Source organism: Embleya sp. NPDC001921, assembly GCF_053594475.1.
Window position 1 is genome coordinate 57,672 of record NZ_JBSFEO010000010.1, and the last position, 210,253, is coordinate 267,924.

Genomic DNA, 210,253 nt, shown 5'->3' on the forward strand with positions numbered 1-210,253 from the left:
ATTTACGGCGTTGTCGTGCCAAGAAAGGGAATCATGGTGGCGGAGTTACGGGCGACGCGAGAACTGCTCAACAGGTATGCCGGCGCTCCGACGGAGGTAACCCGGCCGTGGGAGTCGCGTGTCGTGGAGGTGGTGATGCGGTATGGGTCCCGATCCGACGCGCAGGCGCTGCTCCCGGCGTTCCTGGACGATCCCGAGGCGCGCGAGGAGTTGATTCCGGTCTTCGCCCGGCACGGAGACCTCGCGATGGCCGAGTACCTGCTGGACGCGAGCGTGGAGGCCGGCAGGCTGCGTGACGGTGTGCCGACCGAGGTCCTGCACGCCGTCGGCTGTCTCGGGTACGAACCGGCCGAGCGGCTGTTGTGGAACTACGTCGAGGGAGAGTATTGGGGGTCGACGGACGCCTGCCTGGGGTTGTTGCACCTGCCGTGTCGGGGTCTGCAAGCCGAGATCGCCGAGGCGTTGGAGCGGCATCTCGGCGACAACCTGTTCCCCGAGTTCCTTCCGGTACTGGCATCGAAGACGGGTGACCCGTCGTGGTTGGGAAGGCTCGTCGAGTGGGGTGAGGGCGGTGCGTCGACGGACTGCAACGGCGGGCTGATCCTCGGAATAGCGCTGTACGGCGACGCCGCCCGTGACGAGTTCACCCGACTGTTGTGGAATCCGTGGTGGGAGGCCCACAGCACCGCCACAGGTTCGAACCGGTGGGCGTATGCGGGTGCACGAGTGCTGGGCCTGGGCATGTCGGAGCTGTACGCCGATCTGGTCGCGCGGGTGAAGTCCGAGGCGCAGCCCGAGAACAAACGGCATTGCGTCGCGATGTTCACCGCGCTCTTGGGCCTGTGGACGGGCGGATGGCGGCTCGGCGTGCGTATGGCGCCCGATCCGAGCGAGACCAGTGACGAGTTGATCGACCTGCTCTTCGAGTGGTCCACAACCCACAATGACTACGCGTTGCTCGGCTTGGCTCACAGCGTGCTCGATCATGACGACCACATCATCACCGATCTGCACCACTTGGAAGCGACCCTGCGACTCCAAGCGCAACATGAAATGGAGATCCGGGAGTTCACGGACCGCTCATAAAGGCTTCGACTGCACCTCCGATGGCCTTGATTCCGTTGTGCTCGGCAGCGCACAGAGCGACGGAGTCGGCCCAGCTCTTCCGGGGTCCATCGTCTCGTTGCTTGATGGTGGGAACAACGCTGCACGCGTGCGACGTTCGCGCCCATCCCTCGCCTATACGCGCCGCCTTCGGAGCGACCGTCCTTGGCGGCATTCTCCAATCGGAGCGCCCTGACAAGCGATTGCATCGGTGGGCACGCGCAGTCGTTGCATCGAAAGGACGCGTGACTCGTCGGCGCGTGCGGCGGCGGACCGTGTGCTGTGTCGGCGCACATTCGAAATCATGAAATACCAGGAGATGAAGTGCTGTTCGAGAAGCGTGGACGGGTTGCGATCTGGCTCAACACGAGCTTCGACGAAGACAACGACTCCATCGGTTGGTTCGACCATGACTACGCCGAAGTGGGCGGCATGGGCAAGCTGATGCCGTTCCGCGATGCTTGCTGTGGGAAGAGCTACTCGAAGAGCTGGATCGATGCGGCGGAGGCGGCGGCCCTCGCCGCAGGGATCACCGAGGTCGATCACGTATTTGCGCTCTTCAACTACGAGTACATGGACGAACCCGGTCCCGTCGACGATGAAGACGCGGAGGAAGGGGCGTACTTTCTCGGGACCTTCGACTTCGTCACAGACGATCCGCGAACCTCCTGATCAAGTGGCCGGATCCGCGTCCCGGTGGGCGTAGTCGACGTGTCGGCCTCCGGCTTCGAAGTGAAGCCGGAGGCATCCGGCGAGCCGGAATCCGCTCTTCAACGCCAATGGGGATGTCAGTTCGTCGGGACGAACTGTGTCCCGAGTTGCTCATCGAGCCGGTGGACGAAGTACTCGACCTGACTGCCGACCCGCCGCTCGAGGGCATCCAGGGTCGGGGCCGAATCCCCTTCCGGGTTCGCGGAATCGGCGATTCGCCCCTCGACCAGCACGAGCACCCCGGTGCTCGGGTCGTACAGCGCGGCGCGGGGACGTGTGTGGAAACCGTCGCCGTTCTGCACGGAGGTGAGGAACCCGCGGAAGTCGGCCAGGCCCTTCACCCGCGGACCAGCGTACGGCTCGGAGACTTCGTCCAGGTTCTCCTGATATCTGCCCGTCGGCTTGAGGGTGCACTTGCCACTGCCGACGAGTTGCACGAAGTAGTCCCTGGTGAGGTCGCGGAAGTCCTTGCGGACGTACCAGACGGTGATCGTGGTGGCAATGTCGTCGGCGAGATAGGAGCGCGCGGCGAATTGCGGTTGTGGATACAGCCAGGTGCCCCAGTGCTTGCCCTTGAGTTCGTCCACACACGGAGTGCCGGGGCTGGGCACGGTCTCCAGCGTGCCGCCGCCGAAGCGGTTGTTGTTGTCGACGATCGGCGGCCTGACGGTGAACCCGGGGATGTTGTTGCCCGGCAGCACCTCGGCCAGTCGGGCGAAAGGCGGCTCGGCGCCGGCAAGTCCCAGGCGATAGACCCTGAATCCGTCCGCTCCCTCGGCGATGGACGCCCCCACCTCCATGAGCAGAGGTTCGTGTTCCCACATCACCAGGATCGCCCGGACCATTCCGGGGCAGTGCCTCTCGCATTCCTCCTCGATCTTCTTGCCCGCCGCCGACGCGACCTGTTCCGCGGTCCAGCCCTGACGACTGACGGCGACGGCGAGTCGGGTGCCGAGCTTGCGCATCGAATCACCGCACTCGCGGGCGCCCGCGACGAGTTGGCCGGCGATATCGGCGGCGGAGGGATTCGGCAGTTTCTGGATCTCCGTCCCGCGCTTGTACAGGCAGGCGAACGCCTCGGCGGCCTCGTGGGTTACGGCCACCGCCCGGACCACGGCATCGGTCGGTTCGGCGGGCAGCATGCCCTTGAAGGTGGCCGTGGCCAGATCCAACAGCGGGGTCGCCGCGTCCAGGGTGCCGGTGATCGCGGCGTTGGCGGCCGGCTTCGACAAGTCGACCTTGAGCCGGATCATGCCCCCGGCGGGTAGGAACGCGACAGGCAGGTTCTGCGCTGCGGCCATGGTCCGGGCCAGGAGCGTATAGGGATTGTCCGGGTCCGGCTTGGCCTCGACGAAACGGACCCCGGCGGGCAGATCGAGCAGGAACGGCGTGAAGTGCGGATTGCTCACGTACAGATCCAGGGTTCGTCGCGACGCGTCGGCGACATCGAACTTGGCGCACGTGATCGCGTCCGGTACGAACTTCCCGACGTCGAGGGTGAGGGTGAGCGCCGGGTAGGCGCACTCAACGGTGGGCGGGGTCGCCGTGCGCTTGCCGATGCCCAGGACACCGTCGGTGCTCAGCAGATTCCTCGCCTTGGTGAGGGTCGTCGAGATCGCCTGTTCGACATCCCACCACCCGACTCCCCACAGCGAGAAGCGGTCCGTGCTCACGGATACCCGATGCTGCGCCGTGTCCACGTGCTCCGGCACCAGGGCCTGCCATTCGTTGCCCTCGTAGCGCAACACCCGGATGTTCTCCACCTGTTGCGGCGTCGCCTGGGCGGGATAGTCCATCGTCACCGTGGCCCGCCCCTTGGCGAGTTCGCCGCCTCGAACCTCGATTTTGGTCAGCTTGCCGAAGAGCTTGTATCCGCCACTCGGCGGCGGTACGTCGTCGACGGTACTCAACCGCAGGGCCGGCGAGGCCCCCTTGAACGCCTTGGCCGGCGCCGACACGGACACGCTCCCCTGAGGATTCGCCCCCCTGACGGATCCCCCGCCGTCACCGTCATCTCCACCGCCACCCGCCGTGCATCCGGTGACCACGGCGAGGCCCACCACGAGCACCACCGAAATCAAGGATCGGACCGCAGCCCGCAACCACCCCACCATGTCCCCCACAATCCCCACTCCACGCCCGTCACAGCCCCACCGGACGAATCCGCTGCCGCCCCTTCCCCTACGAGCGCGCACCCATCGATCATGCGCCGAACACCCCCGATCCGACGGCACGTTCGACAAAACGACGACGCGGATCACACAACGAATCCGTATCGTCCGACGACACACGAACCCACACGCCGACAGCGGCAACGGTGACGTGGCGACCGGACGGCCACGCACGACCACCCATCGTTCGCGCCGTCGCTCGCGAGACGACGGCGGGCCGCAGGGCGCGGGCGCGAAGTCCCGGCGCGGCCGATGCCGCGTGATCGCGAGGGCGCCGCGACGGCGCCGGCCGTTCGGGTGCACTCGGGCGTGGACCGACCCGACCACACGGCCTCGCGCAACGCGACCCCCGAGGAGCGACCGGCGCCGGTGGCCCGGCGCACGAGTTCGATGTGGAGATCGACCCCGGTCACGGGAACGCCCTCAGCTCCGTGAGGCGGCAAAGCGGCGGGGCGGTCAACGGGATGTGTGGGGGTTCGCGGCGGGGTGGCGCGGTCCGAGGAAGACCGTGATGCCTGATTCGTCGGTACCGACTCGGTGCCATCCGACCCGTTCGTAGAAGCGAACCGCCACGTCGATGTGCGCCGAGGTCAGCAGCCGGCACTTCTCGGCAGGGGTGTCGTCGGTCACCGCCGCCGGCAGCGCTCGACCCACTCCCGAGCCCCGCAAGCCCGGACGCACCGCGAGTTCGTCCACTTCCCGCGCACCACACAGCCACGTCCGGGCGTGCTCGCCCCGACGATGGCCTCGACCCGCGCATAGGCGCGGGTCTGCGGGAATATCACGGGCGTCGTCGACCTCGACGGAGCGCGGTTCGGCCGTGCCGTCGTGGACCCTCGTCGACGTCTCGGTGGTGTCCCGGAAGACCAGCCGTGGCGCCTGCGGATCGAGCAGCCCTGATCCCGCCGGGTCAACTGGTCGACGCGCCCTTCAGGAGTGCGGGCGAACCGTACGACCTGGTCGTGGGTGGCGACCTCGAGCATCTGGGTGTGATGCGCCGTGAGATCGGGAGGTGGGGTGCCGAGGATACGCGCCTTCGGACGGTGATCCCGTCCGGGGTGTCAGAGTCCGAGCCAGGTGACTTGGGTGATGTAGATACATTCCTGACGGGGGACGGTGAGGTATTCGAAGAGGAGGTTGCGGCCCGGGTCGCTGTGCGTGCGCACGCCTGGGCCGGTGCCCTGGAAGTCGACTCCGTCCAGGTAGACCATGGAGTTGACCGTGGCCAGGTCTGCGGCCGCCTTCTCGACGGCGGACAGAATTTCGGTCGGCAAGCCTGCGGCAACCTCTTCCAGACTGGGCAGCCATTCCCAAGCCCAGTCATTCACCGGCGATCTCACGGTGCGCCTCGGCACGGAGTCGGGCAATCTCGGTACCCGCGTTTCGGATCTCCTCGGGATCGTGTGACCGGGCCACGACCCGCTCCAGTTCCCGCAGACGTCGAGCCAGCGCCGGGCGGCGCTCGATTGCCACGAAAACCGCCCATTTGCGCAGGAAGAGCCGCACGGCGTTCGGCTGGAGGTTCTCGGCGACCCAGTCCAGCGCTTCGTCCTCCTCCTGCTGGAACTCGGGCAGGTACGTCGGACTCAACACGGCCACCGCCTCCCGGAGCGCCCGGATCTTCAAGGGCGGCATCGGAACCAGCGGCTCGTCGCCCCACTCGGCGTGCTGTGCGGTCATGATCTCCTCCTCCGACGTCCAGTCAACCAGAACCGTCCGACCCGCACGCCCACGAGCACGAAACCACTGGACTGCGGCGAGTCGACCCTGCCGAACGGGTGAGTCGGAGCGACGGCGGAACGGGCTGTCGATTCTCAGTCCAGAGCTCTCGCCGCGGGATGCCTCGACGAGGATCGCGTGCGCAGGCTGGGGATGTGCGGCACGGTGTTGTCCCGCGACGTTTCGGACGTTGTCAGGGCGCCGGAGGTCTTTCGGCCGAGGATGTGCGGCGAAGGGTGTCCGTGGCGGCCTTGCGGATGGCTCGGGCGCCTTCCGATGCTCGTTGGCGGCTCAGCTCGCGCAGAATCGGGCGCGGGGTTCGCGGGTTCGCGGCCAGCAGGACGAGGACGTCCGGGGCGTCGCCGGCGGCGAGTGCGGCGGCGGCCTCCGCGTCGAGGGATGGACTGGACGCGAGCCTGCGGTGTTCGCGGCGGCGGAGCGCGTCGGCGACGTGTGGATCGGTCGAGGCGCGGGCGCGGGATTCGAGCAGTTCGTTGCGTGCCGGGTCCGGGACGGGCGACTCGAGCAGGAGGGCGAGGACGTGGGCGTGGGGGTGCCGGTCGAGGAACCGCGCGAGTCGGCCGACGTCGCCTGCCTCCGCGTTCGCCAGGTCTCGGGCGTGGAACGCGACCGCGTTCCACGCGAGGTCCGTCGACGCCGTGCCGAGTATGTCTTCGTACGCGGTCTGTTTGAGTGTCGAGTCGGGATCGATCTCGGCAAGCGCCCGTAGCAGCGATCCGCCCGAGACATCGTGGTATCGGCGGACGAAGGCGGCGAACTCTTCCGGCCGGACGGAGGGATCGCGATAGAACTCCAGCCCCACCGTCAGGACCGACTCCGGGTACCGGTGGACCTCGCACATGCGCAGCAGCAGGCTGCGGGGCCCGGCACGATGGCCCAACGCACCGATGAGCACGCCTCGGTCGCACAGCCGGAGGAGGTACGCCTCGGACATGTTCGGGTTGTCGAGGAACCCGGTCCCGAGGTCTTCGTGCCCTTCGGCGACGAGCGTCTCGACGATGCGGCGAAGTTCCGGGGCGGACACCGCCGCCGTGGCCGCCGCACGGGCGATCGCGTTCCTCAGCGGGGTGGTGTTGTTCGGGGTGTCCAACGTCAGGTACAGGTCACGACGCCAGGACGGCCGCGCCATCCCGGCAATGAGCGTCGCGGGACTCACGTCGTCTTCGGTCATCACCATGGTGCCGGGAGCAGCCCGAGCGGCCCGCGCAAAAGATCGCGCCTCGAGGGATAGTGGCTCATCGGCGGAGCACCTTTTCAGGGGGAGTTGTATGTTCGAGAACGCGGCTGCGGACCTGACACCTCGTCGCGTTCCCTGATCGAAAACGCCGCCGAGCTTCCATCATTGAAGCAGGGTCGAAGGAAACCCGGTATCGCATTCTTCGCGTCGAGGGATCACCGCCGGGCCGTCGTCGAGGGCTCTGTGTGACGGACGCGATACGTGGCCGGACGTCCTATCTCCCCGAGGGGCCCGCAACGCCGCCGAATTGTCCGAGCGCTGCGAGGGCGTCCATGTGTGCGCCGACAACGTCACTTCCGAAACGTCGGCGGCTCGCTGGACGCCCGGACCCGATTGCCTGGCGTTGTCGTGCTACCGCTCGATATCGGTTTGGTTTCGCGCCAGTTGAGTACGCAGACTGGCGTGGTGACCGAGCTGTGGGTGCCCGTACTGACATGGGCGGACGTGGATCCGTTGCGGCATCCGTTCGAGCTGGATGCGGATGTGGCGAAGGAGTTGGCCGGTCGTGTCGAGCCCCTGCTGCCCGGCGCCGATGGGTTGCGTCCGTTGGATTCCGTCACCGAGTTTCTGGTGGATCGGTACGGTCGGTGGGCATGCGGGTGGAACTGGTCGGTGGGTGATGGTAACGACACCGGCGGAGGGGTCGTCCGTGCGTGGTGCTGCGCCTCCCATTCCGTAACAACGGCGGACGCGACCGCGCCGCTGGTCGTTGCGGCCCTGCTCGAATGGCGTGACTGGCTCGAGGATCTGGCGGAGCGCTTCCGCGCCCTGGCATCGCCGTCGAACTCGGTTGCGTCCTCGATGGATCCCCGGCGCTGAGAGCGGGCGTGCACGCGACTGGTCACCGTGGTGGCCGAGCGCACGCAGGCCGAGTACCTCTGGTACAAGCATTGCGTTCAGGTCCTCGAATGGTTCCTCGCCTACAACGGAATCGACGGTGAGCGAGCCGGAGAGATCGTGGAGAGCGCGGTCGGTGGCCGGTTCGACAGTTGGATCGCACCGGACGTCGCGGTGGTCGAGTCGGCGAGCTCGCGGTTCGCCCGGGCCATGGGCGGACAACGCTGAACCCCGGGCCCGACCACACGATGGGCTCCGGGCCCGACGATCGAAACGACGACGCACTCGCCGACTGGCTGCGCGTCCGGACAGGGGTCTCCTGGCCACGCTGGAGCGGGCGCCCCGTCGCCGAAACGCCCGTGCCGGACGGCTTCCGGAACTTCTTCACCGCGACACGCGGCGGCCGGGACGCGGAAGGGACCGCGCGGGTTCTGACCGCTCTCGACCGTGCTCTCGCAGACGCGGAACAGGGCGCTCGACTGACCTTCGCCCTCATGGCGAACTGGCAGCGGACCGTGCTGGGCCGCAGCACGGCCGGCTTCCGCACGATGCCGGCGTTCGCAAAGGGCGGACTCGAGCGCTACGGCCTCGCACCCGACACACACGCGCTGTTCGAGCGATGCCTCGCCGACAGCGCCTGCCCCGATCCGTCCCTTCCTTCACGCGCCGCCCGGGCCTACCTCGACGTCCTGTTCTTCCATCCGTTCGAGGACGGCAACGCCCGCGCCGCGATGCTGGCGCCGGCCTTCGTCCTGGCCCGAGAAGGCGTCTCGCTCGACCAGGTGCACCCGCTGCAGACCACCCGCTGGGCCGACGACGCCGAAGGCGCGGCCGATCTGGCCGTGCTGCTCGGAATCCTGATCACCGCAGCGCGGCGCCGCCCGCCAACCAACGCGAGCCGACCATGACGAGACGCGGCAGGCTCGCTCACTGGAAACGCCACGGGTTCGACCTGGTTCACCACAAACTCAACGGGTTCGATTTCGTTCGCGGTGCGGCGTAGGAATGCGTGAATGCGACGCGTCCTGGCCCGGTTGCCTCAGGTGTCCCACAGGTTCGACACGGTGGCGAGACTTACGGTTGTGAGGGGTCGTGCGCACACCCTCGGACCGGCGCGGATATCACGTGGGCCGCAGCTCTCGCACGTGGTCGGCCCCATCGTGCGGCGGCGCCACCAGCGAGCGACACTCTCGCGCCATGGCCCGCCGGCACGATGGGAACCAGCCCGACCCGACGATGCAGGCCGACGTGGGTCGCGACGCCTCGACAACGCCACATCGACGCCCTGCCCCGTCGAGCCACTCATCCATGATCACCGGCGAGCGTCACGCGGGCCAGGAAAAACACGTCGTGGCGTCCCGGAACTGCCACCACTGATCGGGCGATACCGCGCCCTCTTTACCTCCGGCTCCGAACGCGCCGCAACACACCCATCCGGGCCGTACAGCCGGAGTTGCAGGCCACCGCGTACTCTTCGACCGCACCTGTGTCATCAACCGGCGACTTCCACCCACGACCACGTCGGTTGACGCTTCTCGCCGCGCGCCATCGCATGCGGAACCGGTTTCGCGGCCGCTGTTCGAGATGGGCGTCCGTTCCTACGGCAGGAACAGCCGTCGCGATGGAGGGTGACTCAGACTCGCTCGATGAAGCCGAGGCTCGTCATCACCTTCCGGTAGTCCACGGCCGGGTACGAGTTCGGTAGCAGGATGGGCAGCGGACAGGTGTCCTCGTACAGTTTCTTCGCGTCGGCCGAGTACCGCACGAAGGGCAACAGCAGCGGCTCGTACTTCGCCCGCGCCTGCTCGGTGGCACGGCGCGGGGCGGCCTCCGTGTAGCTCGGGGTCGGTGTGCCGGTGAGCAGCATGTGGTTGATGGTCGGCCGTCCTGGTACGGAACGTCGCCCCTTGTTCTTGTCGCGGACGCGCTCGAGTTCCTTGATGAGCATGGGCACCATGGCGACGTCCTTCGGGTCGGCGCGGAAGGAGGGGATCACGGAGTCGTCCTCGTCCAGCATGCGAATGACGGAGTAGACCATCTTTCCGTAGCCGGCAGGGAAGTCGATGAAGAGGACATCGTCTTCGTCGTCGTACGCACGCAGGACCTCTGCGAACCAGTCGTTTCGGTCGGGATCCGCAGCAATCGCGGTGTCCGCTTCCGCCAGGTCGACGCTGCCGGGCACCAGACGCAGATTCGGAATGGTCGCGAAGGCGCTGTCGTCGTAGTCACCGCCCTCCCCGTCCGCTGCCGGCACTCCCTCGATGCGGTAGCGCGCCGGCAGTACTACTTCATCAAGGGTGGCCGTGCCGTAGATCAGGTCGAGTGCGCTCTTGCGGCCTTGGAGCGCGGTCTGATCCCAGCCCAGGACCAGCGACGTCGACATGTTGGCGTCGAGGTCGAAGACGGTCGAGGGGTATCCGCGCAAGGCCGCGGTCGTCGCCATGCTCGTACAACTCGTCGTTTTGGTGGAGCCGCCACAGGCAATCAGGTAGGCCATGATGAGGGGCCAGTTGCGCCCCTTCGGACGGAACCGATCTTCGATGAGGCGTGTCATCGAGCCTCTCCTGTGTCCACGGTGATCGATCCCAGTTCCGCCTGCTCCCACTCGGTCTCGGGTAGGTAGTGCGCGTACTCCTGCAGTACGCGCACGTGGTCGCGCTCTCGGCTTCCCCAGGATTGCCGCCGCGCCGACGTGCGGAGTTCCCCTGCCGCCAATGCGCCGGCGAACGCCACCAGGCGCTGTAGGTCGGGATCCCCCGAATCCTGTACGGCGTTGAAATAGGTGGCGGCGTTCGACGCCTGCAGTTCGTGGCGATCGATGGCTTGCAGCCAGACCAGCGCGCGCTGCTGCGCCGCGGCGTGTTGTGGCGGAGCCAAGGCGGCGGAGGTCAGGACGCGGAGGAGAAGTTCCGTGCCGGCGGGATTCCTCGGGTCGATGTTCTGGAGGATCCGTCTGCAGGCGGCATCGCGCGCCGCGGCGGCGGTACGCCGATCCTGCTCGAAGCGGTCTGCGGTGGGCTGCTCGGGAGCGCTCCGCTGGCGTGTATGTGGAGTGGGGGCGCCGTTTCCAGTGGAAACGCTCGTCGAGCCACTCGGCGGGGCGGCGCCGGCGTTTCCAGTGGAAACGGTCGTGGGTTCGAGCAGGTCGGCAGCGGCGTTGTCAGCGGAAGAGTCGTCGCCCCGCCGTTGGCGGGCGAGGATTCGAGACTGTGCTTCGGTGGGGTGTACTCCGGAGCGAACGAGTGCGAGAGCTTCGGACTGATCGTCGTCGTTGAGTTTTTGCATCTTCTCGGCCGCGCTGACCTTGAGCGTGCCGTCGCGGATGGCGTCCTGGACCTGGGGGATCAGGTTGAGGAGTTGCACGCGCTTCCAGACGGTGCCCTTGGAGATGGCGCCGTCCGCGGTCTCGCCGACCTTGTCGGCGATCTGTTCGTAGGACAGCCCGCTGTCGCGCAACGCCTTGTAATGCGAGGCCTCTTCCAAGGCACTGAGCTGGGCACGGCGCAGGTTCTCGATCAGCGTGATAAGGCGGGCGTCGACAACCCTGTCGTCGCGGAGCACGCTCGGAATCGTGCGACGGCCGAGCATCGTGAAGGCACGCCAACGGTGTTCGCCGAAGAGGATCACGTTCGGGGCGGTGATCATGTCGGCGGTCTCGGGATAGGCCCTGATCCAGACATCCGCGCGGATGTGCGCGATGTCCTGGAGGAGTCCGACCTCTTCGATCGTCGCCGCGAGCTCTGCCACCCCCTTCATCTGGCGCTTGTTGAAAGGGTTGGGGCAGAGAGCCGCGACCTCGACATCGAGGGTGTCGCCGCTGTGGTCCCTGTCCGCGTACAGTGCCGTGCCGACGACCGGTTGCGCCGGGGCCGGTTGCTTGGTCTTGATGCTGTTGCGCTTGGGCCTCGGGATCGAGCCGGTCATGGAATCTCCAGGACGACAGATGAAGTACAGCCCGAGACTAGCGTTTCCGATGGAAACGTCCCCCGAGGCAGGACCGGAAATCACCGAAGTCGTCGTGTGGCCGCGAGTCCGGCGCGGCCTGGATGCTTCGCCGGGGAACCCTCCTGCTCTCTGGTGGGTGCTCCAGGTATCCGATCTCCGCCCGTGACGAATGACGTCAGCGGCGAGAAGGGGCAGCGGGAGCGCCGGGTCGGGCGTTCTCCCCCGGCAGTGGCTCGATGGGCGTTTGCTCAGTCTTGGCGAAGATGACGTGCGTGCGGGAATGCTCGCCGGCGCGTTCGGTCGTCGGGATCCGGGGCTTGCAGGAGGACCGCTGCTTCTTGACGCCCCGAAGATGCTGGCGCATGGCCGGTACAGGATCCGTGGCGTCGGGCAAAATCCAGCAGCCCCCAAGGGCTCCCGGCGGAGCTGAAGCCGAGGTGGCAGAGGCATCTCGGACTCTCCCGAAAGGCCCTCTGACCTGGTGTTATACCGATAGACGTCTCTATAGTTACGCCGATAGCAATGTTGATAGCTAGCAGGATACATATCTCGTCAAGTATGACTACAGCTACGCTCTTAGAAGTACCTACGTCTATCCATACCGATCCGGCTATAGATATCCGGGTATACCTACCCTCCCACGGACCCACCTTCCTTCGCGTCTTCCTTACATACATCCGCAGAATCTTGCTTACGTCAGACCATCCCTAGCTAAAGTCCTTCATGCTTCCGTTCAACCTCGCTTATTTACTTCCCACGTTGCTCTCCATCCGACCGTCGATCTTGCTTACGCTTTTTCTTACGCACTTGCTTAGCAATGCTCATGCTTGCTTCGGTGATTCCTTATGTACTCGCGCTCCTCCTTTCGGTCGATAGTACGAACTTGCACACTGCCTTTATTCTCATCCACCCCACGGCTCACCTTGTTTGATTCTTACCCGTACTACTTACGTCCTTCCTCACGAAATAGCTTCCTGACGTGCTTCCTTGCTTATGTAGTTCTTCACGCACTTGACGTCCTACTCACGTTGGTTCTTCCTTCCTTTCAACCCCTCTTACGCAGGCACGTACTCGACAGCGAAAGGTGCTCCGCTGTACGGGTCTGCCGCTCGCCATGACCTACTTCGCGGAGTACGAGACAACTTGAGTAGCGCAGTACGAACGGGCTTGCGTACCCACGGCCCAACGTGCGTACCGACGGTCCTGGTGAAGTACGCAGGGCTTTGCGTACTCCCTCACGAACCCGACTACGAATCTTGTTCCGAGCGAGAGCCAGAAAGTGATTCCGGCGCTACCAGTCGACTTCTCGAACTACGTCCGACTTTCCCGAGGGTCGAGCAGCCGCACGAAGGGAGCACGGAATCATCGCTCCTGCCCACCTTCGTCTCTCCTTCGGAACGTCCTGACCATCGACCGATCGTGGTTGCCCGGCCTCGGACCTTCCTGCGTACCTGGACCGGCAGCAGGGCACACATGGCCCCCGGAATCGCCACCTTCGGCGCACCTGGCGAACAAGGGCCCTTCCGTGCCTCCACGGCCGCCGTCGGCCCGCGAGACCCGGTCTCCCGACACGCCGATGCGAACCAATGCCCGAAGGTGACTGTTACGGTCCTCTCCATCGAATAAGCTCTCTGACAGCAACATCATCCGCTTGGATTATTCGGGCATAACGGAATATCCGTTGATTAACACCTGCCCCGGCAGCCAGCCAGAGAGCATCATTCAGCGAGGAGAGGCCGTTCCGTGGAGAAAATTGCCGTCGCAAGCCAGAAGGGCGGGCCGGGAAAGACCACGTCCACGGTGAACCTCGCTGCCGGCCTCGCCCTCAGCGGAGCCAGCGTGCTCGTCGTCGACATCGAGCCGCAGGCGCAGGCGGGCCAGGCCCTCGGTGTTCGTCTCGGCCGGCCGGACCTCGCCAAGTCGCTGGGGCTCAAACTCCAGGCCGCCGCGCAGGACCTGCCCACGACCTTGAGCGACATCATCATCGACCGGAGCAGTCTCCTCGAGAAGTGGAACGGATCGGGGAGCCTGTCCCTTCTGGCCTCCGAGCAGAACACGATGGTCAACGCCCAGCACATGCTCCACGCCGCGGGCAAGGAGCGGGTCGGGGTCCTTCGCGATCTCCTGGACGAGCTCGACGATCAGTTCGACTACGCCGTGTTCGACACCCCTCCCGCGGTCGAGGCCCTGAACGGTGTCGCCCTCGCGGCCGCCGACTACGCCCTGACACTGTGCCTTCCCCTCCACGCGACGGTCGAAGGCGCGGTCGCCATGCGGTCGACCATCCGGCACGTCAAGGATCGGACGTCGGGCAAGTCCGATCCCAAGTACCTCGGAGCCGTGCTCAACATGTCCAGTCCCCCGAGGGAGTGGAGCACCGAAGAGGTCGAGGTCCGCGACCTCATGGTGGACACCGGTCTCCTGCCCTTCACCACGGACATCCGCCGGGACTCGCGCGTTTCCCGGAGCTACGTGACGGGGGTTCCTGCGGTACTGGGGTTCGCACGTCATGCGCCGGGCCGCCGTTACGCGGAGCTTCTCCAGGAGATGCTCGACCGCATGGACACCTCCGAGGACGAATGGACCATCGCGCCTCGCGGAACCGACGTCGTGAGCACGCTGGGCAAGGAGAGTGCGGGTGTCTGATTCCTCCAGGGCTTCCAAGGAGCAGACGAAGGAGGCCGGCGCGTTCTCCGGGGTGCGCCGCAAGGGTCCCGCCAAGCGCACCGAGCGGCAGGCGGAGGAACGCGAGGCGCGGCAGGAGGCCGCTCGACAACGTGCCGCGCAGCTCATGGCACAGGGCGAGGAGGTCGCCGACGCCGGATTCCTCGGGGACGGCTACGCCCCGCCGCCGGCGGCTCCGGTCACGCCGGTCGTCCCGGTCCCCACGCTCTCCGCAGTTCCCGCGGCTCCCGCTGTTCCCCCGGTTCCCACCGTGGCGATTCCCGCTCCGGGCGGGTCGGGCGAGACGGAGTCGAAGGCCGCCCCGATCGAAGTCGTCGCTGCTCCACCGGTGTCGGTCTCGGTGCCTGCTCCCGTCGCAGTGGAACCTCCCGCGGTCGTCGCGGAGTCCGCCGGCGACCCGCCTGCTTCCGACACCCCTGCCTCCGACACTTCTGCTTCCAACACCGGTGACGTGTCGGCGAAGGCCCCGCGCGTGCGGCAGGTGGCGCACAAGGCTCTGCACAAGTCGTTCGCCGATTCCCGCACCAACTCGCGCACTTGGGAAACCCACGGCGCCAACCTGCTTCCGGACGTCTGGGACGCTCTGCGGGCGCGCATCGCCAAGGATCGAAGGTCGGCGGGCAACCCCGACCTGGCCGCGGGCCACTACATGGACGTCGTCTTTCGGCGTGCCCCGGTGGACGTGGGAGAACTCATCCGGCTCTACCAGAAGTTCTCGGAGCAACGGATGGGCTATCTCGGGAAGGGCCGGAAGTCCACGTTCCGGCTGAGCCCCGCGGGCTTGGCCAGTGCGGCCGAGATCAAGGGTCTCCTGGACGAGGCCGACTATGCCCGCAAGGGCCTGTACGTCGTCTCCGCTCTGGTCGTGCAGTTGCTTCGCGATCTGGAAGCGGAGGGCCCCTTGAGTCGCCCGCAAATCCCTCCGATGGTCTGATTTCACAAGCTCCCGCAGGGGCCCCGCACTCGAAAGCGAGTGCGGGGCCCCTGGTCTTTCTTCGATGCTCGGCGTTTCCGACACGCCGAATGGCCGATGTATTTCGGTGGATCCATCCTCGAATTTCGCGGCGGTATGCGCCGGGTAATCCTGCGAACGTCGTGGCAGAGTGCTGCCGGGGAAGGCGTTCGGAGCCCGGGATTCGCCGGAGTCCGCTCCGCACAGGTGGATGCTTCGCACCGAACCGCTGGCCGGTGAGGCACCGCACAGCCTCATGACCAGCACTTATAGCCATATCAATACCGATAGTCCTACCGATGAGCCTACCCATGTCAATACCGAGACTCTTTGCGATCCACCCGTCCATGGGTATTCCGATACATCCCACGCTCGTTACACCGCACGGCCGCGCGTCCAATGCATCTACTGATGTCGCTGACACGACACTCGGGTCGAATCCTGCAGTAGGCTTCGAGCGGGTCGTCACTTGTCGTAGGAGCCGTTCATGCCACCGAGTCCTGTACTCAGCGCCAATGCTGTGGCTGTTGCCGCCGGAGTCAACAGGAGCTGGGTATATCGCGCGCTGGAAATAGGCGTACTCAGCGAGCCGTGTTTCGCTGCGGACGTCATCGTGCTGCGCGTGTACCGACTCGTCTCACAATTCGTCTGGCCGGACCGGCCACGGCAACGGTCGGTCAAGCACGAGGTCGACACATGGCAGCTCGCGGCGCTCAACGCCGCGCGCGACGCCGTGAACGACCGGACGACCACACCCGAGACCGCGCTGTACGTGCTGCAGGGTCGTGTTCACGTCGCCAACACCCGCCGAGAGCGCGCCGCCCTCGAATCGCCCTCGCCCGACGGCCTGGAACCGGCCGAGCTCGACGCCCAAGTCGTTCTGCGTCTTCCGATCGGCCGGTGGATCGACGAATTGCCGTCGGTACTGGCCAAGACCCCGATGAGCGCGCCCCGGCGCAACCCTCGGATACGTCACTGACCCGGAAGGCGCGGCGCGGGTCGGACCGCGCCGCGCCTTCCGCCGGCTGTCCACATCCCAAGGAACAGGAGGTAGCGCCCAGGTAGTCGAGCCGAACCACAACCACCGCTCCGTCTCCGCAAAAAGCACCGAGCGGCCGGTCTGTGTTTGTCGAAATCAGCTCTCCCTCTTGGAGCGGATCATACCTGCCACCACCGGGGCCGGCCCAGTGTTGCCCCCACACAATCGATCATCCGCCGCCCACAGCCCACTCCGGAATGACGTCGCCGAACGCCTGGCACAACCACGCCCGGTCCGGCCGTTCCGTGGAGCGGACCCCGACATGCCCGCATCCGTGAGGCACCGATTGGTATGGGTTCCCACACGGGTCCTCTCCGCACCCGATCGGTACAACGATCTCGCCGTCGTCCTGCGCTCGAAGATCGACGACCTGGACGTGCGAGACCGAGGCTGCGTCGCGGAACTCGTCACCATCGCGCGATACCTCGGTCTCAAGACCAAGACCGTCGCGCTGCCTGACGGGCGCACCGTCGAGAAGCCCCCGTCGTCGCTGTACGCCGCACAGCGGCAACTGGTCACGAGCGGGGAACTGACGGTCCGCCGCCGCACGTTGCGCGGCGGAACCGGCACCTCCGCGGTGCGTTCGATCGCCCTGCCGCAACCGGGGGAGCAGTGTGTACCCGTCGAAGTGGGCTTGCTCGGCGCCATGTCCCCACAGCACGTACGAGCATACCTGTACATCTCACACGCTCATCGACGGCGACTGCCCCTGACGTACGGCGAGTTGGCCGGCGGCTTGTTGCATCAGTCCGGACGCGCGATCGGCACCGCGATCAGCGAACGCGCCGCACGCGTCGTGGTGACCGACCTCGAGCAGTGGGGCCTCGTGCACGTCGGTCACCGCGCGGGCCGGCAGGGTCGAAACGTCTTCGTTCCGCTCGGACTTCCCAAGCCTGCTCAGCCTGTTCGAGACATCCGGGAAGGCAGGGGGGAATCGAGTCGGGAACCGGCGAGGACCCCGGGTCCGACACTTGAACGGACCTCCCTCGCGTCTAAGGAAGACACCACTACACACCTACAGTTGCCCGCGACCTCCCGAGGGGGTTCCGCCCGTAGGGCGTGTGACGTAAGTAGGCCGAACAGGTCCGACGAGTCGCCCGCTTGCCTTCGGACCGCCACGCCTTCGGCGGAAACCCGCAGGATTGGCGAACAGGAACGGTTCCGATCGGCGTGCGTCTCCGCCTTGGCCGCCGCCGTGTTCGACACGATCGACCCGTTGGTGATCCGGATGAGCCCCGGCCAACGAGCCGTTGCCGCTCGCCTCATCGACAGGGCCGGTGCGGACGACCCGCACCGGATGCTCGTGCGAGTGGGCGAGAGGTTCCGGCAATGCGCGACACCCGTCCGGGATCCGCTGGCCTGGCTCACGTCCAGGGGTCTCCCCCGCCGAGGCTGCGCCGACCCCAACTGCGAAGAGGGTGTCCTGTGGGACGCCCCGGGTTCCATCGGCCACTTCGACCCCGGTGTCGGCTCCGGCTCCCGGCAGCCCTGCCGCAACTGCGCCCGTACCGACGAGGACCGACGCGCGGACGCGGATTGGCTCTACGGCGTAGAGCGGCGGAAACAAGATCACCGACGGCCTGCCGATCACCGCCAGGCCCCGCCACCGCGGCCGGCCCCCTTCGGCTGCTGCGAGAACTGTGACCGTGCCGTACGTGGCCTGCCGCGGGGCGGGCTGTGCTTCGATTGCCGAGCCTCGACGCACAGCTCAGCGGATGACAATGGTTCGGAACACGCGAGAGGCTGCGACGCCCCGTCATCGAGTGACCTGAGCCTGGGCGCTCTCGGTCGATTCTCCGTCCGCCGCATGGTGGTGGACGGCGCCTCCCCGTACTCGCGTGTGTAGCCACCCGCCCGACCTGCTCGCACCGCCCGTGCCCGGTCACGCAGATCATCGTGCGCAGACACGGCGGACACGGCGGACACGGCGGACACGTCCGACGGTTCCGCACCGGGATCCCACGCCGCAGGTCGTCGACATCCGCCGGCGCTCGCGGCCGGGCCTACCCGGTCGGGTGGCCCACGGCATTGGGGGTTTGACGGCCTTCCGACGGGATTACGCCGGCGAGGGCCGATCATCGGGACCCCAGGCCTCCGCCCGTCGAGTGGTCCGACTCCCTACGGGTTCCGGGCCCGCATCCCCCGCATCGTGGGCTCGACCCCTGCTTGGGGCGGCCTGGGAGGGGACGATCGGGTACGAGCGGTCAGATCAGATGCCAGTCCTCGAGATGCCGGAACCGGCGGAGGTAGGTGCCCTTTGCTTCGGCGACAGTTGCGGTCCGGGGCGGCAGTCGTGTGGCGGCGATGAATGCCATCGGGTCCCCGTCGTCGATCCCGGCGGCCACCGCCAACTGCAGTTCGGCGTCCACGAATCGGCCGACGCCGTCGATCGCCGCCGCCGGAGCCAGGGCCAGTGCCAGTGCGGTCACCACGGCGTCCGGTCGCCGACCGACCGGCATCAACACGAGCCCGCCACCGCCGGCCTTCGTGGGCATGATCACCACTTCACGGCGGCCTCCGGTTCGGGGCGCTTCGTGGCGCGGGTGGAGATCTTCTCCGAGAAGACCCGCGTCACTCTGGCCACAGCGAGGGAGTCGAACTGTGCGTCGAGGGACTGCCGGGCGGTCGATGCGCGGGCGTACCCGAGGCGGACGTGCCCGACGGGTTCGGCGCCGGCACTTACCGGCCGGGGGCAGTTCCGTCCACACCGCCCCCGGTTTCCGTACGGCGGAGGTTGGCACGCTGAGCGTCTTGGCGAGTCGGGGCACGAGGCGGAAGCGCGCGGTGTGGTACTGGATGGCCGCCTTCCCCTGCCGGTCCGGCACGGGGAGCCTGCGGGGGCGGCGCAGGTGGACATCGGGCAGTCGTGCGATTCCACGCGTTGAAGTCGTCGCTCACGACCCCGGATCGTTTCATGAGGGTGTTTCAGGCACCCGGCCAGTCAACGAGCCGCGAGACTGCATCGGGCCTGTGGGCAGGCTCTTCAAGGACAGGCTCACGCGTTCTCGCACAAGGTCGACATCGAGGATCTGGACCGTGACCGCCTGACCGGGAGCGACCATGTCGAATGGGGCGCGAACCGGGCGCCAGGACAGCTCCGGAAGTTCGATTGCTGCGGTGAACCCGCCGATGTCAACAGACGCCTTCCCGGAGTCGGCGATCCCCGTCACGGTGCCGGTGATGGTGTCACCGACATGCAGTGTCGTGAGGAAGGCCCAGGTGTGGTCGCTTGGCGCCGGGTCCGTCCTCCACCGGGCCCGCAGTACGCCGTCGGCGTCCGGCAGCACGCCGGTGAACAGCGGATGGCGCCGGGAGACGTACCAGGACCGGACGGCCGCGGCGCGTGCTCCGCTGATTCGTGCCACGACTTCGGCGAACTGCTCTTGGTCGGAGACGGTGCTGCGGATCTGCCGGTCGTGGTCCTCCCAGACGAATTCGGCGGTGTCGTCGGGAAGGTCCGCCAGTACCGCGGTGACGTCGGCGGACAGCTCGGGCCACACGTACAGTAGGGCGCGCGGAGTGAGCCGGGTGCGCACCGAATCCAGGTTGTCCGTGGTGAGCCGGTGCCAGCGGGAGACATTGAAGGCCGGCTGCTCCTCCAGGATCGCCGCCTCGCCTGTGGTCAGGCACCAGGCCAGCCGCGCCCAGAACACGTCATCGGCAGGGCGCTGTACGCCCGGCTCCTCCTCGTACACGGCATCGAGCGGGGACAACTCCAGCTGCACGGGCCTGAACCCCAACGCGTTCGCCAACGTCAACGCCGTGTCGCAGCGGATATTGCCGCCGATGTACATGCTGCTGTCCTCGCCGAGGTGGACGGCGAGGACGCCGGGGACTTCCAGCCGGCACCAGGCCCCCGAATCGCGAAGCATGGCCCGAACCAACTCCAGCGCGACAGGCAGGGCTACCTGTGCGCCGTCGTGGAAGCCGGACAAGTCGTCGGGAAACAATCCGCCCAGTCCGTGGTCGGCGACCTTCGGCTTGCGGGTGAAGGCGTGTGGGCTGGGGACGAGTCCCGGTTCGCGGACGGACAAATGGCGCACCCCCATTTCCTCGGCGAACGCGGCAACCACCCGGAGGTACGCCTCCTCGACGGGGCCTCGGTTGTCGAACGTTTCCTCGGCCCCCACGTAGACGCCCCGCTCAGCGCAATCGGCGCAGGCGGATGGGGTGATCGCGTAGACGTAGTGCAGCACGGCCACCATCCTTGCAAAGCCGCGACAACGCCGCACTCCTCACAGTCCCCCTCTCCGAGGAACCGTACCGCCCGCCCGTAGGGTGGCAGCGCAGCGCGCTGCGGTCCGATTGAGCGGTCGCTCGCACACCGAGGCCAAGTCCGCTACGAAGAGCCCCCTTCGATCCCGGGGTCAGCAGTCCGGTGATGCCGAAGCTCATGGCGATGCGGTGGTCGTCGCGGCAGTCGATGACCGCCGGGCGCGGGAGTGCGGGGGAGATTGCGATCCAGTCCCTGCCTTCGGTGACCGGGACGCCGAGCCTGCGCAGGTTCTCGGCGCAGGCGTCCAGTCGATCCGATTCCTTGACTCGGGTGTTGTACACGTCGGTGATGCATACCGGCCCGTCGGCGAACGGGGCGATGGCGGCCGGCGTGGGCATGGTGTCGGAGATGTCGCGCATGTTCACCTCGATCCCGCGCAGCCGGCCGGTGCCGGCCACGGTGATCGCGTCCTCGCCGATCTCCACGTGGGCGCCCATCAGGGCGAGCACGCGCACGAAGTCGGTGTCGCCTTGCAGCGATCCGGATCCCAGTCCGGGGACGGTGACCCGGTTGCCGGTAAGCGCCGCCGCCGCGAAGAAGTAGCTGCTGGTGGAGGCGTCGGGCTCGATGGTGTGGGTGCGTGCCGTGTAGCCGGTGGGGGCGATGTCGAAGTGGGTGCCGTCGCGGTGGACGACGGCGCCGAACTCCCTCATGAGTGCCATCGTCCGCGGATCGGTGCACCGTGTAACCCGGCGCCCAGTCCTTCGGCGAATGCTTCCGTGTCGTCGGAGACGAGCGGGTGTCGGAGCATGGACACGCCGTCCGCGCAGGCACTGAGAAACAGCGCGCGGGCAGTGGTGGACTTCGACCCGGGAACGCGGACTGTGACCACAGGGCTCCATCACGGCAAACGGTGCGGCTGCAGGGGCACGGACTGCAGCGCACCCGAGCTGCTCCGCGCCAACCGATCTTGTCAGGACCACAAATCCCGGACAACGGGTTATGCCTGGCGGAAAGCAGCCGTGGAGCGGCCGGAGTGTGGGCATCTTTCACGTTGGGCGCGCGTCGGACAGGAGCGCGAGGCAGCGGAGCCGAGGTTTTGGCGATGCCGGTTCCGGGAGCGATCTCGCTGTAGCCGGAGGCTGGTTCCTTGAGGGCCGGGCATACTCGACTTCGGCGGCGGCATGGGCAGCAGCGCGGTCGATGCGGCGGCCGCCGGCTTCGGGCAGGGGTGCGGGCCTGGCGTCATCCGCGAACACACGGGTCAAGGTCGCGGCCGCGACGTGCCGCTTGGGGCGATGAGGTGAATGGAAGGCTATGACGGACGTGCCGATCACGTTGAAGGGTGATCAGCAAGCTGATGTGCTCGTGTACTTCGACGGGGAGTTACTCGCCGGGATTGTTCTCGACGATGTACAGGACACCTACCCCCACTATGGGGGAACGATTGTCGACGGCCCGGCTCTCGCGCTGTGGCGTGAGTTCGTGGAGATTTTCCACGAGGCCGACCTCGAGTTCGACTACTGCCCACACCATCCGGACGAAGGCCGCTACCAGGAGACGGACCTCGCGCTGTATGTCGACGTGTTGAGGGGACTCCAGGGCTCCGGCGAGGGCACGGACCGGGACGATCCCTGGCTCGCTCCGTGGCAAGGCTCCGACTCGGCAAAAGTGGAGGAGTACCTGCGGTTCCTCGATTTTCGCCGCTGGCGGGCAGTGACACGGAACGGAGAGACCGTCATGGGCATCCCGCTGCCGCCCAGCATGGACCTGGACACCAGGCGCTTCCACTTTCGACCGTGACCCGCGCGTCTACCACAACGGCGCACGTCGGGGTGCGGTTCACCGTCGTGACCTCGCCGCGCTGAACTCCTGCGGGTGGCGGGCCTCGCCAACTGCGGCCCGGGGCAGTTCTGGCGGCCGAGTGCCCTTGGCAGCACCGGCCGTCGTGCCGTCACCGGCGCGGAGATCCGCATTCGGTGAAGGACTCTCCGGGTCGCTCGGAGGTGCCGTTGATGCCCGACTGCGCGACACCGTCCGGTTCGTAGTCGGCGGGGTCTTCTCTTTCGTAGTCCGCGAGGGTCGTGGCGCCGAGCGTCGTAGTGAAGTGGTCCAGGCGCAGGTCGAAGTCGAACGACGCAAGGGAAGCGTGGACTGCGGCGAGGTCACGAACGCCGACGGGCAGCGGTTCATCCAGGAAGGACGACGTCGGTCGGGCCGAGACGGGTCGGGCCGTTCCCCACAGCACGGTCAGGGAGTTCGACCCGGGATACGGGGCCAGGTCCTTCAGGTCGAGCGGCAACTTCCCTGAACGATCCGCGAGGTGCAGGTACCCGAGCAGGTACCCGAGCAGGTACCTGCCCTTCATCACGACGAGCGCCAGGCCCAGCACTTCCGTACGCAGCGCCGTGAGGAAGCCCGGGCAGTTTCCGGCGACCGATGCCCACACGCGTTCCAGGGCGTCGGAGAGGCCCGTGCCGGCCGGCATGGGCCACGGGGCGTCCGCCGCGAACGGGACGTCGCCATCGTCGCCCAGCAGCACGAGCCCCCTCAGTTCGGCCGTCTCCACCGTCTGAAGGGTCCCGACCATTCGTCGCCCAGCAGCATCAGTCGGGTGTCGCGCCGCAGCAACTGTTCGACGCCGACGTGGTCACTGCTGGCGAGCACTGTCCGCCAGGTGTGGTTGGCCTCGGTGATGTCCATGATCGCCACCGTAGCCGCCGACGCGGACAGCTCCCCGCCGCATTCCTGACCTGGCCGGAGGGTCGGCGTCGTCAATCATGTTCGGCCCACAGCGGAGGAGTCACCTGCCGCGCATCAAGCACATCGACCAGATCAAGTTCTACCGACCGGGCCGCGAATGTGGCGTGTTCTACCAGTGTCCGAGCATGCCGGGTGAGTCGATGTCGACAGTGATGATGCCGGGCGGGTAGGCGTCCTCGTGTGTGGTGAGCAGGATGGACATGCCGGTGAATTCGGCTCGGGGGAGGGCGCAGTACAAGGCGTGGCAGGTGTCGGGTCCGCCGAGGCCGTCGCGGATCATGGTGCCGACCCCGATGGCCGCGACGGTGTCGAGGGGATCGACGTTCACACTGGTCAGGGCCAGGACCCGGCGGGAGACGTCCTGCTCCTCGGCTTCGGCCTGGGTCAGGCACAGGGCGGGGATCACGAGGTGGTCGCCGGGGGTGCGGGCCATGTTGCCGGCGAGGAGGTTGAGCGTCTTGTGGCCGGCGGCGAGCGCCTTGACCGCGCCGGTGTCCAGGATGATCACGCGAGGGGTTTCCGGGCCTTCTCTGCGGCGATCCGGTGGATGTTGGCCAGGATGTCGGGGGCCTGCTCGAACTCCTCGTCGCTGATCGGGACGCCGATCACCGAGCGCACCGTCTCGCGGTCCGCGGCCAGACGCTCGGCCCGCTGCGCAGCGGTGGGCTGCTCGGCCGCGAGCGCCTCGACCAGTTGCCCGATGCTCAGGCCTCGTTCCTTGGCGAGCTCGGCGAGATGGTCGCGGGTCTCCCGGGGAACCTGGATCGTCGTCGATGTCATAGCATCACTATAGACCCACTACAGGACGATTCCGAGATCATTCCGGGGCCTGTGCTCGTGAGCGCACCAGGGTCGTCGTGTGCCGCGGCCCGATCGCCAGCCGGGCGTACCGTCGCGCTCTCTTCGCTGGGCCTGGCGCAGGAGTTGCCCGTGTGCACGTCGCTGACCCATTCCCAACCGGGCTCCGCCGACGGGCCGACTCCGCCAGGACTCGCACGGTAGACCCGGCCACCGACATCACGCCACGGTTCGCGCCCGAACGCCACGGCCGGGACGGGAGCGGGGCAGTGACGATGACCATGCGTTCCGAGGTGAGGGGCCTCTTCGCCACCGCGTCGAACTCCACGTTCGTCATTTTGTGGAGCCGCACACCACCCTGACCGGCCTATCGCGAGTACCCGTCGGCGCCGAGCGAGGGGCCGGAAACAGCGACGGTAGCGACCGAAGCGACCGAAGTTCCGAAGACGAGGCGCGTTTTTCCCTTGTTGGGTACTCCCCCGGGGGTGTCGAATCTGCTGGGGCAGGGGGACGAGCGACCGTACGGCTTCGGTCGCTCCTTGAGTCGCTCGGCAAAACCGCAGGTCAGGGGCCTCTGATGCGCTTGACAGCGACTGAAGCGACTGAGCTTCCCAATTATGATGACATTCGCGTGCGCGCGTGTGCGTCATAGAGTCCGATCTTCAGTCGCTTCAGTCGCTGATTCGTCGCTCTTGGGGCTGTGACCTGGTCTTTTTCAGAAAGGCGGGCTCAGCGACCGAAGCGACTCAGTCGCTGAACCCGACGGCGTTCGGTCGCTGATCCGCAGAACGGCGGTCCGGGCCGTCGTCGTCGGGGGTCTCCGCTACCCTGACGTGCCTGGAAGCAATTGGGAGCTTCAGTCGCTTCGGTCGCTACCGTCGCTCCACAACGCTCTGACCTGGCCTTTCGGTCAGCGACCGAAAGGAAGACGCCCGATCGACAGGTGCAGTCGGCAACCGTGTGCCAACGGCCCGGGTCGGGCCGGGGCCAATCGGTGTACGGCGGCCCGGCCGTCCGGGCCGCAAGACCGCAGCGACCGGCGGGTCCTGTCGGATCGTCGCCTCGGTCGCTCCCGAGCCTCGACCGCCGGTCGAAGCTGCGGATGGCGTGTGGGGGAGGCCGGCATGGTCGGGAAGGAACGGGCGGCGGTGCCCGAGGCGTTGGCCGTGGCGCGATGGTGCGCGCGGTCGGGATGGCCGGTACATCCGTTGGCCCCTCTACGCAAGACGCCTCCCGCGAACTGCGAAGCCTGTCACGAGCCCGGACACACCCACCTCCACTGCCCGTGCCTGGCGGCCGGTCGTTGGTGCCACGGCTTCCACGCGGCAACGCTGGACCCGCGGCGGATCCGCGCCTGGTGGGGCGGGGGATCAAGATTCGGTGTCGGGGTGGCATGCGGCCCGGCCGACCTGGTCGTCATCGACGTCGATGCCCACGACGCCACCCTGCCCGGGCGGGACCGGCTGCTGCCGGGCATCACGATCGGCGAACACGTCGACCTGACCGGCCTCGCGAGCGGCTTCGACAGCCTGGCCCTGCTCGCCGCGCTGCGCGGGGCCCCGAATCCGACCCAGGACCAAGACACGCTCCGCGTGCGGACCCCCTCCGGCGGCATGCACATCTGGTACCGCACACCGCCGACCCGCAAATGGCTCTGCTCCAGCGGCTCGAGCACCGGCCGGGCCCTAGCCTGGCAGGTGGACGTACGCGGCGTCGGCGGCTACATCGTCGCCCCCGGCACCCACACCGCGACGGGCGTCTACGCCCCCGTGGGCACCTGCCGCATACCCGCCCTGCTCCCGACGTGGCTGGCCACCGAACTCGCCCGTACCGGCCACGCGGACCGTCCCGACCTCCCGGGCACGCCCCATCCGGTGCCGCCCCGGGCCCGGCTCGCGGTCGCCGCGGCGGGCGGGTACGCGAACGTCGCCGCGAAAGCGTTGGCCACGGTGCTGCAGGAGGTCGCGGACTGTGCGCTCGTACCGTCCGGCGCCGCGTTCAACGACAAGCTCAACCGGGCCGCCTACACCGCCGGCGGCCTGGTCGCCGCCGGCCACCTCGACGCCGCGGACGCCGAACGCCTGCTCCTGGAAGCCGCCGAGCACGCCCGTCCCGGGCACGTGCAGCGATCACTGTCCACCATTCGCGGCGGCATGACGGCCGGCCGGGCCAGGCCGCTGAACCCCGGAGGCCGCCCGTGAGCGGTACTCCGCGCTCCCGCTTCGACGCCGCGGCCGCCGCCGCCCGGATCCTCGCGGATCAGGCCACCCTGCCGCTCTTCCCGGGACAGGACACCGCCCCGGCCACCGCCACTCCCGGTCCGGGCGGCGCGACCAGTCTCGGGCTGGTCCCCGACTCGCTCTCGGACCGAGGGAACGCGAAGGCCTTCGTCGCGCTGTACGGCGCCGACTTCCGGCACGTCCCCGGCCTGGGTTGGTACCGCTGGGCCGGACATCGCTGGCAACTCGACGAGGACGACACCGTGCTGTGGGCGGCCGGAGACATGGCCGAGACCCTTGCCACCTCCGATCCCCACCGCACCCACTCCGACGCGGAACTGCGCAAGCACCGCCGCCGATCGCTGTCCACGTCGGGCCTCAAATCCCTGCTGATGCAGGCCCAGGCGGCCCCCGGCATGGTGCTGCGCGCCGAACACCTGGACGCCGAGCCCTACGCCCTGTGCACCCCCGGCGGCGTGGTCGACCTGCACACCGGCGCCGTCGCCGCCCCCGATCCGGAAAAGCACAACCACTCCCGTTCGTGCACCGTGGCCCCCAGCTCGATGCCCACCCCGCGGTGGAACCGGTTCCTCACCGACACCTTCGGCGACGACGCCGAAGGCGCCGAGATGATCGACTTCCTGCACCTGCTCCTCGGGTACTCGGTCACCGGCGACGTCGGGGCACAGATCATGCCGTTCCTGTACGGCCTCGGAAAGAACGGCAAGAGTGTCCTGCTGGACGTGCTGGTGACGCTGCTCGGCGACTACGCCGACGCCGCCCCGCCCGGGTTCCTGATGGCCAAGCCGTTCGAAGGTCACCCCACCGACCTGGCCGAACTCCACGGGCGCCGCGTTATCGTCTGCTCCGAACTCAAGCCCGGCGACCGCTTCGACGAAGCCCGCTTCAAGCTGCTGACCGGCGGCGACCGGCTCAAGGCCCGGCGGATGCGGCAGGACTTCTTCAGCTTCGAACCCACCCATAAGCTCTGGCTGTTGGGCAACCACCGCCCCGAAGTCACCTCGGGTGGTTTTGCGTTCTGGCGGCGCATGCGCCTGGTGCCGTTCGAGCGTGTGGTCGCCGACGAGCACCGCGTCGACAACCTCGCCCAGGTCCTCGTCTCCGAAGAGGGCCCCGGGATCCTGGCCTGGCTGGTCGAGGGCGCCCGCCGCTACCTCACCGGCGACCGCGACCTCACCGGCCCGCCCCGCGTACGCGTCGCCACCCACGCGTACGCGGAGACCGAGGACCACATCGGGCGCTTCGTCGACGAACGCTGCACCCTCGCCGCGGGCATGCGCGCCGAGCAGACCGGCCTGTACGCGGCGTATCGCACCTGGTGCGGTTTCGAGGACACCTCGCCGGTTTCCGCACGCGCGTTCGCGGCGAGGATCCGAGAGACGGTCGGATTGACCTCGCCCCGCCAGATGACCACGTCCAACCAACGCAAGTACTACCCGGGCATCGGCCTGCTCGACGACACCGAGGAGACCCCGTGAGCGCGCTGATCACGCCGGACCAGATCGCCCACGAGACCGGCATCGTCTGGCTCGAGGACCCCACCGACCTCGACTACGTCCGCCAGGTCCTCGACCGTCTCCCACGCCGTACCGGCACCCCCGCCTTCCACCGCGACGGCCGCATGATCGGCTACGCCACCCTCGGCCCCCAGGCCCGAGCCTCCCGAGCTTCCGGCACCTACCGCCGCCGCGTCTTCTGGCTCGCCCCCCACGACCGCGACCAGGCCCCCTCCGGCGCCTACGTCTCCGGCGCCCCCTCCGAGGCGGTCGACCCCCGCACGCTCGAGCCGAAGGTTCCCGGACACAAGACCGAGCGCTCCGAGGGCGGTCCGCCGTCCGAGGCCATGCGCGAACTGGGGATCACGCTCCCCAAGGGGTAGGCGGCCGATCGCCGTGGCCGCGCCGGCTTCGTACGGCGCGCTACTCCCAGACCGTCGCCTTCACGCGCACATGCGGCTCGATGGGCACCCCGAGGACGACCTCCAAGTACGCCACGTGGCCCTCGTCGGTCGCCACGCAGTAACGCGTCCCCACCGTGGCGGCAACGGCCTGGCTGCTGCCGTACTTTGCCAGCGCGGCCCTGCATTCCGCGGGCGTCGCGGTGCGGAAGCCTTGGGACAGGCGAGCGACCTTCGTGGTCGGGCCCTCCGTAGCCAGTGACGGTGGGCGGGCGTCGAACAGCGCCACGAGATCGGCACCCGCGGCGGACGGCATCGCCATGGGAGGCCCGGCATCCAAGTCCAGGTACGACAGCCCGGGTTCCAGCACGAGTTCGGCGGATCCGATCGGGGTCTGGGGCGGTGTGTCGGCGGGTGGAGAGGTCCTCCGAGGAAGGTCGGGGACGGAACCACCGGGCGTCGCCGACAGCGTCCGCGAAGGCGTGCGCGCGGCGCCCGATGCGGCTTCGCCCGAGCCGCCGCCTCCACCGAACGACAGACCGCCGGCCGCCCAGATCGTCACCGCGATGCCGATGACCGGGATGACGATCCCGATCACCCACCAAGCCCACTTCGGCTGACCATGGCCGCCCACTCGATCCCCCGTCTGCCCGGTGCGCCGCTTGGAGCGTTCGCGACCCTAGCAAGCACCCATAGTCACGCGAAGACCTCGGCGCCAAGTTTTCGTCTCGATGTTCCTTGACTACCGATTCGGCCCGGCACGAGCCTCGTCCGGATCGGCCGAGGCGCGCGTCCCGGCGTAACGGCCGGCAGCTTGAAGCGGGGTACGGGCGTGCCTCGGCCGGAGCGTTGTGGGTCTCGGAGAAGGCCCGGACCTACTCAACGTTTCGAGTTCGAATCACTTCTGCAGGAACGAACGTGCCCGCGACGACGATTGGGCCCAGTGCGCTCGCCGGCCCAGCCGCACGTTCCGGCGGTGGTGATTTCGAAGTATGTGCGGGTAATCCCGATGCCGAGTCGCTTTGGTCGCTCCGTCTGGCGACACGCACCGAAGGCCGGTCGTGGTTCAGAGCGCCGGGTCGGCGGGTGCCCACGGCAGCCCCGGACGTCGGACGCGGCTCGACCCGAGCCTTCGGACGACACGACGGATCTTTACCGGGTAAAGATGCGCCGTCTTGCATGTGATGTACGCCCGATCTGAGTGCGCATGGGCGTGGATGGTCCCTCGAGGGCAGGCGGGGATGGCATAGTTCATGCCGCTCCGCTCTGCGGATGCACCGGGGAATTACACCAACCGTTGGGAAGTACCCGTGCCAAGAACTCATGTTGTCGTGAGCCAGAAGGGCGGCGTCGGCAAGTCGACGCTCGCCGTCAACCTCGCCGCGGTCACCGCGGACGTGCGCAAACCGCGCAAGGACGGGAGTTGCTCCGTACTCGTCGTCAGTTGCGATCCGCAGGGCTCGGCCCCGTGGTGGGCGGATCGGGTGGGCGAGAAGCTCCCGTTCCACTTCACCGAGGTGTTCGACGCCGACGTCATTCTGGGTCTGCGACACAACACCGACTACGACGACATCTTCATCGACACGCCGGGGTGGTTTCCCCCGGCGAACCCACAGCACCCCGAACGCCCTTGGGGCATCTCGGAGACGGCCGACATCCTGGAGGCGGTCTTCGAGGTCGCGGACCAGGTGATCGTGCCCATGGAATGTGAACCGCTGTGCTACATCCCGACGACGAACACGGTCGAGTTCGCGATCAAGCCCCGCGAACTCCCGTACACCGTCATCGTCAACAACTGGGATCCGCGCGACGGCGAGACTGATCGGGACGGCACGATCGACTTCATCGACGCGCACGGCTGGAACAGGGCCGAGACCGTCGTACGCCACTACAAGGTCCACGCCCGCGCTGCGGCCGACGGCCTGGTCGTCACCCAGTACCCGAAGAACCGCGTCTCCCTGGAGGCCGCACAGGACTTCTTCCGGCTGGGCATGGAACTGGGCCTCGGGGCCAAGCCCAAGGTCTCGCGCAAGAAGGCGAAGGCGGCCTGATGGGCAGTTCGAAGCGTGTGCAGTTGGGCGGACTCGCGCAGACCGCGCGTGACGACGCCGCGCGTTCCCGCGTGCTGGCCACCCTGCCACGAGTGCCCGCCCCGCTCGTCTCGGTGGCCCGGGCCGAAGGTCCGGATGCTCCCGCCGTCGGGGCGAGCCTCAAGGTCGCGCTGCGCGAGATCGCCTACAACCCGTTCAATCCACGCGAGGAACTCGGTGATGTCTCCGAACTGATGTCCTCCCTGGAGCAGATCGGCCAGGCCGCAGTTGCCACGCTCGTCACGAAGGACGCGTTCCTGGAGGTGTATCCGGACAAGGCCGCCGATCTGACCATCCACCCGGATCGGGCGGCGAGTCCTCAGGAAGCGTCCGCGATCAGGTACGTCGTCATGGACGGCAACCGGCGCAGGCGGGCCGTCGAGTTGTCCGGAGGATCGCACCTGGCGTGCGTCGTCGACGACGAACGCGTCCGCGACGACGTCACCGCCCGGGTGAGCGTCCTCGTCACGAGCGTCCAGCACAAGGACTTCGCGCCGTTGGAGCAGGCCCGCGCCCTCGAGGAGTTGCTGGCCACACTGGGCACGGCGTCGGCGGTGGCCAAGGTCTTGGGGCGGTCCGAGGGTTGGGTCTCGCAGCGTCGGGCCTTGCTCAAGCTGGTCCCCGAACTCCAGGAGCGACTGGCCACGAACGACGGCGTGTTCGGCGTGAAGCAGGCCCGGTCGATCGGCAACCTCCCCCCGGAGAAGCAGATCGCCGCGCTGGAGGATCTTTACCGGGTAAAGACGGAGGCCGCTCCGGTGAGCTTCCCTCCGTCGCCCACGGCATCGACCTCGCCCACGGCATCGACCTCGGCACCCGCACCTGAATCGGCTCCGAAGGCACCGGCCCAGCGGCAGCCGCCGCAGGAAATCGCCGATCTTCAACCGGTAGAGGCGGCCTCGCCGAGGATTCCCGGTGGGACGCCATCCGTCGCACGATCGTCGGCTGTGGTGATCCGGGTGTCCAGCCCGGCCGAGATGGCCGAGCAGTTGTGCCAGGTGTTGGAGCGTGAGGCCATAGAGGAACTGGCCTCGCTGCTGTTGGACTCCCTCACGAGCTGACCGCTCGGTTCGAGGTCTTTACCCGGTAAAGATCACGCTCGGCATGGCGGCCCGTCTTCCTGCGAGGCGGGCCGTTCGGCGTCCATGGGTCCTTGCGCGGTCATCGCGTCGGTGGTGCTCCCCGCGTCGGCGAAATCCACCGGCGGGGCACGGAGGCGAGATCCCCCGTTCCCAGATGGTGCAACGCGCACAGGATGAACGAGCGGCCGGTCGGCTGGAAGTCTCTGGCAGTCTTGATGGACCGGGGCGTCATGAGTCACATTTCCGACGCAGCGCCGGCCCGGTCAGCCCCCACATATCCCCGGCGCCGCCCTCGACAGCGACATCCGCTTCAGGGCCCCGGGCCGAGCGGCTGCCGCCCAGGAAGCCGCAGATCTTTACCCGGTAAAGAAGGCTTGGCCTGGTGTGAGTGGCGAGACATTGTCGAACGCGCCCCGAGCTTGCCTTGGCGGGGTGCCCGGTCCGACCGGAATGGCGGAGCAGCCGCACGTGCCGGGCGAAGGCTTCGTGGATGGAGCCGGCCAGGCTCTTCTTGGAGTTCCTCACGGCCTGACCGCCAGGTCGCCTTTACCCGGTAAAGGCGGGTGGGCGGTCTGCTTGTTCGCCGGAAAGGGAGCCGGTCTCGTGCCCTGCGGTGTGGATCTTTACCGGGTAAAGATGTCGGGTCGTGTCGGGTTCCTGTCGGGGGGCGACTCGCCGCCGACCCTCGTGAGTTGTCGTATCCGGGGGTCGGAGCGTCACACGTGGCGGGTCCCGTCGGGTCCGCCGCGCCGTGTCGGGTATCCGTGGCGCGCCACCGGCTCGATGTCGGGTGCGTGTCGGGGGACGCTTCACCCGACACGACGTTGGCGGCCTGGCGGGGATCCGTCATGTCCGGCTGCGATAGAGCGGCCGGCGCGTGTCGGGTGGTCGTGTCGGGCCGTCACACATCGGGCAGCGTTCGTATGTATCGCGGAGTCGCGCTGTCGGCCGCCGTGAGCGTTCCGGAAAGTTCCGACCGGTGTGTCCGGCGTTGCGGGAGAGCCGGCCCGGGGCGCGGGTTTTTCGGTCGTGAACCGAAACCGTGTCGGGTCGCGGGCCCTGTGTTCATTACGGGTCGAAGGAACAGGCGGGACTTCCGTGGTCGTGGCGTGGCGGGCCGCAGCGAAGCGGCGTGTCGGCCGGGTGATCCGACACCGACCCGACACGCCGACGCCGAATCGCCCAAGGTGGCCGTGGCGGGTGGAACGCTGCCCGACATGGGAAGGGTCCGACCCTGTCGGGTGGCGGCTCGATCCGTGGCGGGTGAATGAAGGCGTGTCGGGTCCTGGTCCATGCCGCAGCAAGGTCCGGAGAGGCAACAGGAACGGAATGCGCCCCCTCCATCCGACCAGATCGGCCGGTACCTTCCCGCACGCCGCGGACACGGCCGACCATTGCAGCAACGTCGTCTTGCCGCCGCCCGCATGCCCACGCAGCAACACTCGCGTACGGCCGATCAACGCTCGCTCTGCACGCTCGACCGCCATCGACGGTACGTGCTCCGCTTCGGCGCCGGCCCAGCGATCACGCCGGCGCCGACCCGGGCGTTCCTTTTGTGCCGTCGCCAACTCGAGACTCGGATAAGCCGCGTGCAACGGCCAAGTGGCCCGATGCATCCCACGCAGATCCAATCCGAACACCGTCAGGCTCGAGGGGCGGTTTGCGACGTATGCCGAGTACCGCTTCTCGAAAGCCCGTGCCGAAGACGCTTGCGGAGGTATCCGGGTCGGTAGAGGCCTCGGAAGACCGATTTGCTGCGAACTCCCGGCAAGCAGGTCGAGCAACGGTGCCGCGTCGGTGCGCAGCGCCCTCGCCAATGCCACGACCGTGGCCTCCGAGGGCACCGCCGCACCGTTCAGCGCTTGACTCACCGTCGTACGCCCCAGCCCGGAGCGCGCCCGCCTCTCCGCCGTCGGCACCACGATCTTCGGGTCGATGAACAGGCCCTCGGCGAGCTTCAGGAACGCCGCCGCGGACACCCTCCGGTTCAACCCATGGGCAAGCTCACTGTGCAGGGCCAGCCCGATGGCGAAGAGTTGCGAGACACCCTTTAGCGGAATGTCCGAAGACGGCAAACCCACACCAGGTGCATTGACCCGGGAGGTTGGTGACGCGGCTTGCGGGTGGGCGGCCCTTCCCGCGTCTCCCCGCACGCGGTGGCTCGGGCCTCGATCCTCGGGAGGCTGTGTGGGGTCTATGCACGGCGCGGTGAGCGTCGCAGGTGGGGGTGGACGTCCGGGTTCTTCCTGCCAAGGTACGGGCCGCCGTGGTCGCCGCCGCCGACGCCCGGTGGGCGAAGGTCTCGAACATCGCTGTGAAACGTGAGCCAGATGCCACGGTCTGGGTACGTGCCCGTGCACTCCCAGGGCTTCGGCGGGCCGGCCATCACGTAGGCGGGCACCGCCACGCTCATCAGGTCGACGCGGCCGACCCGGCTGTGCGGGAGGTATAGCACGAGCTCGGAGAGTCCTTCGGGACGCTCTTGGAGCAGCAGGTGGAGCAGGCGTTGCAGCGTGTCATCGTCGAGGTGCCGAGTCGGGACCGTCCCGAGCGCATGCCCGACGGACGGACCGTTGCGCAGGTGGGGCCAGCGGTTGCGGGGTGACCACAGCGCGGCTGCGGTCGCCAAGAGCACGGCCGCGGCCGCGTATCCCTGACACACTTCCTCGTCGGTGACGTCGGCCCGGTCCTGTCCGTCCAGTGGATCCGGGAGACCCGCGTGAACGATCGCCGCCTTCACGGTCGGCCGGTGAGCGGCCGAGGTCAGGGTCGCCGCACCCGGCCAGGCATCTGAGAGCCGTCTTGCCCGTGGAAGCCATTCACCTTCGGGCTGAAGTTGGTTCGCCGTGAGGTGTCCGCGGAGTCGGTCCAGGTACTCGGCTCGTGCCGTCGACACGACGCCTACTCGGATCGCCGTGCGATGGGACCATGGTCATCGCAATCGACCGACATGAATGCCCCCATCGGCTGCGGGGTTGCAAGTCTGACCTTCCCTCGGTCCGACATCGTCGAGGGTACGCCGTGAGGCCACCTCATGTCGGGAACTCTCGGGGCGTGCCGAGGGTGTATAGGTCCCGAGGGTGCGTACGTGTTTCGTGCACCACGGGTAGGGAGCGGCACACTCGCAGCGGCGGAACTCCCCGGCGTACGCTCGGTGGATCGCGGCGAAGAGGTAGATCGCGCGCAGGCCGGGGCCGGCGTTGACGACTCGGCCGCCGAGCCAGGCGCCCAGGGCGGCGGCGAGTTGGTAGGCGGAGGCGTTCACCGCCATGGCCAGGGTGGGTGCCCCGGCGGCGGTGGTCAGGAACCCTGGCCTGCATCCCGGGGACGATGGCGAAGCCCAGCGCGCCGAGGACGAAGACCAGGATGGCGGTGGGGGTCCTGGTCCCGCTGACCGCCCACAGGAGTACCAGGGTTGTCGAGAGCCCGGCGAGCAGGCCGAGTTGCGCGGCCATGGGCGCGCGGTCGGACAGTCGGCCGCCCAGGATGTTGCCGACGGCCGCCCCTACTCCGCAGGTCAGCAGCAGAATCGGCACGGTCGCCTCGGCGAACCCGGTGACATCGGTCATCAAGGATGTGATGAAATGAGCCGCGCCCACGCGGGGGCGTCACATCCAGCCCCCACAACAATCCACGCCCCTGCGTCGTCGCGAGCCATGCGAAAGCTCGGAGCACAGCGGGCAGGAGTACGCAGCCGTTTCCGCCGGCACACGCTCCCGTCGCGGCGACACGGCCGGCGGCGATGGCCGGAAGGGTCGCGTCGATGTGTGGCAGCGGAAGGCCTCCGAGAGCGTCGGCCGGCAGCCACGTCTCGTCGGGATCGAGCCCGCCGTATATGCCCGCGACGCAGTCGACCCTTGCCTGCCTCCAGGCGGTACCCCGGTTCTCCAGCCAGTCCAGCATCGTCCGGACGTCCTGGTCGTCTCCCGAAGAAGGGAGCGCTCTTGGCCGGGCGGCTCCGCGCAGGTCGGCTCACGGTCGACCATGCCACGCTCCGGCGTAGGGGAGTTCGCGTTCGCGATAGTCGAGTTCGGCGAGTTCGGCGAGCATGTCTCGGCCGAGAGCGCGGTACGCCATCGCGAGCAACTCCGCGGCGTGGCGCTCGCGGTCGGCGATGCGGCTGCGGCGTTCCGCACCGTCGTCGCTCACGAAGTGCAGATCACGCCCCAAGGCGAGCGCTTCGGCGGGGTCGCCGGCCGCGCATCGACGCTTCGCTTCGGCGACAAGGGCTTCCAAAGCTTGTTCGTCCCCGGTGAGGGCTGTGCGGATCCGCTCGGTCAGGGCGCGCTCCTCGCTCGCCCTCTGCGGTCCGCGGGCAAGTACGGTCTCACCGGTGACCAGCGCGCCCGCGCCGTCGAGGGTGGTGATTCGCGTCGTGTCGGCGCTGTGGTACCACTCCTCGGCGTGCGGATACGGCCGCAGTTCGTACTCGCGGCCAGTCTCCGGCCATTCGGCGGTCTCGTACTCCATCAGCGTCCGGCGAAGCAGCCAAAGCCGACGGCTCCTCTCCGGTTCATCGCCGTCGTCGTGCATGACACAGGTCTCGATCCGGTCGCGGACGACCTGCAACGGCGTGACGCCTCCGGGCAGGCCGAAGTCGGAGGCGTCCTTGGGGCTGTGCCCGACGACTCCAGCGCAGGTACGACCATCATCGAACCACAGCCCGTAGTGTTCACCGGGGTAGCCGCCCTCCAGAAAGATGAGGAACTCCGGCGGGTCCCAGTAGTAGCGCCGGTGCATGCGTGGGTCGCACTCGGCCGGGGACCAGTCCGGGTCGTCGAAGAAGTCCAGGATCCCGCAGGCGTTCAGATTCAGGTCCTGTTCGAACGTCTGCCGTTCCACCGGGCCCAGCGACAACAGGAACTCCCAGCACGTGAAGATCGAGTCGGGCAGTTCCACTCCCCATTCGTCGCGGAAACGCCGTTCGATCACCGGCCGGTCCTGCCGTACGCGCTCCGCAGCCGCGGCACGCAGCGCCGCGTGCCCCTCCGCCCGAGCGATGTTCGCTACCCACTCCCGGCGGGGACGCTCATCGGCCGCAGCCCGTGCGACGTACATGCGCTCCTGTGCCCGCTCCCACCGCGACGGTCCCAACGGGACGTCGTCGATCGCCGCCAAAAGCCTTTCCTCGGGCGTGTGATCCAGGCTGTCGTGGGCGCGACCATCTCTCGGTCCGGCGGTGTCCGGCAGCAAACGCGAAGGGTTCGCGCTGATGGCCGCCATCAACTCGGCTGCCGGCAGCCCCGCCAACCGCTGATCGAACGCGCCGAGCGCGTCGGCCTTGAGGGCATCCACGCGTTCCTTCACCTGCGTCTCGTGCGCCAGGAAAGCGTCCCATTCGGCGCTCGGGTCGTCGCCCGGCAGGTCGATGCGCTCCACGAAGAACGCAAAGATCTCTCTGTTCTCCAGGGTCTCGTGATCCCGTGCGATCTGGGTCCGCAATGTTCCCGCCAAATCGTCGATCGGCTTCACCTGTCGGTGATCCGTGATCACGATCTCGTCCTCGGCACGGGGACCGATGACCCGAACTCGCACTTCGCCATCGTCGATGTCGGCATCGGTGGCGTCGGCGTCGAGCACTTCGCCGACGAGTTCGCGGAAGCGGTAGTAGCCGGACCCGAACTCCGGCACGGACACCGTCACCCACTGCTGCATCATCGTCTCCGTTCCTGCTGGATCCGGCGTGTACTTGGATGGCCCCGGCCCAGGCTCTCGCCCTGTGGCCGGGGATCCCGGGCCGGCCCGTGTGCCTCGATGGCGCGGCAGGCTTCTCCCGAGTGGCCTGCCGCATTCTCTACCGTGTTGTGGTGGGGGAACCCGGCGGTGACAGCGCCGTGCGCCTATTGTCGAAACTGGATCAGGGCGTGCGTACCGCTGGTCCGCCAGTCTTCTCCGGAGGCGTTCAAGGAGGCCAAGGTCCGTTCGTGGATGCCGACCACGGCCTCGGACTCCAGGGTTCGCAGGGTCGCGACCGATGAGGGAAAGTACTCGACGGTCTCGGCGAACGGGGTGGTGGCGGGCCGGTGCACGTCGCCGACCAGGCGGCGGTAGTTGAGGTCGCCCTTGAGAATGGTCAGTGTCGACGACGCGAAGTCCCTGCGCAGGTCGTCGGGCATGTGCCTGTACGACAAGGGCGCGCAGGAGAACGGGTGCGCGCGGATCTCGAGACGACCGGACTCGATGGCGTGCCAGAGTCGGTCGCCGACGCGCGCCGCCTGTCCGGGGGCCCGGCGTAGTCGGCGCAGGCACGCGGGCACGTCCGACGTGGTCGCGTCCGAGACGTAGTACGGCTGCGGTTTGACGTGCAGGACGGCCTCGGTGGCGTGAGCCTCGTGGAGCAGATAGTCCAACAGGACCAGGTCGGCCAGGAGTTCTCGGCCCGCGTTGTCGGCGACCAGGCACACTCGATCGAGCGTCTGCTCGTCGAGGTGGGTCCACAGCGCGGCGCGGTCGTCGGCCACCACGAGCGAGTCCGCGTCGAGCACAAGGGCTTGACCCGCAGTGATCCGAAAACCGAGGTCGGCACGATTGCCCCATAGAGAGGCGGTGACCATCGCCTCCCGACGCTTCGCGGATGTGAGTTCGAAGAGCGCGTCCAGCCCCGCGAGTTCACTGTCGACCGTCGGGTCATGGAGTTCGGTGGTCTTGGCCGGGCCGAAGGGATCCAGCGCGTGCCACGGTCCGGCCTCGAAGTACCCGGTCGCGTCGAGGAGGCGGCGGTAGAAGTAGCTCTCCGCCCACAGGAACGGGGCGTCGGCCCATGGGCGGCCGACGTACCCCTCGCTCCAGCGTGCCCACACCGTGGCGTCGTGCGCACCCGGCCTCGGCGGTTCGATGGTCCCGGTGAGGGTCTCCTCGATCAGTGCCTCCAGCGCTTCCCATCGTTGTGGGGGGAGCGGAAGGTCTTCGCGCAACTGTCCGAGCAGTTCGGGGTGGCGATCGTGAAAAACGTTCCAGGCGAAGGACCCGGGTTCGTTGCACAGGATCGGTGACTGCGCCACGGGTATGGATCCCGGTCCGGGCGTCGGCACCGGCCCGGGGCCCGGGGCCGACTCCGGATGGCTATTCTCTGCGGCAGGCCGAGCGGATGGCTCGGTCATGACGCGTGGCCCTTCCGGACGACCGGTGCGGGTGACGACTTCGACGGCTTCGTGTCGAGCGGCCGCAGCGTGCACGGGGCCGCGGAGTGCACGGCCCGACGAGACCGACGTGTCACGACTGCCGGGTATACGTGTCCGCAGTGCCGAAACCCGCCTCTCGTGCAGGATGTCGGAGGGCAATACGGTACGGCGGTACTCGGACGCGGCGGTAGTCTGCCCGGCCCATTTCCGGTAGCCGTAGACCGCCGTTCCTCCGTGATAGTGGCCCGGGCGCGACTCTGTGCCGGCCAGGAGGAGGTTGGTGTCCTCCCCTGCGGGAAGCGCGGCCCAACCGCCCAGACTTGTCACCAACTCGGTGTCCCAGACGACGGCGGCGGCCGGAAAGGGGAGGAAACCGTTCGCCTGGTAGGCGTCGTACACCGTCCCCGGCCTTTGGCGTCCGGGTTGGAGGTAGTCGGGATACCGGACGTGCTTCGGGCCGACGATGTCCACGCCCTTGCCCGCCGACCAGGACACCTCGCTCCGGTGGGCGGCGCGTACGAGGACGTCCAGTCCGCCCGGCAGCCAGACGTCGTCCGCGTCGAGCACCGCCAACCACCGGGTGTCCACGGCCGCGAGGGCGGTTGTGCGTGCCATCGCCGCGCCGCCCGAGCGCCCGCTGGCCACGACGCGGACATGGGGTACGAGGCCTCGCAACGTGTCGGCCGCGGCCTTCAACTCCGAGGGAACGGCTTCGCCGTCGTAGCAGACGATCCACGTCAGGGAGGTCGTCTGCGCGGCCAACGACGCACCGGCCTCGGGAAGGAATCGCACGGCGGGCCGATGAACGGCCGTGATCACCGTGATTTCCGGCCGTGTGCCTGTCGTTGCGACCACGGTCCCCTGCAGGATTTCGAACGTATGCCATGCGGCGTGACTCGATGCGTGTCGCGTTGCGGCGACTCGATCGAACGTAGGCGGGTGTCGTCCCGGCGGGCCAGGAAAAAGGCGGCAGCTCCGGGCGCGCCGGTCACCGCAACGGTTCACCCGCTCGTGACGCTGCCCGGACCCGTTCATCCGCGCGCGGAACCGCTTTCGTCCGCTCGAACCACTCATGACGCGCGATGGCGGGGCGGCTCGGAACGCCGTTGCGTACAGAAGAGTTGTCGGCGGACACATCCACCGTGAGTACTTGGGAAGGCTGGTCTCCACCTGGCCGGCCGACCGCCACAATGCCGCGGACCTGGTCATCAGGGAACTGGAAGACCACGCACCTCGGTGAGACTCTCTTCGTCGACCTCCCACGTGACCCATCCGCCGAACCCCCCGCCGGCATGCTTTCCAGAACCACGTGCAAGACCTCATGTGCCGGCGGCTTCGTCTTGACCGGTGGCGTCCGCCGCAGCCTTGGTCGTACCGGCCGTCGCGGATCGATGGCACCCGTGCCAGGGACCGGCAACATCGACGGCGCGACGTGTGCCCGGTCGGTGGCGCGCCGAGTCGGCTGCGCGAGTCTGCTGGGTCGCCCGCCGGAAGTGGACCACGTCGCGTGTGGTGGTTGGCACCGGCACCATTGGCTATCGGTGCGGCACGGTGGTGAGGAAGTCCAGGACGAGGGGGCTTGCGGTGGTGCGGAATTCCTCGAAATAGGCGTGTCGTGCCCCGGGGATCAGGTGGAGGCGGGCGTCGGGGATGTGGGCTGCGAGCAGTGGCGCGTTGGCGGTGGGGTTGAGGAGGTCGTCGCTGCCGTGCACGACCAGGGTGGGTGCGACGATGTCGGGCAGGAGGTGCCACGCGTCGTGCCGGTTGCTGGCTGCCAGGTGGTGACGTCGGGCGTGCGGTGGCATGGTCGGGTCGCCGAGCGTTCGGTGGGGGCCGGGGTTGGCGGCGAGCCAGTCGGGGGTGTACATCAGGTCGAGCAGGGCTCGGCGTGCCGCGCCCGGATGCGGCTGCGCCAGTGATCTGCGTACCTCGTTGTCGCGTTCGACGCCGTGCCGTCCGCCGGGTGACGTGCAGCCCAGCACCAGGGCGCGCACGCGGTGCGCGTGGTGGGTCGCGAGGATCTGGGCCACGCGCCCGCCCATGGACGTACCGTAGACGTCGGCCCGGTCGACGCCGAGTTCGTCGAGCACCGCGATGACATCCCCGGCGAAGTCCTCGGTGCTGTAAGGGCGGTCGGGCTTGTCGCTCTCGCCCGTGCCGCGGTAGTCGATCGTGATCGTGCTGCGGGCGGTGTGGAAGTCGTCGCGTACCCCGTCCCACCAGTGATGGTTGTTCGACTGACCCGCGAGCAGGACGAGCGGAGTCCCCTCGCCTCGGACCTGATAGGCGATCCGGGTCCCGTCGGGCGCTGTGGCGTGTCCCATGGCTCTCTTCACTCCTGACGGGCGGGATGCGGCGTGTGTGGCGAGGGCGAGGGCACGGGATCGGCCGGTCTCGGTCGGTCCTCGGCCGGGTGGAGGCGTCCGTCGGCCGGACGCTGCGAGGACTGTAGGGCCTGAACGAGGTCGGTGCCGTGACGGTGGACACGCCCCGGGCGGGCGATGGCCGGCCGACAGACTGCTCGCCGTCGCCGTATGCGGTGGTATCAGGGCAGGTCTTGATGCCCGGATCAGTTTCCTGGGGGTCGGCGTCGGGGCCACAGGTTGCCTGTGATGCGCCGGCGCGGTCGGTTGGGTGGGGTCGCGTCGGCGTGAGCCGGGTATTGCGTGTGCTTCGGGGTCGCTGAGGGCCCGGGCGCCGGCTGCTCGACGGACGGTGTCGGAGCGGTGACCGGTGTCGGGACGCTCGGATCAACGGTGGTCATGCCGAACCGGCTGTGCACCGGCGCCGCGTGGGCGCGGAAGTGGGCCATGAGCGTGGCCAGTCGACTATCCCGTTTGTGGGTGAGGGTGAGCCTCAGGAGGAGTTCGGCCAGATCGTCGCGTTCCTGTGTCGTCCAGATCTGGTGGATGGTCAGGTATTCGTCCGGCGGGCGGTGTCGAGCGGCATGATCGACGGCGCGGCGGATCAGGGACTCGGTGTGGTGGGCGGCGGGGTCGAGGGCGGCCGTGCGCGCGGCGAAGACCTGAGGGGTCTGTGCGGTGAGTTCGGCGAGGGTGAGCGCGTCGATCGTCTCGTCGCCCCAGCCGGTGAGGATCTGGGTGAACCGGGCGGCGTCGTGGGGACTGCGGACGTGGTGGATCCGGGTGGTCATCGCCACGACGATGTCGGTGCCGCCGTCGATGCCTGCCTGGAGGATCAGTTGTGCGACGGCGGCCAGGGAGGTGGTCGAGGAGGTATGGATCAGGCGCAGGGCGGCTGCGTGGAGGGAGAAGTGGGGATGTCGGGCCACGCGGCGGATGAGAGTGGTGGCGCGACGGGAGGTGACAACGTGGGCGGGCTGGAACAGGGTTGCGATGTCGAACACTTCCTGGGGATCGCGGTGGCGGGCGAGTGTGTCGAGGATGTGTTCGGCGTTCTCGCGTGCACGGGAATCGTCGTGCTTGCCCAAGGTGTCCAGGAGTGGGGGGATGCGGGCGGGGGCTCGTTCGAGGGCCGCGCCGTCGAGGGCTGTCCGTCGCAGATTCGCGTGCCGGCGCAGGGCGTACAACAGGTCGGGGAGTGAGGTCGCCGAGCGGGTGGCGCCGGCCGCGTGGAATGCCGTGGTGGCGTCGCCCGCGCGTTCGGCACGGAGTAAATGGGTGCCAAGGTCCAGGAGTTGGGGTGGCGGGCGCCAGCGGCCGGCGAGTTGAAGGAGCGTGTGGGCGTCGTGGGCCTGGTCGCGTTCGCGGAGCAGGTCGACGAGGGCGACGAGCTGTTCGGGGGCTCGGAGTGCGGCGGCGTGCTGGAGGTAGATGCGGCGGATGTCCTCGCGATGTTCACGACGAGCCGCGTCCAGGACGCGTAGCAGGTCCTCGGGGTCGCGGGTCTGCGCGAGGGTGGTCATCACCAGGCGGTCGTCGCCGAAACGTGAGGATTCGCGGAGGGCTTCGACCAGCGGGCCGATCCGGCCGGGGGCGCCCCAGCGGGCCACGGCGATCAGGAGTTCCTCGGCCTTGTCCGGATGGGCGGCGACCGCGCGGAGTCTGCCGAGGAGACCGGGCCAGCGCATGGGCGGCACCTCGGTCACCAGGCGGCGGGTGAGGCTCTCGGTCAAGCGCTGGGTGCCCACGACCTGCGCGGCCACGTCTCGGAGCAGGTCGGGCGGTGCGGTTGAGCTGTCCCCGGACGGCTGTTGGTCGTCGCCGGGATCGGCCGCTTTCTCGCCGCCGAACATCCAGCGTACGAACGCGGCGTCGCGGCGGTTGTGAGCCGCAGGTTCGGCGGCGACGGTGGCCCGGGCCCGGGCGCGCAGGGCCTGCCAGTGTCCACGTGCGCGGGTGCGGCGCTCCAGGGCCACGGTCGGCGAGGTCGAGCAGATGTCGATGACGGCCTCGATGAAGTCCCAGCGCAGGGCGACGCCCGCCAGCCAGTCGGAGACGGTCGCGCGCCCGGGGCGTTCGCGATGGTCGACGAAGTGTTCGGGCTCGAGCCGCTCGCGCAGCTCGCTCTGGGTCAGCCCGGCCTCGTCCAACCACGCGCGCATCAATTCGGCGAGGACGTTGGCCTCGGCCGAATTACCCCGGAGATTTCCCCACGGTCTCCCTCGTCCCTTCCTCCCGGGCATGACCTGACCTCCCCGACCCGGTGGACGAACGCCCAGCTCACAGGCGCCCGTTCGGCTCTTGTCCGGGATTGTCCGGACGCTTGTTGTCGCTGCCATCCTCGCGGACGCAAGGTCGCGATACGGCCTGATTCGCCAGGTGCGTACCCAACGGATTCCCTCGACGCGAGTGCCGTGTAGTGCCGTGTGCCCGTCGGCGGGGGTCCAGATCTTCGGGAGAGACTCATGAACCAGCGCAAGCGCCCGACCCTCGTGGGGCGGGTGGATTTCCTCGCATTCCTGGCGGTCCTGGTCTTCGGCCTGCTGTTGACCCTCCGCGGCATCGACACCCAGTCGTTGTCCACCACCACCGTGGCCCTCGCCGGACTCTTCCAGGCCTGGCATACGTCGCGCACTCGCGACCGTGACGTCGACCACGACCGGTCTTCGTCGCGCGGGATCGCGACGTCCTCCTCGACCGGCGACGAGGGGGGAGGGAACGTGCGCGAGACGCCCCCACGGTGACGCGGTCGCGGCGACCGTGCGGCGAACTCCGGTGCGGGCAGGCGAGGGGGCGTCGTGGCCCGCTCGGGTCGTCCTCCCCAACCCGGGCGGGCACGGTCGAAACGATTGGGCTCTCGCGATCGTCGGCGACCGTTCGGGGTTGATGTCCTCGCACCGGTTCGGCGCCGGGTTGTGGGACACACGAGGGTGATCCGTCGGCTTGGGGTCGACGGATCACCCTCGAAGGCGTCCGCCGACGGTCCTATCGCCTGACGTAGTCCTCCGAGCGGATCCCGGTCGAGCACGCCGACGCCGAACGCACGCAGGCACGGCCGCTGCGGCACTCGATCGGACCCGCGAGTACCGGGACGGGAGCCACCCGGCCATCGTCTGGGCGTAGGCTCCATGCGTGACCGCCGTCAGCATCGGGATGGTGCGACCGTGAGCGGCCTTCCCGACCCCGAGGCCCTGCTGCGCGACACGGACTGGGCGAGGCTGTACACCGTCCGCGGATACGCCGACGAAGACGTACCGGCCGCACTCGTCACGCTCTTGGACCCCGATCCCGCCGCCCAGGCCAAGGCCTTGGAGCGGGTTTTGGAGTCGGTCACCGATCAGGGCGTCATGTACCCGCCCGTGGTGCCGGTGGCCCAGTACGTCGCCGCCATCCTCGCCGATCCGCGAACGACGGCGGTCGGCTCGTACGAATGGTCCGGCACGGGGACCCGGCAGCGCTCGCTGCGTGCCGAACTCCTAGACTGGCTGGGCCGACTGGCTCGGAGCTCCGATGACGCGGCCGCGCGGCTTCATGCGAATCGCAACAGCTTCGATCCGCCCCATCCGGACCTGGACCTGCTGCGCGGCCTCCGCCCGGTGTTCTACACGGCGGTGGCCGCCTTCCTCTACGACGGCGACGCCGATGTCCGCCATGCCGCTCTCATCGCCGCCATCCCCCTCGCGGAAGCGCCCGAACTCGCGCGCCGCCGCGACAAACTCGCCGCCTGCGCACATCGTCTTCTCGTGACCTGCACCGACGGCCGGTATCGCGCCCAAGCGCTGGACGCCCTCGACGCGTGGGGTCACGACGTACAAGACTTGCAAACCCCGGACGACATTCGCGAACGTGTCGAACTCGCGAACAACGGAGTCGTCGGTGATCCGTGGGCCGTCGGCTGAGACTGTGGATCGGCCACCCGCGTGCGGCGCGGCCTCGCAACAGAACGATCTCAAGGAAGTCCGGCGCGGTGGACGGTGGTTCCGGGGCATCGGTTCCGTGGGGACCTGGTCGATCCGTCGACACGATGCGCGTCGCGAAAGTACTCGCGGCATCCGGGCCGTCTCCTCTTGGATGTTGTCGGCGCCGACTCGGTGAGGCCCTGGGTGCGGTTCGCCGTGCACACCGCTGACCGATACGACACGAACGCGCGCGTGTCGGCAGGTGACGGGATCGGCGACGTCGTGTCGCGGACGTGCTTGCTCAGGCGAAGCAACCGGCCCCGGGCAAGCGGGGGTTGGTTGCCCGGGTGGCGGCCGGCCGCGGCTGCGCTTCGCGCGATGGAGGCGTTCGTCGGGCCTGCCGGGGAAGGGTGCGTGCGCAGCCTTTCGGAAGACGAGAACGAAACGGGGAACGAGTATGCGTAAGTCGCGACATTGGGCACGCCGAATAGGCCTTCTGGTAGGTGTCGCCGGTTTGACGGTGCCCTTGGGCGCGGTCGTCGGACCCGCCGCCCAGGCGGCGCCGTCGTCCTGTGTGACGGGAACGGGAACACATCAGAGGCAGGTCGAGGCCGCCTTGGGGCTGAAGGTCGACGGTGTCTCATCGGCGGCGGACTGTCGAGCGATCCGGAGCTTCCAGGTCGCGCAGTCGATCACACCGGCGGTGGGCTACGCGGGCCCGGTCACCGCGGGTGTCGCGGAACTCGTACAGCGCCAGAACTCGGCCGCCCGCAACCCCAACGCGGGGGGTCTGTGCCCCACGAACGTCGGCCGCGTCGCGTGCGTCGACCTGACCAACCAGATCAGCTGGATCCAGAACGGCAAGAAGGTGGTACAGGCGCCGGTCCCGGTACGCACCGGCCGAGACGGCTTCGAGACCAGGCCCGGTCTGCACCGGATCTTCTGGCGTCACCAGGACCACGTGTCCTCGATCTACCACGTACCCATGCCCTACAGCCAGTTCTTCGACGGCGGCATCGCCTTCCACGCCATCGACGGCCCGATGTGGTCCGCACCGGGCTCGCACGGCTGCGTCAACATGCGCCCACAGGACGCCAAGACCTACTGGGACACCCTCCGCACCGGTGACAAGGTCGTCGTCTTCGGCAACAAGCCGGGCACGTAGACACGATGACGCGGGGTCATGCGCCGTAGCGGTTCCATCCGCGCCGGCGACCGATCCGACGCGTGATCGGGGCGAGGCATGGGTATGCCGGTACCTCGCCCCGGTCGGGCGCCGTGGGAACCCCGAGCCACCGGGCTTGGCCTTACCCTCACTTTCCTGCGGAGCGAGCGCGAACAGGTCGGATGCCTCGAACGGCGCGGGCCTGTCTTGCCGAGGTTTCCCGCGCTTGGCACGCAAGGACCCCGTTCACAGGCGAGTGGTCGGGAACACGAAGATGGGAAGCGCCCAGGTACGATCCCGTACGCCGCCTTCGACGCGTTGCCTCGACGCACGTGACGATGTACGCGGCCGGATCCTCATGGAGGGTGACGGGCATGCACGGAACCGATGTCGATCACGATCACCCGCGCTTTCGCTTTCGCCGTGTCGCGCGCGCGGACTTTTCTTTGTTGGCCTCGTGGCTGTCGGAACCGCACGTGGCCCGCTGGTGGAACCACGAGACGAGTCCCGATGCCGTGGCCCGGGACTTCGGTGACGCCGCCGACGGTCTGGAACCGTCCGAGGACCTGCTCGCGCTCCGAGACGGGACTCCGGTGGGCCTGGTGCAGCGATCGCGCCTGGCCGACTACCCCGACTACCTGGAGGAGTTCGAGGAACTCATCCCGGTCCCAGCCGAGGCTGTCACCATCGACTACCTGATCGGCGACCCGGACCTCGTGGGTCGTGGACTCGGAACCGCGATGATTCGGGCCCTCGTGACCGACACGTGGGTGGCATGCCCTCAGGCACCGTCCATCGTGGTCGCGGTGGCGGCCGGCAACGCGGCCTCCTGGCGGGTGCTCGAACGAGTCGGCTTCCTCCGAGTCGGCGAAGGCCCGATGGAACCGGACAACCCGATCGACCCACCGCTGCACTACCTGTACCGGCTGGACCGCCCGACCTGAACGCAACCAGCGCCGCCGGTTGGTTCCGGCCAACCGTTGATCGAGAACGCCAAGGAGTCGGGCGCGAAGACAGGCATTGACGTGAACGGGAATGGATTATCGCCATGGGTGATTCGTACGCAGCGGGCGGCAATCTGGTGCTGAGGATGGACGCGTCCGGTGAGACCGAGAGTGCTTTGCTGCGCAGAGCCGTCGCCGCGCTGGGCCGATTCGGCGACGACGATCTCCGACCGTACGGCGCCCGCAGTACGCGCTTCCTGGGCGGGGAGGGGGAGGCCGTGTCGGTACTCCTCCGGCATCCTGCCCACCCGGCAGCCAACTCATGGATCAGGGTAAGTCTTGGCGATAGTACGAAAGGCGTGGGCGAGATCTTTATGACGGTTCACTTGGACGAGCCAGGGGACGAGCTCGGACCGGAATGGGAGATGGCGGTCACCCTGATTTCACGGCTGGTCGAGGGCGTCAGTCCGATTCTGGCGCATGTGACGGCGTGGTACCTCGACGGCGAGGGGCAGATATATCCGTCAGGACGACTTCTGCCCGACTCCCACCTGCCGGAAGAGTTCGGACCGTGGACCTATGTCTCCGGTGAGAGGCTCACCGACCAGCTTCGTGATCGAATCGCGTCACTACCTGCTTACGCTTCCGAATCGCTTGCGAACGGCTGGCTGGTGAGGGCCGTCAACCATCCGCGTGAAGAGCCGACGATGCCATTTCGGGATGCGTTGAACGCACTGGATCGTGAGGGGATCGCCTACCGATCGCCTCGACTCGCCGCCGCTTGATTCCGACGAGCACCGGTCATGCCGCCTGGTCCCTCGGAGAAGGTCTTGCAACCGTACTGGCCCGGCCCGCCGGGTTGCCCAGGGGGTCTCACCTGTGGGCTCCCTGGGCAACCACAGACACTTCACCCGCACGCTCGGCCGGAATCCACCCGTTGATGGCTGGTTCGATCTCCCCGTCAAGCAGGCGGAGTTCGGACAGGATCCGCCTGTGTTCCGCGTCCATCGCTCGCACGATGGCAGTGCTGTCTGCGGCGCCCGGCCAGTCGGTGAGAATGCCCATGATGCCCCCCGGTTTCACGTCTGTGGTGGGAGTGAATCAAGCACCGACGACAGTCGATGAACCAGGTGGGTCGGGCAACACGAAAGCTCGCGCGGTTCGCCGGCGCCCCGCGATACGGCGTGCACTCTGTGACTCAGTCAGTCCCGGTTTCAGTTCGCTCTTACTCGAGGAGCTCTCGAACCCATGCGCTTTACGCAAGTCAACATCGGCCGCACGTTCGGCATCGCGTTTGACGAGGGAGAGGATTTCCTCCCGCAACTCGTCACCTTCTGTGCCGAGCACGGCATCCGCGCCGGTTACCTGCCCATGTTCCTCGGGGGTTTCCGTCGCGTCCGGCTGGTCGGTACCTGCGAGCGCATCGAGAATCCGGATGCCCCCGTGTGGTCGGCCGCCGAATACGAGACCGTCGAAGCGTTCGGCTGCGGAACGATCGCCTGGGACGAGGAAGCGAACGCTCTCGCGCCCCACATTCATGTCGCAGTGGGCCTCAAGGGCCAGGCGGCCGACGGCAAGACGAGTCACCTCCTTGCCGGAACCGTCCAGTTCATCCACGAACTGCTGCTCGTCGAAGTTCTGGAACCCGCCATGACGCGCCCAAAACTCGGCGCCCACCGTGTCCCGACCCTGCAATTCGGCCCACCTCTCGCGTCGGCGTAGGACGTTGCCCCGCCTGTGACGGGCTCGTCGACAGCTCGCTCGCAGTGCTGACGTCGGCGCTGCGGAGAGTCCGTGACAGCGCGAGTCCGTAGTCCGGGGCCGGGTTCCGATCTCCAGCCCCGGAGTCACCTCGACGACGGGCGCCGACATCACCAGGTCCGCCGGGTGGGCTGTGTGCGTCGCCTCGTGCGGACCTCGGCATCAACTCGATGCCTGACGGTGACGCCGGCTACTCTTCGGGGATGACCGAGGGTCCTGGACAGCTGTCCTTCGATACGGAGACCGCAGCCCGCGCCGTCCCGGTTCCGGGCCTGCGCTACGTCGCCGATTGGCTCGACCCCGACGCGTGCCGGGAACTGCTCGCGCTGATCGACGCCGCGCAGTGGTCGACGGAACTCAGGCGACGGGTCCAACACTACGGCCACCGATACGACTACGGTCGGCGCGGTGTGACAACCGATGTGCCGACGGAGGCCGCCGCGCCGCCTCTACCACCGTGGGCGCTCCACCAGGTTGCCCGCCTGGTCCGGGAGGGTTTCATGCCCCAGGAGGCGGACCAGGCGATCATCAACGAGTACCGACCAGGTCAGGGCATCAGTGCGCACATCGACTGTGTGCCCTGCTTCGGTCCGGTCGTCGCCGCGATCTCGCTCGGCTCCGGCTGCGTCATGGACTTCTTCCACCCGGCGGACGGTGGGAAAGTCGAGGCCTATCTCGCACCCGGCAGCTTGTGCGTGATGACAGGCCCGTCCCGGTACGACTGGCGGCACGGCATCGCCGCCCGCAAGAGCGACCCGCGAGCCGGGGGCAGAGTCCCTCGCGGCCGACGCGTATCGGTGACGTTTCGCACGGTTCTCAGCCGTGCTTGACGGCACACCCCAGCGTCGGCGAAAACCGTCCCACAGTGCCTTCGGGGGGGCCACCGCCCCTTGTTCGCACGGTCCTTCAGCAGGGTCTCGTAGGTCGCCCGATACCCCTCGAGAGGGTCCGGCAGTCCGAAGATGCCCAACGCGGTGCGAACCCTGGCTGCGGCGGCGTTCGAGTCAGGGGGCCGCGGCGGCGGATACGGTCAGCAGTTCGGTGAGCGACCCCGCGAAGTCGCGGCACAGCGCCGTCACGAGGCGCCATGCGCCCGGGTTCCCCGCAAGATGCCGACCGATGAGTTCGTTCCATGCGGCGTCCAACTGCTGCCGGGCAGCGGCGTCGAGGTAGACCGAGGCGAGTGCGTCCAGGGCGGGTACGTCGATGGGCCGCGTGCGTTCGTCCGGGTGGGTGGCTTCGAGTGCCGCGCGTACCAAGTCTGTGGCCTGGTACGGCCGGTCGAGTGCGAACGCGGCCAGGCAACCGCGCAGCAGCCGGTACGTTCCGGGGGCCGCCGGCTCCTCGCCGTCGTGGCGGGGACGGGGCGGGCGTCGTGGATCAGATGTTCGAGAAGTGACGGCGCCCCGCGCGCCAACAACTCGGCCCGCAGAACGGGGGACACGGTGGACCGGAACAGCACGACGTCCAAGCCGGGATCGGCGAGGGACAGTGCCGCCCAGGGGTCTGCGACCGCAGGTGACCGGTACAGCTCGGCCGCCGCGTCGGCGGGGAGCCGTGCGGCGACCTCGGCTACCAGGCGGGCGGATGACCCACGGAGCAGAACGCGCAGTGTCCGGCCTGCCGGTGACGTGGGAGGCAAGCCGAACCAGCTCTTGGGCGGCGGCCTGTCCAGCGGCGGGTACCGGGCCACGCGGCCAGGGGTGAGTGCCGCGGCGACGAGCTGCTCAAGGCTGCCCGGAAATGTGGGTGCGAGCGATCCCAATCGCACCCACGCTTCGACGTCGTCCCCCAGAGGTCGGCGGACGACTCGGTCCAAACCTTCCTCGACTCGGGTGAAGTCCCGGTGTAGGTGACGGTCGAACGTGCCGCCGATGACCAGCATGTCGAACACTGGTGCGGTCGAAGCGATCAGGTCGTCGACATCGTCTGTGGCGGCGAGCATGTCGAGCACCGGGTTCGGCCGGGAATCGAAGCAGCCTGCGCCCATCCGCGGCGCCCCGTCGGGCGCGACCCCGAACAGGGCCCGGCGAGTGGCCGTGTCCCAGCCGTGCCTGGCCGCCAGATGCGCCAATACACCTGCGTGTAGGGGCGATTGGTGATGTTCGGCGATGATTGGCGCCCACGCGAATGTGTGCGGGGCGTTCAGCCGCGGGTCGTTCGTCGTGTCGATGCCGCGCAGCCGATGTGCATATGCGTCGGGGCGAGCTGTCGCGAGAACGAATGCCTCGACCTCGTCACGGTCCCGCTCGCCGGACAGGAATGCCGCTACGAGCCGGCCCGGCTCGGTGTCCGTCCAAGCCGCGTCCCGCTGGATCCGGTCGAGTGCGGCGCGTGCGTCCAGGTCGAACAGGCGTAATAGGCCCAGCACTCGCTCTGCGTCGGTCAGGCGTCCGGTGCACAGCACGTGGACGACGGTTTCCGGCGCCGATGCAACCACGGCGGCATTGAGTTCCGACGGGTCGACGTCTGCCGCGAGCAGCCGCGTGTGCAGCGCCGCGTCGAGCGGTACCGGCCCGATCGGCAACAGGCCGGCGTCGGTCCGGTCGCAGGCCCCGCGCGCCGAGTCGGGGGCTCCGGCAGCAATCAGCGTTACGGGACATCAGCCATCGACGATCGCCAGTCGGCAATGGCGTAGAAGGTCGGAGGTGTCGGACAGCGCGCGAGCGCCCTGGTCACGTATTTCGAGCAGTTCCGCGTTCCACGGCGATTCGGTGGGTTCGGCGTAGGTCGTCATCAGATCGTGCTCACTCGTGCGCGCGGTGACGGCGAGGTGTCCGGCGAAGCCGAATGGCAGCCGTTCGAAGCACCACCCCGGCCAGGCGGTTGCCGCTGTCACGACGCGCGACGGCGAGACGCGCGACCGATCCCAGTAACGCACTCGTCGCCCGGGGATGTCGATGACCACGCCGGTATCGACTGTCTCCTCATGGGGCATCGGGTACGGCTGTTGGGCCAGCAGCGCGGGGACGATGCGTTCGCCGTGAGCCGTGAGCCAGTCCACGGTGTCGCGAGTGGTGAGTTGATAGTCGAGCACCAGATGGTCCGGCCGGATCACGCTGACGACCGCCGAAGCCGGCGCCAACCAGTCGGCGATGCTTTCGAAGTGGCGGACCGATACCACCTCTTGCGCGGGGTTCCAACCGACGTACCAGCCCTCGCGGGACGTCAGGGGAGCGATCGGAAGCGAACTCGGCCTCTCGTCGCGCCGGACCAGAACAGGGGTCGCTCCGGGGATGACTTCCGGGAAGTCCCCAGGCCCACCCCACGCGTAGCGGACATCCCAGCCCACCCATGTCGAAGTCCCGGCCAGTCGAGTCACGTGGCTGTCGATGTAGGCCGCGCTCGGGAGGGCGAGGTCACAGCCGTAATAGCGCATGCGGTGGTCGATCAGGTCGAGGGCGAGCCCTCGGCAGCAGGACGAGTCGACGGATCCGGCGGCTCGGTCGTCGTCGAGGGGTATGCCCCTGCGTCGGCTTCTGTCGATGAGCCGGGCGCGTTCGTGCGGGTCCCACACGTCCCAGGAGCCGTATTTCTCCCATGTCACCAGGCACGATGCGTCTTCGTCCCGCAGGAGGTAAACGGTCCAGCAGCCCATGGCGGAAACGTACCCCCTCGAGTCGGCGTCATCGCAGTGGCGAGTGGGGAAGGGCCGTGGAGATCGATGAGAGGGTGGCGAGCCGGATCCTGCGCTGTCGGCGGAAGCGGCGGCTGCGCGGTGCGCCGAACGAGATGGGCTACCGCGCAGGAAGGGGTCCAGCCAAGGTGAGCCCAAAAGGGGCAGCGGAATGATCTTCTTGGAAGCGTGAGGCCGGATCCCGGGCCTATCACCAAGGGTTCGATCCTGTCCCGGGTTCCGCTGTTCCGGTCCTCCTCCGGCGGCGACGTCGCGATGATCCCGCGCGGGTGCTTACGGTGCGCCCGGTGGGGGTTGGGGCGGGATGACTTCGATCGAGCGGACCGCGTATCCGCGGTTCAAGCGGCTGATCACCGCGCGTGAGCTGCATGTGTTCTTCACGCCGTCGGAGGAGGAGCGGTTCTGGGCGGAGGAGGTCACGGATTCCGACGAGCATCAGCTCGCGCTGCTGTTGGCGCTGAAGTCGTACCAGCGCATGGGTTGCTTCCCCAAGGCGTACGACGTGCCGGAGCAGGTGGTGGAGTTCGTGCGCCGGGCGGTGGAGCTCCCGGCGCACACCTTGCCGGTGTACGGCTCGGAGCGGACGGCCAAGGGCCAGCGGAGCATGGTGCGCCGGCGGTGCGGGACGCGCTACGACGGGTCGGCCGCCCGCGCGTTGGCCGAGGAGGCGATGCGGATCGAAGCGGCGTCGAAGAACAACCCGGCGGACCTGATCAACGTCGCGCTGGAGAAGCTGGTGGAGGCCGGGCTGGAGATCCCGAGGTTCTCCACCCTGGACGCGATGGCCTCCACGGTGCGGGCCCGGGTGAACGAGGAGATCCTGGCCGGGATCCGGGAGCGGATGACCGAGGACGAGCGGGCGCGGCTGCTGGGCCTGGTCGACGTGGTCGGCCTGGACGGCAAGACGCTGTTCAACGCGCTCAAGCACAACCCCGGGCGGGCGACCTGGTCGAACTTCAAGCGGTTGAGGGGCCACCTGCAGTGGGTCGACGGGCTCGCCGGGACCGGCGCGTGGCTGGAGTCGGTCGCGTCGGGGAAGGTCGCGGACTTCGCCGGTGAGGCGCAGGCCCAGGACGCCGCGACGCTCAAGGACTACACCAGCGATCGGCGGGTGGCACTGATCGCCTGCCTGGCCGCGAAGGCCCGGATGCGGGCCCGCGACGACCTGGCCACGATGTTCTGCAAGCGGATGGCGGCCAAGGGGAAGAAGGCCCGCGAGGAGTTGGAGGAGATCCGGCGCCGGCAGCAGGAGATCGTGGAGGGGTTGGTCGCCAACTACCGCACGCTGCTGCAGCAGGTCGACGCCGGCGGGCCCGCGCAGACGGCGCGGGCGAAGGCGGCCGCGCTGACGAAGCAGGCGTTGGACGCCGTGGAGGGCCTGGAGGCGGAGGCGAGCGCGGAGGAGGCCGTGCGGAAGCTGGACGGCCGCGTCTCGCCCGCGCTGCTGGCACTCGCCGAGGGGCTGGCCGTCCAGGCGAACGGACTGGCCTCGCTCACCGCGTCGGTGGAGGAGCTCGGCGGGTTCGACGCCCAGTACGCGCAGATCGAGCGGGTCTCCGCGCACCACGGCGACAACTGGGAGGTGCTGCTGCACGGGCACCTCAAGGCCGACCGGTCGGTGATGTTCGACTTCACCGACGCGGTCGAGCTGAAGGCCACCAGCGAGGACTCTTCCGTGCTGGACGCCCTCGGGCACGCCAAGGCCCACCGTGCGATGGTGCGCGACTTCATCCCCGACCGCGACGCGGACGGCCGCACGGTGGACGTCTCCTTCGCCACCCAGAACTGGCACAAGGCCATCCGCGACCGGCGCCGCCCCGGGCACTTCGTACGCCGCCACTTCGAGGCGATGGTGTTCCACTACCTCGCCGACGAGCTGCGCACCGGCGACGTCGCGGTCGTCGGCTCGGAGGAGTACGCCGACTGGTCCGAGCAACTGCTGCCCTGGGAACAGGTGGAGGCGAAGCTGCCGGAATACCTGGTGGAGGTCGGCCTGACCGCGCCGGGCGATGCCACGCCGTTCGACGGGCGCGCCCTGGTCGCCCAGCTGCGCGGGCGCCTGAGCGCGGCGGCGGCCGCGGCGGACGGCGGGTACCCGGACAACGACGAGCTGTTCATCGACCCCGATTCCGGGGTGCCCAAGCTCAAGGCCCGCCGGGCGGAAGGGCCCCGCAGGAGCGCGCAGGCGCTGGAGCAGGCCGTCAAGGAGCGGATGCCCGAGCGCACCCTGCTGGGGATCGTGGCGCGCACCGCGTACTGGATCGAGTGGTGGCGCCGGTTCGGGCCGGCCTCCGGCAACGACCCGAAGCTGAAGGACCCGTTCGGCCGCTACGTGATCACGACGTTCGTCAAGGGCACCAACATGACCTTCGCCGAGGCCGCCCGGCACATCGCCGGCGTCTCCGGCCACGAACTGTCCGTCGCGGCCCGCCGGCACGTGACCACGGCGAAGCTGAACGGGGCGATCGGCGACGTCGTCGACCGGCATGCCCAGCTCGACCTGTCCCGCGCGTGGGGCAATGGCACCACCGCCGCGGCCGACGGCACCCACATGGACACCTACCTCGACAATCTGCTCGCCGAGACGTCCGTGCGCTACGGGGCGGTCGGCGGCATCGCCTACCACCACGTCTCGGACCTGTACGTCGCGCTGTTCACGCGGTTCGTGCCGTGCGGTGTGTGGGAGGCCGTCTACCTCATCGAGGGCCTGCTGAAGAACACCTCCGAGGTCCGCCCGACCACGGTCCACGCGGACACCCAGGGCCAGAGCTACCCGGTCTTCGCCGTCGCCCACCTGCTCGGCATCGACCTGATGCCCCGCATCCGCAACTGGAAGGACCTGATCTTCTTCCGCCCCTCGCGCACCGCGGTCTACGAGCACATCGACGCGCTGTTCGGCGAGGCGGGGCGCAACGTCGTCGACTGGCGCCTGATCGAGACCCACTTCCGGGACCTGACGCGCGTGATCGTCTCGATCCGCGAGGGCGCCGTCTCCTCCGCGCTGCTGCTGAGGCGTCTGCGGTCCGGCTCCCGGCGCAACGCCACCTACACGGCCTTCCGCGAGGTCGGCAAGGTCATCCGCACCGTCCAGCTCCTGCGCTACCTCTCGGACGCGCCGCTGCGGGCCCGGGTGACGGCGGCGACCAACAAGGTCGAGGCGTTCAATGGCTTCTCCGACTGGGTGCGCTTCGGCCAGCACGGCACCGTGGCGGCGAACGACCCGGTCGAGCAGGAGAAGGACGTGAAGTTCACCTCCCTGCTCGCCAACCTGGTGATCTTCCACAACACCCTGGACATCGCCGACGCGGTCCGCGAACTGCAGGCCGAGGGCCGCCCCGTCGACCCGCTCGACCTCGCACAGATCTCCCCGTACCTGACCGAGCACATCAAACGGTTCGGCGAGTACTCCACCCACGAACTCGGCATCACCCCCGACGACTACGACGCCCGCCTGGACGTCGACTTCAGCACGCTCGGCCACGACGGGAAGGCGGCAGTGGCGTGACGCACAAGCGGGTCACCGCCGTTGGAGCCGCGTTGTGCCAAGCCGTGCCCCCCGCACGTCTAGCCCGGATGCCCCGGCAGGGCACGGTGCGCAATAGCAGCGGGCCGTCGTGTGGCCAAGACACGCTTCGCCTCGGACGCGGGTTTCGGTACCGATCAAGGGCGAGGCGGTCGGGCCGGAGCTGAAGTCGGGGTGGGCGGCCGGCCCAGTGGTCGGCGTGGCGGCGGCGGACGCTTCCGGTAATCGCGCGCTTAGGCAGTCGCCTGCGGCGCTGCTGCTGTCTGCGGCGCGGCCGGGATGGCGGTGAACAGCGCGTGGACGGTGGTGCGGACGTGGTCGGCGACGACGTCCGGGGTGGACGCGTCGAGTTTGCCGTCGAGGTGCAGGAACGCCAGGCCGTGGACCAGGGCCCAGACCATGGTCGAGAGCGCGTCGGGGTCGCCGTGGGGGAAGGCGGCGCGGGCGATGCCGCGCACGTACTCCTTGATGGCGGCGGTCGCGTTGGCCCGGTCCTCGTTGGCGGGGTCGCAGGGTTCGGCGAACATCACCCGGAAGACCGCGGGGCGGTCCAGCGCGAAGCGCACGTAGGCGACGGCGACGTCGGCGAGTTCGTCGGGGGTGGCCGGCGACGGGTGCGCGGCGGCGAGGTGTTCGGCGAGTTCGCGGTAGCCCTCGGCGGCCACCGCGGACAGCAGAGCCTCGCGGTCGGCGTAGTGGCGATAAGGGGCGCCGGTCGATACGCCGGCCCGTCGGGCCACCGCCCGCAGGGACAGCGCGGCGCTGCCGTTCTCCTCCAGCAGTTCTCGCGCGGCGCGCAGGCATGCGGTGCGCAGGTCGCCGTGGTGGTACGAGCCGCCGTTTTGCGACATGGGTCACACTCCTTCGTGTATGCACTGCTTACATCAATGCTCTAATGTGAGCAGTGCACACATTGTAGGGGATTCCGAGATCGAAAGATTGAGAGGAGAACGCGGATGACCAGCGAGTTGTTCTCGCCGCTGGCCCTGCGCTCCGGGCAGGTGCTGGGCAATCGGATCGCGAAGGCGGCCATGGAGGAGAACATGGCCGGACCCGGCCAGGTTCCCGGCGCCGGGCTGATCGCGTTGTACCGGCGCTGGGCGACCGGCGGAGCCGGGCTGCTGATCACCGGCAACGTGATGGTCCACGCCGAGGCGCTCACCGGCCCCGCCGGCGTCGTCCTCGACGAGGCCGCGCCGCTGGAGCCGTTCGCCGCATGGGCCGAAGCGGCCAAGTCCGGCGGCGGGGCGGTCTGGATGCAGATCAACCACCCCGGCCGCCAGGTCCAGGCCGACATGCCCGGCGTCGTGTGGGGGCCGTCCGATGTGGGCGTCGACCTCGGCCGGCACAGCAGCCGCTTCGGCCGCCCCACCGCCATGACCCGCGAGCAGATCGAGGCCACCGTGGCCCGGTTCGCCGCCACTGCCCGGCGAGCCGAGGAAGCGGGGTTCGACGGTGTCGAGGTCCACGCCGCACACGGGTACCTGCTGTCGCAGTTCCTGTCGCCCTTGGTCAACCGGCGCACCGATGCATGGGGTGGTCCGCTGGAGAACCGGGCACGGATGCTGCTGGACGTCGTCGCCGCGGTGCGCTCGGTGGTGTCACCGTCGTTCGCGGTCGCGGTGAAGCTCAACTCCGCGGACTTCCAGCGCGGCGGTTTCGGCGTCGACGACGCCCGCCGGGTCATCGCGATGCTCGAACCGCTCGACGTCGACCTGGTCGAATTGTCCGGCGGCAGCTACGAGAGCCCCGCGATGACCGGCCGCCCCGCCGACGCCCGTACCCGGTCCCGCGAGGCCTACTTCCTCGACCTGGCCACCGACCTGGTCACCACCAGCCCCCTCCCGCTGATGCTCACCGGCGGGATCACCCGACGCGACACCGCAGACCGGGTCCTCGCCGGCGGCGTCGCCCTCATCGGCATGGGCACCGCCCTGGCCGTCACCCCGGACCTGCCCGAACGCTGGCGTACCGGCCGCGAAGCGGACCGGCCACTGCGACCGGTGACCTGGTCCGACAAAGCCCTCGCCTCGGCCGCGAGCATGGCGCAGGTCCGCCACCAGATGCGCCGCCTCGCCCGAGGCAGCGACCCCAGGCCAAGGACCCACCCCGTGCGAGCCCTGCTCTCCGAACGACGCCTGCAGCGGCAGGCGCTGCGCCGCTACCGCGCCTGGCTACCCGCCGCCCAGCCCGGCCCGGCGCCGGAGCCTCGCGGCCTGTGACGAACTCGTGATTACGCCGGGTAGTGACCCGATCGCCGTCGACCACACGTTGACCGATGATGGTCAAGGGCGCCCGAGCCGGGTCCGGACGGACGGCGGCACCTGCCCATCCCGAACGCGAGGGAGAACGCCATGACCAAGGTCCTTTTCGTGGTGTCCGCAGCGGACCGCTGGACGCTGCGGGACGGAGTGGTGCACCCCTCCGGCTTCTGGGGCGAAGAGCTGGCGATGCCGCACAAGATCTTCACCGAGGCAGGGTGGGGGACCACGATCGCCACCCCGGGAGGGAAGGCGCCGACGCTGGACCGGCTCAGCATGTCGTGGACCGCCGGCCGGCCCGCCAAACTGCGCGAGGTCCGCCGATACCTGGACACCATCAAGACCGAGCTGGACAACCCCAGGACGCTCGGCGACGTCGACGCGGACGCCTTCGACGTGGTGTTCTACCCCGGCGGCCACGGACCGATGGAAGACCTCGCGGTCGACCCGGTCTCCGGCGCGCTGCTCACCCGCGTCCTGGCCTCCGGCAAGCCCCTCGCACTGCTGTGCCACGCGCCCGCCGCGGCATTCGCGGCACAGAACGCCGACGGGTCGTGGCCGTTCACCGGATACCGGATGACCGGCCTGTCCAACGTCGAGGAGAAGTTCAACAGCTTCGGCCGCAAGGCCAAATGGCTGTTGGAGGACCGCCTGCGCGACAGCGGCGCCCGCTACACCAAGTCCCGCCTGCCGCTGCGTCCCTTCGTCGTCGTCGACCGCAACCTCTACACCGGCCAGAACCCGGCCTCGTCCGAACAGCTCGCAACGCGGCTCGTCGCCGACGTCGGCTGATCCGCCCGCGCACAGGGCGCCGCGGTCGGCGTTCCGTTCGGTGTGGCGACACAGTCCCGGCGCGCCGTGATCGGTGCCGATTGCCGCTCCGGCGTGCGGTCGCTACCGGACGGGGTGCGGCGACGTCCGCGCGAACGAACTGCACCAAGACGCAGAGCGCTCCTGCCGACCGACGCTCGGCCCGGCCTGCAACGGCCGTTCCGGCTGGCGGACCATCCGAATCCCTTCAGGGGCAGCACCAAGAAACCCCGGGAGACGCTGTCGCCGTCAGGCGCTCGGTGCGGCGGAGCCGCCTTGCGGACCTCCGCCGCGTCCTGCTGACGTTGTGGCGTGCGATGGAACGCGCGCGGGGCAGAGACGTGCCTGCCCTGGGTTCGCTTGTCGGAACGCTGATCATCAGGCCTGCGGGGGCGGGTGGGTATCGCCGCCGCGGTGTCCACGCAAGTTGATGCCGTGGGGACCGCGGCGGCGGATAGGTCAGCGGACGCGTGCTGCTTTCAGGACCTTCAAGGCGCCGGTGAGCGCGGACGCCCAGGCTTCGGGCGAGACGCGTGCCGGTGGGGTGAAGCCCTGGATGCGCTGGTGGGCGACGGTTTGGGGTTCGGTGTACTTGAGGATTCCGTCGGCGCCGTGGCGGCGTCCGAGTCCGGAGTCGCCCATGCCGCCCATGGGGGCGTCGATGCTGCCCCAGGCGGCGGCGAACGCCTCGTTGACGTTGACGGTGCCGGCGTGGACGCGTGCGGCGACGGCCCTGCCCCGGGCGCCGTTGCGGGACCAGACGCTGGCGTTGAGGCCGTACGGCGTGGCGTTGGCGCGCAGGATGGCGTCGTCGACGTCGCGGTAGGAGTAGATGGAGACGACGGGGCCGAAGGTCTCGTGCTCGTACACGGTCATGGCGGGGGTGACGTCGGCCAGGATCGTCGGTTCGTAGAACAGCGGCCCGAGGTCCGGGCGCGCCCTGCCACCGGCGAGGACGGTCGCGCCCTTGGCGACGGCGTCGTCGACGTGTGCGGTGACGGTGGCCAGTTGGGACGGGGTGGTGAGACTGCCGACGTCGATGCCGTAGTCGTACGACGCGCCGAGCTTCAGCTTCCCGGTGCGGGCGACGAACGCGGCGACGAACCGGTCGCGGACGGATTCGGCCACGTACAGGCGCTCGATGGAGACGCAGAGCTGGCCGGCCGAGGGGAAGCACGCGGCGACGGCGCCGTCGGCCGCCTTGTCGATGTCGGCGTCGTCGAGGACGATCATGGCGTTCTTGCCGCCGAGTTCGAGGGAAGCGCCGATGAGGCGTGCCCCGGCGTCGCTCGCGATGCGGCGGCCGCTGGCGGTGGACCCGGTGAACATCATGTAGTCGGCGTTGTCCATCAGCGCGCCGCCGATGGAGCTGCCGCGGCCGACGACCATCTGCCACACGTCGGCGGGCAGGCCGGCCTCGTGCATCAGGTCGAGCGCCCACAGTGCGGTGAGCGCGGTCTGGGTGTCGGGCTTCTGGACGACGGCGTTGCCGGCCATCAGCGCCGGGATGGCGTCGCCGGCGGCCATGCTGAGCGGGTAGTTCCACGGGGAGATGACGGTGACGACGCCCTTGGGGTGGCGCAGTTCGGTGGTGTGGGTGAGCACGGGGATCGCGCCGCGGCGGCGCCTGGGCCTGAGGTACTTGGCGGCGCTGCGGGCGTAGTAGCGGGAGGTGATGGCGATGTCGGTCACCTCCAGGAACGCGTCGCGGCGGGTCTTGCCGTTCTCGGCCTGCATGAGGTCCAGGGCCTGGTCCTGGCGGGCCAGGACGAGGTCGTGGAAGCGCAGCAGGATCCTCGCGCGTTCGCGCAGGGGCGTGGCAGCCCAGGCGGCCTGCGCGGCGCGGGCGCGGGCGAACGCGTCCTCGACGTCCGTCGGCGTGGACACGGGCAGGTCGGCCAGCGGGGTACCGGTGTACGGGGCGTCGGTGGTGACCCGGGTCGCGTCCGCGGCCGCGGCGACGCGGCGGGTCAGGCGCTCGATCAGGTTCGGGGTCAGCGATGCGGGCAGGACGGGGCTGCGGGTGTCGAGAAGGGCGGGGTCGGTGGGCATGGGAGGCTCCTGTGCCTAGCGGCGGGTCGGGACGGAGACGGGGACCGGCATGTGCAGGGCGAGTTGCCCCTCGGTCATGACGTCGAGCCGCACGGTCCTGCCCGGGTCGAGCGAGCGCAGGTCGTCGGCCATGCGGCCCTCTCTGACCTCGAGGACGAGGTTGCGGGGGCGGCGCTTGGTGCCCGCGGACAGCACGTTGGTCTGGCTGAAGGAGGAGTGCCACGCGCCGTTGATCGACGTGTAGGAGGTCAGGGCCGAGACGCGCTCGCCGCTGGCGTGCGCGGTCTGGCGGGGGGTGGGCACCGAAAGGGACACGTCCGTCCCGCCCGCGTCGTTGGCCACCCGGGCGGTCGTCCGGTCGGCGTCGATGTCGACGTCCAGCCCGGTCACCCACTTGGGGAAGCCGTAGCCGTCGTGCCCGCGGACCTGCGCGATCTGCGTGCTCACCGGAAGCGACAGCACGTACGAGTCGAGGTGCTCGTTCTTGAGCGCGGCGGCCAGGTCGACAAGCCCGAGCCTTCCGTGCCGGGCCGGCCTGACGGCGATGCCGACCGCGGCCTCGGTGTAGAAGTCGATGTCGCACACGTCGTAGCGGAAGAACATGACCGAGACCAGCCCGAAGCCCGGCGCGACCTCCAGCGGCGCGAGCTCGGCGGGCAGGCGCCCGCGGATCGCGCGGGAGCGGGCCAGCATCGTCAGCCGGGCTGTCGAGACCCGGTAGTAGAAGTTCGGGGTGAGCGTGCTGCCGATCGGCGAGTCGACCCGGGTCTTCGGCAGACGCCGGAAGAAGTCGACGCCGCCGACGCGGGGGTCGCGGGCGACCTCGTCGAGATCGGTGTCCATCCGGTACCGGTCGTACAGGCCGCCCTTGGGGACGGTGACGGCACGGCCGCCCAGATCGACCTCGACGGTGTCCTGCTGGGGCGATGTCATCGGCTTACTCCTCCACATGTGAGCGGTGCATACATCATCAGGCTAGCCGGGGATGTAAGCACCGTCAACAATGGGTGGGCGCAGGGGTGGGCGCAGGAGCGCCGACGGTGCCGCCGCGGCACGACGAAGCCGGGCCCGCCTGCGCCACGTTGGCGCCGAGGCCCGGCCTGGTCGGTACGGAGGGGGTGTGCGGCGGCGTTTCAGTTGCCGTGGAGCGCCGTGCGCAGGGCGTCGACGGCCAGTGTGCGGGCGACGTTGGCGGCGCGGGTGTCGCGCAGGCTGTCCAGCAGGAGGAAGTCGTGGACCATGCCCGCGACGCGGACGGAGGTGACGTCGACGCCGGCCTCGCGCAGCCTGTTGGCGTACTGCTCGCCCTCGTCGCGCAGCACGTCGGCCTCGTCGGTGATGACCAGGGTTTTCGGGAGGCCCTTGAGCTGGTCGAGGCTCGCCCGCAGCGGGGAGGCGTGGTGTTCGGCGCGTTGGGCGGGGTCGGTGGTGTAGGCGTCCCAGAACCACTTCATGCCGTCGCGGGTGAGGTAGTAGCCCTCCGCGAACTGCAGGTAGGAGGGGGTGTCGAAGTCGGCGTCGGTCACGGGGTAGAGCAGGACCTGGGCCTTGAGGTCGATGCCGCCGCGCTCCTTGTTCGTCAGCGCGAACACCGTCGACATGCAGCCGCCGACCGATTCGCCGGTGACGGCGATGCGTGAGGTGTCCAGGCCGTGTTCCGCGCCGTGCTCCAGGACCCACTGCCCCACGGCGTAGTTCTGCTCGATCTGGGTGGGGTACTTCGCCTCCGGCGCCCTGTCGTAGACCGGGAAGACACCGGCGGCGCCCGCGCCGACGGCGAGTTCGCGGAAGAGGCGGTCGTGGGTCTTGTCGTCGCCGAAGACCCAGCCGGCGCCGTGGATGTAGAACACCACCGGCAGCGCACCGGTGGTTCCCTTGGGCCGGATGATGCGGGTGCGGACGGTGCCCCACTCGCCGGCGTCCACGTCGACCCACTCCTCGTCGACGTCCGGGCGGGGCACGCTCGGGTCGCTCTGCAGGCCCAGCAGGATCTCGCGCCCCTTCTCCGGGGGCACCTCGTAGATCCGGGGATGCGGGTCGGTCGCCTCGCACAACTCCCGCGCGGCGGGTTCGAGGTAGGGCGTGATCGGCGGGGGAAGCGGGGTCATGTCGGCTCCAATCACGGGCACCTGCGTGCCTTGGAAGGTGCGGCCCGCCCGCACGGCTGCGGTCGGCGGCCCGCGGGACGAGGCCCTCTCGACCAATCCTGGTGCGCGGCCCGCGCACCGCAACCCGACGCGAAGGCACCACGCCGCCGACCGTCCCGTTCCCCGTTGCGGCGTGCACCCATTCGGCCGCCCGGACCTGCGTATCGGAGCATCGCGCCGGACCGTGGGGACATGACACAGAGTGTGTGGGCCGAGGTGAAGGACGCCGTCACCCCACGCGCCACGGTATTGGTGATCGGCGTGATCGCCCTCCAGATGCTGTTCATCGCCTCCTACGTGGGCGCGTTGCACGACCCCAGGCTCAAGGACGTGCCCTTCGGAGTCGTGGCGCCGCGGGCAGCGGCGGAGCAGACCGTGGCGCGTCTCGACAAGCTGCCGGGCTCGCCGTTGGACCCGCGCGCGGTGGCCGACGAAGCAGCCGCCCGGAAGCAGATCAAGAACCGGGACATCGACGGCGCCCTCGTGGTGAACCCGGCCGGCACGACCGACACTCTGCTGGTCGCCTCCGGCGGCGGCAAAGCCCTCGCCCTCGCCCTGGACGCGCTGACCGCGACCGTGGACCGGACGCAGGGTCGCACCGTCCGCACGGTCGACGTGGCGCCGGCCTCCTCGCACGACTTCAACGCCCTGTCGGCCTTCTACCTCGTCATCGGCTGGTGCGTCGGGGCCTACCTGTGCGCGTCGATCCTGGCAATCAGCGCCGGCGCACGCCCCGCCAACCCCACCCGCGCAGCGACACGGCTGGGCACGATGACGCTCGTCGCTATCGCCGGCGGACTCGGCGGCGCGGTCATCGTCGGACCGATCCTGGGGGCCCTGCCGGGCAGCGTGGTGTCCCTGTGGTGGCTCGGCACGCTGATCATCTTCGCGGTGGGGTCCGCCACCCTCGCCCTCCAGGGACTCTTCGGCATCATCGGCATCGGCCTGGCCATCCTGCTCGTGGTCATCGCGGGCAACCCGAGCGCGGGCGGCGCGTTCCCCCAACCGATGCTGCCGCCGTTCTGGCAGGCGATCGGCCCGGCCCTGCCACCCGGCGCAGGCACCTGGGCGGCCCGCTCGATCGCCTACTTCCACGGCAACGCCATGACCTCGGCCCTGCTCGTGCTGGCGGCCTGGGCACTCGCCGGAACCATCGTCACGATGCTCGCGGCGGTCCTGCGGCAGCGCCGTGCGGCGGCCCCGACGGCCGACGGACCCGGCCCGGCCGACCGGCCTGCCGCCGAGACCGGCAGGTAGTACCGCGGGCCGGTGCGCGGCGCGGCCCTCGGGTGCGCCGCGTGCTCCCGACCGGGTGCCGGCCCTGGACCGGCCCTGGACCGGCCCCTCCGACGCGGCTCGCGTCAGCCGTTCACGAGCACGATCTTGCCGGTGTGGCGGCCGGACTCCATCACCCGGTGCGCCTCGGCGGCCTCGGACATCGGCAGCGTCTGGTCGACGACCAGCCGGACGGCCCCGCTTTCGATCATCGGCCAGACGTGGCGCTGCACGTCCGCGACGATGGCCGCCTTCTGGGCCGCGGAACGGGTGCGCAGCGTCGTGCCGTGCACCGACACCCGCTTGAACACCAGCTCCGCCAGGTTGAGTTGGCCTTCCAGGCCGTCCTGCAGGCCGATGACGACCAGGCGCCCGTCCGCGGCCAGGGAACGCACGTTGCGTTCGAGGTAGCCGCCGCCGATCACGTCGAGGATCACGTCGTAGGGACCGTGCTCGCTGAAGTCGTCCGTGCGGTAGTCGATCGTCACATCGGCGCCCAACTCCCGCGCCCGGGCGGCCTTCTCGGGGCCGCCGACGGTGGTAACCACCCGAGCGCCCAGCGCCTTGGCGATCTGGATCGCGAACGTGCCGATACCTCCGCCGCCGCCGTGGACGAGCAAGGTCTCCCCCTCCTTGAGCCCGGCGGTCATGACGAGGTTGGACCACACGGTGGCCGCCGCCTCGGGCAGGGCGGCAGCGTCGACCAGAGCGACCCCGCGGGGCACCGTCAGCAGCTGCCCGGCCGGCACGGCCACCTTCTGGGCGTAGCCGCCCCCGGTCAGCAACGCGCACACCTCGTCGCCCACCCGCCAGCCGGTCACGCCCTCACCGACGGCGCCGATCCGGCCGGAGACCTCCAGCCCCGGGTACGGGGACGTACCCGGCGCAAGCGGGTACAGCCCCCACCGCTGCATGACGTCCGCCCGGTTCAGGGCACTGGCGCTCACGTCGACGACGACCTCACCTGCCGCGGGCAGCGGATCGTCGACGTCGATCCACTCCAAGACCTCCGGGCCGCCCGGTTCCTTGATCGCTACAGCCTTCATGGCACTCCCATCACACGGCCGACCGAAAGGCTCGTTTGCGTCCGAGTGGGCACCTCATGCCCGTGTCAGGGGTGCGTGCCGACCGACGGGACCGCGGGGCCGTCACCGCGGTCGCCGGCGATCCACGCCCCCTAGAGGATCGCCGCAAGCCAAATGTATGCAGTGCATACACTACAGTCCGAAGTATGCACCGTCAACATTGGTGGCCCCCGCAGGAAGATTTCAAGAAACCAACGTTTATTGAAGATCGCCAGGCAGGGTGCCGGACGGCCCCCTGGGCCTTCAAAAACACCTTCAAAAACCTGGGGCGTTCAACAACTCCCGACCACCGTTTTCTGACAGGATCCGGGCGTGAGCACGCCACCTGAAGACGCCCCGTCCGAACTCCTGGCCGCCGAACCCGCCGTCCGCACCGAGATCCGCATCGGCTACGCCCGCGTGTCCACCGGCGGACAGAAGCTCGACCGCCAACTCGACGCCCTCAACGCGGCCGGCTGCCGCAGGATCTTCGCCGACAAGAAGTCCGGGAAGAACGACGCCCGGCCCGAACTCAAGGCGTGCCACTCCTTCCTCGCCCCCGGCGACACCCTGGTGGTGCCCGCACTCGACCGCTACGGCCGCTCCCTGCAAGACCTGATCACCATGGTCGGCGAACTGCGCAAACGCGAGATCGGGTTCACCTCGCTGCACGAACGCCTGGACACCACCACGCCCGGCGGGCGGCTGGTGTTCCACGTCTTCGCCGCCCTGGCCGAGTTCATCCGTGAGCTCATCGTCTCCGGAACCCGCGAGGGCCTGGCAGCCGCCCGCGCCCGAGGCAAAGTCGGCGGCCGGCCCACCGTGGTCAACGCCGACATCCTCCGAGCGGCACGCGACATGCTGCCCAACCCCGAGCACTCGATCACCTCGATCGCCAAGCTGCTCGGCGTCAGCCCCGGCACCCTCTACAACCACATCCCCGACCTACAGGAACTACGCACCAGCCGCATCCCGGCCCAGGTCGACCAAGGAACGCGGTAATCCCGGAGGATGCCTTCACCGAACCGACCCCGCTGACTCACCAAGATCAGCCCAGTGCCCCTTTTGGGCTCACCTTGGCCTGACCCCAGGAAGGCGCGTTCCTACTGGCCGCGACGACATCGGTACGTGATCGTGGTCGAACTGCCCCGCGGTCACGTCGCAACGTCGTTCGTCTCTCTTCGAGACCAATCCGATGACCCCCGCCGGCAGACAGGGAGTCATGGATCCCGCTCTGATATTTGCGATCCCAAGCGGCTTCCCCACTCCTCGCCCGCGAAATCGAACCCACCGAGATACCGCGGCTCGCCCATCCCGCCCGGCACGGGCTGTACGTCCTCGGATCTCTCGACCGCTACCTCTGGGCGCCGCCCGGCCCGCGCCCGGCTCTCGCCGAAGTCGCCCAGCGGCTCGGCTACAAACCCGAGGCGTGGGTGGTCTTCAACCACCTGCTCGCCGACTTCCAGGGCACTCTGTTCGAACTTGCCGACGTTTGCCGCGCCGCGGCGGCTTGAGCGACGTTCATGCGGTAGGCGTTCTCCGCGAGCACCGCGTCAGGGGCCGTTTCCCGGACGCGGCCACCGCCTTGCGGCGGCTCCATGCGGATGGCGGTCGATGAGCGTGATGGCCGCCGCCGCATGCTGTCTTTGTCGTGGGCGACTTCGCACGTGGATGTTGGGTTCCCGGGAGAGCACACGTCGCTGCCGCAATCGCCGTGCCAAGGGCGCGTGTTCGTCACAATGCGATCGGGAACGACATGTCCTGCGTCGGTTCGCCGTGCACTCGCGCCGGGAACCGGCGGCATCGGCGGGACCCGCGTCCGCACCGTGCACAGATCCCCGGGTGGCGCTGTCCCGCATGGCGCGTTCTTACTGGCCGCGACGGCAGCGGTACGTGATCGTTTCGGAGGACCCGCTACATCGTCGTTCGTCTCTCCTCGGGGAGCCCGATCTGAACCCCCTCGCAGCCCAGATTCTGTCCGTCGTCGTGCTGATCCTGGTGCTGGTCTTCGCCGTGGCCCGGCCGCGGGGGTGGCCGGAGGCGGTGGCCGCGGTGCCGGCGGCGGTCCTGGTGGTGGCCGCCGGGGCGGTGTCCTTCGACGCGGCCCGGGAGCAGGTGCGCACGCTGTCGCCGGTGGTGGTCTTCCTGGCCGTGGTGCTGGTGTTGGCCAAGTTGTGCGCCGACGAAGGCCTGTTCGTCGCGGTCGGGGACGCGGTCGCGCGGTGGTGCCGGCCCAGGCCGGGCCGGCTGCTGCCAGGCGTGTTCGCGGTCGCGGCGGTGGTGACGGCGGTGTTGAGCCTGGACGCGACCGTGGTGCTGCTGACGCCGGTGGTGTTCGCCACGGCGGCGCGGGTCGGTGCCCGGGCCCGTCCGCACGCGTACGCGTGTGCGCATCTGGCCAACTCGGCCTCGCTGTTGCTGCCGGTGTCGAATCTGACCAACCTGCTCGCGTTCACCGTCAGCGGCCTGTCCTTCGGGCGCTTCGCACTGCTGATGGCGCTGCCGTGGCTGGTGGCGATCGTGGTCGAGTACGCGGTGTTCCGGTGGTTCTTCCGGGTCGATCTCGCGGTGCCGCCCGAAGCCTCGGGGGAGGCACCGCGGGCCGAGGTGCCGGTGTTCGTCCTGGTCGTACTCGGTGGCACCCTGGCCGGCTTCGCGCTGACCTCGCTCGCCGGGGCGGAGCCGGTATGGGCCGCGCTGGCGGGTGTGGTCGTCCTGGGCACGCGCGCGCTGTATCGCCGGCACGCGAGTGTCCGCGAGTTGTTGGTGGCGACGGACCCGCTGTTCTGCCTGTTCGTACTGGCGCTGGGTGTCGTGGTGACCGCCGTGGTCGAGAACGGCCTGGGGAGTCTGCTGGGTCACCTGCTTCCGGCCGGGTCCTCGTGGCTTGCCCTGTTGGTGATCGCGATCGTGGCCGCGACGCTCGCCAACCTGATCAACAATCTTCCCGCGGTGCTCGCCCTGTTGCCCCTGACCGCGACCACCGGTGGCCCGGGGCCGATTCTGGCGGTTCTGATCGGCGTCAACCTGGGCCCGAACCTCACCTACGTGGGTTCGCTGGCCACGCTGTTGTGGCGCCGCGTACTGCGTGAGCACGGCACGGATGTGCGGCTGGCGGACTTCACCCGCTTGGGGTTGGTGAGCGTCCCGCTGAGCCTGCTGGGGTCGACCACGGCGCTGTGGTTGGTGCTGCGGCTCGTGCCGGGAGCCGGTGCCTCCTGACGCCTCGCAATGCGAGGTCTCGATCGGTATGGACGGGGCTGGGTCGACGTCCGGGCGGATTCCCTCGTCGGGTGTGACGGCTCGCGGCGGACGGCGAGGGCTCGTTCAGGGGCCGGACGTGATGAAGCAATCGATGACTTCGTCCAGGCCCGCCTTGATGCGTTCGACGCTCATCCCGCGCCGGCGCTGGTAGGTGATCATGCTCGCGGCCAGCGGGGCCAGGAGGGCGTCGGCGAGGTATTGGGCATCGCACCCGGGCCGGGCCTGGGCGATGAGGGTGGACAGGTGGAGGTGATGAACCCCGTAGGCGCTCGCGTACCGGGCGTGCGGGGAGTTCATCTCGGCAGTCACCAGGAGGGTGGGCTGGGCCTCGACCCGATCGTGCAGGGCGTGCAGGAAGGCCCGGATGCGCTCGACGGGAGGGGCGCCGGGACCCAGCGGGGGTGGTCCGGTCATGAAGGCCGTCTGGAGTTCGCGTTCCTTTTCGTCCAGCAGGGCGTAGGCCAGGCCGGCGCGGTCGCCGAAGCGGCGATACAAGGTGCCCACTCCCACGCCCGCGGCCTGGGCGACTTCCTCCATCGACAGGGCGTCCATGCCCTTCTCGGCCACGAGGTGTGCCGCCGCGTCAAGGATCTTACGGCGATTGCGAGCCGCGTCCGCCCGCTCGGTCGGCCCTGTCGGGTGAACCAACGGCAGGTCCATCGACTCGCTCGCCACATCCCACTCCTTCGTCCGTCACGCCCGAAGCCCCAGGTTATGCGGCCGAGGTGGGTTGCATACCCACCCTCGAGATTACCGGAACGCCTTCCGCTTAGCGTTGCGCAGCCGCCCCGTCGTGGATAGCCTCTGCATAAGCGGAAGCTATTCCGTTTGGCTGTCGCGGTCCATCCCTCTCGCCTGCCCGTCGCGACGCGACACCCACGAGTCGGACGACCCGCGTCGACGGCGGCCCGCCGCGGCTCCCGGGTTCCCTACCGACGTCGCCATGCGCCGACCTCGCCGTCGACATCCTTCGCCCCATGAAAGGACCCGACGTGAACACTTCGTCAGCGGCAGGCACGCCGACCCTTCGACAAGCCGCGCTGGACCTGGGCCTGCGCCTGGGCGGCGACGTACTGCTCCCCGACAGTCCGGGTTACGCCGACGCCGTCGCCGCGCACAACCGCACGGCGCCGCACCGGGTCGCGGTCGTGGTGCTGCCCGCACACGCCGACGACGTCCGGGAGGCCGTGGCGTTCGCCGCGGCCCACGCACTGCCGGTGGCCGTGCAGGCCACCGGCCATGGCCCGTCCATCACCGCCGAGGACGGCCTGCTCATCGTCACGCGGCGGCTCGACGGCGTCACGATCGACGCCGAGGCGCGCATCGCCCGGGTCGAGGCGGGTGTCCGCTGGGGCACGGTCGTCACCGAAGCCGCTTCGCGGGGTCTGGCACCGCCCAACGGGTCGTCGCCACTCGTCGGGGCCGTCGGGTACGTGCTCGGAGGCGGCGTCGGACCGCTGGGCCGAGCCCACGGCTACGCGGCCGATCACGTCCGCTCGTTCGACGTGGTGACCGCCGACGGTGTGGCCCGCACCGTCTCCGCCGAGCGCGAGCCGGACCTGTTCTGGGCGCTGCGCGGCGGCAAGGGCAACTTCGGCGTCGTCACGGCCATGGAGATCGGCCTGCTCCCGGTCACCAGGCTGTACGGCGGCGGCCTGTTCTTCGCCGGCGACCACGCCGCCGACATCCTGCGCGCCTATCGGGACTGGACGAGGACCACCCCCGAGGAACTGGCCTCCTCCATCGCGTTCATCAGGTTCCCGGACCTGGAGGCATTTCCCGAACCCTTGCGTGGCAAATACGTCGCCCACATCCGCGTGTTCTACTTCGGTCCACGGGCGATCGGCAGGCGTCTGGTGGCCCCGCTGCGCGCCATCGGGCCCCGCCTGATCGACACGGTGACCGAGATGCCGTACACCGAGATCGGCACGATCAACAACGACCCCACCGAACCCGGCCCGTACCACGAGCGCTCGACCCTCCTGCGCTCCCTGGACGACGCCGCCGTCGACACCCTCGTCGACCTGATCGGCCCGCAGGCCGAGAGCCCGCTCCTGGCCGTCGAGATCCGTCAACTCGGCGGCGCCCTCACCCGAGTGCCGCCCGCTGCCGGCGCGATCGGCTTCCGCGACGCGGAGTTCAGTCTTTTCGCCGCGAGCGTCCCGCCCCCGGAACACGTGGCCGAGGCGGTCGAGTACCAGACGAAGCTGATGGAGGCCGTGCGCCCGTGGTCGACGGGCGGGCCCTACGTGTGCTTCATCGGCAGCCACGAGGTGGACGCGGCCACGGTTCGCGCCGCCTACGAACCGGCCGTCTACCGGCGACTCGCCGAGGTGAAGCGGCGGTACGACCCGACCAACCTGTTCCGGGTCAACCACAACATCCCACCGGCCTGAGCCGAGCCGGGCAGGATCACGCGCCGGTGTCGGCGCTCATCCGGGCACCGGCGTGGTGCGGCGCGACGCCGCCCGCTCGGGCGACGGCGGGGAGCGAGCCACCGGTCCCTCCTCACCTCGAGGCGAGGGCAGGGGCGGGGCCAACAGGTGTGGGCTCCACGGCACTTGGCCGTGGAGCCCACGTGGAGCCCTGAGGTCAGACGCGTCCCCTGAGGAACTGCGCCGCCTTCTCCGCGACCCGCCTGCCCTGGAACGTCGCCGCGGCGAGTTCCTCCTTCGAGGGGTTCTTGCCGACGTGGATGCTGCTGGCCCCGTAGGGGTTTCCGCCACCGGCGGACACCACGTCGTCGGCGTAGCCGGGCGGGACGATGATGGCGCCCCAGTGCATGAACACGTTGTACATGCTGATGATGGTCGACTCCTGGCCGCCGTGCACGTCGTCCGAGCTGGTGAACCCGCTGACGAACTTGTCGACCAACTTGCGCTCGAACCACAGTCCGCCGGTGGTGTCGAAGAACTGCTTCAGTTGCGCGGAGACGTTGCCGAACCGGGTCGGCGTGCCGAACAGGTAGGCGTCCGCCCACAGCAGGTCGTCCAGCGTGGCCTCCGGCACGTCCTCGGTCAGCCTGGCGTGCTCGGCCCAGTCGGGGTTGCTGGTGATCGCCTCGTCGGGGGCCAGTTCGCGTACCTTGCGCAGCCGTACCTCCGCGCCCGCGTCCTTCGCGCCCTCGGCGATCGCTTCGGCGAGTTGGTATACGTGCCCCGTGGAGCTGTAGTAGATGACTGCGACGTTGACGCCCATGATCGAATCCTTCGGTTGGTCTCGTGTGGTTGGTGACGCTGTGGTTGTGCGTGCGACGGAGGGATGCGCGCCGACAGGTCCGGTCGGTTCGCTCGACCGCGGCCGGGCAGGGTTGTTTCGTCGGCCGTCGGTGCGCCGACTGTGGTTCGCTGCGCGGGACGCGCCGATGAGTCGTCGGTGCGATCAGTCGACGGCCCGGCGCAGCAGTTCCTCGTAGACATCCGGCTCGTCCCGCTCGACCACCGGGAATCCGACTCCCCACGCGCCTTCCCAGCGCAGGGTGATGCCGGGGTTGTGGTGGGCGGAGCCGTCCGGGAGGAACAGCGTCGGACTGCCCTGCACCGTCTCACCCGCACAGAGCGGGACCTGACGTTCGATCTCCGCCCGTGCCGACCCTTCGATCAGCCCGGCTTTGATCGCCTCGGCGTCCACGCCTTCGCATGCGGACGCGACCCCGAGCACCACGTGCCGCATCGAGATGTTGCGGCTTCGGCCGAACAACGCGACCCGCAGCGCCCGGTCGAGCGTTTCGCTCGCGGCCGATCCCTGCCGCTTGGCGATCTCGACGGCCTCCATGGCCAGGACCGTGGTGACCGGGTATTCGTGCGCGGGTGCCTGCCAGACCTGCCAACCCGCTTCCGGTTCCAGGGCGCCCGCGACCGGGATCTCCGCATCCAGAATCAGCTTGGGGGTGGCCATGTCGTTGATCAGCTCGAGCGGGAACGCCTTGATGTCGAAGCGCACCCGTTCGCGCAGGCCGAGCCGTTCGCGGGTGGTGTGCAGCCGGTGTACGGCCACGTGTGCCCAGGGGCAGCCGATGTCGGCGTAGCAGACGATCGTCCCGGGAGGGACCTCGATGGCGGGGGTGGAGGTACGGGTGACGATTGGCAAATCCATGCGGTGCTCCCATCGCTGTCCGTCGGAGTTGAAGCCGACATAAGCGGAATGCGTTCCGTATTGATGAGGCTAACCGGAATGCGTTCCGGATGCAACCGTGCCGGGTGTCCGAAGCTGAATCGGAACCACCGGATCGCTCTCGGGTCCGGTGGGTTTCCCGCACGGCGGCACACGACCCTGTGCTGCGGAACAGCACGTGATTGCAAGGCAGTTCATCGATCTGAGCCGGTGTGCCCGTCACCTCGGCGCCGGTGGTCCGCGCTTTCGTTCGCGGGCGGACGTCACGTGACTTGCGCGCGAGTTGGCCTGTGACCGGTTGCCTTGCTCGCGGGGGTGAGCGGGTGCGATGGACAGTCCGCGATGGGGCGCCCACGATGCGTTGACGCCCGGAGTCCCTCGTTCAGCGGCAGCGGGGCGACGCGCGGTGGGCGGCGTCGGCTCACCCTTGCTTCTCGACGGTGCCCATATCGCCGCACGGAGCGGTCACGAGGGCGGCCCGGCCTGGCTCGTCATGGCGCGATACCCGGATATCGACCGGGCCCTCGGCGCAAGTTCGCCATCACCCGACCTGGCCGGGGCGATGCTCTTCGGCCCTGTCGGAGGTTACGCGGACCGGGCAGGCAGCAGTCCCGTGAGATGGGCCATGCGCCACTTGTCGGTCCATTCGACCGGGCTGTAGGAGGTGGGATCCAGTTTCACGATGGTGCGCACGCCCGAGGCGAGCAGCACGTCGTTCGCCGCGAGGCAGGCGAACCCGTAGCGGATGCTCGTTCGCCCGAGGTGCTCGAGCCACAGCTCGACTTCGAGCCGTCCCTCACCGAAGAAGGGAGCCCGGAAGTCGGCTTCGACGCGCCGGACGGCGTGGAACTTGTCCGGGTTGACGTCGAGTTCGTCCGCCCAGTAGAAGCCCTGGCTCTCGTAGAAGGCGGCGGCCGCGCGCTCGACATGCACGTGGTACCGGGCGTTGTGCAGGATGCCCATGGGGTCCAGTTCGTCGAAGTGGACGCGACCGGCGTACCGGAAGGGCTTCGATGCTGCGGGATGCTCGAGAGGCTCCACCATGACGAGAATATAGCACGATCGGTCGTGCTATTCGGGAATCCGATCCGCCGACGAATGATGGATGGGATGGTGCCGGTCTCCCGGCACCCGGCGAGGCGATACGTCGAGCGCGCGCTCGGTTCTGTCGACCGAGGGAGCCCTCGCCTCGGCGGTCAGGCCAGATGGTGGAGGATCGCCTCGGCCGCGCCCAGGTGCCCACGCGCGTTCGGGTGGACCGGAGCGGCCCCACCTGCCGGGCGAACGCCCTCGACCCACTTCGTGTCGTCCGATTGGCACACGTCGCGCCCCAGACTCGGGGTGTACAGGTCCACGTACTCGGCCCCGTTTCCCCGGGCCCGGTCGGCGAGCACCTTGTTGAGACCGGGCACCAACGTGCGCAGAAAACCGAGGTCCCCCGGCGCGAACGGCGCCTGCGTGGGGCAGCCCGGCCCCGACTCGGGCAGGATCGACGGATAGCCGACGACGAGGACACGCGCTTTGGGTGAACGTCGCTTGACCGCGTCGAGCGTTGCGGTGACTCGGGGCCCGATCTCAGTGATGCGTCGGGCCAGTTCGTCCTTGCCGTCGGCGGTGTAGAAGTCCTTGCACGGGGTCGGCGTGGGGAGGGCCGCCTTCTCCGCGCAGGTGCGAAGAATCTCGGTGAACCCGAGGTCGTTGCCACCGATGCCGAGGGTGACCAGCTCCGTGTCGGATCGCAGCGCGTCCAACTGGGGTGGCGGCGATCCGGCGGTCTTCTGCGGTGCGGCCATGTCATCCGTGGTGGCACCACTGCACGTGGCGTCCACGAAGTCGATGATGCTCTTGTGCTTGGTCACCAGATGCGCGTAGTTGTTCTCCGAGCGGCTGCAACCGGCCGGCGCGGTGGGCACGATCGGCGGAATCTTCACACCGGCCGCGTACGAGTCCCCCAACGCCACGTAGGACGTCCCGGCGGTCACCGGCGGCGCGGAGCCGGCGGCCTTGGTCGACTTGGCCGAGTCGGAATCCGACTTGCGGCCGTCCACGTCGAGTGAGCACGAGGTCGCCCCGCCGAGTGTCGCCAAGGCGCACACACCGACGATCACCGATCGAAGCATTGTCACGTGCGACATTCCCCCTGGAGTGCAACCGCGGTTCCGCGCGCCCGACTTGGCGACCGAAAGGCCACCGAGGAAGTTTGGCCCGACCTCCCGATGTCGGCTTGTACGGACGCGACAGACGCCGCGCCGGCGAGCGAATCTCGCACGCCCGCGCCCGGACGGCCTGGCCGCGGAGCCGCATGGCCGTAGGACCGCGAGAACGTGACGGACGAGACGGATGAGATGGACGAGACGGACGAGACGGGGCCGACGGACGAAGGGCGAACAACGAAGGCGCGGTACCGGCCGGCCCGCAGGCCGGCATGCGGTCGTGTTCGCCGAGTCGGCCCAAGAGCGGTCCGGATCGCGGATTCACCGTGGCACCTCCTGCGCACTCGGCGGTGAAACCTGGCGCGTTCGGGGGCATGCCTGGACGATCTATGCGCTCGTGCCCATTCGGCGTCGCACGGCCTGTTCCGCGGGGTGGCCGTCCGGAGCGACCTTCGCGTAGCCGGAGAGGACCAGCGCGGCCAGGTCCGGTCGTTCTTCCGGGCTGGACACCTGGAGCCAGCAGTAGTGCGCGTTCTCGGCCACCCTGATCGCGTCGACGTCCCCGGGGTCGGGGTTGCGCAGCGTGATGGCACTGACGTACAACCCCACCGCGACGTCGGGTTGCCCGGCCAGCAAGGTCACGTACGCCTGCACTTCGCGAGCCAAACCCGTCGCTTCCGGGGCCTTGCCGGCCTCCTGTTCCGTTTCCCAGGTCACCGCCAGGGCCAGTGCTTGCTGCAGGTCGCTTGCCTGGACCGCCCGGAAGATCTCGGCGATCTTCCGTGCCCGCTCCATGACGTCATCAGCCACGCCGACATGGGCGGGAAACGCCTCGGGCTCCTCCTCCGGGCGCACAACGACGGGAGCGGGATCCGCCGAGCGCGGTTCGACAGCCATCGGTGTCGCCGGCGGAGCGCCTTGCGCGTCGTGAAGCGCGCGCGCGGTCTCCCAGCCGAACGGTCTCTCGGAGTCCTCTCCCTCCGACACCGAAGCCGCCGCGTCCTCGGCGGGGGGTTCGGCCCGCTCGATCGGGCGCTCCGGCGAAGCCTTGGCCGCCCTCGGGATGGGAGGCATCGCCCGCTCCGGAGCATTCCTGCCGCGGGTGGACGTGCCACGAGTGGACGCGACGACGGGCTTGGTGCGACCGAACAGCCCGCGACGCGCGGTCGGAGCGGGGCTGGGTTCACCCGCTTCGGTCACGGTGGCGTCGACCGCGACGATCAGGGGAAAGATCGTCCCGTCCGGTTCCACCGCTTCGGCGCGCACCGGTCGTCGGAGCAGACGTGCGGTCTCCGCAGCCTTGGTGAGCGCCGCCTGACGCGGGGAGTCGCCCGCTGCCACGGCGACTTCCTCACCGTCCACCCGCACCGTGCCGTCCTCGAAGAGCTCGATCCGGACGATCGGCCACGCCGGCAGGACGGCGTCGCTATCCATGTGGAGCCTCCACCGAGAAGGGGCGAACCGTCGAGTCTCCGCGAGGTCAGGAGTCGGGTCGAACGAACGCCACGGCTTGCACAACGCTGGAGCCGCTCGACCACCCTCGCCCCGGATCGGCCGGGAGAATTGTAAATTCTCGACAAGCCCCACTCCTCGGACATCACTTCGAACGCCCTCCCGTTGGTCGCGACGGGCCGGGCGGACAACTTGACGACCTTTACAGCGGTCCGACGTGCGCGGCTTTCACCCCGGACCCGTACGGCGCGGGCCGGCTCGTGCTTGGCCGGTCGCGCATCCCCCGCACTTCTTCATGCGGCCGCGGCTGTCGACGGCGTTCATGCGCTGTTCCCGGCTCGCCTGCCGTTCACGAGCTTTCGGATGCCACAGCCGCGTAGAGGCCGGAACCGCGCGTCTCCGGAAGGATTCCGTGGGCCTCACCGAGTTCGCGTGGCGTCAACGGCTCGGGGAAGCGGGAGGACGAGAAGGCCCATCCACCGTGGCGGCGCACGATGTGGCCGAAGCTGAGGAACCGACCGGCTTTCGGGTTCCGCAACTCGGCGGTCAGATACGTCGATCCGGTGCCGTAGTCCTCCAGGCTCAGTTGCAGACTGGGCGGGCTCGCGGCGTAGGACGGAATCCTGCTGGGAGTCCCCACGTACAGCGTCACCCGGTCCATGGTGGGGAGCGCCACGATCAGGCTCACGAGCAGGCGCGTCCTACCGAGGAGTCGCAGTACGCCGTCGGTCGTCTCGACGTGATTCCCGTACACGTAGTGCCAGGGGCTCAACCCGGCTCCCGTCCTTCCGCAACCCACCGCGAGCAGGCCGGCCATCCCCACATCGGGTGATCCGTCGCCCGAGGTGAGGGTGACGACCAGAGCGTTCGGCGGTGCCCCGTTGACGCCGGGCAAAGCGTCTTCCTGTGATTCGTTCACTTGCGATTCCCCACGCCGGCCCCAGGTCCGAACGATCCGTGACGACCCCGCGCCCCGTCCCCGCGGTGCGGCAGGTCACGGCGATCCGCTCTCGGGCCTCTCTCGATTTTCGTCAGGACAACTTCGAACAGTTCGAACAGGCAGATTCTCCGAGGAGGCGCATTCCGAGCACTTGGACAAACGCGCCCACACATGGCGTAAAAGTCGCAAAATGTCGCCCGTGGGGGAGCGGTGCATGAAATGAGCCGGAGCGCGTGGTCGCGGCACGGTCGACAACGGCGAACACCGCGCGCGGCCAGGCGCGTTTGTCCGATGCACAGGTCCGAGTCGCCTTCACACTGACACGTGCGACGGTGCCTTGTCGGAAACGGAACGGAGAAACGGTGCGCCACCCCCGGCCCTCACGGGAGTTCACCAACCCGAAACCCCGCAGGGCCGGACGTGTCTCCGTCCGTCGCCGACGATGGACGGGTGTCCTGGTCGTAGCGCTTCTCCTGGCGAGCGGTTGCGCCAAACAGCGACCGACAACCACACCGGACGCGTTCCGACAGGCGGTCACGGCCGTGGTGGGTCCGGCCAACTTCGGCGCCAAGACCTGTGGAAGCATCTTCGACAGCGATCCGAACCGGGCATTCATCGCCCACGGCGACAGCACCGTGCCGGCGTCGTCCGTCGCGGAGATTCGAACCCGGGCGATAGCCGCAGGCTGGCAACCGCAAAAGAACGGCAGATACGCTCTGGCCCTGCTGGGCCCGGATCATTACCAGATCGGCATCAAGGTGGAGGGGGACTCGGCGGTGGTCCGTGCGGAGTTGGATCGCTGCAGTGTTCGCACCAGGAGCAGCATGCTCGGGAACTCCTCGCTTCCGATCCCCGAACCCGCGCAGCAGCGGTCTTTGGCCGACACCTTCGCCCTGGCCACTCCGGTAGTTCGCAGGCTTCTCGAAACCGCCGGTGCCACGTGGCACGACGAGGTGTTCCCGGAGAGCGCGCGATTGGCGGACGCCGACGCCGTCCTCCCGGAGAACTGCCTGCGGCCGGACGACAAGAGGCTCGGCGTGCAATGGCGGGCACAGGTCGAGGCCGACCTGCCGGGCTCGACCGACCTTGGCGGCTTCTTCGGCAGCTTGAGGGCGATTCCGGGCCACGAGTGGATCGTCGACCGCGACCCGACAAAGGATCAGCTCCGTCTCGACATCGCCACGCGTGACGGCACACGGATCTGGGCCCACACCGTCGGGCAGGCTTCGCAGGAGGGCGGGAACACCTTCGAATTCCGCCTGTTCGTGGAAAGCCCGTGCGTACCGGTGACCCCCTCGGCGGCCTCGTAGGAGGCGGGCCCGCGCCGCTCTCGACCGGCGCTCCGTCACCACCGTCGGATCCCGCTGATCGTTCTACTGGGAGCGGAGCTCATGAACACACCCGGCTACCATCCCTTTCCGCCGGAAGAGCATCGCATCGATCCCTTCGACACATCTGTCGAAGCAACCCAACTCGTGGTGCTGAGCGGCGGGATCATGAGCCACGCCTACAGGGCACCCAAGCCCGGCGCGCCGGGGTTCGGCCCGGCCGATCTCGTCGAAGCCGTCCCGATGGGCTACACGATCCTGCGCCATGCGCAAAAGATCGCGGTGATCCGCGGCGGACGGGTCCTTCGTGCCTGGCCCAGGACAGTGCGCCGCTCCGAGAGCAACGACCCTCGCGAGCGTGCCTGGCTCGACGGAATCTGCGGGTACGTCATCTTCGACGACCGCCGCTACGAGAGCGGAGTCCGCGATCGGGACGACTATCGGGCCGCGCTGGCCCAGGCGGTCAAGGCGTCCTCGACGGTGCGTGGCACCGTGCTCCTCCTGTACGTCTACGCGGCACAGGATTGGCACTGAATCTCCCGGAAATCAGGAAACGCGCATGGGGTATCGGACCCGGCAGGGGCACACCACCGGCACGGCGGCAGTGGTGTGCCTGTGGCCGACAGGGCGTTGCGGGAGCTGACGTTGGTGACGGCAGCGCGGGTCACACATCGCTGTCGCGCGGGCGCGAAAAGGCCGAAGAGGGGTCGTGCGGTGCTCGAGTCCGCCGGCGAGTGGGCGGCTCAGGCGTCCCGGACGAAGCTCGCGCAGTCCGGACAGTCGTCGAGGTATCGATGCCGACACTCAACGGTGTGTCGCAGGAAGGTGATCGCCTCCTGCCTCCGTGCGATTTCACCTTCGAGGTCGGCGATCTTCGCCCTCACGACCGCCTGCGCCGCCGTCTTCGTCGGCGCCATGGCCGCGGTGGCCTCGGGCAGGGAGAGACCGACGCGACGCAGTTTCAGGACTGTGCGTACCTGTTCCACGGCCTTGTCGTCGTAGACGCGGTAGCCATTGCCATCGCGACGCACGGTGAGTGCCCCGACGTCTTCCCAGTGCCGCAGCACGTGAGCCTCGATGCCCAGCTCCGCGGCCACCTCCCCGATCGTCTTCACCATTCGCGCCTTGCCTTCATGTCGACCTGAACCTCTAGCGTCCCGATCATGCCTGATACCACCGGCCCCATGGGCAACCCCCGACGTTCGTCGATCCTGGTCACCGGCGCCGCCGGCAACCTCGGCCGTGAGGTCGTCGACCGTCTCCAAGCACACGGTGCGCTCCTGCGGTGCCTCGAGCGCGATGAGACCGGTCGGCGTCCCGGAGTCGAATGGGTGGCCGGCGACCTCACGGACCCCACCGCGATGCGCGCGGCGCTCGCGGGCATCGACACCGTCTTTCTGATCTGGCCGTTGCTCGATGCGGCCCCTGCCCACGACCTGGTCGCGGAACTCGTCGCAGCGGGCCCCCGTGTCGTCTACCTGTCCTCGACGGCCATCGACGACGAAGCCGCTCGCCAGAGTGATCCCATCGTCCAGGTGCACGCGGACATGGAAGCCCTGCTCCGCGCCGCCGATCTGCGCCCCGTGGTGCTGCGCAGCGACACCCTGGCGTCCAACGCCCGGGGCTGGGCGTCGCAGCTCCGGGCGGGCGACGTGGTGTCAGGCCCGGACATGGCTCGTACAGCCGTCGTCGACGAGCGCGATGTCGCCGAGGCGGCGGTGGCCGTACTGCTCGCGCGGTACGACCGACAAGACGACGAACCACACCTGTTGACCGGACCCGAGGTACTCGGTCGCGCCGACCAGGTCGCTCTTCTCGGCACGGCCCTCCGGCGCCGACTGCGCTTCCAAGCGGTCGCCGCCGACCTCGCACGGTCACGAATGCTCGCGGACGGACGTCCCGAGCGGCTGGTGGAAGCGCTGATCGCCGCCTCGACGCGCCGGCCGGACTCGAACCGCATCACCGATCACGTCGAGCGCCTCACCGGCCGACCGGCCGGGACCTTCGCGAGGTGGGCCATCGACCATGCGGCCGAGTTCGACCGAGGGAACAACCGCCGTCCTGCCGAGAGCGCACGACCCGGCGATGCCTAACCGATGATCGACGATGTCAAAAGGTCGAGCCCCGCTCCGCCGGCGGTGTCGGTGAAGTCGGCGTCGGCGTCGGGGAAGAGCCCGAGCAGGTCCAGGAGGTGTCTGCAGTCCGCCGCGTCGATTGATTGCGCGGCCACGGTCCTACGGGCACGTTCCCTCGTGGTGCGAGGCGACTCGGCGGTGTCTGGGGCGACGTTGTCCATGCTCATTCGCTGCTCACCTCGTAGTGCGACGCCGCGCTCGACACGCAGGCGATATATCGGATCGGGCACCCCGAACCCGACATGTCCTTCCCGTCCGGACGGACGAACGCACGGTCCCGCCTCAACCGAGGCGAGCCCGACGCTGCCTCGGCACGGCGGGAGCCACCGGGGCCACTGGGGCCACCGGGGCCACTGGGGCCACCGGGGCCACTGGGGCCACTGGGGCCACCGGGTGCACTGGCGTCGCCGGGCCGAAAACGGCCCAGACGGTCTTCCCCCGGTCATGCCACTCGATCGTGATCCCGCCTTCGTACTCCTCGAGCAGGGCCTCGACGATCGGCAAACCCCTTCCGCGAATCCCCTCTTCGTCGCTGTCCACCGACAGCAGTGGAGGACCCGGATGGCAGTCGCGTACGCCGATTCGAAGTCGGCTGTCACCATCGACTTCCAACAGGACGGTCACCCGAGGGGTGACCGGTCCCGCGTGGCTGACGGCATTGGTGACCAACTCCGATGCGACCAGACGCACCGTGTCCTCGGCGTCCTCGCGCATGCCCCACGAGACCAGCACGCCCAGAATCGTCCGACGCGCCTCCGCGACTCGACTCTCGATCGCCGGGATCGAGAAGACGTGTGTGCGGATGCCGGCTGGAATCATCGAGGTCACTGATCCGTGTGGTGGTCGAGCCACTGCCGACTCGACGCCGAGACTCCCGTCGTTCCGAACGCGACGGGATGGCCAACCAGTATCGCGGCGGCCGAAGACGCCGAGCATGACCCAAGTGGCCGATAAACCGCGGCCGCGACGTTTCACAGGGGAGATTCGGCCAATCGTCGGCCCGGTACGCGCTCCGGGCCGGTCACCGTGCCCACGTCGCCGGGTCGGCATCGCTTGGAGGTGCCGACGTCGTGCTCGCAGCCCGATCGCGTTCCCTGGGAGTCGCATATTTCCAAGTTCGTCTCCGCTCCCGACACCGAGAATGCATCGATGGCTTCGTCGTCAGTACCCCGGGGGGCCTGTCTCGCCACGCTCTCGGATGACACAGCGAGTCATCTCTCGACGGTCGGGCCGAGCAATCGCTGAAACCCGCCTGCCCCCACAGGCAGGGTCTCGCGATTGTCCGGCCGTCGAGCTCTCTCGTGCGCACGTCCGGGCGCGAATTCCGACAGGAGAACGAACCGCGCATGCGCAAGCGATTCATGGGTTGTGTCGCAATCTTGACGGCATGTTTGTCGTTGTCGAGCTGCAGCGGCGGTGGGCAGGGTGACCTCCGACCCGAGAAGGCCAACCGGGACTCCCGGGACGTGGCGCCCGAGCATCCGGCGCCCGGCGGCGACCGCGCGGTGCCGCCGCCCGCGGATCGTCCCATCGACTCCGTACGCACGGCCCTGCGAAGGTTGGACGCCTGCGCTCTGGTCGACAAGTCGGTGGCCGCCGCCTCGGGCATGGTCGACAAACTCTGGGTGCTGCCCGACACGCCCCACTCGTGCGTGGTGACGAACAAGCCCCTGATCGGCAACCAGATCACCGTCCGACTGGGATATCCGCTGAATCGGCATCAGAGATACCGCAACGAACCGATCACCGTCGGAGCCGCGAAGGCGTACCTCGACCGCAGCGAGCTGCCGTCGCGGTGCCGAATCGACCTGCCGGTCAGCCAGGGGTTGTCGGTCCAGTTCCAGTACGAACTCGCCCATGACACCACCGGCGACCCCTGTGGTAAGGCCAAGGCCTTCGCCGAGGCGGGGGCGAGACTGCTCGCGGGCGGCGAAGTGCCCGCGGTCGACACCGGCAGGCGTCCGCTCGGCGACTGGGACGCGTGCACGCTCCTGCGTCAGGCCATGGGCACCGACGCGGAACGGTTCACGATCACGGAGAGCGGCGTCTACGCCCTCGACAGTTGCACCTCCACCCCCAAGGAGGCGGGGGTGCCGCGCCGCGGGATCGACCTGGAGATCAGGTACACCACCGATCCCATGGCCGGGCCCGGTGTCGTCACCCGGGCGGTCAACTCCAAGCAGGCCCGGGTCGGCACGTACCCCAGCTCCTGCAAACTCGACTGGAGTCAGGGCGCATCCGGTCTCGGTGGCACCTTGAACGGGTTCACCGTGGTCACTCTCAAGGCCGACACCTGTGACACGGCCGCGGGCTTGGCGGCGAAGATCGAGGCTTTGCTCGGCAGCGGTCCGGCACCGGGCGGACCGGAGCCTCTCAAGCGACTGCTCTACGCGCCCGAGGAGCCTGACAGCCCTGCGGCAGGCGCCTGCGTGGACTTCCCCACCGACGAATCGATCCCCTGCAAGCCGTACGACTCGCTGAAAGTGCCGGAGACGATCCAAGCCGTGCTCGACGGGAGCGATGATCCTCGCATGGGCTGCGCTCTCGCCATGGACGCGGTGAAGGAGGTCCTGGGCGAGTCGTTCCGGCCCGTGGTCTGGGGCAAGAGCTGCTTCTTCGTCGAGCCCACGCACACCTCCCTGCTCCGCATCGATGTCGACGCCACCTTCGTGGCCCAGAAGTACGGCGACAACCCCAAGCTCTACGCGGATCGCCGAGTCGTCGACGTGGCCGGCAAGCCGGCGGTCACCTTCACCTCGGGCGGCGGGCAGGGGAAGCCGGCGACGGAGTACGCGGTCTACGTCGCACCGAAGGGCGATGTCGCAGGCCCTGGTATCGTCGCGGGTCGCTTCGAGGCGAGGCCGGCGCGGGGCTCGGCCTCCAACGCGGTGCCGGACACCGGCAAGCTGCCGCTCCTCGACCAGGTGATGAGCAGGATCGTGGCGAGCCGGCTCGTCCGGTAGTCGGTCGAACCCCGTGCGGCGGCGAACCCCGTGCGGGGCACCACTCGGCCGAACAGGCCCGGGCCGCTGGGCAGTTGCGTACGGTCGGGCGATCCCGGGTCGGCGGGCGATCTCGAGTCCACCGGCGGTCCGGGGCCAACCGGCGGACAAAGTGGCCACACCTCGAAAGTCTCGGGGAAGGCGCGACTGATCCTGGCCCTCCTCGGATCGACGCGCGAACCGGACCGCACACCCCGCCGACCAGCGGTGATCCCGCAGACATCCGCGAGCCCCCTTGCGCCGCCCCGGTGCAGCGACCGCGCGCACCCACGAAGCCCGCGCCACGGTGCCCGGCCGTGACGCGTTTCTCCGAGCCGCCACCGAGGCGCGGCGACCAGCATGAGCGCGCCCCACCCGGGCAACCCACCGCGGGTCGCGCTCGCGCTCGCGACGGCTCGACGCGGCCCGTATCGCGTCGAAGTCACCACCTGTAAAGACGATTTCGGGAGAACCAGTGAGACGCTTAGCCGCCCTCGGGATATCCCTGGTGCTCACAGGCGCGGGCATCACCGCCGGGCAGACGATGGCCAGTGCCGCGTCGACGGACGACCTCACGTTCGGCGCGTGTCCCGCCGATGTCGCCGGGTCCTATCCCAACATTCGCTGCGGCACCGTTCGGGCACCCATCGACTACGCCAACCCCCTGCGGGGCAGTGTCGATCTCGCCGTCTCGAAGCTCCCCGCCAGCAATCCGGCCAAGCGCCGAGGCGTGCTGGTGATCAATCCGGGCGGCCCAGGATCGCCCGGTCTGGCCTACGGCCCCGGTCGATGGGCCAATCGCGTCCCGGCCGAGATCCGTGAGACGTACGACATCATCGGATTCGATCCGCGCGGCGTGGGTCACAGCAACCCCGTCCAGTGTGTGCGCGACCTCGCGGACTTCTGGGCACCGCCGCTGCCGGATCCCGATCCCGCCGCGAACCGGCGATTGAACTTCGACCGCTCCGCGACCTACGCCTCCCTGTGCGACACACAGGCCGGCAAGCTGCTCCCGCACATCACCACCGAGAACATGGCACGCGACCTCGACCTCGTTCGCCACCGGCTCGGCGAGTCGAAGATCAGCTACGTCGGCTACTCGGCGGGCACCTACCTCGCCGCCGTGTACGGGCGACTGTTCCCGGCACGCGTGGACCGGATGATCCTGGACGGCAACGTCGACCCGGTCCCGACGGACCTGTGGTACCGCCAATTCCTCGCGCAGGCGGACGCCGCCGGAACCGCCCTGGACACCTACCTCGACTGGCTGGCCGCACACGACGACGTCTTCGGACTGGGAACGACCCGAACCCGGGTGCGGGCGGCGTGGGACAGCGCGCTGGCGAAACTGCGCGCCACGCCGCACGGAGGTCTCGGGCCCTACGAGTTCATCGAGGCGTCGTTCAACAACCTCTACAACGAGAGCGATTGGACCGGCTTCGGCAAGGCACTCGCCGACTTCGTCCTGCGTGACGTCGACGGTGGCCTCGTGGCACGAGCGGGCGACCGGCGTTACGCGGCGGTGGAGAACTACTACGCCGTCTACTCCGCGGTCACCTGCCAGGACTCGCCCGGCCCAAGGGACGAGGCGACCGTGATCCGCGACGCCACAGAGCGGGAGAAGGCCACTCCCTTCGCGTGGTTCGTACAGTTCTTCTCGGCGTGCTACACCTGGCACAACCAGCCCAGGACGCACTTGCGCATCACCGGCGACGCACTGCCCCCGCTGTTGTTGTTCAACTCCGTCGGCGACATTGCGACGCCCTACCCGGGGGCGGTGTCGATGCACCACGCGCTGCCGAGTTCCGTTCTGGTCACCGAGGTGAACTCCAGCAGGCACGGCGTGGCCTTCCAACCCGGTCCGAACAACAACAAGGAAGCGGACCGCCTGGCCGCCGACTATCTCCTGACCGGACGAGTCCCTTCCGGGGACGTCTCGATCCCGGCTCACCCGCTGCCCGACCCGCGCACGGCGGCGTCGGCATCGGTGGCCGACCTCGACGAGGCCGTCGGACTCCGCCGCTGACCGACTCGACCACACCGGCCGCACGAGCGGCCCGTATCGCGGTGGCCGTCGCCGAGGCGACGGCCACCGCTCGCGTTCACCCGCCCGCATCCCATGTCGCCCGACGACATCCGGGCCGGCGACGCGCGACCTCGAACGGAACGGAACGCAGGAAGGTGACGTGGCAGTCGACGTCGATACCGCGAGTTCAGGCACCCGAAGGGCTGGAACGTGCTGGTATAAATCACCCATGAACCCCCGGGCGGGTCGGCACGAACAGAGCTCCACGCCTCTGCCTGGCCCGACGCCCCGGCACCACACGATTACCTGTGGAGCCAACCACCGGATCCTCTGCGGCGAAACTGCGAGAACACGATGGTGAATACCGACCGTTTCGCCTCGAAGCCCCCTTGGCCCGTGATCCTGACGAGTTTCGTCGGGCGTGAGTGGGAGCTGCGGGAATTGCGCTCGCTCGTGTGCGGCGACCGTCGCCTGCTGACACTGGTCGGGCCGGGCGGAATCGGCAAGACCCGCCTAGCCCTGCGCATGGCCGTCCACTGCGCCGAACAGGCCCCCGCCGACGTGGTGTTCGTGGACCTGGGGGCGCTCGCCCACGAGAACCTGGTCGACGCGGCAGTGCTGGAGGCGACCGTCCCGGGCGTCAACCCCGGTCAGACCCCCCTGCGGACGGCGATCTTCCACCTGCGCGAGCGCACGGCCCTGGTGGTGCTGGACACCTGCGAGCACCTCCCGGCCGCAGCCTCTCGCGTGGCTCGCACCCTGATCGAGGAGTGTCCCGGAGTCCACGTCGTGGCCACCAGTCGCGTCCCCTTGCTTACCCCGGGAGAGCGGGTATGGCGAGTGCCGCCCTTGGCCGTCGGCGACGGAGAGTCGGCGAGGCCCTCGGACGCGGCCCGCCTGTTCGTCGACCGGGTCGCCCTCGTGCGCGGCGACCTCGAATTCTCGGCCGCGATGTGGGCCGACGTGGAACACATCGCGCAGGCGCTGGACGGCTTCCCCCTGGCGATCGAACTCGCCGCAGCCCGGGTGCGGATGATGACGCTCGGCGAGATCGCCTCCGCCCTGGACCTGCGCATCCTCAGCGGAGGCCCGACGCGGGGCCAGGCCCGCCACCAGACCATGCGTCGCTCGCTCGACTGGAGCTACACCCTGCTCTCCGAGCAGGAGAAGTGCCTGTTCGCACGGCTGTCGGTGTTCGTCGAGGGATGGACCGCCGAGGCCGTGCAAGCGGTGTGTGTCGACGGGCACCTGAGCGCCGATCAGGTGCTCGACACGTTGACGGCGCTGGTCGACAAGTCCTTGGTCGTCCGATCCGCGCCACCCTCGGGCGACCGATATCGCATGCTTCTGCCGATGCGGCAGTACGGGGCGGACCTGTTGGCGGCCAAGCCGGTTCCCTCACCACCCGCGGAGTCCACCGCGGCATCCACCGCCGCGCGTCATCTCGCGTACTTCGTGCGCTTCGCCGAACACGCCGATGCCCGCCTGTGGGCACTGCGCCCGAGGGAACGCCACCTGCTCGACGCGGAGATGCCCAATCTGCGGGCGGCGTTGGCCGAGGCATGCCGCCGGGGCTCGACCGACGCACTTCGCATCACGGCCGCCCTCGGCTCGTACTGGCGCACCCGGGGTTCGCTGGACGAGGGTATCGAGGCAACCCGAAGGGCCCTTGCCGCCGCTCCCCGCACCGCGCACCCCGCGCGCGCGATGACGCTCGCCGTACAGGCCACCCTCACCTTCTGGGTGGGGGACCTCGCCACCGCCCACGCCGCCGCGATCGAGGCGATCGAGATCGCCGACCTGATCGGGGACAAGCGGGCCCGCTCGCACGCGCTGCTCCGGCTCGCCAACGCCACGGCGATCACCGATCCCCAGCTCGGACAACCGATGCTGCACGAGGCGGTCGAACTGGCCCGGGAATGCGACGACATACCCGCCCTCGCCGACGCCCTGGGCAGCCTGGCCATGAGTCTCCTGTGGCAGGACGAATTCGAGCTCATGACCCGCACGGCGGAGGAAGCGCTCGCGGTCGCCGAATCGATCGATTTCAACAGTGTGCGTTCCCTGACCGCGTGGTGCCTGGCGCACGGCGCGCGCGCGACGGGAGAAGTCGACGAGGCCATCCGCCTGGCACGCACGATGATGCCATCGGAGGACGAATCCTCGTTCGCCGAGAACAACAGTGAGGCCGGCGCCTTCACCCGAAGTTGCCAGGCCCAGGTACTGTCCCTGGCGGCCGCGATGCAGGGCGACCCGGACCGGGCGCTCTCACTGGCCCGGGCGGAACGCGAGCGCCTGGAGAAGGAACCCATGCGCTGGGGGAGCGGGCTGATCGAGCACGCGCTCGCCTTCGCCGAACTCGCGGCCGGCAACCTCGACGCCGCCCGCCGGATCGACGCCCGGGAGGGGGCGAGTTCGGCACACCTGGTCCTGCACGCCCGATCGACCCTGATGCTCGCGGCCCTGGCCGCCGGGGATCCGCCGGCAGCCCGCGAGCACGCCGCCGACATCGTCCGCATCGCCGATCGAATCCACAACCGCCGTGCGCACACGGTTGCCGCGCTGGGCGAGGCCCGCGCCACGCTCATCGAAACCGACACCGCCCGAGCGGAGCTGGGCGCCCTCCAGGCCCTGACCACGTCCGTCGAGAATTGCTGGTGGCTCGAGGCGATCACCGCTTTGGAGATCATCGCCGCAGCGGCCGCGGATCGAGGGGAACACGCCCGAGCGACCAGGCTCTTCGCGGCCGTCGACGCCGCTCGACGCGCGCGCGGCATCGTCCGTGTCCCCACCGAGGCCATCTACTGGGAATCGCGACGCGCGACGGCGACCGCGGGGCTCGACGACGCCGAGCGAGCCCGCGCGCTGAGCGAAGGCATGTCCATGTCCCTATCCGACGCCGCCGAATTCGCCCGCAAAAGCCGCAACCGCCGTGCCCGCGCCAGCCGCGGCTGGGAAAGCCTGACCGCGACCGAGACCCGAGTCGCCCTCCTGGCCGCCGACGGACTCCTCAACCCCGAGATTGCCGAACAACTCTTCATCTCCCGCAGCACGGTCAAGGTCCACCTGTCCCACATCTTCACCAAGCTGTCGGTAGCCAACCGCACCGAACTCGCGGTGTATATCCACACCAGGCGACAGAAGGCGTAGCAGGGCCGGTGGGCGACCCGGGACCTGAACGGGATGGTTGACGAGGTGCACTTGATCGCACCTTTCGAAAACATCCGAAACGTATGCCATCAGCGGAACGCCGGAACGGCGCGTTTTTCCTATCGATCAATTCCGTGAATCTGTAGAAAGAATAACGGAGAAGCTCAAGCAATAGATGGCTTGAATGGAGTACATAATATCATTCTGGCGCGATACAGAATATCCGCAGTTTCGAACAATAAGGTGAAAATACATGAGTCGACATCGGGGGAAAGCATCACCAGGATCTGGCCGATGTGATTCGATTCTCATTCGGTTTGCAAGCTTGCTCCTTTGCATTCTCATGACATCCGTCTTCTGCGCGCGTGAAGCTCGGGCCGATGTCGATCTTGGCATGAGTGGATATCGGAAGGACTTTAGCGGCTGTATCATCGTTCCGCAGGATCTCCAAGGAGTTGTATTCGGAGTATTTTGCAAAGGTGGAGCAGGTGTAGAACGTTTTCGAGTCAGCCGCGACACTTCCTACGACATTATCGAACCTGCGTTTAATTGTGATCAATATCTTCCCGTGATCGTATTCTGGAAGGAGCAACCAGGAGGGAAATACCAGAACATAGATGATGCAAAATCCCAGCAAAGGCTTCGAAATTGCTACTGGGACGAAGGCCGTTACCAGATGGGAAGCTGGTTGGCAGAGCATCGAAGAAACGGCGGTCCCGACACACGCACTATCACGCAGAATCCGTGCGACTCACTCCCGGATCTTAACAGGTCGTTGTGCCCTGACGTTCGGGATTCAAAATTCAGCGATCAGCAAACCCATCCCTGCAACCACAGGCTGCCTGGTACCCGTACTCCCGTACTCGAGCCTGCCGAACAGACCTCCTGCAAATTGGCGAACCCTTGGTTCCAAACTCTCGGCGGCGGTCGCGGCGACCCCAGGACGCATAATCGCGACGACTACTCGTCCAAACCGGAAGTCACCGGTCCTCTTATGGAGGGATTGGGATGGGTTCTCTGGGCGGGAACTCTAGGGTGCCTGGTGGCTGCGTTTTCGTGTATCGCGCAACTCGCCATAGCGCATCGAAATGGGAGCGAGGTCGTGGGAGGTGTGATCTACGTCTTTGTGGGTGCCCTGCTCGTCGGCGGGTCAGCGTCCATCGTCAATTTTCTACTCATCGGCTGAGAAGCGCGTTTCCTGGTTTATGCGTTGGTCTCATGGATCATCAACTGCTCGATAATGAGCCAGGGTTACGAACTGCGGATCCAGTCGCTCGTACCGCCCGAGACCGCTTCGGGATGTCGTGATTTTCCTAGGCGTCCGCAGAACACTTCGTCGATACTGACCAGGAAACCAGCCATACGGAGGGTCCTACCGCACTTCCGTCGGCCCAGACTCGGGTGCCCAATGAGGTGGTGATCCGTTCGCAGCACGTCGAGCCGACGGGGTGACTTCCGCGAAACCCTGGACGATCTCGATGGATGAGTGATCTCGCTCTGTTGCCGGACAACGACAAGTGAGGTCCCACCTCGGCACCACCGCGGGCCGCTCCTGTCGCCGATGCTCCGCCTGCAGGATCCCCGTTGGCAGTCGGGTTCGCCAAGCCCGTGCCGACTTCGCCGTACGCGATCACAAGGGGGAGCCATGACTACGAAGCCTGTGATTAGCAATCCTTGGGTGACAGGGAAAGCGTCCGTCGAACCGGAAGCAGGCCCCCCACCCCCCAAGAGACTGGCCGGCCGTGTGGATTCGGGTTGCTCACGTGGTATGCCAGGCGGCCTCGCCGAAGGACCTGAACTCGAAAAACGGAGTGTGCCGACGAGTCGCAACGTGCCGTGGTGGTGGATGGGCTGCCACGGGGGCGCCGGCGTGAGCAGTCTCGCTGCCACCTTTCCGGCAGGAGTCGACGCAGGTCGAAGGTGGCCGGTGCCGGCCGACGCCTCTGTTTCACGGGTTCTGCTCGTAGCCAGGTCCCACGCACCGGGTCTTCGTGCGGCACAGTTCGCAGCTCGTCAATGGAAGTCCGGAACCGTTCCCCGGGTTCGACTCCTGGGTTTGGTCGTCGTCGCGGACGCGCCCGGATCGCTACCCCGGCCGCTGAAAGACCTTCTGCGATTGATCACCGGCGGATTTCCGGCCATCTGGACAATTCCATGGATCGAAGATTGGAGGTTCGGCAGGTTCTCTCCGCTTTCCCGTCCCCCGGCACCCATTTCACGACTTGCCAAGGACTTGCTGATTCTTGCCGGCAAGGATTGAGAGAAAGACATGTTGATCGATATCGTTTCGTCCTCTCACCATGCACTCGAAACGCTTCTGAATGGGATTCCTGTCGATACGTCGTTCAACGTCAAGCACCTGACCTTCAAGGCTCTTTATCCCCTCGATGGGGAAATGCCCAAGCCCGAGCCTCTTGATCCCGAAGTCAAAAAGGATCTCATTGAGAAATTTGCGCGCTTGTTCGGTTTCATCATCTGGGGGATCCTGCTTGCAGCCTTTTTCTCCACTTTGGCATGTGTGGCAGGCATCATCAAGGCACATAAGGATGGTGGAGAAGCCCCAATTAAAGGTTTTGCCATGTCAGTGATTGCGGTGATCATGGCAGGCGCGGCCGTACCGATTTTCAACTGGGTTGTCGGACCCATTTTCGAATAATGATAGATCCGCAACGGAGGGGTATGCATGGGGTTCCTGCGAAAAGGGAAGCGGTACTCGTCCAATCTTGGCTTGGAAGACGACCGCAGTCCCTTCACGCAGCCGGGATTCATTGCCTCTGCTCTACTCCTTCTCTTCGTCATCATCTGCTTTGGGCTAATTGTTTTCGACAACCGTCGGTCTTCTCCAGGTTCCGGCACGAACGCCGGTGCGTCGAGATCTACCACGACTGTCACCGAGTCTCCCATCGATGCGGGTGTTGACTCCGTGGAACCGTGCCCGCCGGGGGCTGTGCAAAGCGGAGACCGTCCGGTTACGGCTCCTGCGGGTGTCCGGTGGGAGAACTATCGCACTCTCGCTCTCCCCTATTCGGTGACCGATGGACCAATGCGTATCCAGGGCGAAGTTGCCCGATGTTTCTCGCGTACACCGACCGGGGCACTGCTGGCTCTGGCTCATATTTCTGCACGATACATACTCTCGCCGGACTGGAATAATGTAGTCAAATATCAGATAGTCCCGAGCCCTGAAGTTGAAACTTACAGACTTACCCGCCGGGGCCAGGAGCTCCAGATGGGAGGTCCGTCTCTTCCGGAGCCTGGCACGGTCACGCAGTTGGCGGGCTTCAGATTCATCAGCTATACGAATGAATCGGCAGTCCTGGCTATTGTCCGCCGAGATTCACAAGGCCGGCTGGAGAGTTTCTTTCAGACGGTCGAGTGGGAAAGCGGCGACTGGAAGCTGGTCCTTCAATCAGGTGGTGTGGACTCCACATCGACAGAACCTGTGGATTCACTGACCGGTTTCGTTCCGTGGAGGGATGTGAGACGGTGACATCAGCATCGAAGTTCCGTGATCGAAATCCCGGAGAGCGATCGCCCACCTTGTTGGGTTCAGGCCGGATAGTTCGTCGAATAGTTGCGATTCTTTTTCTTGCGGCGACATTCTTCGTTTTCCAAGGAACTCACTCCAGTTTTGCCGGAGTGGCAAAGCCTGCCGGTAACCCGACTCTCCGGCCCCAGGAACCCCCCTTCGACACGTCCTGCACCTGGATGCCGGACAACGTGGCGGGAACCTGGTGGTATTACTTTTGCCCGGCTGCCGATGTCGACGGCAGAGTATCGTTCGACAGAGTTCCCGGCACCTACATTATCGGAGGCGAAAAGGCCCAAGACGACATGGACAGGTGGGTCCGTGAGAGCCGCGTAAAGGGTGAAGCACTACGCAATTCCGTCGGTCCACCGACGCCGGGGATGAAGGAGCAGCAAAGTTCATTCACAATGCCGGGTTCCGAGGGCACACTCGATCCGTGTGACCTCATGAAAGGAGAGTTCGGAACGGAGAAAAGGCCACCACGAGCCAAGAAAACATGTCTCAATGTGAAGAACCTGCTCGAGCAGCGCGAGAATCCTTGCGCCCAGATCCTGAACCGGGAACTGGTCGGAGCATGCGATACCTTGCATAAAGAGTCATGGGCAAAGATGACAAGGCCGATAGATTTCGAGGTTCTACCCCCCTGCGGTACGCCGAATGGTTCCATATGTGCCGGGGCGAGCACGAAACGCTGGGGTCCAACTGCGGATATGAGTAACGAGACTTTCACCGATGACCCGATTCGTTGGATTCGTGCCGTCAGCCAAGACACAGTCAATGTCACCATGATGTGGTGGGTGACTGCACCGGATCCCATCATCTCGAAGAACGGCGACGATTGCTCGCCTGACGTAGAGCCGGTCATGGATCGGCGTAAGTCGTACCCATGCAGTGGGAACACGGTAGATTTTTTGGTGCGGCACACCAATATATTCACCTATGGCTTGTCCATCCTTTGTGTTGTCCTTGCAGGGGTAAAACTCGCGTTCAGTCGAGATGTCAGCTCCGTCAAGGATGCCATCAAAGGGGTTCTTATCCTGGTTCTCGTCGCCGGGAGTTCCGTATTTTTGGTGAACGCGGCCGTGAGGATGAGCCAGGCCTACTGTGATTGGATCATCGTAGAGGGACTCAATACCGATGGTACCGGAGGTTCGGATCCGGATCAGGCAATACAGGTGGCCGTCGGAAGATTCTCCAGCGGCCTGCAAGAGCTGACGTCATTCCCCGTGTTCATGATGGCGGTCATCGTCCTTGTTCCCTCCAATATGGTTCAGTTCTTCTATATGACGCTTCGCTTGATTTTGGTCATGGTCTTGACTGGCACGCTGCCGTTGGCAGCGGCTGCCAGCTCAACGGAGCAGGGCATGAGAATCTTGCGGTACCACATCTCCGGATTGGCCGCGTTTATCCTCATCAAACCAGCCAGTATTACCATACTTGTGGCCGGAGCCAAACTTTGGACGCCTCCCGGAGGCGTGGAAATGCAATGGGCCGATCAGTTCCGTGGGTTGTTCATCCTCGTCGCGGTCACCTGGCTCTGCCCTGCCATTGTGCGGATCGTCTTCACCGTCACCGGCCCGGCCGCCGGGTCGTCCGGTGCCAACTCCGGAGCTTCCGCCTTCGCCTTGGCGACCGGTGCGCGAGTCGTCGCCATCGGAGCGAACGTTGTTCGTCACCGATAGGACTCGGGAGGGTAACTACGATGAATGACGCCACAAAACACGACATTCGTACGTACGGAAACTGGCGTAAGCCGATCTCGCCGGGCCTGGGCAAACTCGGTTTTGCGGGAACCGTGGCGGGAATAGTCGGGATACTTTTCGTCATCATCGTGTCGATGTTCTCCTTCGTGGGCGCTCTGGTGGTCGGTGCGTTGATCGCACTTTCCTTGTCGCCAATGATGTTGCGCGACAAGCACGGTCGTAACGGGTTCCAGTGGATGGTCGCCAGGGGAGCCTGGGCGCAAGGAAAGGCGCAGGGGCAACATCTCTATCGGTCCGGGCCATTGGGTCGAATCCCCATGGGAACATGCAAACTCCCCGGGTTGATCGCGGCGAGTACTCTGCACGAGGCACGCGATGCCTACGGGCGCCCGTTTGCGATCATCACCGTGCCCTCGACGAATCACCACACGGTGGTGCTCACCTGCAGTGCGGACGGTGCCTCCCTTGTCGACGACGAGCAAGTGGATGTCTGGGTCGCCTACTGGGGACTGTGGCTCTCACAAATTGGGCACGAGCCCGGCATCGCTGCGGCGTCGGTAACCATCGAATCCGCTCCGGATACGGGCGAACGACTTCGCAGCGAAGTGGAACTCAACCTTCACCAGGACGCGCCCTCACTGGCGAAGCAGGTTCTGACCGAAGTCACCGAGGTGTACGGACGCGGTTCCGCCCAGATGACGACGCGCGTGGCACTCACTTACTCGGGCGCCGCCCGCGGTGCGCGCGGAAAACGCACAGCACAGGATATGGCGATCGATCTCGGGATGCGACTGCCGGGCCTGTGCAGCAGCCTGCAGATGACCGGTGCCGGCCCTGCCCGTCCGATGACCGGGTCGGAAATGAAGCAGATGGTTCGGATCGCGTACGACCCCAGCGTCGCGACCTTCATCGACAGGGCCGACCAGGCTGCCAGGAACGATCTTCGTTGGGACGACGCGGGTCCCACCGCGACAGAGGAGGGGTGGGGCTACTACCGCCACGACAGCGCCTATTCGGTCACCTGGGCGATGTCGGAGGCGCCGCGTGGGGAGGTCTACTCGAACGTGCTGTCGCGGTTGGTGGGACCGCACCCGGACATCATGCGCAAGAGGGTGACCCTCCTGTATCGCCCGCACAATCCGGCAACCTCGGCGCACCTGGTGGAGCGGGACCGTAAAGACGCGGTCTTCAAGGCCAGACAGTCGAAGGTGTCGAACGCACGTGATTCCGTCGCGGTCCAGGCCGCGGAGCAAGCGGCCCGAGAGGAGGCGACCGGCGCCGGATTGGTCCGCTTCGCCATGCTGATAACCGCCACTGTCCAAGAGGCCGAGGACGTCAAACTAGCCGCCTCGGCGATCGACAACCTCACGGCGTCATCGCGAATCCTCGTCCGTCGCGTGTACGGCTCGCAAGCCTCGGCATTTGCAGCAGCCCTTCCTCTCGGTCTCGTCCTGCCTCAGCACCTGAAGATGCCACAGTCCGTCCGGGAGGCCATGTGATGCAGGCGGGATTCGTCGCACGGTGGCCGGCGCGGGGTTCAGGAGCCGCCTCGTGATCCGTAGGAACCGGCGGAAGAACAACCCCTTTCTCAAGGATCGGGCGCGAGACGCGGCTGCGGACAGCAAACCTGTCTCCGCGAAGCACGAAGGACGACACTCCGAAGGGAAGGACCGACCGTCGCGCATACCGCATATCGGGGGTCGTGGATTCAATGGTTGGGGCCGCGGCGGTGCGTCGTACGTGGAGGCGCCGGCGGAGTGGCGAGGGACCACCGTCCAGGTCTGTGGCCTGTGGCCTTTCGGCTCGGGATCCGGCACTCCGAGCGTCGGAATCCCTCTGGGACGGTCGCTCGCCGGCGGCGCGACCGTGTGTTGTGATCCCATCAGTTGGTTCATGCGGGCCAATCTGCTGCTCAACCCCAGCGAGTTCGTGTTGGGCAAGCCAGGGCTGGGGAAATCGACCGTGGTCCGGCGTCAAGCGCTCGGCCTGGCCGGATACGGGGTTCATCCTGTCGTCTTCGGAGACCTCAAGCCCGACTACGTGGACCTGATCCACGCGTTGGACGGTCAGGTCATCCCGTTGGGCCGCGGCCGGGGCTACCTCAACGTATTGGACCCCGGCGAGGTGACAGAGGCGGCCAAACGGCTGCCCCTGACTGCTCGCAGAGCCCTGCTGGCCGAGGCTCACGGCCGGCGACTGACAGCGGTCGCATCGTTGGTCACGGTGCTGCGTGGTCACCCTCCCACCGATCGTGAGGAGACCATCCTCAATACAGCGCTGGAGGTTCTCCACGAACGGCATTTGGGCGTGCCCGTACTCTCGGATCTGCTCCGGGTGATTCAAGACGCGCCCGACCCGGTCCGCGGTGTGGCGTTGGACCGAGGTGATATCGCCCGGTATCGCGATATCACCGAGGGCCTGGAGGCATCCTTGGTCGGCTTGCTCGGAGGCGGCCGGCTCGGTGAAATGTTCGCGCGTCAGACGACCGAACCCATGCGCCGTGATCGCCCGGTCTGCTTCGACGTCAGCACCATCGACGACTCGGAGGCGCAACTGCAGGCGGCGGCGTTGCTCGCCTGCTGGAGCTACGGGTTCGGCGCCATCTCGGTCGCACAGGCGCTCGCCGACGCAGGGCTGGAACCTCAACGTCACTACTTCGTCATTCTCGACGAACTGTGGCGTGTACTTCGGGCCGGGCGCGGACTGGTCGACCGAGTGGACGCGCTCACACGCCTGAATCGGCAACGGGGCGTCGGGCTGGCCATGATCACGCACACGATGTCGGACCTTCTCGCGCTGACCGCGGAAGAGGACCGGATGAAGGCGAAGGGGTTCGTCGAACGTGCGGGAATGGTGATCTGCGGCGGGTTGCCGGCCGCCGAGATGCCGCAGTTGAACGAGGTGGTGCACCTGACGGGGGCGGAACAGCAACTGCTCGTGGACTGGTCCACACCGCCGTCCTGGGATGACGGTCTCGGACGTGAGGCGGCTCCGCCGGGCCGGGGGAAGTTCATGGTCAAGGTCGGTGGGCGTCCCGGCATTCCTCTCGAAGTGGAGCTCACCGGTTCCGAGTTGGGGATCAACGATACGAATCGGAAGTGGACGACGTGATCGGTTCCCGGGTTCCGGTTCCCAATGAGCGAGTGGTGCAATGAGCGCGACCAAGAGAAGACGCGGTCCGGACCCCTATGCCGATTGGTACCTCATCGGCGCCGCACTGGGCTTGCTCGTGATCATCATGGGCCTGTTGTGGGTCGGCGCGACGGCGGGAACACCCTCGACGAAGGCGAGCCCACCGCCGCCGCAGGCCATCCTGTTCCTGCTGATCGTCGGGGACTACCAGTGGCCGGGCACCGACGCCACGGTGGTCACCGTCATGTTGGGTCTGGTGGTTGCCGGCGCCTTCGGGTCGCTCACCGCACTTGTGATGTTCGTGCGCAGGAGGCAGATTCCCATCGACCGAGCAATCCCCTACCTCGCTCGCCCCAGGGAACTCGCGGCATCCACGACGAAGGGTGTCCGTTCCAAAGCTGATGACTTCGGGTTGCCGGCCGGTGAGGTGCCGGGGGTCTACATCGGCAAAGCCGTGCGGCATGGGATCGATGTATGGGGTTCGTGGGAGGACATGCACATCGACATCTGGGGGCCGAGAACCGGCAAAACGACGGCGCGCGCGATTCCGAACATCGTCGCCGCACCCGGCGCGGTGGTCGTCACCTCCAACAAGCGTGACATCGTCGATGCGACGCGCCTTTCCCGGGCGAGGCGCGGAAAGGTCTGGATCTTCGATCCCCAGAACCAGGCGGGAGGCAAGCCCACTTGGTACTGGGATCCGCTGACATATGTCGGGGACAGTATCGTCAAGGCGACCAAATTGGCCGGTCGGTTCGCATCGATCAACCGGCCGTCGCACGCGCGCAGTGACGCGTACTTCGAGCCGGCTGCGGAAACGCTCATATCCAATCTGCTCCTGGCCGCGTCGATAAACGGGGATCAGATCACCCAGGTGTATACGTGGTTGACTCGGCCGACCGACAGCACTCCCGAGCGGATTCTTCGATCGGCCGGGCACAGTCCTTCCGCAGACGCGGTGGACGGCGTCATCACCGCCCCTGATCGCCAACGGGCCGGCGTATACGGCACCGCTCTGCAAATCGTTTCGTTCCTCATCGCGCCCACCGTGACCGCGTGGGTGACTCCGGGTGATCAACCGAATCGGCCGTCGTTCGACTACAAGGCCTTCGTCCGCAGCGGCGACACCATCTACCTCCTCTCCGAGGAGACGAACAAGATGGCAGCTCCGTTGGTGGTGGCCCTGACGGCGGCTCTGGCTGAGGAAGCCGAGAACGCCGGCCTCGACCAACCCGGAGGAAGGCTGCCGATTCCCATGCTCTTCGTTCTGGATGAGGCGGCGAACGTGTGCCCATGGAAAGCCCTTCCGGACAAATACTCGCATTTCGGATCACGAGGTGTCGTGATGATGACGATCCTCCAGTCGTGGGCGCAAGGTGTGGCCGCGTGGGGGGACGTGGGGATGGCGAAGATGTGGGGGGCGGCCAATGTTCGCGTATACGGCGGAGGAGTGCTCGACACCAAGTTCCTGGGAGATCTCGCCGCCGCGTCCGGATCGTTCGAGCCGGGGACCACCAGTTATTCCCGAAAATCTTCCGACTATTTCGAAAAGAATATCAGCAAGGCATCGCGGGCCGAATCCGTTCTCGAGGTGGCAGATCTGGCCTCCATGCCACGCGGGCGTGCGTTCGTGCAGTTCAGTGGAACCAAGCCGGCCCTGATAAAGCCCATACCTTGGTGGGAGGGGGCCTACGCGGACGAGATTCGTTCGTCTCTGGCGCAGTTCGCACCCAGGGGTGAAAGGCAGCGTGTAGACCTCATGAAGGCATCGTGAACGAGGATCAGGGCACCGAGTCGGCCGCTTCCGCGCAGGCGAGCAATGAGCAGGGGGGGCAGGAGAGTGAGAAGATGCTCTTCTTCACTTCCCTTGAGGAGTTCACGACGGAATTCCTGTCGCCCCTGATCAGGCGTCGTCTGAACCGGGCCGTCGCGCTCTGGTGTCCGAAGTGGTGGGCCCATCCCGAGGCGGTGTCCCGGCTGAGCAGTATGTGGCGAGCATTCGAGTACCTTCGCAAGGATCCAGGTCTGGGGATGTCCGTGTGGTGGACTCATCACGCGGACCCACATCTACGTGCCCTGATGGATCCCGACCACGGTCCCTTCGCCGTCTGTGATCCGAGGGATGGCCACAACTCCAGTCCGCTGCTGCCCCTGCCCCTGGTCCCGGTCCCCGACGGCCTCTTGGACCACGCAGCCTTCCGTGTCGAGAAGTCCGTCTTTCAGCAGGTCAAAGCGAAACTCAAAGCTGCACAGCGGCCGGATCCAGACGGCCTGAACAAAAACAAAGAACTGAATCCGAGAATCGGTTTCTAGATACGGAAGGTATGTCATGAGTGATGCAACGGACAGTCAGGTGGCTCTGGCAGGCCTGTACGCCACGTTTGACAAACTGCTTGGAGGTGCCCAAAATGCTGCGGATGGTCTCGGCGGGTTGATGGGCATCGGTGGGTGGGGGCCTGGCCCGGAGGTCGCCGGGCAGTTTCTCCGCAATGTTGTCGAGCCACTGATGAAACATTGACGCGGGACCTTCGAATCCCTGAAGACGAAGGCGCCGGGGTGTCTCCGAGCGGTCGGGCGCATGGCGGTGGCGCAGGAACACATCCGTCGCCCGCGCATCGCGCCCGAACCGGCGGTGGATCTACTCCCAGCCGCCCGTCACCCGACCCAGAACGGTGGCGAGTTCGGTGCGGTTGCCGACGCCGAGTTTGGCGAAGATGTGGGACATGTGGCTCTTGACCGTTCCTCGGGCGATGAACAGCTCTCGTGCGATGTCCTGGTTGGGCAGCCCGCGCGCCGCGAGTTCGGCGACCCGGCGCTCCATGGGGGTCAGGCCGAGCGGGTTCTCCGACGGGTCTCTCTTGCTCCCTCGTCCGCGTCGTACGTAGTCGGCAAGCTGGGGCAGCGACATGGCGGCGCCCGCGGACTCGGCCGCCGTCCGGTTCGCGTCGTCCAGGCCCGCGACGGCCGAGTCGATCTGCTCCGTCCAGAACGCATCCTCGCGAGGGACGCGGTGCAGGCCGCGTTCCTCGCGGAAGGTGCGCACTCCTGTGAACACCCGGACGGCGCGGTCGTGTTGGCCGCGCCGTGCGGCCACGATGGCGATGATCTCCAGGGCGGTCGTGGCATCGACCCACCATTCGCCCTCCACGCAGGACAGCAGGGCTTCCTGCGCCTTGGCCTCGGCGTCCGGGGTGTCGTCCGTCAGCAGTGCCGCGCGAGCCAGCCCCGCGATCGCCACCGCGACCGCGCGCCGGTTGCCGAGTTGCTCCGCCACCGACAGCACCGTCTCGGCGTGTGAGCGGGCCCGAGCGTGGTCCCCTTGGGTCAGGGCGGCGAGCATCAGGATCTCCTGCGCATGCCAGGCCAGGTAGCCGGACCCGAGGCGTTCCTGTTCGTAGAGCAGTTGGCCGCACGCGCGGGCCGCGTCCGGGCGGTCCGCCGCGAGTTCGACCATGCCGAGGCCGTGTTGGAGAAGTCCCGCCCCCCACCTCGCCGCCTCGTGCACCGTGCGTCCTATCTGGGCCGAGACGGCCACCCGCGCCCGGTTCGGGTCGTCCCCCGACATGGCATCGACCAGGACGGTGATCTCGATGGCGGCGCTTCGCCCGACGGTGTCCTCGTGAAACGTGAGGGTCGTGAACTCCTCGGCCAGCCGGCGGGCGGTGGTCACCTCGCCCGCGAGCCGGGCGCGATGCCCCCGACCCCAGAGGTTCCAGGACAGGACGGCGTCGAACCCGATCCGCCCGGCCACGTCGTCCCCCGCTTCCGCGACGTCCGACATGCGCGCGTAGTCGTCCTGCCAGTGGTAACTCATGGCCAGGCTGCTGAGAGCGTCGGCGAGCGCGACCGGGTCGTCCGCGGTCCGAGCCATCTGCGCCGCCCGTTCGAGCATGGGTTGGGCGCCCCGCGGGTCCATCATCATGCGGGCGGTGGCGTGTCGAACGAGCGCGTGCGCGTGGGCCCGGACGTCTCCGGTGACTTCGGCGATCTCGATCGCCTCTTCCGCGCTCTTGTGGGTCGCCTCCAAGCGGCCCAACCAGAAGACGAGTGTCGAATGCATGGCCAGCACGAGGGCGCGCTCGGCGAGATCCTCGCCCCCGGGCAGGGCGAGCGCTCGACCGGTGGCGTCGGCGCCCTCGCGCAGACGTCCGCGAAGCCGCCAGTACTGTGCCAACGAACCCGCCAGGCGCAACGCGTCCCGCGTGTCGTGCCGGCAGGCGTGATCCAGCGCGGCCCGCAGGTTCGGCGACTCCTCGTCCAAGCGGGACCGACCGTTCTCGTCGAACGCCCACCGCTCGCGGTCCGCGCGCCGCGCCATGTCCGTGAAGTAGCTCCGGTGGCGCAGCGGCAGTATCGGATCCCCGGTCGCGGCGGCCGTCTCCTCGGCGTACTGACGAACCGGTTCCAGCATGCGAAAGCGCGTGTGCTCGCCCACGCGCGTCACCGCGACGAGTGATTTGTCGTTCAGTGCCGTCATCGCCTCCAGGATCAGACCCTCCGGGAGTCGTTCGTCGGCGCACACCCGCTCCGCCGCTTCCAGCGTCCACCCGTTGACGAACACCGACAGTCGGCTGAACAGGAGCGCCTCGTGCGGGCTCAGGAAGCCGTAGCTCCAATCCAGGGAACGACACATCGTCTTGTGTCGTCCCGGGCGCACGTGGGGGTTCTCGTAGGCCGGAAGGTCGAGGCTGGGGACGGCGGTCGAAGCCAGGCGTTGCGCGTGTGCGGCCGCGAGTTCGATGGCGAGCGGGATTCCGTCGAGTTGTTCGACCAGGCGCTCCACCGTGGAGCTGTTGGCCAAAGACTTGGCGGCCTGGGCAGGCAGGCGCTCGGTGAACAGACGCGCCGCCTCGCTCATCTCGTCGGTGGACGTCCGTGGGTCGAGGGTCAGCGGGGGAACGGACCAGATCACCTCGCCGGGGACCCCGAGTTGTTCGCGGCTGGTGGCCAGCACCTGCACCCGGGGGCACCCCGAGACGAGTTCCATGGCGACCCGCGCCGCCTCCTCCGCGAGATGTTCGCAGTTGTCCAGCACGAAGAGCGCGCGCTCGGAGGCGAAGTGATCGATCGTTTTGCTCAGGTGTGAGCGCCCGGTGGACGGAAACAGCCCCGCCGCTTCCAGGATCGCGGTTTCGACGAGTTCCGGGGCGTCGAGCACGGCCAGATCGACGAAGATCGCGCGCGCATCCGTTGTGCTCGCCCAGAGAGCAGCCGCTTGAACGGCCAGCCGGGTCTTCCCGATGCCCCCGACCCCGACGAGCGTCACCAGCCTTCGGGAACTCGCCAACAGAGCCCCGATCTCGGCCAGTTCCGCACGCCGCCCCACGAAGCTGGTGGCCTGGTAAGGCAGCGTGTTTCCCCGATGAAGGACGTGATCAGCCACGGCTGCACCGCCGAACGTCGAAACGGACGTGGAGGCTCGCCGAGTGCGTATCGAAGCGGCCTGGCGGCTGGAAACAGTGTTCCGGCCGGCGTGAAAGAGCAGATCGGGAGTCCACGAGTTCATGGTATGAACCAGCGCGGCTTCCCGCCGGAAACCACGCGGAATCGACGTATCGCATTCGCATCGGTACGTAGGGTGAGTTTCGAGTGTCCATCGACATCCCGAGCCGCGTGTGTGGAGGTCCAGGAGCGCAACCCGCTCGATGCGGGGACCGTCGGTACTCCGAGCGAGGCGATCACCGCAGGGTCATCTTGCGCACGGCGGCCAGATCCGGGCATCCGGACAGGACCATCGCCTCCTCCAGTTCGCCGCGCAGGATCGACAACACCTCCCGCACCCCGGACTCGCCGTCGACTGCCAGGCCCCACAGGATCGGCCGGCCGACCAGGACGGCGGACGCTCCCAGAGCCAGCGCCTTGAGAATGTCCGTGCCCGAGCGCACTCCGCTGTCGAACAGCACGGGACAGCGGTCTCGCACCGCGTGGCACACCGCGGCGAGGGCCGCCGCGGACGGGATCGCGTTGTCCAGTTGGCGGCCTCCGTGGTTGGAGACGACCAGGGCGTCCACGCCCGCATCGCAGGCGCGCTCGGCGTCGAGCGGGTGCAGGATTCCCTTGAGGACGAGTGGCAGCGACGTGTGTGAGCGCAACCACGCGATGTCGGACCACCCCAGCCGGGGGTCGAGGAGTTCGGCGGTGTGCGTCATGACCGCGGACGCGGACGTCGCTCGACGATGCGCTGTGTCGTCCGTCCCCGAGCCGGCGAGGTCGACCGCGTGGACGTTCTCGGGCAGGGCGAACCCTCCGCGCATGTCCCGCAATCGACGAGCCATTCGGGGCATGTCCACGGTCAACACGACGGCGGTACTGCCCCTGTCCTCCGCCTCGGCCACCAGATCCAGCAGCCTGCCCCGGTCGCGTAGCCAGTACGCCTGGTACCAGGTGCGCGCGCCCACGGCCGTGTACTCCGACATGGGCACGCTGCTCAACATGCTCACGATGTCGATCACGCCCTCGGCTCGGCAGGCGAGCGCCACCGCACACTCGCCCCGGGGGTGAAGGAGCCGTTGATACGCCATCGGCGCCACCGCCACCGGCATGGACATCTCGGTTCCCAGGAGGCGGGTGGTCATGTCACACCCGTCGGTACCGGTGAGCACCCGCGGCACGATGTCGAGCCGGTCCAGCGCCCTTCGGTTGGACGACAGCGTCGACTCGCTGCCACTCCCGCCGGCCACGAAGTCGAGCACCGAATGCGGCAGCACCTCGGCGGCTGCGTCCTCCACGTCGCGCAGGTTCAGTCGAGTGCGTGCGTTGGTCTTGTCCTTCATCGTGGATCGGCTCGCGGACACCGTCATCGAGGTGCTTGCTCGCGTGACTGGGCCAACTGCACCGACTCGTAGAGCGCGGTGACGTTGCGGGTGCCGAAGCTGCGTGCGCCGAAGCGCTCGATGATCTCCCAGAAGAAGGTGCCTCGCGGGTGGGTGGACCCGGCGAAGATCTGGAACAACTGGCCGTCGTGGTCCTGGTCGGCGAGGATGCCGAGATCCGCGAGCGCTTCGAGCGAATGCAGGGCGGGGGTCAGCCGCTTCCCGAGCAGCTCGTAGTACGTGCCGGGGGTCCGGAGGAACCGGACCCCGTCGTTCGCGATGCCCGAGACGCTGGTGACGATGTCCGCGCAGGCAAGGGCGATGTGTTGCACACCGGGCCCGCCGTGACTTCGCAGGAAACCGTCGATCTGTCCGGGCGCACGGGACGGCTCGGGTTCCAGGAAGGTGAGAGTGAGGGCTTGCGAGCGGCTCTGGACCACTTGCGAACGCATCGCCTGGTCACCGACGGCGATGCGCTCCGCGAAGGTCGGGACACAACCCAGGACGCGCCGGTAGTAGTCGACGGTGGGTGCGAGTCGTCCGCTCGGGACGCACACGGCGAAGTGGTCGATGGTGTGCAGACCGTGCCGTTTCCCCCGGCCGACCGCGTCGGGGATCGGGCCGATGCCCGGCACGTACGCGTGCTCGCCGTACTCCTCCGGAACCTGGAGCAGCGTGTGTCGTACGTCCCCGAAGCCGGCGATCGCGGCGACGCGGCACCCCCAACCGTCGGCTGTCGGCCCGGGGCGCCGCAAGGCCGTGCCTCCGGCTTCCAGGGCCCGCCGAAAGGCGTCGTCCACGTCGGACACGCGTAGCGCGATGTCACCGACACCGTCACCGTGTCGTTCGAGGCTCGCGACGGCCGAGTAGTGGGTGGGCCCGGGCCGGGTGAACACCAGGACCACGTCACCCTGACGGACGGCGATGGACAGCGTCCCGGGATGCTCGACGTCGTTGACGCCGCCCGCCGCTTCGAAGCCGTAGCGATAGATCATCTCCCGTGCCCGGGCGACCGGTTCGTGCGCCCAGATCTCGACGTGGTTGACGGCCAAGCCCGGGTCTGCCCAGGGGCGGTGTTCAGTCAACGGTCTCAACGCTCCACTCTCACGAAGGATTGCGCAGGATTGCCAAGGATTCGAGGAATCGAACAGGAAACCCCCGTCGATTCGGGAGAGGGCCGGGACATCGTCGACCGGCTCGCGACCGCGTTTCGCGGCCCGCATGAAAGAAATGGAATCGGGCATTCCGATTCCGTTGGCACGAGTGTGTTCCCGTCGGCATCCATCGACTTGGAAAAACACGACGGCGCGAAAACGACGCTGAAGCGCTCGTCGGGGACGGATCGCCGCACCCGGTCGAAACCGATGACGATCGACCGCGGCTTGACTAGCCGGAACTTGCGAATGCGTGCGCGGCGGCGTTCAGGACGGCCGTGGCGAGGGCGGCCAGGGCCTTGGAGAGTGTGGGGGCGAGCGACCACTGCGATCGCCCCGTCCGCGGCACGGCACCGGCCGAAACCGTCAACGTCTGTCCCGGGTGAATCAGGTTGGGGTCCGGACCCACCAATCCACGGTTGTCCTCGTAGAGCCCTGGCCATCCGCCATCGACCCGAAACTCGGTCGCGATTCGGGACAGGGTGTCGCCCGGGCGCACCTTGTACAGGGCCCGTTCGGCGCCCGCCAGGGCCCCGATCGGTTCACCGACGCCGGGAGGCACGGGGAGGTCGGTGTCGACGAACATCGCCGGGGACGTTGGAGGCGTCGCCAGAGCGTGGACGCGCACGAGGGCGCCCGGCGGAGCGGCCTCGACGGGAAGCGCGTACGCGGCGATGACCGCGGCCGCGCAGACGACGCCGGTGGTCGCGGCGACGACTCGCGATGCGCCGCCCGGTCGGCGGCCGCGGGCGTGGGTACGTACTCGGAACGGCGACACGCGCACCACCCTCGGCCCGACCGATGAGAGAGCTGATCGACCACGAAATCTAGCCGGACCGCGCGCCTGACCATAGGAAATACACGTCGACGGACACACCCGCCGGCCACTCCGAACGATGGGCGGCGTCGACGCGGTCCGCTGCTCGTCGGCGCGGCTGCGCGTGCTACTCCGGAACGCGACTCAAGTGGTCCCTGCGGGCCGCGAGCTCGGTGCGATTGGTGATCTCGAGCTTGCCGAAGACGTGTGCCAGATGGTTCTTGACGGTGCCCAGGGCGATGAACAATTCCGCGGCGATGGCGGCGTTCGGCAGTCCCTGCGCGGCCAGGTCCGCAACCTGGCGTTCCATCCGGGTGAGGCTGGTCCATCCCCGCCCGCGAGGTCTTCGACTTCCCCTGCCCCGGCCCGCGTATTCCACCGTCTGCTCCAGCGACCGCGAGGCGCCGGCGGACTCCGCCCTCGCGAGGGTGGCGGCGTCCAGTGCGGAGCGGGCGTCGTCGATACGCGCCTCCCAGAAGGTGTCCTCCGATCGAAAACGCACCAGCCCCCGATCGGCACGCGCGCCGCGGACGCCCGCGAACAGGCGTGTGGCGCGGTCGGGTTGACCTCGTCCGAGCGCCACCGCGGCCACGACCTCGACGATGCCGAGAGCGTCGACCCACCAACCGTGTCGCACACACGCGGCGAGCGCCTCCTGCGCGCACGCGTCCGCGTCCACGAGATCGCGATCCAGCAACGCGGCCCGGGCCAGCCCCGCGCGGGCGACCGTCTCGGCACGCCGATTGCCGAGGTGATCCGCGAGGGCGACGATGCGGTCGGCGTGCCATCGACCGGCCTGGGAGTCGCCGGCGGCCAGGGCCGTCAACATGAGGATCTCCTGGGCGTGCCACGCCAGGTATCCCGCTCCGTTCTCCTCCTGCGCGTACAACCGCTCCCCGAACCCGCGGGCGGCGTCGAAGTCTCCCGACGCGACTTTCGCCAGCCCCATCGCGTGCAGCAGCATTCCGGTACCCCAACGCAGCGCCTCTTGACCCGAACGAGCCGCCTGCGCACTGGTGAGGGCGTAGGCCCGCGCGGGATTTCCGCCCATGACGTCGAGGATGGCGGTGACCTCCGTCGCGACGCTACGCGCCAAAGCGTCGCTCTGGTTCACCAGGGCGACCATCTCGGCGGCTTGGGCGCGCGCCGCCCGGGGCCCCTCGGTCAACCGTGCTCGATGCGTCAGGGCCCAGGAACTCCAGAAGAGCGCACTGTCCAACCCGATCGAGGCGGCGACCTCGTCGCCCTGCCGAATCGCCTCGGTCATGCGGGGGAAGTCGTCCTGCCAGTGGTAGCTCATCGCCAAGCCACCCAGTCCATCGCACAGCGCGACCGGATCGTCGATCTCCCGTGCCAGGGCCACCGCGTGGCGCAGCGACGGCTGTGCCCGGCGCGGATGGGCCATCATCACCGCCGTCGCGTGCCTGGCCAGGCCGTGTGCGTGGGCCCGGCGATCCCCGACGGCCCGGGCGACCTCGATCGCCCCTCGGGCGCTGAGCTTGGCGCGTGCCAGGTCTCCTGTCCAGAACACCAGCGTGGCGTGCATTGCCAATGCCGTGGCCCTGGCCTCGTTCGCCGTCTTGGGAGCCGATGCGAGGGCTTGCGCCAAGGCGTTCGCCCCTTCCGCGAAACGGCCCCTGATGCGCCAGTGGAAGGCCAGCGCGGCGGCGATCCGCAGCGCGTCCGTCGAGCCGTCACGACATGCCGCGTCCAGTGCGGTGCGCAGGTTGGGGGCCTCCCGGTCGAGGTGCTCGTGAGGAGTGGGGCCCTCCGTTGCCCGGCGTACGTCCGTACGTTCGGCCAGAGCCAGGAAATAGCGTCGGTGGCGAACGGCGAGTTCCGCGCTCTCCCGGTCCGTCAGTTGTTCGGCGGCGTACTCGCGCACCGCCCTGAGCAGGTCGAATCGAACGGTCGAGGTGCCGTGGCGGATCGTCACCAGGGACTTGTCGAGCAGGCCGGTCAACGCGTCGAGGATCACCGACTCGGCCAGGGGGCCGCCGGCGCACACCTGCTCCGCGGCCTCCAGCGTCCAGCCGCCGGCGAACACCGACAGCCGTCGGAGCAGGACTGCCTCGGCGGGGGAGAGGGAGGCGTGGCTCCAGTCCAATGACCGCCGCATCGTTCGGTGCCGTTCCCCTCGGGTGGGATCGTCGGCCATCAGCCGCCACTTGTGGACCGAGGCACGAATGTCGGCCAATGCCGTCGTCCGGGCGTAGGCCGCGACCAGTTCGATCGCCAAGGGGATGCCGTCCAGCTCGCGCACGACGTCGTCGACCATGCGCGACTCGGCCGTCGTCAGGCGTTGTTGCGGGTCCCCGTACAGCACACGATCGACGAACAGCTGTGCCGCGTCGCTGCGTTCGCGCCCGTGCCCGTCGGCGCATCCGTTGACCTCGAAGGTCAGCGGTGGCACCACCCACACGGTCTCCCCGGGGAGTCCGAGCGGCTCGCGACTGGTGATCAGGACCTGCAGGCGCGGGCAGCGCGACATCAGGACATCGGTGATCCGGGCGGTTTCGGAGAGCAGGTGCTCACAGTTGTCCAGCACGAGCAGGCCGCGCCGATCCGCGAAGCCCTCGACCACGGCCGTCAGTCGAGGGCGACTCGCCTGGGCCGTGACCGCGACGGCGTCCAGGATGGCGGCATCGACCATGCGCGGATCCGTGACCGTCGCGAGATCCACGAACGCGGCCCGGTCGACGTCGCCGTCGACCGAGGCGGCGATGCGCACCGCGAGCCGCGTCTTGCCGATGCCGCCGGGCCCGACCAACGTGACCAGCCGTCGCCCACTCTCGAACAATTTTGCGAGTTCGGTCAGTTCGTGGCATCGTCCGACGAAGGAAGTGGAGGGGTCGGGCCATGCCCAAGGCTTCCGCAGCCGGGGACCGGGGGTCATGTGTGGTCCCACGAGAATGCCGTTGCACCGACGACGCACGCGCGCTCCCGCCCCCCGGTCGCGGTTCGCCGTCGTGCGTCACAACCTAGAGTGCTGATGGGTCCGCCTCCATGGGGCTGGGCTCGTCCCGGGACGAAGACGCCGGGACGAACTCCGCTTCGTCTTCGAGCCGACCGCTGGGGTGCCTCACACCAGGCCGTCCCCGTCGCGCCGCACAGGGCCGCGCCCCGTCACGTGCTCACCCGTGGGATGACACCACGGGGCACGGAGCGGCTCCGGTGAGGGCACAGGCAACCTCGGTCGCCACACCTACATGATGATCCGCCCGTCGTCGGCGGCATCGGACAAACACGCCAAGTGTCCGACTGCTCCCGGTCGGCGACGGAGCTACGCGCGTGTACTGCGCGAACGCCGCGACGCGACAGTGCACAGCCCAGAAATAGGCCACCTGGGCCATGCTCCCGACGGGTGATCGCGACAGGGTTCTACGGCAATCACAAGATCTTCACTCGCTCGACCATCCCTCAAACGTCGAGCAACGGGGAACGCGAAGAAATCCATGAACTCCACCATCGGCATGGCTTCTCTCAAGCCACGCACACCGATACCCACGGGCCCCTTCACGGTCGGCACGACCGTGCCCGGGCCGCGCAGCGCACCGGGCGAGAGTCCGAGGCACGACCCTGCCGTCGACGGGCGCGTGTCGCACCGGGACCGGACGGTCGAACCGGGGATCGCGCGGGGCGGGTGTCGCAGTCGAATCCGGGCAACTCCGCACCTCGACAGAGGAATCGTCGACTCGGGCCAAGACCGCTGTCGGTCCGCGACAGGGACGGTCGCGCCGGCCCGGGACGATCGACGACACAGCCGACTTCTCCGCCGGCGTGCGTCTCCCGCTGCCGGCTGACCGCTACGGCGAACCGCCACACGCTCGATAGTGCCGACCACACTGTGGTCGGCGCCTGACGCGACGGCTTGTTTCTCTGCCCGCGGGATCAGGCGCCGGCTCGATCGGAGTCCCCATGCAGTACCCCACCCTGAGCGACATACGTTGGTCGGTTCTGCCCGCGATAGGAATCGTGGGCACGCGGAACGTGGAGGTGTCGGCCGATGTGCATCCGTGTGGGAGCGAACTCGTCGACCTGGTCGACCGCTTCTGGACCGTGCGCTGGGAGGTCCCCCCTGGGCAGCAGGGGTCGGCGGTCTTCATCGGCCGCCCCGAGACCAACCTCGTCCTGCGCGCCGGCCGGGTGTCGGCCTACGGCGTGCAGCGCAAGCGCCTGAACGTGCGTCTTTCCGGAACCGGAAGCGTTCTCGGCATGGCCTTTCGACCCGGCGCCGCCCTCGGCCTGCTGGGCGGAACGGCCGTGCAATACACCGACAGGTCAAAGCCGTTGACCGAGGCCTGGGGAGCGGCGGCGCTCCGGCTCGAAGAGGAACTCGGCGCCGCGACGGACACGAGGTCACTGATCACCGTGGCCGAGCGGCACCTGCGCGCACGCGTCCGGGAAGTACGCGGCGAGGAACGGGACCAGAGTTTGAGCCGTGTCGAGGAGATAGTCCACATGATGCGTGACGAGCAATCGATCACACGCGTCAGTGAGGTGTGCAAGAAGAGTCATTTGTCCACCAGGTCGCTGCAGCGTCTGTTTCGCCACTATTTGGGAATCTCGCCGAAATGGCTGCTCCGGCAATACCGCCTCCAGACGGCCGCCGCACGCCTGGCCTGTGGAATGCCGCAGCGATGGACGGAGATCGCGGTCGAACTCGGCTACTTCGACGAGTCGCACTTCGCGCGAGACTTCACACAGATCGTCGGTGTCACTCCGTCCTCCTACGCACGCAGTTGCGCCCGGACGCCGGCGGCCGCGGCCCGCGCCACCACGGCCACCACGGCCACCAAACGCGCAGCCTGAAGCTCGTCTTGCGACTCCGCTGACGCGGCAGGGCCGGCCGACCGTACCGAGCCGTCTCCCCAGCGGATCGTGGGCGTGAGCACAACGACTCCGAGCACCACCGCACGCTCGACGACCAGCCCCACAACGCGACGATCGGCTGTCGCGGCGAACCTCTTCGCCGCGACAGCCGATCGTTTCATGTCCGGCCGGCCGCCATGTGCTTCCCGGTCAGTCACATGTCCACAGCCGGGCCGACGAGAAGGTTCCGGCGGCCGCGTTGGGCGTCCTCACATACAGATCGGTCATGTATCCGTCGACGCGGGCTCCTCCCCCCGAGTACGTCACCTTGTCCCAGATGTCACTGGGGCTGGACGGCTCGTCGCCCCGATCGCGCGTCACCTTCTGTCCCCGGGTCTGGCAGTGCACCACGATCTTGCCGGTGTAACCGGCCGGAATCTGCGGGCTGCGAGCGGAGACCCGGGGCCCCGGGTGGATTCCGATGGTCACCCCGTTGTTGATGTTGGGTCCGACGTTGAACTCGGCGGACGGAGGCGTCAGGTCGATGGTTCCGGCCAGCGCCGGGCTGCTGCCCGCGGCGTTCTTCGCCACGATCGAGACGGGGTACTTGTGGCTGTTCTTCAACTGCCCCGCCACGTGCGTGGCGGCGGTGACCGTGGCGGCCGGCGCGCCCTCGACCGCCACCTGGTAGGACACCTGTGAGCCGCCGGTGTTCCCGGGGGCGCTCCAGTTCAGGGTTGCCCCGTGCCCGCCCTGGGCGAGGGCGATCTTCAGATCCTTGGGCGCGGTCGGGGCGGTGCACGGCTGAATCGGGGTGGAGTGAGCCGAGTTCACCGATCCGTTCGGATAGTCGGCGATGATGAAGAAGCTGTACTCGGTTCCGCACTTGCCGCCGGACACGGTGAACATCTTCGCGCCACCGGGGGCGATCGAGTCCGGGGTGTGGGCCAGGCCCTCGGCCGCGCCGCCGAGACGATAGCGCGTCGGAGTCGCTCCGGCCGCCGGGGTGAATGTCAGCGTGATCTTGCCACCGTTCGTCGCCGCCTGGGGCACACCCGGCGGCTTCATCGGCGCCGGGGTCTCGACCGGCGGCGATGAAGCGGGCGTGGTGGGACGACTCGACGACTGCGACGGCTTGCCCGGCGTCGCCGGCTTGGTGGAGGTCGTCTTCGATTCGGCCGCGGTCGCGGACCGGGTGGGCTTGGCGGGCTTCACCGGAGCCGACGACGGCGTTTCGGTCATGGTCACGGTCACCGTCGGTCCCGGGACCTGACGCGGTGGCTTCGGCGGGTCGGACCCCGGCGTTCGATCCGCTTTCGGCGTACGGATGTCGGTTACCGGCGTACTCGGCACGACCTCCGAAGGCGCCGAGGAGTGCTCCGTCGGCACGGACTCGGGACCCTCAGGGGTCGGATCCCTCCACGGATCCTGCGGCGCGGCCGAGGTCGAAGCCCCGGGGGAGCGCTGCGCCGGCGTGGACGGCGCCGTCGACGGCGGAACGGTCTCACCGGGAGGCGCCTGGTCACCCGGCGCCTCGCGACCCGGCGCGCCGTCCTTGCCGATCTCGTGCACCTGCCCCTGGACGTTGACCACGGCAGCCGTCGAGTTGTTCGAGTCGTTCGCCCACAGCAGGCCGCTGCGAACGGTGATCTGCAAGGGACCGGGAACACCGGTGACCTTGACCGAGGTCTCGAACCTGGCGTGTGCGGTGTTGTACACGAGCAGCGAGCCGGTGGTGCGATCGGGTACGTAGACCCGTGCGCCCAACGCCTGGGGGCCGCCGTACTCGTGGTTGTCGACCCGCAGCGGAACCGCCTTCACCGAGCCGCTGCCGATGTCGACGAGCGTCAACGTTCCGGTGTCCGACGCCAGGATCGGCACCACCGTGCCCTCGGTGACATCCGGCGTCATGAGCTTGTCCCCGGAGCCCTTGGACATGTCGGTGGGCAAGGTGATCGACAGACCGACACCCGCGTCCGTCACGACCATCGCCTTGCCACCGACCACGTCGGTGACGACGATGCGACCGGACGCGAGAGTGACCAGGACCCTGCCTCCGGGTTCCGCCACCTTGACCGGTGTGCCCTTTTGCGATTCGCGTACCGGGACGACCTCGCCCGTGGACGAGATCGGCACCCACAGCGTCCCCGCGGCATCCACCTGCGCGCGTCCGAGCGGCTTCGCGCCGAGATCGACCGGGATGCCCAGGGGCGCGAGCGTGACGGGGTCCATCGCCTGGACCGTGCCCTTGCTCGCGGCGATACGCCACGCGTGCCCACCACCGGTGGCGATGTCGTCGGCGGGGTTCCCGGCATCCGAGGTCTGCGCGACCGTGAGCTGCCCGGCGTCGATGCGGCTGACCCGCCCCGTCTTCTGATCCAGGACCAGGACGGTGCTCCCGTCGCTGCTCACCTCCAGAGCGGAGTCACCCGAACGGGGCAGTGCCACGCGGCCGTCGACCTGCCCGGACAAACCGTTCACGTGCGTCACATGGCCCTTGGCGTTGCTCGGCAACCAGGCACCGACATCGGATACGGCGGCATCCGCACCCATCGCACCGACCCCGACGACCACCGAAGCGGCGACCAGTGCCCCGGTCGCGAGCACGGCGATCATCGCCGTGGGGCTCCTGCGCCCTGGACGCACGCTCTCGACGAGACGTCGAGCGCGTCCGCCGGGACCTGTACCCGTATCTGCCTTCGATCCGTCCGCGTCAGGCCCGATTCCGCTCGAAGCGGGCGGCCGTCGCTGGAACATGGTCATTCTCCCCCGTTCCCTGTCGGCTTCCAGGACCGCACGAGTCCACCGTCCTGCGCGCGGCGAGGCCGGGTGCGGGTGATCGGGCTCGAAGCTCCCGATCCCCGCTCCGTGTCCGGTGGCGCGATGAAGGTGGGCACGTACCGAGCCCACCGACAGGCACAACCCCGTCCATGTTCCGAGCCTGGCAGCATACGAAGCATGCCTGCCGGTGTCGGGTACGCGACAGGAGAAACACGCCGAGTCGACGCCGTGCCGGAACCGCCGGGCGCACACGACGGAATCGTGAAATCGACCGGGAACTGACCGAAAAGCAATGGGAATTGCTTAACGGCGTGCTCGCCACAGGGTCCCGGCTTACCGCCTGCGCATCCTCATCGACAGTCAGTGACCTGGCCGCGGCGTCGCTTTTCTCCTATGCGTGCCGGATCTCCCTCGCAGAATTGAGGCCCCGGGGGCTGTACTCCCGGACCGTCAAGCCCATCGCACGGCGAAGCCTTGGTGGGCCGTCACGAAGCCTCGCGTGAATACCGGAAAAGAGATCGCGCAAACGTCGCCGCCGGGCCAGACCTGGAATCCGTCAGGTCCGACGACGGGCCTTCCGGCGAGGGTTCGGCCACACGCATATCGTTCGTCGGCACGCCCAATCCTGCCACCGGCGATCGTACGACTCGACATTCGCAGGCAGGAGCGGGGGAACCAGGCACGGCACCGCGTCGGGCTGATCCGACGTCGGTTGGGGTGAAGTCGCCAGAGCGCGACCGGGCAACTCCGGCCCGAACCCGACAGCTCACCCCGCAGGCGTGGGAGAGGGAGCACCCATGCATTCCGGAACCGGGCGACACCGTCGAGTAGCCTCTGGGCGGCATCGCCGAGTACGTCCCAAATCGTCACGTGGCGGCAGACTCGCCTCGGTGGCCACCGCGGCCTTCGTGGTCCCGTCCTTGTTCGCAAACCACGCGTCGGCCGCCTCCGCCGCCGTCTGGGACAAGGTGGCGGCCTGCGAGAGTTCGGGCGACTGGGCCATCAACACCGGCAACGGCTACTACGGCGGACTTCAGATCGCCCAGAGCACCTGGACCGCCTTCGGCGGCATACGCTACGCCGCACGTGCCGACCTCGCGACCAAGAGCGAACAGATCGCCGTGGCGGAGAAGATCCTGGCGGGCCAGGGGCCGGGCGCCTGGCCACAATGCTCTCGAAAGGCGGGCCTGACCAGATCCGGGACCACACCCGCATCGACGCCCGCAGCGCCATCGGCGCCGACACCGGCGCCGACCGTGCAGGTCCAGCCGCGAACACGGGAACCCGCGCCGGCGACCGAAGCGTCCACCTACCGGGTCAGGTCCGGGGACACGCTGTTCCGAATCGCCGGTGCCTTGAAGGTATCGGGGGGATGGCAAACGCTTTATGACCTGAATCGCTCCACCATTGGGCGTGACCCGGACCTGATCTACCCGGGCACTCTCCTGCGCGTCACCGGCACCTCCGAAACGTCCACGCAATCGGTTTCACCGACGCAACTACCCACGCCGCCCGCATCGACAACGCGAGTGGAATTCGCCGCGACCTCGTCCAAAGCCGCTGCCGCGGTGGACTTCGCGAAGAAGCAGTTGGGCAAGCCATATGAGTGGGGAGCCGACGGCCCCGGATCGTTCGACTGCTCGGGACTTGTGCAAAGGGCCTGGCAGTCCGCCGGTGTTTCGATTCCGCGAGTCACCTACGACCAGTTCGCGCAGGGAAAGAGAGTGCCCGCGCTCGTAGCAAAATTGCTCCCGGGGGATCTGATCTTCTACCGCTCCGCAGGGCACGTCGGCATCTACGTCGGAGGGGGCCGCATCATTCACGCGCCACACCCGGGTTCGGTCGTGAAGTACGAGCGCTTCGACTATATGGCCATCACCGGGGCGACTCGCCCCACGCGATGACGCGCCATACACGCGTGCCGGCGGACACGACTGCGGGCGGCTTGCCGATTCATCCTGAACGGGCAAGCCGCCCGCCCCGAGCCCGCGGCCCTCGTTGGGCGGGCAGCGACACGACCTCGGCATGGCGTCTTTTTCCGGTCTAGCCGAGCCGGGGAACTGTGACGGTAGGCGCATGCACCACTTCTCCCGGCCCCGGTCCGCAGGATGACCGCGCGACGGCCGTCGCCCGAACGGCCGGTACCAGCCGCCCGGTTCGACACACGTTCGCGACGAGTGGCACGAACACACGCCGAAGCGGTCAGGTGGAGGGGCAAGACCTTGCAGGCCGGAAACAGGCTGGGCAGTGTCGCGGTCGCTGTCGCGACTTCATTGGTCCTGACCGCGTGCGTGGCTTCGACGGGTAGTCGAAAGCCGCTCAACCCCACAGTGGCACCTTCGTCTCCGACCAGCGAGAGACTGAACGTGCCCGGGGGGTTCGACAACACGCGAGGTCACGCGTTCGACGAAGTCGGTCGCGTATTCGCCTTGGCTCCGAAGGCGGGAGCCATCGTTGATGTTCACGACGCGCATGAGGACAAAGACGACGTTCCCCCGAGGGGTGGGCCGCCCAGCAAGAGTGCAAGTCCCACCAAGAAACCTGAAGTTCCCGTCGTGGTAAGCCGCAGCGCCCGAACCGGAGCGGTTCTATGGTCGTCGGAACGGCCCGGCACACTGCTCGAGCAGGATCCACCCGAACTGCACGTGTTGAATACCGAGGCAGGCGAGTACGTTCTTCTCGTCCGCCGGGGAACCACGCCGGAGTCCGGACGGGTTCGCGCACAGCGCGTAGTGAGCATCGATTCGTTTCCGACGACCGGTTCGGGCAACCAGGTGAAGCCGACCCGACATTTCCAACGCGAGGTCGAGGAGCACGAGCGGGACGCGGGCCTGCGCATCGGCGACGCGGGGGTGTTGATCTCTCCGGTCGCCTCCGGGACGACAGCGCCCGCATCGATCCTCTGGGACCCGCTGACGGGAGCCTCGACCAGTGTGACCGCCACCACCAAGGCGAACGCGACCTGCCCGGAGCGAAACTCCCCCTGCACGGTCACCACGCGGATGCTGAGACCGACCAGGGCCGGGATCCTCGGCCAGACCACTTCCGATGGCGCGTCCTCGAGCGGCCTGTGCAAGAACTGCGTCAGCGAGTTCGGCATAGCCGGGAAGTGGTCCAGCGCAGGCTTCGCCCCCGCCGATCATCCGATGGGGATACCGCTCGCCACGACCTCGACGGCGCTGGTGGCCCTTTGGTGGAAACGTGACCAGAACCCCCTATCGGGCGATCCCGTGCTTTATGCGTTGCACGATCTTCACACGGGGAACGTCATCACCTCGGTGGGGTGCACCGTGTTTCCCGATATCCTTCGCGAGACAAAGGAACTTCCCCTCGTAGCCACGATGTCACCCAACGAACGATACGTGGCGGCGGGCCCACTCGTAGCCGATGTGTCCGCCGGACGAGCAGTCTGTCTCGGGCCGGACGAGAAACTCAAGGGCGTCACCTTCGCCACGGTGACCGACCGCGGTCTTGCCTATGGCACGTTGGAGAAGACCAAGTACGACGATCGCCTGAAGAACATGCCTCCCCTGGGGGCCACTCTGGACATTGCCACCGGCCGTACCGACGTGCTCCCGGATGATGTGGTCGCGCCCGTCGGCCCCTTGCTCGGCGACGTGGCGTTGTTCCACTCCCCGTCCGCCAACACCCCCGACCACGTCATCCTCTATCCCTTCCTGGGCGACCGATGAGTAGTTTCGCCCGCCGCGATCCGGTCGCGCGGCGCCGAACCCCTTGACCCGGGAAAGGAGAGGAGACCCAAGAACCCATCCTGGTCCGGGGACGTGGTGGTCACTACAGTGCCGCCCATGGATTCGAAACAGGCCGACCTGGATTCCGTGCGCAGTTACGCTGCCGACATACCCGCCTCCTGGCTGCAGTGCCGCGAACTCGGACACAACTGGGGACCCCACAGCGCGCGAGTCGTCGAGGATGGCGGCTTCGACCGTGTCCTTCGTTGCCGGCGCTGCCCCACGAAGCGACACCAAGTCCTGGACTCGTTCGGACGCATCGTTTCGAACACGTACGACTATCCGGACGGGTACCAGATGCCCCCTGGTCGCGGACGAATCACCGGTGACGGTCGCGGTGTGCTGCGCGTGGCCAGTATCCGCATCGGAATCGACGCGGCGGAGAAGCGGGCAGTCGATCGGCGCAATCGCGCAGGCAAGGGCGGGGTCTGATGGCACAGACGATCGCGAGCATCTGTGACTGGTGCGATATGTACGGCATCCTCGACGTGCCGGCGGTCACGTCTCACACGCTGGCGCTGGACGGCCCTGCCCGCCGAGTCGACCTGTGCGCTCGATGCGAGACGGCGTTGTCGGATGTCGTGGCGCTGTATGACCGGGGGCAGAATCTACCCGACACGCGTCGTCGCGAGGTCGTCGACGCCGCGATCGACCAAATCGACGATTCGGGGACGGTCGTGGCGCAGGCGGGCGCCACCGAGTCCGTGCGTCATCCGAGCGCGCCCGAACCACAGGTGACGGACGCGCGCTCCGCGAGTGACGAGCATTCCCTTCCCGGTTCTTCGACGGGAAAGCCCGAGGTTGTTTGCCCACTTCCCCATCGGTCCGCACGGGGTAAGCCCATGGCCATCGCGTACGCACATCGCACGTCGCACGCCGATATGGTCCACGACGGTGCGAAGGTCTGGGACATTCGCTGGGGCGATCCCGCCGGGATCCTCACCCACCGATGCACCACACATGAGCCGTGCATGGCCCAGGACGTCGCCTTCACGACCGCGAAGGGCCTCACGGCACACATCAATAGTTGTCGTCTCCCGCGGATCGACGCACGGGACGACAACTCCGCTCAGGCCACCTTGTGAGCGACCCGTTCATGCCGTCCGCGACCATGCGCCGTGGCCGTTGAGGTTTTCCCTCGCCACCGAGCCGCGCCGGGCTTGCGGCGCGACAAGCCGCAAGACATGACTCCATCATGGATTCACACCAGCGTGCCGACTTGGATAAACGCGACAGCCGGCGGAACTGCGGCTGAATGACGCGGAGTCCGCACTGACATTCCGAGGTCGCGTCGTCGACGGACCCGGTGTACCGCAGCGAAGTTGGTGGTTCGACTCCGCGACCGTCAGGTGATTCACCGCCCACGCAACCCGTCCGAGTTCGGATTCCGTTGCGCAGGCGGATCGTTCACGCACCGCTGCGGCGGCCACGCACGGTCGGCTCCGACACTCCGAGAAGTGTCGGAGTATCGGAGCCGACCGGCTCACGCGTCGTTGCTCGAAAGTTCGGTCGACCGGGCGCGATGCCCAGCCGTCATGAGCCGACGCGGCAACCGGTCCGGAGCCCCCGGCGAAAGCCATGGCTAGCCGTAGCCGTCCGCGTCCGTGCTCGACTCTCCGTGCACGTCTCCGAGCCCGGATCGGCGATCGGGCGTGTTTATCCTGGCTCGACGCGGTCGCGCGGCTCGACGATGCCTTGACCGATGTCCCCGTCCTTCCCTCCTCGCCGGCCGCGCGATGCCCTCGGGACGGTGCCGAGCGAACCGACGAAGGAAGGTTGATCCGGTGACCAGTCGGAACGAGGACGTGCGGTCTTCGGACACTGGGACGCGCTCGCCGGCCCTGCGTCTTGCCGGGTTGCGCAAACTCTTCGGAGGTCGGCCCGCGGTCGAGGGCATCGAGCTGACCATCGAACGAGGATCCTTCTTCGGTCTCGTGGGACCGAACGGCGCCGGCAAGACCACGGCTCTCTCGATGGCGGTGGGGCTTCTGCGCCCGGACGAGGGAAGCGCTCACGTGTTCGGTGTCGACGTGTGGCACCAGGGCACGCGCGCCAAGGAACTCATGGGGGTACTGCCCGACGGCCTGGCCATGCCCGAACACCTCACCGGCCGCGAACTGCTCACCTATCTGGGGCAGCTACGCCGCCTCGACCGCGCCACGATCGCGCGGCGGACGGACGAGTTGTTGAACGTCATGGACCTGATCGGCGCGGAGCGCACGCTCATCGTGGACTATTCGACGGGTATGCGGAAGAAGATCGGCTTGGCCACGGCGCTGCTGCACGCTCCGCAACTCCTGGTGCTCGACGAGCCGTTCGAGGCGGTCGACCCCGTCTCCGCCGCCACTCTCAAAAGGATCCTGCGGCGCTTCGTCGCAGCCGGCGGTTCCGTGCTCCTGTCCAGCCATGTCATGGCGCTGGTCGAGGAACTCTGCGACACCGTCGCCGTGATGGCCAAGGGTGATGTCGTGGCGGCCGGTCCGCTGAACGAGGTGAAGGGTCGACGCACGTTGGAGGACGCCTTCGTCGGTCTGGTGGGAGGCGAACCATCGCAAGAGGAGCCACTGACGTGGTTGGCGTCCTGATTCGCATGAAGCTCGCGGTCGTCCGTCACCGGATGACCGACTCGAGGGCCTCATGGATGCTTACCGGTGCATTCGCCGGGCTGTGCCTGGCGACGTGCACTATTTGGCTCGCCACGCGCGAAGCCGGGCAGCCCGGTGCCCTGGTCGACGTCCTCGCCCTGGTTCTCGCGATGTGGGCCTTCGGGTGGATGCTCGGCCCGGTCTGGAGCGGTGAACCCATTCTGGGTCCGGAGAGTTTCGCTCTGCTGCCGCTTCCTCGTCGGACCGTGGCGCTGGGCCTGCTCGGGGCGGCCGTGGTCGGGATCCCGACGGGGGTGGCGCTGGTCGCGTTCAGTGCTCTCGTGGTGTTCGCAGGCCGTCTGGGGGTGGTCCCCGCGATGGTGGCCGTTCCGGTCGTGGTCATCCAGGTCCTGTTCGTCGTCCTGCTCTCTCGGCTCACCGGGCGTGCTCTCCGCGCGGTGTCCGGGTCACGCCTCGGCGCCGCCGTCACAGGCTTGTGCACTGCCGCGATGCTCGTGGCGAGCCAGTCGGGCTGGATCGTATTCATCGCCCTGGACGAAGTTCTCGCGGGCGGATTCTCGTCCCGGGTCGCGCTGGCGATACGGGTGCTGCCGTCGAGCTGGGGGTTGTTGGCCATCGAGGCTGCCGGGCGCTCCGCTTGGGGTATCGCCGTCGCGGAACTGGCCGGTCTGTGCCTGGTGGTCGTTCTCTTGTTCGTGCTGTGGTCCCTTTCCCTGGGGCCTCGACGTCTGGCACGCCCGAGCGCGCGCGGCTCGCGGCCGCCGACGCGCACACCGGGCCCGGGCGGAGCCCCCACCGCGGTTTGGCTCAGGGAGTGGCGCACGTGGTGGCGCGATCCCCTGCGTGTTCAGACGCTGGTTGCCGCTCCGGCCTTCGCCGTCATGTCCTGTGCGCTTCCGCTCGCCTTCGACTCGACGCAGCTCCTGCCGTTCGCGGGCGCTCTGACGGCCTTGATGGCCGCCGTCACCTCCGCGAACCTGTACGGACAAGACGGCACCGCCCTGTGGTTGACCCTTCTCGTTCCCGGCGCCGAGGACGCCGACGTACGCGGTCGCCGGTTGGCGTGGTTCGCCTTGTTCGGGCCCCTCTCGATCATCCTCACGAGCGGTGGAGTACTGATGAGCGGCCGAACGGACCTGTGGCCCTGGGCTGTTGCCTCCACCATCGGGGCGCTCGGGGGTGGAGCGGGCCTCATGCTCCTCATCGGCGTCGAGCACCTGGTCCCGGGCCCCGATCCGCATCGCAAGAAGTCGTCTCCCCTGGACCACGGAGACGTGACCGGCCAGGCATTCGTCGTGCTGGTCGGCGTGGGCGCCGTGGCCTGTCCGGCATTCGGCGTGATGTACGCCGGGGAACGCATGGACAACGTGTTCGTCGTCTGGATCGGTGTCGTGCTGAGCGTGCTCATCTCGTGCCTCGCGGTTTGGTACGGCGATCGGCGGGCTCGTCGCGGAATCGCTGTTCATGGGCCGGAGCTTTTGCAACTCATGCGCACGGGACGGGCGTCGGACCCGCAGCCAGGGGATGAATCCTCACCCACGGACCGGCCGTCCGCACGGCAGGACTCGATGGTCTGGGTCTGTATCGTTCTGGGACTGATCGCGTGCATTCCACAGGCTCTCGTCCCCACGATCATGAAGATCAACGGAACGATCGCGCCCGTGTGGTTCCTGGCTCTGCATCTGCCGATCGCTTGGCAGTGGCTCGTCATCGGCTTGATGTACGGATTGGGCCTTGTGCTGTTCGGGGTCTCCGGCATCCTCTACCGAGGTCACCAACGACCGCCGCGCGCACGGCGGGACCTTGTCACGGACCGTTGAAGTAGGAACTCCCCACATGACACCGGGGTGCCGCCGGCGGGGCCGGACGAGCAGTGTCGCGTTCTTCCAATTCCAGCCGCGCTTGCGGACCGGACGATGGCCCGGCGGACATCCGAGCGAGCCGACACCGCCTTCCACGGAAGACTCGGGCGATCCGGGGGAGCAGCATGGCCACTGGATCCGGCGGATCGGGTCCGCTCAGGAGCAACTCGACACCGTGCGGCGAGTGTCGATCCCCGGCACGGGACCGGCCCACACCGCCTGATCGGGCCAGGGCATTGTGTGCGGTGGGACGCAGGGCATAGGTCTGTGCCAGGTCTCGAATCGCGGCGCCCCGTGCGTCGAACCGCCGGATTCAGGGACCGGAGGGGCCGGATGCGGGCGCCGCCTGTTCCGGTCCGAGGTTGTCCATCGCGCACACCGGCTCGCCGGGGGCCAGCTTCATGGCGGGCTCCGCACTGATCAGCGTCACCACCACGACGCAGGAGTCCGCGGTCACGGCGGTTCCCGACAGGACGGCCATGCGTTCGTCCGCGCGCACCGTCGAGGAGCCCTGGTAGACGCCTGCGGGGCTCTGGGCGACCGCGAGATACCCAACGATTCCGTCGGTTCGTGTCGGAGACAACCACGACACCTGGACGCGCCCTTCGTAGCGCCGCCTCGTCACCTGCTGAGGTTGATACGCGGCAAGCAGCTCCGGTCCGATCGCGCCGGCGGCTTGCGGCGGCGCCGAGGTCGGTGCTGCCGCCTTCCCGGAGTTCCCGTTGCCCGCGAGCAATACGAAGGCGACGGCGACCGCGACGACCAGAAACGTTCCGGCCGCCGTCAACACCAACCACAGTCGCCGCTTCTTGGGCGGTGCGAAGGCCCAGTCTCCTGCCTCGCCCGCGGCCGAGGCGAAATCCCAGCCGAACGCCCCCGCCGGTTCGGGCTGCGGCTCGCGCGAGTCCGCATCGTCGCCTTCCGTGGAACCTTCCTCGTCGTGAGGCGGATTCACGTACGGTTCGGACGAGGAATCGTCCCAACCTGGTGACTCGTTCGCGGTCGATGCCTCGGGCGAGTCGGATGGCTCGGGAGGATCGGCACGCCCGTCCGTCTCCGACACGACGGCCGATGTCTCCGGTTCGGACTCGGACCTCGCTGATTCCGTCGGTTTCAGCGGAGTCGTGCTCGGCCATCCCGGCGGAGGTGTGAGGCTCGGCTCCGCCAGTGCCTGGTCTTCCATTCCCCGATACGCCTTCCCGTCGGGCTCCGGCGAGCCCGACTCCACGATGTGTTCGCCATCCGTCGTCACCGCCGCCTCCCGCCGGTCGCGCGCAGAGCGGACCAGACCTGGGTGGGACGCAAGCGTCGCCAAGCCCGGGTCAGCAGACTCGGGAGCCCGTCCGTGTCTCGCACCGCGGCTTCGACGGCGACGCACTGACGCCACGCGGCATCCGCGTCGGCCGCCGCTGCGGAGCGCCCGCCGTAGACCAGTTCGTTGACCAGGTCGCCGAGTTCGGGCAGTTGGTGGACGGTCGGCCCGGAGAGACGAAGCACTCCGTAGCCGGCCACCTCGCTCACGGTCAGCGTCGTGTCCGTGGGCATGCCCGCGGACACGAGTCGATCCTCGATCTGCTCCCAGGCCCCGATCACGCGATCGTAGGGATCGCGGCGGCCTCGACGCCTCCGACGCCTGATCCGCGGTGCGGCGGCCGCCAAGGCCACATGCACGATCAGCAGTGCTCCCGCAAGCACCAAGGGGATCGACCACAAGGGCGGCGCCCAGGAGTCGTTCCCGGTCGGCCGCGCACTGCTGTAATTCGCCGGGGCGCGGGGCTGGGCGGCGATCCGGGCGTCCTTCTCGCGGCGCGAGGCGTCCCCTTCCACCGCCTTGCCCTGCACCGGCTCGGGCGCGGCCTCCTGAGGGCTTCGCGGTAACGGACTCGAGTCGGTGAGCGGCCTCGGCATCGGCGAGAACGGCACCCATCCCACACCGGCGAATTCGACCTCCGGCCACGCCATCACATCACCGCTGCGCACCTGGAGCGAGCCGTCCCCTCGGTCGCTGCCGCGCGTGAAGCCGACCACCACGCGGGAGGGCAGATTGAGCGCCCGCGCCATGACCGCGAAAGCGGCGGCGAACTGCTCCGACGTTCCGGCCTTCGTCGTCTCCAGGAAGAATCGCAGGTTGCGGTAGGAGTGACCCGGCACGGCCCCTCGGTCGTACGTGTGGTTGTCGCGCAGCCAATCGGCCAGTCGCAGGGCTTGCTGATACGGGAACGTGCTGCCCTGCGTGGCGATCGTGGCCCGCTCTCGGAAGAAATCGGTGGGGGAGTCCTCCGCGCCGCCGGGGTCCCCGAGCGGCAGCGCCGTCGCGCTCCGATCGGCTGCCGCTTGAAGGTATTGCAGACGGTCCGGGTCGTACCGGGGAATGCGCGAGTCGACCTCGAAGCGAAGGCCCGGACGCAGGCCCGAGCCGGTGGCCAGCGCGCCACTGGACGGTTCGACCAGCAACTCGACGCCGGGAGCGGTCACCTGCACCGGACGATCGGCTCCCGGCAGCCACACGCCGTCCAGTTCCTGGACGGTCACGCGGTATACCGAACTTCCGCTTGATTCCGGTCTCGCGCCGCCCTCCCCGGGTACTCGACCGGCGGTCGGTCGCAAGCCGGCCGCCGGCAACCAGCTCACCCCGTCGTAGTCGTCGAGGACGGCCAGCCGCCAGCAGCCCTCGGTCGTGGTGGGGAGGAGCCCGCTCTCACCGTTGACGGTGAAGAGGGCAACGTCCGGTTCCTGCAACCACGCCGATACCCGGTCGAGTGGATTGATGCCTTGCAGCGGCGTGCCCGGTGGAGGATCCACCTTCGCGCGCAGGTCGGGGGGCCGGCGTGCGCTCGCGGATTGAAGGTGTGGACCCAGCAGACCGACCAGCACGACGATGACCACCACGACCGGGATCCCGACAGCGGTGATACGCACGGATGTTCCCGCCGTGGGGGATCGCACGAGCAGCAACAGACCGATCGACGCGGTCAGCGCCGACACGACCGCGGTGTTGCTTCCCTGCCCGCCCACCCCCAGCAACACGGGGACCACCAGGGCGAGCAGGGCGGGGGCCGCGGGAGCGGCCGACATGCGGGTACGCAGCACGATCTCCGCCCCCGCGAAGGCGGTGATCCACACGCACGCGGCCACCAACACCAGCATGTCCGGGTGTGCCGGGGCGGGCAGCACGGTGGTCAGGATCGATCGCGGCGCGTCGATCACGTCGCCGCTCATGGACCGCACCAGGGCGGGGGTGGGCAGGATGTGGGCGACGGCGCGGTCGCGGTAGAGGGTGGCGGACATGGTGAACGTCCACGCGAGGAGTGAGCAGATCAGAGAGGGCCACAGCGGTGTGCCGGTTCGCGACCCTCGTGAGTACTCCGCCGCGTTTACCGGCGTGTCCCGGGATCGTGACCCTCCCGAACACACGAGCGCCAGGATGGTGGGCACGATGGCGCACATCAGGGTGACGCCGAGGACCTCCCGCGTGCCGAAGACACGGTGAAACGCCAGTCCGACGCAGCCTGCGAGCGCGACCACCGGCAGCAGTGCCCGACGCCCTCTCGTCGGCCGCGCCGCCGTCATCTCAGGGCCTCCGCGCGCCAGGCGGCGCCGAGTTCGTCCAGGCTCGCGACATCCATGCCGACCATGCCTGCCGGCAAGGCGGTCGCGGCCGACCGGTCGGCCCCCGCTGCCACGGCTCGCACCACCACCACCCGGTCGTACCGACGCCCGACGCGACCCAACCGACTCAGGCCGGCCGCGGTGCCGGTGACCACGACCAGGGTGTCCGTGTGGCGCGATCGCTCCAAGGCGTCGAGTGCGGCGGCGAGGGTGTGTCCCGGGTCGGTCTGTACCAAGGCCAACAGATCCAGGAGCCGACCGGCGTCCCCACTGCGACCCCGGTCGTCGCCCAACGCCCCTGCTCCGGTGAGAAATCGCAGGGGAAACCGGTTGCGGGCCACCGCGCACGCCACCGACGCCGCAACGTCCACGGCGGTCTCGAACACCGAGAAGCCGCCCGCGTCGTCGTAGGCCGAAGGGTCCGTGTCCAGGACAACCGTGGTGATCGGGAGGCTCACGTCCACCATGCGGCGCACCATCATGGTCCCCATCCGCGCGGTGGACCTCCAGTGCACGCGGCGCAGATCGTCGCCGAGGACGTAATCGCGCAGCGAGTGGAACGTCAACGTGCCGTCCTGGGCGGTGTCCGACGTCGGGCCCTCCAGGTGATGGGTTCGCCCGGCGGGCAGGACCGGCAGCGGAATCGTTCGAGGCCGGACCAGCAGAGTCTCGATCTCGCCGTGGACGCGCGAGTGTCGGCCCAGCCCGAGCGGATCACCTCGGATCAAGTGCATCGGACCCACCGGCACCCGGCCTCGGGTGTGGGAAGGCAGCGGATAGCGCGCACGCACCTCTTCGCCCGGGCGTACCGGCGGCAGGGCGACGGGATAGACCGGTCGGCCGGCGACGAGGTCCTCGGCGCGCAGCCCGCGGACGGTGCGCGTGCCGGTGTTGGACAACACCACCACTCCCTCGGTCGGGTCGCCTCGGGCCACCTTGGCGGGTATCACCTCGCGGCGGGCCTGGATGGACTGTCGCGGATATGCCCAGGCCGCCGCGCCGATGACCGAGATCAGGCAGGCGGTGCCCAGGTCCAGGGCTTCCGGGTACCCGAGCCCCCAGCCCAGCCCACTCAGAAGGAGCCCGGTGCACAGCACGGCGCGGCCACTGGGCGAGAGCATCAGTCGTGGTTCCGGCTCGATGCGAGTCGAGGGACGGGTACCCGGGCCAGGGCCTCGGCCACGACGTCGGCGGCGGTGATCCCGGCCAACTCGGCGTCGGGGGTCAGCAGCAGGCGGTGGGTGAGGATCGGCGCGGCCAGGGCCTTGACGTCCTCGGGCAGCACGTGTCCCCGGCCGAGTGAGGCGGCGCGCACCCGGGCCGCGCGCACCAGGGCCACGCTGCCGCGCGGTCCGGCACCCAGTCGGGTGTGTGTGGACTCCCGGGTGGTACGGGCCAGGCTCACCGCGTAGTCCACGACGGACGCGATCGCGGTGACGCGATGCCTCGCGAGTTCGGCGAATTCCTCGATATGGCGCGCGGTGGCGATGACCGGCAGGGCGTCCACCGACGGCGCGCCGCCCATTCCGGAGGCCACCGAGACCTCGGAGAGTTGATCGGGGTATCCGAGCGAGATGCGCATCAGGAAGCGGTCGAGCTGGGCCTCGGGCAGGGGATACGTCCCGGACATGTCGATCGGATTCTGGGTCGCCACCACCATGAACGGATGAGGGACGGCGTGCGGGGTGCCGTCGACGGTGACGCGACCTTCCTCCATCACCTCCAGCATCGCGGACTGGGTCTTGGGCGAGGCACGGTTGATCTCGTCCCCGATCACGATGTGGGCGAAGATCGGGCCGGGCAGGAACTCGAACGTGCCACTGGTCTGGCGGTACATCGAGACGCCGGTGATGTCCGAGGGCAGGAGATCGGGAGTGAACTGCACACGCTGCCAGGACGCGTCCAACGTGGCCGCCAGCGCCCTGGCCAGGGTTGTCTTCCCGGTGCCCGGGACGTCTTCGACCAGGAGATGTCCGCCGGAGAGCAGGCAGGTCAGCGTCAGGTCGATGGCGTCCCGTTTGCCCACGAGCACCCGTGCGATGTTGTCGCCGAGCGCTCGGAAGCACTCCCGGAACAGTCGCAACGCCCCCTCGACGGATGCCTCGCCCTGCGTCGGGTTCGCGGTAGTGCTCACGGTGCTCCAGGTCGATTCGCGCCGCGCGGCTGACGGGACGGCACGCCCCTTGCGCCGTGCCGGCCGACATCGGGGTGCGCAACGGGTCGCGGTGAACGCCGTTCCTGCTGGTGTGGCCCGTCGCGCGGTCGCACGGGGTGAAACGCGTGCGGTGTTGCCGGTGGTCTCGACACGATGCGCGCGACCCGTCGGTCGCGGCCCCATACTGCGGGGAGCGGCCCGCGAGGTCCTAGGAAAAATCCGCCACTTGCCCGACTCGCTGACCGTTCGCGCGACCACCGACACCGGACGTCGGACGAGGAACGGCGTCGCGATCAGCGGGTCGGGTCAACAGCTCCCAGCCGATGTGGACGGTGGCCGCCAGCCCGCCGTGCTCGAGTATCGAGACGTCGACGGTCAACGGATGTGCGCGAAGGATGCGGCCGATCGCCGTGAAGCCCACGCGTTCCGCGGACCCGAGTTCGGTCGGCAGGTTGCGTGATCTCCCGGAGAGCGCCTGCTCCACGAATGTGTGCTCCTCGGCGTCCAGGCCGCCTTCGGAGTCTTCGATGATCACGACCACCCCCTCGGTGACTTCGTGGATCTCCACCGACACGGAGGTGCCGTTGGTCGAGGACTGTTCTCCGTTCGGCAGCAACTCGGCGAGGACGGTGGTGAGTGGCCCGACGGCGTGGGCGCGAACACGGACCGGAGAGCCCGCGTCCATGTAGTGCACGGGACGTGTCCGTTGTCGAGGTGCGAACCTCGCTTGTGCGTCGGCGATGACTTCCGTGAGGTCCGCGGATTGGTCGGACGAGGGTGCCTCGTTCCCGCACGCGATGGCCAGCATCGACCACCGATGCGCGATCTGCTCGTTGATCTGCTGCAGTCGTGACACGAGGGTGAGCAGGCCGGGGTCGGCGACCCGTCGCTGCGCCTTCAGCAGTGCCAGACGCATGTCCATGGACAGGCCCCAGGCATCGGCGGCGGTTTGTCGCAGGATCTCGCGAGCCGCCTTCTCGGTCGCCGCACGTTCCCCGTGTACCGCCGCCGTCACGAGGTCCATCAGCTCCCGGTGCAGCCGTTCCGGCTCGCTCTCCGCGAAATGCGGGTGCAGGACCGGCGGGATGGCTTCGTCGGGATTCGCCAGGTGGGAGAGCAGACCCGGCAGCCGTACACCGACCAGGTGCTTCGTCTCGTCCATGAGGGTGCGCAGACCGCCCTCCCGTCGGAGAGCCCTGTTCTCCGCGGTGGTCAGCGCGTCGACGGTGTGGGCGTGTTCGGCCCTGCCGATCCGCAGCGCGGTCTCCGCTCGAACGGCTCGTCGCCGGGCTCGGAACATGCAGGGCACGGTGATCGCGGCTATGGCGCTCCCGACGCACAGGAGGGCGAGGAGCGCCGTGGGTACGAGCATGGTGGGGGTCCCGATGGTGAGAGGTTCGCGGACTCGGGGCAGGTGCGTCGACGCGCCTGGTGCGGCGGTTCGATTCGGGTGGACACCACGATCGGTGGCTGTGCCCTGTACCCGTCCCGGTGTGGACGGGGCTGGAGTCCGGGTGTGGACGTGACGAAGGTCGGTGGATCGATCAACCGGCGACTTCCGCGTCCTCGCGCGCCGGGGCGAGGAGGTCCACCAGGGACTCGCCGTGTTCGACGCCGCATTCCCCGACCACCTCGCCGATGGTCTGCGCGTCGCGGATCGGCGCGAATCGCACCCGACCGCGGTCGTCGACCCGGTATCCGTAGACGGCGGGACGTGGCAGGGAGTTGTAGGAGAAGTGTGTGGAGAAGTAGTAGGCGCCGGTATCGTAGAGCGCCACCACGTCACCGGGTTCCAGCAGCGGCAACGGCCGTGCCGCGGCCGTCAGATCGCCCGCGAAACAGCACGGACCCGCGATGTCCTGGATGACCGGAGGACCTTCCTTGGGCCGGCCGCTCGGGTCGAAGGCGCCCACCCGCAGCGGCCACGCGCTCGGCATGAACACGGTGCGGGTGGCGACCTGGGCGCCGGCGTGGGTGACCGCTATCGCCCGGCCACCCGAAGACTTGGTGTATTCCACCAGGCTCGCCACGGTGCCGCTCTTGGCCACCAGCGAACGCCCGAACTCGGTGATCAGTTCGTAGCGCCCGTCGAAGAGCCCGGGCACCTGCGCGCGAAGCACTCCGACGTAGTCCGCGTACGTGGGCTTGACCTCGTCGTCGGCGAAGTTGACCGGCAGACCGCCACCGATGTCCAGACAGCGCACCTGCCGCCGCCCCAGCACCGTGTTGATGTGCTCCGCGAGCTTGTAGGTGGCCCTGATGCCCGCCGCGATCAGCTCCAACGGACAACCCTGCGAGCCGACATGCGCGTGCAGCCGGGTCAGCCAGGGTCGTTGCGCGAAGGCGGCGACGATCGCGTTGACCGCACCGGGGTCACCCAGCGCGATGCCGAACTTCGACGTCTGGGTCGCCGTGCTCATCGCTGCGATACTGCCCGTGCCGACCTGGGGGTTGACCCGCAGGCCGATCGGGGCCGAGCCGGCGCCTTCGGCCCTCAGCGCGTCCACCCGCTCCAGTTCCTGGAAGCTGTCGAGGTTGATCGCGATCCCTCGGGAGAGCGCGAAGCGCAGTTCCGCGACGGTCTTGGCGGGACTGTCCAGGACCAGCCGTTCGGGCGGGAAGCCTGCGGCGAGGGCCAGTTCGAGTTCGCCCGGACTCGCCACCTCGCATCCCATTCCCGCCTGCGCCAGCAACCGCAGGACGGGCACCAGACTGCACGCCTTGGCCGCGAACGTATGCAGCACCGGTGCTGGTTCGAAGGCCGTGCGCAGCTCGTCGACGGAGGCCAGAACCCCGTCGACGTCGAGGAGACCGATCAGGGGGGCGTGTGCACCGAGCAGGCCCACGCGAACGGCCTGCCCCAGGGCCATGTCTCGGGAGGTCGGTCGCAAGCGGGTGGGGCCGGAAGTCATGTGCCGTGCACCTCGAACCTGGGATCAGTGGAAGCAGTCGGGTGGCGGGACTCGATGTGAACGATCGTGGCCGAGCCCATCGACGGTGTCGACCGCCAATCCCGACTGCCGTGTCCTCCAGCTTCGAGCCCCCGGGAACCGACGTCATCACCCCGCGGCATCAAAGCGGACGACGGCGGGCAGCGTCCCGCTCAACAAAACGATCTTGTGACCGGTGGTCAAAGGCGACGGTCCAGCCGCAGGCCGAGCTCGGCGAGCAGCCGTCCGGCGGGATCGGTCAGGTCCACGCCGAACAGCTCGTTCGCCCGGCGGAGTCGGTATCGAAGCGTGTTCCTGGTGATGTGCAGTCGTTCGGCGGCTCGCGCGGTGTCCCCGAATGCCTCCAGGTACGTCAGTATCGTCGCGCCGTACTGCGATCCGTGGCCGCGATCGTGATTCAGCATCGTGTGCACCGGGCTCGTGGCGGACTCCCACACCGGTTTCATCCGCTCGAGCGCCCGCAGCAGGGTCGCTTCGACCACCACGTCGTCGGCCATGACGAATGCCGAGATGGGCACGGTGGAGCCGGTCTCCGGCCGTCCCCGAAGCACCCGCAGGGCGACCTCGGCGCCGGCTCGTGCCGTCGGCAGATCCAAGAGGTTCCCCGCGACGGGGCCGACACCCGCGAACACCGCGCAGGTGGGGAACGACTCCGCAGTCGAGATCAGTTGTCGTGCCCTGGCGTCGACGGCGTCGGTATCGACCGGAGCAACGACGAACAGCCGCCGACCCGTACGCGTGGTGCAGACGTCGCGACCCGAGGCCGTCGCCCGCAACGTCATCACGTCCAGCAGCCGCCGTTCGGAGGGGCGCACCGGCACGCGGTCGGCGACCGAGCCGCCCGAGTGGAGCGCGGCCGGATCCGGGGGCGCGTTGGGCGGGCGACGCTCGTGCACCTCGGCCACGATCACGGAGTAGGAGCGGTCCACGTCCAACCCCAAGACCCGAGCGGCCCCATCGACGTCCGGCCGACGCAGGGCCTCGGCCCCGTCGAGCAGGGCACCCAGAGCCCGCTCGCGCCGACGCTGCTGTGGCCGCCCCTGGGTGCGGTGATGTACCAGGTGAGGTGCCGCGGCGCGGGCAGCGAGCCGCAACGCGGAACCGGCGCCCTCGGGGAGCGCACGACCGTCCGAGGCCACCCAGATCGAGCCCAGCACATGGGCACCGTCGCGTACCGCGATCACGAGCCGTTCGGCGAAACGATCGTCCGCGGGCAGTCGCACGACGTCGTCGGTCGCCCACAAGGTTCGAAAGAACCCGCTCCGGCGCAGCTCCGCCACCCGCCACGCGGGCACTCGTTGTCCCAGGATGGTCAACCGCCGCAGTGGATCGGGCTCCCGGTCCATGCGCGAGTAGGCGAGGACGCGAGACTGCGGGTCCTCGATGGTGATCGCTCCGCCCACCATGTCGGCCACGACGTTCGCAAGCCCCGACAGGTCCCCGGTGGGGAGTTCGTCGACGGCCTCCAATCCGCTCACGGCGGCGTACGCCAGTGAAGTCTTCAGCAGACCGAGCACCTGCGCCCAATCCCAATCCGGGCCCCGCGTCAGCACGACCGGCATCGGCAACTCGCCTACGTTTGCCTCCCGTTCGGTTGCCGCGAGCAGCGTGGCGGCGAGTGGTGCCGGCCCACCCCGCAACACGACCGCCGCGGCGCCCGCGCGTCGAGCCGCGGCCAGAACGGTCACCGCGTCCGACGACGCCGCGTGCACACCGACCGCGAGCAGGACCTGATCGCGCCCTCGGCCGTTCCCCTCACCGTAGTCGTCCTCGGGGTCGAACAACTCCACGCCCGAAACCGGCACATCGGTGCCCTGCGGGGCGTACACCACCTCCAGTACTTCGTCACCGACCAGTGCGAGCACGCCATCGAGTGTGACGGAGGCGAGGGAATACCCGGCTTCGTCCATGACGATCCTCCTCATTGTCTTTCAAGGTCGGCGACCGCGCTTCCGAGCCCGGGCGCACGGCCGACGGCCACGGCGACGCGCGTCTGTCGTGTCTGTCCAAGCCGTGCCGTCCCTTTGGACCGAATCATGGTGCGCACCCATCAGCGCTTCGTACTCGACCATGTGTGTCCGGTGACCGAACGGTGCTTGTGTGGGTGTGGTGCCATCGATCGGTATCAGTGGGGATGCCGCGTGGTTTCGAGCGGCTGTCCGCCTTTCCGGGTGCCGCTCATACAGTTCGGAGTGGTCACGGTGCGCGCATTCGACAGTTCCGACCCTCTGCCTCGTCGGCTCCTGCTGGACCCGGCGATGGTCGAGGCGTGTGCGGCACGGGACATCGGGGCGGTGTTCCGACTGGCCAAGGGCGTGGGCCTCTATCACAGCCGCATCGCCAGGCTGTGCGAGATGACGCCCAGTCGGGTGGCGGACTACGTCGAGGGGCGGGTGTGCGCACAGCGGCACGCGGTGTTGGAGCGGGTCGCCGACGGCTTGCGTATCCCCGGAGGCATGTTGGGCCTGGCGCCGCGCGACTGGGAGTCGTCGTGGGCGAGCGAGGCGTCCGCGGCGGACACTTCGTATGCTGTCCCACCGTCGCCCGAACCGGAGACCGGTTCCGGGCTCGGGCCGACGGGTCGGACGGACGAGACGAACGAGGGCTCGGGGTCCGGCATCGCGGAGGGCTTGAACCCCCGGAGCAGGACGGTGCGACTGGGGCTGTTGACCGAGGCGGTGATCGAGACCTCGCGTGATATCGACATCGACATCGACACCGAGGGGCGATCCGTCGTCCGCGTGCGGCAGAACGTGCACAATCTCGGCGCCGGACCGTTGACGCGCCTGCACCACGAACTCTGGTTCGAGCGTACGCTCGGCGGCCTCGACATCCGACTGTCGGACGAGCCGGGTTCGGGCGAAGGGCAACAGGTGACGCGCCTTCACGACACGAGCACGCTGAGCAAGTTCGCCGTGTGCCTGCCGGAACCGGTGGCCCCGGGAGGGACGGTGCGCATCGAGTACACGTGTACGGGTGGGTTGTTCACCGACAATCTCTTCTGGCGACAGTCGTTCGCGCGCCCGACGGAACGCTTGCGCGTGCGGGTCCGTCATCAGGGGCTGGGGCGGATCGTGGGTTGCGCCGCGGTGGAGGAGCACTGTGACGGCACCGAGACCCCCGTGCAAACGAGGGTCGGCTGGACGGGCGACACGATGGAGCTGGATGTGATCCGCAGTCACCTGTTGCCGGGGCAGGCGGTCGCACTGCGATGGCGTGCGGGCGCTCGCACGCCAAGCTGAGTCGTCCCGGGCCCGGGGAGGCGACGGCCGCGGGCGGGTTCTCCGTGAGGCGTCGTCTCGAAGCGCCGCGCGGGCGATGAACACCACGTCGTGATCATGGCCGTCTCCCGAGCCGGCTCCCTTGGATAAACACGCCAGGCAGCCCCCACACGCCGGCCGGGCCCTTCGTGGTCGCGACCGGGCGTCGCGATCGCGCACCCTCTTGACGAGGCCGGAATACCGAAATACCTATTGCTCCATGAGAGAACCCTTTCCTCCGGTGATAGACCGTTTCCTTCACGAGGCGAACCCCGCCGTTGTCGGCACCGTTCGCCCCGACGGGTCCCCGGCGACCACACCCACCTGGTACGGCTGGGAAGGCGACCACCTGCTCCTCAGCATGACGACCACCAGTCCGCGAACCCGCAACGTCCGCCTGCAGCCCAGGATTTCCCTGACCGTCCTGGCTGAGAGCTGGTACGACCACGTCACGCTCTACGGGACCGTGCTGGGGTTGCGCGACGACCCGGAGCTGCGCGATCTCGACACTCTCTCCCACCGCTACTTCGGCCACGCTTATCCCAAGCGTGGTCTCTCCTGCGTGAGCGCGATCGTCGAGATCGAGCGATGGCATGCGTGGGGGAGCCCCGGCGGTGATCGATGACGCCGGGTGGTCGAAAGGTCCGTCCCCGCGCGGATCGAAGAATATGGTCCCACTATCCACGCATCGGATGGGGAGGCTATCCGGACGCTCGGCAAGGCGGTACCACGCCGGAGCCGAATCGGTACGCGCGGCAATCCCGGCGGCGATGAGAAAACCCCCGTGGTTCGCCGGCGAAAATGTGGCCCCTGATCGTTTCGGAAGTGGCGTCCTTGTCGCATTCGGTTTTCGCTGACGGTAACGTGATCTCCGGGCGCCCCTCGCTTACGGTCATTCGCCCCCGGAGCAAAAGGATTCTGACAATGGCTCGACGCGTGGTCACCCTCTACACGGACGACATCACCGGTGCCGAGGGGAAGGACGTTTCGACGCACTCCTTCAGCCTGGATGGCGTCAGCTACGAGATCGACCTCGGGAATGACAGCTATCAAAGGCTGCTGGACGCCCTCGGGCCGTACTTCGGTGCCGGACGCAAGACCGGCTCGACCCGGCGTGCGGGCGTGCGGAACCCGAAGGCCGAGCGGGGGCCGAGTCCCGCCCGGGTACGGGCGTGGGCTGCGGCCCAGGGCATCGAAGTCAGTGCCCGAGGTCGGATCTCCGGTGACGTGGTGGCGAAGTACCAAGCCGCCCACTGATCCGCGAGCCGTCCCCCGTGCCGGGAAAAGCGGACGGCGGGGGCGTGGCGGACATGCGTGTCGTCCACGCCCCCGCCGTCCGGCGGGATCGGGACCTGTCGAACGCGCGGAGAGCTTCGTGTCCAACGCCTGTCGCGATCGGCCGCTTCTCTCCGCGGGAAAGCAATTCGACGACGCGGCACGCAGGATGAGGCGACACACAACACAATGCGTCACGGATACTTTGCTCCGAGCATCGGCGGGGCCGGATGGATTCACCGATAAGATGGTGCGGCGCCCACGTGTGCGACCGATTTCGAGATTGCGAACCCGACTCGTTCCCCCAATGCGCACCCGACGTCCTCGGGTGGCTCGGGCTGCGCCTTACCGCAGTACCTGCGGACCGCGCCTCAGTTCTCGGCCTCCAGTGCCGGGAGCGATTCGTCACGCGTCGGGGGGACGGCCCCGACGGCGCGGACGAACTCGCCCTGCAATCGGTTCCCGGCGACCACGAACGCCTCCAACGCCCTGTCCAATAGGGGATTTCGATTGGCGGTCCGGTACAGGGCCGCCACTCGGCGCATGGAGGGCTGGTAGGTCAGGGGGAGGCCGACCAGGCCCGGCCGTGGGTGGTAGGCCATGCCCGGAACCAGGGCCACACCGGCGCCGGCGACGACCAGGCCCTGGACGACGTCGTAGTCGCCGCTGCGAAAGGTGACCTTGGGCGCGAATCGGTGGGCGGCGCACACTCGGGCCAGGGAGATGGCTCCCGGGGTGCCCTTCCGGCTCGCGATCCACCGTTCCTCGGCCAGATCCTCGAAACGGACCTTGCCGTCGTTGATCGCGGGGTGTCCGTCGGGCAGCAGGACGGTCAGTGTTTCCTCGACGAGCGGGAGCACTGTCATCTCGGCGGGCCACACCTGTGGCACCAGGTCGTAAACGAAGACCAGGGCCAGGTCGAGCACGCCCTTCTGTAACTGGGGGAGCAGGTCGTCCGGTTCGGCTTCGTCCAGGAGGATCTCGGCGCCGGGATGAGACCGTGTCAGTTCGGCGATGGCGTGCGGGACGAGGCGTTCACTGGCGGTGGGAAACGTCCCCAGGCGCAGTCTGCTGCCTCGGCCCCGGACGACGTCACGGATGTCGCGTTCCAGGATGTCCAGGACGGTGACCGCGTCTTGGGCGCTGTCGGCGATGCTCAGGGCCACTCCGGTGGCTCTGATGCCGTGCGCTTCGCGTTCGAACAGCATTGCCCCGATGCTGCGTTCGAGTGTCGCGATCTGTTGGGAGATGGCGGACGCGGTGTAGCCGGTGGTGCGGGCCGCGCCGGCGAACGAACCGGTGCGCACGACCTCGACGAGGATGCGCAGGTGCAGGGGGTTGAGCATCAGATTTTTGTCGGTCCCACTCGAGAGGCTTCGCCGTCGGTCCGGCCTTGACACGCGGTTTGGAGCGCGTTGCCCCGCCGTGGAGTTGCCGGGGCAAGGTCGAGAGATCTCTTGGTCCACACGCTTCGTGTCCCGGGTGTGCATGCATCCCCTGGACGTCGCGTCGTGTGGACGGCCTCTATGCCTTCAAGGGGGTGGGGAGGGCGTCGACCGGTCCCACCGTCGTGATGTCTTCCGGCCGTGGTCCGATCCGGGTGTTCGACGCCAATGTGGTGACAGACTCGCCATTGAGCCTGCCGCCCTGATGAGTGACGGTCACTTGGTTCCTCCGAGAATGAGGCTCGGGCGCGGTTGCCCGGCCGAATGCTCGGGGTCTGTACACAACTCGACGACGCTGTCGAACGACAGGCCCCGAAAGCCGGTTCGCCACCACTGCGGCTTTCCGGAGGGGCCGACCAACCCCGTCGCACCATCCTGCGCTCGCGGGTGGCCGTTGCCTAGCGTTCCAGGTAGCGAGCCCTTGGGTGTGGGGCCGACAACTTCGAGGCCTGGTCGTGCCGATGACCCCACGCGCACCTGGTCGCGGTGACGCGATTCTCGCGGCGTGGAGGGTACTTGTGGCAACTCGGGGGCATACGTCGCGAGTCCCCGGCCGAGGTCGCCGTACGTTCGTCGACACACGTGACGCGGGCCGGGTTCCGGTTTGCGGATGGTCTGCCGGAACCCGACGGCGCGTTTTCTCAGAGACCGGTCGTGCGGGGTCAGGCGGAGGTTCCGTTGGAGCCGCGGCGACGAATGCCGCGCACTGTCAGGCTTGCTCCCACCCCGACGAGTACCGCCGCCCCGGCGAGGATGGCGGGGGTGTTGCCGCTGCCGCTGCCGGTCTCGGCCAACTCGGGTTTCTTGGAGGTCGCGGGCGGCGTCGGCACGGTCGTGCCGCCGCCGGTCGTCGACGCCGTCTCGCAGTCCCGGGTTCCCTCGAACTCTTTGATGGTGTCGCCCTTCTCGTTCTTGACGACGATCTTGTAGGCGGTGTCTTCGGCGACCTTGACGACCTCCGTGACCGACTCGCCGGGCTTCACCGAGATCTGCTTGTCTCCGACGCTGCCTTTGAAGGACTGGTCTCCCTTGTTCGAGACGACCACTTCGACGCCCCCGACCTCGCACCGCTCCTTCGCGTTGACGGCGGGCGCCGCGCCCTTGGCCGTCCACGTGGCCGTCGCCGTGTCGTCGACCTTGATGTCCCGCTGCCCTACCGCGATCACCAGTTGTCCGGGCTTGAGCCCCTTGAACACCCGGCCGGCCTCGACGCTCGCGCTGCCGGAGACCTTGATCGTCGCTTCGCCCCGGTCGGAGCCTTCGGCCGGGGCGACCCATACCTTGTCCCCGTCGCCGACCTTGGTGGAGGCGGCTCCGTCCTTGTCCACGAGCTTCGCTCCCGTAGTCCCGCTCACTTCGGTGGCGATCGTCTTGCCGGCGGCTGTGGTGGTCACCGTGAAGGGGCCGATGCCAGGCTTGTCGGCGGGGCTGCCGCTGAGTTGCTCGGGGGCGATCTTCAGGGAGATCTTCGGTTCGGCACCGTCGTCGGCCGTCGCGCTCCTGACGAGGTAGTCGTACAGCTTCTTGACGTCCTCGTTCTTCTCTTTGGCGTTGTCGATCTCTGCGCCGTCGCTGAAATGCCAGATCGCGGCCTGGGTGGCGGCCCCGGCCTCACCGGCGTCCAGGCCCGCGATCCCGGCGGCGTCCTTGAGCTGCTGCAGGGTTCTCGTCGGGAAGGAGTTGCCGAGGATCCACTTGAGCTTGGCCTTGTTGACGGCCGGAACGTCCCTGTCCGCGAGCCAGGTTCCCTCCCACGCGGACTCCTGGTACTTGTCGGTGACGTCGTGCAGCAGGTCGACGCAGTAGACCTTGATGACCTCCCCGCCCTCGAGCTTGAGGTTCATGTAGCCCATGGGGAGCGTGCGGTTCATGTCCGGATGCGGTCCCTTGACCGAGACCAGGACGGTTTGGTCGGCTCCGAAGCCGTCGAGCACTCCGCTGACACCGTCGGCTTGCGCCGTGCCCGCGAAGCCGATCGCGCCGGTCAGACCTATCGCCGCGGTCAACGCCGACAGACGAGCGACGCTTCGCCCGGGTACTCGGAACATGTGGGGATCCCCTCGATGAACGCCGATACGAATCGACTCGTGCCGGCATCGCGCCCCGCGCGGCGGCCCCGAGTCAACAATGGCTTGATCGTAGGAGGCCCCGCCCGGATTTTCGCAACCCGAAGATCTTTGTTTCGTGATCTTTACATCCGTGGAGATCCCGAGTGGTGATGAATGTGCGGACGGTAACGGAAATCCAGAAGCCGAAAGTCACCTCGGGAGTGGAGTGATCCGGAAGTCGCCGAGCGACGGGATCTAGGCCACTTGGCCGATGGTTTTCGAGCTTGTGATAGGAAATGCTCGACCGGCCGGGTATACACTTTTTTCGAGGGGTTCGCCGTGCGTGCGCCGGACGCGGAAGCGGATCGGAATCCCGACGTGGAACCGTCGTATGAACAGGCGTCGGGCGACGTCGGGAACCGTCGTTCTCGATTTTTGTCGATCAGGCGGGCAAGGGCGGGCCGAGCACGGAATGCCGGATGACGACGGGAGCGTCGCGGTGGTTCGTGGGTTCCGGCACCTTCGATTCGAGGTGTCGAAACTCCTTCGTTCGGGCGACCAGGAGATCGACGGCGTGCCGCGGGTTCACGGCGTCGCGGATTTCGCGCGCGCCACCGCCGCGGGTGAGCAGGTCCCCGGTGGCGCCGCGCACGAACGCGAGGTCCCCTGCGGCGGAGAGTTCGGGGGCCAGATCCTCGATCAGTCTCCAGATGGTGGTGCGCGCGGATTCGGCGGTCATCGTCGTCGGATCGACGAGCAGGCCGTCGAGTCCCGAGCGCGCGGCGCGCCAGGTGGCCGCACGCAACCACACCTCCGGACAGCTCGGCAGCGTCCGTTTGCTCTCGGCCGCCGCGATGCCGCGGCGGACCAACGCTCGGAAGACGGCGGCGATGAGCACCGACGTGTTCACGTCCGGACACGCGTCGCAGATGCGCATCTCGATGGTGGGGGCGTGCGCGGACAGGCGCAGGTCTTGGTAGTACATGCCGGTGTCGCTGATCACCCCCGAGCGCACGAGGCCCTCCACCAGGGCGTCGTATTCGCGGGCGGAGCGAAAGCCGGTGGCCGGGCCCGCCGAAGGCCAGCGCTGCCACAACATGTTCCGCCAACTCGCGTAGCCGGTGTCCTGGCCGAGCCAGTAGGGCGAACTCGCGGACAGGGCGAGCAGCGTGGGCAGGTGAGGGGAGATCCAGGCCATCGCGCGGGCGGCGATGTCGCGGTCGTCGACCTGGACGTGCACGTGCAGTCCGCAGATGACCTGCTCCTGGTCGACGCGTGCGTAGTCCCGGGTGATCGCGGCGTATCGGTCGCCCGCGCTCCGCGTGGAGTCGTCCAGGTCGGCGACCGGTGCGGTACCGGACGCGATGACGGCCACGCCCGCCCGTTCGGCGGTCTCCGCCAAGAGTGTGCGGGAGGCGATCAGGTCCGCGCGCAGGTCGGCCATGCTCGCGTGCGGGCGGCTGTTCGTCTCGATCGAGGTTTCCTTGGCCTCACGGGTGAAGACGTCCGCCGGGAGCTTGGCGAGCAGTTCCGTCGCGGCCGGGCTCAGGCGCCGGGTACGTCGGTCGACGATGTGGAATTCCTCTTCGACACCCACAGTCTGAATCGACATTGGTCTCCCTGGATTGATGTGGTCCGGATCGAGGCGCGCGACGACCTTCTGTGAAGTCGACGACTTCGGTTTCCTATCCGATCTGCGTCATCGTGCCGCCGGATCAAGGACGAGTGGAAGCGGATCACATGAAGCGCTGTTCGCGATCATTGTTTTCGGAAGACTCGGGGCGGCTGGATCAGGGTGCGGTGTCGGGATTTACGATGCCAAGACTTGCGAGGCCGCGAGAAAATCGCGGTCAGGTGAGGATTTCCTGGTGCTTGACGATTCGCCGCATCGACGCGTATGAAGAATGCGACCGTCTTCGGGCGACGACGACCGCGCGGCCTCGGCCGGAATTCGGAGTGGTGTCGCGATCAATGCGGTCGAAGGTCCGAAGCCTCGGCCTACCAATCGCGCGACGCCGGAAGGGATTCCCGGTTGTTGGCGCCATCGTCGGCCCAGTCGCGGGAATCCGAGGAGGCCGTGGAGGGGGAGGACGACGCGGTCGTTCCTCGCGCCCGTGCCCGGTCCGCCGAAACAGCCGACGCGGACGAGGCGCCGACCACCAAGACGCCGATGGTCAACAACGCGGCTGCGTGGATGCCTGTGCTGGTAAGACGACGGTTCATCGATCTCTCCCTGGAATGAGGCTCCCGTCGAGAAGCTCCCCTACGGGAGGTACGCGTGCGTGCCCTCAGTGTCACGCTCGCTCCGGCGCGAGCACCCGGTAAAAACGCGACACAACCGCGGCGTCAGGGGAGAAGGACGCCGAGCTCGCGGCAGGCACGTCGCGATGGGCGCCCGCGCGTCACGTGGAGTGCCGTCGGGTCGGTCCGCGGGTCTGTGACCTTGCCTCGAACACCGACGCCGGATTGGGCTCCGGGTCGTACAGTGTCCAGCCGCGTGGATTGGTCCATGCTTCGTCGGCTGCCCATTGTGCCTCCTCGAAGGCCAAGTCGACGTCGTCAATGGGGTGCACGAGACCGGCACCGATCACGCAACGCGGAATGCCGGTCCGCAGCACCCGGATGAGTCGGCGTTCGCGCCAGCCGAGCGTGACCATGGCAGGCATGTCGTCGATGGCGATCTCGTGGGCACAGGAGGCGACGAGCACGACGGTCCTGTCGACGTACTGCGGGTGCGGAACAGGCCAGATGGCGTCCCAGTCGACCGCGGCCTCGATCACTCCCTCGACGAGACGCCCGGCTGTGTGCGGATGTTCGACGACAAGGATCCGGGCATGTTCGGGGAGGGCGAGCCCGATCACGGACGTCAACCAGTCTCGGGTCATGCGTGGGTATGCCACAGCACCTCAAGCCCTCCCGATGGCCTGTCATCGAAGTCGCGAAAGTGCCGTGAAACCGACCGGCGAAAGGGCACCCGACGAGCCGTTTGGGCCGCCGGTCAGGTTGCGGGTCGACCGAAATCGCCACGGACGACCGGTGTTTGTGGCCCATTGCCGTTCTCCGGATCCGCGGTTGGTCGGCCCGGCGACGCGCGCCCGCATCGGCGACGCGACATGGATCCGCGTGCGATCGCCCTGCTCAGGTTCGTGGGGCGACCCGCGACCGGCATAGGAAATTCCCGACAACCGGCGGCTCGTCCGGGTGGAGTGGCGACAGGTGAGGGTTGGGTTCATGGCCCGACCGCGTCGAATCGATCGGCTCGGGCGGCCGAGAGGATGCGGCGATGCGTCGGACGCACCGCCCTGGGGCCTGTGGTCCGCGTTGACCTGTAGTGCATCCTCCCGGCCACCGAATCGTCGGGCCGGATCACGCCCGCAGGAAATCGCTCCGTGGATACGGGCGTCTCGGGACTCGGTCCGCACGGGACACGAGTGCTGCTCCCGAAGCGCCCGATGTCACCAGTCCTCCGCGCGTTCGATGGAGTCCAGGAGGAAGTCGTTGTCGACGATCTCGTAGCGGCGCATCAGCGGCAGGGCCGGGCTGTAGAAGTGGACGGAGACGGCGTGCCTCGTCGTGGAGTCGTTGCGCACATCGTGGACGTGGGCGGGGCCGAACGGACGCCCCTGGCCTGTCGTGAGGCGGAGCGGGACCGGTTGTCGTGGCGACATCGGCACCCGCTCGCGGATCTCGGTGGGAAGCGTGCGAACGCGGACGGTGGATTCGACCAACTCGCCCCGGACGACCAGGAACGCACCGCGTGAGCCACCGTGATCGTGCCACCCCGTGCGGGACCCGGGGGGCCAGCCGATGAGCCAGGCATCGCATCCGTCCGGTGCCGAGAGGCGGATCCAAGTGCGCTCGACGCTGTCGAGCGGCAACCGGTCGATGAGGGTGGGGTCCGCGGCGGCCTCGGCCGCGAAGCCCAGGAGTGGGTCGCGTCGACGCACGGAGTCGGAGGTCGTGTCGCGTGCGGTCGCGGGATCCGCGGCGGTGCCCGACGGATGTCGAGGTCCGGGTACGACGAGGTTTTCGTAGGTGGTGGGTGGCGTGGGCATGACGAGTCCTTGGATCGCTGCTGTGGCGCTTCGCGGAAGGCTCCGTGACGACCGATCCGGTCGGGGACACCGCATCCCGAGAGAAGGCGTCGACCCATCACCGAGCGTCTGTGTATCGACGTGCGGTCGGAATCCGGAGAACAGTCGTGAGGTGCCGGAGCCTTCGAGGGCGGCTGAGAACGACAGAAGCGTCGGAGACGACCTGTCGGTGCCCGCGATGGGTGCTACCGGCCGGGGAGAACGGCGAAGGCGCGCTTGGTAAAGGCTGGAGACGAGGTCAGCGGTAGGCGCGACACAGGCAGCCCGCGTACCTGAGGAGGTCCACGTGGGCGCGTCGGAACAAGATCGTGTGACCGTTCACGGGGACGAACACAACCAGTGACGAGCGGGAACGTCAAGCCGTTCGTCGCGTGCGGCGCGTCGCCGAGATCTCCGCTGTGCGCGTGGGACGCGGTACGTCACGCGGGCTCGAGTCGCACGAAGTCGCCGAACTGTGCTTAGGATTGCCCACGCGCTCGTGCGAGCTTCGACTTCCACAGGTCGACCCGGGCGCTTCGCAAGCCCACACGTCTCGGGGGTCCACGGACATGGACACGGTCGGCGGTATGTCACGCCTCCCGTTGTCGTGCCCGGCTTTCGAGCCGGTCGGCCGACACCGCGCGTTGTGCCGTCATCGGCTCTGTCACCGCGCCGTGCCGCCGGGAACCCGCTGTCGCCGCTTGTACGCGTAGTTCCCGCCTGCGTCCGATGGCGTCCATGTCCCGTTGTGTCGAGTCGAGTTCGACACACCCACGCTCGCCCTGTGTCGGTCGGCACAGGAGCTGAGGCGCGCCGCGTCTGCGGCCCGCCGACTGGACCCCTCCCGTATCGGTGGATCTGCGCGATCGAGTCCTTCCGGCATCCGGTCGATCGAAAGCGGACAAGCAGTGAGCGCGACCCATCGGGGCCGGGGCCCCTCCGTATACGACCCTTTCCTCTTCTTCGCCGTCGTGGTGGGCGGCTTTGTGTCGATCTGCGCCTGGCTGTGGCTCGCGGCGGGCGTCGGGGCGCGATTGCACGGTGGGCACGAGCCACCATCCCCGTCGCCGGCGACGTTCGCGCTCGAGTGGATCACGGGCGACTACTCCTGGCCCGGCGCATGGGCCACCGCGGCGGCGGTGATCCTGCTCGCGGTACTGGGCGGGTTCGCGTTCGCCATCTGGTACGCGTTCCATGGTCGCGAAGTGCACAAGATCGACCGGGCCGCCCGATACCTGGCTCCCAGAAGGGAGTTGCGCGGCACGACCACTCGCGGCGCCCGCGCGGCGGCGCGGCGGATGGGGGTGCGACGTGCTGCCGGGCCAGGACTGCGGGTGGGACGCACCGTACGCGGTGGGCGAGACCTGTGGGGATCCTGGGAGGACATGCACGTGGACATCTGGGGTCCGCGCACCGGCAAGACCGCCACCCGCGCGATCCCCGCGGTGGTCTCGGCGCCGGGCACCGTGGTGGTGACCTCGAACAAGCGCGACATCCTCGACGCGACACGAAGCGTGCGTGCGCGGCGCGGGCCGGTGTGGGTCTTCGATCCGCAGGGCCAGGCGGGCGAGCCCGCGACCTGGTGGTGGAATCCCCTGACCTTCATCGGCGACAACGTGGTCAAGGCCATCACCCTGGCGTCCATCTTCGCGAGTATCAATCGCGCCCGCCACACGCGCAGCGACGGCTACTTCGAACCCGCCGGCCAGGACCTGTTCGGTCACCTGATGCTTGCCGCATCCGTCGACAAGCGACCGATCACCGACGTGTACACGTGGCTCACCCGGGCCACCGACGACACTCCGGCCCGTATCCTGCGCCGCAATGGCCACCACCTCGCGGCCGACGCGGTCGAGGGCGTGTTGACGGCCCCCTCGCGGCAGCGGGCCGGGGTGTACGGAACGGCGCTTCAGATGGCGTCGTTCCTGTCGGCGCCCCAGGTCACGCAATGGGTGACGCCGGGAGGCGACCCCGCGCGACGCGAGTTCTCCCACGCGAGGTTCGCCTCCGTGGTCGGCGGCACGATCTATCTGCTGTCCGAGGAGACCAACAAGATGGCGGCGCCACTGGTGCTGGCACTCACCACCGCCATCGCCTACGCCTCGGAAGGCGCCGCGATCGAGAGCCCGGGCGGCCGATTGGCCACGCCCACCGTGTTCGTGCTGGACGAGGCCGCGAACGTGTGCCCGTGGCAGGAGCTCCCGACCATGTACAGCCACTACGGCTCGCGCGGCATCCTGATGATGACCCTGCTCCAGTCCTGGGCGCAGGGTGCCGCCGTGTGGGGCGAGGTCGGTATGGCCAAGCTGTGGGGAGCCGCCAACGTCCGGGTCTACGGCGGTGGTGTGTCCGACACTCGCTTCCTCGCCGAATTGTCCTCCGCCACGGGCGTGTTCGAGCCCCGCACCACGAGCACCACGCGTCGATCGTCCGCGTGGTGGCCGGATTCCGTCGGACGCTCCTCGCGCTCCGAGCCCGTCCTGGACGTCGCCGACCTGGCCTCGATGCCTCGCGGCAGGGCCCTGGTCCTGATGAGCGGGAGGCGTCCGGTCCTCGTCGAGCCTCTGCCCTGGTGGCGGGGTCCGCACGCGGAGGCCGTTCGCGCCTCGATCGCGGCACATTCCCCCGCCGCCGCGACGAACCCGTGGATCGGAGGGGCGTCCGCACGGCCCGGCGCCCCCACGCGTTCGGGCACCGGCGGATCCGCCGCTCGCACCCGAACGAACAGCACGCCTCGCCCGCCCCGAATCGGACCACGCCGACCCCGTGCGGGGAACGTCGTCAGGTAGCTTCCGGCGCACGGCGGTGGACGCGACGCACGGGCGACTCCGTCGCCGAGTGCCGGGCTCTGTGTTTCGGGTGGGCCGCGTGGGACGGCGCGTGCGGGATCACCGAGACAGGGAACGCGGCCGCCGGAGCCGGGAGGAGGTCACCTTGCCATTGTGCAGACGTTCCCCGCCCCACACGCCTCTCGACTCGCCGCGCGCCAGCGCTTCGGCCAGGCAGGACCTGCGGAGCGGGCAGGCGCGGCAAAGACTCTTGGCCTCCTTGACGCTTGAGGCGGATTCGTCGAAGAACAGGTTCGGATCACACGTGTGGCATGGGACGAGACCGTCGAGTCGGCGAATGTGATCGTGCAAGTTGAGGCCCATGGACGTCTCCGCAGTGGTTTCTCGCGGCGGGCACGGTGTCACTTGTGCTGATGATCGCCGGCCCGCTCGGGCCTGGCTCGAATCATCCGGTGGCGCACCGTGGACGCCAAGAGTTCCCTCCACCCGATCGGCACGCTTGTAGGAAGGCGCCAAGTCGCGATCCCGAATCGACGACCGCCTTGATTCGGCATGGTGTCCGGGTTGCGGCGACACGTGCCGAAAGGTCGGACGCGTTTGTCCAAGTGCGCATGGCGTGTGACGCCGACCATGGGTGATACATCGTCTCGGGTTCGGTGCCCGCGGCGCGTCAGGTACAGCCGGACGAGACGGCACATCTCGTCCGGTTCCCGTCGGCGAACGGCGACCGTCGACCCTTTCGATGTGTCTCGGCGAGGACTGCAGGCGACTCGATCCTTCCGTGCTGTCCGTGACGCCTCGAATGGTGTCGACCGGTTTCGCTCCGCTGCCGCCGAGGGGTCGAGGCGTTCGTCTCAAGCCGACCCGATCGATCCCGGAGAGCATGTGGACGCTGCGGCGCAGGAGCGGTTCGCCGAGTTCGCTCGCGGTCGGCGGCTGTCTTTGACGCGATTCGCCTACACCCTGACGATGGACGTCGGCAGGGCGGAAGACTTGGTGCAGGAGGCGCTGTTCAGGCTCTGGAACGCGTGGCGGGGAAGCACGATCGAGCAACCGGAGGCGTACGTCCGACGCATCCTGGTGAATTTGGCCATCGGCTCGAGGCGCAGGAAGTGGTGGGGAGAAGTCTCGCTGGGGTGGTTACCGCAGCGTTCGGAGGAGGCCCATCTCGGAGGAGTCCACTCGGTGGACGACCGTGACGAGTTGCGCCGTGCTCTGGCGAAGCTTCCTTCGGGACAACGTGTGGTCCTGATCCTGCGCTACGTCGAGGACATGGCCGACAGTCAGGTCGCGGAACTGTTGGGCTGTTCGGAGGGGGCGGTTCGTTCGCAGGCCGCACGCGGCCTGGCGAGACTGCGCGCGGACCCGACGTTCGCCCGATACATGTCGCCATCGGAAACGGCGCACGGGTTGCCGGAGTCCCCGGCGTCGAGGAGTTCGACGAGCGTGTCCGACAGGTCCCCGGACCGACACGATCCTTCTTTTCATCGAAGGTGAAGGAGCAGGGTTTCATGCGTGGCACGCCACAGGACCTGCTGAAGGTCGCGGTCGGTGCCCTGCCCCCGGATTACATACCGACGGGGGACCCCTTGGAGCAGGTGCTCGTACGCGTCCGTGCGCACAGACGCCGCCGTCGCCGGATCGCGACGGGCGTCGCGGTCGCGAGCGCCCTGCTAGTGGGGGGCTTGGCGACCGTGTCCGCCCGCCATTCCGACGGCGCGCACGGTCCCGCGGCGGTGCGTTCTCCCGCGCCGGTGCCCACGGCGACCCTTGCGGTTCCGGCAGCGCAGGCGCGGGTGTACCAAGTGAGGGATCCTTCGGACTACCGCGGTTGGTTGGTGGGTTCGGTGGGAGCCGGTCCTGGGAGATCGTGCCTGGTGACGGAGGATGTCGCCGCTTGTTTCGACGAGAAGCTGGCGGCGAGAACGGTGCATTGGATGGTGATCACCCAACCTTGGAAGCGCGAACGGACAAGCGGGCCGATGGAGATCGGCGTGGTGGGCATCGCTCCTCCCGACGCGACCGAGATCAGGGTCTCGCAAAAGGACGCACGGAACCCGATCAGTGTTCCCGCACGCACGACCCCGACGTCGAACGGAGTCCGGTTCTTCGCGGCGATCGTGGCGAGGACGGACCTCGAGAACGTGTCCATCGAGGCCTTCGACGCGCACGGAAATCGAGTGGGTGAGAGCGCCGAAGCGTCCACGCTGCAAGCGCAGTTCTCCACCCCACCGTGGTGTGCGACTCCGCCCGAGAGCGAGGCGCCGCACACCACGGCGCCGGCTTCGCCACCCGACCCGCAAGAGAGGCTGTCGGCGCTCGCGGGACAGCCGCGCTGCGCCTCGATGCCTTGGATGGGCGTCGACGCGAGAATCACGCCGCCGCGAACCGACTGATCCCGCGCCGGGGGTGGGTCCGAGGCTCTCGTCGTCTGGACTCACGCTGCACGGGCCGCCTGAGCACCGTGGCACGGTCGGCAACTACGCGCCGGCGCACCAGGCCGACGGACCGACTCCGTCGAACGCGACAGGGAGCGGTTGAGGCGGACATATTCCGTCGATATCGCATTGAAGCTGTGATACTTCCGAAGGCTCCGTGAGCCTCATATGTCGGATATTGGCCACTTGGGCCATGTATCGCCGGCGGCACGAGCGCAGGATCGTTGATGAGTCCGCCGCGTGCTCGGGGCGACGACGGGTTCGGGATCGGCCAGTCGATGGTCGACCGGCCGTACGAACCAGGAGACGATCATGACGACGATCCGAGCACACACGTACATGTTCACCATCCCCTCGCGCGGCAGTCGTGTCGCGGGGGCCCGGCAAAGGGTCCTCACGGTCTTCGCCCGATGGGGCGTCCCGGCTCGGTCCGAGACCGGTGAGTCGATCCGCCTCGTGGCATCCGAGCTGATCACGAACGCCGTCGAACATGCCGGCAGCGTCACCCCGGACATCTCCATCGTTCTCCAGGAGCGTGACGACGGGACGCTGCGCCTGGGTGTACGCGACCGTCATCCCGGGCGACCGCGCCTGCGCACCCGTACTCGGGCCGGCTTTCCGACGAGCGGGCGGGGACTGGCCATCGTCAAGGTCGTCCTGGCCGAACTCGGAGGCCGAAGCCGCGTCGAACGCCACCAGGACGGTGGCAAGACGGTGTGGGCCGAGATTCCCTCGGACTCCGTGCCGGTGGACGCGAACCTGCCCGTCGAGGACCAGGCCTCGTCATGCGCCTCGACCACTTGAACACGACGCGTCCACGGCCGCTCGCGACCGTGGACGCGTGCCGACGCGACCGGTTCGCGATTGCCGGGCCGTGCCCCTGACGCGAGACGCCATCGCGATCGACGTCGACCCGACCCATCTCGCCCCCTGCCCGGGTGACCTCGGCAAAGATCGTTGACGGCTGCTCGTCGATCGGGCCCTCGCGCGCTTCGGCTTCCGCCGATCGCTCCCCCGGAACGCCTATTGTCGTGTTCTTCCATGCGACGCCTCACCCCCCACTGTGACACTGAGCCTCGGTTCGGATGCGTTCCGTTCACGCGTCGTCCGAGATGCCGGCTCAGGGCGGGGAGGATCACCGTCGTCATGCGTGTTCTGGTTGCCCAGAATGAGGAACACGTGGCCACCGCCCTGCGCTACGGGCTGGAGGGCGAGGGTTTCGTGGTCGACGTGGCCGTCAACGGTATCGACGCCATCTGGCTGGGCCGGGAGAACACCTACGACGCGATCATTCTCGACGTGGAGTTACCCGGTCTCGACGGATATCGGGTCTGTTCCACGCTCCGGGACGACGGCGTCTGGACGCCGATACTCATCCTCACGGCCAGATCCGGGGAACGGGACGAGGTCGAGGGACTGGACCAGGGCGCCGACGACTACCTGACCAAACCCTTCTCGTTCGCGGTACTCGTGGCGCGGCTCCGTGCCCTGATGCGCCGAGGTACGCCCGAACGCCCCGTCGTGCTCGCGGCCGGCGACCTCTCCCTCGACCCGGCCAGCAAGCGTGTGCGACGCGGGGAAACCGCCATCACGCTGACGGGCCGCGAGTTCTCCCTACTGGAGTTCCTGCTTCGCCGCCGTGGCCAAGGACTCTCCAAGCGGGAAATCCTCCAACACGTTTGGGGCGACGACTTCGTGGGTGCCTCGAACCTGGTCGAGGTCTACGTCGGGCGCCTGCGCAACAAACTCGACCGCCCCTTCGATCGGGCCGCCATCGAGACCGTGCCCGGCAGCGGCTACCGGTTGGCGGCGGACGGTGGCTGAGTCGAGGCGCGTCCGTGTTCAGCGTTCGGTCAGCGCGTGTACGCGAGGATGAGCGGCATCGGGCAGTGGCACTGTGGCCAACGCCCCTTCATGAACGGGGATTTCATCGTGAATCGAGCAGGCAGGTTCATTGTCGTGGGCGTCATGGCGGCGGCTTTCGTCGTGGGTGGCAGCAGCGGTGCCTTCGCGAACGGTACGGGCAACGACACTCCGCCCGCCCAGACGGACGGCACTCGAGTGACGAACACCGACAGCGCCGCGACCGGGACCGACAACCGCGAGTACTGAGCAAAACTGAGCAAAGCCGCACACCCGCGCATGGCCCGGGCCCTGTCGACGGACCGCCCCGACGGCCTGTCGGAGCGCGACCCCGCGCCGCCTCTTCGTCCTGACCGTCGAGGAGCGGGAGACTCGGTAAATCCGCTGATGCCGTAGCCGGCACCTCCCATACGCAAGGGGGGCCGTGCGCGGTGCCCGCCGCGGGTCTCGATCCGGTCGGCCCGAGACCCGCGGCGGGCGAACCTCCCACTTCGGGGCTCGCTCCTCGGCCGACCGCGGCCTCCTGTCGAAGGTCGCGTTTGTCCGATCCTTCGCCCAAGGCCGGGGATAGCTTGCGAGTGTCCTCTTGAACCAGCGTCGAGCGCAGCCGCCCCTCTCCGCCGGCAACCTTCGGCCCGGCACCGAACGCGCCCGTGATCGAGCCGACAGCCGGTCACGGCGAGCCACCCGAGAGCCCGGTGGACGGCGACGGTTCGTCCCGGTGGGTCGCACGTCCCGAGGATCACGAGGCCGAACGACCCACGCTGCCTCGAAGAACCACGGAGTGACCGATGTTCATCGTCTTTTCCGCATGGCGAGACTCGACGTACATTCCCCTCGCGGAGATCCTCCTGCGCCTCGGATCCCGAGGCCTGGATCTGGAATGGTCGTGCGACATCGAGGAGGCCACCCCGGGGCAGCCGCACGATCTCGAACTGGAGACCCAGTCGACGCACGAATGGATCTCGACGCTGAGGCTGCTCGCGCTGGTCACTCCCAACACCCAGATCCTCGACGGGCGGGTCGACGGCACGGTACGCGCCACCGGCGACGCCCTGCTCTCGATTCAGGCGCAGCACTCCGCGAGGTGGCGGATCGAAAGCTCGGATCCCGAAATCCTCGAACTGTTCGCCACCGCGTACCCGCCGATCCAGCGCTACTCCACGTACTACCGACGCACGGATTCCGTAGCCCGGTCGGCCTCGGAATGGCAGGCGCGCGAGGAGAGCGCGGTGGACGAGACGACGACACAGCCAACGCCACGCTGAGCGATCGCTCCGGGCGGACGGCTCGACCAACCCGGCTATCGCACATTCCCCTGATCCGCGGACATGAAGTCGGTCGTGGAGAAGCTCGTCGACAGATCCGCCAGCTTGGCCACCTCGCGGGCGAACGAGTCCGAGGCCGCGGTGAGCTGTACCTGGATCGCGTGGCAGAAGGCACGCAGCCACAGCACTTTGCGCTGCATCTCCTCCAGTTCGGCGGCGTACTCCTCGCCCGCCCGGGCTCGGTACGCGCGGGCTCCCTCGTCCGCGGCAGCCTCCGCGTTCTCGCGCGCGTGTTGCAGCAGCGCGTCGGCCTGCAGCCGGGTTTCCGACATGAGTTGACGGCAGTACTGCTCCGCCTGTGCGATGTAGGCGTCCGCCTGCTGCTGCGCCTGGGACAACATCGCGAGCGCCTGGCCGTCCGGCTTGGCGGCGGCCACCAGTGCCTTGCCGGCGTCGGACCTCGGATCGGTGTCGACGCCCTGTTGTCGGTACCAATGGCGCAGCCGATGGATCTCCGCGCGGAGCTCGGCCTTTTGCGCGTCACTCGCGGCGATGTCCTCGGCGACCCGCCCGAGGAACATCCGGACCTCCTCGACGTCATAGCCTCGACGGGCGAGCGATGCGCGGGAGAACTCGGTGGAACGGATGCCCTGCGGAGTCAGCGAGGTCCGACTTCGGGTCGCCGGCGCGGGCCGCGCCGCTTCCCCCTCACCTGGCACTTGACTCATGATCGCCCTCCGTTGACGAGTACGTGGGGGACGGCCCGGAGATCCCGTGGCCGCCGAACTCCTCGAACCGCAATCGCTCCTCGGGCAGCCCTGCGGAGCGTAGTCGGCCAAGCCCCGAGCGCATCAACTCCGGTGAGCCGCACAGGTACACCTCGTGGGTGCCCCAGGGCCCGTGGCGCAGCGCCACGTCCACGGGATCCCCGATCTCGCCTCGATAGGACGGCTCCTCGGAGATCGCGGGGATCACGGTCAGCCACTCGAACGCCTCCGCATACGCGAACATCGCGGCCGCGTCGTACAGTTCGGCGGTCCGCCGTGCCCCCATGTACAGCACGGCGCGCCTGCGGACCGAACCGTGGTCGTGCTCGATCCCAATGCGTTCGATCAGCGCCTTGAAAGGGGCAAGCCCGGTGCCGCCCGCCAGCAGCACCACGTCGCGCCCGTCGGTGCCGCCCAGCGTCAGCCGCCGACCGACGGGCGCGCCCAGACGCAGCAGATCGCCCTGTCGCACACCCTGGGCCAGGGCGGTGCTGACGCTGCCGCCGTCGACGACGCGTACGTGCAACTCCAACGTCCCGTCCGCCCGCGGGGCGTTGGCGGGAGAGAAGTAGCGCCACATCCGCGGGCGCAGCGCGGTCTCGACGGCGACGCTCTGGCCGGGGTCGAAGTCGAGTCTGGTGTCCGGGCGCACGGTCAGGACGACCAGCCCGAGGCCGCGGCGTTCGTGTCGGACCACTTCGGCGTCCCACCACGGCGGTGTGGTGCGGGCCGATTCGTCGGCCGCGTCGCACATCACCTTGGCGACACGGGCGTAGGCCGTGCGCCAGTCGTCGGCCAGTTGCGGGGTCCACGCGGCGCCCGTGAAGTGCTCCAGGGTCGCCAGGAGCGCCGTGCCGACCGCCGGATAGTGCTCGGCGACGACCGCGAACCTGCGGTGGTCGCGCCCGAGTTGGCCCAGGAAGTCCGCCAGCCGGTCCATGTCTTCGACCTGGGAGACGATGGTCCCGAGCGCGTCGATCAGCTTTCCGCGTTGCGCCGCCATGGAGACCGGGAACATCTGTCGGGTCCGAGGGTCGGCGAGGAACAGTGACGAGTAGAAGAACAGCGGGACCTGGTCGCCGTGCGCCGTCACCAGGCGCCAGCTCTCCTCGAGGCGGTTGGCGTCCACGCCTCAGCGGTCTCCCTCGGCCGCCGCGTCCTCGGGCCGGACGATGTCGTCGCGGACTTCCTCGAGGGTGGCGGCCAAGGTGTCGTGAATGTGGGTGGGCGTGCCCAACTCGGCCAGCACTCCGAGCAGATACGCGGACACCTTGTCGTAGTGCGGACCGGTCACACCGAGTCCGTCGTGCGCCCTGCCGAGCGAGCGGCCGTCGTAGGGTCCCGGGCCGCCGAGGATCGTCGAGAGCAGGAGCACCTGATGCCGCTTGACCCGCGATACGTCCGAGTGCTCGAAATACGGTGCCAACTCCTGATCCGCCAAGACCAGCCGATAGAAGTGGTCGACGGCCTCGCGGAGAACCCGGGCACCGCCGAGTTGTTCGTACAGCGTGGGTGCGGGATCCGCCTCGTCCGACGAGGCGTTCGTTTCGGACATCCGGTCCGCCTTCCTCTTTTGACACGTCCATGGACCCGGGATCGGGATGCGTCGTATCGCCCATGCGCCGGATGTCTCGACGGACCGAATCCCGGGCCTGGGCGCTCGACGAGGTGGCTTCGAACAGCCAGATCCTCCGAGCAGGCATCCCCGGGTGCTTGGATAAACGCGCCCGCGGCCGGTGGAAGAGGAGCAAGTCGCTTGCGAGCGGCCGAAATTCGCGGAAAAGTCGGTCCTGCTCCGCGAATGATGGGCGGGCGAGACGCGGTGGTCGGGCTTTGTTGTCACGCCCGCGCGTGGGCATGTCGAGGAGCCCACGAGCCGGACGGAGCGTCGGCACTCGTCGTGTGCCGACCCCAAAGGCACGGACGGTCGTGCATCACGATGCTGCGGCGGTCAACGGGGTTGCTCGACGTTGGAGCGTCGCCGCAGGCCTGCCTCAGTGGCTCGTTCGTTCTGCGTGGCCGTGCCTTCCCCGGAGCAGCCGACCGCGTCGGCCAGCGTCGGTTCGATGCCGTCGGGAAGCGCTACCACGCCGCCGTGGCGCAGATCCCCGGCGAACCACACGCGAGCGCCGACCCCCCGTCGCGCGAGATTCTCGTGGGTCTCGCGCGACCAGTGCGTGATGAGTTTGACGTAGTAGCTGCCGTCGGGACGCAGCAACCACACACACGGCCTGTCCCGCCCCCACCCATTGGGTGGGTCCATGGGCAGCACCGCGCAGGGCCAAACCTCCCAGTGGTACAAACCCAGGACGGACCGCACGCTGGGTCTGCGCATCCGGCTAAAGCTCAACAGTCCCACGACAAGCCCCAAGCCGACGACGACGACGATCGCCAACAGGGGCAATTCGATCAACACGGGCAGGCCCGATTCGTCGATCACCCCCAAGAGAACGCCGAGGAACACGGGCGAAACCAAGGCGGCTATGGCCGACAACGATCGCACCTGACGCGTTTGCAGGATGTGGGCGCGACCGATGCGTTCTTCGATGCCGGCGGTGCGCAAGCCCACCTCGGGCGATGTCTCATAGCCGAAGTCGTCCGCTGTCTGCCACATGTATCCGTCCCCCGTTGACCACGTCCTCCCGCGACTCGATCAGGCGCGGCGCCGTCCGGACGACGGCGGTCGACGATCCCGGACGCTAGCCACGGCGATGCGGGTCGAGAACGGAGAAAGACGCCATATCCGCGCCGCGTTGCGGCTCGTGCGGTCACGGTCCCGGATCCGAACTCGGCGCGGGAAGGTGTCATCGCCCCACCACGTGGACGCAGTGCCCGGACATCACGACGCGGCCGGCCCGGGCCATCCCGGCCCTGCAACCGCGCCGCGGCCTGGAGCCGGCCGTCGCGTGGTTGTCCGTCTACCCGACGCCGCAGACGGGCAGCGCGGAACGGAAGCGTCGCGTTCCCGGCACGCCGATCTACCGCTGCTGTTCGGGCGCGCTGGTCGATTCGATGGGCGGTTGGTCGTCGGCGTCTCCATCGGCGTCGGCGGGGACGATCGGAACGTCGCCGCGACGGGTCGCCAGCCAGGCTCCGGCGAGGATGAGTACGAACGAGGCACCGATCGCCCAGGTGAACCTCTCGTCCAGGACGAGGACACCGGCGACGACCGCGACGGCCGGGATGACGTACGTGATGACCGTGGCGCGGGCCGCGCCGACCTCGCGTATGAGCTCGAAGAAGAGCACCACCGCGATCGCGGTGCAGACGAGGGCCAGCACACCCAAGGACCCCAGTACCTTGGCGCTCGGCATGCGCGCGGGCCATTGCGCCGCGGCGGGCAGGATGTACACGAGCGCGCTGAAGCCCAGACACGCGACGGTCATCGGTAGGTTCGGCACGTCCTTGAGCCCGCGTTCGACGACGATTGCCGCGGCGGCGTAGCACAGCGCGGTGGCGAGTACCTCGACGATGGCCCATGGGTCGCCGCCGTCGAGGGTGGGCCCGGCGAGTACCGCGACACCACCGAATCCGACCGCGAGGCCGATCCAGCGCGCCGGGCCCATCCGTTCGGTCCTGCCGGTCAGGTACACGAGCACCGCGCCGAAGATCGGCGTCGACGCGAGCAGCAGCCCGGCGGTCGAACTGGACAACCTTCGCTCGGCGTCCGAGAGCAGCCACCAGGGCACGATGAACTCGGTCATCGCGAACATCAGCAGCGGCCACGCGTGTCCGGTGAGCCCGCGAAACCCGTTGCCGCGCAGGGCGAACGGCAACAGGATCAGGGCGGCGAGCCCGGTTCGCGCGAACACCAGTACGGCGGGTGACACCTCGTCCACCGCGACCTTGATCAGCAGGTAGGGGATGCCCCAGAACACGCACATGCCCGCGAACAACAACGCCCCACGACGACTCACGGGCGTCTCCCCTCATCTCCTCGGGTCGCCGACGTTCGTTCCCGTCATCGGTGCCCACAAGCAGGCTCATGCTCGCCGACCACCGCGCCGATGTGCCAGGGACGAACGCGACACTCGAGGCGTCGGCGCGCGGCGGGGCGCGGTGTCGTATGCGATGTCCCCCGCCGGGTCACTTGCTGTTGACCAGCGTGATGGGCTTGCCGTCCAGGGTGTTCCCGGACTGGGTGAAGGGGTAGTAGGTTTCGGAGTTCGCCGACGGCGGATATACCGGGGCTCCCTGGGGGTACGAGTGGAACCTGTTGTTGGTCACACTCATGTTCTTCGCGTGCAGGTAGAGCTGGTAATAGCCGCCGCCTCGCAACTCGTTTCCGTCGAAGACGACGTTCTCGTTCACCCGGTCGTTCCAGGTCTGTAGCATCATGATCCCCGTCGTCTGCCGTTTCGTCTCCGGATTCGGCGCGGTCATGTCGAATACGTTGTTGCGAATGACCAGGTTGCTGCACCCCATGGGGTGGAGGGCTTCGAGGTGGACCTCGGGATCCTTGATGGGCGGCGGCGGATCGAACAGTGAATTCGTCAGGGTCAGCCCGTCACACTTCCAGAAATTTCCACCTTGTCGGTAGCTGGTGGCTTGGAAGTGGGTGGAATCCGTAGCACCCCGAAAACGTGCCCTGTCGACGACGACGGTGTCGAGTCCCACGTTGTCGATGGTGCGTACGTCGATGTTCGAGAACTTCATGTTGCGCTTGACGGGAAGTGGCGCGATTCCGGTGCGGCCTCGGTTGATCGCCACGTAGCCGCCGACCTTGACGTTGGTGACCGTGACGTTGTTCGCGACGACGAACAGGTTGCCCTGGATGTCAAGGTTCGAGATCGAGGTTCCGTCGACGCTGATCTCCAGGTCGCCCGCGTGTTTCGTCAAGGTCGATCCCGGTCGGGTTCCGGCTCCCGTTCCGGTCGGGGCATCCTTCGCGGGGTTCTGAGTCGCTGACGATGCGGGCTTTCCCATGCTTGGGCCGGTGGCCCCAGGAGGCGTGGTCGTACCTGCCGGAAGTGTGGAGGCGGAGGTGCTGATCTCAGGTGACTGAGTCGGATTTGTCGAGGACGTCGCCGAATCGACCACGCCGGGGAGAGTTCGGATCGTCGGATCCGTTGAGGCGGTCTGGCGCGGCCCGGTCGCGGATACCTTCTCGGTCGACTCTTGGGAGGACACCACCGCGACGGCCGCGCCGACGGCGACGACGGCGGAGACCGTGGTGACGACGACGAGTCGGCGACGCTTGGTGGGTGCTCGGCGGGACCCGGACGTGGGGGACGACGTGCGAGACATGTGGAGACCCAAGTGTTCTCGTGGCGTTCGGGAAGTCGAAAATTCCCGCTTTGAAGTGTTGTGCGCGGACTCGATGGCAACCGGCCCGAGGCGGGCGGCCGTTCGAAATAATGCGATATCCGGTTTAGGAATTCAAGACCGGAGAAGCCTTCGGTGTGCTCATCGATTGAGCGGCGCATTTTTACTATCGAAGTCGCTTTGTGAGTCTCGAATCCGACGACGATTACCGACAGCGGATGTCGCGAGCGCGGTTGCGGTGCACACGTCGTCGGCGTTGGTGTGGGCGAAGCTCGCAGTCGCGACAAAACCATCCCGTCAGCGGCATCTCGGTCGACAAGTTCCCGCCGCCGCCGAAGGGTGCCGCGTTTATCCGAGTTGAAGTTCCCGGAACAGGGTGGGATGGGCAGGTGTCGAGTTCTCGCGGTGACGGACGGCCTGGGATCCACGTGAGGACCGAGGATGGCGAAGCTGGTCTCGGTCCCCACAAGCCAGGGCTCACGCGATGTGCGCGAGGTGATGGCTACGTGGCTTGTCGACGTCCTGGGAGAATGTGGTGATCGTCGCTGTCGAGGCCGTTCTGCCCTCGCACGCGGTCCGTCTCGCCCGGGCTCTGAGCGTTTCGCTGGATGGCGCCGTCGTGTCCGAGGCAACGTTCGCGTTCGGCGATACCCCGGTGAAAACCCTGGAGGCGCACGCGCGGCGCCTCGAAGCTCTGTCGGTGGCCATTCGCACGGCCGCTGAAGCCGATCCGGGCGGTCTCGTCGTCGTCGGCGGCTTCCGTCTGACCACCGTCACCGAACACGCCGTCCGTCATCACCTCGTCGGCGCCGAGGTGTCCCGTCGGCTGTCCCGCCTGGCCCCCAACCTGATCGAACCCACGCTGACGGTGCACGCCGCCACACCCGCAGGCGCGCTGCGACGCCAGTTACGCCTGCAACCGGACCCGACACCCTGGGAAGAACACCTGAGAGGGAACGAATCGCGATCGGAGCGAGCGGCCAGGCTCCTGGCCCACCTCGTCGCAACCGATCGCAAGGGATTCGTGGTCAGGACCCACAGCCCGATCGAAGCGACCGTCACCGCGATCACCCGTCTGATCAGGGCGCATCGACTGGACCCGGAGCAGTGAGAAACCGCACCGATTCCTGGTTCCGCGGGTGTCCATGGACTGGCCCTTGTCGTGGTGCCTTGCCGCGAACATGCCTGCGAGGCAGACTGTCGCTCTGGAGGGTGATCGGCACGAACTGGCCTATGCCTAGCAGGACTTGTGGTGTTGTGGAATCGTCCCGCGGGGGCCGCCGGGTCGTGTGCCGACTTCGGTGATCGCCGTGCATGAGCGGACGGTTCTCCAACAGGAGCAGGGTCCGCCCGAGCGGCTGGGAACGTCTGTGATGGGTCCTATCGTTCGCGGCATGTCAGCTATAGGACTATCTCTCGAGGTCTCCGGCGAAGGGGACCGGCACGCGGCGCACTCCGAGATCACTCGCATCATCCATGAGTTCATCCACCGCTACACCGGCATCGATCCGTATCCGAGCGCATCCGAGTATCGCGGGGAATGGATCAGCGTCAGCGAGGACGTGGACGACGACTTCGGATGGTGGTTCTGGAACCCCGGAGGATGCTGCTCTCGTTCGGAGGCGGTCTGGTGCCACTGGTTCGAATTGGCCCTTGCCGCCGAGTGGGAAGCCATCGAGCGGGTCATCACCAGGGTTTACGGCCTGAGAGCCGCTCCCCCGAGGTCCGACCTGGGCGCCCTGCTCGCCGGCAAGGACCGCTTTCTCTTGCTTCGAGGTGACCTGTGGACGGTCTGGGAGGAAGGACTGGGTGGCGACGACGCGCACGTCGCGGTCGCCGACTTGACGCCTGAGGAACGCGCCCAACATGCCGCGGCACTCGAGCGTTGCCAGTGCCCGATCTGCCCGATGCTGCGCCTCGACCCGGAGGCGGCCCGGGAGATATTCGCCCAACTCGACGACCCCGAAACCGCAGTCTCCGCCGCGTGGTACCTGTCGCGGACGCACCCGCCGTCCTTCGGGACGCTGACCGCCCTCATCCGGGCCGGGGAGTCGAAATCCCACGAAATGGCGACTACGTTCGAAGACTATGTGAGGCGACTGCCGGATGCCTGGCCACAGTTGATGTCCCTGCTTCCCGGCCTGCGGGGCTGCCGGCGTGGGCTCGCACTGTACGCGCTGGACGCCGCTGTGCGTGACGACGCCGATCGCAAGGTACTGCTCCGGGAGTCGCTCACCGCACTCGCCGCCGCCGAAGACGATCCCGAAGCCGCCGAGGCCGCCATCGCGCTCCTCGGTAGGAACAGGTGGCCCGTTCCGGGGTTGACGGAAGAGCTGTGCGCGATCCTCGATCGAGGCGCTCCGGAAGCGCTTCGCATACAGACGATCGTGGCGCTCGCGAACCTGCACGGCTTCGAGGCATGCGCACTCGATCCGGCGCTCCGCACCAGGTTCGAACGCGAGATCGAGACAGGATCCGTCGTGGGAACAGTGGCGAACTTCTTCCTGGAAGCACCGAAGTTCACCGATTCGTAGCTCCACCGGCTCGTGTGAGCGCCGGAGCCTTTCGGTGGTGTGAGGGGACCGAACGAAACAACCTCCACCCGGCTGTGGCCGCGTTCCGGCGAGGCACGAAAGGGTGGTTCGCTGCCTGCCGTCCGTGTCGGAGTAACGTCGACTGTCCCGAGACCACTCCCCCACGCACGTGTGCGGCAGAGGCACATCGGGACGGTCGGCGTCACGCAGGGGGCCTACCGGAGTACGCCCGAAAACGAAGCCCTCGCGGCGGCGGAGCCCGACGATCCGGCGGCCGGGGACGGCGGCGCGCCCGCGGAGACGGACCCGGACGGGGCGCAGGTGGTCAGCGAGCGGGCCGGACGGCTGGTCCTGAAGACGTTGGCGGGCGCGGGCGGGTCGGACGCTTTGTCCAGTGCGCGCGAGGCGGTGTCCGCGCACCACGGCAACAACTACCTGCCGCTGTTGGAGGGGCACTACCGCAGCGGTCGGGCGGCGTTGTTCACGCTGCTGGACGCGGTGGGGTTGGGGGCGACCAGCGCGGACCGGGCGGTGTTGGGCGTGGTGGAGTTCATCCGCGCGAACCGGCGCGGACCGGCGAGTTCGTCGACGAGCGGGTCACCGTCGAGCGGGACGGGCGGCAGGTCGTGCTGACACGCGACGTGGGTTTCGCGGGCGAGGGGTGGCGCCGGGTCCTGCGGGATCCGCGGCGACCGGGGAAGCTGGTGCGCCGCCACTTGGAGGTGTGCGTGTTCTCCTACCTGGCCGCGGAGTTGCGGTCCGGGGACATCGCGGTGGCCGGGTCGGACTCCTACGCGAATCTGTACGAGCAGCAATACCGACCTGGTGCTGGAGGGCGGACGCCCGCAGCTCAAGCGCCGCAAGGGGGGACCGGCGGCCGTCCGCGCCGGCGTTGGAGACGGCGGTGCACGAACGGCTGCCGGAGCGGGCGCTGCTGGACATCCTGATCCGCACGGCGTACCTGCTGAACTGGCACCGCCATTTCGGCCCCGCGTCCGGGGCGAACCGCAAGATCCGCGACGCCCTGCGCCGCTACGTGTTGACCGTGTTCGCGAACGGGACGCTGCTGGGCCCGGCGCAGGTGGCCCGGCACATGCGCGGCCAGGTCTTCGTGCACGAGCCGGCGACGACGGGGAACAAGCACGCCGATCCCAACAAGATCCACCGGGCGTCGGCGGACGTGATCAACGCGTTCTCCAGGCTGGACGTGGCCGGGATGTGGGGCGACGGGAACGTCGTCGCCGCGAACGGCACCCAGATCGAGACGTGGGAGAACAACCTCCTCGCCGAGTCCCACATCCGCTACGGCGGCTACGGCGGGATCGCCTACCGGCACATCTCCGACACGTACATCGCGTTGTTCAGCCACTTCATCCCGTGCGGGGTGCGGGAGGCCGTCTACATCATCGAGGGCCTGCTGCAGAACGACTCCGACCTCCAGCCGGATGCGGTGCATGCCGATACGCAAGGCCAGTCGCTGCCGGTCTTCGGACTTGCCGCGCTACTGGGCTTCGACCTGCTGCCGCGGATGCGCAACTGGAAGGACCTGACCTGCTACCGGCCCGCCACAGTTGTGCGGTACGAGCACATCGACTCGCTGTTCGGCGACGACGTGATCGACTGGCGGCTGATCGAAACCCACTGGTCCGACCTGCTGCGCACGGCGATCTCGATCCGCGAGGGGCGGCTGTCGTCGGTGACGCCGCTGCGGCGGCTCGGCAACAACTCGCGGAAGAACCGACTGTACCGGGCGTTCCGGGAGCTGGGCCGGGTGATCAGGACGGTCACGTTGCTGCGGTACTTGTCGGATCCGTCTCTCCGGGAGCAGATCACCGCGATCACCAACCGGGCCGAGGCGTTCCACGGGTTCTCCGCCTGGCTGATGTTCGGCGGGAGGCTGATCGGCAGCAACGACCCCGAAAATCAGGAGAAGATCGTCAAGTTCAACGAGCTGCTCGCGAACTGCGTGATCTACTCCAACGCCTGCGACATCACCGCGGCGGCGAACGCGCCGGCCGCCGAGGCGCACCCGGTCGACCCGGACGACCTGGCGACCGTATCCCCGTACATCACCCATACCATCCGCCGGTTCGGCGACTTCGCCCTCGACCTGACCCCGCCCGAGCATGAGCCCGACACCCGGCTCGACCGACCTCGCCCCGGGCGCGCTGTTCCCCACCGGCCGGGGGTGAATCTGGCGACCCCCCCGGGGTCGGCGCCTGGCGTAGGCGGCGTGGCGCCACGGCACCTCATCATGAGTCTGTGCGGGCCCGGTAGGACAATGCCCCGATGAGACAGACGCGTTGGGCGGATCCGGGCACGACGACGTACCCCGGCGAGTATTTCTCGGGTGCACTGCAGGTCGTCGTTGTCGCCGGCCGGGCTCTGCTGGCCGGGATGTACTGCTCCGTGGAGGGGTTCCAGCGTGTGGAACTGCGTGACGCCTCCACCGGTGAGGTGGTCGATGTCCACGGCCTTGGAGACAAGGAGTGGTGGCACGACCCGGCTGACCACTTCACCGGCTTCACCTGGCAGGGCAGCCCGTTCGTCCTGCACATCACGGGTCGCCCGCGCGGCTGTCGCGTCTTACGGGTGACCGGAGACGGCTTCGAGCTCGTCGGGCACGTCGTCCCGGGCCTCACAGGTGACGACATGTTCGTCGAGGCTGCGGCCCCTGCGGTTATCGCCGGGCAGTTGGCCATCCTGGCGTGTGAGCTCGACGGCGCTCCACGCACCACGACGTTCTACAGCGCGTTTCATGACGATCGGGTGCTCGGGTTGTGGAGCGTCCCTCGGGGATGGAAGTGTTCGCGCTTGGTGGCGGCCGGCGGCCGGACGTACGCGTGGTTGGAGCCGCTCCTGTCGGACGCAGCCTCCGCGGAGGAGCGGTGGCGTGCGGCTGTCGAGCACGGCGGCCTGCTCTGGGACGTCACCTCGGATACTCCCGTCGGACTGCCACTACCGGTCCCCGGCCTCGACCATGGCATCTGGGGTCTGAACCAGCGGCCTGTGGCCTTGTTCGGGGCCGAACATCAGGTGTGGGATCTGGCACGGCGGGAGCCCCTGGGCCCCGGGCTGGGAGACGTGGATCTTGCAAACCCCCGGGTCGGGTTGCTGTACGGGCGGCCCGTCCTCGCAGGCACGGTGCAGGAGTCGTTGCGGGTCTGGGACATCGGCGCCGCGCAGTTGCTCGGGACCACCGACCTGCCGGACGCACCGATCGCCACCGCGGTCGGCCCGAACGGCACCGCCTGGGCCATTACCCGCACCGGATACGTCGGCACCCTCACCCTGACGCCCGCCCAAGTCCACCCATCGACCGCCCGACGGGGGCTGCTCTGACGAAGGACTGCCGATCAGAAGGGGGCGTATTCGGCCGATTGCGCCCCCACCCGCCGATCCATTGACGCCAAGCAGTCAAACCGGGGCATAGATTCACAGCGATCCGATAACGCAGGGGGGTTTCGACCAAGTCGAAACCTCAACCCGGCGAACTTCCCGGTCACACCGGCAAGGGCGGGATTCGGCCGCAGATGGTCGGCAACGTCGGTGGTGACGCCCATCGTTCGCGGCATGTCAACGACCGGAATATCTCCCCGGCTGCGCAGCGGCGGGTCCCGGACGCGCGCCGAACGCCGCCGCGTGTCTCAGGTTGGGATCTTCCCCATTACGACGGCCAACAGGCGCTTCGCCTGGACACACGGGTCCGACGTGTGGGTCGCGTCGCTGAACGCCAGCGAGACGGTGCCGCCCTTCCACGCGGTCGACACTCCGCACGCGTCCGGAGCGGACGGGTCGGGAGCGTTCACCTCGACTCTGCGCCCGGAAGCCGTGTAGAAGCTGGGTTGTGGCTTGGGAGTTCCTCGACGAAAGGCGACCCGCACGACGACGGCGGAAGAGTTTCGCATGACCTCGGTGAGCCTGTCGGCGGCCCGACCGGCCATCTGGAGGTCCCCCGCCCTGCCGGAAGGGAACGCGCTCCGCGCCGGCTCGGGTGGGGGACTGTAGCCGGCGTTGAATTGCAGGCTCGACCATTTGCACACCCGGTCCCACCCGTCGCGCCGGTCCGCCTTGGGCAAGGCCGGTGAACCGGGTTGGCGAAGGTCGGCACTCGTGAGCAGAGCGCAAGGGTCCGGGATATCCGCGGGATCGGGTGGACTCGTGGTCGAGGTGCTCGACTCCGGGGTCGGATCACTCGAGTCGATGGACGGTTGTGGCGCGACAGTGCCAGGGCCCTCGAGAGTAGGCGGGCTCGACACTCTCGCTTCGTCATGCCCCCCGCGCTCGCAGGCCGTGGGAATCAGCATCAGAGCGGCTGCCATCAACCCTGAACGCAGCAACGCGGGGCGCTGACGGATGGTCGTCACCTCTACCCCCAGGATGGGTGCGCCCTCGGCCCGGAACGGTTCCCGCCGCCGGTTTACGAGAGTCCTCGACTGCGAAGCCTGTCTCGTACCGGTCGAACGGCGCATGGAAAAAGCCGACTTCCGGAACGGCCCCGGCATCGTGAAGACCCTGGCGCCTCGGCACGACCATCGTCCGTGCAGCGGTCGCGAACGATGGGAGCGACAACCTGAATGCACGCGTCCCGTCAGCCCGCGGCCCGAGGCGCGCCGGCTCCGAGGGGACTTCACGCTTCGTCGTCGGCGCAAATGCTCGGGAGTTGGGAGCAGTATGGGCAAGTCGGGCTTCTGTCGATCGTTCGCGAGCGAAACTCCATGGGCCAGAAGTCGATTTCGACGACTCGATGCCCGAGTACGGTCTCCATGCCCAGCAGATGGCGCAGTGCCTCGAGCGCGAGGATGTTGCCCACGATGCCCGTCTGGGGCCCGATGACGCCCCCGTGGGGTCGTTTCGGAACCAGCGGTGAAGCGGCATCCCTGCCGTGTTCGCGGCCGAGGACTTCGGTCAGGCAGTGCCGGCAGGGCGTGACGCCGGGAACGACCAAGGCTCCGAGCACGCCGACGTGGTGTGAGTATCCGCCCGCTACCAGGTGGGGGATATCCGGGAGGCAGGCCGCCGAGACCGTCTGCGCCATTGCCGCGACGCTGGGCTGGTCGGCGCAACCGACCACCAAGTCGCAGCCGGTCACGAGGTCGGCCAGGTCGGCGGGCGTCGCGATGAATCGGTCGACCGCGGTCACCTGGATGTGTGGATTGGCTCCGCGTAACCGCTCGGCGACGACCTCGCTCTTTGCACGTCCGACATCCGCGGTCGAATACACGAAGCTGCGCGCGAGATTGCTTACTTCGACCCGATCGAAGTCGCATACGACGAGCTTTCCAACGCCGGCGCCGGCAAGCGCGTGGGCGACCACGCCGCCCAACCCGCCGAGCCCGCACACCAGCACCTTCGCGTTCCCGAGGCGTTGCTGCGCTTGCGCGGCTCCGACGCAGTCGATCAGATCCGCGTCACACAGCTCCTGGAACAAGCGCAACTGTCGGTCGTAGTATCGGGCTTGCCGGGGAGGAAGTCGTTCGAGCTCCTCATCCAGGTTATCGACAGCGCTGAGTAGTCCTTCCGTGTCCAACGTTCTCAGCGTCGAGCACAGGAGCTCCACGGATTCGTCCGAGTCGCAGTTGGTTCGAACGAGATGGGCGATCGAATTGGTTCCGTCCAACAACGGAATGATATCGATGATCGTCGCGGGAGCGGAAAATCTCTTCACGCGTCGGCTCGACGTGCAGATGAACAACAATTCACTCTGGGTCCGTTCGACCACGACACCGTCACGAAGTCGTGGACGCCAACTCAAGGCGTCGCCGCCGCCTCTCATGCGTGGTGCCTCTCGTGAAAGTTCCGTCGTGTGCCGCGACGCGATTCGCAGTCTGCCGCGACCGGGACGGTCGGGCCACCGCAGGAGTGGTCGGGCCATTTGTCCGCCGGTTGCCGTACCTGCCTGATTTTGTTTCTCGTAACGACTGGCGAGCGAGGTTGTCAACCGCCCGTGCTGCATTCGCCCGCGACTCCGATGTTCAGTTCTTCATCGCTTATCTTCGAAAGAGTCGGCGAGTTCGCCGACAAAGCGGCCGCTTGGGAAGCTGCGGCAATCTGCATGCCTCCCGTGAGCAAGAGCGCGGCCAAGGCGACCAATGCGGCGTTTCCTTGCGGACGGTTCATCGCGTTCTCCCCGTGACGGGTGATGGAGATCTACGTTCGCATATCCAATGGGGCGACTATCGACCCCACGGCACTCCGGAGGGCGCTTGGCGCCGCTGCAAATCGTCCCGAACTCCGACTCGAAATACAACAGCCGGCCCGCATGTTTCGATTCTGCGTCGAGCTCGCCTGAACACCCCCTCAGGAAATAGTAAAAATGCGTCAGACTCCCAGCGGTTTCGACGCCTACCACATTGTCGAAACTGCTGGGAGCGAGGAATCGGTTCTATGTCGACGGGGTGGGGGATGCCGACGGAGTTGCGCGCGCAGTCGGCGAAGCCGAAGGTGATGTGCTCGGGTGGGTGCCTGGGGTGTCCGAACTCGTCGGGGTGGGGGAGACCGACGGGGTCGGCGGCGACGTACTGGTCGGTGGGCGCGAGGTGGGGGCGGCCGTCGGGCGCGCCGATTCCGAAGTCGTCGGGGCCGCGGGTGTCCGAGGGGCGGTTGCGCGTCTCGGCGTGGGCACGTGGCGGGTGGCGGTGGGCCGTGACGGGCGAGCCGTCGGTCGAGGCGAGGCGACGAGTCCGGGTGACGAGGAAGCGCGCGGTTTGGTGGTCGTCGACCGGACCGTGGCCGGGCTTGACGTGCGCGGGACGCTCGCCGGCAGGGTCGGCGCGGTGCTGAAGGGGGCCGAGGCGACGGGTTCGACCGCGGTCGTCTCTTCCGGGAGGGGTTGCCCCGCGGTTCGATCCGGTACCGCCGATCTGCTCTCGGGAAGAGGCGACCGGCCGGCGGACTCCGATCCGTCGAGCATCACCACACCGGCGAGGCCGGCCGGCACGATGAGGCCCGCCAGGATCGGCGCGACGATCGCCATGCGCCCGCGCCGGCGTCTGTGTCTGGCGCGAGGACGAGCGGGCCGCAGGCGAAGGAGATGCCGGGTTCGCTTGTGTCGTGGCATCTCGGTACCTCGTTCCGGCTGGTCGGCTGGTCCCCGCACGACACGTCGTGACGTCGGCCCGATGGCCAAGTCGGATTCCTGCGGGCGCGGGGCGCGTTCCGACGGATCGCCGTCCGTGCGGCGACTTCGACGCGATGGCGGGTCGTGCCGTCGTGAGAGGGACCACGGGCGAGCCCGAAGCCGGGCTTTCACGGACCACGATCGTCGACTCGCCGACACAGGGCTCGGACAAATACGACCGAAAACATGAACTACGTGACGATTCCTGTGCCCAGTTCGACCGGGAGCGCGGTGAGAAACCGGAAATTGATCGTCGGTTTCCAGGTCAGGGGGGTGTCCCACCCGGCTCGCAGACCGGGGGCTCGGTCCAGCAGCACTTCGAGGAAGATCTCGCTCTCGGAGAGTGCGAGCGGCGCCCCGAGGCAGTAGTGCGCGCCATACCCGAAGGAGAGGTGATCGGTGGCCCGTCGGGTCACGTCGAGGCGGTCGGGTTCGGCGTAGACGAGGGGGTCGCGATTGCCGGATCCCAGCACGAGCAGGACGGTTTGACCGGCCCGGAACCGGGTGTCCAGGTATTCGAAGTCGGCGCGCACCGTGCGCGCGACGAACTGCACCGGGCTGTCGTAGCGCAGCAGTTCGTTGACGGCGCCGGGGAGCAGTTCGGGCCGGTCCCGCACGAGGGCGAGTTGATCCGGGTGTTCGAGCAGAGCGTGCACGGCGTTGGCGAGGAAGTGGGTCGTGGTGGCCTGGCCGGCGTCTATGAGCAGCAGGAACGCCGCGAACGACTCGTCGTCGGTGAGGTCGCCGGAAGCGTTCGTGAACAGGTTCGGAAAGGAACCGCCGACGGGGCAACCGCCCGACGTCCCCTGAACACCCGGATCCCGCATGCCCCGGAAGAGCGCGTGCAGTGCCTCCACACGAGGCAGTTCGCGCGTCGACTGACCGAAGAACTCGTCGAGCAGACTGTTCCAGCCGCTCAGCAGGTGTCGATGGGACCCGGGTACGCCCAGCAGCTCGGCGATCATCGTGGAGGTCAAGGGGTCGGCGAGATCGCGCAACACGTCGACGGGTCCGTCGGGCAGGCGGTCGAGCAGTTCGTGCAGGCGTTCGCGCACCACGGCACGCCAGGGCCGGACGGCCCGTCGTCCCAGCGGTTCACGCAGCGGCGCTCGCAGTCGGGTGTGTTCGGGGGGTTCGTTGAACAGCATCATGCGCGACAGCGGATCCGCCAGGGGAGCCAACATCCGACGGCGATCCGGGGGGAGCCGGGAGTTGTACGCGGTGACGCGGTCCTCGGACAGCTCGGGATGGCGCGACAGACGGCGGATGTCGGCATGGCCCATGATCGTCCACGCCTGCAACGCCCGGTCCCAGTGCACGGGGCCCGCCTCGCGCAGACGGCGGTACAGCGCATAGGGGTCGCGGGCGTGTCGCGGCTGGTAGAGGTCGACCAGCGAGGGCAGGGTGTCCTTCCCGGCCGGCGGGCACGGCGCGGCGGCGCTCGCGCTCACGCCGCCGCCAGGGAAGTGCCGGCCGAGTGCGCCGCGAGGTCGGCGAGCAGGATCCGTCGGAACTCCTCGGGATGCTCCCACGGGAAAAGGTGCCCACCGGGGAAGTGGCGGATGTGCGGCGAACGCACGAGCGCCGCCCCCCAAGCGCTCAGCGCCGGAGCGTCCACGAGGGGATCGTCCAGGCCGCCGTACACCACGGTCGGGCAGGCCAGGGGCCGTTGGGACAGGTGGGGGACGGTGGCAGCGAGCGCCAAGTCGGCGCGCAGGGTGGGCAACAGCAGTCCCACGAGCTCGGGAATCGCGAGGACAGCGGCGCCGATCAGATCGAACGCGCGTAGGAACTCGACGAACTCCGTGTCGGCGAGGTCGTCGGTGCGCGGCCACGGCGGGGGCAGATGCGGTGCGCGATGCGCGGAGACGATGAGCAGGTTCGGCAACGGGCGGCGCCGGCTCGACATCTCTTGTGCGAGCGCGTGCGCCAGTCCCGCCCCCATGCTGTGGCCGAAGAGGGCGTACGGTCGAGAAGCCGCGATCGGTTCGAGTTCGGCCGCGAGGTCCGCGACGAGTTCGACCGGACGCGTGTACGGTCGCCGCCGTACGAGTTCCTCGCGTCCGGGCAGGTGCGCGGCGAGCAGCCCGAGACCGGCTTCGGCCAGGGACGGGCCCCATTCCTTGAACGCCCGGGCCGAACCACCCGCGTAGGGCAGGCAGACCAGGACCGGGTGGCGGGGATCGCTTCCGAGGTGGTTGGCAGGTGTGAGCAGCGACGAGGGCTTCATGCCGGCCGTCGCCCCTCGGCACGGTGGGGCAGGACCGCGTCGCCGAGTTGCTCGGCGAGGCCGTCCGCGGTGGGATCGGTGAAGAACGCCCCGAGCCCGACGTGGACCCCGAACCGTCGATGCACGTGGGACAGCAGGTCGGCGGCGTTCAACGAATGCCCGCCTTGATCGAAGAAGTTGTCGTGGATGCCGATCGCCGGGATGTCCAACACCTCCGCGATCAACGCGGCCACGATCCGGGCCCGTTCCGACGCCGAGTCGCGTTCGCCGGGGTCGCCGGGGTCGTGCGACCGGTCGTCGGGGGGCGGCGCGACCCGCAGGGGCAGCGGGCGCGTCGCGAGGGCCGCGCGATCGGCCTTGCCATGGGGCGTGAGCGGTATCGCGTCCAGGACGACGACGGTCGAGGGTACGAGGTGTGCGGGCAGGCGCTCGGACAGGGCTCGGCGCACGTCCCGCTCGATGGGCGTGTGGCCGGGTTCGGCGACGATGAAGGCCACCAGGCGCCGGTCGCCGCCCGGTTCGCCGTGGGCAACCGCGGTCGCCTGTCGTACTTCGGGCAGCGCGGTCAGCGCGGTTTCGGTCTCTCCCGGTTCCACCCGTTGGCCGCGGATCTGGATCTGGTCGTCGAGGCGGCCGAGGTAGAGAAAGGATCCGTCGGACAGTTCGCGGACCAGGTCTCCGGTGCGATACCAACGTCGGACGTCCTCGGGCGGCTCCGAGAGGTGTTCCACGAACCGTTCGGCGGTGAGCCGCGGCTGGTCGAGGTACCCGTGGGCCACGCCGACGCCGCCCAACAGCAGTTCCCCCACTGTGCCGACGGGCACGACCTTCAGGTCCGGGTCCACCACGCGCACCGCCGTACCCAGCACCGGACGTCCGATCGGGACGCGACCGTCCTCGATGCGCGCCGGCGCGTACGTGGACCACACGGCGCACTCGGTGACGCCGTACAGATTGGCCAACCGGTGCCGGTCGGCCCACGCGTGTACCAGTTCGGCGGGGCAGTCCTCTCCCGCGACGCCCAACAGGCGCAGCCGAGGGAAGTGTTCGGGGGTGAGGACCGCCAGGACCGAAGGCACGACGATCGCGTGGGTGATCGACTCCCGCAGCACACCGGCCAGTGGTTCGCCCGGTGTCAGGTCCTCGCGCGGGTACACGCACAGTGTCGCGCCGTGCGCGAGCGCGAGGGTGAACTCGGCGATCGAGGCGTCGAAGGTGAGCGCCGCGAACTGTAGGACCCGGTCGCCCGCGTGGATGTCGAGCGCTTCGCGTTGTGCGTGCGCGAGGTTGGCCAGGCCCGCGTGGCCCACGACCACACCTTTGGGGCGCCCGCTGGAACCGGACGTATGGATCACGTAGGCCGCGTCCTGGGCCGTGATGGTGATCCCCGGGTCGTCGGCCGGGTGCGACCCCGCGTCCTCGGGGTCGACCACCAGGCGCGGGTGTACGGGTAGGGGAGCCGTACTCGCGTCCGAGGACCGCAGGACCAGTGCCGCACCGCTCTCCGCGATGATGTCCGCCGTCCGGCGGGAGTTGTCGTCGACGTCGACCGGCAGGTACACGCCGCCCGCCTTCCAGATGCCCAGTGCGCACGTGATCAGGTCCGCGCCGCGCGGAAGGCCCACCACCACGCGTCCGCCGCGCTCCAGGCCGCGGGCGAGGAGCAGTCGGGCGATTCGATTGGAATTCGCATCGAGTTCCGCGTATGTGACCGAGTGTTTACCGGCGGAGACGGCCACCGTTTCGGGCGCATTGCAGGCGACGGCCGAGACGAGTGAATGGAAAGGGAGAAACGTGTCGTCGAGCATGTTCCTACTCCCGGACAGCGATGCGTAGAAATGGCGGCAGGCGACCGATGGTCGGTCGCCTTTATCCGTCGCGCAGAAAAGAAAGGAGGAAATGCGCACCGGTACCCCGGACATCGCCGGTGATCGCCGTGCGGGGGCCCAACAGGGCCCGTACGTGCGGGTCGGCGACGAACACCGCAGGGGCGGTGTGGATCGCAGCAGGAGGATCGTGACACGTCAATAGTCTCCGCGGCAACAGTCCAATCCATTCTTGTCGCACCGTGGATAGACAATTCCTCTCCGTGAGCGGAGCGTTCGCTACGCCGACGCGGAGGGTGATCTCGAGATTGACGATACGTGCCGGTAAACCCAAGCTGGGTGCATCCGATCCGAGTGAACCGGCCCGGTGACGAATCGGCCGTGTGCGATTAGTTTCGGGTCCATCGAAACCTGGGACGGCCGGTCGGGTTCGTGCGCGGAGACCGAGCGCCGCGCGGCCACCGTCGGGACGAGGTCGGACATAGCTCCGGGACCGGAACCGGTCCGGGGCCGGGAGGAGTCACCGACATGAGTCGACTGCTGCAATCCCACGTGCGCGGGCTGGGGCCCGCCGAGTCCCACGTGGCCCTGGACGTCTCGGCGGCCGGCGCCAAGCTCACCGAGGTGAGCGCCGTGTTCGCCGGTGTCCGGATCCAGTACGCGGTGAAGGCCAATCCGCATCCGGCGCTGTTGAGGTCCTTCGCCGCGCACGGGATCGGGTTCGACGTCGCCTCGGTCGCCGAGGTGGACCTGTGCCTGGACGCGGGCGTCGATGCCGAGCGCCTCACGTACGGCAACCCCATACGCTCCACCCGCGACACCGCCCAGGCGTACGCGCGCGGTGTACGCCTGTTCTCGCTCGACGGCGCGGAGGAAGCGCGCCGACTCGGGGTGCCGGCTCCGGGAGCAGGCGTGCTGATCCGGGTGGCCGTCGAACCGGCCCTCGCCACCCGCAAGTTCGGTTGCCTGCCCGACGAGGCGCCTGCCATCGCCTCGGCGGCGGCGCGAGCCGGACTCGACGTGGCCGGGCTGACGCTCCACATCGGCACCCAACAGCGCGACCCGCATGCCTGGGACTCCGCCGTCGCGTCCGCGGCCCGAGCATGGGAGTCGCTGCGGCGCATGGGGCTGAACCTTCGGATTCTCAACCTGGGCGGTGGTCTCCCCGCCCCTGATCGCCGGCCGGTGCCCCCGCTTGCCGATTTCGCGACGGCGATTCGCGCGGCCGTCGCGCGTGGGTTCGACCAACCCCCGGCCGAGGTCGTCATGGATCCCGGTCGTGCCCTCGCGGCCGAGGCGGCGGTGCTCTGCACGTGTGTGCATGCCGTGGCGATTCGCGGGGATGCTCTCAGGTGGGTCTTTCTCGGCGCGGGCATCTGGAACGCCGGGCTTGTCGACAACCGCAACGGCACGATCGAGTACCCGGTCACCGCCCCCGATTTCGCCCCCGGCGACCCGGTCTCGGATGTGCTCCTGGGCGGCCCCACGTGCGACGGCGCGGACGTGCTCCGCGGCAGCGAGCCGTACCGCCTGCCGTCCGCGTTGCGCGAGGGGGACCGCATCGCCGTATGGTCCGTCGGCGCCTACAGCACGACCACCGCGGCCGTCGGCTTCAACGGACTGGCCCCGCTGCCCATCCATGTCGTCGGTTGAGCCGGCGCCCGAAACCGGGTGGCGGGCCGGCTCAATCGTGAGCCCGACGGCCGAGGCACGGGACATTCCATCGGGCATTCCGTCAGGCATTCCATCGGGCGGACCCGCTCGATCGTTGACCAATCGGGTCAAGAGGCGTAGTTTGACGAACAAGCGTTTGCACGCTTTGGGTCGACAGGACCGACCGATCGGGAGGTGTGCGAACCGCGACCCTCATCGATGAGGTGGATGTCATGGACGTGCTCGGCGGCCCCACTGCCCTGGCCGTCATCGACGAACGCGGACTCGTGGCCGCGTGGAATCCCCAGGCGGCCGAACTGCTGGGGTTTGCGGCAACCGAGGTGGTCGAGCGGCCGGCGCTGCGCCTGCTGGCCCGGCCCGCCGACGCGATAGCGGCTCGCGACGTCGCGCACGGCGTGGGGGAGTGGACCGGAGACGTCCCGCTCGTCCATCGGGACGGCCACCACCTGGACGTCCATGTCCGGGCGCAGCGGCTGGCGAGCGGAAGCGGGCGATTCCAGTGGCTGGTCACCTTCGTCGCGTCGGGGATCGGCCGAGGTCCCGGGGACCGGGCGATGCTCGACTGGGTGCGCAGTCGTTCCCCCATGGCGATGACGGTCTACGACACCGACCTGCGGTGCGTGTGGCAGAACGCCGCGATGTCCGCGCTCAGCGGTGCCTCGGCCGGGGATCTGTGCGGTCCGTGTCCGCAACGCGTGCCGCGGGGGCCCGACATGGAGGAGTGGGAGCGTCGGATGCGCCGCGTCCTGGCGACCGGCGAACCCTGCCTGGACTTCCAGATCCGCGGCCGAACCCACGCCGATCCCGATCACGAACACCTGTTCTCCATGTCGGCGTCGTTGCTGCAGGACCGCAACGGTGACGCCGTCGGCATCTGCACGACGGCCTTCGATGTGACCGACCGCTTCCGTGACCGGGAGCGCTTGGCGCTGCTGAACGAGGCGAGCGTGCGCATCGGCACCACGCTCGACGTGATGCAGACGGCGCAGGAGTTGACCGACATCGTCGTGCCGCGACTCGCCGACTTCGCCGACGTCGACCTGCTCGACAGTCTGCTGCGCGGCGAGGAGCCGATCCCGGGTCCGATCACCGGCTCGATGGTGCTGCGGCGGGTCGCCCAGCAGTCGATGCTGCCCGGCGCTCCCGAGGCGGTGGTGGCACTGGGCGATGTGGACGTCTACACCGAGCACTCGCCGCCCGCGGTCTGCCTCGCCACCGGGCGATCGACCCTGCACCGCACGATGGACGAGCCGATCGCCTCGTGGGTCGCCGCGGACCCGGCCCGGGGGGCCAAGATCACCAAATACGGGTTCCACTCGTGGATGATCGTCCCGGTGCGGGCCCGCGGTTTGACCCTGGGCGTCGTGTTGTTCGGACGCACGACGTGCGAGGAGCCCTTCGAGGAGGCGGACCTCGCGCTCGCGGAGGAACTGGTGGCCCGGGCGGCCGTGTGTCTGGACAACGCCCGCCGCTTCGCCCGTGAGCGGGCGGCGGCGCTCACGCTCCAGCGCAGTCTGTTGCCGCAGGGGCTGCCGGAGCAGGCGGCGGCCGAGGCCGCCTACCGTTACCTGCCCGCCGACGTCGAGTTGGGCGTGGGCGGGGACTGGTTCGACGTCATCCCGCTGTCCGGCGCGCGGGTCGCGCTGGTCGTGGGGGACGTCGTCGGCCACGGCATTCACGCCGCCGCGGCGATGGGTCGCCTGCGGACCGCCGTGCGTACGCTCGCGGATGTCGATCTGGCCCCCGACGAGCTGCTCACCCACCTCGACGACCTGGTGATCCGGTTGTCGGCGGAGGCGAACCTCGAGGAGCACGGGACCGGCGGTGACATCGGCGCGACCTGCCTGTACGCGGTGTACGATCCCGCCTCCAACCGGTGCAGCGTGGCCCGGGCCGGTCACCCGCCGCCCGCCGTGGTCCGTCCCGACGGCACGGTGGAACTGCTCGACCTGCCCGCGGGACCGCCGCTGGGCCTGGGCGGGATGCCGTTCGAGTCGACCGAGGTGGAGCTCGCCGAGGGCAGCGTGCTCGCGTTGTACACCGACGGTCTGATCGAGTCCCGGCATCGGGACGTGGACCGCGGGATCGACGAGCTGCGCCGCGCTTTGGCCGATCCGGCCGCCTCGCTGGAGGCGGTCTGTGACAACGTCATCGCCTCCCTGCTGCCCGACGGGCCCAAGGACGACGTGGTGCTCCTGCTGGCGCGGCCGCGCGCCTTCAGGAACGACCAAGTGGCCTCGTGGGACCTTCCGGCGGAGCCCGAGATCGTCGCCCGAGCCCGCGCCGACGCCGCGCGGCAACTGACCGAATGGGATCTGGAAGACGCGATCTTCACCACCGAGCTGATCGTCAGCGAGCTGGTCACCAACGCGATCCGCTACGGGCAGGCGCCGATCCGGCTGAGGCTCATCCGCGATCGCAGCCTGATCTGCGAGGTCTCGGACGGCACCAACACCGTTCCGCATCTGCGACGGGCGCGGACCTTCGACGAGGGCGGCCGCGGTCTGTTGCTGGTCGCCCAGTTCGCCCAGCGCTGGGGAACGCGCCAATCGCCGACCGGCAAGACCATCTGGTGCGAACAGGTGCTGCCCGACGGACACGGCGCGAAGGAGGCATCCCAGCCGCCGGTCCGGACCAGGGCGTGGGAGTCGTGGATCGACGACGAATGCGTGGCGACGAGTCGGTAGCCGTCCGGCTCCGGCATGCGATGGCGGGTCCCGTACGACGAGATCCGCCCTCGTCGGCAATACGCTCGAGGCAGTACGAAAGGGAACGTATGCGCACAGTGGCCGACATGGTGCGTCTCAACGCACGCCGCAACCCGTACGGCGACGCCGTGGTCGACGACCGCGGCAGGCTTTCCCACGGTCAGCTCTCCCATCGCGCCTGGGCCTTGGCGCGGGGGCTCGTCGAAAGTGGTGTGCGGCGCGGAGACAGCGTGGGGGTGCTCGCCGGCAACAGTGTGTTCTGTGCGGAGGCGTTCCTGGGCGTCGCGGCGGCGGGGGCGGTGTTCGTTCCGTACAACTGGCGATGGTCCACCGCCGAGTTGGTGGTGGGCGTCAACGAGACGGCCGCGCGTGTCGTGTTGGTGGAGGACATGTTCACCGACGCGTTCGAGGCCGCCCGAGCGACGGGGGATCTGCACGACGTGCGCCTGGTGGTGGAGCAGGGAGCCGCGTACGAGGCGTTTTTGCGGCCCGGGGGTCCGCCCCGGGTGGACATCGCGCCGGGCGACCCCCTGTGCGTACTGTTCACCGGTGGCACGACGGGGGTCTCCAAGGGCGTCGTCCTCTCGCACGGGGCCGCGCTCGCGAACGTGTGCAACGAGGTGATCGACTGCGGCATCGGCCGCTCGCCCGCCGATCGTGGCCTGATCACCACGCCGCTGTTCCATTCCGCCGGCCTGTTGTGCTGGTTCCTGCCTCACTACGCCACCGGGGGCACCAGCGTGCTGCTGCACCGCTTCGACGAGGCGGAGGTGGCGTCCGTAGTGGAGCGGGAGCGGGTGACCGACATGTTCATGGTGCCGAACATGATCCGACGCCTGATGAACGCGGACACCTTCGAGACACCCGGCTTCCGGACATTCTTCCGGGCCCTGCACAGCGGGGCGGGCCTGCTTCGAACCTCGGACAAGCTGGCCCTGATGGAGGCGATGCCGGACGTCTCCCTGTACTTCCGCTACGGGCTGACCGAGGCCGGCCCCATGGTGACCCGCCTTCAACCGGTCGACATGCTCCGCGAGGATCTCCAGGGCTCGATCGGCAAGGAGTACCTGCTGGCCGAGGCACAGGTGCAGGACGCCGAGGGCAGGGAGGTCGCCCCCGGCGAGTTGGGCGAGATCTGTGTGCGCGGCCCGAGCCTGATGTCCGGCTACTTCAACCGCCCCGAGGAGACCGCGGCGGTCTTCCGGGCCGGGTGGCTGCGCACGGGCGATCTCGCGGTGCGCGATCGCGAGGGGTACTTCTACTTTCGGGACCGGGCCAAGGAGATGATCAAGAGCGGCGGGGAGAACGTCTACTCCGCCGAGATCGAGCAGGTGCTCCTGACGCACCCGGGGGTGGTCGAGGCGATGGTGGTGGGCGCGCCGAGCGTCGAATGGGACGAGGAGGTGCGCGCGATCGTGGTCACGCGTCCGGGCCACGTCCCGTCGGAGGCGGAGATCCAGGGCTTCGTGCGCGAACGGCTCGCCGGCTACAAGGTGCCCAAGCGGGTGGTCTTCCGGAACGCCTCCGAGATCCCACGCTCGGCGGTCGGGAAGGCGCTCAAGGAGCGGCTCAAAAGCGACCTCGGGTGGTGAGTCCCACCCCCGGTGAGCGGACGTTCGTTTGTTCGTCCGCTAATATGGATCGCGTTCTCCGCCTCACCGAATGAGCCGATTGGAGTTGATCATGCCTCGTCCGACCGGCGGCGTTCGGACCGCGGACGCCATGCTCGAAGCAGCGGCCGAACTCTTCTATCAGCACGGTTACGAGGCGACCAGTCTGCGGCAGGTCGCCGCGCGGATCGACATCCAGGTCGGCAGTCTCTACAACCACATCAACGGCAAGGACGACCTGCTCCGCAGCATCATGCTGGGCGTGATGAACGATCTCCTCGCCGCCCAGCGGACCGCTCTTCGGGGGCGGACCGACGCGGTGGACCGGTTGCGGGCGGCCATCGACTGCCACATCCGCTTCCACGCGGGCCGGGCCCGCGAGGTGTTCGTCGGCAACTCCGAACTCAGGTCCCTCGGCGACAAGGACCGGCGCACCGTGGTGGCCAAGCGCGACCAGTACGAGAAGGTGCTGCGCGTCCTGATCGAGGAGGCCGCGGCGCAGGGTCGGGCGAACGTCGTGGACACCCGGCTGAGCGTCTACGCGATCGTCGCCATCGGTACGCATGTGTCCACGTGGTATCGGCCCGAGGGCGAACTGTCGATCGACGAGATCGTGGCCAAGTACATCGTGCTGTGCCTGCGGCAACTGGGCGTCTCCGCCGAGGAGATCGAGGCCATCGAGGCCGCCTCCGCCGTGGGGGCCTGACGCCCCACCCGTAGTCCGCGCGCCCGGTCCGAGCCCTCGCTCGGAGCCGGGCGTTTCGGCGTTCATCGACCCATTGACCGATCCGGGACGTTCCGCATAGATTGAAAAACAAGCGATCGTTTGTATTCGAGGAGCGTCGAATGCGGCTGGCCACCGTCAGGCAGGGCAACGACACCCGCGCGGTCGTCGTCGGTGAGGACCACCTGGAACTCCTGCCCCACCCCGATGTCGGATCCCTGCTCGGCGAACTCGCCCGACAGGGCCGGAACGACCTGCGCGATCTCACCGGGACCAAGGTCTCGGGTCTGCGCGCGGACTTCGCCCCCGTGGTCCCGCGACCGTCGAAGGTGCTGTGCGTCGGGCTCAACTACAAGGACCACATCTTCGAGATGAGTCGGGTGCCGCCCGAGCACCCCACGCTCTTCGCCAAGTTCGGCGACACGCTGATGGGAGCCGACGACGACCTCGTGCTGCCGGGAGTGTCCAAGTCCGTCGACTGGGAAGCCGAACTCGCCGTGGTCGTCGGACGCACCGTGCGTCGCGCGAGTGTGGCCGAGGCCGCGAAGGCCATCGCCGGTTTCACCGTCGCCAACGACGTGTCGGTCCGCGACTGGCAGCACCGCAGCGGCCAGTGGCTGCAGGGCAAGGCGTTCGACGCCACCACCCCGATCGGACCCGTGCTGGTCACACCGGACGAAGTCGACGGCGCGGCGAACCTGGAGATCACCTGCACCGTCGACGGCGCGCTCAAGCAGCGCAGCAGCACGTCCCAACTGCTCTTCGAGCCGGCCGACCTGATCGCCTACGTCTCGGGCTTCACCACGCTGCGCCCCGGCGACATCCTGCTGACCGGCACCCCGGGGGGCGTGGGCGCGGCACGCAAACCCCCCGAGTTCCTGCGCGCCGGACAGGTCCTCGAGACCACGATCGAGGGCATCGGCACCTGTCGCAACACCTGTGTCGAGGAAGCGAGCGAGTGATGACGTTCTCCAAGGTGCTGGTGGCCAATCGGGGCGAGATCGCGGTCCGGGTACTGCGCACGTGCCGTGAGCTGGGGCTGTCCTCGGTGGCCGTGCACTCCGATCCCGACCACGCGGCGCTGCACGTGCGGGTCGCCGACGAGGCCGTGTCGATCGGCGGGAGCACGCCCGCCGAGAGCTACCTGGACATCGGCAAGATCATCGCCGCCGCCCGTGCCACCGGGGCCGACGCCGTGCACCCCGGCTACGGGTTCCTCGCCGAGAACGCGGACTTCGCCCGCGCGGTGGAGGAGGCGGGCCTGGTCTTCATCGGCCCCTCCGCGGCCGCCATCCACGTCATGGGGGAGAAGGTCGCGGCCCGAAAGGTCGCCCTGGGCGCCGATGTGCCGCTCATCCCGGGCACGACGACACCCGTCGCCCACCCCGACGAGGTGCTGGCCTTCGGCGCGGAACACGGATATCCGCTGCTGATCAAGGCCTCCTACGGCGGCGGGGGACGCGGCATGCGCACCGTCGCCGGGCCCGAGGAGGTCGAGCAGGCGTTGCAGGCCACCACGCGGGAGGCCGCGGCGGCGTTCGGCAACGGGGACGTGTACGTCGAACGATTCCTCGGCGGGGCGCGCCACGTCGAGGTGCAGGTGTTCGCCGACACCTATGGCAACACCGTCTGGCTGGGCGATCGCGACTGTTCGGTCCAGCGACGTCACCAAAAGCTCGTCGAGGAATCCCCGGCTCCCGGACTGTCCGCCGAACTGCGCACGACCATGGGCGAGGCCGCGGTGCGATTGGCGCGCGCCGTGGACTACGTCGGCGCGGGGACGGTGGAGTACCTCGTCGACGGCGACAGCTTCTACTTCCTGGAGATGAACACGCGCATCCAGGTCGAGCATCCGGTGACCGAGGAGGTCGTCGGCCTCGATCTGATCGCCGAACAGCTCAGGGTCGCCGCCGGGCTGCCGTTGAGCGTGACCGAGTCGGGGCCCTCGCCCCGGGGCCACGCCATCGAGTGCCGGATCAACGCCGAGAACACGGCCGGGGGCCTGTTCGTGCCCGTTCCCGGTCGGATCACGGACCTTCGGGTACCGCCGCGACCGGGTGTGCGTTTCGACACCGGATACGAGGCCGGTGACGAGATCCAGCCCTACTACGACAGCCTCATCGGCAAGCTGTTGGTCTGGGCGCCCGATCGCGCGACCGCGGTGCGTCGACTGCGCACCGCGCTCGACGAACTCGTGATCTCCGGTGTCCCGACCACGGCCACCGCCGTCGCCGCGGTCCTGGATCACCCCGACTTCGCCGCGGTCGCGATCTCGACGCGTTGGCTCGAGACGTCCGTGGAGTTCCCCTCGGCGACAGCGCACGACGACGACGTCGCCGACGACCCGGTCGAGGAAGAAGCCTCCGAGCGTGAGCAGGTGTGGGTGGCGGGGCGCCCGTACACCATCGCCTACGATCGCGGCCTGCCGGTGGGCGGACCGGTGCCCGAGGCCAAGGACGTCGCCGGGCGCACCCGTCGCACCGGATCCCCCCGCGGGCCCCGCAAAGCCGCGCGCGCGGCCGACGACGGCACCGTGGCCAGCCCGATGCAGGGGACCGTGGTGGCGGTGAACGTCGGCGACGGCGACCGGGTCGACGCGGGCCAGGTCCTGTTCGTGGTCGAGGCGATGAAGATGCAGAATCCCGTTCGCGCCGCCGGTGCGGGCGTGGTGACCAGCCTGAAGGTGGTCGTGGGAAGCGTCGTGGCCGCCGGGGCGGTCCTCGCGCTCGTCGAGCCGCAACCGGCGTGACGCGCGTCCCGAATCCCGCTCCCACCCAGTGATCGCCCTTCCCCGTCGAGGAGTTGCCATGAAGCCGTACCGGTCGATGCTGTTCGTTCCCGGGCACAAGCCCCCCTGGGTGGGCAAGGCCCTGCGCTCCGGTGCCCACGCCCTCATCCTCGACCTGGAGGACTCCGTCCCCGAATCCGCCAAGAGCGAGGCACGCGAGGCCGTGTCGGACGTGATCCGGCAACTCGGATTGCGCCGCACGGGGCTGTTCGTCCGGGTCAACGCGCTGGACACGGAGCACTTCGCGAAGGACGTCGCGGCGGCGGTGCGTCCGGGGGTGACCGGCCTGCTGCTGCCCAAGATCTTCGGTCGCGACGACGTGGTGGCCTACGACGCGCTGGTCACGGCGATCGAGATCGAACGCGGCATGCCCCGGGGAGGTGTGGGCCTCGTGCCCAGCCTGGAGACCGCGCGGTCGATCTCGGCCGTGGACGCCATCGCTACGGGCCCGCGGGTCGTGTCGCTGATGGCGGCCGCGGCCAGGGACGCGGACGTCTCGCGCGACGTGGGATTTCGCTGGACGGCGGCGGGACGAGAGACGCTCTACCTCCGCAGCAAGATCGTCCTCGCCGCCCGGGCGGCCGGACTGCGCCACATCGTCCTCGGTCTGTGGCAGGACGTGCACGACCTCGCGGGCCTGCGTGCCTTCGCCAGGGCCAACAGCGAGCTCGGCTTCGGTGGACAGGTCCTCATCCATCCCTCGCACGTGGACGTCGTCAACGAGGAGTACGCGATCGGCGACGCCGAACGCGATCGACTCCGCAGATTGGTCAGCACGTACGAGGAGGCCGCCGACTCGGGCCTGGGCGCGGTGAAGTTCGACGGGGAACACATCGATCTCGCCCACGTGCGACACGCACGCGAGCTGCTGGCCGGGGTCGACGTCGACGAGGAGGTCGAGGCGGTATGAGCGGGCGCCATTTCGAGGAGTTCACCGTCGGGGAGGTCGTGCGCCACAGCGTCACGCGCACCGTCACCGAGACCGACAACCTCCTGTTCACCGCGTTGACGATGAATCCGCAACCTCTGCACCTGGACGAGGAGTTCGCCAAGGGCTCGATCTACGGCAGGCGCATCGTCAACAGCGTGTTCACCCTCGGTCTGGTGGCGGGGCTGCACGTGGCGGACCTGACCCTGGGCACGACGCTGGGCAACCTGGGCTTCGAGGACGTGTCCTTCCCCCGGCCGGTGTTCATCGGCGACACGCTCAGGGTCGAGAGCGAGGTGCTGGAGAAACGCTTGTCGAAGTCCCGTCCGGACGCCGGGATCGTGCGCCTCGAGCACCGCGCGTACAACCAGGACGGCGACCTGGTGTGCAGCATGCGGCGGGCCGCGCTGATGAGGCGCCGGCAGGACGCCGACTCGGCGTCCGGCGGCCCCTGAGACACGCCGTCCGCTCGTGGGGTTCAACGGTTCCGACGCCGGACGAGCGGCCCGAGAGATCCTTGTCCCGGTCCGCGCGTCGCGGCGCCGAGCGGCGGTCAGATCTCCCGGCACGCGACCAGGAAGCTGCCGGTGAACGTCATCACCGTCTCCGCGTGCTGGTTGACCGTGGTGTAGGCGAGGGTCCACAGACCGCGACCGGGCTTCGACGTCCGCCGGGCGGCGACGAGTTCGGCGGTCGGCCGGATGGTGTCGCCGATCCGTACGGGGGCGAGGGCGCGGACCTCGTCCAGACCCAGCCACGCCTGGACGTTGCCGAACCACCCGGTCTGGGTGAGCAGGCCCAGGGTGAGCGACAACGAGAGCGGGCCGTGTCCGATCCGACCACCGAAACCGGTGCTCGCCGCGTACTCCTCGTCCAGATGAAGTGACACCCAGTCCCCGGTGAGTCCGGCCCACGTCACCAGGTGGGCGTCGGTGACCGTGACGCCGGGGCCGCGCAGGACGTCGCCGAGGGCGAGGTCCTCCCAGAAGTGGCTCGACTGACCGGTGACCTCGAATCGCGAGATCTCTATCGGCTGGTCTACGGACATCGAATCCCTCCCTCTTAACTTACAAGCGTTCGTTCGCTAAGCTAGAGCGCACCTTCGAGGGCGGTCAAGCAGGCGAACCCGTCGGAATCGGATGTGACGTATGGCGCGAACTGTGCACGACGAACTGCGGGATCGGCTCGACCGCGCCCGCCTCGGGGGATCCGCCAAGGCCCGCGAGAAGGTCTCCGCGTCCGGGAAGCTGCTGGTGCGTCAACGACTGGAACTGCTCTTCGACGAGGGCTGGTCCTTCGAGGACGGCCTGCTCGCGCGCTTCGACGAAGGATTGCCGGGCGACGCGGTGGTGACCTGTTTCGGCAAGGTCGACGGTCGTGATGTCGCGGTCGTCGCCAACGACTTCACCGTCAAGGCGGGCACCTGGGGCAAGCGCACCTTCGAGAAGATCGTTCGCACCCAGGAGATCGCCGACGAGACCGGGATTCCCCTGGTCTACCTCTTCGACTCCGCGGGCGCGCGCATCGACGAGCAGTTCGAGAGCTACGCCGGGCGCCGCGCCTGGGGCAACATCTTCTACAACCAGGTGCAGATGTCGGGCAGGATTCCCCAGGTCTGCGCGCTCTTCGGCCCGTCACCGGCCGGGTCGGCCTACGTTCCCGCGCTGTGCGACTACACCGTGATGGTGCGCGGCCACGCGACGGCCTATCTGGGATCCCCCCGCCTGGCCGAGATGGTGACGGGGGAGCAGGTCACGCTCGAGGAGATGGGCGGTGCCGAGATGCACTGCACCACCTCCGGTTTGGGCGACTGCCTCGTCGAGGACGACGAGGAGGCCATCGCGGCGATCCGGGTGTGGCTGTCGTACCTGCCGCCCGACTGGCAGAGCCCGCCGCCCGTGGTCGAGGCCAAACCCCCCGGCTCCGAGCGCACGGTGCAGGAGGTGGTGCCGCTGAGCGAGGCCGAGGTGTACGACGTCCACGAGTTGATCGACGCCTTGGTGGACGAGGACAGCTTCTTCCCCTACAAGGAGTTCTTCGCCCCGGAACTGGTCACCGGCTTCGCCCGACTGGGCGGCCGAAGCGTGGGCCTGGTGGCGAATCAGTCCATCTCGCGCGGCGGCGTCATCTTCCCCGACTCCTCCGACAAGGCCGCGCGATTCATCTGGATCTGCAACGCCTACAACATCCCGCTGGTCTTCCTGGTCGACATCGCCGGCTACATGATCGGGTCCGAGGTCGAGCGAAAGGGCATCATCCGGCACGGGGCCAAGATGCTCTTCGCCGTCGCCGAGAGCCGGGTGCCACGCATCGCCGTGCTGATCCGCAAGGCCTACGGCGGCGGCTATCTCGCGATGTCGGGAGCCCCGATGAGACCCGACGCGGTGATCGCCCTGCCCACCGCCAAGCCCGCCCTCATGGGACCCGACGCCGCCGTGAACGGCGTCCACTACAACCGCATCCAGGCCATCACCGACCCCGAGGAACGCAAGCGGTTCATCGCGGAGAAGCAGGCCGAGTACGCGGCCGACATCGACGTCTTCAAGATCGCGAACGAGAACGCGGTCGAAGCGGTGGTGCCCGCGAACCACCTGCGCGCCGAACTGATCGAGAGGCTGCACCTCTACCGTCGCCGGCCGGCCGTCGCCGCCGCCCGACGCCAGGCGATCACGCCCGTCTGACCCCTCGGCGACACCTCGACGCGGCGCGACGCGCCCCGCCGTCCCACAGCCCCGACCACGACGTAGACGGGTCGGGTCGGAATCCGTCCATCCCTTCTGTCACAGGAGTCCACCATGACAGCCGACAAGAACAGACCCTTCGTGGTGCGCGCGGGCACCGAGACCGAGCAGACCGCGCAGTCCGAGGGTGCCCGGCGACTGGCCGGCGTGAGCCCGGGCGCCACCCCCAGCAGCAAGATCTGGCTGGGCAAGGTGTCGAACGCCCCGGGGTACCGGTCCGTGCCCCACCACCACGGCGAGGCCGAGACCGCCGGATACGTCCTCAAGGGCCGGGCGCGCATCTACTTCGGGCGCAAGTACAGCGAGTTCGTCGACCTGGAGGCGGGCGACTTCGTCTTCGTGCCGCCGAGGATCCCGCACATCGAGGCGAACCTCAGCGAGGACGCCGAACTCGTGTGGCTGACGGCCCGCACGCCGGACAACGTCGTGGTCAACCTCCCCGACGTCGACGACGCCGATCTGCCGGGGGGTTCGTGATGACCAGGCTGGGCGTGGCGGTGGCCAACACCGGGGAACGTGCCGTTCGACCCGGCGTGGTGGCCATGGCGGGCATTGCCGAGGCGGCGGGCGCGGACTCCCTGCACATCTCCGATCACGTGCTCCTGGTCGAGGGAGCCACATCCCGCTATCCGTACGCCGCCGACGGAAAGTTCCCCTGGCCCCCCGACCTCGACGTGTTCGACCCCCTGGTCGCCTGCGCCTGGATCGCGGCGAACACACAGCGCGTCGAAGTGGGACCCTCGGTGCTCGTGCTTCCCCAACGGCACCCGTTCGAGGTCGCCAAGACCGCCGCCACCATCGACCGTCTCTCGGGCGGTCGGCTGTTCCTGGGTGTCGGTGCCGGGTGGCTCGCCGAGGAGTTCGCTGCTCTGGGCCAGGATTTCTCCTCGCGGGTCGGGCGCATGCACGAGGCGGCGGAGGTCCTGCGTCGCGCGTGGTCGGGAGATCGACGGGCCTACGAGGGAAAACACTTTCAGTACGGCCCGGGCGTGCACTGCCGGCCCCTGCCGGCCCGTCCCGGCGGCGTTCCCCTGCTCTTCGGCGGCATGTCGGGAGCCGCGCTCAAGCGGGCGGCGGCGATGGGCGACGGCTGGATCGCGTTGGCGACCCCGAGTGCGGCGCCGACGGAAGCGGGCGAGCGCCTGCGCCGGGTGGAGGAACTCCTCGGCCTGGCGCAGCGCGACCGCGACCGTTTCCGGGCCGTGCTCCGAATCACCGCGACCACCCCCGACGACCTCCCCGACCTGCCGGAACGGGTCGTGGAATACGCGGCGCAGGGCTTCGACGAGATCGTCGTCGATCCGCTGTGGCGCGACCTCGACGAGGCGGCCGGCGTACTGAGCGCGTGCCGCAGCGCCCTGGGGTGATCGTGCCCCGCGCCGTGCCGGTCCCAGGGCCGGTCGGCGCCGCCGCCGGCATGCGAAACGGACGGCGAAGCGGACACGAGTCGACGCCGGGTCGCGACCGAATATTTGTCCGGAAACGGACTTGTGGCGAGCGCGGATCACGGATTGATACGTCCCCGGTGTCGGGTCTTGACAGCTCAAGCTGTCGGGTATGTCCTATACGAACAATCGTTTGTACACCATCATGCGGAGAAGCCCCATGGACGGTCTGGAAGCTCGCATCGCGAAGCTCGAGGCGATCGAGGACATCAAGCGACTGAAGCAGCACCACATCGAACTGACCGACGCCGGATACCTGGTCGACGCGCTGGTGGACCTGTGGTGTGAGGACGGTGCGTGGCTCGGGGTCTTCACCGACGTCGACGACCCCCTCGAGGCGGGCAGTCGCGGTCAGACCCAGTACCACGGCCGCGACGAGATCCGGAAGTTCTGGGAGCTCAACGGGCAGCTGTACGAATTCGTCCTGCACGTGATGATCCCGTTGGACATCCGGGTCCACGACGACCTGGAGACCGCGACCGGCACCTGGAAGTGGCTGATGCCGTCCACCCGCGACGTGGACGGCGTGCCGACCGCGACCTGGCTGGGCGGCACCCAGACGGACGAGTACCGCAAGGTGGACGGCGTCTGGAAGTTCTACACGGTGCAGGTGCACGCGGACCTGGTGGCCACCCACCTGGGCGGCTGGGTCCCGAGCCGCTACATCCAGGAATCGCCCGTCTAGAGGCCGTCGAAGCCGATCGATCCCGCCGGAGTGCCGGTGCGGCCGATCGAACGGTCGCGTGTGTCGCAGTGATCGGCTCGGGGTGTGATCGAGACTCCCGTCTCGCGAAACGACGATCCTTGGACGCTTTTCGGTCCGAAGCGACGACCTCAAACAAGCAATCGTTAGTTTTTCCAATCGCGAGGGAGATCGAGATGAAATCCAAGAGCTGGAGCGCCGTGCGAGGTTGGGCCGCCGGCGCGGCGGTGCTGAGCATCGTGGTCAGCGGCTGCGCCGAAACCAAGACGTCCGAACCGAGCAGTGGCAGTGCCCCCAACAACGGCGCCCCGGCTCCCGCGTCGGGCCCGGCGGCGGCGCCCGGCGACATCGCCTCCCTGTGCGGGACACGCCCGATCAAGATCGCGTTCGCCAAGGGCAAGGGCGACAGCTGGTCCAAGATCACCCTGGCCGAGCTGAAGAAGGAGGCGGCGAAGTGTCCCAACATCAAGGAGACCCTGTACACGGACGCCGGAGGTGACCAGACCAAGTCCCTGTCCGACATCAACAGCCTGGTGGCCCAGGACGTCGACATCATCGTCGTCATGGCCGAGTTCGGCGCCGCCCAACTGTCCGCGATGCGCGCCGCGGTCAAGGCCGGGACCAAGGTCATCGCACTGATCGACGACCCCGGGGGCAAGGCCGGCACGGACTACACCGACATGGTCCTGCCGGACACCGAGGCGACCGGCAAGGCGTGGGCCGAATGGATCGGCAAGGTGGCCCCCAACGGCAAGGCGGTGTTCCTCGGCGGGGTGCCCGGGGCGCAGTCCAGCCAACAGTTCTTCAAGCCGGTGCAGGCGGCGCTGGCGGCGCACCCCGGCGTGAAGCTCGTCGAGAACCGCGTCGTGGACACCGACTGGGAGCCCGGAAAGCGCAAGCAGGTGATGTCCGGCCTGCTGGCCAAGTACGGCCGGATCGACGTGGTCATCTCCGACTACGGCGCGATCGACAGCGCCACCCTGGACGCCTACAAGCAGGCGGGCATGGCGCCCCCGGCCCTGGCCGCCGTCGCCAGTTCCAACGGAATCGCGTGCTACTGGAAGGCGTCGCCGTTCCCGTTCATGTCGATCGACGGCCAGGTCAAACTCGCCGCCGTCGCTCTGCGCAAGGGCCTGGCCGCGTTGAACAACGTCAACGACTCCGAGCCGGCCGTGGTCCCGATGCCCACCGAGGTCGACACCGCCGCCAACAAGAACCCGGTCTGCGCGCCGTCGCTGCCGCCGGACGCCTCCCTCGGATCGAGCCTGACTCCCGCGGAACTGGACGCCATCTTCAAGTAGGCACTCTCCGCAGCGTCGCATCCGGCGGTCGGCCCGAACGGGGGCGCCGGAGCGCGGAGGACGAAGGCTCGGCCGTTCGCCGGGCACCCCAAGATTCGGAAGGGAGTACCGATGCTCCAGTCGACCGCAGGCCTGACGATCCACGGCGTCAGCAAGGCGTTTCCGGGCGTGCAGGCCCTGTCGGACGTCAACCTGGACGTCGCGCCCGGCAGCATCCACGGTCTGGTCGGGGAGAACGGCGCGGGCAAGTCGACCATGATGGCGGTCGCGGCGGGGATCATCACACCGGACAGCGGTGCGGTGACCATCGGAGGGGAACCGCTGCGACCGGCCACACCCCGGCGGGCGAGAACGCTGGGCCTGGCGATCGTTCGCCAGGAACCGGCCCTGCTGCCCGACCTGAGCGTCGCCGAGAACCTCTTCCTCGGCGTTCCGGAGGCCCATCGACCACGCCCGGGCGACCGCAACGCGTGGGCCCGACGCCAACTGGAGACGTGGAGCGGGTCGGTGCCCTTCGACATCGGCACCCGGGTCGCCGAACTCATCCCCGAGCACCGCTTCCTGGTCGAGATCACCAAGGCGTTCGCGGCCGAACCCGTTGCCCTGATCCTCGACGAACCCACCGAACACCTCGCGGCGCAGGACACCGCCCGCCTGTTCGAGCACGTGCGACGGGTCGCGGCCGCCGGGACGGCGGTCGTGTACATCTCGCACCGCATCCGCGAGGTCCAGGCCATCGCCGGCGAGCTGACGATCCTTCGCGACGGGCGCGTGGTCGCCCACGAGGCGTCCGCCGGCGCCCTGTCCGAGCAGCAGATCATCGACCTCATCGTGGGGCGGCCGATGGAGATGGCCTTCCCCGACCGACCCGACCACGTCGACCCCACCCCGCACGTCGAACTGATCGACTTCGCCGGCCCCGGCTTCGCGCCGATCTCGATGACGGCCGGACGAGGGGAGATCGTCGGACTGGCCGGCGTCGACGGCAACGGACAAAAGGACTTTCTGCGAGCCCTCGCCGGCCGACGCTCGAACCGGGGGCACGTGCACGTCGACGGCCACCCGATCGCGCTCTCCTCACCGTCGCGCGCGCTGGAGGCGCGGATCGCCTACATCCCCGGCGACCGCCACCGGGAGGGAATCCTGCCCGACTTGTCCGTGCGGGAGAACGTCGCACTGCGCCAACTGCCGGCACTGGCCCACCACGGGTTCGTGCGGCGCCAGCCGGACGCGGCGGCGGCACGATCGGCCATCGCCCGCTACGGCATCCGAACACCCGACATCGAGACCCCGATCTCCAGCCTGTCCGGGGGCAACCAACAAAAGGCGGTCCTGGCGAGCGTCCTGGCGACCAAACCCCAGGTCCTGCTCGCCGAGGAGCCGACCCAGGGCGTCGACGTCGGGGCCCGCGTGGACATCTACGCGGTCCTGCGCGAGGCGGCCGACGCGGGAACGACCGTCTTCCTGCTCTCCTCGGACAGCCTGGAGCTCGCCGGGCTGTGCGACCGGGTGATGATCTTCTCGCGCGGGCAGGTCGTACGCACGCTCGACGTCGGCGAGGTCGCCGAGCACACCATCACCGAGGCCGCCGTCACCGCGACCACCGTCCGGGAACAACAGACCGCCAAGAACCCGCGCCTGCTCACCTGGCTGGCCCGCGACTCCGCGCCCAGTCTGCTGGTCGGCGCTGTGGTCACCTTCCTGGGCCTGTACGCCACCCTGGCCAACGACGCCTACCTCACCCAGCGCAACCTCAAAGGCATGCTCACACTGGTCGTCGCGCTCGGACTGGCCGGGATCGCCCAGCAGTTCGTCATGATGACCGGCGGGATCGACCTGTCCGTGGGTCCACTCATGGGACTCCTCGTGGTCGTCGAGTCGTACTACCTCGTCGACGGATCCTCCCCCTCGCAACAAGCGCTCGGATGGCTACTCCTGTTCGCCATCGCGGCCGTGGTCGGGGTGGTGAACTGGTTCCTCGTCGAAGTCGTCGGACTCGCCGCCATGGTGGCGACCCTGGCCACCTACATGGCCCTCCAGGGCATAGCCCTCACGCTGCGCCCCACCCCCGGCGGCCTCATCTCGGTGCAACTCGCCGACCAGATCACCTCGGCCGTGGGGTTCGTGCCGGTCGGTCTGATCGGCCTCGTCGTGGTGGCCCTGCTGCTGCAACGGCTCCTGCGTCGATCGCCGTGGGGCCTGTCGATCCGAGCGGTGGGCTCGCGTCCCGACGCGGCCTTCGCGGCCGGCGTCAACCCCGCGCTCACTCGGCTGAAGGCATACCTGGCCTGCTCGTTGTTCGCCGCACTGGCCGCCATTCCCCTCCTGGCCCAGGTCGGCTCCGGAGTCGCCTCGGCGGGCAACACCTACACCCTCGGCAGCATCGCGGCCGCCGTGATCGGTGGAGCGAGCATCTTCGGCGGTCGCGGTTCGTTCGTGGGGCCGGTCCTGGGCGCGCTGTTGATCCAACAGGTCGCCACCGTGACCGCGTTCCTGCATCTGACCATCGCCTGGCAGTCCTATCTGCTGGGCGGCATGATCATCGTGGCCGTCGCCGCGTACTCCCGTAGCCGCCGCAGCATCGAGGCAGGTGCGCTGTGAGTGACATCGCCACATCCCCCGCGGTGGAAACGCACGAGAACGGGCGACGGTCCACGGGCCATCGGCGCCGGCGCGTGGCCCAGGAGGGCTATCGGGGCATCTGGATCGCCACCCTGGCCGTCTTCGGCGCCAGTGTGATCTTCGCCGACGGCACCCTGACCTCGGCGTCGCTGTCCAGCATGCTCCCGTTCGCGAGCGTGCTGGCCCTCGCGGCGGCCGGACAGACCCTGGTCATCCAGTCGCGCGGGATCGACCTGTCCGTGCCGGGCATCATGTCGCTGTCCGGACTCATCTTCGCCAAACAGACCGCCTCCGGCACACCGGTACTGCTCGCGATCCTCGCGGCCTGCGGCGCGGCGCTGGTGTGTGGGGCACTGAACGGCGTGCTGGTCGCGATCGTGGGCATCACGCCCCTGGTCGCGACCCTGGCCACCGGCTCGCTGCTGCTCGGCGCGGAGCACAGCTACAGCTCGGGCTTTCCGATCACGGCCACCGATTCCATCCATCACGCCGCGTCGAGCAGCCGTCTCGGCATCCCCAACACGGTCTACATCGCCGCAGTCGTGGTGGCGGCGGTGGCGGTGATCTCACGCTTCACCGTCGTCGGGCGCCGGTTCGTGGCCGCCGGCGCGAGCCCGGCCACCGCCCGCGCCGCCGGGATCCGGGTGACGCGCTACGCGATCGGGACCTACATGTGCGCGGCGCTGTGTTATGCCGCGAGCGGCATGGTCCTGGCGGCCTACGTGGGCACCGCCGACATCGGAGCGGGCAACAGCTACCTCCTCCCGGTCATCGCGGCCGTCGTCATCGGCGGAACCGCGTTCACGGGTGGCCGAGGCAGCGTCGTCGCGACCGCCGTCGGCGCGCTGTTCCTGTCCCAGCTCGATCAACTTCTCTTCACCATGGGGTTGCCCACCTCGCTGCGACTGCTCGTGCAAAGTTGCGCGCTCGTGGCCGCCACCGGTGCCCGCCGCCTGCGACCGACCCGTCGCGTCACCGACACCACGACGCGCCGGACCTGCACGGATGGGTATGAGACCCCACAGCCGACCGATGTCCCACAAGAACTCGACCCGGACGAGAGCCGTCTCTCGTCGTCGAAAGTGAGAGGTTGACATGTCGCTCCTGGCAAAGGCGGACGCCGCCCTGGGGACCGTGATCCCCAAGCTGTACATCGACGGCGCGTGGACCGACGCGGTCTCCGGTCGTACCTTCGCGGTGGTCGACCCCTCCACCGGCCGTGAGATCGTCCAGGTCGCCGAGGGCGACGCCCAGGACGTGGACCTGGCGGTACGAGCCGCCCGCAGGACCTTCGAGCACGGCCCCTGGTCGCGGATGACGCCCGCGGATCGCTCGCGCATCGTCTGGCGGATCGGCGACCTCCTGGAGAAGCACGCCGAGGACTTCGCCCTGCTGGAAACCATCGACGTCGGCAAACCGATCACCGCCTCCCGCGCCGCGGACGTTCCGTTGAGCGCCGACTACTTCCGGTACATGGCCGGCTGGGCCACCCGCATGGGTGGATCGACCGTCGACATCTCCCAACCCGGGGAGTGGCACGCGTTCACCCTGCGTGAGCCGATCGGCGTCGTGGGGCAGATCATCCCCTGGAACTTCCCGTTGCTGATGGCGGCATGGAAACTCGCCCCGGCACTGGTCACCGGCAACGTCATCGTCCTCAAGCCCGCCGAGGACACCCCGCTGACCGCGCTGCGACTGGCCGCGCTCTGCGAAGAGGCCGGCGTACCCGCGGGCGTGGTCAACGTCGTCACCGGATTCGGACCCACGGCGGGAGCCGCGCTCGCGGAGCATCCCGGCGTCGACAAGATCGCCTTCACGGGCTCCACCGCGGTCGGCAAGCGCATCGTGGAAGCCGCCGTCGGCAACCTCAAGAAGGTCTCCCTCGAACTCGGCGGCAAATCGCCGAACATCATCTTCCCCGACGCCGACCTGGACCAGGCGATCCTCGGCGCCTCGCAGGGAATCTTCTACAACGCGGGCGAGTCGTGCACCGCGGGCTCGCGACTGTACGTGCACCACAAGGTGCTGGACCGAGTCCTCGACGGAGTGAGCGACTACGCCCGCGCCATCAAGGTCGGACCCACGCTCGACCCCGAGACCACCATGGGACCCGTCGTCTCGCAGCGGCACCTCGACCGCGTGCTGGACTACCTCAAGGTCGGCGCCGACGAAGGGGCGAAGACGCTCCTGGGCGGCAACCGCGTCGAGACGGAGGGCTTCTACCTCGACCCCACGGTCTTCGTCGACACCCGACCGGACATGCGGGTGGTCCGCGAGGAGATCTTCGGACCGGTCCTGGTCGCCCAGCCGTTCTCCGACCTGGACGACATCGCCCGGGTGGCCAACGATTCCCCGTACGGCCTGGCCGCCGGCATCTGGACCAAGGACCTCACCCTCGCGCACCGGATGATTCGACGCCTGCGCGCGGGCGCGGTGTACGTCAACTCCTACAACAACACCGACGCCGCGTTGCCGTTCGGGGGCTACCGGCAATCGGGATGGGGTCGCGAACACGGCGAATCCGCGCTCGACCTCTACACCGAGACCAAGGGGGTCTCGATCTTCCTGGGCTGACGATCCGCCGGGGCGCGGGGCCACCGGCCCCGTACGACAGGAACGGACGAACTCGACGAAGGGGCCACTGCCATGCCGGTCGACTTCTCTCTCACGGACGAACAACTACAAGCCCGCGCCGGGGCCCGCGCCTTCGCCCAGGCCCACCTCACCAAGGTCGCCGCGACGATCGCCGACCTGCCCACTCCCGAGGAGCGCTTCCGGGCGATTCGGCCCTTCTACGAGGAGATGGTGCGAGCGGGCTTCCTCAAGGGCCTGATCCCCGAGGCCGACGGCGGAACCGGTGTCGGTCTGCTCGACCTGGCGATCACGGGGGAGGAGATCACCGGCGTGGACGTCAACGTCTCGTGCGGGCTGTTCTCCTCCGGGCTGGCCCTGCAACCGCTGCTGCACTGGGGTACGGCCGAACAGAAGGCACGGCTGCTCGAGCCGTTCCTGGTCGACGACGGCGCGCCGCTGTGCGCGTTCGCCTTCAGCGAGGTCGGCGGGACCGCGAACTTCGACAACACCGACCCCGAGGGCGGAATTCGCACCGTCGCCCGCCGCGAGGGCGACGAATGGGTCATCAGCGGCAGAAAGCAGTTCACCACCAACGGCGCCGGATGGGAGGGCAAGGGCGCCGACCTGTACACGGTGGTGTGTCGCACCGACCTGTCGAAGCCACCACAGGAGTCGCTCGCCGTGATCGCGGTACCCGGTCCGGCCGAGGGCATCCACGTGGGACGCGCACTGGACACCATGGGACACCGCGCCGCGCTCTCGCCGCAGATCACCTTCGACGAGGTACGGGTGCCGGTGGGCAACATCCTCGGCGAACCGGGGGACGGCATCGAGATTCTGACCCGGACGTTCTCCTGGAGCGCGGCCCTGGTCGGCTCGGGATGCGTCGCGGTGATGAAGGCCGCCTTCGACGCCGCGCTGGAGTTCGCGCGTACCGAACGCCGAGGCGGCAGCGCGCCGATCCTCACGCACCAGAACGTGGGCTTCAAGCTCGCCGACGTCAAGACACGCATCGAGGCCGCCCGATACCTGACCTGGAAGGCGTGTCACTACTTCGAGGAAACCGGCGGGAAGGGGTTGGAGATTCCCGTCATGTCCAAGATCTTCGCGTCCGAGACCGCGGTGCGCGTGATCGTGGACCTCATGGAGATCGTCGGAGTGGAGAGTTACGCGAACGACCTGCCCTTCACGGGATTTATGCAGGACGTGTTGGCGTTCCCGTTGTACGACGGCGGCAACATGGGCATCCGCCGCCGCCAGTTGCACGAGTTGTTCGCCCTTCCCTCCTACGACGCAGCCGCGGCGGCCGAGGGTCGTCTTTCCGTCAGTCAGTGAACGACGTGGGCGCCGGACCGGACGAACACCGGTTCGGTGCCCACGGTTTCGAAGGAGATACATATGTCCGGTGCAATCGTCGTCGGTGTCGGTCCGGGCATCGGCCTGTCCGTCGCCCGCAGGTTCGCGCGCGAGGGACTACCGGTGACGGTGTTGGCGCGAACGGCAGAGACCATCGATCGTGCCACCGCCGAACTCGCCTCCTCGGGAGCCCGAGTTCGGGGCATTCGGGCCGACGTCACCGACGAGCAGGCGCTGCGCAAGGCGTTGGACGAGGCCGTCGCCCAAGAGGGAGTGCCCGATGTCCTCGTGTACAATGTCGGCCTGATCCAGGCGGACGCCCCCGGCGAACTCTCCATCGCCCGACACCTGGAGGCCTGGGCGATCAACGTCGGCGGTGCGATGACCGCGGCCACACACGTCGGTGCCCGGATGGTCGAAGCCGGCAAGGGCACCATCGTCTTCACGGGAGGGATGCCGCAGCCCGTGCCGAGTCTGACGAGTCTTTCGCTCGGCAAGGCCGGATTGCGGGCGTTCGCGGAACTGCTCGGCCGCTCCTACGGACCGGCCGGGGTGCACGTCGCGACCGTCACGGTATGCGGCCCGGTCGCCCCCGGTACCGAGTACGACCCCGACGCGATCGCCGAGCACTACTGGCGCCTGCACACCCAATCCGTCGAGACGTGGGAACACGAGGTCGTCTTCGCGGGGGAGCCCGCGGCCTGACCCATCGTGCAGGGGATGCGATGGGGCGCCTACGCGGGGGGCGCCCCATCGGGAACGCGCTCGACGAGGTACCCGGGGGGAGAACCGTCGGCGCGCCCCGTGCGCTCCTGGGGGAGGACCCGTTCCGATGTCGATCCGCAGGTTGGGCCGACGCCGGAACGGGTCCACTTTCGGCGTGGTCGGCGTGGTCGCCGAGGTGACGTACCGCGTTCGTCCGCGGGCGACGATCGGTGGTCGATCCGGCGGATATTGCCTGGCGGAGGTGGTCGGCGCGGGTGAGGATCGCGCCATGAACATGTTCCTGGCAACCGATCGGCTCGTGTTGCGCCGGTTCACCCGGACCGACGTCGATCACCTGTTCGCCCTGCACAACGATCCCGACGTCATGCGCTTCATCAACGGCGGCCGGCCGACGACTCGAGAGTCGATCGAGACCGAGACCGTGCCGAGGTTCCTCCGGGTCTATCCGGGCCTGGGACACCCCGGATTCTGGATCGCCGAGGACCGAGCCGGTGGCGCGTTCGTGGGCTGGTTCGCGTTTCGCCCCCTCGTCGACGACAGCCCCGCGGTGGTCGAACTCGGCTACCGGCTGCGCAAGGCGGCGTGGGGCGGCGGGTACGCCACCGAGGGCTCCCGTGCGCTGATCCACAAGGGCTTCGCCGAACTCGGAGTCGAGCGGGTGACCGCCAACACGATGACGGTCAACACGGGTTCCCGGCGCGTGATGGAAAAGGCGGGCCTGACCTTCGTCCGCACCTACTTCGAGGACTGGCCCGAGGAGATCGAGGGCTCCGAGCACGGCGACGTCGAGTACGAACTCACCCGAGCCGCGTGGGAGCGTCGGTGAGAGCCCACGCGTAGGGCGCGACCGGAGACGTGAGTGGCCCGGGGTCGTGCAGGAGAGGTGCACAGAGGTCGGCCATGGTGAGACGCTCCTCCTCCATGGAGTTCATGCTCACTCCTGCATGTCCGAGGGCCGTGCCGGGACCAGGCCGCGTCGTTCGAAGACCTCGCACGCGACGTCCATGGCGGCGAAGACCCTCGGGAAGCCCGCGTAGGGCAGCGCCTGCAGGACGGCCTCCACCAGTTCCTCCGGGAGCAGCCCCGCGTTGAGAGCGGAGTCCAGGTGGGACCCGATCTGGGCCTCCCCACCGCCCAGGGCGATCAACGCGCCCAGGACGACCAGTTCGCGTCTCGCCGCGTCCAGACCGGGACGGCTGTGGATGTCGCCCCAGGCGAACTCGATGGCCAGTCGGGGCAGGTCGGGGGCGATCCGGGCGACCCGCGCGTAGGTGTCGCGCCGTCGATCCTCGGGACCGGCGAGTGCCGCCTGGCGCGCCAGGCCGAGGGCGAGTCGGTCGTTCATGCCGCCATCCCCGTCGAGTTGCGGGCGGTGAAGTCGAGGACACGATGCCACGCGTCGACACACACGCCCGCCCACTCGTCGAAGGCCACGTCGAAGAAGGAGTGCGGCGCCCCGTCGTAGACGTGCATCTCGTAGGCCTTGCCGGCGCGGTCGAACCCGGCGGCGAGCGTCTCGAACTCCTCCCGGGAGGTCGCCACGTCGTCGCCGGCCAGCAGCATGAGCAGCGGCGCGGACAGCCCCGCCGTCGCGTTGTCGAAGAAGCGCGGCGGACCGTAGAAGCCGACCGCGCCGGCCAGCCCGGACTGGCTTGCCGCCTGCCGCCACGAATGACTCCCGCCCAGGCAGAACCCGACGGTGAAAACGGGCCCGGGACTGTCCGCGCGCAGCGACGCGACGACCGCCGCGACATCGGCGTCCACGTGATCGGCGCTCAACAGCGGCAGGTGCTTGAGGCCGTCGAAGTCGCCCCGACGCGGCGACAGACCCGCGGAACGCCCGTAGTAGTCGAAGGCCACGGTGTGGAATCCGGCCTCGGCGAATCGGCGGGCGAGGTCCTCGTAGAAGGGATGCAGACCTCGGACGTCGGGGAGCAGCGCGATGTTGATCCCGTTGGGGACGTCCGGCACGGCCCGATACGCACTGAAGCGGTTGCCGTCGGCGGCGGTGAGGGCCACGGGCCCATGGTCGGCGACGGAACCGGTGACGACGGGAGAGGCGGGCGGTCGGCTTCCGGTGGGGTGGCACATGATGGTGATCCTCGAAGGTCGATGCGGGTGATGGTGATCCGAGCCTGACCGCGTTCGCCGACACCACCCAGTCCCCCGGTTGTACGGGTACCGGCAGGGCCACCCTTGTTCCGGATCGCGTCGGCATACTGGAGGACATGGACGTTCCGCAGACGCTGGGTGGATTCCTGCGGTCGCGACGTGCGAGGGTCTCCCCGCAAAGCGTGGGCCTGCGCGGCGGCGGTCGGCGTCGTGTTCCGGGGCTGCGCCGAGAGGAACTGGCCCAACTCGCGGGCATCAGCGTGGAGTACTACCAGCGCCTCGAACAGGGCCGTGCGGTACGACCCTCGGACGCCGTACTGGACGCGCTCGCGCGCGAACTCGGGCTCGACCGGGCGGAGCGCACCCACCTGCGCGCACTGGCGCACCCTCGACGCGACGCCCCGGGCGAGTCATCTCCGGCCGTCTCGCGCGTACGCCCGGAGCTGCGCCGCATGCTGGCCTTGATGGATCGGGTCCCGGCACTGGTGGTCAACGATCGATTCGACGTACTCGCGGCGAACGCGCTCGGGCTGCGCCTGTTCGTGGGGATCGCGACGGTCGAGCCCGCGGCCCGCAACCTCGCTCGGTATCTCTTCCTGGATCCGGACGCGCGCGATTTCTACGTCGAATGGGACGAGGTCGCCGCCGCGACGGCGGCGCAGCTCAGGCTTGCGGAGGGGCGCCGTCCGGGGGACAGGGAACTGGGCGCGCTGATCGCGGAGCTTTCCTCGGGGAGCGCGGAGTTTCGGGTGTTCTGGGACGCAGGCGACGTCGAGCAGCGTTCCCACGGCATCAAGACGTTTCGCCACCCCGCGGTGGGGGTGCTCGACCTGCATTACGAGAACCTGGACCTGGTGGGGGATCCGGGTCATCGGTTGGTCACGTTCAGTACCGGGGTGGAGGGCGCGGCCGAGGCGGCGTTGCAGCTTCTGCACGCGTGGGCGTCGCCGGATCGCAGGGCCGTACCGCCTGTCTCCGTCGCGGCGGATGTGTCGCTTGCCGACCCGGGTCGGGCCTGACCGCCAAGGAACGCGACGAGGTCGGGGCGCCAAACCCGTCCCGGCGGCGCCCGCGGCCTTCACTCGGGCTCAGGGCTGCTGTAGGCGGGCTTGCGCGACGGTCGCGTCCGCTCCCCAACTGGCCAGCAGCCGCAGATTCTCCGCCGAGGTGGAGCCGGGCTGGGCGGTGTAGACCGTCAGCGATTGTTCGGAACCGTCGGCCAGTGGCAACGACTCGAAGGAGAGGGTGAGTTCACCCACCAGGGGGTGCCGCAGGTGTTGCACTCCGTGGCTGTTCTCGCGGACGTCGTGCCTGGCCCACATCTGGCAGAACGCCTCGCTCTTGACCGAGAGTTCACCCACGAGCGCGGACAACTGCGGATCGTCGGGACGGCAGCCCGCGTGCAGGCGCAGTTCGCCGACGACATCGGCCGCCTTCGACTTCCAGTCCACGAACAGTCCGCGATGCTCGGGCCGCAGAAACATCAGCCGGGCCCAGTTGCGCTCCCGGGGCGGCAACGCGTCCCAGTCGCCGAACAGGGCCGCCGCCGTCCGGTTCCAGGCGAGGATGTCCGAGCGCCACCCCGATATGTAAGCGGGCATCCCCTCCATCGAGGCCAGCAGGTCTCGGATCGCGGGGCGTACGTGCTGCTGTGCCGGCACGCGCGTCTTGCGGCGCTGGCACTTGACCAGGTGTGTGAGGTACGCGTGCTCGCTGTCGGTCAGCCGCAGGGCGCCGGCGACGGCGTCGATCACCTCGCCCGAGACGTTGAGACCCCTGCCCTGTTCGAGTCGGGTGAGATAGGCGACCGAGACACCGGCGAGCTGGGCCAGCTCCTCGCGGCGAAGTCCGGGGACCCTTCGGTGTCGCCCCGCCGTGGACGGCAACCCGACATCCTCCGGCCTCAACCGGGCCCGGCGACTGCGCAGGAATCGGCTCATCTCGGCGCGCGGATCGATCGGCCGTTCGCCGCCGAGATCCGCCGCCTCTTCCGTACCGGGTCGATCCTCCATGCACGCCAGTATCCCCGGTCGTCGCCGCACGCGGGCATGTCGAGCCTGTCCCTGGCAGTAGTAGGAACACCCGGCGTAGGCCGCACAGGGGTCTGGGTGACCTCGCCATGTTGCGGCACGCTGGTGCTCGGCCGCCGTCGGGTGGGACGTGCGCCGGCGTTCGACCACTGTCCGGCGTGCGACGGTTCGACATTCGACGAGCACTGCCGCCACCCCATGAAGCGCCGACCCCCGAGGCCGCACCGAATCGGGGCGAGTGCGCTCGCGATGAGTTTTCTTTCGGGAAGGGATGCATCCGATGTCAGGCAGTTCGGCTCCGAGCGAGCAGCGACCGGGGAGCGATGCCTCGGTCGTGTCCGAAACAGGGGTATCCGAGGTCGGAGCGGAATCCCTGCGTTGGCCACCGAGGCTGTGGATCTCGATCCTCATCTTCAGCGGGGTGATCCTGCTCGACGGGCTCGACATCTCGATGATCGTCGTGGCGATCCCCGAGATTCAGCACGAACTCGGAATGAGCGCCGCCACCGCGCAGTGGCTGGTGGGCGCCTACATTCTGGCCTTCGGCGGCTTCCTGTTGCTGGGCGGACGAGTCGCCGACCTGTTCGGGCGGCGGCGCGTGCTGGTGCTCGCGATGGCCGCGTTCGCGCTCGTGTCGCTGTTCGGCGTGTTCGCCGACGGCGCGGCGCCGCTGATCGTCTCGCGTTTCGTCAAGGGCATGGCGGCGGGCTTCGCCGCGCCGGCGGCCATGTCGCTGCTGACCACGACATTCCCCGAAGGCCCGCAACGGAACAAGGCGTTCGGAATCTTCAACGTGTTCGAGGCGTCGGGCTACTCCTCCGGGCTGCTGGTGGGCGGCCTGCTCGCCGGGCTGAACTGGCGCTTCATCTTCATCCTGCCCATCCCGCTCTCCGTGTTGCTGCTCGCGGGCGCACTGCGGTTTCTGCCGCCGGATCCGCCGCGCGGTGAACGACAGCGGCTCGACGTCGGAGGTGCCTTGACCCTGCCGGCCGGAATGCTGCTCCTGGTGTTCACGGTGGTCTCCACGGCGGACGCGGGCTGGTCCTCGCCGCGCACGATCGGCGGATTCGCAGTGTCCGGGCTCCTGTTGGCCGGATTCATCGTGATCGAGCGCACGGTGAAGGAACCGCTGATCCGCCTGGGCATCTTCCGCAACCGGACCCTGGTCACCGCCAACATCAGCATCGCCCTCCTGTACGGCGGTGCGATGGGCTTCCAGTTCGTGCTCGCGCTCTACCTGCAGGACCTCCAGGGGTGGCGGCCGTGGCAGATGGCACTGGTACTGCTGCCGGCGGGGCTCATGGTCGTCGTGGTCGGCCCCAAGCTCGGGGCGCTGATGAACCGGTTCGGCGTGAACAAGGTGCTGATGGTCGGGCTCGTCGCCTTCCTGCCGTGCTACCTGCTGATGCTGCGCATCGGGCCGGAGCCCGATCTGTGGACCGTGCTGCTACCCGCATCCGTGTTGTGGGGAGTGGGCTTCGCCTTCAGCATCGCCGCGCTGATGGTTGCCGGCACCAGCGGAGTGGCGGATGACGAGCAGGGCCTCGCGGCGGGCCTGCTCAACAGCTCACTCCAGGTCGGCGGCGCCTTCGGCCTCGCCGTCGTCACCGCGACGATCATGCCCGGCACGGAACTCTCCATGTTCCAGCCGGGCCTCATCGTCATCCTCGCCTTCGCGGTCCTGACCCTCCTGACCCAGCTCACCCGCCCCAGGAGTTGACGCGCGAACGCCGGCCACGGCCATGCCTGTTGTCGTGTCCACCCGCTGTGCTCGCAGGGCCTGATCGATTGCTCGCGCGATTGCCCATCGACAGGCGAGAACGGCCGGCCGCGCGCTCTCGCCCCATCGCACGGCCGTCAGCAAACGCCGTCGGCCTTCGTCCCCGATCGAAACCAGCGGTACGTCCGGCGTCGACTCGCCCCAGGCCAGATCAGGCACCAAGGCGACGGCATGGCCGCTCTCGACCAACCGCACACGCACCGTCGGATCGCGCGACTCGAAGCGAATGTCCGGCTCGACACCGGCACGCAGAAGAAGTGAGGCCGCCCATCGTCGCGACGGTGTATCCGACGGTTCCATCGCCCACGGATGCGCGGCCAGAGCCCGGATGGCCGTCCAAGGTTCGTCCCCGTCCACAGCTGTTCCGGGCGGCAGCGCCAAGCGCACGGTGTCGCGCGAGATTTCCTTCACCTCCACATCCGCCGGGGTCACGCACGGACTGTCCGCGTACTCCTCGACCAGCACCAGGTCGACTTCCTTGGCCGACAATGCGGCCATGGCCGCGTCCGGTGGCTGGTCCGTGAGGTGGACCAGTAGCCCGGGATGCTTGGCTCGCAACAGATCCAGCGCCGTCGACACCAGAGACGGCGCCGCGACGTGGAAACCCGCGATGCGCATCGTCCCGATCAGTGTCCCGGGCGACGCGGCCACTTCGGCCTCGGCCTGCTCCAACCGCGTCAGTACCGCTTCCGTGTGCGCCACCAGAATCTCGGCCTGCATGGTCAGCCGTACATGACGCTCCGCCAACTCCAGCAGTGGAACCCCGACATCCGCCTCGAGAAGCGTGAGTTCCCGCGAAACTGCGGCGGACGTGGAGGACATGGCCGTGGCGACGCCGATCAGGGTGCCCCGATGCTTGAACTCGCGCAGCATCCGCAGGCGGTGAAGGTCGAGCACGTGTGTCTCCTGGTCTATGGCAGCGGCGCTCCTGCCGCGAGGGCCCGGAATCCCAAGATGATGCTTTCTTGGCGGCGATCCGTTCGGGATGGGCGAGGTCGCTCGTGGTGCGTTCGGCGAGGCGAAGGCCCGTCGCTTACACAGCGGTTGACCGTCCAAGGCTCCACGGCCTCAGCGCGCCGACGAACTCGGTAGCGTAGATGGAGCCCGGACGCCAGATGTTTGGAACTATTCTCACCTTGAGGCCACTTTGTGGTGCCTCGACAACCGTGTTGCTCCCCATGTAAATGCCTACGTGATGGATTCTGGATGGCGATCTACCCGAGCCCAGCATCAGCAAATCTCCCGGCAATAGGGCCTCGCGATCAGTGATGGCAGGTTTGAACGAATGCCACATCCATTGGGTGTAATGCGGCAGTGTTATGCCGATCTGCGCATAGGCGTACAGGGCCAACCCGGAGCAGTCGAATCCTATCTTCGCGAAGTCACCGTGGGCATTGGGTGCGCCGACCCGCCATTTGCCCAAGGTTGGTCCTTTCGAGTTCCCGCCGCCCCATGCGTAATCTACGCCAAGTTTGCTTACCGCTGCCCTTACTACGGTTTTTCCCTTTTCCAAATCCGCAGCCGTGTACCTCGTTTGTTCACATTGAATCCCTTGGACGGCCCCGACGACCTGATTCGCTGCCGGCTCCCATTTTGCATAAGCCTCTGGGAAGGCGGAAATCTGAACCTTCTGGGCTGCGACCGTCAAGGGCAAAGATTCCCATCTCGGCAGTGCGATGAGCCGCTTATAGAAGAGCTTGGCGCTACGAACCGGATCCATGCGCTCCTCCAGAGAGCCCCACGGGTTCCTTTGCTGGAACAATCCACGTGAATCCGGTCCCGCCTTGTCTCCGTGATTGAGAACTCGCAGGGTGCTTTCCTGCATCGCGGTGGCAACCGCGATGACCCAGGCCCGTTGAGGGAGTCCCATCTGTTTTCCAGCGGTGACGATCGCGGCGGCATTCTGTAGTTGTTCGCCCTGAAAGCCGGCCACTTTTCCGGCAACCCCTTGCCCGCTAGTGCTGCAGACCACCCCCGGTTGCCCACCTTGACCGAACGCTTGAGTTTTCGGAAGCCGCGACAACGATCTAATTTTCTCGGACTGCGACGGCACGACGATTGCGATCAAGACCGTGAGAAAAATGATGAAAATCAAACCCGGAAGACATCCGCAGGCTATCCATTTCTTCATGGCCAATCGACCAGCCGTTGTGCGGGAAATTGGTTCTCAGGGGATCGATATGGTGCAAGTACGTGGTCGATTTGCCGGCTTGGAACTCTGATCATGGGGCTCCCTGGCCGCTGCCGATTCCAAAGCTCGCCTGCCCTTCGGCTGCGCCGGCGGCTGCGCGCGATGAAGTCTCCGGTATCGCAGGATGCAACGCCTGGTACGCCGGCGCACGGAAAAATGCGACTTCGATTCGCTGATTCCACAGGTGACTTGCCATGCCAAACAGGTGTCGTCTTTTTCCTTTTAATCCTCAAATGACTCGGGGAGGCTGGAGAGCGTCTTGTGCGTGAAGGCAGGCACTATGCAGACCGTGCCTACAGGAGCAACGAGGGCATACTCGAGATGATCGTTCGCGCAGGAAACCGACCTTTGGGGATCGCGTTCGGCCTCGTGCTCATGGTGATACTTCTGGCAGCCTGCAGCCCAGAGGCACGAACGAGTCCGCTGCGAACGGACGGCTCGGAGAGCTTGTTCCCGACGGGGCAGACCAGCCGAACGAACCCACAAATCGATCGTGATGCCGGGCAATCGGCGATATCCATGAGGCCACCCACGCCTTCACACGCGACTCTGAACGCCCCCCTCGCTGCCGCGAGCGAGTGGCTGACCCGGTATCGCTCCGCGACCTGGATGGATTCGACCGCTACCGCGTGGATCGACCGGGTCCGCCCGACCGTGACCGATGACCTTGCCGGTGAGTACGAGTCGTTTCGCAACGGCACGGCCTCCGGCTGGTCGGACTTCGTCGACCGTCAATGCGTAACCACCGCGGAGAATGTCGAGAGCACGATCCCCAGCGAGGTACCTGCGACCGAGACCGCGGCAATAGTGTTGGTGAACGGTCGCATTGTCACCAGATGCAAAGGACAGCATGAGTCCAGCGAGGAGTTCGCCGCCGTTGTAGGCGTCGTTCGCACCCCTGATGGCTCGTGGCGCGTTGACGAGCGTGTTGAGTGACGTCGCCCCCTTCAGCCGTACCGGGGCTGCACGTCTCATCGCGTGCCGACTCCTCGACGCACAAGGCCGATGCCTATCGGACGAGCGGTGCGAGCGCGGTGGAGATTGCCGAGGAGATCGCGAACACATAGCCGATGCCCCTGAGTTCCGGTGTCCTTCCTGCGCTACCGCTCCCTCCACGTGCGACAGTTCATGGTCCGGAATGCGGGGACATTCGTTCATCGGCAGCGTTCGCGCACGCCATCACGCCGGCATGTGCTTCCGGACGGCCTTGAACCAGTCGTGGACAGCGTCGTGCCGCAGGTTCCGGTCAGGATCCGAACATCTGCTTCTTTACGCCGAGAAGGGCGGTGATCAGATCCTGTACCGAGGGGTACCCGGTTGTGGTGCCCATGGCGAGGAAGTTCTGTTCGTCGCCCCACAGGCACATCATTACGCTGTCCGCGCCGGAGGTCGCCCAACAACGGAATGCGCCGGGCAGGGTGACCTTGGCCGTGTCGACCGGTGTTGCCTGGGGGAGCGATAGCCGTTCGACGTACTCCTTCGGCGTGAGCTTGCCGGGCAGCCCTGTCGAGACGAATACCATCTTCGCTTCGTTGTCGGGACTCGGGCCGAAGACCGCGGTCTGAACCTGGGCGAGGCCCTTGGTGTGCAACGCGTTCTGCAGACCGACCAGGGAAGAGACCTTGGGCGCATCCTTTTGTACGAGACGCGGGTGTCCCGCGACCAGTGGGGGGAACACGATCTCGGCCGGCTTGGCGGGTCCGGACACAGCGGGCGTCGGTGTCGTTCGATCCGGCCCACCGGTGCCACCCGGCGCGAGCCCGCCCGTGACCGACGTCGAAGCCGGTGCAGTTGGTGGCGTCGCCGAGCGGGTTTCGTCCTTGGTTCCGCAACCGCTGAGGGTCAAGGCGACCGTCGTGGTGAGAGCCGCGACGAGGGCCGCTGTGCCCTGGCGACGTGAAGTGGCCTCGGCTGAAAAGCGCATCGTCCGTCCTTGGCGTGTGAGTAGGTACTCAGCCTCGGACCGGGGGCGGTGTGCGGCTTGGAAGAACACGACCATTGTGGTGGACCGACAAGTTGGCCTTCGGGTGACTTGTCGCTGCGTGGCGTCCGAGACCGGGTCCCGGCGCGCGGGCGGCCTCGTTGTTGAACATGGCGGCGGTCTCGGCGGCGGCCGACTGGCGGTGGTGAAAGAGTCGACGTTCGTGCGGCCGGGCTACTTCCGGGTGTCGGGATTGCGGGAGTGGACCAGGACGGCGAGTTCGGTGCGGTTGGCGACGCCGAGTTTGGCGAAGATGTGGGACAGGTGGACCTTCACCGTGCTGCGCGAGACGAAGAGTTGTTCGGCGATCTCGGGATTGAGCAGTCCGTCGGCGGCGAGCAGGGCCACCTTGGACTCGGTGGCGGTCAGGCTCTTCCAGCCGCGGGAGGCACGGGAGCGAGGGTTGTGCGACTCGCGGGCGTACGCGGCGGCGTCCGGCATCGACATGGCGGCGCCTTCGGCGAGGGCCTGGGAACGCGCTGTCTCGTCGCAGCCGTCGGCGGCCACGATGCGCTTGTGGTTCCAGTGGGCCGCTTCGAGCGGGACGCGGACGACTCCCCTCGTGCTCCGGGCGGCGTCGACCGCCGCGAACAGCTTGGCGGCGCGCGGATATTCCCCACGATCTGTGGCCGCGCTCGCGACGAGTTCCATTGCCGTGACGGCTTCGAGCCACCATCCCTCGTCGGTGCTGGTGGCCAGGGCGTCGAGGGCGGTGATCTCGGCGCTCCCCGGGTCGAGTTCCACGAGCGCGGCACGCGCGGTGCCCAGGGTGCCCACCATGGCTGCGTACCGATTGCCGAGTCGATCGGCGATGCGAGCCACCCGGGCGGCGTGTTCGCGGGCGCCGGCGGCATCGGCCGAGGCGAGGGCGACGAGCATCAGGATCGACTGGGCCTGCCAGGCCAGGAACCCGGAGCCCTCCCGCTCGTCGGCGTAGACGCGCTCGGCCGACGCGCGGGCGGCGTCGAGATCGCCTGCCGCCAGTTCGGCGTAGGCGAGGGCTTTCGTGAGCAGTCCGCACGCCCAGCGCATCGGTTCACGCGTGAGCCGCTCGATCTCGGCCAGTGCCAGTGTCCGGGCCCGGCGCGGATTCCCCTGCAGGGCCGCCGCCGTGGAAAGCACTTGGATGCGGCAGCTTCGTGCGAAGGTGGCGGCCTCCCCGGCGTTGGCGGGAGCCGAGGGCAATATGGCATCCGCCAGTCGCAGTGCTTCGGACACGTCGCCCATCGACTGGGCCCTGACCGCCAGGCACCAGAGCGCGAGTGAGCGCACGCTGTTGAAGTCGATGGCTTCCGCCGCGGTGAGCGCCTGCTGCGCGATGTCGAACAGGAGGGGGAAGTCGCCCTGCCAGAGCAGGCTCAACGTGTAGCAGCACAGTGCGTCCGCCAGGACGAGTTCGTCGTGGGCGCCCGTCGCCAATTCGAGCGCGGTACGGAACATCGGTTGCGCCAGGGGCGGGTCGGTGATGCAGGTGAAGTTCGCCAGCCTAACGAGGCCGTGTGTGCGCGCCCTTCGGTCCCCGGATCGAGTGGCGATCTCGATCGCCTCGGTGGCGGCCGCCTTGGTGCCGGGCAGATCCCCCGTCCAGAACGTCAACGTGGACCGGACCGCGAGGGTCATCGCCCGCTCCGGGTGCTCGCCGTCGGCGACGGCCGCCAACGCCCGGCCCGTTGCCTCCACTCCCTCGGTCAGCGAGCCGCACATGCGCCAGTAGGAGCCCAGGGCGCCGGTGATGCGCAGCGCGTCGACCGAGCCGGCCGCACATGCCGCGTCCAGCGCGGCGCGCAGATTGGGCATCTCCACGTCGATCAGAGCACGCTCGTCGCTCTTGAGGGCCCACAGTTCGACGTCCGCGCGCTCCGCCAGTCGAGTGAAGTAGGCGATGTGCCGCGCTGTCACGCGGACGTAATCCTCCGAGACCTCGTCCGCGCCGAGCAGTTCGGCGGCGTACTGACGCATCGGAAGCAACATGCGAAAACGATCGCGTCGAGACGTCCCGCTCGCGACGATCAAGGACTTGTCGACCAGGTCGCTCAAGGCGTCGCGTACCTGCGACGCGCTCAGTTCCTCGCCGGCGCACACCGCAACCGCCGCGTCCGCGGTCCAACCCTCGGTGAACACCGACAATCGCGCGAACACCAGCTTCTCTCGATCGGAGAGCAGGGCGTAGCTCCAGTCCAGGGAACGGCGCATCGTCTGGTGACGGGCCTCGCCACGCGAGGGACCGCCCGCCAGCAGGCGCAGATCCAACGCCTCGGCGATCTCGCCGAGCGTCATCATGCGCGCGCGTGCCGCGGCCAGTTCGATCGCCAGGGGATAACCGTCCAGGGTCCGCACGATGCGCTCGACCTCCGACCACGCCTGCGGCGATCGGCCGAGGTCCGGGCGTACGAGGGAGACCCGATCGATGAACAGGTGTGCCGCGTCCGACGTGTCGTTCGCTCCCTCGACGTTCACCGCCAGCGGTGGAACACGCCACACTCGCTCGTCGAGGGTGTGCAGGGGGACTCGACTGGTGGCCACCACGCGCGCGTCGGGACACTCCGTCAGTACGGCGCCGGCCACTCTCGCCGCGGCGGCCGGCAGGTGTTCGCACGTGTCCAGCACGATCACCACCGACCGACCCCGAAGGTCCAGGAGCGCGGCACGCAACGGTGTCCGCCCGGGCTTGACGCCCGGGGAGACGGCCTCCAGGACGGCCGCGTCGACCAGGCGCTCGTGTGCGAGCGCGCCCAGGTCGACGAAGACCACGTCTGCGCGCGGATCCTCGGCGACTTCGACGGCCAGACGCAGGGCCAGCCGGGTCTTGCCGATTCCACCGGGTCCCACGAGAGTCACCAAGCGGTGGCCCTCGTCGACCAGGAGTGCACGCAGGACGTCCAGCTCCGAGGCACGACCGACGAAGTTCGTCAGCAGAGTCGGCAAGCTGCGCGGATTCACCACGGCGACCGCACCCCCGCCGGCGACGGTGCCGAAGGTGTTTCGAACAAAGATTCGACTCGACTCGTTCCCGTCGGCTCGAGCCGAGTCCTCGATCGCCTTTCGGCTGCGTCCGCCCGGCGCTTCATGGGTGATTTATACCAGGACATTCCGGCGAGATCACGAACGAGAATGTCCGTGAGATCGCGCGGGCGCGCACCCGGACATGACCGGGTTGCCCAGTCCGCACGGGTGGTCCGCCCGTCGTGCGAGGGTCAACACGGCGCGGCGGATGTGTCGTGGCTCGCCAATGCGCCGACGCGGGACGATCGTGTCGACGCTTGCGCGTGGTGACGTGACCGAACCGCGGTCTCGGTGGCCGCGGCCGGCTCCTCCGATGGATTCGTTCGATCTTCCACGCGCATCCTGCAGCGGTCGAAGCGATCAGCAGACTGCTTCCAGCACCGCCTTACACAGTGCCGCATCCACCGATTCCACCGGGATGAGCCGATCGGCCTCCATCAGCAACACAGTCGCCTCCGGGTCGATGTCCTGGAACGGGATGAGTTCCTTGAGCCCCATTCCCGCCTTGATGAGCCCCAAGCCCCGGCAGGCCCGCTCGTCGAGCTTCCGGGTCTGCCACCACAGACCGTCCATCAGGTACATCGCTTGGGTCTCGTCGAACATCCCCAGGCGCCAGGCCCGGGCGACCACGCCGCAGACCGTGTCCCAGAACGCCGGCGCCGGCATGCCTGCCGGCGCCCGCCCACTCTGTTCGGCAAGTCGAGTGAGCATGGCGTCGACGGACGACTCCGAGGTCGCGGCCGTCGCGGCGAGGTCGACGACGACCGGCCGGCGACAACCCAGACCCACAAGGCAGTTCGCGATCTCCGGCCGGCAATCGTGTTCGACGGTGCCTTGTGGAGCGGTGGCAAGGGAGTGGATCACCTGAATGTGCCCAAGACTCGTCACGGGCGTGAGTTCATGGAAGACACACGAGCCGAAGGAGACGCCTCCGAACCGAGGCTTGTTCACCCTTGCTCTCGAACACCCTCCGCACCTCCTGCTCGAGCACCGACTCGATGTATCGCACGAACCTCCCTTGCACAGCCCTGTTCGGCTTCGTGGGGGGTCTCGCTCCGGAGACGGCGACATCGGTCGAGTCGGGTGCGCCGGCGGCTCGTGACTTCGTTCAGCGCGGGAGAGGTTGGGTGGACAACGCTTCGTGCAGAGCCTCCTCGAGGCGTCGGCGATCCTCCTCGAAGGTCGCCTCCGCCTTCGCGGTGAGGCGGTATACCCGACGGGTCGTGCCCTCGACCACCTGTCGCTCGGACGCCAACAGGCCCTCCGTCTCGAGACGGCGCAGCACCGGGTACAGCATGCCGGGGGTCACGTCGTACCCATGTTCCGTCAGGTGCCGTAGCAGGCTCGCCCCATGGGCGGATCCGCGTGCTGCGGTCAGGCGCACGATGTGCGAGCGCAGCGCTCCCCGCGTCGGCCTCTCCGTTCTCATTACGACGTTTCACCGCCGTGCTCGTGGACCCCCGCGAAGCATCCGCAAGCCGTGGCCGATCTGTGCCGAGTCGCGACGCACGCAACGATCTCGGCGTACTTGTCGAACGAATCGGCGCCTTCGCGGATGACGCGAGCGTTCTGCGGTTCCATCCGTGTCCAGCTTGCCCATGTGTCGTATTCCACGGGAAGCACGGTGTCCTCCGGGCCACGAGCCTCGATTGTAGAAATCCGCCTCGTGACGTCGACCGCCGTGGCCCCCTTTGGGCGACGTGAGCGTCGACGGGTGAAGTCGTGAACCGATCCAGCCCCTTACTGCCCATGGCACCTCCAACGCGGACCACGAAGGCCGTACTCGGTCACCGCCACATCGCAACTGCGGCGGAGACCCAGCGAGAACGCCCACAAGGCAAGCCGCCGGCCCGGCGGCGTTGTCACCGTAGCGGGCCGGCGAACGGCGTCATGGGCGCGAGAGGATCGCAGACCTAACGCGTGTGCGGGGCCGTCCAGTAGCACGGCCTGGTTCCCAGATTGAAGGAGTTGGCGTGCATGAATCCGTAGCGTCGCTGCAATCGACTGTAGACGAATACATAGCCGTTCTGATAAGAGCCACTGGCCACTTCGACGAACGTGTTACTGCTCACGATCCGGCGGGGAGCCCCCACCGCGGGATAGGAGTACAGGTTTCGCGCACCGTTCGTCGTCTTCTCACACCACTGCTGCGCCGCCAGAGTGGATGCGGTGGCCGAACCCCGGGACTTGGCGACAGCATTCCCTGCCATGGCACTAAGGGCTGTCCCGTAAGCACTGGCGCCCCGTGCCCCGTCAACTGGGCCCAGCCGATATTCCGGGTCTGCGACCGCGAGCTGTGGCAGCCTGCC

Annotated in this window: 169 protein-coding genes, 2 pseudogenes and 1 riboswitch; of the genes and pseudogenes, 89 read left to right on the forward strand and 82 right to left on the reverse strand. The window is 68.3% G+C overall.

Annotated features, from left to right (window positions below):
• Window positions 1-135 precede the first annotated feature (135 nt).
• Window positions 136-1,086 carry a hypothetical protein gene (locus tag ACWCPW_RS14380; RefSeq protein ID WP_449761830.1) on the forward strand — a complete coding sequence of 317 codons (951 nt, stop codon included), beginning with the start codon at window positions 136-138 and terminating at the stop codon, window positions 1,084-1,086.
• 342 nt (window positions 1,087-1,428) lie between these two features.
• Window positions 1,429-1,776, forward strand: a complete 348-nt coding sequence (locus ACWCPW_RS14385; protein ID WP_449761831.1) for a hypothetical protein — start codon at window positions 1,429-1,431, stop codon at window positions 1,774-1,776.
• Window positions 1,777-1,892: 116 nt separating this feature from the next.
• Here the strand turns inward: ACWCPW_RS14385 and ACWCPW_RS14390 are convergent, their stop codons facing one another.
• The 5 genes from ACWCPW_RS14390 to ACWCPW_RS14410 form a co-directional block, all read right to left on the reverse strand.
• On the reverse strand, window positions 1,893-3,779 hold the full coding sequence (locus ACWCPW_RS14390; RefSeq protein ID WP_449761832.1) for a hypothetical protein: 1,887 nt from the start codon (window positions 3,777-3,779) through the stop codon (window positions 1,893-1,895).
• A gap of 663 nt (window positions 3,780-4,442) precedes the next feature.
• On the reverse strand, window positions 4,443-4,682 hold the full coding sequence (locus ACWCPW_RS14395; RefSeq protein ID WP_449761833.1) for a GNAT family N-acetyltransferase: 240 nt from the start codon (window positions 4,680-4,682) through the stop codon (window positions 4,443-4,445).
• Window positions 4,683-5,047: 365 nt separating this feature from the next.
• Complete coding sequence (locus ACWCPW_RS14400; RefSeq protein ID WP_449761834.1) at window positions 5,048-5,260, reverse strand: hypothetical protein; 213 nt, start codon at window positions 5,258-5,260, stop codon at window positions 5,048-5,050.
• A gap of 46 nt (window positions 5,261-5,306) precedes the next feature.
• Window positions 5,307-5,666, reverse strand: a complete 360-nt coding sequence (locus ACWCPW_RS14405) for a hypothetical protein (protein ID WP_449761835.1) — start codon at window positions 5,664-5,666, stop codon at window positions 5,307-5,309.
• Window positions 5,667-5,898: 232 nt separating this feature from the next.
• Complete coding sequence (locus ACWCPW_RS14410; RefSeq protein ID WP_449761836.1) at window positions 5,899-6,897, reverse strand: hypothetical protein; 999 nt, start codon at window positions 6,895-6,897, stop codon at window positions 5,899-5,901.
• A 471-nt stretch (window positions 6,898-7,368) separates the two neighbouring features.
• Here ACWCPW_RS14410 and ACWCPW_RS14415 point away from each other — a divergent pair, with 471 nt between their 5' ends.
• From ACWCPW_RS14415 to ACWCPW_RS14425, 3 genes are all read left to right on the forward strand, one after another.
• Entirely contained in the window at window positions 7,369-7,782 is a 414-nt protein-coding gene (locus tag ACWCPW_RS14415; protein WP_449761837.1) for a hypothetical protein, read from the forward strand.
• 30 nt (window positions 7,783-7,812) lie between these two features.
• Window positions 7,813-8,028 carry a hypothetical protein gene (locus ACWCPW_RS14420; protein ID WP_449761838.1) on the forward strand — a complete coding sequence of 72 codons (216 nt, stop codon included), beginning with the start codon at window positions 7,813-7,815 and terminating at the stop codon, window positions 8,026-8,028.
• A 266-nt stretch (window positions 8,029-8,294) separates the two neighbouring features.
• A complete protein-coding gene (locus ACWCPW_RS14425; RefSeq protein WP_449761839.1) occupies window positions 8,295-8,708 on the forward strand; it encodes a Fic family protein in 414 nt (137 codons plus the stop codon).
• A 725-nt stretch (window positions 8,709-9,433) separates the two neighbouring features.
• Here ACWCPW_RS14425 and ACWCPW_RS14430 read toward each other — a convergent pair.
• Window positions 9,434-10,354: a ParA family protein gene (locus tag ACWCPW_RS14430; RefSeq protein ID WP_449761840.1), complete on the reverse strand. Its 921-nt coding sequence runs from the start codon at window positions 10,352-10,354 to the stop codon at window positions 9,434-9,436.
• Window positions 10,351-11,724 (reverse strand): ParB/RepB/Spo0J family partition protein, encoded by a 1,374-nt coding sequence (locus ACWCPW_RS14435; protein WP_449761841.1) that lies wholly within the window; start codon window positions 11,722-11,724, stop codon window positions 10,351-10,353. The genes ACWCPW_RS14430 and ACWCPW_RS14435 overlap by 4 nt, the downstream gene beginning before the upstream one ends.
• Before the next feature lie 1,764 nt (window positions 11,725-13,488).
• Between ACWCPW_RS14435 and ACWCPW_RS14440 the strand changes: the two genes are divergently transcribed.
• The 3 genes from ACWCPW_RS14440 to ACWCPW_RS14450 all read left to right on the forward strand — a co-directional run bounded on the left by ACWCPW_RS14440 (window position 13,489) and on the right by ACWCPW_RS14450 (window position 16,361).
• On the forward strand, window positions 13,489-14,391 hold the full coding sequence (locus ACWCPW_RS14440) for a ParA family protein (RefSeq protein WP_449761842.1): 903 nt from the start codon (window positions 13,489-13,491) through the stop codon (window positions 14,389-14,391).
• Window positions 14,384-15,364, forward strand: a complete 981-nt coding sequence (locus ACWCPW_RS14445; RefSeq protein ID WP_449761843.1) for a hypothetical protein — start codon at window positions 14,384-14,386, stop codon at window positions 15,362-15,364. Before ACWCPW_RS14440 ends, ACWCPW_RS14445 begins: the two co-directional genes overlap by 8 nt.
• Window positions 15,365-15,869: 505 nt before the next feature.
• A complete protein-coding gene (locus ACWCPW_RS14450; RefSeq protein ID WP_449761844.1) occupies window positions 15,870-16,361 on the forward strand; it encodes a hypothetical protein in 492 nt (163 codons plus the stop codon).
• Between the two features lie 742 nt (window positions 16,362-17,103).
• Here the strand turns inward: ACWCPW_RS14450 and ACWCPW_RS14455 are convergent.
• The 5 genes and pseudogenes from ACWCPW_RS14455 to ACWCPW_RS14475 all read right to left on the reverse strand — a co-directional run bounded on the left by ACWCPW_RS14455 (window position 17,104) and on the right by ACWCPW_RS14475 (window position 21,529).
• Window positions 17,104-17,253, reverse strand: coding sequence for a hypothetical protein (locus ACWCPW_RS14455; protein WP_449761845.1), 150 nt, complete (start codon window positions 17,251-17,253; stop codon window positions 17,104-17,106).
• A gap of 1,372 nt (window positions 17,254-18,625) precedes the next feature.
• Entirely contained in the window at window positions 18,626-18,916 is a 291-nt protein-coding gene (locus ACWCPW_RS14460) for a hypothetical protein (RefSeq protein ID WP_449761846.1), read from the reverse strand.
• A 417-nt stretch (window positions 18,917-19,333) separates the two neighbouring features.
• Window positions 19,334-20,626: a S1 RNA-binding domain-containing protein gene (locus ACWCPW_RS14465; RefSeq protein ID WP_449761847.1), complete on the reverse strand. Its 1,293-nt coding sequence runs from the start codon at window positions 20,624-20,626 to the stop codon at window positions 19,334-19,336.
• Window positions 20,627-20,780: 154 nt separating this feature from the next.
• Window positions 20,781-21,362 (reverse strand): annotated as a pseudogene (locus tag ACWCPW_RS14470) (3-phosphoshikimate 1-carboxyvinyltransferase); the annotation flags it as partial.
• Window positions 21,347-21,529 (reverse strand): hypothetical protein, encoded by a 183-nt coding sequence (locus ACWCPW_RS14475; protein WP_449761994.1) that lies wholly within the window; start codon window positions 21,527-21,529, stop codon window positions 21,347-21,349. The gene ACWCPW_RS14475 and the pseudogene ACWCPW_RS14470, both read right to left, overlap by 16 nt.
• A 425-nt stretch (window positions 21,530-21,954) precedes the next feature.
• Between ACWCPW_RS14475 and ACWCPW_RS14480 the strand changes: the two genes are divergently transcribed.
• Window positions 21,955-22,440 carry a hypothetical protein gene (locus ACWCPW_RS14480; protein ID WP_449761848.1) on the forward strand — a complete coding sequence of 162 codons (486 nt, stop codon included), beginning with the start codon at window positions 21,955-21,957 and terminating at the stop codon, window positions 22,438-22,440.
• A 151-nt stretch (window positions 22,441-22,591) separates the two neighbouring features.
• On the opposite strand, the gene ACWCPW_RS14485 is transcribed toward ACWCPW_RS14480, so the two are convergent.
• From ACWCPW_RS14485 to ACWCPW_RS14500, 4 genes are all read right to left on the reverse strand, one after another.
• Window positions 22,592-23,206 carry a hypothetical protein gene (locus ACWCPW_RS14485; RefSeq protein WP_449761849.1) on the reverse strand — a complete coding sequence of 205 codons (615 nt, stop codon included), beginning with the start codon at window positions 23,204-23,206 and terminating at the stop codon, window positions 22,592-22,594.
• Complete coding sequence (locus ACWCPW_RS14490; RefSeq protein WP_449761850.1) at window positions 23,188-23,340, reverse strand: hypothetical protein; 153 nt, start codon at window positions 23,338-23,340, stop codon at window positions 23,188-23,190. The genes ACWCPW_RS14485 and ACWCPW_RS14490 overlap by 19 nt, the downstream gene beginning before the upstream one ends.
• A 169-nt stretch (window positions 23,341-23,509) precedes the next feature.
• Window positions 23,510-23,908: a hypothetical protein gene (locus ACWCPW_RS14495; RefSeq protein WP_449761851.1), complete on the reverse strand. Its 399-nt coding sequence runs from the start codon at window positions 23,906-23,908 to the stop codon at window positions 23,510-23,512.
• Window positions 23,905-24,180, reverse strand: coding sequence for a hypothetical protein (locus ACWCPW_RS14500; protein ID WP_449761852.1), 276 nt, complete (start codon window positions 24,178-24,180; stop codon window positions 23,905-23,907). Before ACWCPW_RS14500 ends, ACWCPW_RS14495 begins: the two co-directional genes overlap by 4 nt.
• A 1,184-nt stretch (window positions 24,181-25,364) precedes the next feature.
• Here ACWCPW_RS14500 and ACWCPW_RS14505 point away from each other — a divergent pair.
• The 3 genes from ACWCPW_RS14505 to ACWCPW_RS14515 are packed head-to-tail and all read left to right on the forward strand — an operon-like array spanning window position 25,365 to window position 28,317.
• Window positions 25,365-26,399 (forward strand): bifunctional DNA primase/polymerase, encoded by a 1,035-nt coding sequence (locus ACWCPW_RS14505; protein ID WP_449761995.1) that lies wholly within the window; start codon window positions 25,365-25,367, stop codon window positions 26,397-26,399.
• Complete coding sequence (locus ACWCPW_RS14510) at window positions 26,396-27,916, forward strand: DNA primase family protein (protein ID WP_449761853.1); 1,521 nt, start codon at window positions 26,396-26,398, stop codon at window positions 27,914-27,916. Before ACWCPW_RS14505 ends, ACWCPW_RS14510 begins: the two co-directional genes overlap by 4 nt.
• Window positions 27,913-28,317 carry a DUF6009 family protein gene (locus ACWCPW_RS14515; RefSeq protein ID WP_449761854.1) on the forward strand — a complete coding sequence of 135 codons (405 nt, stop codon included), beginning with the start codon at window positions 27,913-27,915 and terminating at the stop codon, window positions 28,315-28,317. The genes ACWCPW_RS14510 and ACWCPW_RS14515 overlap by 4 nt, the downstream gene beginning before the upstream one ends.
• Window positions 28,318-28,357: 40 nt before the next feature.
• On the opposite strand, the gene ACWCPW_RS14520 is transcribed toward ACWCPW_RS14515, so the two are convergent.
• Window positions 28,358-28,933 carry a hypothetical protein gene (locus ACWCPW_RS14520; RefSeq protein ID WP_449761855.1) on the reverse strand — a complete coding sequence of 192 codons (576 nt, stop codon included), beginning with the start codon at window positions 28,931-28,933 and terminating at the stop codon, window positions 28,358-28,360.
• A gap of 733 nt (window positions 28,934-29,666) precedes the next feature.
• Here ACWCPW_RS14520 and ACWCPW_RS14525 point away from each other — a divergent pair.
• Window positions 29,667-30,386: a ParA family protein gene (locus ACWCPW_RS14525; protein WP_449761856.1), complete on the forward strand. Its 720-nt coding sequence runs from the start codon at window positions 29,667-29,669 to the stop codon at window positions 30,384-30,386.
• Window positions 30,386-31,486, forward strand: coding sequence for a hypothetical protein (locus ACWCPW_RS14530; RefSeq protein ID WP_449761857.1), 1,101 nt, complete (start codon window positions 30,386-30,388; stop codon window positions 31,484-31,486). The genes ACWCPW_RS14525 and ACWCPW_RS14530 overlap by 1 nt, the downstream gene beginning before the upstream one ends.
• Before the next feature lie 830 nt (window positions 31,487-32,316).
• Here ACWCPW_RS14530 and ACWCPW_RS14535 read toward each other — a convergent pair.
• The 6 genes from ACWCPW_RS14535 to ACWCPW_RS14560 form a co-directional block, all read right to left on the reverse strand.
• A complete protein-coding gene (locus ACWCPW_RS14535; RefSeq protein WP_449761996.1) occupies window positions 32,317-33,123 on the reverse strand; it encodes an NACHT domain-containing protein in 807 nt (268 codons plus the stop codon).
• Window positions 33,124-33,701: 578 nt separating this feature from the next.
• Window positions 33,702-34,247 (reverse strand): hypothetical protein, encoded by a 546-nt coding sequence (locus tag ACWCPW_RS14540; protein ID WP_449761858.1) that lies wholly within the window; start codon window positions 34,245-34,247, stop codon window positions 33,702-33,704.
• 1,232 nt (window positions 34,248-35,479) lie between these two features.
• Window positions 35,480-37,162, reverse strand: coding sequence for a hypothetical protein (locus tag ACWCPW_RS14545; protein ID WP_449761859.1), 1,683 nt, complete (start codon window positions 37,160-37,162; stop codon window positions 35,480-35,482).
• A 185-nt stretch (window positions 37,163-37,347) separates the two neighbouring features.
• Window positions 37,348-39,420, reverse strand: coding sequence for an ARMT1-like domain-containing protein (locus ACWCPW_RS14550; RefSeq protein ID WP_449761860.1), 2,073 nt, complete (start codon window positions 39,418-39,420; stop codon window positions 37,348-37,350).
• 743 nt (window positions 39,421-40,163) lie between these two features.
• Entirely contained in the window at window positions 40,164-40,952 is a 789-nt protein-coding gene (locus tag ACWCPW_RS14555) for an alpha/beta fold hydrolase (protein ID WP_449761861.1), read from the reverse strand.
• A 245-nt stretch (window positions 40,953-41,197) separates the two neighbouring features.
• Entirely contained in the window at window positions 41,198-43,234 is a 2,037-nt protein-coding gene (locus ACWCPW_RS14560) for a hypothetical protein (protein ID WP_449761862.1), read from the reverse strand.
• Between the two features lie 222 nt (window positions 43,235-43,456).
• Here ACWCPW_RS14560 and ACWCPW_RS14565 point away from each other — a divergent pair, with 222 nt between their 5' ends.
• The 5 genes from ACWCPW_RS14565 to ACWCPW_RS14585 all read left to right on the forward strand — a co-directional run bounded on the left by ACWCPW_RS14565 (window position 43,457) and on the right by ACWCPW_RS14585 (window position 47,784).
• The gene (locus ACWCPW_RS14565; RefSeq protein WP_449761863.1) at window positions 43,457-43,735 is read left to right on the forward strand and encodes a hypothetical protein; all 279 of its coding nucleotides are present in this window, start codon (window positions 43,457-43,459) and stop codon (window positions 43,733-43,735) included.
• A 420-nt stretch (window positions 43,736-44,155) separates the two neighbouring features.
• Window positions 44,156-44,890: a hypothetical protein gene (locus ACWCPW_RS14570; protein WP_449761864.1), complete on the forward strand. Its 735-nt coding sequence runs from the start codon at window positions 44,156-44,158 to the stop codon at window positions 44,888-44,890.
• A 457-nt stretch (window positions 44,891-45,347) separates the two neighbouring features.
• Window positions 45,348-46,055, forward strand: coding sequence for a L,D-transpeptidase (locus tag ACWCPW_RS14575; protein WP_449761865.1), 708 nt, complete (start codon window positions 45,348-45,350; stop codon window positions 46,053-46,055).
• A 374-nt stretch (window positions 46,056-46,429) separates the two neighbouring features.
• A complete protein-coding gene (locus tag ACWCPW_RS14580; RefSeq protein ID WP_449761866.1) occupies window positions 46,430-46,999 on the forward strand; it encodes a GNAT family N-acetyltransferase in 570 nt (189 codons plus the stop codon).
• Between the two features lie 104 nt (window positions 47,000-47,103).
• Window positions 47,104-47,784, forward strand: a complete 681-nt coding sequence (locus ACWCPW_RS14585; RefSeq protein ID WP_449761867.1) for a hypothetical protein — start codon at window positions 47,104-47,106, stop codon at window positions 47,782-47,784.
• Window positions 47,785-47,872: 88 nt separating this feature from the next.
• Here ACWCPW_RS14585 and ACWCPW_RS14590 read toward each other — a convergent pair whose 3' ends face one another.
• A complete protein-coding gene (locus ACWCPW_RS14590) occupies window positions 47,873-48,064 on the reverse strand; it encodes a hypothetical protein (protein ID WP_449761868.1) in 192 nt (63 codons plus the stop codon).
• A 183-nt stretch (window positions 48,065-48,247) separates the two neighbouring features.
• On the opposite strand from ACWCPW_RS14590, the gene ACWCPW_RS14595 reads away from it, so the two are divergent.
• Together ACWCPW_RS14595 and ACWCPW_RS14600 are read left to right on the forward strand one after the other, a co-directional pair.
• Window positions 48,248-48,721: a PPC domain-containing DNA-binding protein gene (locus ACWCPW_RS14595; protein ID WP_449761869.1), complete on the forward strand. Its 474-nt coding sequence runs from the start codon at window positions 48,248-48,250 to the stop codon at window positions 48,719-48,721.
• 242 nt (window positions 48,722-48,963) lie between these two features.
• Window positions 48,964-49,590, forward strand: a complete 627-nt coding sequence (locus tag ACWCPW_RS14600; RefSeq protein WP_449761870.1) for an alpha-ketoglutarate-dependent dioxygenase AlkB — start codon at window positions 48,964-48,966, stop codon at window positions 49,588-49,590.
• A 245-nt stretch (window positions 49,591-49,835) separates the two neighbouring features.
• Here the strand turns inward: ACWCPW_RS14600 and ACWCPW_RS14605 are convergent, their stop codons facing one another.
• Both ACWCPW_RS14605 and ACWCPW_RS14610 read right to left on the reverse strand, forming a co-directional pair.
• Window positions 49,836-51,287 carry a hypothetical protein gene (locus ACWCPW_RS14605; protein WP_449761871.1) on the reverse strand — a complete coding sequence of 484 codons (1,452 nt, stop codon included), beginning with the start codon at window positions 51,285-51,287 and terminating at the stop codon, window positions 49,836-49,838.
• 75 nt (window positions 51,288-51,362) lie between these two features.
• A complete protein-coding gene (locus tag ACWCPW_RS14610; protein ID WP_449761872.1) occupies window positions 51,363-52,139 on the reverse strand; it encodes a hypothetical protein in 777 nt (258 codons plus the stop codon).
• A gap of 562 nt (window positions 52,140-52,701) precedes the next feature.
• On the opposite strand from ACWCPW_RS14610, the gene ACWCPW_RS14615 reads away from it, so the two are divergent.
• The gene (locus ACWCPW_RS14615; RefSeq protein WP_449761873.1) at window positions 52,702-55,902 is read left to right on the forward strand and encodes a Tn3 family transposase; all 3,201 of its coding nucleotides are present in this window, start codon (window positions 52,702-52,704) and stop codon (window positions 55,900-55,902) included.
• Window positions 55,903-56,153: 251 nt separating this feature from the next.
• On the opposite strand, the gene ACWCPW_RS14620 is transcribed toward ACWCPW_RS14615, so the two are convergent.
• Window positions 56,154-56,771 carry a TetR/AcrR family transcriptional regulator gene (locus ACWCPW_RS14620; RefSeq protein WP_449761874.1) on the reverse strand — a complete coding sequence of 206 codons (618 nt, stop codon included), beginning with the start codon at window positions 56,769-56,771 and terminating at the stop codon, window positions 56,154-56,156.
• A 105-nt stretch (window positions 56,772-56,876) separates the two neighbouring features.
• On the opposite strand from ACWCPW_RS14620, the gene ACWCPW_RS14625 reads away from it, so the two are divergent.
• Window positions 56,877-58,142 carry an oxidoreductase gene (locus ACWCPW_RS14625; protein WP_449761875.1) on the forward strand — a complete coding sequence of 422 codons (1,266 nt, stop codon included), beginning with the start codon at window positions 56,877-56,879 and terminating at the stop codon, window positions 58,140-58,142.
• A gap of 132 nt (window positions 58,143-58,274) precedes the next feature.
• Complete coding sequence (locus ACWCPW_RS14630; protein WP_449761876.1) at window positions 58,275-58,973, forward strand: type 1 glutamine amidotransferase domain-containing protein; 699 nt, start codon at window positions 58,275-58,277, stop codon at window positions 58,971-58,973.
• A gap of 477 nt (window positions 58,974-59,450) precedes the next feature.
• On the opposite strand, the gene ACWCPW_RS14635 is transcribed toward ACWCPW_RS14630, so the two are convergent.
• The 3 genes from ACWCPW_RS14635 to ACWCPW_RS14645 all read right to left on the reverse strand — a co-directional run bounded on the left by ACWCPW_RS14635 (window position 59,451) and on the right by ACWCPW_RS14645 (window position 63,151).
• Window positions 59,451-61,043 carry a succinic semialdehyde dehydrogenase gene (locus ACWCPW_RS14635; RefSeq protein WP_449761877.1) on the reverse strand — a complete coding sequence of 531 codons (1,593 nt, stop codon included), beginning with the start codon at window positions 61,041-61,043 and terminating at the stop codon, window positions 59,451-59,453.
• A 15-nt stretch (window positions 61,044-61,058) separates the two neighbouring features.
• Complete coding sequence (locus ACWCPW_RS14640) at window positions 61,059-61,976, reverse strand: acetoacetate decarboxylase family protein (RefSeq protein ID WP_449761878.1); 918 nt, start codon at window positions 61,974-61,976, stop codon at window positions 61,059-61,061.
• A gap of 200 nt (window positions 61,977-62,176) precedes the next feature.
• A complete protein-coding gene (locus ACWCPW_RS14645; protein ID WP_449761879.1) occupies window positions 62,177-63,151 on the reverse strand; it encodes an alpha/beta hydrolase in 975 nt (324 codons plus the stop codon).
• Between the two features lie 231 nt (window positions 63,152-63,382).
• Between ACWCPW_RS14645 and ACWCPW_RS14650 the strand changes: the two genes are divergently transcribed.
• Window positions 63,383-64,447: a DUF3533 domain-containing protein gene (locus ACWCPW_RS14650; protein WP_449761880.1), complete on the forward strand. Its 1,065-nt coding sequence runs from the start codon at window positions 63,383-63,385 to the stop codon at window positions 64,445-64,447.
• Window positions 64,448-64,551: 104 nt separating this feature from the next.
• Here ACWCPW_RS14650 and ACWCPW_RS14655 read toward each other — a convergent pair whose 3' ends face one another.
• Window positions 64,552-65,511 (reverse strand): NAD(P)H-quinone oxidoreductase, encoded by a 960-nt coding sequence (locus ACWCPW_RS14655; RefSeq protein ID WP_449761881.1) that lies wholly within the window; start codon window positions 65,509-65,511, stop codon window positions 64,552-64,554.
• Window positions 65,512-65,862: 351 nt separating this feature from the next.
• Here ACWCPW_RS14655 and ACWCPW_RS14660 point away from each other — a divergent pair, with 351 nt between their 5' ends.
• The 3 genes from ACWCPW_RS14660 to ACWCPW_RS14670 all read left to right on the forward strand — a co-directional run bounded on the left by ACWCPW_RS14660 (window position 65,863) and on the right by ACWCPW_RS14670 (window position 68,751).
• Window positions 65,863-66,531, forward strand: a complete 669-nt coding sequence (locus ACWCPW_RS14660) for a recombinase family protein (RefSeq protein WP_449761882.1) — start codon at window positions 65,863-65,865, stop codon at window positions 66,529-66,531.
• Window positions 66,532-66,770: 239 nt separating this feature from the next.
• A complete protein-coding gene (locus ACWCPW_RS14665; protein WP_449761883.1) occupies window positions 66,771-67,043 on the forward strand; it encodes a hypothetical protein in 273 nt (90 codons plus the stop codon).
• A 460-nt stretch (window positions 67,044-67,503) separates the two neighbouring features.
• Entirely contained in the window at window positions 67,504-68,751 is a 1,248-nt protein-coding gene (locus ACWCPW_RS14670) for an SLC13 family permease (protein ID WP_449761997.1), read from the forward strand.
• 105 nt (window positions 68,752-68,856) lie between these two features.
• Here the strand turns inward: ACWCPW_RS14670 and ACWCPW_RS14675 are convergent, their stop codons facing one another.
• Window positions 68,857-69,468: a TetR/AcrR family transcriptional regulator gene (locus ACWCPW_RS14675; RefSeq protein ID WP_449761884.1), complete on the reverse strand. Its 612-nt coding sequence runs from the start codon at window positions 69,466-69,468 to the stop codon at window positions 68,857-68,859.
• Window positions 69,469-69,785: 317 nt separating this feature from the next.
• On the opposite strand from ACWCPW_RS14675, the gene ACWCPW_RS14680 reads away from it, so the two are divergent.
• A complete protein-coding gene (locus ACWCPW_RS14680) occupies window positions 69,786-71,189 on the forward strand; it encodes an FAD-binding oxidoreductase (RefSeq protein ID WP_449761885.1) in 1,404 nt (467 codons plus the stop codon).
• A 196-nt stretch (window positions 71,190-71,385) separates the two neighbouring features.
• On the opposite strand, the gene wrbA is transcribed toward ACWCPW_RS14680, so the two are convergent.
• From wrbA to ACWCPW_RS14710, 6 genes are all read right to left on the reverse strand, one after another.
• Window positions 71,386-71,991 carry an NAD(P)H:quinone oxidoreductase gene (gene wrbA / locus ACWCPW_RS14685; RefSeq protein ID WP_449761886.1) on the reverse strand — a complete coding sequence of 202 codons (606 nt, stop codon included), beginning with the start codon at window positions 71,989-71,991 and terminating at the stop codon, window positions 71,386-71,388.
• Between the two features lie 183 nt (window positions 71,992-72,174).
• Entirely contained in the window at window positions 72,175-72,888 is a 714-nt protein-coding gene (locus ACWCPW_RS14690; RefSeq protein ID WP_449761887.1) for a DsbA family oxidoreductase, read from the reverse strand.
• A 603-nt stretch (window positions 72,889-73,491) separates the two neighbouring features.
• Window positions 73,492-73,950, reverse strand: coding sequence for an acyl-CoA thioesterase (locus ACWCPW_RS14695; protein ID WP_449761888.1), 459 nt, complete (start codon window positions 73,948-73,950; stop codon window positions 73,492-73,494).
• A gap of 152 nt (window positions 73,951-74,102) precedes the next feature.
• Entirely contained in the window at window positions 74,103-75,026 is a 924-nt protein-coding gene (locus ACWCPW_RS14700; RefSeq protein WP_449761998.1) for an SGNH/GDSL hydrolase family protein, read from the reverse strand.
• Window positions 75,027-75,446: 420 nt separating this feature from the next.
• Window positions 75,447-76,646 (reverse strand): hypothetical protein, encoded by a 1,200-nt coding sequence (locus tag ACWCPW_RS14705; protein ID WP_449761889.1) that lies wholly within the window; start codon window positions 76,644-76,646, stop codon window positions 75,447-75,449.
• Between the two features lie 214 nt (window positions 76,647-76,860).
• Window positions 76,861-77,430 (reverse strand): hypothetical protein, encoded by a 570-nt coding sequence (locus ACWCPW_RS14710; protein ID WP_449761890.1) that lies wholly within the window; start codon window positions 77,428-77,430, stop codon window positions 76,861-76,863.
• A 563-nt stretch (window positions 77,431-77,993) separates the two neighbouring features.
• Between ACWCPW_RS14710 and ACWCPW_RS14715 the strand changes: the two genes are divergently transcribed.
• On the forward strand, window positions 77,994-78,761 hold the full coding sequence (locus ACWCPW_RS14715) for a hypothetical protein (RefSeq protein ID WP_449761891.1): 768 nt from the start codon (window positions 77,994-77,996) through the stop codon (window positions 78,759-78,761).
• An 81-nt stretch (window positions 78,762-78,842) separates the two neighbouring features.
• Entirely contained in the window at window positions 78,843-79,313 is a 471-nt protein-coding gene (locus ACWCPW_RS14720) for a hypothetical protein (protein ID WP_449761892.1), read from the forward strand.
• A gap of 209 nt (window positions 79,314-79,522) precedes the next feature.
• Here the strand turns inward: ACWCPW_RS14720 and ACWCPW_RS14725 are convergent, their stop codons facing one another.
• Window positions 79,523-79,897 carry a MerR family transcriptional regulator gene (locus ACWCPW_RS14725; protein WP_449761893.1) on the reverse strand — a complete coding sequence of 125 codons (375 nt, stop codon included), beginning with the start codon at window positions 79,895-79,897 and terminating at the stop codon, window positions 79,523-79,525.
• Between the two features lie 45 nt (window positions 79,898-79,942).
• Between ACWCPW_RS14725 and ACWCPW_RS14730 the strand changes: the two genes are divergently transcribed.
• On the forward strand, window positions 79,943-80,872 hold the full coding sequence (locus ACWCPW_RS14730) for an NAD(P)H-binding protein (RefSeq protein ID WP_449761894.1): 930 nt from the start codon (window positions 79,943-79,945) through the stop codon (window positions 80,870-80,872).
• On the opposite strand, the gene ACWCPW_RS14735 is transcribed toward ACWCPW_RS14730, so the two are convergent.
• Together ACWCPW_RS14735 and ACWCPW_RS14740 are read right to left on the reverse strand one after the other, a co-directional pair.
• Window positions 80,869-81,009 carry a hypothetical protein gene (locus ACWCPW_RS14735; RefSeq protein ID WP_449761895.1) on the reverse strand — a complete coding sequence of 47 codons (141 nt, stop codon included), beginning with the start codon at window positions 81,007-81,009 and terminating at the stop codon, window positions 80,869-80,871. The two genes, ACWCPW_RS14730 and ACWCPW_RS14735, sit on opposite strands and share 4 nt — an antisense overlap.
• Before the next feature lie 187 nt (window positions 81,010-81,196).
• Complete coding sequence (locus ACWCPW_RS14740) at window positions 81,197-81,733, reverse strand: ATP-binding protein (RefSeq protein ID WP_449761999.1); 537 nt, start codon at window positions 81,731-81,733, stop codon at window positions 81,197-81,199.
• A 572-nt stretch (window positions 81,734-82,305) separates the two neighbouring features.
• Between ACWCPW_RS14740 and ACWCPW_RS14745 the strand changes: the two genes are divergently transcribed.
• The 12 genes from ACWCPW_RS14745 (at window position 82,306) to ACWCPW_RS14800 (ending at window position 99,953) form a co-directional block, all read left to right on the forward strand.
• Window positions 82,306-83,877, forward strand: coding sequence for a hypothetical protein (locus ACWCPW_RS14745; protein ID WP_449761896.1), 1,572 nt, complete (start codon window positions 82,306-82,308; stop codon window positions 83,875-83,877).
• Between the two features lie 493 nt (window positions 83,878-84,370).
• The gene (locus ACWCPW_RS14750) at window positions 84,371-85,921 is read left to right on the forward strand and encodes an alpha/beta fold hydrolase (protein WP_449761897.1); all 1,551 of its coding nucleotides are present in this window, start codon (window positions 84,371-84,373) and stop codon (window positions 85,919-85,921) included.
• 396 nt (window positions 85,922-86,317) lie between these two features.
• Window positions 86,318-89,071, forward strand: a complete 2,754-nt coding sequence (locus ACWCPW_RS14755) for a helix-turn-helix transcriptional regulator (protein WP_449761898.1) — start codon at window positions 86,318-86,320, stop codon at window positions 89,069-89,071.
• A 343-nt stretch (window positions 89,072-89,414) separates the two neighbouring features.
• Window positions 89,415-90,257 (forward strand): hypothetical protein, encoded by an 843-nt coding sequence (locus tag ACWCPW_RS14760; protein ID WP_449761899.1) that lies wholly within the window; start codon window positions 89,415-89,417, stop codon window positions 90,255-90,257.
• A gap of 660 nt (window positions 90,258-90,917) precedes the next feature.
• The gene (locus ACWCPW_RS14765; protein ID WP_449762000.1) at window positions 90,918-91,331 is read left to right on the forward strand and encodes a DUF6668 family protein; all 414 of its coding nucleotides are present in this window, start codon (window positions 90,918-90,920) and stop codon (window positions 91,329-91,331) included.
• A 9-nt stretch (window positions 91,332-91,340) separates the two neighbouring features.
• On the forward strand, window positions 91,341-91,727 hold the full coding sequence (locus ACWCPW_RS14770) for a hypothetical protein (protein ID WP_449761900.1): 387 nt from the start codon (window positions 91,341-91,343) through the stop codon (window positions 91,725-91,727).
• A gap of 830 nt (window positions 91,728-92,557) precedes the next feature.
• Entirely contained in the window at window positions 92,558-94,282 is a 1,725-nt protein-coding gene (locus ACWCPW_RS14775; RefSeq protein ID WP_449761901.1) for a hypothetical protein, read from the forward strand.
• Window positions 94,283-94,302: 20 nt separating this feature from the next.
• A complete protein-coding gene (locus ACWCPW_RS14780; RefSeq protein ID WP_449761902.1) occupies window positions 94,303-95,802 on the forward strand; it encodes an SCO6880 family protein in 1,500 nt (499 codons plus the stop codon).
• 394 nt (window positions 95,803-96,196) lie between these two features.
• Window positions 96,197-97,414 carry an ATP/GTP-binding protein gene (locus ACWCPW_RS14785; protein WP_449761903.1) on the forward strand — a complete coding sequence of 406 codons (1,218 nt, stop codon included), beginning with the start codon at window positions 96,197-96,199 and terminating at the stop codon, window positions 97,412-97,414.
• A 40-nt stretch (window positions 97,415-97,454) separates the two neighbouring features.
• On the forward strand, window positions 97,455-99,209 hold the full coding sequence (locus ACWCPW_RS14790; protein WP_449761904.1) for a type IV secretory system conjugative DNA transfer family protein: 1,755 nt from the start codon (window positions 97,455-97,457) through the stop codon (window positions 99,207-99,209).
• Entirely contained in the window at window positions 99,206-99,748 is a 543-nt protein-coding gene (locus ACWCPW_RS14795; RefSeq protein WP_449761905.1) for a DUF4913 domain-containing protein, read from the forward strand. Before ACWCPW_RS14790 ends, ACWCPW_RS14795 begins: the two co-directional genes overlap by 4 nt.
• 16 nt (window positions 99,749-99,764) lie before the next feature.
• Window positions 99,765-99,953: a hypothetical protein gene (locus ACWCPW_RS14800; protein ID WP_449761906.1), complete on the forward strand. Its 189-nt coding sequence runs from the start codon at window positions 99,765-99,767 to the stop codon at window positions 99,951-99,953.
• Window positions 99,954-100,073: 120 nt separating this feature from the next.
• On the opposite strand, the gene ACWCPW_RS14805 is transcribed toward ACWCPW_RS14800, so the two are convergent.
• From ACWCPW_RS14805 to ACWCPW_RS14825, 5 genes are all read right to left on the reverse strand, one after another.
• On the reverse strand, window positions 100,074-102,818 hold the full coding sequence (locus ACWCPW_RS14805; RefSeq protein WP_449761907.1) for a LuxR C-terminal-related transcriptional regulator: 2,745 nt from the start codon (window positions 102,816-102,818) through the stop codon (window positions 100,074-100,076).
• Between the two features lie 295 nt (window positions 102,819-103,113).
• Window positions 103,114-104,235, reverse strand: coding sequence for an alpha-hydroxy acid oxidase (locus ACWCPW_RS14810; RefSeq protein ID WP_449761908.1), 1,122 nt, complete (start codon window positions 104,233-104,235; stop codon window positions 103,114-103,116).
• A complete protein-coding gene (gene hppD / locus ACWCPW_RS14815; RefSeq protein WP_449761909.1) occupies window positions 104,232-105,341 on the reverse strand; it encodes a 4-hydroxyphenylpyruvate dioxygenase in 1,110 nt (369 codons plus the stop codon). The genes ACWCPW_RS14810 and hppD overlap by 4 nt, the downstream gene beginning before the upstream one ends.
• A gap of 292 nt (window positions 105,342-105,633) precedes the next feature.
• Window positions 105,634-106,179, reverse strand: coding sequence for a LysM peptidoglycan-binding domain-containing protein (locus ACWCPW_RS14820; RefSeq protein WP_449761910.1), 546 nt, complete (start codon window positions 106,177-106,179; stop codon window positions 105,634-105,636).
• A gap of 166 nt (window positions 106,180-106,345) precedes the next feature.
• A complete protein-coding gene (locus ACWCPW_RS14825) occupies window positions 106,346-109,114 on the reverse strand; it encodes a helix-turn-helix transcriptional regulator (protein ID WP_449761911.1) in 2,769 nt (922 codons plus the stop codon).
• Window positions 109,115-110,193: 1,079 nt separating this feature from the next.
• Here ACWCPW_RS14825 and ACWCPW_RS14830 point away from each other — a divergent pair.
• Complete coding sequence (locus ACWCPW_RS14830) at window positions 110,194-111,030, forward strand: helix-turn-helix domain-containing protein (RefSeq protein WP_449761912.1); 837 nt, start codon at window positions 110,194-110,196, stop codon at window positions 111,028-111,030.
• A 210-nt stretch (window positions 111,031-111,240) separates the two neighbouring features.
• On the opposite strand, the gene ACWCPW_RS14835 is transcribed toward ACWCPW_RS14830, so the two are convergent.
• Window positions 111,241-113,646, reverse strand: coding sequence for a hypothetical protein (locus ACWCPW_RS14835; RefSeq protein ID WP_449761913.1), 2,406 nt, complete (start codon window positions 113,644-113,646; stop codon window positions 111,241-111,243).
• An 803-nt stretch (window positions 113,647-114,449) separates the two neighbouring features.
• A riboswitch (cyclic di-AMP (ydaO/yuaA leader) is annotated at window positions 114,450-114,606 on the forward strand.
• A 95-nt stretch (window positions 114,607-114,701) separates the two neighbouring features.
• Here ACWCPW_RS14835 and ACWCPW_RS14840 point away from each other — a divergent pair.
• From ACWCPW_RS14840 to ACWCPW_RS14865, 6 genes are all read left to right on the forward strand, one after another.
• The gene (locus tag ACWCPW_RS14840; RefSeq protein ID WP_449761914.1) at window positions 114,702-115,715 is read left to right on the forward strand and encodes a transglycosylase family protein; all 1,014 of its coding nucleotides are present in this window, start codon (window positions 114,702-114,704) and stop codon (window positions 115,713-115,715) included.
• Between the two features lie 741 nt (window positions 115,716-116,456).
• Window positions 116,457-117,503: a hypothetical protein gene (locus ACWCPW_RS14845; RefSeq protein ID WP_449761915.1), complete on the forward strand. Its 1,047-nt coding sequence runs from the start codon at window positions 116,457-116,459 to the stop codon at window positions 117,501-117,503.
• A 117-nt stretch (window positions 117,504-117,620) separates the two neighbouring features.
• Window positions 117,621-117,995 carry a hypothetical protein gene (locus tag ACWCPW_RS14850; protein ID WP_449761916.1) on the forward strand — a complete coding sequence of 125 codons (375 nt, stop codon included), beginning with the start codon at window positions 117,621-117,623 and terminating at the stop codon, window positions 117,993-117,995.
• Window positions 117,995-118,648, forward strand: a complete 654-nt coding sequence (locus ACWCPW_RS14855; protein WP_449761917.1) for a hypothetical protein — start codon at window positions 117,995-117,997, stop codon at window positions 118,646-118,648. The genes ACWCPW_RS14850 and ACWCPW_RS14855 overlap by 1 nt, the downstream gene beginning before the upstream one ends.
• Window positions 118,649-119,347: 699 nt before the next feature.
• Window positions 119,348-120,148: an ABC transporter ATP-binding protein gene (locus ACWCPW_RS14860; RefSeq protein ID WP_449761918.1), complete on the forward strand. Its 801-nt coding sequence runs from the start codon at window positions 119,348-119,350 to the stop codon at window positions 120,146-120,148.
• Window positions 120,149-120,462: 314 nt separating this feature from the next.
• The gene (locus ACWCPW_RS14865) at window positions 120,463-121,989 is read left to right on the forward strand and encodes a hypothetical protein (protein WP_449761919.1); all 1,527 of its coding nucleotides are present in this window, start codon (window positions 120,463-120,465) and stop codon (window positions 121,987-121,989) included.
• Window positions 121,990-122,344: 355 nt separating this feature from the next.
• Here ACWCPW_RS14865 and ACWCPW_RS14870 read toward each other — a convergent pair whose 3' ends face one another.
• The 7 genes from ACWCPW_RS14870 to ACWCPW_RS14900 all read right to left on the reverse strand — a co-directional run bounded on the left by ACWCPW_RS14870 (window position 122,345) and on the right by ACWCPW_RS14900 (window position 132,656).
• Window positions 122,345-122,986 carry a hypothetical protein gene (locus ACWCPW_RS14870; RefSeq protein ID WP_449761920.1) on the reverse strand — a complete coding sequence of 214 codons (642 nt, stop codon included), beginning with the start codon at window positions 122,984-122,986 and terminating at the stop codon, window positions 122,345-122,347.
• Window positions 122,987-123,279: 293 nt separating this feature from the next.
• The gene (locus ACWCPW_RS14875; RefSeq protein ID WP_449761921.1) at window positions 123,280-125,601 is read right to left on the reverse strand and encodes a DUF3488 and transglutaminase-like domain-containing protein; all 2,322 of its coding nucleotides are present in this window, start codon (window positions 125,599-125,601) and stop codon (window positions 123,280-123,282) included.
• A complete protein-coding gene (locus ACWCPW_RS14880; RefSeq protein ID WP_449761922.1) occupies window positions 125,598-126,761 on the reverse strand; it encodes a DUF58 domain-containing protein in 1,164 nt (387 codons plus the stop codon). Before ACWCPW_RS14880 ends, ACWCPW_RS14875 begins: the two co-directional genes overlap by 4 nt.
• Window positions 126,761-127,774 (reverse strand): AAA family ATPase, encoded by a 1,014-nt coding sequence (locus tag ACWCPW_RS14885; protein ID WP_449761923.1) that lies wholly within the window; start codon window positions 127,772-127,774, stop codon window positions 126,761-126,763. Before ACWCPW_RS14885 ends, ACWCPW_RS14880 begins: the two co-directional genes overlap by 1 nt.
• Before the next feature lie 229 nt (window positions 127,775-128,003).
• The gene (locus ACWCPW_RS14890; protein ID WP_449761924.1) at window positions 128,004-129,167 is read right to left on the reverse strand and encodes an ATP-binding protein; all 1,164 of its coding nucleotides are present in this window, start codon (window positions 129,165-129,167) and stop codon (window positions 128,004-128,006) included.
• Between the two features lie 172 nt (window positions 129,168-129,339).
• Window positions 129,340-130,707, reverse strand: coding sequence for a diaminopimelate decarboxylase (locus tag ACWCPW_RS14895; RefSeq protein WP_449761925.1), 1,368 nt, complete (start codon window positions 130,705-130,707; stop codon window positions 129,340-129,342).
• A 218-nt stretch (window positions 130,708-130,925) separates the two neighbouring features.
• Window positions 130,926-132,656 carry a PucR family transcriptional regulator gene (locus ACWCPW_RS14900; protein WP_449761926.1) on the reverse strand — a complete coding sequence of 577 codons (1,731 nt, stop codon included), beginning with the start codon at window positions 132,654-132,656 and terminating at the stop codon, window positions 130,926-130,928.
• Window positions 132,657-132,947: 291 nt separating this feature from the next.
• On the opposite strand from ACWCPW_RS14900, the gene ACWCPW_RS14905 reads away from it, so the two are divergent.
• The 3 genes from ACWCPW_RS14905 to ACWCPW_RS14915 all read left to right on the forward strand — a co-directional run bounded on the left by ACWCPW_RS14905 (window position 132,948) and on the right by ACWCPW_RS14915 (window position 135,263).
• Window positions 132,948-133,988, forward strand: coding sequence for a hypothetical protein (locus tag ACWCPW_RS14905; RefSeq protein WP_449761927.1), 1,041 nt, complete (start codon window positions 132,948-132,950; stop codon window positions 133,986-133,988).
• 259 nt (window positions 133,989-134,247) lie between these two features.
• Window positions 134,248-134,631: a TIGR03618 family F420-dependent PPOX class oxidoreductase gene (locus ACWCPW_RS14910; protein ID WP_449761928.1), complete on the forward strand. Its 384-nt coding sequence runs from the start codon at window positions 134,248-134,250 to the stop codon at window positions 134,629-134,631.
• A gap of 299 nt (window positions 134,632-134,930) precedes the next feature.
• Window positions 134,931-135,263 (forward strand): histone-like nucleoid-structuring protein Lsr2, encoded by a 333-nt coding sequence (locus ACWCPW_RS14915; RefSeq protein WP_449761929.1) that lies wholly within the window; start codon window positions 134,931-134,933, stop codon window positions 135,261-135,263.
• Between the two features lie 389 nt (window positions 135,264-135,652).
• Here the strand turns inward: ACWCPW_RS14915 and ACWCPW_RS14920 are convergent, their stop codons facing one another.
• The 3 genes from ACWCPW_RS14920 to ACWCPW_RS14930 form a co-directional block, all read right to left on the reverse strand.
• Window positions 135,653-136,627: a LysR family transcriptional regulator gene (locus ACWCPW_RS14920; protein WP_449761930.1), complete on the reverse strand. Its 975-nt coding sequence runs from the start codon at window positions 136,625-136,627 to the stop codon at window positions 135,653-135,655.
• Window positions 136,628-137,388: 761 nt separating this feature from the next.
• A complete protein-coding gene (locus ACWCPW_RS14925; RefSeq protein WP_449761931.1) occupies window positions 137,389-138,774 on the reverse strand; it encodes a thioester domain-containing protein in 1,386 nt (461 codons plus the stop codon).
• A 442-nt stretch (window positions 138,775-139,216) separates the two neighbouring features.
• The gene (locus tag ACWCPW_RS14930) at window positions 139,217-140,386 is read right to left on the reverse strand and encodes a carboxylate-amine ligase (RefSeq protein WP_449761932.1); all 1,170 of its coding nucleotides are present in this window, start codon (window positions 140,384-140,386) and stop codon (window positions 139,217-139,219) included.
• Window positions 140,387-140,851: 465 nt separating this feature from the next.
• Here ACWCPW_RS14930 and ACWCPW_RS14935 point away from each other — a divergent pair, with 465 nt between their 5' ends.
• On the forward strand, window positions 140,852-141,016 hold the full coding sequence (locus ACWCPW_RS14935; RefSeq protein ID WP_449761933.1) for a hypothetical protein: 165 nt from the start codon (window positions 140,852-140,854) through the stop codon (window positions 141,014-141,016).
• A 160-nt stretch (window positions 141,017-141,176) separates the two neighbouring features.
• Here the strand turns inward: ACWCPW_RS14935 and ACWCPW_RS14940 are convergent, their stop codons facing one another.
• From ACWCPW_RS14940 to ACWCPW_RS14950, 3 genes are all read right to left on the reverse strand, one after another.
• Window positions 141,177-141,635: a hypothetical protein gene (locus tag ACWCPW_RS14940; protein WP_449761934.1), complete on the reverse strand. Its 459-nt coding sequence runs from the start codon at window positions 141,633-141,635 to the stop codon at window positions 141,177-141,179.
• Window positions 141,636-142,229: 594 nt separating this feature from the next.
• Window positions 142,230-142,829, reverse strand: coding sequence for a cysteine dioxygenase (locus tag ACWCPW_RS14945; RefSeq protein ID WP_449761935.1), 600 nt, complete (start codon window positions 142,827-142,829; stop codon window positions 142,230-142,232).
• 277 nt (window positions 142,830-143,106) lie between these two features.
• The gene (locus tag ACWCPW_RS14950; protein ID WP_449761936.1) at window positions 143,107-143,202 is read right to left on the reverse strand and encodes a putative leader peptide; all 96 of its coding nucleotides are present in this window, start codon (window positions 143,200-143,202) and stop codon (window positions 143,107-143,109) included.
• Window positions 143,203-143,755: 553 nt separating this feature from the next.
• Between ACWCPW_RS14950 and ACWCPW_RS14955 the strand changes: the two genes are divergently transcribed.
• Complete coding sequence (locus ACWCPW_RS14955) at window positions 143,756-145,636, forward strand: type IV secretory system conjugative DNA transfer family protein (RefSeq protein ID WP_449761937.1); 1,881 nt, start codon at window positions 143,756-143,758, stop codon at window positions 145,634-145,636.
• Between the two features lie 99 nt (window positions 145,637-145,735).
• Here ACWCPW_RS14955 and ACWCPW_RS14960 read toward each other — a convergent pair whose 3' ends face one another.
• On the reverse strand, window positions 145,736-146,521 hold the full coding sequence (locus ACWCPW_RS14960; protein WP_449761938.1) for a WhiB family transcriptional regulator: 786 nt from the start codon (window positions 146,519-146,521) through the stop codon (window positions 145,736-145,738).
• Between ACWCPW_RS14960 and ACWCPW_RS14965 the strand changes: the two genes are divergently transcribed.
• From ACWCPW_RS14965 to ACWCPW_RS14990, 6 genes are all read left to right on the forward strand, one after another.
• Window positions 146,522-147,133 carry a SigE family RNA polymerase sigma factor gene (locus tag ACWCPW_RS14965; RefSeq protein WP_449761939.1) on the forward strand — a complete coding sequence of 204 codons (612 nt, stop codon included), beginning with the start codon at window positions 146,522-146,524 and terminating at the stop codon, window positions 147,131-147,133.
• 380 nt (window positions 147,134-147,513) lie between these two features.
• Window positions 147,514-148,032 (forward strand): hypothetical protein, encoded by a 519-nt coding sequence (locus ACWCPW_RS14970; RefSeq protein ID WP_449761940.1) that lies wholly within the window; start codon window positions 147,514-147,516, stop codon window positions 148,030-148,032.
• Window positions 148,033-148,386: 354 nt separating this feature from the next.
• Entirely contained in the window at window positions 148,387-148,878 is a 492-nt protein-coding gene (locus ACWCPW_RS14975) for an ATP-binding protein (protein ID WP_449761941.1), read from the forward strand.
• Window positions 148,879-149,220: 342 nt separating this feature from the next.
• Entirely contained in the window at window positions 149,221-149,898 is a 678-nt protein-coding gene (locus ACWCPW_RS14980) for a response regulator transcription factor (protein WP_449761942.1), read from the forward strand.
• 36 nt (window positions 149,899-149,934) lie between these two features.
• Window positions 149,935-150,186: a hypothetical protein gene (locus ACWCPW_RS14985; protein ID WP_449761943.1), complete on the forward strand. Its 252-nt coding sequence runs from the start codon at window positions 149,935-149,937 to the stop codon at window positions 150,184-150,186.
• A gap of 542 nt (window positions 150,187-150,728) precedes the next feature.
• On the forward strand, window positions 150,729-151,205 hold the full coding sequence (locus ACWCPW_RS14990) for a hypothetical protein (RefSeq protein WP_449761944.1): 477 nt from the start codon (window positions 150,729-150,731) through the stop codon (window positions 151,203-151,205).
• A 35-nt stretch (window positions 151,206-151,240) separates the two neighbouring features.
• Here the strand turns inward: ACWCPW_RS14990 and ACWCPW_RS14995 are convergent, their stop codons facing one another.
• The 6 genes from ACWCPW_RS14995 to ACWCPW_RS15020 form a co-directional block, all read right to left on the reverse strand.
• The gene (locus ACWCPW_RS14995) at window positions 151,241-151,933 is read right to left on the reverse strand and encodes a DivIVA domain-containing protein (RefSeq protein ID WP_449761945.1); all 693 of its coding nucleotides are present in this window, start codon (window positions 151,931-151,933) and stop codon (window positions 151,241-151,243) included.
• Window positions 151,914-153,101, reverse strand: coding sequence for a globin domain-containing protein (locus ACWCPW_RS15000; protein WP_449761946.1), 1,188 nt, complete (start codon window positions 153,099-153,101; stop codon window positions 151,914-151,916). Before ACWCPW_RS15000 ends, ACWCPW_RS14995 begins: the two co-directional genes overlap by 20 nt.
• Before the next feature lie 3 nt (window positions 153,102-153,104).
• On the reverse strand, window positions 153,105-153,527 hold the full coding sequence (locus ACWCPW_RS15005) for a group I truncated hemoglobin (RefSeq protein WP_449761947.1): 423 nt from the start codon (window positions 153,525-153,527) through the stop codon (window positions 153,105-153,107).
• Between the two features lie 396 nt (window positions 153,528-153,923).
• Window positions 153,924-154,586 carry a hypothetical protein gene (locus ACWCPW_RS15010; protein ID WP_449761948.1) on the reverse strand — a complete coding sequence of 221 codons (663 nt, stop codon included), beginning with the start codon at window positions 154,584-154,586 and terminating at the stop codon, window positions 153,924-153,926.
• Window positions 154,587-154,950: 364 nt separating this feature from the next.
• A complete protein-coding gene (locus tag ACWCPW_RS15015) occupies window positions 154,951-155,889 on the reverse strand; it encodes a DMT family transporter (protein ID WP_449761949.1) in 939 nt (312 codons plus the stop codon).
• 169 nt (window positions 155,890-156,058) lie between these two features.
• Window positions 156,059-157,219 carry a hypothetical protein gene (locus tag ACWCPW_RS15020; protein ID WP_449761950.1) on the reverse strand — a complete coding sequence of 387 codons (1,161 nt, stop codon included), beginning with the start codon at window positions 157,217-157,219 and terminating at the stop codon, window positions 156,059-156,061.
• A gap of 553 nt (window positions 157,220-157,772) precedes the next feature.
• Between ACWCPW_RS15020 and ACWCPW_RS15025 the strand changes: the two genes are divergently transcribed.
• The 5 genes from ACWCPW_RS15025 (at window position 157,773) to ACWCPW_RS15045 (ending at window position 163,113) form a co-directional block, all read left to right on the forward strand.
• The gene (locus ACWCPW_RS15025; protein WP_449761951.1) at window positions 157,773-158,348 is read left to right on the forward strand and encodes a hypothetical protein; all 576 of its coding nucleotides are present in this window, start codon (window positions 157,773-157,775) and stop codon (window positions 158,346-158,348) included.
• Window positions 158,349-158,547: 199 nt separating this feature from the next.
• Window positions 158,548-159,771, forward strand: coding sequence for a hypothetical protein (locus ACWCPW_RS15030; protein ID WP_449761952.1), 1,224 nt, complete (start codon window positions 158,548-158,550; stop codon window positions 159,769-159,771).
• Between the two features lie 171 nt (window positions 159,772-159,942).
• Entirely contained in the window at window positions 159,943-160,404 is a 462-nt protein-coding gene (locus ACWCPW_RS15035; protein WP_449761953.1) for a hypothetical protein, read from the forward strand.
• A gap of 271 nt (window positions 160,405-160,675) precedes the next feature.
• A complete protein-coding gene (locus ACWCPW_RS15040; protein WP_449761954.1) occupies window positions 160,676-162,064 on the forward strand; it encodes a transposase in 1,389 nt (462 codons plus the stop codon).
• Complete coding sequence (locus ACWCPW_RS15045; protein WP_449761955.1) at window positions 162,061-163,113, forward strand: hypothetical protein; 1,053 nt, start codon at window positions 162,061-162,063, stop codon at window positions 163,111-163,113. The genes ACWCPW_RS15040 and ACWCPW_RS15045 overlap by 4 nt, the downstream gene beginning before the upstream one ends.
• Before the next feature lie 1,288 nt (window positions 163,114-164,401).
• Here the strand turns inward: ACWCPW_RS15045 and ACWCPW_RS15050 are convergent.
• The 5 genes from ACWCPW_RS15050 to ACWCPW_RS15070 all read right to left on the reverse strand — a co-directional run bounded on the left by ACWCPW_RS15050 (window position 164,402) and on the right by ACWCPW_RS15070 (window position 170,929).
• Window positions 164,402-165,493, reverse strand: coding sequence for a HesA/MoeB/ThiF family protein (locus ACWCPW_RS15050; protein ID WP_449761956.1), 1,092 nt, complete (start codon window positions 165,491-165,493; stop codon window positions 164,402-164,404).
• A 215-nt stretch (window positions 165,494-165,708) separates the two neighbouring features.
• Window positions 165,709-165,891, reverse strand: a complete 183-nt coding sequence (locus tag ACWCPW_RS15055) for a hypothetical protein (RefSeq protein WP_449761957.1) — start codon at window positions 165,889-165,891, stop codon at window positions 165,709-165,711.
• Between the two features lie 1,191 nt (window positions 165,892-167,082).
• Window positions 167,083-168,342: a cytochrome P450 gene (locus tag ACWCPW_RS15060; RefSeq protein ID WP_449761958.1), complete on the reverse strand. Its 1,260-nt coding sequence runs from the start codon at window positions 168,340-168,342 to the stop codon at window positions 167,083-167,085.
• Complete coding sequence (locus ACWCPW_RS15065) at window positions 168,339-169,121, reverse strand: thioesterase II family protein (RefSeq protein ID WP_449761959.1); 783 nt, start codon at window positions 169,119-169,121, stop codon at window positions 168,339-168,341. The genes ACWCPW_RS15060 and ACWCPW_RS15065 overlap by 4 nt, the downstream gene beginning before the upstream one ends.
• Complete coding sequence (locus tag ACWCPW_RS15070; protein ID WP_449761960.1) at window positions 169,118-170,929, reverse strand: non-ribosomal peptide synthetase; 1,812 nt, start codon at window positions 170,927-170,929, stop codon at window positions 169,118-169,120. The genes ACWCPW_RS15065 and ACWCPW_RS15070 overlap by 4 nt, the downstream gene beginning before the upstream one ends.
• Window positions 170,930-171,475: 546 nt before the next feature.
• Here ACWCPW_RS15070 and ACWCPW_RS15075 point away from each other — a divergent pair.
• The 8 genes from ACWCPW_RS15075 (at window position 171,476) to ACWCPW_RS15110 (ending at window position 181,834) form a co-directional block, all read left to right on the forward strand.
• On the forward strand, window positions 171,476-172,600 hold the full coding sequence (locus ACWCPW_RS15075) for an ornithine decarboxylase (protein ID WP_449761961.1): 1,125 nt from the start codon (window positions 171,476-171,478) through the stop codon (window positions 172,598-172,600).
• A gap of 233 nt (window positions 172,601-172,833) precedes the next feature.
• A complete protein-coding gene (locus tag ACWCPW_RS15080) occupies window positions 172,834-175,308 on the forward strand; it encodes a SpoIIE family protein phosphatase (RefSeq protein ID WP_449761962.1) in 2,475 nt (824 codons plus the stop codon).
• 107 nt (window positions 175,309-175,415) lie between these two features.
• The gene (locus ACWCPW_RS15085) at window positions 175,416-176,921 is read left to right on the forward strand and encodes a class I adenylate-forming enzyme family protein (protein WP_449761963.1); all 1,506 of its coding nucleotides are present in this window, start codon (window positions 175,416-175,418) and stop codon (window positions 176,919-176,921) included.
• Window positions 176,922-177,012: 91 nt separating this feature from the next.
• A complete protein-coding gene (locus tag ACWCPW_RS15090; RefSeq protein ID WP_449761964.1) occupies window positions 177,013-177,645 on the forward strand; it encodes a TetR/AcrR family transcriptional regulator in 633 nt (210 codons plus the stop codon).
• 140 nt (window positions 177,646-177,785) lie between these two features.
• A complete protein-coding gene (locus ACWCPW_RS15095) occupies window positions 177,786-178,625 on the forward strand; it encodes a fumarylacetoacetate hydrolase family protein (RefSeq protein ID WP_449761965.1) in 840 nt (279 codons plus the stop codon).
• Complete coding sequence (locus ACWCPW_RS15100) at window positions 178,625-180,412, forward strand: acetyl-CoA carboxylase biotin carboxylase subunit (protein ID WP_449761966.1); 1,788 nt, start codon at window positions 178,625-178,627, stop codon at window positions 180,410-180,412. The genes ACWCPW_RS15095 and ACWCPW_RS15100 overlap by 1 nt, the downstream gene beginning before the upstream one ends.
• 58 nt (window positions 180,413-180,470) lie before the next feature.
• Window positions 180,471-181,361 (forward strand): HpcH/HpaI aldolase/citrate lyase family protein, encoded by an 891-nt coding sequence (locus ACWCPW_RS15105; RefSeq protein WP_449761967.1) that lies wholly within the window; start codon window positions 180,471-180,473, stop codon window positions 181,359-181,361.
• Window positions 181,358-181,834, forward strand: coding sequence for a MaoC family dehydratase (locus tag ACWCPW_RS15110; protein WP_449761968.1), 477 nt, complete (start codon window positions 181,358-181,360; stop codon window positions 181,832-181,834). The genes ACWCPW_RS15105 and ACWCPW_RS15110 overlap by 4 nt, the downstream gene beginning before the upstream one ends.
• A 98-nt stretch (window positions 181,835-181,932) precedes the next feature.
• Here the strand turns inward: ACWCPW_RS15110 and ACWCPW_RS15115 are convergent, their stop codons facing one another.
• On the reverse strand, window positions 181,933-182,427 hold the full coding sequence (locus ACWCPW_RS15115; RefSeq protein ID WP_449761969.1) for a MaoC family dehydratase: 495 nt from the start codon (window positions 182,425-182,427) through the stop codon (window positions 181,933-181,935).
• 100 nt (window positions 182,428-182,527) lie between these two features.
• On the opposite strand from ACWCPW_RS15115, the gene ACWCPW_RS15120 reads away from it, so the two are divergent.
• The 11 genes from ACWCPW_RS15120 (at window position 182,528) to ACWCPW_RS15170 (ending at window position 195,673) form a co-directional block, all read left to right on the forward strand.
• The gene (locus ACWCPW_RS15120; protein WP_449761970.1) at window positions 182,528-184,060 is read left to right on the forward strand and encodes an acyl-CoA carboxylase subunit beta; all 1,533 of its coding nucleotides are present in this window, start codon (window positions 182,528-182,530) and stop codon (window positions 184,058-184,060) included.
• Between the two features lie 114 nt (window positions 184,061-184,174).
• Window positions 184,175-184,597 (forward strand): cupin domain-containing protein, encoded by a 423-nt coding sequence (locus ACWCPW_RS15125; protein WP_449761971.1) that lies wholly within the window; start codon window positions 184,175-184,177, stop codon window positions 184,595-184,597.
• Complete coding sequence (locus ACWCPW_RS15130; protein ID WP_449761972.1) at window positions 184,597-185,487, forward strand: TIGR03619 family F420-dependent LLM class oxidoreductase; 891 nt, start codon at window positions 184,597-184,599, stop codon at window positions 185,485-185,487. Before ACWCPW_RS15125 ends, ACWCPW_RS15130 begins: the two co-directional genes overlap by 1 nt.
• 238 nt (window positions 185,488-185,725) lie before the next feature.
• Window positions 185,726-186,250, forward strand: coding sequence for a nuclear transport factor 2 family protein (locus tag ACWCPW_RS15135; RefSeq protein ID WP_449761973.1), 525 nt, complete (start codon window positions 185,726-185,728; stop codon window positions 186,248-186,250).
• Between the two features lie 194 nt (window positions 186,251-186,444).
• Complete coding sequence (locus ACWCPW_RS15140; RefSeq protein WP_449761974.1) at window positions 186,445-187,569, forward strand: substrate-binding domain-containing protein; 1,125 nt, start codon at window positions 186,445-186,447, stop codon at window positions 187,567-187,569.
• A 111-nt stretch (window positions 187,570-187,680) separates the two neighbouring features.
• Window positions 187,681-190,170: an ATP-binding cassette domain-containing protein gene (locus ACWCPW_RS15145; protein ID WP_449761975.1), complete on the forward strand. Its 2,490-nt coding sequence runs from the start codon at window positions 187,681-187,683 to the stop codon at window positions 190,168-190,170.
• Complete coding sequence (locus tag ACWCPW_RS15150; RefSeq protein ID WP_449761976.1) at window positions 190,167-191,285, forward strand: ABC transporter permease; 1,119 nt, start codon at window positions 190,167-190,169, stop codon at window positions 191,283-191,285. The genes ACWCPW_RS15145 and ACWCPW_RS15150 overlap by 4 nt, the downstream gene beginning before the upstream one ends.
• 1 nt (window position 191,286) lies before the next feature.
• Window positions 191,287-192,765, forward strand: a complete 1,479-nt coding sequence (locus tag ACWCPW_RS15155; protein WP_449761977.1) for an aldehyde dehydrogenase family protein — start codon at window positions 191,287-191,289, stop codon at window positions 192,763-192,765.
• 72 nt (window positions 192,766-192,837) lie between these two features.
• The gene (locus tag ACWCPW_RS15160) at window positions 192,838-194,100 is read left to right on the forward strand and encodes an acyl-CoA dehydrogenase family protein (protein ID WP_449761978.1); all 1,263 of its coding nucleotides are present in this window, start codon (window positions 192,838-192,840) and stop codon (window positions 194,098-194,100) included.
• A 63-nt stretch (window positions 194,101-194,163) separates the two neighbouring features.
• Window positions 194,164-194,826, forward strand: coding sequence for an SDR family NAD(P)-dependent oxidoreductase (locus ACWCPW_RS15165; RefSeq protein WP_449761979.1), 663 nt, complete (start codon window positions 194,164-194,166; stop codon window positions 194,824-194,826).
• A 289-nt stretch (window positions 194,827-195,115) separates the two neighbouring features.
• Complete coding sequence (locus tag ACWCPW_RS15170) at window positions 195,116-195,673, forward strand: GNAT family N-acetyltransferase (RefSeq protein ID WP_449761980.1); 558 nt, start codon at window positions 195,116-195,118, stop codon at window positions 195,671-195,673.
• Window positions 195,674-195,781: 108 nt separating this feature from the next.
• Here ACWCPW_RS15170 and ACWCPW_RS15175 read toward each other — a convergent pair whose 3' ends face one another.
• Entirely contained in the window at window positions 195,782-196,192 is a 411-nt protein-coding gene (locus ACWCPW_RS15175; protein WP_449761981.1) for a carboxymuconolactone decarboxylase family protein, read from the reverse strand.
• Window positions 196,189-196,866 (reverse strand): dienelactone hydrolase family protein, encoded by a 678-nt coding sequence (locus tag ACWCPW_RS15180; protein ID WP_449761982.1) that lies wholly within the window; start codon window positions 196,864-196,866, stop codon window positions 196,189-196,191. The genes ACWCPW_RS15175 and ACWCPW_RS15180 overlap by 4 nt, the downstream gene beginning before the upstream one ends.
• Window positions 196,867-197,075: 209 nt before the next feature.
• Between ACWCPW_RS15180 and ACWCPW_RS15185 the strand changes: the two genes are divergently transcribed.
• Window positions 197,076-197,978 (forward strand): helix-turn-helix transcriptional regulator, encoded by a 903-nt coding sequence (locus tag ACWCPW_RS15185; RefSeq protein WP_449761983.1) that lies wholly within the window; start codon window positions 197,076-197,078, stop codon window positions 197,976-197,978.
• Window positions 197,979-198,047: 69 nt separating this feature from the next.
• Here ACWCPW_RS15185 and ACWCPW_RS15190 read toward each other — a convergent pair whose 3' ends face one another.
• A complete protein-coding gene (locus ACWCPW_RS15190) occupies window positions 198,048-198,971 on the reverse strand; it encodes a helix-turn-helix domain-containing protein (protein ID WP_449761984.1) in 924 nt (307 codons plus the stop codon).
• Between the two features lie 469 nt (window positions 198,972-199,440).
• On the opposite strand from ACWCPW_RS15190, the pseudogene ACWCPW_RS15195 reads away from it, so the two are divergent.
• Window positions 199,441-200,523 (forward strand): annotated as a pseudogene (locus tag ACWCPW_RS15195) (MFS transporter); the annotation flags it as partial.
• Between the two features lie 33 nt (window positions 200,524-200,556).
• Here the strand turns inward: ACWCPW_RS15195 and ACWCPW_RS15200 are convergent.
• Complete coding sequence (locus tag ACWCPW_RS15200) at window positions 200,557-201,666, reverse strand: LysR substrate-binding domain-containing protein (RefSeq protein ID WP_449761985.1); 1,110 nt, start codon at window positions 201,664-201,666, stop codon at window positions 200,557-200,559.
• Window positions 201,667-201,802: 136 nt separating this feature from the next.
• Window positions 201,803-202,900, reverse strand: a complete 1,098-nt coding sequence (locus ACWCPW_RS15205; protein WP_449761986.1) for an NlpC/P60 family protein — start codon at window positions 202,898-202,900, stop codon at window positions 201,803-201,805.
• Window positions 202,901-203,221: 321 nt separating this feature from the next.
• On the opposite strand from ACWCPW_RS15205, the gene ACWCPW_RS15210 reads away from it, so the two are divergent.
• Window positions 203,222-203,896 (forward strand): hypothetical protein, encoded by a 675-nt coding sequence (locus ACWCPW_RS15210; RefSeq protein WP_449761987.1) that lies wholly within the window; start codon window positions 203,222-203,224, stop codon window positions 203,894-203,896.
• Window positions 203,897-204,206: 310 nt separating this feature from the next.
• On the opposite strand, the gene ACWCPW_RS15215 is transcribed toward ACWCPW_RS15210, so the two are convergent.
• From ACWCPW_RS15215 to ACWCPW_RS15230, 4 genes are all read right to left on the reverse strand, one after another.
• Complete coding sequence (locus ACWCPW_RS15215) at window positions 204,207-204,884, reverse strand: hypothetical protein (RefSeq protein ID WP_449761988.1); 678 nt, start codon at window positions 204,882-204,884, stop codon at window positions 204,207-204,209.
• A gap of 231 nt (window positions 204,885-205,115) precedes the next feature.
• Window positions 205,116-207,881: a helix-turn-helix transcriptional regulator gene (locus tag ACWCPW_RS15220; protein WP_449761989.1), complete on the reverse strand. Its 2,766-nt coding sequence runs from the start codon at window positions 207,879-207,881 to the stop codon at window positions 205,116-205,118.
• A 423-nt stretch (window positions 207,882-208,304) separates the two neighbouring features.
• The gene (locus tag ACWCPW_RS15225) at window positions 208,305-208,832 is read right to left on the reverse strand and encodes a hypothetical protein (RefSeq protein WP_449761990.1); all 528 of its coding nucleotides are present in this window, start codon (window positions 208,830-208,832) and stop codon (window positions 208,305-208,307) included.
• 220 nt (window positions 208,833-209,052) lie between these two features.
• Entirely contained in the window at window positions 209,053-209,373 is a 321-nt protein-coding gene (locus tag ACWCPW_RS15230) for a PadR family transcriptional regulator (protein ID WP_449761991.1), read from the reverse strand.
• Window positions 209,374-210,253: the final 880 nt, after the last annotated feature.

Excerpts from the sequence above, each read along its gene's own strand:
- ACWCPW_RS14380 (WP_449761830.1), top strand. The coding sequence starts at position 136 with ATGCGGTATGGGTCCCGATCCGACGCGCAGGCGCTGCTCCCGGCGTTC.
- ACWCPW_RS14405 (WP_449761835.1), bottom strand. The coding sequence starts at position 5,666 with ATGACCGCACAGCACGCCGAGTGGGGCGACGAGCCGCTGGTTCCGATG.
- ACWCPW_RS14410 (WP_449761836.1), bottom strand. The coding sequence starts at position 6,897 with ATGACCGAAGACGACGTGAGTCCCGCGACGCTCATTGCCGGGATGGCG.
- ACWCPW_RS14425 (WP_449761839.1), top strand. The coding sequence starts at position 8,295 with ATGGCGAACTGGCAGCGGACCGTGCTGGGCCGCAGCACGGCCGGCTTC.
- ACWCPW_RS14430 (WP_449761840.1), bottom strand. The coding sequence starts at position 10,354 with ATGACACGCCTCATCGAAGATCGGTTCCGTCCGAAGGGGCGCAACTGG.
- ACWCPW_RS14435 (WP_449761841.1), bottom strand. The coding sequence starts at position 11,724 with ATGACCGGCTCGATCCCGAGGCCCAAGCGCAACAGCATCAAGACCAAG.
- ACWCPW_RS14450 (WP_449761844.1), top strand. The coding sequence starts at position 15,870 with ATGCCACCGAGTCCTGTACTCAGCGCCAATGCTGTGGCTGTTGCCGCC.
- ACWCPW_RS14460 (WP_449761846.1), bottom strand. The coding sequence starts at position 18,916 with ATGCCCACGAAGGCCGGCGGTGGCGGGCTCGTGTTGATGCCGGTCGGT.
- ACWCPW_RS14465 (WP_449761847.1), bottom strand. The coding sequence starts at position 20,626 with ATGGTGGCCGTGCTGCACTACGTCTACGCGATCACCCCATCCGCCTGC.
- ACWCPW_RS14480 (WP_449761848.1), top strand. The coding sequence starts at position 21,955 with ATGACGGACGTGCCGATCACGTTGAAGGGTGATCAGCAAGCTGATGTG.
- ACWCPW_RS14490 (WP_449761850.1), bottom strand. The coding sequence starts at position 23,340 with ATGGACATCACCGAGGCCAACCACACCTGGCGGACAGTGCTCGCCAGC.
- ACWCPW_RS14500 (WP_449761852.1), bottom strand. The coding sequence starts at position 24,180 with ATGACATCGACGACGATCCAGGTTCCCCGGGAGACCCGCGACCATCTC.
- ACWCPW_RS14530 (WP_449761857.1), top strand. The coding sequence starts at position 30,386 with ATGGGCAGTTCGAAGCGTGTGCAGTTGGGCGGACTCGCGCAGACCGCG.
- ACWCPW_RS14535 (WP_449761996.1), bottom strand. The coding sequence starts at position 33,123 with ATGCATCGGGCCACTTGGCCGTTGCACGCGGCTTATCCGAGTCTCGAG.
- ACWCPW_RS14545 (WP_449761859.1), bottom strand. The coding sequence starts at position 37,162 with ATGCAGCAGTGGGTGACGGTGTCCGTGCCGGAGTTCGGGTCCGGCTAC.
- ACWCPW_RS14555 (WP_449761861.1), bottom strand. The coding sequence starts at position 40,952 with ATGGGACACGCCACAGCGCCCGACGGGACCCGGATCGCCTATCAGGTC.
- ACWCPW_RS14560 (WP_449761862.1), bottom strand. The coding sequence starts at position 43,234 with ATGCCCGGGAGGAAGGGACGAGGGAGACCGTGGGGAAATCTCCGGGGT.
- ACWCPW_RS14565 (WP_449761863.1), top strand. The coding sequence starts at position 43,457 with ATGAACCAGCGCAAGCGCCCGACCCTCGTGGGGCGGGTGGATTTCCTC.
- ACWCPW_RS14575 (WP_449761865.1), top strand. The coding sequence starts at position 45,348 with ATGCGTAAGTCGCGACATTGGGCACGCCGAATAGGCCTTCTGGTAGGT.
- ACWCPW_RS14580 (WP_449761866.1), top strand. The coding sequence starts at position 46,430 with ATGCACGGAACCGATGTCGATCACGATCACCCGCGCTTTCGCTTTCGC.
- ACWCPW_RS14585 (WP_449761867.1), top strand. The coding sequence starts at position 47,104 with ATGGGTGATTCGTACGCAGCGGGCGGCAATCTGGTGCTGAGGATGGAC.
- ACWCPW_RS14590 (WP_449761868.1), bottom strand. The coding sequence starts at position 48,064 with ATGGGCATTCTCACCGACTGGCCGGGCGCCGCAGACAGCACTGCCATC.
- ACWCPW_RS14595 (WP_449761869.1), top strand. The coding sequence starts at position 48,248 with ATGCGCTTTACGCAAGTCAACATCGGCCGCACGTTCGGCATCGCGTTT.
- ACWCPW_RS14600 (WP_449761870.1), top strand. The coding sequence starts at position 48,964 with ATGACCGAGGGTCCTGGACAGCTGTCCTTCGATACGGAGACCGCAGCC.
- ACWCPW_RS14610 (WP_449761872.1), bottom strand. The coding sequence starts at position 52,139 with ATGCGCTATTACGGCTGTGACCTCGCCCTCCCGAGCGCGGCCTACATC.
- ACWCPW_RS14615 (WP_449761873.1), top strand. The coding sequence starts at position 52,702 with ATGACTTCGATCGAGCGGACCGCGTATCCGCGGTTCAAGCGGCTGATC.
- ACWCPW_RS14620 (WP_449761874.1), bottom strand. The coding sequence starts at position 56,771 with ATGTCGCAAAACGGCGGCTCGTACCACCACGGCGACCTGCGCACCGCA.
- ACWCPW_RS14625 (WP_449761875.1), top strand. The coding sequence starts at position 56,877 with ATGACCAGCGAGTTGTTCTCGCCGCTGGCCCTGCGCTCCGGGCAGGTG.
- ACWCPW_RS14630 (WP_449761876.1), top strand. The coding sequence starts at position 58,275 with ATGACCAAGGTCCTTTTCGTGGTGTCCGCAGCGGACCGCTGGACGCTG.
- ACWCPW_RS14635 (WP_449761877.1), bottom strand. The coding sequence starts at position 61,043 with ATGCCCACCGACCCCGCCCTTCTCGACACCCGCAGCCCCGTCCTGCCC.
- ACWCPW_RS14640 (WP_449761878.1), bottom strand. The coding sequence starts at position 61,976 with ATGACATCGCCCCAGCAGGACACCGTCGAGGTCGATCTGGGCGGCCGT.
- ACWCPW_RS14645 (WP_449761879.1), bottom strand. The coding sequence starts at position 63,151 with ATGACCCCGCTTCCCCCGCCGATCACGCCCTACCTCGAACCCGCCGCG.
- ACWCPW_RS14650 (WP_449761880.1), top strand. The coding sequence starts at position 63,383 with ATGACACAGAGTGTGTGGGCCGAGGTGAAGGACGCCGTCACCCCACGC.
- ACWCPW_RS14655 (WP_449761881.1), bottom strand. The coding sequence starts at position 65,511 with ATGAAGGCTGTAGCGATCAAGGAACCGGGCGGCCCGGAGGTCTTGGAG.
- wrbA (WP_449761886.1), bottom strand. The coding sequence starts at position 71,991 with ATGGGCGTCAACGTCGCAGTCATCTACTACAGCTCCACGGGGCACGTA.
- ACWCPW_RS14690 (WP_449761887.1), bottom strand. The coding sequence starts at position 72,888 with ATGGATTTGCCAATCGTCACCCGTACCTCCACCCCCGCCATCGAGGTC.
- ACWCPW_RS14695 (WP_449761888.1), bottom strand. The coding sequence starts at position 73,950 with ATGGTGGAGCCTCTCGAGCATCCCGCAGCATCGAAGCCCTTCCGGTAC.
- ACWCPW_RS14700 (WP_449761998.1), bottom strand. The coding sequence starts at position 75,026 with ATGCTTCGATCGGTGATCGTCGGTGTGTGCGCCTTGGCGACACTCGGC.
- ACWCPW_RS14720 (WP_449761892.1), top strand. The coding sequence starts at position 78,843 with ATGAACACACCCGGCTACCATCCCTTTCCGCCGGAAGAGCATCGCATC.
- ACWCPW_RS14725 (WP_449761893.1), bottom strand. The coding sequence starts at position 79,897 with ATGGTGAAGACGATCGGGGAGGTGGCCGCGGAGCTGGGCATCGAGGCT.
- ACWCPW_RS14730 (WP_449761894.1), top strand. The coding sequence starts at position 79,943 with ATGCCTGATACCACCGGCCCCATGGGCAACCCCCGACGTTCGTCGATC.
- ACWCPW_RS14740 (WP_449761999.1), bottom strand. The coding sequence starts at position 81,733 with ATGATTCCAGCCGGCATCCGCACACACGTCTTCTCGATCCCGGCGATC.
- ACWCPW_RS14760 (WP_449761899.1), top strand. The coding sequence starts at position 89,415 with ATGACATCCGTCTTCTGCGCGCGTGAAGCTCGGGCCGATGTCGATCTT.
- ACWCPW_RS14765 (WP_449762000.1), top strand. The coding sequence starts at position 90,918 with ATGGGCTGCCACGGGGGCGCCGGCGTGAGCAGTCTCGCTGCCACCTTT.
- ACWCPW_RS14770 (WP_449761900.1), top strand. The coding sequence starts at position 91,341 with ATGTTGATCGATATCGTTTCGTCCTCTCACCATGCACTCGAAACGCTT.
- ACWCPW_RS14780 (WP_449761902.1), top strand. The coding sequence starts at position 94,303 with ATGAATGACGCCACAAAACACGACATTCGTACGTACGGAAACTGGCGT.
- ACWCPW_RS14785 (WP_449761903.1), top strand. The coding sequence starts at position 96,197 with ATGCGGGCCAATCTGCTGCTCAACCCCAGCGAGTTCGTGTTGGGCAAG.
- ACWCPW_RS14790 (WP_449761904.1), top strand. The coding sequence starts at position 97,455 with ATGAGCGCGACCAAGAGAAGACGCGGTCCGGACCCCTATGCCGATTGG.
- ACWCPW_RS14800 (WP_449761906.1), top strand. The coding sequence starts at position 99,765 with ATGAGTGATGCAACGGACAGTCAGGTGGCTCTGGCAGGCCTGTACGCC.
- ACWCPW_RS14810 (WP_449761908.1), bottom strand. The coding sequence starts at position 104,235 with ATGACGGTGTCCGCGAGCCGATCCACGATGAAGGACAAGACCAACGCA.
- ACWCPW_RS14825 (WP_449761911.1), bottom strand. The coding sequence starts at position 109,114 with ATGACCCCCGGTCCCCGGCTGCGGAAGCCTTGGGCATGGCCCGACCCC.
- ACWCPW_RS14835 (WP_449761913.1), bottom strand. The coding sequence starts at position 113,646 with ATGATCGCCGTGCTCGCGACCGGGGCACTGGTCGCCGCTTCGGTGGTC.
- ACWCPW_RS14850 (WP_449761916.1), top strand. The coding sequence starts at position 117,621 with ATGGATTCGAAACAGGCCGACCTGGATTCCGTGCGCAGTTACGCTGCC.
- ACWCPW_RS14855 (WP_449761917.1), top strand. The coding sequence starts at position 117,995 with ATGGCACAGACGATCGCGAGCATCTGTGACTGGTGCGATATGTACGGC.
- ACWCPW_RS14875 (WP_449761921.1), bottom strand. The coding sequence starts at position 125,601 with ATGACGGCGGCGCGGCCGACGAGAGGGCGTCGGGCACTGCTGCCGGTG.
- ACWCPW_RS14880 (WP_449761922.1), bottom strand. The coding sequence starts at position 126,761 with ATGCTCTCGCCCAGTGGCCGCGCCGTGCTGTGCACCGGGCTCCTTCTG.
- ACWCPW_RS14890 (WP_449761924.1), bottom strand. The coding sequence starts at position 129,167 with ATGCTCGTACCCACGGCGCTCCTCGCCCTCCTGTGCGTCGGGAGCGCC.
- ACWCPW_RS14895 (WP_449761925.1), bottom strand. The coding sequence starts at position 130,707 with ATGACTTCCGGCCCCACCCGCTTGCGACCGACCTCCCGAGACATGGCC.
- ACWCPW_RS14900 (WP_449761926.1), bottom strand. The coding sequence starts at position 132,656 with ATGGACGAAGCCGGGTATTCCCTCGCCTCCGTCACACTCGATGGCGTG.
- ACWCPW_RS14915 (WP_449761929.1), top strand. The coding sequence starts at position 134,931 with ATGGCTCGACGCGTGGTCACCCTCTACACGGACGACATCACCGGTGCC.
- ACWCPW_RS14920 (WP_449761930.1), bottom strand. The coding sequence starts at position 136,627 with ATGCTCAACCCCCTGCACCTGCGCATCCTCGTCGAGGTCGTGCGCACC.
- ACWCPW_RS14925 (WP_449761931.1), bottom strand. The coding sequence starts at position 138,774 with ATGTTCCGAGTACCCGGGCGAAGCGTCGCTCGTCTGTCGGCGTTGACC.
- ACWCPW_RS14930 (WP_449761932.1), bottom strand. The coding sequence starts at position 140,386 with ATGTCGATTCAGACTGTGGGTGTCGAAGAGGAATTCCACATCGTCGAC.
- ACWCPW_RS14945 (WP_449761935.1), bottom strand. The coding sequence starts at position 142,829 with ATGCCCACGCCACCCACCACCTACGAAAACCTCGTCGTACCCGGACCT.
- ACWCPW_RS14960 (WP_449761938.1), bottom strand. The coding sequence starts at position 146,521 with ATGCTCTCCGGGATCGATCGGGTCGGCTTGAGACGAACGCCTCGACCC.
- ACWCPW_RS14975 (WP_449761941.1), top strand. The coding sequence starts at position 148,387 with ATGACGACGATCCGAGCACACACGTACATGTTCACCATCCCCTCGCGC.
- ACWCPW_RS14980 (WP_449761942.1), top strand. The coding sequence starts at position 149,221 with ATGCGTGTTCTGGTTGCCCAGAATGAGGAACACGTGGCCACCGCCCTG.
- ACWCPW_RS14990 (WP_449761944.1), top strand. The coding sequence starts at position 150,729 with ATGTTCATCGTCTTTTCCGCATGGCGAGACTCGACGTACATTCCCCTC.
- ACWCPW_RS14995 (WP_449761945.1), bottom strand. The coding sequence starts at position 151,933 with ATGAGTCAAGTGCCAGGTGAGGGGGAAGCGGCGCGGCCCGCGCCGGCG.
- ACWCPW_RS15005 (WP_449761947.1), bottom strand. The coding sequence starts at position 153,527 with ATGTCCGAAACGAACGCCTCGTCGGACGAGGCGGATCCCGCACCCACG.
- ACWCPW_RS15010 (WP_449761948.1), bottom strand. The coding sequence starts at position 154,586 with ATGTGGCAGACAGCGGACGACTTCGGCTATGAGACATCGCCCGAGGTG.
- ACWCPW_RS15020 (WP_449761950.1), bottom strand. The coding sequence starts at position 157,219 with ATGTCTCGCACGTCGTCCCCCACGTCCGGGTCCCGCCGAGCACCCACC.
- ACWCPW_RS15045 (WP_449761955.1), top strand. The coding sequence starts at position 162,061 with ATGAGACAGACGCGTTGGGCGGATCCGGGCACGACGACGTACCCCGGC.
- ACWCPW_RS15055 (WP_449761957.1), bottom strand. The coding sequence starts at position 165,891 with ATGAACCGTCCGCAAGGAAACGCCGCATTGGTCGCCTTGGCCGCGCTC.
- ACWCPW_RS15065 (WP_449761959.1), bottom strand. The coding sequence starts at position 169,121 with ATGAAGCCCTCGTCGCTGCTCACACCTGCCAACCACCTCGGAAGCGAT.
- ACWCPW_RS15070 (WP_449761960.1), bottom strand. The coding sequence starts at position 170,929 with ATGCTCGACGACACGTTTCTCCCTTTCCATTCACTCGTCTCGGCCGTC.
- ACWCPW_RS15075 (WP_449761961.1), top strand. The coding sequence starts at position 171,476 with ATGAGTCGACTGCTGCAATCCCACGTGCGCGGGCTGGGGCCCGCCGAG.
- ACWCPW_RS15080 (WP_449761962.1), top strand. The coding sequence starts at position 172,834 with ATGGACGTGCTCGGCGGCCCCACTGCCCTGGCCGTCATCGACGAACGC.
- ACWCPW_RS15085 (WP_449761963.1), top strand. The coding sequence starts at position 175,416 with ATGGTGCGTCTCAACGCACGCCGCAACCCGTACGGCGACGCCGTGGTC.
- ACWCPW_RS15090 (WP_449761964.1), top strand. The coding sequence starts at position 177,013 with ATGCCTCGTCCGACCGGCGGCGTTCGGACCGCGGACGCCATGCTCGAA.
- ACWCPW_RS15095 (WP_449761965.1), top strand. The coding sequence starts at position 177,786 with ATGCGGCTGGCCACCGTCAGGCAGGGCAACGACACCCGCGCGGTCGTC.
- ACWCPW_RS15100 (WP_449761966.1), top strand. The coding sequence starts at position 178,625 with ATGACGTTCTCCAAGGTGCTGGTGGCCAATCGGGGCGAGATCGCGGTC.
- ACWCPW_RS15105 (WP_449761967.1), top strand. The coding sequence starts at position 180,471 with ATGAAGCCGTACCGGTCGATGCTGTTCGTTCCCGGGCACAAGCCCCCC.
- ACWCPW_RS15110 (WP_449761968.1), top strand. The coding sequence starts at position 181,358 with ATGAGCGGGCGCCATTTCGAGGAGTTCACCGTCGGGGAGGTCGTGCGC.
- ACWCPW_RS15115 (WP_449761969.1), bottom strand. The coding sequence starts at position 182,427 with ATGTCCGTAGACCAGCCGATAGAGATCTCGCGATTCGAGGTCACCGGT.
- ACWCPW_RS15120 (WP_449761970.1), top strand. The coding sequence starts at position 182,528 with ATGGCGCGAACTGTGCACGACGAACTGCGGGATCGGCTCGACCGCGCC.
- ACWCPW_RS15125 (WP_449761971.1), top strand. The coding sequence starts at position 184,175 with ATGACAGCCGACAAGAACAGACCCTTCGTGGTGCGCGCGGGCACCGAG.
- ACWCPW_RS15130 (WP_449761972.1), top strand. The coding sequence starts at position 184,597 with ATGACCAGGCTGGGCGTGGCGGTGGCCAACACCGGGGAACGTGCCGTT.
- ACWCPW_RS15135 (WP_449761973.1), top strand. The coding sequence starts at position 185,726 with ATGGACGGTCTGGAAGCTCGCATCGCGAAGCTCGAGGCGATCGAGGAC.
- ACWCPW_RS15140 (WP_449761974.1), top strand. The coding sequence starts at position 186,445 with ATGAAATCCAAGAGCTGGAGCGCCGTGCGAGGTTGGGCCGCCGGCGCG.
- ACWCPW_RS15145 (WP_449761975.1), top strand. The coding sequence starts at position 187,681 with ATGCTCCAGTCGACCGCAGGCCTGACGATCCACGGCGTCAGCAAGGCG.
- ACWCPW_RS15155 (WP_449761977.1), top strand. The coding sequence starts at position 191,287 with ATGTCGCTCCTGGCAAAGGCGGACGCCGCCCTGGGGACCGTGATCCCC.
- ACWCPW_RS15160 (WP_449761978.1), top strand. The coding sequence starts at position 192,838 with ATGCCGGTCGACTTCTCTCTCACGGACGAACAACTACAAGCCCGCGCC.
- ACWCPW_RS15165 (WP_449761979.1), top strand. The coding sequence starts at position 194,164 with ATGTCCGGTGCAATCGTCGTCGGTGTCGGTCCGGGCATCGGCCTGTCC.
- ACWCPW_RS15170 (WP_449761980.1), top strand. The coding sequence starts at position 195,116 with ATGAACATGTTCCTGGCAACCGATCGGCTCGTGTTGCGCCGGTTCACC.
- ACWCPW_RS15175 (WP_449761981.1), bottom strand. The coding sequence starts at position 196,192 with ATGAACGACCGACTCGCCCTCGGCCTGGCGCGCCAGGCGGCACTCGCC.
- ACWCPW_RS15185 (WP_449761983.1), top strand. The coding sequence starts at position 197,076 with ATGGACGTTCCGCAGACGCTGGGTGGATTCCTGCGGTCGCGACGTGCG.
- ACWCPW_RS15190 (WP_449761984.1), bottom strand. The coding sequence starts at position 198,971 with ATGGAGGATCGACCCGGTACGGAAGAGGCGGCGGATCTCGGCGGCGAA.
- ACWCPW_RS15205 (WP_449761986.1), bottom strand. The coding sequence starts at position 202,900 with ATGAAGAAATGGATAGCCTGCGGATGTCTTCCGGGTTTGATTTTCATC.
- ACWCPW_RS15215 (WP_449761988.1), bottom strand. The coding sequence starts at position 204,884 with ATGCGCTTTTCAGCCGAGGCCACTTCACGTCGCCAGGGCACAGCGGCC.
- ACWCPW_RS15230 (WP_449761991.1), bottom strand. The coding sequence starts at position 209,373 with ATGAGAACGGAGAGGCCGACGCGGGGAGCGCTGCGCTCGCACATCGTG.